211 protein-coding genes, 5 tRNA genes, 3 rRNA genes, 1 other RNA gene, 5 pseudogenes and 1 riboswitch (2 of these 226 only partly in view) are annotated in these 230012 nt (G+C 59.1%); of the genes and pseudogenes, 100 read left to right on the top strand and 125 right to left on the bottom strand.

The annotated features are described in order from the left end of the window. From pilW to trmJ, 13 genes are all read right to left on the bottom strand, one after another. Nucleotides 1–192, bottom strand: the start of a protein-coding gene (gene pilW, locus AC5SEM_RS20150) for a type IV pilus biogenesis/stability protein PilW (protein ID WP_077574426.1). The gene continues 567 nt to the left of window position 1, outside the view; 192 of the gene's 759 nt are visible here — the first part of the coding sequence; it begins with the start codon at nt 190–192; its stop codon lies off the left edge, out of view. Between the two features lie 12 nt (nt 193–204). Beyond that, complete coding sequence (rlmN, locus tag AC5SEM_RS20155; protein ID WP_077574427.1) at nt 205–1353, bottom strand: dual-specificity RNA methyltransferase RlmN; 1149 nt, start codon at nt 1351–1353, stop codon at nt 205–207. 28 nt (nt 1354–1381) lie between these two features. Continuing rightward, on the bottom strand, nt 1382–1807 hold the full coding sequence (gene ndk / locus AC5SEM_RS20160) for a nucleoside-diphosphate kinase (protein WP_007916882.1): 426 nt from the start codon (nt 1805–1807) through the stop codon (nt 1382–1384). A gap of 87 nt (nt 1808–1894) precedes the next feature. Continuing rightward, on the bottom strand, nt 1895–2095 hold the full coding sequence (iscX, locus tag AC5SEM_RS20165; protein ID WP_495471138.1) for a Fe-S cluster assembly protein IscX: 201 nt from the start codon (nt 2093–2095) through the stop codon (nt 1895–1897). A 14-nt stretch (nt 2096–2109) separates the two neighbouring features. Beyond that, the gene (gene fdx, locus AC5SEM_RS20170) at nt 2110–2451 is read right to left on the bottom strand and encodes an ISC system 2Fe-2S type ferredoxin (protein ID WP_007916885.1); all 342 of its coding nucleotides are present in this window, start codon (nt 2449–2451) and stop codon (nt 2110–2112) included. Next, the gene (gene hscA / locus AC5SEM_RS20175; RefSeq protein WP_495471139.1) at nt 2451–4316 is read right to left on the bottom strand and encodes a Fe-S protein assembly chaperone HscA; all 1866 of its coding nucleotides are present in this window, start codon (nt 4314–4316) and stop codon (nt 2451–2453) included. Before hscA ends, fdx begins: the two co-directional genes overlap by 1 nt. Nucleotides 4317–4367: 51 nt before the next feature. Continuing rightward, on the bottom strand, nt 4368–4889 hold the full coding sequence (hscB, locus tag AC5SEM_RS20180; RefSeq protein WP_007916889.1) for a co-chaperone HscB: 522 nt from the start codon (nt 4887–4889) through the stop codon (nt 4368–4370). An 8-nt stretch (nt 4890–4897) separates the two neighbouring features. After that, a complete protein-coding gene (gene iscA / locus AC5SEM_RS20185; protein WP_003227904.1) occupies nt 4898–5221 on the bottom strand; it encodes an iron-sulfur cluster assembly protein IscA in 324 nt (107 codons plus the stop codon). A gap of 34 nt (nt 5222–5255) precedes the next feature. Beyond that, on the bottom strand, nt 5256–5642 hold the full coding sequence (gene iscU, locus AC5SEM_RS20190) for a Fe-S cluster assembly scaffold IscU (RefSeq protein WP_007916892.1): 387 nt from the start codon (nt 5640–5642) through the stop codon (nt 5256–5258). Nucleotides 5643–5743: 101 nt separating this feature from the next. Then, nucleotides 5744–6958, bottom strand: a complete 1215-nt coding sequence (locus AC5SEM_RS20195) for an IscS subfamily cysteine desulfurase (RefSeq protein WP_077574430.1) — start codon at nt 6956–6958, stop codon at nt 5744–5746. A 47-nt stretch (nt 6959–7005) separates the two neighbouring features. After that, the gene (iscR, locus tag AC5SEM_RS20200) at nt 7006–7497 is read right to left on the bottom strand and encodes a Fe-S cluster assembly transcriptional regulator IscR (protein ID WP_003227911.1); all 492 of its coding nucleotides are present in this window, start codon (nt 7495–7497) and stop codon (nt 7006–7008) included. Nucleotides 7498–7735: 238 nt separating this feature from the next. After that, the gene (gene cysE, locus AC5SEM_RS20205) at nt 7736–8512 is read right to left on the bottom strand and encodes a serine O-acetyltransferase (RefSeq protein ID WP_007916901.1); all 777 of its coding nucleotides are present in this window, start codon (nt 8510–8512) and stop codon (nt 7736–7738) included. A gap of 3 nt (nt 8513–8515) precedes the next feature. Next, entirely contained in the window at nt 8516–9286 is a 771-nt protein-coding gene (gene trmJ, locus AC5SEM_RS20210; RefSeq protein ID WP_008084663.1) for a tRNA (cytosine(32)/uridine(32)-2'-O)-methyltransferase TrmJ, read from the bottom strand. A 145-nt stretch (nt 9287–9431) separates the two neighbouring features. On the opposite strand from trmJ, the gene suhB reads away from it, so the two are divergent. Beyond that, nucleotides 9432–10250 carry a type III secretion system regulator SuhB gene (suhB, locus tag AC5SEM_RS20215; protein ID WP_137218382.1) on the top strand — a complete coding sequence of 273 codons (819 nt, stop codon included), beginning with the start codon at nt 9432–9434 and terminating at the stop codon, nt 10248–10250. 249 nt (nt 10251–10499) lie between these two features. On the opposite strand, the gene AC5SEM_RS20220 is transcribed toward suhB, so the two are convergent. The 6 genes from AC5SEM_RS20220 to queA form a co-directional block, all read right to left on the bottom strand. Beyond that, the gene (locus AC5SEM_RS20220) at nt 10500–11048 is read right to left on the bottom strand and encodes a glycine zipper 2TM domain-containing protein (protein ID WP_007956693.1); all 549 of its coding nucleotides are present in this window, start codon (nt 11046–11048) and stop codon (nt 10500–10502) included. Nucleotides 11049–11169: 121 nt separating this feature from the next. Further along, on the bottom strand, nt 11170–12084 hold the full coding sequence (gene secF / locus AC5SEM_RS20225; protein WP_495471140.1) for a protein translocase subunit SecF: 915 nt from the start codon (nt 12082–12084) through the stop codon (nt 11170–11172). Nucleotides 12085–12093: 9 nt separating this feature from the next. Then, entirely contained in the window at nt 12094–13962 is a 1869-nt protein-coding gene (secD, locus tag AC5SEM_RS20230; RefSeq protein ID WP_077574432.1) for a protein translocase subunit SecD, read from the bottom strand. Nucleotides 13963–14026: 64 nt separating this feature from the next. Further along, entirely contained in the window at nt 14027–14365 is a 339-nt protein-coding gene (gene yajC / locus AC5SEM_RS20235; protein ID WP_007916913.1) for a preprotein translocase subunit YajC, read from the bottom strand. Between the two features lie 43 nt (nt 14366–14408). After that, nucleotides 14409–15524 carry a tRNA guanosine(34) transglycosylase Tgt gene (gene tgt, locus AC5SEM_RS20240; protein WP_163004798.1) on the bottom strand — a complete coding sequence of 372 codons (1116 nt, stop codon included), beginning with the start codon at nt 15522–15524 and terminating at the stop codon, nt 14409–14411. 14 nt (nt 15525–15538) lie between these two features. Continuing rightward, nucleotides 15539–16603 carry a tRNA preQ1(34) S-adenosylmethionine ribosyltransferase-isomerase QueA gene (gene queA / locus AC5SEM_RS20245; RefSeq protein ID WP_077574434.1) on the bottom strand — a complete coding sequence of 355 codons (1065 nt, stop codon included), beginning with the start codon at nt 16601–16603 and terminating at the stop codon, nt 15539–15541. 107 nt (nt 16604–16710) lie between these two features. Between queA and AC5SEM_RS20250 the strand changes: the two genes are divergently transcribed. Continuing rightward, nucleotides 16711–16795, top strand: a tRNA-Leu gene (locus AC5SEM_RS20250). A 110-nt stretch (nt 16796–16905) separates the two neighbouring features. On the opposite strand, the gene AC5SEM_RS20255 is transcribed toward AC5SEM_RS20250, so the two are convergent. Further along, nucleotides 16906–17166: a DUF6429 family protein gene (locus AC5SEM_RS20255; RefSeq protein WP_095125924.1), complete on the bottom strand. Its 261-nt coding sequence runs from the start codon at nt 17164–17166 to the stop codon at nt 16906–16908. Nucleotides 17167–17433: 267 nt separating this feature from the next. Here AC5SEM_RS20255 and AC5SEM_RS20260 point away from each other — a divergent pair, with 267 nt between their 5' ends. Then, on the top strand, nt 17434–17763 hold the full coding sequence (locus tag AC5SEM_RS20260) for a hypothetical protein (RefSeq protein ID WP_495471141.1): 330 nt from the start codon (nt 17434–17436) through the stop codon (nt 17761–17763). Nucleotides 17764–17819: 56 nt separating this feature from the next. Here AC5SEM_RS20260 and AC5SEM_RS20265 read toward each other — a convergent pair whose 3' ends face one another. Genes AC5SEM_RS20265 through AC5SEM_RS20275 form a run of 3 tightly spaced genes read right to left on the bottom strand, consistent with a single transcriptional unit; the run spans nt 17820 to nt 19661 of the window. Continuing rightward, nucleotides 17820–18461, bottom strand: coding sequence for a UCP028583 family protein (locus AC5SEM_RS20265; protein WP_368967896.1), 642 nt, complete (start codon nt 18459–18461; stop codon nt 17820–17822). 39 nt (nt 18462–18500) lie between these two features. After that, nucleotides 18501–18869 (bottom strand): PH domain-containing protein, encoded by a 369-nt coding sequence (locus AC5SEM_RS20270; protein ID WP_034156100.1) that lies wholly within the window; start codon nt 18867–18869, stop codon nt 18501–18503. 45 nt (nt 18870–18914) lie between these two features. Continuing rightward, entirely contained in the window at nt 18915–19661 is a 747-nt protein-coding gene (locus tag AC5SEM_RS20275; RefSeq protein WP_495471142.1) for a hypothetical protein, read from the bottom strand. Nucleotides 19662–19786: 125 nt separating this feature from the next. On the opposite strand from AC5SEM_RS20275, the gene AC5SEM_RS20280 reads away from it, so the two are divergent. The 5 genes from AC5SEM_RS20280 (at nt 19787) to AC5SEM_RS20300 (ending at nt 23726) form a co-directional block, all read left to right on the top strand. After that, nucleotides 19787–20146 carry a hypothetical protein gene (locus AC5SEM_RS20280; protein ID WP_495471143.1) on the top strand — a complete coding sequence of 120 codons (360 nt, stop codon included), beginning with the start codon at nt 19787–19789 and terminating at the stop codon, nt 20144–20146. A gap of 116 nt (nt 20147–20262) precedes the next feature. Continuing rightward, nucleotides 20263–21000: a hypothetical protein gene (locus AC5SEM_RS20285; RefSeq protein WP_495471144.1), complete on the top strand. Its 738-nt coding sequence runs from the start codon at nt 20263–20265 to the stop codon at nt 20998–21000. 72 nt (nt 21001–21072) lie between these two features. Beyond that, a complete protein-coding gene (locus AC5SEM_RS20290) occupies nt 21073–22992 on the top strand; it encodes an alkaline phosphatase D family protein (protein ID WP_495471145.1) in 1920 nt (639 codons plus the stop codon). A 228-nt stretch (nt 22993–23220) separates the two neighbouring features. Continuing rightward, entirely contained in the window at nt 23221–23475 is a 255-nt protein-coding gene (locus AC5SEM_RS20295; RefSeq protein WP_086791676.1) for a type II toxin-antitoxin system prevent-host-death family antitoxin, read from the top strand. Further along, nucleotides 23472–23726: a Txe/YoeB family addiction module toxin gene (locus tag AC5SEM_RS20300; protein WP_108226058.1), complete on the top strand. Its 255-nt coding sequence runs from the start codon at nt 23472–23474 to the stop codon at nt 23724–23726. The genes AC5SEM_RS20295 and AC5SEM_RS20300 overlap by 4 nt, the downstream gene beginning before the upstream one ends. Here the strand turns inward: AC5SEM_RS20300 and AC5SEM_RS20305 are convergent. After that, on the bottom strand, nt 23704–24885 hold the full coding sequence (locus AC5SEM_RS20305) for an aspartate aminotransferase family protein (RefSeq protein ID WP_331692004.1): 1182 nt from the start codon (nt 24883–24885) through the stop codon (nt 23704–23706). The two genes, AC5SEM_RS20300 and AC5SEM_RS20305, sit on opposite strands and share 23 nt — an antisense overlap. 102 nt (nt 24886–24987) lie before the next feature. On the opposite strand from AC5SEM_RS20305, the gene AC5SEM_RS20310 reads away from it, so the two are divergent. From AC5SEM_RS20310 to AC5SEM_RS20330, 5 genes and pseudogenes are all read left to right on the top strand, one after another. Then, a complete protein-coding gene (locus AC5SEM_RS20310; RefSeq protein ID WP_212621089.1) occupies nt 24988–25893 on the top strand; it encodes a LysR family transcriptional regulator in 906 nt (301 codons plus the stop codon). A gap of 56 nt (nt 25894–25949) precedes the next feature. After that, the gene (locus AC5SEM_RS20315) at nt 25950–26354 is read left to right on the top strand and encodes a GNAT family N-acetyltransferase (protein WP_123595717.1); all 405 of its coding nucleotides are present in this window, start codon (nt 25950–25952) and stop codon (nt 26352–26354) included. Between the two features lie 60 nt (nt 26355–26414). After that, nucleotides 26415–26930 carry a hypothetical protein gene (locus tag AC5SEM_RS20320; protein WP_331695892.1) on the top strand — a complete coding sequence of 172 codons (516 nt, stop codon included), beginning with the start codon at nt 26415–26417 and terminating at the stop codon, nt 26928–26930. Between the two features lie 39 nt (nt 26931–26969). Then, a pseudogene (locus AC5SEM_RS20325) lies at nt 26970–27134 on the top strand (two-component sensor histidine kinase); the annotation flags it as partial. A gap of 117 nt (nt 27135–27251) precedes the next feature. After that, nucleotides 27252–27953, top strand: coding sequence for a hypothetical protein (locus AC5SEM_RS20330; protein WP_007949995.1), 702 nt, complete (start codon nt 27252–27254; stop codon nt 27951–27953). A gap of 419 nt (nt 27954–28372) precedes the next feature. Here AC5SEM_RS20330 and AC5SEM_RS20335 read toward each other — a convergent pair whose 3' ends face one another. The 8 genes from AC5SEM_RS20335 to hmpA form a co-directional block, all read right to left on the bottom strand. Then, nucleotides 28373–28864, bottom strand: a complete 492-nt coding sequence (locus tag AC5SEM_RS20335) for a RidA family protein (RefSeq protein WP_007916938.1) — start codon at nt 28862–28864, stop codon at nt 28373–28375. 321 nt (nt 28865–29185) lie between these two features. Continuing rightward, the gene (cyoE, locus tag AC5SEM_RS20340; protein WP_495471146.1) at nt 29186–30073 is read right to left on the bottom strand and encodes a heme o synthase; all 888 of its coding nucleotides are present in this window, start codon (nt 30071–30073) and stop codon (nt 29186–29188) included. Nucleotides 30074–30084: 11 nt separating this feature from the next. Further along, the gene (gene cyoD / locus AC5SEM_RS20345) at nt 30085–30420 is read right to left on the bottom strand and encodes a cytochrome o ubiquinol oxidase subunit IV (RefSeq protein ID WP_007916940.1); all 336 of its coding nucleotides are present in this window, start codon (nt 30418–30420) and stop codon (nt 30085–30087) included. Beyond that, nucleotides 30420–31043 carry a cytochrome o ubiquinol oxidase subunit III gene (cyoC, locus tag AC5SEM_RS20350; RefSeq protein ID WP_016985612.1) on the bottom strand — a complete coding sequence of 208 codons (624 nt, stop codon included), beginning with the start codon at nt 31041–31043 and terminating at the stop codon, nt 30420–30422. Before cyoC ends, cyoD begins: the two co-directional genes overlap by 1 nt. Before the next feature lie 3 nt (nt 31044–31046). After that, entirely contained in the window at nt 31047–33077 is a 2031-nt protein-coding gene (cyoB, locus tag AC5SEM_RS20355) for a cytochrome o ubiquinol oxidase subunit I (RefSeq protein ID WP_077574460.1), read from the bottom strand. Between the two features lie 3 nt (nt 33078–33080). Further along, the gene (gene cyoA / locus AC5SEM_RS20360; RefSeq protein ID WP_007916947.1) at nt 33081–34022 is read right to left on the bottom strand and encodes a ubiquinol oxidase subunit II; all 942 of its coding nucleotides are present in this window, start codon (nt 34020–34022) and stop codon (nt 33081–33083) included. An 842-nt stretch (nt 34023–34864) separates the two neighbouring features. Next, nucleotides 34865–35374: a disulfide bond formation protein B gene (locus tag AC5SEM_RS20365; RefSeq protein WP_077574461.1), complete on the bottom strand. Its 510-nt coding sequence runs from the start codon at nt 35372–35374 to the stop codon at nt 34865–34867. Nucleotides 35375–35612: 238 nt separating this feature from the next. Beyond that, complete coding sequence (gene hmpA / locus AC5SEM_RS20370) at nt 35613–36794, bottom strand: NO-inducible flavohemoprotein (RefSeq protein WP_495471147.1); 1182 nt, start codon at nt 36792–36794, stop codon at nt 35613–35615. Between the two features lie 164 nt (nt 36795–36958). On the opposite strand from hmpA, the gene norR reads away from it, so the two are divergent. From norR to AC5SEM_RS20395, 5 genes are all read left to right on the top strand, one after another. Next, a complete protein-coding gene (norR, locus tag AC5SEM_RS20375; RefSeq protein WP_495471148.1) occupies nt 36959–38518 on the top strand; it encodes a nitric oxide reductase transcriptional regulator NorR in 1560 nt (519 codons plus the stop codon). A gap of 325 nt (nt 38519–38843) precedes the next feature. After that, on the top strand, nt 38844–39746 hold the full coding sequence (locus AC5SEM_RS20380; RefSeq protein WP_034156080.1) for a chemotaxis protein CheV: 903 nt from the start codon (nt 38844–38846) through the stop codon (nt 39744–39746). A 27-nt stretch (nt 39747–39773) separates the two neighbouring features. Further along, entirely contained in the window at nt 39774–40232 is a 459-nt protein-coding gene (locus tag AC5SEM_RS20385) for a GNAT family N-acetyltransferase (RefSeq protein ID WP_495471149.1), read from the top strand. Between the two features lie 149 nt (nt 40233–40381). Further along, entirely contained in the window at nt 40382–40708 is a 327-nt protein-coding gene (locus AC5SEM_RS20390; RefSeq protein ID WP_495471150.1) for a hypothetical protein, read from the top strand. 83 nt (nt 40709–40791) lie between these two features. After that, the gene (locus tag AC5SEM_RS20395) at nt 40792–41541 is read left to right on the top strand and encodes a YkgJ family cysteine cluster protein (RefSeq protein WP_495471151.1); all 750 of its coding nucleotides are present in this window, start codon (nt 40792–40794) and stop codon (nt 41539–41541) included. Between the two features lie 104 nt (nt 41542–41645). Here AC5SEM_RS20395 and AC5SEM_RS20400 read toward each other — a convergent pair whose 3' ends face one another. The 5 genes from AC5SEM_RS20400 to AC5SEM_RS20420 all read right to left on the bottom strand — a co-directional run bounded on the left by AC5SEM_RS20400 (nt 41646) and on the right by AC5SEM_RS20420 (nt 44000). Next, nucleotides 41646–41885, bottom strand: coding sequence for a hypothetical protein (locus AC5SEM_RS20400; protein WP_102901568.1), 240 nt, complete (start codon nt 41883–41885; stop codon nt 41646–41648). Nucleotides 41886–41997: 112 nt separating this feature from the next. Then, nucleotides 41998–42303: a hypothetical protein gene (locus AC5SEM_RS20405; RefSeq protein WP_077574467.1), complete on the bottom strand. Its 306-nt coding sequence runs from the start codon at nt 42301–42303 to the stop codon at nt 41998–42000. A 129-nt stretch (nt 42304–42432) separates the two neighbouring features. After that, entirely contained in the window at nt 42433–42852 is a 420-nt protein-coding gene (locus AC5SEM_RS20410; RefSeq protein ID WP_007916967.1) for a hypothetical protein, read from the bottom strand. Beyond that, nucleotides 42815–43444 carry a nucleotidyltransferase domain-containing protein gene (locus tag AC5SEM_RS20415; protein WP_495471152.1) on the bottom strand — a complete coding sequence of 210 codons (630 nt, stop codon included), beginning with the start codon at nt 43442–43444 and terminating at the stop codon, nt 42815–42817. Before AC5SEM_RS20415 ends, AC5SEM_RS20410 begins: the two co-directional genes overlap by 38 nt. Before the next feature lie 193 nt (nt 43445–43637). After that, entirely contained in the window at nt 43638–44000 is a 363-nt protein-coding gene (locus tag AC5SEM_RS20420; RefSeq protein ID WP_495471153.1) for a DUF6124 family protein, read from the bottom strand. A 958-nt stretch (nt 44001–44958) separates the two neighbouring features. Here AC5SEM_RS20420 and AC5SEM_RS20425 point away from each other — a divergent pair. From AC5SEM_RS20425 to AC5SEM_RS20455, 7 genes are all read left to right on the top strand, one after another. Then, complete coding sequence (locus tag AC5SEM_RS20425) at nt 44959–46119, top strand: efflux RND transporter periplasmic adaptor subunit (RefSeq protein ID WP_007916974.1); 1161 nt, start codon at nt 44959–44961, stop codon at nt 46117–46119. After that, on the top strand, nt 46116–49217 hold the full coding sequence (locus AC5SEM_RS20430) for a multidrug efflux RND transporter permease subunit (RefSeq protein WP_495471154.1): 3102 nt from the start codon (nt 46116–46118) through the stop codon (nt 49215–49217). Before AC5SEM_RS20425 ends, AC5SEM_RS20430 begins: the two co-directional genes overlap by 4 nt. Before the next feature lie 8 nt (nt 49218–49225). Beyond that, nucleotides 49226–49903, top strand: coding sequence for a heavy metal response regulator transcription factor (locus AC5SEM_RS20435; RefSeq protein WP_007916978.1), 678 nt, complete (start codon nt 49226–49228; stop codon nt 49901–49903). Further along, nucleotides 49893–51257: a heavy metal sensor histidine kinase gene (locus AC5SEM_RS20440; RefSeq protein WP_495471155.1), complete on the top strand. Its 1365-nt coding sequence runs from the start codon at nt 49893–49895 to the stop codon at nt 51255–51257. Before AC5SEM_RS20435 ends, AC5SEM_RS20440 begins: the two co-directional genes overlap by 11 nt. A gap of 327 nt (nt 51258–51584) precedes the next feature. After that, nucleotides 51585–51806 (top strand): hypothetical protein, encoded by a 222-nt coding sequence (locus AC5SEM_RS20445; RefSeq protein ID WP_495471156.1) that lies wholly within the window; start codon nt 51585–51587, stop codon nt 51804–51806. Between the two features lie 197 nt (nt 51807–52003). Next, a complete protein-coding gene (locus AC5SEM_RS20450; RefSeq protein WP_495471157.1) occupies nt 52004–53320 on the top strand; it encodes an OprD family porin in 1317 nt (438 codons plus the stop codon). A gap of 147 nt (nt 53321–53467) precedes the next feature. Then, on the top strand, nt 53468–54976 hold the full coding sequence (locus AC5SEM_RS20455; protein WP_495471158.1) for a sensor domain-containing diguanylate cyclase: 1509 nt from the start codon (nt 53468–53470) through the stop codon (nt 54974–54976). Nucleotides 54977–55152: 176 nt separating this feature from the next. Here AC5SEM_RS20455 and lpxC read toward each other — a convergent pair whose 3' ends face one another. The 18 genes from lpxC to rsmI all read right to left on the bottom strand — a co-directional run bounded on the left by lpxC (nt 55153) and on the right by rsmI (nt 74692). Continuing rightward, nucleotides 55153–56064, bottom strand: a complete 912-nt coding sequence (lpxC, locus tag AC5SEM_RS20460) for a UDP-3-O-acyl-N-acetylglucosamine deacetylase (protein ID WP_116031548.1) — start codon at nt 56062–56064, stop codon at nt 55153–55155. A 112-nt stretch (nt 56065–56176) separates the two neighbouring features. Further along, nucleotides 56177–57373 carry a cell division protein FtsZ gene (ftsZ, locus tag AC5SEM_RS20465; protein ID WP_016986475.1) on the bottom strand — a complete coding sequence of 399 codons (1197 nt, stop codon included), beginning with the start codon at nt 57371–57373 and terminating at the stop codon, nt 56177–56179. A 69-nt stretch (nt 57374–57442) separates the two neighbouring features. Further along, on the bottom strand, nt 57443–58702 hold the full coding sequence (gene ftsA / locus AC5SEM_RS20470) for a cell division protein FtsA (RefSeq protein ID WP_007916987.1): 1260 nt from the start codon (nt 58700–58702) through the stop codon (nt 57443–57445). A 15-nt stretch (nt 58703–58717) separates the two neighbouring features. Then, a complete protein-coding gene (locus AC5SEM_RS20475; RefSeq protein WP_007916989.1) occupies nt 58718–59584 on the bottom strand; it encodes a cell division protein FtsQ/DivIB in 867 nt (288 codons plus the stop codon). Nucleotides 59585–59588: 4 nt separating this feature from the next. Beyond that, nucleotides 59589–60548 (bottom strand): D-alanine--D-alanine ligase, encoded by a 960-nt coding sequence (locus AC5SEM_RS20480; protein ID WP_034156471.1) that lies wholly within the window; start codon nt 60546–60548, stop codon nt 59589–59591. Beyond that, complete coding sequence (murC, locus tag AC5SEM_RS20485) at nt 60545–62005, bottom strand: UDP-N-acetylmuramate--L-alanine ligase (protein WP_077574475.1); 1461 nt, start codon at nt 62003–62005, stop codon at nt 60545–60547. Before murC ends, AC5SEM_RS20480 begins: the two co-directional genes overlap by 4 nt. Then, a complete protein-coding gene (murG, locus tag AC5SEM_RS20490; RefSeq protein ID WP_495471159.1) occupies nt 61998–63068 on the bottom strand; it encodes an undecaprenyldiphospho-muramoylpentapeptide beta-N-acetylglucosaminyltransferase in 1071 nt (356 codons plus the stop codon). The genes murC and murG overlap by 8 nt, the downstream gene beginning before the upstream one ends. Next, nucleotides 63058–64275 (bottom strand): putative lipid II flippase FtsW, encoded by a 1218-nt coding sequence (gene ftsW / locus AC5SEM_RS20495; RefSeq protein WP_016987575.1) that lies wholly within the window; start codon nt 64273–64275, stop codon nt 63058–63060. Before ftsW ends, murG begins: the two co-directional genes overlap by 11 nt. Then, nucleotides 64272–65618: a UDP-N-acetylmuramoyl-L-alanine--D-glutamate ligase gene (gene murD, locus AC5SEM_RS20500; RefSeq protein ID WP_495471160.1), complete on the bottom strand. Its 1347-nt coding sequence runs from the start codon at nt 65616–65618 to the stop codon at nt 64272–64274. Before murD ends, ftsW begins: the two co-directional genes overlap by 4 nt. Before the next feature lie 5 nt (nt 65619–65623). Beyond that, nucleotides 65624–66706, bottom strand: a complete 1083-nt coding sequence (gene mraY, locus AC5SEM_RS20505) for a phospho-N-acetylmuramoyl-pentapeptide-transferase (RefSeq protein WP_007917000.1) — start codon at nt 66704–66706, stop codon at nt 65624–65626. Next, entirely contained in the window at nt 66706–68073 is a 1368-nt protein-coding gene (locus tag AC5SEM_RS20510; protein ID WP_495471161.1) for a UDP-N-acetylmuramoyl-tripeptide--D-alanyl-D-alanine ligase, read from the bottom strand. The genes mraY and AC5SEM_RS20510 overlap by 1 nt, the downstream gene beginning before the upstream one ends. Continuing rightward, on the bottom strand, nt 68066–69529 hold the full coding sequence (locus AC5SEM_RS20515) for a UDP-N-acetylmuramoyl-L-alanyl-D-glutamate--2,6-diaminopimelate ligase (RefSeq protein ID WP_077574478.1): 1464 nt from the start codon (nt 69527–69529) through the stop codon (nt 68066–68068). The genes AC5SEM_RS20510 and AC5SEM_RS20515 overlap by 8 nt, the downstream gene beginning before the upstream one ends. Further along, entirely contained in the window at nt 69529–71268 is a 1740-nt protein-coding gene (locus tag AC5SEM_RS20520; protein ID WP_174244529.1) for a peptidoglycan D,D-transpeptidase FtsI family protein, read from the bottom strand. The genes AC5SEM_RS20515 and AC5SEM_RS20520 overlap by 1 nt, the downstream gene beginning before the upstream one ends. After that, a complete protein-coding gene (gene ftsL / locus AC5SEM_RS20525) occupies nt 71268–71561 on the bottom strand; it encodes a cell division protein FtsL (protein ID WP_007917008.1) in 294 nt (97 codons plus the stop codon). The genes AC5SEM_RS20520 and ftsL overlap by 1 nt, the downstream gene beginning before the upstream one ends. Beyond that, a complete protein-coding gene (rsmH, locus tag AC5SEM_RS20530) occupies nt 71558–72505 on the bottom strand; it encodes a 16S rRNA (cytosine(1402)-N(4))-methyltransferase RsmH (protein ID WP_008082779.1) in 948 nt (315 codons plus the stop codon). The genes ftsL and rsmH overlap by 4 nt, the downstream gene beginning before the upstream one ends. Then, entirely contained in the window at nt 72502–72957 is a 456-nt protein-coding gene (mraZ, locus tag AC5SEM_RS20535; protein ID WP_007917012.1) for a division/cell wall cluster transcriptional repressor MraZ, read from the bottom strand. The genes rsmH and mraZ overlap by 4 nt, the downstream gene beginning before the upstream one ends. Before the next feature lie 402 nt (nt 72958–73359). Beyond that, nucleotides 73360–73713, bottom strand: an RNA gene (rnpB, locus tag AC5SEM_RS20540) — RNase P RNA component class A. Between the two features lie 73 nt (nt 73714–73786). Continuing rightward, on the bottom strand, nt 73787–74692 hold the full coding sequence (rsmI, locus tag AC5SEM_RS20545) for a 16S rRNA (cytidine(1402)-2'-O)-methyltransferase (RefSeq protein WP_495471162.1): 906 nt from the start codon (nt 74690–74692) through the stop codon (nt 73787–73789). 177 nt (nt 74693–74869) lie between these two features. Between rsmI and AC5SEM_RS20550 the strand changes: the two genes are divergently transcribed. The 4 genes from AC5SEM_RS20550 to AC5SEM_RS20565 all read left to right on the top strand — a co-directional run bounded on the left by AC5SEM_RS20550 (nt 74870) and on the right by AC5SEM_RS20565 (nt 78316). Continuing rightward, complete coding sequence (locus AC5SEM_RS20550) at nt 74870–76681, top strand: penicillin-binding protein activator (protein WP_016985144.1); 1812 nt, start codon at nt 74870–74872, stop codon at nt 76679–76681. Continuing rightward, a complete protein-coding gene (locus AC5SEM_RS20555; RefSeq protein WP_034156479.1) occupies nt 76681–77043 on the top strand; it encodes a YraN family protein in 363 nt (120 codons plus the stop codon). Before AC5SEM_RS20550 ends, AC5SEM_RS20555 begins: the two co-directional genes overlap by 1 nt. 104 nt (nt 77044–77147) lie before the next feature. After that, complete coding sequence (locus AC5SEM_RS20560) at nt 77148–77741, top strand: phosphoheptose isomerase (protein WP_007917022.1); 594 nt, start codon at nt 77148–77150, stop codon at nt 77739–77741. Further along, the gene (locus AC5SEM_RS20565; RefSeq protein ID WP_007917023.1) at nt 77738–78316 is read left to right on the top strand and encodes a BON domain-containing protein; all 579 of its coding nucleotides are present in this window, start codon (nt 77738–77740) and stop codon (nt 78314–78316) included. The genes AC5SEM_RS20560 and AC5SEM_RS20565 overlap by 4 nt, the downstream gene beginning before the upstream one ends. A gap of 146 nt (nt 78317–78462) precedes the next feature. On the opposite strand, the gene AC5SEM_RS20570 is transcribed toward AC5SEM_RS20565, so the two are convergent. The 7 genes from AC5SEM_RS20570 to rplM all read right to left on the bottom strand — a co-directional run bounded on the left by AC5SEM_RS20570 (nt 78463) and on the right by rplM (nt 83349). Further along, nucleotides 78463–78876, bottom strand: a complete 414-nt coding sequence (locus AC5SEM_RS20570) for a ClpXP protease specificity-enhancing factor (RefSeq protein ID WP_007917024.1) — start codon at nt 78874–78876, stop codon at nt 78463–78465. A 16-nt stretch (nt 78877–78892) separates the two neighbouring features. Continuing rightward, nucleotides 78893–79510 (bottom strand): glutathione S-transferase N-terminal domain-containing protein, encoded by a 618-nt coding sequence (locus AC5SEM_RS20575; RefSeq protein WP_007917025.1) that lies wholly within the window; start codon nt 79508–79510, stop codon nt 78893–78895. A gap of 146 nt (nt 79511–79656) precedes the next feature. Next, nucleotides 79657–80439 carry a cytochrome c1 gene (locus AC5SEM_RS20580; RefSeq protein WP_495471163.1) on the bottom strand — a complete coding sequence of 261 codons (783 nt, stop codon included), beginning with the start codon at nt 80437–80439 and terminating at the stop codon, nt 79657–79659. Beyond that, nucleotides 80439–81650 (bottom strand): cytochrome b, encoded by a 1212-nt coding sequence (locus AC5SEM_RS20585; protein ID WP_077574482.1) that lies wholly within the window; start codon nt 81648–81650, stop codon nt 80439–80441. The genes AC5SEM_RS20580 and AC5SEM_RS20585 overlap by 1 nt, the downstream gene beginning before the upstream one ends. Then, nucleotides 81650–82243 (bottom strand): ubiquinol-cytochrome c reductase iron-sulfur subunit, encoded by a 594-nt coding sequence (gene petA / locus AC5SEM_RS20590; protein ID WP_077574483.1) that lies wholly within the window; start codon nt 82241–82243, stop codon nt 81650–81652. The genes AC5SEM_RS20585 and petA overlap by 1 nt, the downstream gene beginning before the upstream one ends. A 270-nt stretch (nt 82244–82513) precedes the next feature. After that, nucleotides 82514–82906 carry a 30S ribosomal protein S9 gene (rpsI, locus tag AC5SEM_RS20595; protein WP_008080273.1) on the bottom strand — a complete coding sequence of 131 codons (393 nt, stop codon included), beginning with the start codon at nt 82904–82906 and terminating at the stop codon, nt 82514–82516. A 14-nt stretch (nt 82907–82920) separates the two neighbouring features. Beyond that, nucleotides 82921–83349 (bottom strand): 50S ribosomal protein L13, encoded by a 429-nt coding sequence (gene rplM, locus AC5SEM_RS20600; protein WP_007917032.1) that lies wholly within the window; start codon nt 83347–83349, stop codon nt 82921–82923. A gap of 245 nt (nt 83350–83594) precedes the next feature. Between rplM and AC5SEM_RS20605 the strand changes: the two genes are divergently transcribed. After that, a complete protein-coding gene (locus AC5SEM_RS20605; RefSeq protein WP_007917033.1) occupies nt 83595–84635 on the top strand; it encodes an NADP(H)-dependent aldo-keto reductase in 1041 nt (346 codons plus the stop codon). A 157-nt stretch (nt 84636–84792) separates the two neighbouring features. Here AC5SEM_RS20605 and AC5SEM_RS20610 read toward each other — a convergent pair whose 3' ends face one another. Continuing rightward, complete coding sequence (locus AC5SEM_RS20610) at nt 84793–85929, bottom strand: acyl-CoA dehydrogenase family protein (RefSeq protein ID WP_007917034.1); 1137 nt, start codon at nt 85927–85929, stop codon at nt 84793–84795. A gap of 250 nt (nt 85930–86179) precedes the next feature. Between AC5SEM_RS20610 and AC5SEM_RS20615 the strand changes: the two genes are divergently transcribed. Next, on the top strand, nt 86180–87076 hold the full coding sequence (locus tag AC5SEM_RS20615; protein ID WP_175555647.1) for a GlxA family transcriptional regulator: 897 nt from the start codon (nt 86180–86182) through the stop codon (nt 87074–87076). Nucleotides 87077–87261: 185 nt separating this feature from the next. On the opposite strand, the gene zapE is transcribed toward AC5SEM_RS20615, so the two are convergent. The 3 genes from zapE to AC5SEM_RS20630 form a co-directional block, all read right to left on the bottom strand. Further along, the gene (gene zapE / locus AC5SEM_RS20620; protein ID WP_034156483.1) at nt 87262–88356 is read right to left on the bottom strand and encodes a cell division protein ZapE; all 1095 of its coding nucleotides are present in this window, start codon (nt 88354–88356) and stop codon (nt 87262–87264) included. A 90-nt stretch (nt 88357–88446) separates the two neighbouring features. Continuing rightward, the gene (locus AC5SEM_RS20625; protein ID WP_495471164.1) at nt 88447–89802 is read right to left on the bottom strand and encodes a tryptophan--tRNA ligase; all 1356 of its coding nucleotides are present in this window, start codon (nt 89800–89802) and stop codon (nt 88447–88449) included. Nucleotides 89803–89826: 24 nt separating this feature from the next. After that, complete coding sequence (locus tag AC5SEM_RS20630; RefSeq protein WP_495473489.1) at nt 89827–90456, bottom strand: alpha/beta hydrolase; 630 nt, start codon at nt 90454–90456, stop codon at nt 89827–89829. A gap of 144 nt (nt 90457–90600) precedes the next feature. On the opposite strand from AC5SEM_RS20630, the gene AC5SEM_RS20635 reads away from it, so the two are divergent. Continuing rightward, complete coding sequence (locus AC5SEM_RS20635; RefSeq protein WP_007917055.1) at nt 90601–91035, top strand: Z-ring associated ZapG family protein; 435 nt, start codon at nt 90601–90603, stop codon at nt 91033–91035. Nucleotides 91036–91267: 232 nt separating this feature from the next. On the opposite strand, the gene AC5SEM_RS20640 is transcribed toward AC5SEM_RS20635, so the two are convergent. Together AC5SEM_RS20640 and AC5SEM_RS20645 are read right to left on the bottom strand one after the other, a co-directional pair. After that, nucleotides 91268–92005, bottom strand: coding sequence for a YiaD family glycine zipper/OmpA-like lipoprotein (locus tag AC5SEM_RS20640; RefSeq protein WP_495471165.1), 738 nt, complete (start codon nt 92003–92005; stop codon nt 91268–91270). A gap of 118 nt (nt 92006–92123) precedes the next feature. After that, complete coding sequence (locus tag AC5SEM_RS20645; RefSeq protein WP_495471166.1) at nt 92124–92768, bottom strand: MBL fold metallo-hydrolase; 645 nt, start codon at nt 92766–92768, stop codon at nt 92124–92126. Between the two features lie 544 nt (nt 92769–93312). On the opposite strand from AC5SEM_RS20645, the gene AC5SEM_RS20650 reads away from it, so the two are divergent. After that, nucleotides 93313–99468, top strand: a complete 6156-nt coding sequence (locus tag AC5SEM_RS20650) for a M10 family metallopeptidase C-terminal domain-containing protein (RefSeq protein ID WP_495471167.1) — start codon at nt 93313–93315, stop codon at nt 99466–99468. 93 nt (nt 99469–99561) lie between these two features. Here AC5SEM_RS20650 and AC5SEM_RS20655 read toward each other — a convergent pair whose 3' ends face one another. The 5 genes from AC5SEM_RS20655 to AC5SEM_RS20675 form a co-directional block, all read right to left on the bottom strand. Beyond that, on the bottom strand, nt 99562–102294 hold the full coding sequence (locus AC5SEM_RS20655) for a winged helix-turn-helix domain-containing protein (RefSeq protein WP_495471168.1): 2733 nt from the start codon (nt 102292–102294) through the stop codon (nt 99562–99564). 314 nt (nt 102295–102608) lie between these two features. Further along, on the bottom strand, nt 102609–103973 hold the full coding sequence (locus tag AC5SEM_RS20660; RefSeq protein ID WP_495471169.1) for a DUF1329 domain-containing protein: 1365 nt from the start codon (nt 103971–103973) through the stop codon (nt 102609–102611). Nucleotides 103974–103999: 26 nt separating this feature from the next. Further along, nucleotides 104000–105889 carry a DUF1302 domain-containing protein gene (locus AC5SEM_RS20665; protein WP_123595764.1) on the bottom strand — a complete coding sequence of 630 codons (1890 nt, stop codon included), beginning with the start codon at nt 105887–105889 and terminating at the stop codon, nt 104000–104002. A 337-nt stretch (nt 105890–106226) separates the two neighbouring features. Beyond that, complete coding sequence (locus AC5SEM_RS20670; RefSeq protein WP_495471170.1) at nt 106227–107909, bottom strand: fatty acid--CoA ligase; 1683 nt, start codon at nt 107907–107909, stop codon at nt 106227–106229. A 146-nt stretch (nt 107910–108055) separates the two neighbouring features. Beyond that, nucleotides 108056–109240 (bottom strand): MFS transporter, encoded by a 1185-nt coding sequence (locus AC5SEM_RS20675; RefSeq protein WP_137219527.1) that lies wholly within the window; start codon nt 109238–109240, stop codon nt 108056–108058. A gap of 85 nt (nt 109241–109325) precedes the next feature. Between AC5SEM_RS20675 and AC5SEM_RS20680 the strand changes: the two genes are divergently transcribed. Further along, nucleotides 109326–110090 carry an AraC family transcriptional regulator gene (locus tag AC5SEM_RS20680; RefSeq protein ID WP_495473490.1) on the top strand — a complete coding sequence of 255 codons (765 nt, stop codon included), beginning with the start codon at nt 109326–109328 and terminating at the stop codon, nt 110088–110090. 117 nt (nt 110091–110207) lie between these two features. On the opposite strand, the gene AC5SEM_RS20685 is transcribed toward AC5SEM_RS20680, so the two are convergent. Further along, complete coding sequence (locus tag AC5SEM_RS20685) at nt 110208–110837, bottom strand: LysE family translocator (RefSeq protein WP_007967726.1); 630 nt, start codon at nt 110835–110837, stop codon at nt 110208–110210. Between the two features lie 91 nt (nt 110838–110928). On the opposite strand from AC5SEM_RS20685, the gene AC5SEM_RS20690 reads away from it, so the two are divergent. The 3 genes from AC5SEM_RS20690 (at nt 110929) to AC5SEM_RS20700 (ending at nt 113772) form a co-directional block, all read left to right on the top strand. Then, complete coding sequence (locus AC5SEM_RS20690; protein WP_116031518.1) at nt 110929–111894, top strand: 2-hydroxyacid dehydrogenase; 966 nt, start codon at nt 110929–110931, stop codon at nt 111892–111894. A 32-nt stretch (nt 111895–111926) separates the two neighbouring features. Continuing rightward, nucleotides 111927–112925: a methyltransferase gene (locus AC5SEM_RS20695; RefSeq protein ID WP_495471171.1), complete on the top strand. Its 999-nt coding sequence runs from the start codon at nt 111927–111929 to the stop codon at nt 112923–112925. Between the two features lie 50 nt (nt 112926–112975). Beyond that, nucleotides 112976–113100: riboswitch (yybP-ykoY riboswitch) on the top strand. Nucleotides 113101–113187: 87 nt separating this feature from the next. Next, nucleotides 113188–113772 (top strand): TMEM165/GDT1 family protein, encoded by a 585-nt coding sequence (locus AC5SEM_RS20700; protein ID WP_077574495.1) that lies wholly within the window; start codon nt 113188–113190, stop codon nt 113770–113772. 124 nt (nt 113773–113896) lie between these two features. On the opposite strand, the gene AC5SEM_RS20705 is transcribed toward AC5SEM_RS20700, so the two are convergent. Beyond that, the gene (locus AC5SEM_RS20705; RefSeq protein WP_371044067.1) at nt 113897–114715 is read right to left on the bottom strand and encodes a M48 family metallopeptidase; all 819 of its coding nucleotides are present in this window, start codon (nt 114713–114715) and stop codon (nt 113897–113899) included. Between the two features lie 1352 nt (nt 114716–116067). Between AC5SEM_RS20705 and AC5SEM_RS20710 the strand changes: the two are divergent. Continuing rightward, nucleotides 116068–116265 (top strand): annotated as a pseudogene (locus AC5SEM_RS20710) (HAMP domain-containing protein); the annotation flags it as partial. Between the two features lie 111 nt (nt 116266–116376). Continuing rightward, complete coding sequence (locus AC5SEM_RS20715) at nt 116377–117120, top strand: methyl-accepting chemotaxis protein (RefSeq protein WP_408980847.1); 744 nt, start codon at nt 116377–116379, stop codon at nt 117118–117120. A 207-nt stretch (nt 117121–117327) separates the two neighbouring features. Here AC5SEM_RS20715 and AC5SEM_RS20720 read toward each other — a convergent pair whose 3' ends face one another. From AC5SEM_RS20720 to AC5SEM_RS20730, 3 genes are read right to left on the bottom strand one after another with little or no spacing between them, the layout of a single operon-like run. Beyond that, complete coding sequence (locus tag AC5SEM_RS20720) at nt 117328–117951, bottom strand: SOS response-associated peptidase (protein ID WP_150750487.1); 624 nt, start codon at nt 117949–117951, stop codon at nt 117328–117330. A 36-nt stretch (nt 117952–117987) separates the two neighbouring features. Further along, the gene (locus AC5SEM_RS20725; RefSeq protein ID WP_007912819.1) at nt 117988–118248 is read right to left on the bottom strand and encodes a putative signal transducing protein; all 261 of its coding nucleotides are present in this window, start codon (nt 118246–118248) and stop codon (nt 117988–117990) included. 9 nt (nt 118249–118257) lie between these two features. Further along, nucleotides 118258–118440 (bottom strand): CPXCG motif-containing cysteine-rich protein, encoded by a 183-nt coding sequence (locus AC5SEM_RS20730; protein ID WP_463575938.1) that lies wholly within the window; start codon nt 118438–118440, stop codon nt 118258–118260. A 142-nt stretch (nt 118441–118582) separates the two neighbouring features. Between AC5SEM_RS20730 and AC5SEM_RS20735 the strand changes: the two genes are divergently transcribed. Then, nucleotides 118583–119746, top strand: coding sequence for a 1-acyl-sn-glycerol-3-phosphate acyltransferase (locus AC5SEM_RS20735; RefSeq protein ID WP_200887272.1), 1164 nt, complete (start codon nt 118583–118585; stop codon nt 119744–119746). Between the two features lie 60 nt (nt 119747–119806). Here AC5SEM_RS20735 and AC5SEM_RS20740 read toward each other — a convergent pair whose 3' ends face one another. Further along, nucleotides 119807–120085: a hypothetical protein gene (locus AC5SEM_RS20740; protein WP_007912825.1), complete on the bottom strand. Its 279-nt coding sequence runs from the start codon at nt 120083–120085 to the stop codon at nt 119807–119809. Nucleotides 120086–120278: 193 nt separating this feature from the next. On the opposite strand from AC5SEM_RS20740, the gene AC5SEM_RS20745 reads away from it, so the two are divergent. Then, entirely contained in the window at nt 120279–120485 is a 207-nt protein-coding gene (locus AC5SEM_RS20745; RefSeq protein WP_008083982.1) for a hypothetical protein, read from the top strand. A gap of 281 nt (nt 120486–120766) precedes the next feature. Here the strand turns inward: AC5SEM_RS20745 and AC5SEM_RS20750 are convergent, their stop codons facing one another. After that, nucleotides 120767–121351: a YajG family lipoprotein gene (locus tag AC5SEM_RS20750; RefSeq protein WP_008086137.1), complete on the bottom strand. Its 585-nt coding sequence runs from the start codon at nt 121349–121351 to the stop codon at nt 120767–120769. A 204-nt stretch (nt 121352–121555) separates the two neighbouring features. On the opposite strand from AC5SEM_RS20750, the gene AC5SEM_RS20755 reads away from it, so the two are divergent. Beyond that, nucleotides 121556–121789 (top strand): hypothetical protein, encoded by a 234-nt coding sequence (locus AC5SEM_RS20755; RefSeq protein WP_007912834.1) that lies wholly within the window; start codon nt 121556–121558, stop codon nt 121787–121789. Between the two features lie 708 nt (nt 121790–122497). Further along, nucleotides 122498–124006 (top strand): malate dehydrogenase (quinone), encoded by a 1509-nt coding sequence (gene mqo / locus AC5SEM_RS20760; RefSeq protein ID WP_368967582.1) that lies wholly within the window; start codon nt 122498–122500, stop codon nt 124004–124006. Between the two features lie 67 nt (nt 124007–124073). On the opposite strand, the gene AC5SEM_RS20765 is transcribed toward mqo, so the two are convergent. The 3 genes from AC5SEM_RS20765 to AC5SEM_RS20775 form a co-directional block, all read right to left on the bottom strand. Next, nucleotides 124074–124361, bottom strand: a complete 288-nt coding sequence (locus AC5SEM_RS20765; RefSeq protein ID WP_064387623.1) for a PA4642 family protein — start codon at nt 124359–124361, stop codon at nt 124074–124076. Between the two features lie 63 nt (nt 124362–124424). Further along, nucleotides 124425–124904 carry a hypothetical protein gene (locus AC5SEM_RS20770; RefSeq protein WP_077574502.1) on the bottom strand — a complete coding sequence of 160 codons (480 nt, stop codon included), beginning with the start codon at nt 124902–124904 and terminating at the stop codon, nt 124425–124427. A gap of 180 nt (nt 124905–125084) precedes the next feature. Then, nucleotides 125085–125642, bottom strand: a complete 558-nt coding sequence (locus AC5SEM_RS20775; protein WP_064387625.1) for a hypoxanthine-guanine phosphoribosyltransferase — start codon at nt 125640–125642, stop codon at nt 125085–125087. 174 nt (nt 125643–125816) lie between these two features. On the opposite strand from AC5SEM_RS20775, the gene upp reads away from it, so the two are divergent. Then, nucleotides 125817–126455, top strand: coding sequence for a uracil phosphoribosyltransferase (gene upp / locus AC5SEM_RS20780; protein ID WP_007912842.1), 639 nt, complete (start codon nt 125817–125819; stop codon nt 126453–126455). A 2-nt stretch (nt 126456–126457) separates the two neighbouring features. After that, on the top strand, nt 126458–127732 hold the full coding sequence (locus tag AC5SEM_RS20785) for a uracil-xanthine permease family protein (protein ID WP_077574503.1): 1275 nt from the start codon (nt 126458–126460) through the stop codon (nt 127730–127732). A 115-nt stretch (nt 127733–127847) separates the two neighbouring features. On the opposite strand, the gene hemH is transcribed toward AC5SEM_RS20785, so the two are convergent. Then, nucleotides 127848–128873, bottom strand: a complete 1026-nt coding sequence (gene hemH, locus AC5SEM_RS20790; RefSeq protein WP_077574504.1) for a ferrochelatase — start codon at nt 128871–128873, stop codon at nt 127848–127850. Between the two features lie 13 nt (nt 128874–128886). Continuing rightward, complete coding sequence (locus AC5SEM_RS20795; RefSeq protein ID WP_495471172.1) at nt 128887–129789, bottom strand: TIGR01777 family oxidoreductase; 903 nt, start codon at nt 129787–129789, stop codon at nt 128887–128889. Nucleotides 129790–129986: 197 nt separating this feature from the next. On the opposite strand from AC5SEM_RS20795, the gene AC5SEM_RS20800 reads away from it, so the two are divergent. The 12 genes from AC5SEM_RS20800 (at nt 129987) to AC5SEM_RS20855 (ending at nt 140112) form a co-directional block, all read left to right on the top strand. Further along, entirely contained in the window at nt 129987–130973 is a 987-nt protein-coding gene (locus AC5SEM_RS20800) for an NAD(P)/FAD-dependent oxidoreductase (protein ID WP_471896638.1), read from the top strand. Next, complete coding sequence (locus tag AC5SEM_RS20805; protein WP_077574507.1) at nt 130970–131185, top strand: TIGR02450 family Trp-rich protein; 216 nt, start codon at nt 130970–130972, stop codon at nt 131183–131185. Before AC5SEM_RS20800 ends, AC5SEM_RS20805 begins: the two co-directional genes overlap by 4 nt. A 213-nt stretch (nt 131186–131398) precedes the next feature. After that, nucleotides 131399–132361, top strand: coding sequence for a 2-thiouracil desulfurase family protein (locus AC5SEM_RS20810; RefSeq protein ID WP_495471173.1), 963 nt, complete (start codon nt 131399–131401; stop codon nt 132359–132361). Beyond that, nucleotides 132361–133302 carry a MerR family transcriptional regulator gene (locus AC5SEM_RS20815; RefSeq protein ID WP_212621062.1) on the top strand — a complete coding sequence of 314 codons (942 nt, stop codon included), beginning with the start codon at nt 132361–132363 and terminating at the stop codon, nt 133300–133302. The genes AC5SEM_RS20810 and AC5SEM_RS20815 overlap by 1 nt, the downstream gene beginning before the upstream one ends. Before the next feature lie 20 nt (nt 133303–133322). Next, nucleotides 133323–134768 (top strand): deoxyribodipyrimidine photo-lyase, encoded by a 1446-nt coding sequence (phrB, locus tag AC5SEM_RS20820; RefSeq protein ID WP_495471174.1) that lies wholly within the window; start codon nt 133323–133325, stop codon nt 134766–134768. Further along, on the top strand, nt 134761–135183 hold the full coding sequence (locus AC5SEM_RS20825) for a nuclear transport factor 2 family protein (protein WP_495471175.1): 423 nt from the start codon (nt 134761–134763) through the stop codon (nt 135181–135183). The genes phrB and AC5SEM_RS20825 overlap by 8 nt, the downstream gene beginning before the upstream one ends. Beyond that, nucleotides 135180–135962: an SDR family NAD(P)-dependent oxidoreductase gene (locus AC5SEM_RS20830; protein ID WP_495471176.1), complete on the top strand. Its 783-nt coding sequence runs from the start codon at nt 135180–135182 to the stop codon at nt 135960–135962. Before AC5SEM_RS20825 ends, AC5SEM_RS20830 begins: the two co-directional genes overlap by 4 nt. Then, nucleotides 135959–137206, top strand: a complete 1248-nt coding sequence (locus AC5SEM_RS20835) for an NAD(P)/FAD-dependent oxidoreductase (RefSeq protein ID WP_495471177.1) — start codon at nt 135959–135961, stop codon at nt 137204–137206. The genes AC5SEM_RS20830 and AC5SEM_RS20835 overlap by 4 nt, the downstream gene beginning before the upstream one ends. Continuing rightward, a complete protein-coding gene (locus tag AC5SEM_RS20840; RefSeq protein WP_495471178.1) occupies nt 137203–138018 on the top strand; it encodes a DUF1365 domain-containing protein in 816 nt (271 codons plus the stop codon). The genes AC5SEM_RS20835 and AC5SEM_RS20840 overlap by 4 nt, the downstream gene beginning before the upstream one ends. Beyond that, nucleotides 138005–139270, top strand: coding sequence for a class I SAM-dependent methyltransferase (locus AC5SEM_RS20845; protein ID WP_495471179.1), 1266 nt, complete (start codon nt 138005–138007; stop codon nt 139268–139270). Before AC5SEM_RS20840 ends, AC5SEM_RS20845 begins: the two co-directional genes overlap by 14 nt. Beyond that, nucleotides 139263–139754, top strand: coding sequence for a DUF2878 domain-containing protein (locus tag AC5SEM_RS20850; RefSeq protein WP_495471180.1), 492 nt, complete (start codon nt 139263–139265; stop codon nt 139752–139754). The genes AC5SEM_RS20845 and AC5SEM_RS20850 overlap by 8 nt, the downstream gene beginning before the upstream one ends. A 52-nt stretch (nt 139755–139806) precedes the next feature. Continuing rightward, nucleotides 139807–140112 carry a YkgJ family cysteine cluster protein gene (locus AC5SEM_RS20855; protein WP_077574517.1) on the top strand — a complete coding sequence of 102 codons (306 nt, stop codon included), beginning with the start codon at nt 139807–139809 and terminating at the stop codon, nt 140110–140112. Between the two features lie 129 nt (nt 140113–140241). Here the strand turns inward: AC5SEM_RS20855 and AC5SEM_RS20860 are convergent, their stop codons facing one another. The 6 genes from AC5SEM_RS20860 to hemA form a co-directional block, all read right to left on the bottom strand. After that, complete coding sequence (locus AC5SEM_RS20860; RefSeq protein WP_016987213.1) at nt 140242–140760, bottom strand: acyloxyacyl hydrolase; 519 nt, start codon at nt 140758–140760, stop codon at nt 140242–140244. Between the two features lie 112 nt (nt 140761–140872). Beyond that, complete coding sequence (gene murI, locus AC5SEM_RS20865) at nt 140873–141664, bottom strand: glutamate racemase (protein WP_495471181.1); 792 nt, start codon at nt 141662–141664, stop codon at nt 140873–140875. Then, nucleotides 141657–142412: a molybdopterin-synthase adenylyltransferase MoeB gene (locus AC5SEM_RS20870; protein ID WP_495471182.1), complete on the bottom strand. Its 756-nt coding sequence runs from the start codon at nt 142410–142412 to the stop codon at nt 141657–141659. Before AC5SEM_RS20870 ends, murI begins: the two co-directional genes overlap by 8 nt. Beyond that, nucleotides 142406–143236 carry a peptide chain release factor N(5)-glutamine methyltransferase gene (gene prmC, locus AC5SEM_RS20875; RefSeq protein ID WP_495471183.1) on the bottom strand — a complete coding sequence of 277 codons (831 nt, stop codon included), beginning with the start codon at nt 143234–143236 and terminating at the stop codon, nt 142406–142408. Before prmC ends, AC5SEM_RS20870 begins: the two co-directional genes overlap by 7 nt. After that, the gene (gene prfA / locus AC5SEM_RS20880; RefSeq protein ID WP_077574521.1) at nt 143237–144319 is read right to left on the bottom strand and encodes a peptide chain release factor 1; all 1083 of its coding nucleotides are present in this window, start codon (nt 144317–144319) and stop codon (nt 143237–143239) included. Continuing rightward, nucleotides 144316–145602 carry a glutamyl-tRNA reductase gene (gene hemA, locus AC5SEM_RS20885; protein ID WP_007951716.1) on the bottom strand — a complete coding sequence of 429 codons (1287 nt, stop codon included), beginning with the start codon at nt 145600–145602 and terminating at the stop codon, nt 144316–144318. The genes prfA and hemA overlap by 4 nt, the downstream gene beginning before the upstream one ends. 182 nt (nt 145603–145784) lie before the next feature. Between hemA and AC5SEM_RS20890 the strand changes: the two genes are divergently transcribed. The 8 genes from AC5SEM_RS20890 to ychF all read left to right on the top strand — a co-directional run bounded on the left by AC5SEM_RS20890 (nt 145785) and on the right by ychF (nt 152704). Then, the gene (locus AC5SEM_RS20890) at nt 145785–147509 is read left to right on the top strand and encodes a tetratricopeptide repeat protein (RefSeq protein ID WP_077574522.1); all 1725 of its coding nucleotides are present in this window, start codon (nt 145785–145787) and stop codon (nt 147507–147509) included. Between the two features lie 3 nt (nt 147510–147512). Further along, nucleotides 147513–148130, top strand: a complete 618-nt coding sequence (gene lolB, locus AC5SEM_RS20895; protein ID WP_273916978.1) for a lipoprotein insertase outer membrane protein LolB — start codon at nt 147513–147515, stop codon at nt 148128–148130. A 3-nt stretch (nt 148131–148133) separates the two neighbouring features. Then, nucleotides 148134–148985 (top strand): 4-(cytidine 5'-diphospho)-2-C-methyl-D-erythritol kinase, encoded by an 852-nt coding sequence (gene ispE, locus AC5SEM_RS20900; protein ID WP_116031477.1) that lies wholly within the window; start codon nt 148134–148136, stop codon nt 148983–148985. A 36-nt stretch (nt 148986–149021) separates the two neighbouring features. Beyond that, nucleotides 149022–149096, top strand: a tRNA-Gln gene (locus AC5SEM_RS20905). Between the two features lie 45 nt (nt 149097–149141). Beyond that, a complete protein-coding gene (locus tag AC5SEM_RS20910; protein ID WP_003171603.1) occupies nt 149142–150083 on the top strand; it encodes a ribose-phosphate pyrophosphokinase in 942 nt (313 codons plus the stop codon). A gap of 142 nt (nt 150084–150225) precedes the next feature. Continuing rightward, nucleotides 150226–150825, top strand: a complete 600-nt coding sequence (locus AC5SEM_RS20915) for a 50S ribosomal protein L25/general stress protein Ctc (RefSeq protein ID WP_038360906.1) — start codon at nt 150226–150228, stop codon at nt 150823–150825. 171 nt (nt 150826–150996) lie between these two features. Then, the gene (gene pth, locus AC5SEM_RS20920) at nt 150997–151581 is read left to right on the top strand and encodes an aminoacyl-tRNA hydrolase (protein ID WP_008079560.1); all 585 of its coding nucleotides are present in this window, start codon (nt 150997–150999) and stop codon (nt 151579–151581) included. A 22-nt stretch (nt 151582–151603) separates the two neighbouring features. Next, complete coding sequence (gene ychF, locus AC5SEM_RS20925) at nt 151604–152704, top strand: redox-regulated ATPase YchF (RefSeq protein WP_034156038.1); 1101 nt, start codon at nt 151604–151606, stop codon at nt 152702–152704. Between the two features lie 185 nt (nt 152705–152889). Here the strand turns inward: ychF and AC5SEM_RS20930 are convergent, their stop codons facing one another. Further along, nucleotides 152890–154107, bottom strand: a complete 1218-nt coding sequence (locus tag AC5SEM_RS20930; RefSeq protein ID WP_123595817.1) for an MFS transporter — start codon at nt 154105–154107, stop codon at nt 152890–152892. A gap of 333 nt (nt 154108–154440) precedes the next feature. Between AC5SEM_RS20930 and AC5SEM_RS20935 the strand changes: the two genes are divergently transcribed. Both AC5SEM_RS20935 and AC5SEM_RS20940 read left to right on the top strand, forming a co-directional pair. Then, nucleotides 154441–156498: a methyl-accepting chemotaxis protein gene (locus AC5SEM_RS20935; RefSeq protein WP_495471184.1), complete on the top strand. Its 2058-nt coding sequence runs from the start codon at nt 154441–154443 to the stop codon at nt 156496–156498. A gap of 115 nt (nt 156499–156613) precedes the next feature. Continuing rightward, a tRNA-Met gene (locus AC5SEM_RS20940) sits at nt 156614–156690 on the top strand. A gap of 68 nt (nt 156691–156758) precedes the next feature. Here the strand turns inward: AC5SEM_RS20940 and AC5SEM_RS20945 are convergent. Both AC5SEM_RS20945 and AC5SEM_RS20950 read right to left on the bottom strand, forming a co-directional pair. Then, entirely contained in the window at nt 156759–157235 is a 477-nt protein-coding gene (locus tag AC5SEM_RS20945; protein WP_495471185.1) for a helix-turn-helix domain-containing protein, read from the bottom strand. A 284-nt stretch (nt 157236–157519) separates the two neighbouring features. Beyond that, entirely contained in the window at nt 157520–158629 is a 1110-nt protein-coding gene (locus AC5SEM_RS20950) for a DUF2817 domain-containing protein (protein ID WP_495471186.1), read from the bottom strand. A 269-nt stretch (nt 158630–158898) separates the two neighbouring features. Between AC5SEM_RS20950 and ggt the strand changes: the two genes are divergently transcribed. The 4 genes and pseudogenes from ggt (at nt 158899) to AC5SEM_RS20970 (ending at nt 162510) form a co-directional block, all read left to right on the top strand. After that, nucleotides 158899–160731, top strand: coding sequence for a gamma-glutamyltransferase (gene ggt, locus AC5SEM_RS20955; protein WP_495473491.1), 1833 nt, complete (start codon nt 158899–158901; stop codon nt 160729–160731). Nucleotides 160732–161128: 397 nt separating this feature from the next. Continuing rightward, nucleotides 161129–161365 carry a hypothetical protein gene (locus AC5SEM_RS20960; protein WP_495471187.1) on the top strand — a complete coding sequence of 79 codons (237 nt, stop codon included), beginning with the start codon at nt 161129–161131 and terminating at the stop codon, nt 161363–161365. Nucleotides 161366–161428: 63 nt separating this feature from the next. Continuing rightward, nucleotides 161429–161635, top strand: a pseudogene (locus AC5SEM_RS20965) (helix-turn-helix domain-containing protein); the annotation flags it as partial. Between the two features lie 62 nt (nt 161636–161697). Continuing rightward, nucleotides 161698–162510 carry a MerR family transcriptional regulator gene (locus AC5SEM_RS20970; RefSeq protein ID WP_495471188.1) on the top strand — a complete coding sequence of 271 codons (813 nt, stop codon included), beginning with the start codon at nt 161698–161700 and terminating at the stop codon, nt 162508–162510. Nucleotides 162511–162549: 39 nt separating this feature from the next. Here the strand turns inward: AC5SEM_RS20970 and AC5SEM_RS20975 are convergent, their stop codons facing one another. The 5 genes and pseudogenes from AC5SEM_RS20975 to AC5SEM_RS20995 all read right to left on the bottom strand — a co-directional run bounded on the left by AC5SEM_RS20975 (nt 162550) and on the right by AC5SEM_RS20995 (nt 166759). Next, nucleotides 162550–163182: a LysE family translocator gene (locus tag AC5SEM_RS20975; protein ID WP_495471189.1), complete on the bottom strand. Its 633-nt coding sequence runs from the start codon at nt 163180–163182 to the stop codon at nt 162550–162552. Nucleotides 163183–163259: 77 nt separating this feature from the next. Continuing rightward, nucleotides 163260–163859, bottom strand: coding sequence for a flavin reductase family protein (locus AC5SEM_RS20980; RefSeq protein WP_368967599.1), 600 nt, complete (start codon nt 163857–163859; stop codon nt 163260–163262). A gap of 153 nt (nt 163860–164012) precedes the next feature. Further along, nucleotides 164013–164573: a methyl-accepting chemotaxis protein gene (locus AC5SEM_RS20985; RefSeq protein WP_371748318.1), complete on the bottom strand. Its 561-nt coding sequence runs from the start codon at nt 164571–164573 to the stop codon at nt 164013–164015. After that, nucleotides 164553–165560 (bottom strand): annotated as a pseudogene (locus AC5SEM_RS20990) (PAS domain-containing protein); the annotation flags it as partial. The gene AC5SEM_RS20985 and the pseudogene AC5SEM_RS20990, both read right to left, overlap by 21 nt. Continuing rightward, nucleotides 165446–166759: an MFS transporter gene (locus tag AC5SEM_RS20995; protein ID WP_495471190.1), complete on the bottom strand. Its 1314-nt coding sequence runs from the start codon at nt 166757–166759 to the stop codon at nt 165446–165448. The gene AC5SEM_RS20995 and the pseudogene AC5SEM_RS20990, both read right to left, overlap by 115 nt. Before the next feature lie 349 nt (nt 166760–167108). On the opposite strand from AC5SEM_RS20995, the gene AC5SEM_RS21000 reads away from it, so the two are divergent. The 6 genes and pseudogenes from AC5SEM_RS21000 (at nt 167109) to AC5SEM_RS21025 (ending at nt 175963) form a co-directional block, all read left to right on the top strand. Beyond that, a complete protein-coding gene (locus AC5SEM_RS21000; protein ID WP_077574534.1) occupies nt 167109–168527 on the top strand; it encodes a short-chain fatty acid transporter in 1419 nt (472 codons plus the stop codon). A 199-nt stretch (nt 168528–168726) separates the two neighbouring features. After that, nucleotides 168727–170424 carry a molecular chaperone HscC gene (locus AC5SEM_RS21005; RefSeq protein ID WP_368967603.1) on the top strand — a complete coding sequence of 566 codons (1698 nt, stop codon included), beginning with the start codon at nt 168727–168729 and terminating at the stop codon, nt 170422–170424. An 11-nt stretch (nt 170425–170435) separates the two neighbouring features. After that, nucleotides 170436–172163, top strand: coding sequence for a J domain-containing protein (locus tag AC5SEM_RS21010; protein WP_495471191.1), 1728 nt, complete (start codon nt 170436–170438; stop codon nt 172161–172163). Nucleotides 172164–172262: 99 nt separating this feature from the next. Then, the gene (locus AC5SEM_RS21015; RefSeq protein ID WP_495471192.1) at nt 172263–173957 is read left to right on the top strand and encodes an acid phosphatase; all 1695 of its coding nucleotides are present in this window, start codon (nt 172263–172265) and stop codon (nt 173955–173957) included. A gap of 119 nt (nt 173958–174076) precedes the next feature. Beyond that, nucleotides 174077–175264, top strand: coding sequence for a hypothetical protein (locus tag AC5SEM_RS21020; protein ID WP_495471193.1), 1188 nt, complete (start codon nt 174077–174079; stop codon nt 175262–175264). A gap of 179 nt (nt 175265–175443) precedes the next feature. Then, a pseudogene (locus AC5SEM_RS21025) lies at nt 175444–175963 on the top strand (SET domain-containing protein-lysine N-methyltransferase). Nucleotides 175964–175995: 32 nt separating this feature from the next. Here AC5SEM_RS21025 and can read toward each other — a convergent pair. Then, on the bottom strand, nt 175996–176640 hold the full coding sequence (can, locus tag AC5SEM_RS21030; RefSeq protein WP_007912954.1) for a carbonate dehydratase: 645 nt from the start codon (nt 176638–176640) through the stop codon (nt 175996–175998). Nucleotides 176641–176781: 141 nt separating this feature from the next. Between can and AC5SEM_RS21035 the strand changes: the two genes are divergently transcribed. Beyond that, nucleotides 176782–177186 (top strand): serine kinase/phosphatase, encoded by a 405-nt coding sequence (locus AC5SEM_RS21035; RefSeq protein WP_137219404.1) that lies wholly within the window; start codon nt 176782–176784, stop codon nt 177184–177186. A gap of 126 nt (nt 177187–177312) precedes the next feature. On the opposite strand, the gene rimI is transcribed toward AC5SEM_RS21035, so the two are convergent. Next, the gene (gene rimI, locus AC5SEM_RS21040; protein WP_007912963.1) at nt 177313–177765 is read right to left on the bottom strand and encodes a ribosomal protein S18-alanine N-acetyltransferase; all 453 of its coding nucleotides are present in this window, start codon (nt 177763–177765) and stop codon (nt 177313–177315) included. Further along, a complete protein-coding gene (locus AC5SEM_RS21045; RefSeq protein WP_495473492.1) occupies nt 177758–178504 on the bottom strand; it encodes an energy transducer TonB in 747 nt (248 codons plus the stop codon). Before AC5SEM_RS21045 ends, rimI begins: the two co-directional genes overlap by 8 nt. Before the next feature lie 244 nt (nt 178505–178748). Here AC5SEM_RS21045 and mksB point away from each other — a divergent pair, with 244 nt between their 5' ends. Genes mksB through mksF form a run of 3 tightly spaced genes read left to right on the top strand, consistent with a single transcriptional unit; the run spans nt 178749 to nt 183554 of the window. Further along, nucleotides 178749–180026: an Mks condensin complex protein MksB gene (gene mksB / locus AC5SEM_RS21050; protein WP_161986622.1), complete on the top strand. Its 1278-nt coding sequence runs from the start codon at nt 178749–178751 to the stop codon at nt 180024–180026. Then, nucleotides 180016–180717 carry an Mks condensin complex protein MksE gene (gene mksE / locus AC5SEM_RS21055; RefSeq protein WP_192562405.1) on the top strand — a complete coding sequence of 234 codons (702 nt, stop codon included), beginning with the start codon at nt 180016–180018 and terminating at the stop codon, nt 180715–180717. Before mksB ends, mksE begins: the two co-directional genes overlap by 11 nt. Next, nucleotides 180714–183554, top strand: coding sequence for an Mks condensin complex protein MksF (mksF, locus tag AC5SEM_RS21060; RefSeq protein WP_123595847.1), 2841 nt, complete (start codon nt 180714–180716; stop codon nt 183552–183554). Before mksE ends, mksF begins: the two co-directional genes overlap by 4 nt. A gap of 184 nt (nt 183555–183738) precedes the next feature. Here mksF and AC5SEM_RS21065 read toward each other — a convergent pair whose 3' ends face one another. The 14 genes from AC5SEM_RS21065 to AC5SEM_RS21130 all read right to left on the bottom strand — a co-directional run bounded on the left by AC5SEM_RS21065 (nt 183739) and on the right by AC5SEM_RS21130 (nt 199233). Continuing rightward, nucleotides 183739–186042: a PqiB family protein gene (locus AC5SEM_RS21065; RefSeq protein ID WP_077574544.1), complete on the bottom strand. Its 2304-nt coding sequence runs from the start codon at nt 186040–186042 to the stop codon at nt 183739–183741. Further along, the gene (locus AC5SEM_RS21070) at nt 186035–186658 is read right to left on the bottom strand and encodes a paraquat-inducible protein A (protein ID WP_034156070.1); all 624 of its coding nucleotides are present in this window, start codon (nt 186656–186658) and stop codon (nt 186035–186037) included. The genes AC5SEM_RS21065 and AC5SEM_RS21070 overlap by 8 nt, the downstream gene beginning before the upstream one ends. Next, on the bottom strand, nt 186645–187304 hold the full coding sequence (locus tag AC5SEM_RS21075; protein WP_123595849.1) for a paraquat-inducible protein A: 660 nt from the start codon (nt 187302–187304) through the stop codon (nt 186645–186647). Before AC5SEM_RS21075 ends, AC5SEM_RS21070 begins: the two co-directional genes overlap by 14 nt. A gap of 149 nt (nt 187305–187453) precedes the next feature. After that, nucleotides 187454–187569 (bottom strand): 5S ribosomal RNA (rrf, locus tag AC5SEM_RS21080). Between the two features lie 166 nt (nt 187570–187735). Next, nucleotides 187736–190629, bottom strand: a 23S ribosomal RNA gene (locus AC5SEM_RS21085). A gap of 246 nt (nt 190630–190875) precedes the next feature. After that, a tRNA-Ala gene (locus AC5SEM_RS21090) sits at nt 190876–190951 on the bottom strand. 30 nt (nt 190952–190981) lie between these two features. Then, nucleotides 190982–191058, bottom strand: a tRNA-Ile gene (locus tag AC5SEM_RS21095). A gap of 162 nt (nt 191059–191220) precedes the next feature. Next, nucleotides 191221–192757: ribosomal RNA gene (locus tag AC5SEM_RS21100) — 16S ribosomal RNA — on the bottom strand. Together the 16S, 23S and 5S rRNA genes with 2 tRNA genes alongside form the textbook arrangement of a ribosomal RNA operon. Before the next feature lie 484 nt (nt 192758–193241). Next, the gene (gene msrQ, locus AC5SEM_RS21105; protein WP_495471194.1) at nt 193242–193865 is read right to left on the bottom strand and encodes a protein-methionine-sulfoxide reductase heme-binding subunit MsrQ; all 624 of its coding nucleotides are present in this window, start codon (nt 193863–193865) and stop codon (nt 193242–193244) included. Next, on the bottom strand, nt 193865–194878 hold the full coding sequence (msrP, locus tag AC5SEM_RS21110; protein WP_495471195.1) for a protein-methionine-sulfoxide reductase catalytic subunit MsrP: 1014 nt from the start codon (nt 194876–194878) through the stop codon (nt 193865–193867). The genes msrQ and msrP overlap by 1 nt, the downstream gene beginning before the upstream one ends. Nucleotides 194879–194942: 64 nt before the next feature. Next, nucleotides 194943–195800 (bottom strand): CDP-diacylglycerol--serine O-phosphatidyltransferase, encoded by an 858-nt coding sequence (pssA, locus tag AC5SEM_RS21115; RefSeq protein WP_016983477.1) that lies wholly within the window; start codon nt 195798–195800, stop codon nt 194943–194945. 149 nt (nt 195801–195949) lie between these two features. Beyond that, a complete protein-coding gene (ilvC, locus tag AC5SEM_RS21120; RefSeq protein WP_007909969.1) occupies nt 195950–196966 on the bottom strand; it encodes a ketol-acid reductoisomerase in 1017 nt (338 codons plus the stop codon). A 48-nt stretch (nt 196967–197014) separates the two neighbouring features. Further along, the gene (ilvN, locus tag AC5SEM_RS21125) at nt 197015–197506 is read right to left on the bottom strand and encodes an acetolactate synthase small subunit (protein ID WP_003176102.1); all 492 of its coding nucleotides are present in this window, start codon (nt 197504–197506) and stop codon (nt 197015–197017) included. A gap of 2 nt (nt 197507–197508) precedes the next feature. Further along, nucleotides 197509–199233 carry an acetolactate synthase 3 large subunit gene (locus tag AC5SEM_RS21130; RefSeq protein WP_077574872.1) on the bottom strand — a complete coding sequence of 575 codons (1725 nt, stop codon included), beginning with the start codon at nt 199231–199233 and terminating at the stop codon, nt 197509–197511. A gap of 399 nt (nt 199234–199632) precedes the next feature. Between AC5SEM_RS21130 and AC5SEM_RS21135 the strand changes: the two genes are divergently transcribed. Beyond that, nucleotides 199633–200049 (top strand): DUF4124 domain-containing protein, encoded by a 417-nt coding sequence (locus tag AC5SEM_RS21135; protein WP_495471196.1) that lies wholly within the window; start codon nt 199633–199635, stop codon nt 200047–200049. A 156-nt stretch (nt 200050–200205) separates the two neighbouring features. Here AC5SEM_RS21135 and AC5SEM_RS21140 read toward each other — a convergent pair whose 3' ends face one another. From AC5SEM_RS21140 to mrcB, 3 genes are read right to left on the bottom strand one after another with little or no spacing between them, the layout of a single operon-like run. Then, nucleotides 200206–200541 carry a YqcC family protein gene (locus AC5SEM_RS21140; protein WP_495471197.1) on the bottom strand — a complete coding sequence of 112 codons (336 nt, stop codon included), beginning with the start codon at nt 200539–200541 and terminating at the stop codon, nt 200206–200208. After that, nucleotides 200541–201290: a tetratricopeptide repeat protein gene (locus AC5SEM_RS21145; RefSeq protein ID WP_077574550.1), complete on the bottom strand. Its 750-nt coding sequence runs from the start codon at nt 201288–201290 to the stop codon at nt 200541–200543. Before AC5SEM_RS21145 ends, AC5SEM_RS21140 begins: the two co-directional genes overlap by 1 nt. Before the next feature lie 16 nt (nt 201291–201306). Next, nucleotides 201307–203631: a penicillin-binding protein 1B gene (gene mrcB / locus AC5SEM_RS21150; protein WP_077574551.1), complete on the bottom strand. Its 2325-nt coding sequence runs from the start codon at nt 203629–203631 to the stop codon at nt 201307–201309. Between the two features lie 118 nt (nt 203632–203749). On the opposite strand from mrcB, the gene AC5SEM_RS21155 reads away from it, so the two are divergent. The 4 genes from AC5SEM_RS21155 to AC5SEM_RS21170 all read left to right on the top strand — a co-directional run bounded on the left by AC5SEM_RS21155 (nt 203750) and on the right by AC5SEM_RS21170 (nt 207111). Further along, nucleotides 203750–205306: a bifunctional aminoglycoside phosphotransferase/ATP-binding protein gene (locus tag AC5SEM_RS21155; protein WP_495471198.1), complete on the top strand. Its 1557-nt coding sequence runs from the start codon at nt 203750–203752 to the stop codon at nt 205304–205306. Between the two features lie 90 nt (nt 205307–205396). Continuing rightward, on the top strand, nt 205397–205741 hold the full coding sequence (locus tag AC5SEM_RS21160) for a pentapeptide repeat-containing protein (RefSeq protein ID WP_077574553.1): 345 nt from the start codon (nt 205397–205399) through the stop codon (nt 205739–205741). Between the two features lie 286 nt (nt 205742–206027). Then, nucleotides 206028–206300: a TfoX/Sxy family protein gene (locus AC5SEM_RS21165; RefSeq protein WP_003228231.1), complete on the top strand. Its 273-nt coding sequence runs from the start codon at nt 206028–206030 to the stop codon at nt 206298–206300. Between the two features lie 16 nt (nt 206301–206316). After that, nucleotides 206317–207111: a Crp/Fnr family transcriptional regulator gene (locus tag AC5SEM_RS21170; RefSeq protein ID WP_495471199.1), complete on the top strand. Its 795-nt coding sequence runs from the start codon at nt 206317–206319 to the stop codon at nt 207109–207111. Between the two features lie 233 nt (nt 207112–207344). Here AC5SEM_RS21170 and AC5SEM_RS21175 read toward each other — a convergent pair whose 3' ends face one another. Genes AC5SEM_RS21175 through AC5SEM_RS21190 form a run of 4 tightly spaced genes read right to left on the bottom strand, consistent with a single transcriptional unit; the run spans nt 207345 to nt 210889 of the window. Continuing rightward, nucleotides 207345–208196, bottom strand: a complete 852-nt coding sequence (locus tag AC5SEM_RS21175; RefSeq protein WP_495471200.1) for a ChaN family lipoprotein — start codon at nt 208194–208196, stop codon at nt 207345–207347. Nucleotides 208197–208215: 19 nt separating this feature from the next. Then, nucleotides 208216–208983 carry a heme ABC transporter ATP-binding protein gene (locus AC5SEM_RS21180; protein ID WP_495471201.1) on the bottom strand — a complete coding sequence of 256 codons (768 nt, stop codon included), beginning with the start codon at nt 208981–208983 and terminating at the stop codon, nt 208216–208218. Beyond that, nucleotides 208983–209966, bottom strand: a complete 984-nt coding sequence (locus AC5SEM_RS21185) for a FecCD family ABC transporter permease (protein WP_495473493.1) — start codon at nt 209964–209966, stop codon at nt 208983–208985. The genes AC5SEM_RS21180 and AC5SEM_RS21185 overlap by 1 nt, the downstream gene beginning before the upstream one ends. Nucleotides 209967–210016: 50 nt before the next feature. Then, nucleotides 210017–210889, bottom strand: coding sequence for a heme/hemin ABC transporter substrate-binding protein (locus AC5SEM_RS21190; RefSeq protein WP_116029774.1), 873 nt, complete (start codon nt 210887–210889; stop codon nt 210017–210019). A gap of 165 nt (nt 210890–211054) precedes the next feature. Between AC5SEM_RS21190 and AC5SEM_RS21195 the strand changes: the two genes are divergently transcribed. Next, a complete protein-coding gene (locus AC5SEM_RS21195) occupies nt 211055–211372 on the top strand; it encodes a Rieske (2Fe-2S) protein (protein ID WP_495471202.1) in 318 nt (105 codons plus the stop codon). Here the strand turns inward: AC5SEM_RS21195 and sfsA are convergent. Beyond that, on the bottom strand, nt 211369–212082 hold the full coding sequence (gene sfsA, locus AC5SEM_RS21200) for a DNA/RNA nuclease SfsA (RefSeq protein WP_463399896.1): 714 nt from the start codon (nt 212080–212082) through the stop codon (nt 211369–211371). The two genes, AC5SEM_RS21195 and sfsA, sit on opposite strands and share 4 nt — an antisense overlap. After that, a complete protein-coding gene (locus AC5SEM_RS21205) occupies nt 212082–213254 on the bottom strand; it encodes a pyridoxal phosphate-dependent aminotransferase (protein ID WP_495471203.1) in 1173 nt (390 codons plus the stop codon). The genes sfsA and AC5SEM_RS21205 overlap by 1 nt, the downstream gene beginning before the upstream one ends. 334 nt (nt 213255–213588) lie before the next feature. On the opposite strand from AC5SEM_RS21205, the gene dksA reads away from it, so the two are divergent. The 13 genes from dksA to AC5SEM_RS21270 all read left to right on the top strand — a co-directional run. After that, complete coding sequence (gene dksA / locus AC5SEM_RS21210; RefSeq protein ID WP_007909922.1) at nt 213589–214032, top strand: RNA polymerase-binding protein DksA; 444 nt, start codon at nt 213589–213591, stop codon at nt 214030–214032. Nucleotides 214033–214231: 199 nt separating this feature from the next. Next, nucleotides 214232–215128, top strand: a complete 897-nt coding sequence (gene gluQRS, locus AC5SEM_RS21215) for a tRNA glutamyl-Q(34) synthetase GluQRS (protein WP_495471204.1) — start codon at nt 214232–214234, stop codon at nt 215126–215128. 77 nt (nt 215129–215205) lie between these two features. Continuing rightward, nucleotides 215206–215382 carry a hypothetical protein gene (locus AC5SEM_RS21220; RefSeq protein ID WP_003176118.1) on the top strand — a complete coding sequence of 59 codons (177 nt, stop codon included), beginning with the start codon at nt 215206–215208 and terminating at the stop codon, nt 215380–215382. Then, nucleotides 215366–218320: a sensor histidine kinase gene (locus tag AC5SEM_RS21225; RefSeq protein WP_161986513.1), complete on the top strand. Its 2955-nt coding sequence runs from the start codon at nt 215366–215368 to the stop codon at nt 218318–218320. Before AC5SEM_RS21220 ends, AC5SEM_RS21225 begins: the two co-directional genes overlap by 17 nt. A gap of 22 nt (nt 218321–218342) precedes the next feature. Next, entirely contained in the window at nt 218343–219779 is a 1437-nt protein-coding gene (locus AC5SEM_RS21230) for a sigma-54-dependent transcriptional regulator (protein ID WP_116029779.1), read from the top strand. Nucleotides 219780–220513: 734 nt separating this feature from the next. Beyond that, nucleotides 220514–221914, top strand: coding sequence for a polynucleotide adenylyltransferase PcnB (locus AC5SEM_RS21235; protein ID WP_123593232.1), 1401 nt, complete (start codon nt 220514–220516; stop codon nt 221912–221914). 4 nt (nt 221915–221918) lie between these two features. Beyond that, nucleotides 221919–222404: a 2-amino-4-hydroxy-6-hydroxymethyldihydropteridine diphosphokinase gene (gene folK, locus AC5SEM_RS21240; RefSeq protein ID WP_495471205.1), complete on the top strand. Its 486-nt coding sequence runs from the start codon at nt 221919–221921 to the stop codon at nt 222402–222404. Nucleotides 222405–222805: 401 nt separating this feature from the next. After that, entirely contained in the window at nt 222806–223606 is an 801-nt protein-coding gene (gene panB, locus AC5SEM_RS21245; RefSeq protein ID WP_038369034.1) for a 3-methyl-2-oxobutanoate hydroxymethyltransferase, read from the top strand. Continuing rightward, complete coding sequence (panC, locus tag AC5SEM_RS21250; RefSeq protein ID WP_495471206.1) at nt 223603–224463, top strand: pantoate--beta-alanine ligase; 861 nt, start codon at nt 223603–223605, stop codon at nt 224461–224463. The genes panB and panC overlap by 4 nt, the downstream gene beginning before the upstream one ends. Nucleotides 224464–224673: 210 nt before the next feature. Further along, entirely contained in the window at nt 224674–225054 is a 381-nt protein-coding gene (panD, locus tag AC5SEM_RS21255) for an aspartate 1-decarboxylase (protein ID WP_003205654.1), read from the top strand. 229 nt (nt 225055–225283) lie between these two features. Continuing rightward, entirely contained in the window at nt 225284–226948 is a 1665-nt protein-coding gene (gene pgi, locus AC5SEM_RS21260) for a glucose-6-phosphate isomerase (RefSeq protein ID WP_077574571.1), read from the top strand. 214 nt (nt 226949–227162) lie between these two features. Then, the gene (acs, locus tag AC5SEM_RS21265) at nt 227163–229100 is read left to right on the top strand and encodes an acetate--CoA ligase (protein ID WP_495471207.1); all 1938 of its coding nucleotides are present in this window, start codon (nt 227163–227165) and stop codon (nt 229098–229100) included. Between the two features lie 51 nt (nt 229101–229151). After that, on the top strand, nt 229152–230012 hold the 5' portion of the coding sequence (locus AC5SEM_RS21270) for an oxygenase MpaB family protein (protein WP_077574573.1). Its footprint extends 12 nt past the window's final position; 861 of the gene's 873 nt are visible here — the first part of the coding sequence; the start codon lies at nt 229152–229154; its stop codon lies beyond the right edge, outside the window.

Here is a 230012-nt window from a genome sequence, read left to right on the forward strand (position 1 = left end):
CAGCGCTTTTTTCAGCGGCACCTTGGCCCGCTCGGTCATGCCTTGCTGCAAGTATCCCAGCCCCAACTGCACGTAGGCAGCCCGCGCTTCATCGCGGCCCTTGCTGGTCTTCATCGGGTTGTAGTCACCCGACAGGACACAACCAGCACACAGGCTGGTCAACAGCAACAGCAGCGCAAAGCGCAGGGACATAGAGATCCTCTCTTAATTTGTGTTCGCGGCGTTCTGTGCCAGATCGCTGTCGGCGCTCAACTCGCGCACGGCGATGTAACGTTCGCTGCGACGGGTGCGATCCAGCACCTGCCCTACCAATTGACCACATGCAGCGTCGATGTCTTCACCACGGGTGGTGCGGACAGTGACGTTGAAACCGGCCTGATGCAACTGATCCTGGAAACGACGGATCGCGTTGTTGCTCGGCCGCTCGTACCCGGAATGCGGGAACGGGTTGAACGGAATCAGGTTGATCTTGCACGGAATGTTCTTCAGCAGCTCGATCATCTCGACGGCGTGCTCAACCTTGTCATTGATGTCCTTGAGCAAGGTGTACTCGATGGTCAGCACACGCTTCTCGCCCAGGGACGACATGTAGCGCTGGCACGACTCGAGCAGCATCTTAAGCGGATATTTCTTGTTGATCGGCACCAATTGGTTACGCAATGCGTCATTTGGTGCGTGCAGCGACAACGCCAGGGACACGTCGATGTGCTTGGCCAGCTCATCGATCATCGGCACCACACCCGAGGTGGACAGGGTCACGCGGCGCTTGGAGATCCCGTAGCCGAGGTCATCCATCATCAGATGCATGGCGGCGACAACGTTGTCGAAGTTCAGCAGCGGCTCACCCATGCCCATCATCACCACGTTGGTGATGGCACGGTCGACGGTTGCCGGGACACTGCCGAAAGATTTGTTGGCAATCCACACCTGACCGATGACTTCGGCGGCGGTGAGGTTGCTATTGAAGCCTTGCTTGCCGGTGGAGCAGAAACTGCAATCCAGGGCACAGCCTGCCTGGGACGAAACGCACAGAGTGCCGCGTTTGCCCTGGGGAATGTACACGGTCTCGACGCAGCTGCCGGACGCCACGCGCACCACCCACTTACGGGTGCCGTCGCTGGAGATGTCCTCGCTGACCACTTCCGGACCACGGACTTCAGCAATAGCCTTGAGCTTGTCGCGCAAGGCCTTGCTGACGTTCGTCATGGCGTCGAAATCATCGACGCCAAAGTGGTGAATCCATTTCATTACCTGACCGGCACGGAAACGCTTCTCCCCGATTGAGTCGAAGAATTTTTCCATTTCCTGTTGAGTCAGACCCAGCAGGTTGGTTTTTACAGTCGATGTAGTCATGGATTCACCTTCACTCTTAAGCCAATGCTTAGCGAGTGGTTACTTCAGTAGCTGCGAAGAAGTACGAGATTTCACGAGCAGCTGCGGCTTCGGAGTCCGAACCGTGAACAGCGTTGGCGTCGATGGAATCAGCGAAGTCAGCGCGGATGGTGCCGGCAGCAGCTTCTTTAGGGTTGGTAGCGCCCATCAGCTCACGGTTCAGAGCGATAGCGTTTTCGCCTTCCAGAACCTGAACAACAACAGGACCGGAGATCATGAAAGCAACCAGGTCGCCGAAGAAACCACGAGCGCTGTGCTCAGCGTAGAAGCCTTCAGCTTCAGCTTTGGACAGTTGCTTCAGTTTCGAAGCTACAACGCGCAGGCCGGCTTTTTCGAAACGAGTGGTGATTTCGCCGATGACGTTTTTTGCAACAGCGTCAGGCTTGATGATGGAGAAAGTGCGTTGAACAGCCATGGTGTAACTCCAGAAACGGTAATTTACGAAAAATTAAACCCGCGAATTATACGCGGGTTCTTGGGTATTGCCTAACCTGCGAGACGATCAGTCCAATTCTTTGGCCCAGAGCTCCTGAACCGCTTCCAGCACCTTCTCGCCGACTCGGCCAGAAGTGCTATCAAAGTCAGGCAGTTCCAGGATCATCTGCTGCAAACGGACAAAACCTACAGAATACGGATCGACGCCGGCATGGGCCTCGGCCAGTTCTTCTGCAATACGCTGAACATCATTCCAACCGTAGCTCATGACAGTCTTACCAGTCAGTGCGGCGCTTCAGCCGCATGGTTAAGCGAATATTTCGGAATTTCGACGGTGATGTCTTCTTCACCGACGATCGCCTGGCAAGCCAGACGCGATTGCGCTTCCAGGCCCCAGGCGCGATCGAGGAAGTCTTCTTCCAGCTCGTCAGCCTCTTCCATCGAGTCGAAACCCTCGCGGATGATGCAGTGGCAGGTGGTGCAAGCACACACGCCGCCGCAGGCGCTTTCCATCTCGATGTGGTGTTCGTGGGCCAGTTCGAGAATAGAGGTGCCGGGCGCAGCCTCGACCACCATGCCTTCAGGGCAGAACTTCTCGTGGGGCAGAAAAATGACCTGCGGCATCAGATATCCTCGATTTCATTCAGATTGCGCCCCGACAGAGCGGCTTTCACCGTCAGATCCATGCGGCGGGCAGCAAAAGCATCGGTCACTTGCGACAGACGCTTGGTCTGCTGCTCGATGGCGTAACCATCAGTACCTTTCATCAGTTCGGCCAATTCCTGCAGCTGCAGGTCGATAACCATGCGCTCTTCGGCGTCGAGCAAACGCTCGCCATCAACCTCAAGAGCGCCCTGCACCGCTTCGATCAGGCGCTGGGCATCGACTTGCTGCTCACGCAGAACACGGGCGACTTTGTCGTCGTTGGCGTGCTGGAACGAATCTTTCAGCATCTTGGCGATTTCGCCGTCGGTCAGGCCGTAGGACGGCTTGACCTGAATGCTCGCCTCAATGCCCGAACCCAGTTCACGGGCAGAAACACTGAGCAGACCGTCGGCATCAACCTGGAAGGTCACGCGAATTTTCGCTGCACCGGCAACCATCGCCGGAATACCACGCAATTCGAAGCGCGCCAGCGAACGGCAGTCACTGATCAGCTCGCGCTCACCCTGCAGGACGTGGATCGCCATGGCCGACTGGCCATCTTTATAAGTAGTGAAATCCTGTGCGCGGGCGACGGGGATGGTGGTGTTGCGCGGAATCACCTTCTCCATCAAGCCGCCCATGGTTTCCAGCCCCAGGGACAGCGGAATCACGTCGAGCAGCAGCAGTTCGCCGCCATCGCGCTTGTTGCCAGCCAGCGTATCGGCCTGGATCGCGGCACCGATGGCCACCACTTGATCCGGATCGATTTCAGTCAGAGGCTGACGACCGAAGGCTTCGGCAACGGCTTCACGAACACGCGGCACGCGGGTCGAACCGCCGACCATGACCACCGCGTGCACGTCTTCCAACTCGATGCCGGAGTCGCGAACGGCACGGCGGCAGGCTTTCAGGCTGCGCGCGACCATTGGCTCGATCAGCGCATCGAAGGCTTCGCGGGTCAGCGGTGCCTTCCAGTCGCCATAGGCCACTTCAACGCTGGCCGAGTCGGTCAGGGATTCTTTGGCCGCGCAAGCGGTTTGCAGCAGATTGCGTTGTGCGCCCGGATCGAGATCGGCGGACAGGCCGGCGCTCTCGATGATCCAGCCAGCAATCGCGTGATCGAAGTCATCGCCGCCCAGCGCGCTGTCGCCGCCAGTGGCCAGAACTTCAAAAACACCGCCAGTCAGACGCAGAATCGAAATATCGAAGGTGCCGCCGCCGAGATCATAAATAGCGACCAGGCCTTCAGCGTGTTGATCCAGACCGTACGCCACAGCGGCCGCAGTCGGCTCATTGAGCAGACGCAGCACGTTCAGACCCGCCAATTTGGCCGCATCCTTGGTCGCTTGACGCTGGGCATCATCGAAATACGCAGGAACGGTGATCACCGCCCCCACCAGTTCGCCGCCCAACGTCGCTTCAGCGCGCTGACGCAGCACCTTGAGGATATCGGCGGAGACTTCGACCGGGCTTTTCGGGCCCTGCACGGTATCGATGAACGGCATGTGCGACTCGCCACCGACAAAGCGGTATGGCAGTTGCTCGCCCAATTGCTTGACGTCGGACAGACCACGACCCATCAAGCGCTTGACCGACAGCACAGTGTTCAACGGATCGGAAGCGGCGGCCAGCTTGGCCGACTCGCCGACTTCGACGTGATCGGCGTGGTAACGCACAGCGGACGGCAGGATGACCTGCCCGTTTGCGTCAGCCAACGGCTCGGAAAGACCACTGCGCAACGCAGCGACCAGCGAATTGGTAGTGCCCAAGTCGATCCCCACAGCCAGACGACGCTGGTGCGGTTGAGGACTTTGGCCGGGTTCGGCGATCTGCAGTAGGGCCATCGTGATCAGGACTTATCTGTATATCAGGCGTGCGACCGGAGCGGCACTGGGTTAATCGTCGAGGCGCTCTTCTAACTGGCGCACTTCGTAGGTGAGCTTGTCGAGGAACTGCATGCGCCGCATCAGGCGTTCGGCCTGTTCGCGTTGCGCCGCATCATCCCAACAGGCTGCGAAGCTTTCATTGAGTTCTTCCTGAGCCACTTTCAAGCGCCGCTTGAACACCGCGACACCGTCAAGGTCGGCACTGTCCTGGAGGTCTTCGAGCTCTTCGCGCCATTGCATCTGCTGCAGAAGAAACTCGGGGTCATGGACCGTGACTTCCATCGGCACTTCATGCCCGCTGATGGTCAGCAGGTAGCGTGCACGCTGGGCCGGACTCTTGAGCGTCTGATAGGCGTCGTTGAGCCGTGCAGACTGCTCGAGTGCCGACCGCTGCTCACGCTCGGAAGCGTCGGCAAAGCGGTCAGGATGAACGCCGCGCGCCAACTCACGATAGCGCGTGGCCAACTGCTCGAGATCCAGACGGAAACCCGGTTGCAGCTCGAATAAAGCGAAATGACAAGGAATACCCACGACAAGCCTCAGATGTTGAAGCTTTCGCCGCAGCCACATTCACCGCGTACGTTGGGGTTGTTGAACTTGAAGCCTTCGTTCAACCCTTCCTTGACGAAATCGAGCTCGGTGCCGTCCAGGTAGGCGAGGCTTTTCGGGTCGATGATCACTTTTTCGCCGTGACTTTCGAACACCTGATCCTCTGCAACCACCTCGTCGACAAACTCCAGCACGTAGGCAAGGCCGGAACAGCCCGTGGTGCGAACACCCAGACGAATCCCTTCACCTTTGCCGCGCCCGTCGAGGGAGCGCCGCACGTGTCGAGCAGCCGCTTCTGTCATGCTGATAGCCATCGGTGACTCCTTACTCGTCGCCAAATCCAGAAAGTCAGATCAAGCCTTTCTTCTGCTTGTAATCGCGAACAGCCGCTTTGATAGCGTCTTCAGCCAGTACCGAGCAGTGAATTTTCACTGGCGGCAGGGCCAGTTCTTCGGCCAGCTGAGTGTTCTTGATGGTTTCTGCTTCGTCCAGGGTCTTGCCCTTCATCCACTCGGTGGCGAGGGAGCTGGAAGCGATAGCCGAACCGCAGCCGTAGGTCTTGAACTTGGCATCTTCGATGATGCCAGCGTCGTTGACCTTGATTTGCAGACGCATCACATCGCCGCACGCCGGAGCGCCGACCATGCCGGTGCCGACATCAGGATCTTCCGCGTTCATCTTGCCGACGTTGCGCGGGTTTTCGTAGTGGTCGATGACCTTTTCGCTGTAAGCCATGATTCTCAATCCTCACTCATCAGGGCCGCTCTTGAGACCCTGCAACTGCGCTGCGTAAACCGCCGCGTCGCTACAGGATCTGTATCTGGCGGCTTCTATATTTAGTGTGCCGCCCACTCGATTTTCGAGATATCGACGCCGTCTTTGTACATGTCCCACAGCGGCGACAAAGCGCGCAGCTTGGTAACGGCCTCGCAGACTTTCTGCGCGGCGTAGTCGATTTCTTCTTCGGTGGTGAAACGGCCGAAGGTGAAGCGGATCGAGCTGTGTGCCAGTTCGTCGTTGCGGCCCAGGGCGCGCAGCACGTACGAAGGCTCCAGCGACGCCGAGGTGCACGCCGAACCGGACGATACCGCCAGATCCTTGAGCGCCATGATCAGCGACTCGCCTTCAACGTAGTTGAAGCTCAGGTTCAGGTTGTGCGGAACGCGGGCGGTCAGGCTGCCGTTGACGTACAGCTCTTCCAGATGCTCGACCTGCTTGTAGAAACGGTCGCTCAAGGCTTTGATACGGACGTTTTCGGCAGCCATGTCTTCTTTGGCCACACGGAACGCTTCGCCCATGCCGACTATCTGGTGGGTCGCCAGGGTGCCGGAACGCATGCCACGCTCGTGACCGCCGCCGTGCATGGTCGCTTCGATGCGCACACGCGGCTTGCGGCTGACGTACAGCGCGCCGATGCCTTTAGGGCCGTAGGTTTTGTGGGCGGAGAACGACATCATGTCGACTTTCAGCTTCTGCAGGTCGATGTCGACCTTGCCAGTGGACTGAGCGGCGTCGACGTGGAACAGAACACCCTTGGCGCGGAGCAGTTCGCCGATCGCTGCGATGTCGTTGACGGTGCCGATTTCGTTGTTCACGTGCATCACGGAGACCAGGATGGTGTCTTCGCGCAATGCAGCTTCAATCATGGCCGGGGTGATCAGACCGTCTTCGGTCGGCTCGAGGTAAGTAACCTCGAAACCTTCACGCTCCAGTTGGCGCATGGTGTCGAGGACAGCCTTGTGCTCGATCTTGGAGGTGATCAGGTGCTTGCCCTTGGAGCCGTAGAAATGCGCCGCACCCTTGATTGCCAGGTTGTCGGATTCGGTGGCACCGGAGGTCCAGACGATTTCGCGCGGATCAGCGTTGACCAGATCGGCCACCTGACGACGGGCGTTTTCGACGGACTCTTCAGCCTTCCAGCCGAACACGTGGGAACGGGACGCCGGGTTACCGAAGTTTCCGTCGACCAGCAGGCATTCACTCATCTTTTGCGCAACACGCGGATCAACCGGGGTGGTCGCAGAGTAATCAAGGTAAATCGGCAATTTCATGGACTATCTCCTAAATCAGGGCTGGCGTGCCGCTAGCTCTCTGGCTGTCATTCGACGGCGGACGCTTCAATCTTGTCCAGGCGTGGCGCCTTGCTGTTGCAACGGCGCTGGTCCTGACGCTGGGCTACTTCTTGCACCTCACGGCGAGTCACAAGATCAGCCAAGCTGATACCACTTAGAAATTCGTGAATCTGCAGGCTCAAATCGCACCACAGATGATGGGTCAGGCAGGTGTCGCCGGAATGGCAATCGCCCTGGCCCTGGCATTTGGTGGCATCAACCGATTCGTTTACCGCATCGATCACCTGAGCGACCTGAATGCCCTGCATGTCGCGGGACAACTGGTAGCCACCACCCGGGCCGCGAACACTGGAAACCAGGTTGCTGCGGCGCAGCTTGGCGAACAGCTGTTCGAGGTAGGACAGGGAGATGCCTTGGCGCTCGGAGATATCGGCCAGGGACACGGGCCCGTGCTGCGCGTGCAACGCCAGGTCAAGCATGGCGGTCACGGCGTATCGGCCTTTTGTAGTCAGTCGCATGGACAGTTACCACGGAGTTCAGAATGGGGCGAGTATGCAATTCCCGAGTATTTAAGTCAACTTTAAGACCTAGTACTTTAGTCAGGATTACCCGCAAAAGAGCGCGCGCATCATAGCAAAGGCTGGCGGCATGCAGCCAGCGGTACCGCGTTATCGTTCTTCGCGAGCAGGCTCGCTCCCACAAGGGATATGCATTCCAATGTGGGAGCGAGCTTGCTCGCGAAGGACGCGCTGCGGTTTAGCTGGCTTTCGACTCGTCTTTGCCTTTGACGCAGGCGAAGTCTTCTTCACGCAGCTCAGGCAGATCTTTCGCACAGTAATTGCTGCCAAGATCCTTCAGCGCGCCGCACATCCCTTCCAGCCGCCCGTCCACTGCTTGCAGGTGATCGAGCAACTGACCAATGGCGCGCGCCACCGGGTCGGGCATGTCTTCGCTGACGCCGTAGGCATCGAAACCGATCTTCTCCGCCATGGCCTTGCGCTTGGCGTCCTGCTCCTCATCGGACTTGACGATGATTCGTCCAGGAATACCGACAACAGTGGCGCCCGGCGGCACTTCTTTGGTCACCACAGCATTGGAGCCGACCTTGGCACCGGCGCCAACCGTGAACGGGCCAAGCACCTTGGCGCCCGCACCAACAACCACGCCATCACCCAACGTCGGGTGGCGCTTGCCTTTATTCCAGCTGGTGCCACCCAGGGTCACGCCCTGATAAATGGTCACGTCATCGCCAATCTCAGCGGTTTCACCGATGACGATGCCCATGCCGTGGTCGATAAAGAAACGACGACCGACCTTGGCGCCCGGGTGAATCTCGATCCCGGTCAACCAGCGGCCGAAGTTCGACACCAGCCGCGCCAGCCATTTCAGCTCGTTGCGCCACAGCATGCCGGCCAATCGATGAATCCAGATTGCATGCATACCGGGGTAGCAAGTCAGGACTTCAAAAGCGTTACGCGCCGCCGGGTCTCGATGGAATACGCTCTGGATATCTTCACGCAAACGCTCAAACATCATTTAGTCCTTCCGCTTAAGAAGCTCACCACGGGCCGCTTTCTGGGTTTCCGTGAGGATGCCACGCAAAATATTCATTTCCGCCCGGCTGACCGAGCTGCGTCCGTACAACCGGCGCAGGCGCGCCATCAAGTGCCGGGGTTTCTCGGGATCGAGGAATTCGATGGCGACCAGCGTCTGCTCCAGATGCTCATAAAAGCGCTCCAGCTCATCCATGGTCGCCAGCTCGGCACTTTTCACCGAAGCCACTTCTTCTTTCTCGATCTTGCTCGGCTGACCTTGTGCCGCCAGCCAGGCCATGCGCACTTCGTAGCTCAATACCTGCACCGCCGCGCCGAGGTTCAGCGAACTGAACTCAGGGTCGGAGGGGATGTGCACGTGAAAGTGACATCGCTGCAACTCGTCATTGGTCAGGCCGGAATCTTCACGGCCGAACACCAGGGCGATTTCGGCGCCCTGCCCGGCTTCCTCGACCACTTTGGTGCCGCATTCGCGCGGATCCAGCAGCGGCCAGGGGATACGACGGTCACGGGCGCTGGTGCCAAGCACCAGATTGCAGCCGACCAAGGCGTCTTCCAGGGTGGCGACGACTTGCGCGTTTTCCAGGATGTCACCGGCACCGGAGGCGCGAGCATCGGCCTCGTGGTGCGGAAACAGGCGCGGTTCGACCAGCACCAATCGCGACAGACCCATGTTTTTCATGGCGCGCGCGGCCCCGCCGATATTGCCGGGGTGGCTGGTATTGACCAGGACGACACGAATGTTCTGCAGCAAGGGAGGCGCTCTCGGACACAGGAAAGGGGTGCAAATCTTACAGAACAGCCTACCGTTAAGCTATGAAAGCGAACAGCGTCCTTCACCTGAAGAAAAGTTCTGATAGAATGCGCGGCTTTCTTTAACAACCTTAGGTGACACATCCATGCAGCCCATGCTGAATATCGCGCTGCGCGCCGCCCGCAGCGCCAGTGAACTGATCTTCCGCTCCATCGAGCGCCTGGATACCATCAAGGTCGACGAAAAAGACGCCAAGGATTATGTATCCGAGGTCGATCGCGCCGCTGAACAGAAAATCATCGACGCACTGCGCAAGGCTTACCCGAACCACTCCATCCGCGGTGAAGAGACTGGCATGCACGCCGGTACCGGCATCGAAGGCGAAGAGTACCTGTGGATCATCGATCCACTGGACGGCACCACCAACTTCCTGCGCGGCATTCCGCACTTCGCTGTCAGCATCGCCTGCAAATACCGCGGTCGCCTGGAACACGCTGTTGTTCTGGATCCGGTTCGTCAGGAAGAATTCACCGCCAGCCGTGGTCGCGGCGCCCAACTGAACGGTCGTCGCCTGCGCGTCAGCGGTCGCACCAGCCTCGACGGCGCCCTGCTGGGTACCGGCTTCCCGTTCCGTGATGACCAGATGGACAACCTCGACAACTACCTGGGCATGTTCCGCGCTCTGGTTGGCCAGACTGCCGGCATCCGCCGCGCCGGTTCGGCAAGCCTGGACCTGGCTTATGTAGCTGCCGGTCGTTTCGACGCGTTCTGGGAATCGGGTCTGTCCGAGTGGGACATGGCTGCAGGCGCCCTGTTGATTCAAGAAGCTGGCGGTCTGGTGAGCGACTTCACCGGCGGTCACGACTTCCTTGAAAAAGGCCACATCGTTGCCGGCAACACCAAATGCTTCAAGGCAGTTCTGACGGCGATCCAGCCGCACCTGCCGGCCTCGCTGAAGCGCTAAGCTTCACGCGAAACGAAAAAAGCATCCTTCGGGGTGCTTTTTTATGCCTGGAATTCGTCACCCGCCACACCACCGGACCAATGTAGGAGTGAGCCTGCTCGCGATAGCGGTGTATCAGCCACCACCTGTATTGAATGATAAATAGCTATCGCGAGCAGGCTCACTCCTACAGGGGATTTGCTGTGCTGCTTAAATCGCGGGCACAAAAAAAGCACCCCGCAGGGTGCTTCCTGTTAAAACAGTCGGTACTTACTGACCCGGCTCATTCTGCGACAGAATCAGCTTGCCTTCCTTGTCGACCGGAATCTGGTTGCCCGGATCGCGATCCATCCGCACTTTGCCTTCCTTGCCATCGAGCGAGTAACGCACATCGTAACCGACGACCTTGTCGCTGATGTCATTGACCGTGTTGCAGCGGGTTTGCGTGGTGGTGTAGGTGTCACGCTCTTGCATGCCTTCCTGCACCTTGTTACCCGCATAACCGCCACCGACCGCACCGGCGACCGTGGCAATTTTCTTGCCGGTGCCGCCGCCAATCTGATTACCCAGCAATCCACCTGCCAGCGCACCAACAACGGTACCGGCGATCTGGTGTTGATCCTTTACCGGTGCCTGACGAGTCACTGTCACGTCCTTGCACACTTCACGTGGAGTCTTGATCTGTGTTTTAACCGGTTCAACGGCCAATACTTGCGCATACTCAGGGCCGCTTTTAACCAGGCTGTAGGTGGCAACAGCACCCCCGGCAGTCACACCGACAGCACCCAATACCGCACCAACCAGCAACGACTTGTTCACATGAACCTCCTGACCATCACATGCGGGACGCGCCCGCGCTTCTCCCAGCCTTGGAGCATAAAAAAAGGCGCGAGTTCAACTCGCGCCTTTCTTGGGCTGACAGCCGGGAAAACGATGGCCGTTATGGACGGTCGTCGACTTCCTTCTCGGTGTTGGCCGGAGGAATCAGATCCTCGGTAGTCAGGTTCAGCCAGATCAGCACCACGTTAGCGATGTAGATCGACGAATAAGTACCCGCCAGAACACCGATAAACAGCGCGATCGAGAAGCCGAACAGGTTGTCACCGCCGAAGAACAGCAGTGCCGCAATCGCCAGCAAGGTGGAGATCGACGTCGCCATGGTGCGCAGCAGGGTCTGCGTGGTCGAGATATTGATGTTCTCGATCAGCGTTGCCTTGCGCAGGACACGGAAGTTCTCACGAACCCGGTCGAATACCACGATGGTGTCGTTCAGCGAGTAACCGATGATCGCCAGCACCGCCGCCAGCACCGTCAGATCGAAAGTGATCTGGAAGTACGACAGGATACCGATGGTTACGATCACGTCGTGAATCAGCGAAACGATGGCGCCGACCGCGAATTTCCACTGAAAGCGGAACGCCAGGTAGATCAGGATGCCGCCGAGCGCCAGCAGCATGCCGAGGCCGCCCTGGTCGCGCAGCTCTTCACCGACCTGTGGGCCGACGAACTCGACACGCTTGACCGTCGCCGGGTTGTCACCGCCGAGTTTCTGCAGCGCTTGCGCGACCTGGTGGCCCAACTGCGGGTCTTCACCCGGCATGCGCACCAGCAGATCGGTGGTTGCACCAAAGCTCTGCACGATGGCTTCGTGGTAACCCGAAGTCACCAGCTCTTCACGCACCTTGGTAACGTCAGCTGGACGCTCGTAGGTCAGCTCGATGAGCGTACCGCCGGTGAAGTCCAGACCCCAGTTCATGCCCTTGGTAGCGACACTGAACATAGCCAGCAAGGTGAGGAATACTGTGACGCCGAACGCGAAGTTGCGAACGCCCATGAAGTTGATTGTACGTAACATGGCAGCCCCTTAAATCCACAACTTCTTGAAGTCACGTCCGCCAAAGATCAGGTTGACCATTGCGCGGGTCACCATGATGGCCGTGAACATCGAGGTAAAGATCCCGAGGGACATGGTCACTGCGAAACCTTTGACCGGGCCGGTGCCCATGGCAAAGAGAATCCCGCCGACCAACAAGGTAGTCAGGTTGGCGTCGAGAATCGCGGTGAATGCCCGGCCGAAGCCTTCGTTGATTGCACGCTGCACGGTCATGCCAGCGGCGATCTCTTCACGAATCCGCGAGAAGATCAGCACGTTGGCGTCGACCGCCATACCCATGGTCAATACGATACCGGCGATACCCGGCAGGGTCAGCGTTGCCCCCAGCAGCGACATCAGGGCCAGCAGCAGCACCATGTTCACCGCCAAAGCGACGGTGGCGATGATGCCGAAGAAGCGGTAGATGGCGATGATGAACAGCGACACGAACAGCATGCCCCACAGCGACGCATCGATACCTTTGGTGATGTTGTCAGCACCCAGGCTCGGGCCGATGGTGCGCTCTTCAGCGAAGTACATCGGTGCAGCCAGACCACCAGCACGCAGCAGCAGCGCCAGCTCGGACGACTCGCCCTGACCGTTCAGGCCAGTGATGCGGAACTGAGCACCCAGCGGCGACTGAATGGTCGCCAGGCTGATGATCTTCTTCTCTTCTTTGAACGTTTGCACCGCAACGTCTTTCTCGACGCCATCGACCACTTGCTTGGTGTAAGTGGTGATCGGACGCTGTTCGATGAAGATCACCGCCATGCTGCGACCAACGTTCGAACGAGTAGCGCGGCTCATCAGCTCACCACCGTGACCATCCAGACGGATGTTCACTTCAGGCGTGCCGTGCTCGCCGAAACCGGCCTTGGCGTCGGTGACCTGGTCACCGGTGATGATCAGACCACGCTCGATCTGTGCTGGCGGACGATTGCCTTCACGGAACTCGAAGGTTTCGGAGGTGGCTTTCGAAGCACCCGGCTCAGCAGCCAGACGGAACTCAAGGTTGGCCGTCTTGCCGAGAATACGCTTGGCTTCGGCAGTGTCCTGCACGCCCGGCAGCTCAACCACGATGCGGTTGGCGCCCTGACGCTGAACGATCGGTTCGGCAACACCCAGCTCGTTGACGCGGTTACGTACCGTGGTCAAGTTCTGCTTGATGGAGTATTCGCGGATTTCCGCCAGCTTCGCCGGGGTCATCGCCAGACGCAGCACCGGTTGACCATTAAGGTCGGCCGGAACAATGTCGAAATCGTTGAAGTTCTTGCGGATCAGTGCACGGGCCTGTTCGCGGGAATCTTCATCGCTGAAGCCCAACTGAATGGCACCGCCCAGTTGCGGCAGACTGCGATAGCGCAGCTTCTCTTTGCGCAGCAGGCTCTTGACGTCGCCTTCGTAGACTTTCAGGCGGGCATCGAGGGCTTTGTCCATGTCCACTTCCAGCAGGAAGTGCACACCACCGGACAAGTCCAGACCCAGCTTCATCGGGTGCGCGCCCAGATTGCGCAGCCATTGCGGGGTGGTCTGTGCCAGGTTCAGCGCGACGACGTAGTCATCACCCAACGCCTTGCGCACAACGTCTTTGGCCGGCAGCTGGTCTTCAGCCTTGCTCAGACGGATCAGACCGCCCTTGCCGTTGGCGGCCAGCGTGGCTGCCTTGACGTTGATCCCGGACTCCTTGAGCGCAGTGCTCACACGATCCAGATCAGCCTGATTGACTTGCAGCGCAGTGCTTGCACCGCTGACCTGAATGGCCGGGTCATCGGGGTATAGATTCGGAGCGGAATAAATCAGACCGATCGCCAGCACCGCCAGGATCAGAATGTATTTCCACAGAGGATATTTGTTCAGCATCACGCCGCCCGTTATGAACGCGGGGCGCCTTGCGCGCCCCGTCGATTGAGTAGAAGTTGTTGCTTCAGATCGCTTTCAGCGTGCCTTTTGGCAGCGTGGCGGCGATGGCGCCTTTCTGGAACTTCATTTCCACGGTGTCGGAAACTTCCAGAACCACGAAGTCATCAGCCACTTTGGTGATCTTGCCAGCGATACCGCCGGTGGTCACAACTTCGTCGCCCTTCTGCAGGCTGCTCAGCAGGTTCTTCTGCTCTTTGGCGCGCTTGGCCTGTGGACGCCAGATCATCAGGTAGAAGATGACCAGGAAACCGACCAGGAAAATCCACTCGAAACCGCCGCCCATTGGGCCGGCAGCAGCCGGTGCAGCCGCGTCAGCCATGGCGTTAGAGATAAAAAAGCTCATTTAGCACTCCAGTTGCAAATGTTGAATCTTGGGGTCAGAAAACTCAGTCCAAAGGCGGAACGGGGAGCCCGCGTTTGGCGTAGAAGGCATCGACAAAGGCGGCCAATGTACCCTGTTGAATAGCCTCGCGCAAACCAGCCATCAGCACCTGATAATGGCGCAAGTTATGGATGGTATTGAGCATGCTTCCCAGCATTTCGCCGCACTTGTCCAGGTGATGCAGATAAGCGCGGGAGAAGTTCTGGCAGGTATAGCAATCGCAGGTCGGATCCAGCGGCGATTCATCATGGCGATGGAACGCGTTACGGATCTTCAGCACGCCGGTATCAATGAACAGATGCCCATTGCGGGCATTACGGGTTGGCATCACGCAATCGAACATGTCCACACCGCGGCGCACACCCTCAACCAGATCTTCCGGTTTGCCAACGCCCATAAGGTAACGAGGTTTGTCAGCCGGCATCATGCCCGGCAGATAATCCAATACTTTGATCATCTCGTGCTTCGGCTCGCCCACCGACAGACCGCCAATGGCCAGGCCATCGAAGCCGATCTTGTCGAGGCCTTCCAGCGAGCGCATGCGCAGATCCTGGTGCATGCCGCCCTGAACGATGCCGAACAATGCCGCGGTGTTTTCACCGTGGGCATTTTTCGAACGCTGGGCCCAACGCAGCGACAATTCCATCGATACGCGCGCGACGTCTTCATCAGCAGGATACGGCGTGCATTCGTCGAAGATCATCACGATGTCGGAACCGAGATCGCGCTGCACCTGCATCGATTCTTCTGGGCCCATGAACACTTTGGCGCCGTCGACCGGGGAAGCGAAGGTCACGCCCTCCTCCTTGATCTTGCGCATCGCGCCAAGGCTGAACACCTGAAAACCGCCGGAGTCAGTGAGGATCGGGCCTTTCCACTGCATGAAATCGTGCAGGTCGCCGTGTTCCTTGATCACTTGGGTGCCAGGGCGCAGCCACAGGTGGAAGGTGTTGCCGAGAATGATTTCTGCGCCGGTGGCAACGATGTCACGCGGCAACATGCCCTTGACCGTGCCGTAAGTGCCCACCGGCATGAAAGCCGGGGTCTCGACGGTGCCACGCGGGAAGGTCAGACGACCACGCCGGGCCTTGCCATCGGTGGCCAGAAGTTCAAAGGACATGCGACATTCGCGACTCATTCTGTTTCCTCTGGGCCTGTTTGTTCAGGGGCAGTCGGTGCGGGATTACGGGTGATGAACATCGCATCACCGTAGCTGAAAAAGCGGTAACCGTTGTCGACGGCGGCCTTGTAGGCGGCCATGGTCTCGGGATAACCGGCAAATGCCGAAACCAGCATCAACAGCGTGGATTCCGGCAAATGGAAATTGGTCACCAAGGCATCGACCACATGGAACGGCCGGCCCGGGAAGATAAAGATATCGGTGTCGCCACTGAACGGCTTGAGCACGCCATCGCGCGCAGCACTTTCCAGCGAACGCACGCTGGTGGTACCGACCGCAATCACCCGACCACCACGCGCACGGCATGCCGCGACCGCATCGACCACGTCCTGGCCGACTTCCAGCCACTCGGTGTGCATGTGGTGATCTTCAAGCTTCTCGACGCGCACCGGCTGGAACGTCCCCGCGCCCACGTGCAACGTAACGAATGTGGTCTCGACGCCCTTGGCGGCAATCGCTTCCATCAGCGACTGATCGAAATGCAGCCCGGCGGTCGGCGCCGCCACCGCACCGAGTTTCTCGGCGTACACGGTCTGATAACGCTCGCGATCCGAGCCTTCGTCCGGGCGGTCTATATAAGGAGGCAACGGCATGTGCCCGACGCGGTCGAGCAACGGCAACACTTCTTCAGCGAAGCCCAGCTCGAACAATGCATCGTGACGCGCAAGCATTTCGGCTTCGCCACCGCCATCGATAAGGATCTTCGAACCCGGCTTCGGCGACTTGCTGGAGCGCACATGGGCCAGCACGCGGTGCGTATCGAGCACCCGCTCAACGAGGATTTCCAGCTTGCCGCCGGACGCTTTCTGCCCGAACAGCCGCGCCGGAATCACCCGGGTATTGTTGAACACCATCAAATCGCCCGGGCGCAAATGCTCAAGCAAATCAGTGAATTGACGGTGTGCGAGGGCGCCGCTAGGCCCGTCAAGGGTCAGCAGGCGACTACCGCGACGCTCGGCCAAAGGGTGGCGGGCGATCAGCGAATCAGGGAGCTCGAAAGTAAAGTCAGCAACGCGCATGATGGGGTTCGTCTAGCAGGGCCGGAAAGTCTAGCGGAAATATCGAAAATTCTCTATGTACCTGATTGACCGACGGTAATCTCATCTCTATACTTCGCCGCCATTGAGCCCTGATGGCGGAATTGGTAGACGCGGCGGATTCAAAATCCGTTTTCGAAAGGAGTGGGAGTTCGAGTCTCCCTCGGGGCACCAAAATTAAGAAAGGTCTTGCTTAGCAAGGCCTTTTTTTTCGTCTCCCGAAAAGTGGACGCGCAATGCTGAAAGCTCACCACTGCGCGGGTCGCACGTGACATTGCGCGGACTCAGGTGTCGGAGTCGGTTTTAGGCTCAGCCTGAGCACTCCCCCCAAACAACCGCGCCGCTATCGCCCTCCCCCGCTCCAGCCCTTCCTCCGTCAACCAGACCGACTTGTTCCTGTTCACCGGGTTACTGATGAAACCCTGCTCATGCAATCGGTTCATGATCTCGAAGTCGAACCCTTTCCAGGCATTGCCATCGTCAGAACTGAGTGCTGCCAACAGGGCAAGCACGGCGTCTTCCATCAGTTTGTCGTCGTATTCCATGGTCGTCACTCCATTCGTATCCAACAGTTAACGTCGAGTATGTGAAGGCTAACCATAATACTCGCCGACCTCCGATGGAAATGCCGCTCAATCCTGTGAAGGTTATTGATCGGCTTCAGCGTGCCCGGCCTCGCCTTTGGGCTGCAGTTGTTGATCCCGATCCGTATAATCACGCCCCTCTGAAAGTAGCCCTACGCATCTTGCACCTGACGGCGGGTGCATCCAGGCATCAACTCTCACACTGACGGACGTCGCTAGAGGCACCCCATGGAAACGTCACTGGAAACAGTCGCCCTTTTCTCCCTCAAACTCGCTTATGAGGAAGAAGGCTCGAGCCCGATTTTGCGGGACGACATGGTCATGGGGGATTATCAGAAAGACGTGTTCGAATTGCTGGTGCGGCGCGGAGATGTCGAGACCATTCAGTTCAAAGTGAATGAATGCCTGGGGCTCGCGATGGACGCTTTGGGCGGAGTCGACAAACCCTTGGGACGCGAACTGCACAAGTTGAAGACTGAACTCGGAGAGGCTCAATCGCTGGAGCAACTTGACGCGCCGCTCCTCGCGCTGAAGGGCTATCTGAAAGACATACTGTGACGACTTTCTCCAACTGAACAACAGTACTGATGCACAGAGATGCGACTTTCTACCCTCTATGAGAGCAGGCTAACCTTTTTTTCCATGACTAAAACCTGCTGCATCAGTGGGAACTCAAAACTGCGCAACCCCGGACTTTGTTTCCTCAAATCATCAATCATTTGAGCAAGGGTCCTCTGGCGAATGTCTTTAGCGATTACTTCATTTAATCCGACAATTGAAAAGTTCTTCGTGGGTATTCCCGGGAGCCTTCTAATAAAATCCAGAGAGCTTAGCAAGCGACCGCGGGGCACGCCTTTCCAAGACATACAAAGCAGATGAATCGCGTCCGACAACTCTTTATTAAGAGGCGCCATGGATGCCTTGCCATTTACCCCGCTTTTGACTTGTTGTGAGCCACCACTCCCACTCCCGCTTCCGCTCCCCTTATGGCTTAGTGGATTAAACAGCGGCAGATACTCTAGCTCTGCCATATCCAGCAATTGTTCCGCGCAGTCATATCCAACCACAAAGCTTTCAACGTCCTTGGTAACCTTGGAGGTAGCCTCGAAATGGTAGTAACGATCCGAGACTTTCCCACAGCAGCCTTCAAGAACATCTTGCCCTTCAATCATTTTTATGTGGAACAGTGGGCGGATATCATATTCAGCCACGATCTTCCTTTTGCGTTCCTCGCCTCGACAGCTTCCAATACTCATACCACCTCCATAAAATTCTTCAAAAAAACACTACAGCCGTTACAGCAGATGCTTCGAGATGTACTTGGAGATCTCCACCATCGACGTCTTCCCGGTAAATTCAAACTTCACTTTCCCCAGTGACGAGAAGTAAATCTCCAGCTCCGAATCCAGATCGAAAGTACCCGAGGTTTCCACCGAGTACGCGACGATGTTCTTGTACGGCAAGGATGTGAAATCCTTCTTGCTGCCGGTAATCCCCTGAACGTTGACCGCGATGATGCGTTTGTTGGTAAACACCACGCCGTCACGCATGGCCTTGTAAGAGTCGATCACTTCCTCACCGTCCAGCAACAGCGCGCTTACGCGTTCGGCGTATTCATCGTTCTGCTTGAGTTTGAAGAAACCTTTGTTGTTGAAGTCGATCATCTGTCCATCCTCATCTTCAAGAAAACATCCCGGTAGTTCTTTGGTTCAACGACGGGCTTTCAGCACGCGGATATCGGTCGGAAATCCATCAGCGCCAACAAGTTTTTTCCAGCCCAAATACTGAAACTCGCCCTTCTCATCAATGTAATCGCCCTTCTCCACTGATCGGCCGCCAACCACCGCGACACGTTTCACTTCGCCACAACCGCCGTCAGAAGGCCGAACCGTATAGATCACATACGGCTTCACGTATTGCGTGGCGCGGAAGTATTGGCCGCAGATTTCGTCGACGGTGATCAGCATGGTTTTCAGGCGTGCTTCGCCGTCGGTGTCTTCGTGCAGTTTGAGGAAGGATATGTCGCCGACGTCGCTGTAGCCGAGCGCGCGGGCGCGTTGGTAGGCGGGGGAGTTCTGGTGGGCGATGCGGCCTTCCTCCGCTGCACCTTGCATTTTTGCGGCGAACTCGGCTTTGCCTTGGGCGATCATCGCTTCAGCCTGGCCCGCTACGTTTTCGCATTGTGCAAATTCTCGGGAGCCGAGGTGATTGGGTGTCAGGTTCGAGCGGTGTTCGCTCATGGTCCGCAGGTTGCTTTCCAGGGCAAACATCACGTCGTAGGCGGTGGTTCGACCGCTCTGCACGTCGGCCATTTTTTCCTGCGCGCGCTGGCAGTTGCCGGCGTAATACTTCCAGCTGTTTTCCGGATGCTCTTGCACGGCGGCGAATGCTGGGGTCATTGCAGCGGCGAGTGTGATCGCGCAGAGCAGGCGCAAGGATTGGGTACTGACTGGCATAGGTAGTCCGTTACTGAGATAGAGCGGTGGCGCGACGCTACTATTTTGCTATCTTGCCGTCCACTGCCAGTAACGAGGTCGCCAGCGCCTCGATGGAGTCAATTTACAGAGGGAGAAACACCTTGATGGCCGTGTTGTACTTTTTCGTCTGGGCAGCCATTTGGGCTTGGGTCGTGCAGACCCGTGGTGCCTGGAACCTGATCCTCGCCAACCTGGCGGGTGCTGCCAGCGGCTTTATCGTAGCGATGATTTTTTCAGTGGTCTGTTCGGGCCTTTTCCCGGCGCACGTGCCTCCCTCACCCGAGAAACTGGCGAGTAGCGTGCTGCAAGTGATGACAACGTTCGGCGTGCTGGCGGGCGTCTGGATGTGGCTGGTCAGGCGTCCGAAGCCAGAGCATCCGTTGGCCCGGCAACTGTTCGCCGCGATCTGTGGATTGGCTGCTGGTGTGACGACGTTGGTGTTTTTCGCGCTCAACTTTCACTGAGCAGCGCTCTCGTCACTGGTATTACACGTGTGTTTTGTTATCTTGCCGCCCATCGTCAGCGTTCACTGTCAGGCGTGCGTTGATTTCAGGTGTTGAAGGTTTAAGGAAAGGATCAAATGGAGTTTCTGCGTTTTCTGGCGATTGTTGCGGTCTGGGGGTTCATGTGGCGCTGGGTGGTGCAGAACCGTGGCAGCTGGAATATTTTCTACGGCAACATCGTTGGCGCAGCGGGCGGCTTCATTGTGGCGATGGTGGTGCTGTCGATCACGTTGTCGTTGTTTCCTTCGTCGCATGACTACGAAGCCCCACAGGCCGAAAACACGCAAGTTACCGAGCCGACCTCTTTATTGCCTGAAGCCGAGGCAGTCACACCCGCTGCCGATCTGAAGGATGCGCCGGCTTTTGCTGCCATCGAGCCGGATGACAAGCCGTCTCCCGCCGACTCCGCACTGTTGCCGAACTACGCCAGCCGGGCGCCGAAATCAATCGGACTACAGACCGTGCTCGATCAAAGCGACTATGACGGTCGCATGGCCCTGGCAGCGCTGAACAAGAAATTGCGCGGCGACGCACTGGCCGACAAGTCGATGATTGCGTATGTCATGTGCAGCCCGTTTGTAACCAGCACGTTGCGCTTTCCCGCTTCGGCACGGTTTGCTGACAGCAAGGCGCTGGTCAGCCACCGCTTCAAGGATCAGGTCTACTCCTTCAACAACACCGTCACGGCGCGCAACATGAACGGCGACGATGTCACCTACCGTTTCGATTGCTCCGTGCAAGAGCAGCCGCGAGTTGACGCGATGCCTGCGCAATGGCGTTTGTTGGCGCTGAAACTGCAAAAAGCCGACTCTTAAGGCTGATTTAAGGGTTCAAGGCGCCGGCTGCGCTATCATCGCCGGCCTGTGCGCCTTGAGCTTTGCCCTCCGATGTCCCGACACCTCGCTGATCCCTCTTCGTTGCCTGCCGTGTTGGCCGGCCCACTGCTGCGCAGGCTGGAGCCGAAGCGGTTGGTGCTGTGGTTGATCGGTACGCGCCATCTGGCGCTGACATTGCGCCTGCAAGGTGTAGGAGACATTCCTCTCGACGCGGAGAAATGCACAGTCATTCCCGTAGGTCGTCAGGCGTTTGTTCATCTCATCGATGTTTCTCTCGACAGCGCCCTGCCCTGCGATACGCGGATCGACTATGACCTGCTGATCGACAACGCGACGGGCATCGCCGACTGGGCGGCGCATTTGCTGTACGGCGATGCAACCAGTCCGAACTTCGTCCTGCGCTCGCGGATCGATCAACTGCTGCACGGCTCTTGCCGCAAGCCGCATCACCCGGCGACGGATGGTTTGCTGTGCGTCGACCAATTGCTGGCGACGGAAACCGATCCGCAACAACGCCCCGCCCTGTTGATGATGAGCGGCGATCAGGTCTACGCCGACGACGTGGCCGGCCCGATGTTGCGGGCGATTCATGCCTTGATCGAACGTCTCGGCCTGTTCGACGAACACCTCGAAGGCGCCGTCGTCAGCGACAGCGCCAAGCTCTACGAACATCCGGCCAGTTACTACCACCGTGCGGATTTGTTACCGGCGCTGGAGAGCAACGAGACATTGCGCGAGCGATTTTTCGGCGGTGCGCGTAAGCCGATTTTCACCAGCAGCAGCGCTGACAATCACTTGGTGACGTTCGCCGAAGTCATGGCGATGTACTTGCTGGTGTGGTCGCCGACCGCCTGGTCGCTGATCAATCCGCAAGCACCCGAGTTAACGCCCGAACGCCTCAAGCGCTACACCCTCGAACAGACTCGCATCGATGCCTTCAAGACTGGATTAGGCAAGGTCGCCCGCGCGCTGGCGCATCTGCCGAGCCTGATGATTTTCGACGACCACGACATCACCGATGACTGGAATCTGTCTGCGCAATGGGAGGAAACGGCCTACGGCCATCCGTTCTCCAAACGCATCATCGGCAATGCGCTGATCGCCTACATGTTGTGTCAGGGCTGGGGCAATAATCCCGATGCGTTCAAGGATGTGCTGGGGAAAAACCTGAGCCTTAGCGCCAGCGGTGATGATCAGTACCTCGACAGCCCGGTGCAGGATGATCTGATCGATGACCTGCTGCGCTTTCAGCATTGGCATTTCGTCCTGCCCACCAGCCCCGCGCTGGTGGTCATCGACACGCGCACCCGACGCTGGCGCAGTGAGATGGCGCTCAAGCAACCTTCAGGTCTGCTGGACTGGGAGGCACTGAGTGAACTGCAACAGGAACTGCTCGATCACCCGTCGGCGATCATCGTGTCACCGGCGCCGATCTTCGGCGTGAAGCTGATCGAAACGGTGCAAAAGGTCTTCAGTTGGTGCGGTTACCCGCTGCTGGTTGACGCGGAAAACTGGATGGCCCATCGCGGTGCTGCGCAGGTGATCCTGAATATTTTCCGCCACTCGCGCACACCGGGTAACTACGTGGTGCTTTCCGGCGATGTGCATTATTCCTTCGTCTACGAAGTACTTATCCGACACCGCAAGGCCGGGCCGCGAATCTGGCAGATCACCAGCAGCGGGATCAAGAACGAGTTTCCGAAAAGCCTGCTGGAATGGTTCGACCGCCTCAACCGCTGGCTCTACTCGCCACGCTCACCGCTGAACTGGTTTACCAAACGCCGACGCATGCGCATCGTGCCGTATACGCCGGAACATGCTGAGGCTGGCGAACGCCTATGGAACTCGGCGGGGATCGGTCAGGTGTTTTTCAATGAGCAGGGGCAGCCGCGCGAGATCATTCAGCACAATTCGAATGGCAAGGCGAAGACACGGATGCTGGCGCCGGATCTGGCGGATTATCCGGACTAGCCATAGTTTTTTCCTACACCGGGAATGCCGAATGCCGACAACGCGGCGGTTTCTCGCTGCCCGAGGCAGTGGACAAGGATTACAGCCTTCTCAGAAACGTCTCCAGCGCTCTTAAGTGATACTGAACGTGCTCGCAGCAAGCCTTCTGCGAAACAACCACTGATAGGTATCACCTTGTCATCATGTACTCATTTCTGTACGTTCTTTGCTAATAGCGAGGACTACTTCATGCAAACCATCAACTACACCACCGCCCGTGCGCATTTGGCCGAAACAATGGACCGCGTTAACGAGGACCGTGCTCCCCTTCTGGTCACACGCCAAAAAGGTGAGCCCGTCGTGATGATGTCTCTGGCTGAGTACAACGCACTCGAAGAAACAGCCTACCTACTGCGCTCTCCCGCCAATGCCGAGCGGTTGATCAAATCGATTGGCGAAATGCGTGCCGGCAAAGCCAAAGTGAGGCAATTGATCGAAGAATGAAAATCGAGTTCACGCCATCAGGTTGGGAAGACTATTTGTGGTTTCAACAGAACGATAAGGCCGGACTCAAACGTATCAATCTGTTGATCAAAGCAATCCAGCGCGAACCGTTTGAAGGTATCGGCAAACCTGAGCCGCTCAAACACAACATGAGCGGCTTTTGGTCCAGACGAGTATCGGGTGAGCATCGTTTGGTCTACAGCATTGAAGGTGGTGAGATTTGCGTTATTAGCTGCAAATATCACTACTGATGGTATGCCCCACACCTCTGACAATCATCTCCACCTCCCGCTCATCAATCGTCAACGGTGGCAGCAGCCGTATCGTCTTGCCACGCGTGACGTTGATCAACAGCCCATGATCCCGCGCGGCGATCAGGGTCAGATCACGCACCGGTTGTTTCAGCTCGATCCCGATCATCAAGCCCTGCCCGCGAATCGCCAGCACATTGGGATTGTCCGCCAGCTCTGCGCGCAGGCGAGTTAATAGCCGTTCCCCCTGAATCCGGGCGTTTTCCAGCAGGCCCTGTTCTTCGATGATGTCCAGCACCGTGCAACCGACCCGACACGCCAGCGGATTGCCGCCGAAGGTGCTGCCATGGCTGCCGGGCGTAAACAGATCCGCCGCCCTGCCCCGGGCCAGGCACGCGCCGATTGGCACGCCGTTGCCCAGCCCTTTTGCCAGGGTCATGACATCCGGGACGATGCCTTCATGTTGAAACGCGAACCAACGCCCGGTGCGGCCGATGCCGGTCTGGATTTCATCGAGCATCAGTAACCACGCATGGCGATTGCACAGTTCCCGCAGGGCTTTCAAATAACCAGAGGGCGCGAGCTGCACGCCGCTTTCGCCCTGAATCGGCTCGACCAGAATCGCCACAATGCGCTCGCCGTGCTTTTTCTGCGCCTGCTCGAGCGCAGCGAGATCACCAAATGGCACTTTGAGGAAATCCCCCGGCAATTCGTTGAAACCCAAGCGCACCGCCGGACCATCACTGGCCGACAAGGTACCGAGTGTGCGGCCATGGAACGCGTTGGCCATGACCACCACCAGCGGCTGTTCGATACCCTTGCGCCAGCCGTACAAACGCGCCAGCTTCAGCGCCGTTTCATTGGCCTCGGCACCCGAGTTATTGAAGAACGCACGCTCCATCCCCGACAGTTCGGTCAGCCGTTTAGCCAATTGTTGCTGCCAATCGATGCTGTACAGATTCGAGGTGTGCAGCAACAACCCGGCCTGCTCGCTGATCGCCGAAACAATCCGCGGGTGCGAGTGGCCGACATTGGTCACCGCGACACCGGCCACCGCATCCAGATACTCGCGGCCGGCCTGATCCCACAGGCGAGTGCCCAGGCCCTTGGTGAAGCTCAAGGCCAGTGGTTGGTAGGTGTTCATCAGGGCGGCGGTCATGACTTCAAACTCCAGTGCAGGTCGGTGTGCTGGCAGTATGGTTAGCCAGCAAAACTGGATAAACTCGGCAAAACTTCATTCATTTAAAAGCAGGGCTTGATAATGGACCTGTTCCAGTCGATGAGCGTGTACGTCAAAGTCGTCGAAGCCGGGAGCATGACGGCCGCCGCGTTGCAGTGCGATATGTCGACGACCATGGTCGGCAATCACCTGCGTGCGCTGGAACAGCGGCTCGGAGTGCAATTGCTACAACGCACGACACGGCGACAGCGGCTGACTGAATTTGGCAGCGTCTACTACCAGCGTTGTCTGGATGTCTTGGGACTGGTGGCCGACTCCGAACGCTTGGCGGAACAAGCACTCGATGAGCCGCGTGGCCTGCTGCGCATTACCGCGCCATTGACCTTTGGTGTAGAGCGCCTGGCGCCGGCGCTCAGCGAATTCTCCCTGCAGTACCCACAGGTCAAAATGGACGTGGTGCTGACTAACAGCCGTCCAGACTTGCTGGAAAGTGGTCTGGACGTGGCGTTTCGGCTGGGGCATTTCGACGAGTCGAATCTGATCGCCCGCCCTCTGATCGATTACACACTGACCGTCTGCGCCTCCCCGCAATACGTGGCCCGACGCGGCATGCCGCAAACCCCTGAAGATTTGCAACAACACGACTGCCTGTCGTTCGCCTACCCTGCCGGCGACGATTGGCAATCGGTGGAAAAACGCTGGCGCCTCAGCGGCCCGGACGGGGAAATTCTCGTCGACGTCAGCGGGCCGATGCTGATGAACACTTCCGCGGGGTTGCACCAGGCCGCACGCACCGGCATGGGCATCGTGATGCTGCCCGATGCGCTGGTGGAACAGGATCTGCGCGACGGCAAACTGGTGACCGTCGTTCCCGACTATCAACCTCCAAGCCGCCCCCTGCATTTGCTTTATGCTCCGGATCGCTATCGTTTGCCGAAGCTGCGCCGCTTCGTCGAATTCGCGATGCAGACATGGGGCAGATCCTAAAAACGAGCGACCTGGACATTGTCTCGAAGAATTACTGACAAGGAGTCGAAGCGAAGATGAACAACGACCTGACCGTACGCGACCTGCTATCTGACGAAGTGGAGTCGGTACGGCTGTTCCTCGGCCAACATGGCTGGGGGCACCGTACCGGTTCCAGCGAACATTTCGCGCAACTCATCGAACACTCGCAACGCACGGCGATTGCCCTGCTCGGCGCGCAGATCGTTGGCTTTGCCCGGGGCATAACCGATGGCTTGTCCAACGGTTACCTGTCGATGGTCGTGGTCGATGGCGAGTATCGACGCACAGGCATTGGCCGCAGACTGGTTGAGCATGTCATGGGCGATAACCCCGATATCACCTGGGTACTGCGTGCAGGACGAGAAGGCGCCGAAGCCTTTTTTGCCCGCCTGGGTTTTGAGACGTCGGTGATTGCCATGGAGCGACCGCGATTGAAATAACGGGCGGGCGCTCTGGCAACCGCTATGATCAGCTTCTCTTTCCAGCATGGACGCTGCGCGATGCTCGTCACTCTTCAAAATACTCCCTTGTGGGTTTATGTGGTTTTTCTGGTTCTGGTGTATTTCGGCCTCAAGGCCCGAAAACCCCAACATGAAAGCCGGTTTTCCCTGCTGTCGACCCCGCTGGTGTTGTTGGGCTGGTCGCTGTTGTCGTTGAACCTGACGGTTGATCCAGGCTTGAGCCTCAGCGGCTGGCTCATTGCTTTGTTACTGGGCGCTCTATCGGCATCGCTGATTTTCCCCAACAAGGGGATAAATCTTGATGATCCGGAAACCGGGTTGATCGTGCCGGGCACTTGGAAAGCGCTGATTCTGCTCCTGCTTTTTTTTGCAGTGAACTACTACTTCGGTTATCAGGATGACGCGCACCCAGAGCGCGCTGCCGCCCCGGATATGTTGCTGTTCAAAGCCGCAGCATCAGGCCTTATCAGTGGTCTGATTAGCGCTCGCTCACTGAAATATTACCGTTTGCTGCGCACCCTTCAGGCTCAACGCCCGCCATTGGGCGCCCAATGATTCAGGAACCGCTTTTCACCAACACCGGTTTTTCCTGAGGGGCTGCGTATCGTGCACCGTATCCTGCAATTACACGGGCGCGATATACAGTTACTGGGCATGAGCGGGCGTGGCGCGACGTTCCGCTTATCGCTATCAACAGATCAACAAAGCGCCGAACAATGGATGATGCGTTCAATGAATTTGCACAGCCAGGGCAAATAGTTGAGACCGCCGGCCCGTTGCTCCGTGACAACGCCGCCCCGCTCCCCTAAATTAGTCGGCCTGAAAAAGCCCTCGGTTTTCTCATCTCCACTCAAGTTAAAAAGTAGTGAAATTTCAATGTCCGATTTCAACACCGCTGAATCCGTAGTCACCGAATCGTCCAAAGCGGAATACGAAAACTCCATCAATCTTTCACAACACCTGCCACAAGCCAAAATCATCAGCGAGATGGTCCTGGACGCGTTCCAGTCGACCCGCGAAAGCGACCAGATCCGCGAGTTGCGCGCAGCGATCCGTCAGGCTCACGACAGCTTCGATGACGACAAGGCCTACGAGCTGATGGGCGAACTCAAGGCGCTGAAAGACGCTGAAGCGGCGGACCTCGCCGCCCTTGAAGACCTCAGCAGCAAGTTCTCGATCGGCCGCATCCTGTCCAGCTTCAAGGACGATCCGGCGTTCCAGGAAATCGTTTACGGCCTCGCGCTGAAAGTGCTGAACCAGACCCATCAGGCGATCAGCAATCCGAGCGGCGGCAAGAGCAAGGCTGCGAAGAAGAAAGAAGTCGAAATCTTCACCATCAGCAAGGACGGCATCAGCGTGACCCTGCCTCTGCGCACGCCACGCTCGCGCCTGAACGTTGACCGTGCAGCGCTGGAATTCCTCGGTTTCACCTTCGTTGGTGAAGGCGAAGAAGCTGAGCTGGAAAGCGAAGTCTTCGTCGACAACGCGGGTACCGAACAGGCAGTGAACCGCAAGAACATCATCACCGCACTGCAACAGCAGACTGCGTTTGATGGTTACAGCATCGCCGCGCAGTAATAGCGCAGCCACTGTACGAAAAAGCCCCGCGCTGAGATTCAGTGCGGGGCTTTTTGGTTTTCGGCTTGGGATTAGCGGAATGGCGTAAATCCCAGCCCCTCACCCCAGCCCTCTCCCGAGGGAGAGGGAGCCGATCGGGAGATATTCAAGAGATGCACCGAAATGAAAGTGCTGCGCCGAATCCACAATCGCCTCAATCTCTCAGGTCGATGTATAGCGCAAGACACCTCGGTCAGTCCCCTCTCCTGAGGGAGAGGGAGCCGATTTGCGGATATTGTGGAAGTTCGCCGAAATGAAAGTGCGGTACCGAATCCACAATCGCCTCGACCTCTCAGGTCGATGTATAGCGCAAGACACCTCGGTCGGTCCCCTCTCCCTCAGGGAGAGGGTTAGGGTGAGGGCAAGCCGCTAAACCACCCTCAAGCCGAAGGATGCAACGCTACAATCATGTCCACCTCAATCGCCGCATTCTTCGGCAACTGGTACACCCCCACCGTGGTGCGCGTGTGCCGGCCGGCATCGCCGAGCACATGACTGAACACGTCCGAGGCACCGTTGGCCACTTCGCTCAGGTCAACGAAGTCCGGCGTCGACTTCACATACACCGTCACCCGCAACAACGCCTTGATCTTGTCCAGCGAACCCACCGCATCAACAATCAGCGCCAGACAACGCATCGCACTGATGCTCGCGGCGGCTTGCGCATCCTTGAGGGTCAGCTCCAGTCCGACGCGACCCGGGTACTGAATCTTGCCGTTAGTGCGCGGCACCATACCGCTGATGTACAGCTCATCATGATGACGGATCAGCGGCGCGTAATTGCCGCCGGCGGTGTTCTCACCATAAATGTCGTAGTTCAGCTCTTGGGCCAGGGCAATAAAACGCTCGTCGCAGGTCATCCTCTCAGTCATTTCGCCCAGCCTTATGATCAGTGCATGAAGAACCGCAGGTTAAGACAGCCAGGCAGCGGCCAATGGCAAGGCGCTACCACTGTCATGGTTGGATCCAAATCTAGGGGGTTTAGTGGAAGTCTGCAACCAGCAACCCAGCAAATTCAGTGACGTTGGGATTCGCGAGCAGGCTCGCTCCCACAGGGGATATGTGATCGACGCAGATCCAATGTGGGAGCGAGCCTGCTCGCGAATGGCAGCACATCAAATCAGCATAATCCACCCAACAAAAAACCCCGCACATCTCTCAATGTACGGGGTTTTTCTTCAAGCCTTTGAGCCTTACGGCGCGTACGTCAGCAGCAGCTCTGCGGGCACCTTGAAGTCCAGGGACATCATGACGCTCAACGCAGTGATGGTGAAGATCGAGAACACGAACAGCTTGCGTGCCCAGACCGAATCATCCACCGCTTTGTAGCCGGTCCAGGCCATGTACAACCAGTACATGCCCATGGCTGCGGCGACGGCGAGGTAGCTCATGCCGGCGTAACCGCTGAAGGTCAGCATCAAGGTCGCTACGAGGAACGCCAGGATGTAGAGCAGGATGTGCTTCTTGGCCACTTGAATCCCGCGCTTCACTGGCAGCACCGGAATCGATGCGGCCAGGTAATCGTTGAAGCGGAAGATCGCGATGGCGTAGGAATGCGGCATCTGCCACAGGCTGAACATCACCAGCAACGTCAGCGCGGCCATGTCGAAGCTGTTGGTTACGGCAACGTAACCGATCACTGGCGGCATGGCGCCCGACAGACTGCCCACCAGCGTGCCGTGAACCGACTTGCGCTTGAGGTACAGGCTGTAGAAGCCGACGTAGATGATGAAGCCGATCACCGCGAACAAAGCGGCCAACGGGTTGGCCACCTTGTACAACAACGCAACGCCGAGAACACCAAGGATGGTCGCGTAGACCAGGGCCAGTTTCAGGGAGATCAAGCCCTGCACCAGCACCCGGTTTTTAGTGCGTTCCATCTTCAGGTCGATGTCGCGGTCGATGCAGTTGTTGAACACGCAACCGGAGGCAACAACCAGGGATGTACCGATCATGGCAGCCAGAAACACCGCCAGATCCACATGCCCTTTCGAGGCCAGGAAGAACCCGCCTGCCACAGAAAGCACGTTACCGAAAATGATCCCCGGTTTGGTGATTTGGATAAAGTGCTTGAGCGACATCGGGTCTTACCTCACTTCGCCATCATGTAGGTGTGGATGCTGAACATGATCCACAACGACAGGCCAACCAGCAGCACGATCACGATCGCCGTAAAGACGAATGCAATCACGTTGTTACGCTGAGCAATGGAACGGTCCAGGTGCAGGAAGTAATACAGGTGAACGATCACCTGGATCACTGCGAACAGCAGAACGATTGCCAGCGTGGTGGCCTTCGGCAGGCTCGGGTACATCACCAGACCGAATGGGATGACGGTCAGGATCACCGACAGGATGAAGCCAATGGCGTACGACTTTACGCTGCCGTGGCCAGCATCATGGCTGTCATGGGAGTGTGCATTAGCCATTACAGAGTCCCCATCAGGTAAACAACGGTGAATACGCAGATCCACACCACGTCCAGGAAGTGCCAGAACAGGCTCAGGCAGCTCAGACGGGTCTTGTTGGTCGCCGTCAGGCCGTGCTTGTTGACCTGGTACATCATGATGCCCATCCAGATCAGACCCGCAGATACGTGCAGACCGTGGGTACCGACCAGGGTGAAGAACGCGGACAGGAAGCCCGAACGGCTAGGACCGAAGCCCTCGGAGATCAGCAGGTGGAACTCGTTGATCTCCATGGCGATAAAGCCTGCGCCGAGCAGGAAGGTCATGAACAACCAACCCAGAACCTGCTGCTTCTTGCCTTTGAACAACGCCAGCATGGCGAAGCCGTAGGTGATCGAACTGAACAACAGCAGAGCGGTTTCGCCCAGCACGTATGGCAGTTCGAAGATGTCGTGGCCCGCTGGGCCACCGGCTACGTTGTTTACCAGTACTGCGTACACCGCGAAGATCGACGCAAACAGAATGCAGTCGGTCATCAGGTAGAGCCAGAAACCGTATACGGTCATCTCGCCCGAGTCGTGGTGATGGTCATCGTGCCCATGGTCACCATGGGCGTGTCCAACATTGGTCACTAAGTTCGACATGGTTTAAGCCTGTTCCAACGAGGTTTCAACACGGGTGGCACCGGCCGGGATTTTCCCCGCCGCAACCAGACGCTTGTGCTGCTCGGCTTCGATACGCTCGATCGTTTCAACCGGAACCATATAGCCCTGGTCGTCACGCGCAGCGTGGATCACGAAGTAGATGATGGTGCCGGCCAGGCTGGCGATCGCCAACCACCAGATGTGCCAGATCATCGCGAAACCGAAGACGGTCAACAGTGCGCCCATCACCACGCCAGTGGCGGTGTTGTTCGGCATGTGGATCGGCTCGTACTTGGCCGGACGCTGGTACGCAGTACCGTTTTCCTTGGCTTCGGTGAACGGGTCGATGCAGTCAGCCTTAGGCAGCACGGCAAAGTTGTAGAACGGCGGTGGCGACGAGGTCGACCATTCCAGAGTGTGTGCATTCCACGGGTCACCGTGATCGCAAACGTTCTCTGGCTTGTTACGGTCACGCACGCTCACATAGAGCTGGATCAGCTGGCAGGCAATACCCACAGCGATCATCACCGCACCGAACATGGCAACGTACAGGTACGGTACCCACTCAGGGTTGGTGGTGGCGTTCAGACGACGGGTCATGCCCATGAAGCCCAGTGCATAGAGCGGCATGAACGCGACGAAGAAGCCCGAGATCCAGAACCAGAACGCTGCTTTACCCCAGCCTTCGTGCAGCTTGAAGCCGAACGCTTTCGGGAAGTAGAACGCGAAACCAGCGATGTAACCGAATACCGCACCGCCGATGATCACGTTGTGGAAGTGCGCGATCACGAACAGGCTGTTGTGCAGAACGAAGTCAGCACCCGGGATGGCCAGCAGTACGCCGGTCATGCCGCCGATGGCGAAAGTCACCATGAAGCCCAGAGTCCACAGAACCTGGCTGGTGAAGCGCAGACGGCCCTGGTAAATGGTGAACAGCCAGTTGAATAGTTTCACACCCGTCGGGATGGAAATCAGCATCGTCGCCAGACCGAAGAAGGCGTTGACGCTGGCACCCGAACCCATGGTGAAGAAGTGGTGCAGCCAAACCATGAAGCCCAGTACCGAGATCGCGCCCGAGGCGTAGATCATCGAGTGGTGGCCGAACAGTTTCTTGCCGGTGAACGCCGAGATCACTTCCGAGAAGATGCCGAATGCCGGCAGGATCAGGATGTAAACCTCAGGGTGGCCCCACGCCCAGAACAGGTTGACGTACATCATTGGATTGCCACCAAGTTCATTGGTGAAAATGTGGAAATCCATGTAACGGTCAAGGGTCAGCAGTGCCAGGGTAGCGGTCAGGATCGGGAACGAAGCCACGATCAGAACGTTTGCCCAGGTGCAGGTCCAGGTGAAGATCGGCATGTCCATCAGTTTCATGCCAGGGGTACGCATTTTCAGTACGGTCGCGAGGAAGTTGACCCCCGTTAACGTCGTACCTAACCCGGATAGCTGTAGCGCCCAGATGTAGTAGTCCATACCCACGCCAGGGCTGTATTGCAGACCCGACAATGGTGGATAGGCAACCCAACCGGTCTTGGCGAATTCGCCGACGCCCAGGGACAGGTTGATCAGCACTACGCCGGATACCAGCAGCCAGAAGCTCAGGGAGTTCAGGAACGGGAACGCAACGTCACGCGCGCCGATCTGCAGCGGCACTGCAAGGTTCATCAGGCCGGTGAAGAATGGCATCGCCATGAAGATGATCATGATCACACCGTGAGCGGTGAAGATCTGGTCATAGTGTTCAGGTGGCAGGTAGCCAGGCGAACCCTCGGTGGCCATGGCCAACTGGGTACGCATCATGATGGCGTCGGCAAAACCGCGCAGCAGCATGACCATGGCGACGATGATGTACATCACGCCGATTTTCTTGTGGTCGACCGAGGTCAACCACTCGGTCCACAAGTAGGTCCACTTCTTGAAGTAGGTGATTGCAGCGAACAGCGCCAGACCACCGAGGGCGATCATGGCGATGGTCACCATCACGATCGGCTCGTGGAATGGGACTGCTTCCCAACTTAATTTACCAAACATCGTTTACTCCTCTGCCCCGGCAGCTGAATGCGAACTCGAGTCAATTTCCGTGGCCGCCACTTCTTTCTCTTTCTTCTCGTGCTTCAGCGGCTTGCCCGGCTTCATACCTTCGTACTTGTCGACGATGATCTGGAACTGGTTCGGCGTGACCGAGGAGTAGAGCTCGACTGGGTTGTTCTGGCTCGGTTTGGCAAGGGCCGCGTATTCAGCTTGATCAAGCTGTTTAGGTGACTTCTTGACTTCACTTACCCAGGCGTCGAAATCTTCCTGAGTGGTGGAGATAGCCTTGAATTTCATACCGGTGAAACCCGCGCCGCTGTAGTTGGCGGAGATACCGTCCATTTCAGCGTTACGGTCAGCGATCAGGTGCAGCTTGGTCTGCATGCCCGCCATCGCGTAGATCTGGCCGCCCAGACCCGGGATGAAGAACGAGTTCATCACAGCGTCAGAGGTGATCTTGAAGTTGATTGGCGTGTGCGCCGGGAACACGATCTTGTTGACCGTGGCAATGCCTTGTTCCGGGTAGATGAACAGCCACTTCCAGTCCAGCGCGACCACTTCGATGGTCACTGGCTTGACGTCGGATTGAATCGGACGATACGGGTCCAGTTCGTGGGTCGAAATGTAGGTGATGTAACCCAGGGCAATGATGATCAGGACCGGGATGGTCCAGACTGCCACTTCGATTTTGGTCGAGTGCGACCATTTCGGGGTGTAGACGGCGTTCTTGTTCGACGCGCGGTACTTCCAGGCGAACAGGAAGGTCATGACGATAACCGGCACGACGACCAACAGCATCAGCAGGGTCGCGGTGATGATCAGGTTTCGCTGTTCCAGGCCAACCTGGCCCGTTGGATTGAGCAAGGTCATGTTGCAGCCTCCCAGCAACAACGTGCCGAGCAGCGGCACTAGGCCTAGTAATCTGGGGTACCTGTTTTTACTCATCTCACGACCTCTAAAGCAGCTTGCGCAATGCAGTTGGGTTTTGATCGCCAACACTTCACCCTGCCAAGGGTTGGCATTTTCTTTGGATTGAATAAGGGCCGCCCGTCGCGCGTCAGACGCTCGACAAAACCTGGGACAGCGGTCAGTTCTTATTCGAATTCGTGGTCAAAGGCCTTGTTACAGACCAATTCCATTTGGTGCGGAAAGTTGGAAGGCACCGACACCTGGGTGTCTTGGAAGCCTTGCGACTCACTCGACACCCGACTTTCTGCGCAGCGCCTTAATAAAAAGCGTTCCTTAATAAAGGCTGAACAGTGCCGGGAATTCAGTGCGGGCGATTGTAGATAGGTAGCGCCCTATACACCATGTCTTATCCCGAAATAATTTTTATCGATTCGAGCAACAATCCATCGCCATTTTTGCAAAAGTTCCGCATGTTATCGAAAACATTTCTCAACAAAAACACCAAAAATTGTAGGTGTACCCGCGTCAGTTCAGACAGCTCTGAAGGCTTTTTCCGAAGGTTCGAACAGCGCAAAGCCCGATAACCCAAGGCTTTTGGCCATATGCCAGCGCTTGTTAAAACTGCCTGCTATGGCACTCACGTGCTAAAGCCGAAAAACCCCGAAACAGACCAATCCTTTTTTGTAACAACGGCCGATTCCGCGTCACTCAAGAGCCCTGCGACACGGCGCGTGTGACAACATGTCGCACACTCGCCACACCCTCCCTTGCCGTCCGTCACGGTGTTTTCACCAACACTCTGAAATGCAAAACGCCCCGATATGCTGATACGCAAATCGAGGCGTTTTCTGTATCGGCCAGACAGCCGAATAGTTGACTCAGCGCAGTGCTTTTCGATTACGCGAGGTCAGCAGCGGCACCAGGATCACCACCAGCACGAACGCCACCAGCGCCCACTGTGCCAGCGACAGACCGAGGATCGGCGGGTACGGCGTCGAGCAGAAACCGTCGACCTGGAAGCCCAGCGGGAAGATCTTCGCCAATGGCAGATCATCGACAATCGGCTGCAGCACATCGATGCCGCAGCTGACCGCCGGATAGAACTGGGTGTAAACGTGATGCCCGGCCACAGCCGCCCCGGCAATCGCACAAATCACCACCAGCACTTCGAACACGGTGATGCTGCGACGGCTGCGCATCGCTGCGCCGATGAACGCAAACAACGCGATCAGCAGCAACGCATAGCGCTGCAAAATGCACAGTGGGCAAGGTGCTTCGCCGAGCACGATCTGCATGTACAGCGCACCGCCGATCAGTGCCAGGCAGATAATGCCCAGCAACACCAGAAAGCGCCGCTCACGGCCCAACCGAATCGTTTCCTCGCTCATCGCGTTTCCCTTATATGTCCATGGTTCAGCTGGCTTGCGGCTGAAGGTTGTCGCAAGTTTACACCGGGGGAATAAACGATAAAGCGGTTAAGAAACGATTAACCTTTAAACAGAATTTAAGAATCGAGACCGCGTAACGGCCTTCGCGAGCAGGCTCGCTCCCACATTGGATCTGCGTCGAACACAAATCCCCTGTGGGAGCGAGCCTGCTCGCGAATGAAGGCAACCCGGTTTCAGATCACTCCAAAGCAGCAGCCGGCCCAAAGAACTCATAACGGCTTTGTTTCTCCGGCACACCCAACGCTTTCAGATGCCGCTTGATCGCGCCCATGAAGCCCTTCGGTCCAAGGAAGTAGGCGTCGACATCACGCTGAGCCGGCAACCACTCGCCCAGCAACTCCTGACTCAACATCCCGACCTTGTCCGCCGCCGGACTCACACCGTCATCTTCGGCGTAGCAGTAAAAACGCTTGAGTTGCGGATGACGCTCAGCCAAATCATCAATCCAGTCACGAAACGCATGCACGCTGCCGTTGCGCGCGCAGTGAATAAAGTGCACCGGCCGCTCGGTTTCCAGCGCCGCTTCAAGCATCGCCAGAGTCGGCGTGATACCCACCCCACCACTGATCAGCACCAATGGCTTGTCGCTTGCAGTCAAGGTGAACTCCCCCGATGGCGGAAACAGCTGAATGCTCGCGCCAACCTGCAGTTGATCGTGCAAGTGATTGGACGCACGACCACCCGGTTCGCGTTTGACGCTGATGCGGTACTGACCGTTATTCGCCAGGGCCGACAGCGAGTAGTTGCGGCGGATTTCTTCGCCATCAAGGATCAGCTTCATGCCGATGTACTGACCCGGTTCGGCGGCGAGAATCGGGCCTTTGTCTGCCGGTTCGAAGTAGAACGAAATGATCTCCGCGCTCTCCTCGACTTTGGCCGCAACGATGAACTCACGCGCCCCGCGCCAGCCGCCAACGGCTTGTTCTTTCTGGTCGTAGATCGCGGTTTCGGCGCCGATCAGAATGTCAGCCAATTGGCCGTACGCCGCGCCCCAGGCGCTCATCACTTCTGGTGTGGCGATCTCTTCGCCGAGCACTTCCGAGATGGCGCGCAGCAGGCAGGCGCCAACGATCGGGTAATGCTCCGGGAGGATCTGCAGGGCCACGTGCTTGTTGATGATCTTCGCCACCAGATCGCCCAACTGGTCGAGCTGATCGATGTGTCGCGCATACATCAACACGCCGTTGGCCAAAGCACGCGGCTGGTCACCGCTGGCCTGGTGGGCCTGGTTAAACAGTGGACGGACTTCCGGGTATTCAGAGAGCATCATGCGGTAGAAGTGAGTGATCAGCGCTTCACCGCCACTTTCCAGCAGAGGTACAGTGGATTTGACGATGGCACGATCCTGGACGCTAAGCATAAGAATGACTCCTGAGCTTTCTTGAAAAGTTACCTTGGGGTTATCAGGTTTCGTGCCAACTTATTTGTCCATATAAATCAATGGCTTGAGAATAACGTAGTCATAAAGACTCAAAGACCTTTATAGTCATCCCGACTACATCTTGTCTCTTTGACTACAAGACCATGACCGCCAAATCCCTGCTCACCGCCCTGCTGCCATTAGTTTCCGACCTGTCCCGCGAACTGCCCGAGGGCGAGCGTTATCGACGTTTACTTGAAGCCATGCGCGCCTTGCTGCCCTGCGACGCTGCAGCGTTGTTGCGCCTCGACGGCGAAGCGCTGGTGCCGCTGGCGGTGGACGGTTTGAGCACCGACACCCTCGGCCGGCGCTTCAAGGTCAGCGAACATCCGCGTTTTGAAATACTCCTCAGCGGTGCCGGACCCACGCGATTCGCCGCCAATAGCGACTTGCCCGATCCTTATGACGGTTTGGTCGACGGCCTCGACGAGCATCTGGAGGTTCACGATTGCCTCGGCTGTCCTTTGTTTGTCGATGAAAAACTCTGGGGCCTGATCACCCTTGACGCCCTCGACCCCGAGCGTTTCGAACCGATCGAACTGGACGCCCTGCAAGCCTTCGCCAGCCTCGCCTCGGCCACGGTCAACGCCGCCGAACGCATCCAGCGCTTGGCCAATCGCGCGGAGGACGAACACCAGCGCGCCGAGGTTTATCGCCAGGCCAGCGGCCAGCAGAACCGCGAGATGATCGGTCAGAGCAAAGCGCTGAAGAAGTTAGTGGAAGAGATCAATCTGGTCGGCGGCAGCGATCTGACCGTGTTGATCACCGGCGAAACCGGCGTCGGCAAAGAACTGGTCGCCCAAGCGATCCATGCCGCCTCTCCCCGCGCCGACAAACCGATCATCAGCCTCAACTGCGCCGCGCTGCCGGATACGCTGGTAGAAAGCGAACTGTTCGGCCACGTGCGCGGCGCCTTCACCGGCGCCACCAGCGACCGGCGTGGCAAGTTCGAACTGGCCAATGGCGGCACGCTGTTTCTCGACGAAGTCGGTGAGTTGTCGCTGACCGTGCAGGCGAAATTGCTGCGCGTCTTGCAGAGCGGCCAGTTGCAACGGTTGGGCTCGGACAAGGAGCATCAGGTCGATGTGCGCCTGATTGCCGCGACCAACCGCGACCTGGCGGAAGAAGTGCGCAGCGGCCGTTATCGTGCCGACTTCTATCATCGCCTCAGTGTGTACCCCCTGCGCGTGCCGGCGCTGCGTGATCGTGGCCGCGATGTGTTGCTGCTCAGTGGTTTCTTCCTCGAACAGAATCGCTCGCGCATGGGCCTCAACAGCCTGCGCCTGAACAGCGACGCCCAGGAAGCACTGCTCGCCTACACTTGGCCGGGCAACGTGCGCGAGCTGGAGCACTTGATCGGGCGCAGTGCGTTGAAGGCGCTGGGCAATTGCAAGGTGCGGCCGAAGATTCTCAGTTTGAGCGCGGCGGATCTGGATCTGCCGCGCGAGGTTGTGGATAACTCGGTTGAGGCTGGTGTCGGTGTCGTGGCTGAGATGCCGTTGATCACTGGAGATTTGCGCAGTGCGACCGAGCAGTATCAGCGGCGTTTGATCAGTGCGGCGCTGGAGCGTAATCAGGATAACTGGGCGAGTGCGGCGCGGGAGTTGGGGCTGGACCGAGCCAACCTCGGCCGCATGGCCAAACGACTAGGCATGAAGAGCTAAAAGCACACCCTCACCCTAGCCCTCTCCCGGAGGGAGAGGGGACTGATTGGGGGATATTGAAGAGTTCCGCCGACGTGAAAGATCTTTACCGAATCCATAATCGACTCGGTCATTCAGGTCGATGTACAACGCCAGACACCTCGGTCGGCCCCCTCTACCTCTGGGAGAGGGCTGGGGTGAGGGGCAGTGTTCGAGAGAACAGCGATAAACTCAAACCGACCACCGACAACTAACCTAAAGCCCACCCCTTTAACGCCGATAACCCGGCATCAATAGTTTCTGGCGATTCCCACCCTCGCCCACCACCTTTCCACAGAAGGTTCATATGTCCTCCACCAAAGCCCGCGCAGACTCACTTTCGCTTCTGCTGTTTACCTTGCGCAGCGGCAAGTTGATGGCGATCAACCTGCTGAAAGTCAGTGAAATCATCCCCTGCCCGCCGCTGACCAAACTGCCGGAGTCGCACCCGCACGTGAAAGGTATCGCCACGTTGCGCGGCGCCTCGCTGTCGGTCATCGACCTCAGCCGAGCCATCGGCGAGCGCCCGCTGGAAGATCCGAACGGCGGCTGCCTGATCGTCACCGACGTCAGCCGCTCCAAGCAGGGTCTGCACGTGCAGGCGGTGAGCAAAATCGTCCATTGCCTGACCACCGACATCAAACCGCCGCCGTTCGGTTCCGGCGGTTCGCGCGCCTACATCACCGGCGTGACGTCGGTGGACGGCACGCTGGTGCAGGTGCTGGATATCGAAAAGGTTATCCACAGCATCGCCCCGGCGCAGATCGAAATGGCCCCGACCGATCTGAGCATGGAAGACGCTGATGTGCTCGGCAACGCGCGGATTCTGGTGGTCGACGACAGCCAGGTGGCGCTGCAGCAATCGGTGCACACTCTGCGCAACCTCGGCCTGCAATGCCACACCGCCCGCAGTGCCAAGGAAGCCATCGACTGCCTGCTCGACCTGCAAGGCACGGCTCAGCAGATCAACCTGATTGTCTCCGACATCGAGATGTCCGAGATGGACGGTTACGCCTTCACCCGCACCCTGCGCGAAACCCCGGACTTCGCCCATCTGTACGTGCTGCTGCACACCTCGCTCGACAGCGCGATGAACAGCGAAAAAGCGCGCCTGGCCGGGGCGAACGGTGTGCTGACCAAGTTCTCCTCGCCGGAACTGACCCACTGCCTGATCGAAGCGGCCAAACACGTCGCCGCCCAAGGGCACTGAGTCTTGGCTGAGACGTACTGTTTTTTGATGCGGCGCGATCTTGGCAAAGACGCGCCGGATGCACCTTGGCCACAAGACATTGAACTGTGCACGTACTCCGTCGAACTGGCGGCGGATGTGCATGACTTGATGCAACTCGGTTATCGCGAAGGTGGCGGCCGAGTGCCGGCTCTGAACACTTGGCAGCAGCAATTCGAGACCGATCCCGAATACGATCCGTCGCTGTGCTTTATTGCCCACGATGGCGAAGGCGTGGTCGGCGTGGTGCAATGCTGGACCAGCGCCTATATCAAGAATCTGGTGGTGCATCCGCGCATGCAGGGCCGCGGATTGGGCCGGGCGTTGTTGCTCAATGCATTCAAGGTGTTTCAGCAGCGCCGTGAAGGGTTTGTTGATCTGAAGGTGCTGGAAGACAACCGGCGGGCGCAGCGGTTGTATGAAAGTGCCGGGATGTATGTGGTCCGCCGCGAGCTGGTGCCGGACTGATAGACCGTCTTCGCGAGCAGGCTCGCTCCCACCCTGGAATGCATTTCAAACTGTGGGAGCGAGCCTGCTCGCGAAAGGGCCGGCACAGGCAACTTCTAACACTCAGGCAGACTCAAACCTTGGCCACCCACGACCAAGGACGCCCCACCATGAAAGCCATCACCGCAAGCCTGCTCTGCCTCACCGCCCTCGCCTCCCAGGCCCACGCCTCCAGCCCCGATGCCTGGGCCGCTTACGACAAAACCGTGCTCGCCAGTTGTACAAAGGCCAGCGGCCTGAAAAACGCCAAACCGGTCGGCACGGCCGCGCAATTCGACGACCGTGTCGGCTACACCGCCGTGTTGCTGCAAGGCCAATACCCGCAAAAACACATGAAAGGCCAGCAAGGCACCGAGCTTTGCCTGTACAACAAAAAATCGAAAATCGCCTTCGTCAGCGAGTGGGACTCGATCCGCCCGACCGCCAAATCCCACTGAGTGGCGCATAATTTGCTTCGATCCGCGCCTGTGCGGTGGTTTTCCGCCACCGTTTCACACCCTGATTGAAGACAGATCGCTCAATGAATACGACGTTTTCCTGCGTAGGCTGCGGCAAATGCTGCACCGACCACCATGTCCCGCTGACCCTGGCCGAAGCCCGCATGTGGGCGGCGGATGGCGGTCAGGTGATCGTGCTGGTCGAGGCCTTTCTTGGTAATGGCCTGGGTTTGCCGACGCAGCAGCGTGAACATGCCGAACGGCGTTCAGCGGTCGTTCGCAGCGGCGCGACAGACGCCCATGTGGCGATCACCTTCGCCGCGTACAACGTCGGCCCCTGTCGGAATCTTGACGAAGACAAGCTGTGCCGGATCTACGAGCGCCGGCCATTGGTGTGTCGCATTTATCCGGCGGAAATCAATCCGCATATCCCGCTCAACCCTGCCGCCAAGGACTGCCCGCCGGAGTCCTGGCAACAGGGGCCGGTGCTGATTGCCGGTGGTGAGTTGGTAGATCGGGAACTGGTGGAGTTGATTCAACGCTCGCGCCAGGCCGATCGGGATGACATCGGCATCAAGGACGCGATTTGCGCGATGCTCGGCATTCGTACCACGGCGCTGAAGGGTGACGGGTTTACTGCGTACTTGCCGAATATGAGCGCTTTTGCTTCGGTGATTGATCAGGTGACCACACAACCGCTGACGACGACTCCGAGTGAGTGGGTGTTTCATGTGTCCGGGGATGATGTGGCCGGGCAAGTGGTGGCGGCCGGGGCGCAGGTGGTGACTGAACCGGCGCAGACGTATGCGTTCATTTCGCTGCGGGCGGCTTGATCCAGTTTCTTTAGCGTCCGCCCGGGCCTCATCGCTGGCAAGCCAGCGAAAGGTCCGGCACAGGCAGTATCAATCGCCGCGTTGAGCGCAGGCGGGATTAAAACTCAGCGCTTGCCCATCGAACGACGGGTACCCGGCGGCGCCATGCCCGGGGTCTTGGTGTGGCCATTCTTGGCGCCGTTCTTGTACCACGGCTGGTTCGAGCCTTTGGCAGAGGCCAGCTCGCCCGGCTTGAACGGAAATTTGAAGGCCGGGATATCGGCTTTGGTATCGCTGGTGTCGGCCAGTTCAGCCGGGACATCGCTCACGGCGTCGTCAACCGGCGGCAGGGTCGGGGAAGTCATAAAAGCTCCGGAAAGCAAAAAGTCGGGCCCGATCAGTGAGCCGCGAAGGCGCGCAGTATACCTGTGCGCCTTGACTCGGCACCTGAAGATTTTGCAGCGCACGCCGAACGGTTTACAGGTAACTGATGATGACGATGCCTTTGTCGGTTGTGGTCTTCAGCGCTTCGTAGCGCATGGAAATCGGCAGCGCCTGATGACTGCAGGCGTTGCGATCAGTGTCGACATCGACGCTCACGCCGGGCTTGATTTCGATCTGGCGAGACTCACGAGACGCAAACGCCCCGACCGGTCCGACCTGACAGCCCGAATCAACGATTTGCCCGGTGAAGCGGATCTCGCCGGATTGACTGGCCGGCGCGGCGAAGGCTGTGAGTGGAAGCAAGAGAAGCACGGACGGCAGAGCGGTTTTCAGCTTCATTTCAAGACACTCCCGGGGTGAGCGGCCCAGAGAGATATGCGCCGTGCGCGGCCTGAGCCATACAAGCTGTATCCGCTCATAGAGGCGGATCTTTAAGAGACTAGTCAGGATCGCAAGCCGTGCAGGATGTCAGTTCATTCGTTGCTGAACGTTACTCAACAATTGCGAGGTGCTTTCCAACAACTGCGCCAGAAGCGCGTCATCCTCATCCATATACCCTTCGTATTCCGCGAGATTGCGCCGCTCATGACACAGCGCGAACAATCGCACCTGAACCTTGCTGATATGCGCCGTATGCACCAGGCACTGAAAGACCAGATAGCGTTTATCTGATCGATAGCCACTCAATCGAAGCGCCGTCAGCGCCAATGCGTGCGCTGCGTTATAAGCCAAGTCGAAACGGCTGGAAAAAGACAACGTAGAAGTTTGCGCATCCTTGAGCCGGTCCACGGCCGAGCGCATCAAGCCCTCACACTCCTTGCGATCCGGCGGCTCCGCTTTCAGCCCACCGCTACGTAGAAGATTCTCCAGACTCTCGTTGCTGCCCATCCTTGGACTCCAAAGGGTTTGCCCCTAACAGATCGATTTTTTCCTGCTGCACCACCCGCACGACAAAGCTGTTTTGAGCAGCCAGTTTCGCCGCCCAGTCTTGCGGGGTGTAAAGCGTCGGGTTGATGGGACGACCCAATTGCTCCTCCATGGGCATGAGCCGTTCCATGACGTCACTGTAGTGCAGGCCTTCGCCAATCAGCATGAGATCAATGTCACTGAGTGTGTTTGCTGTGTCCTTGGCGATGGAGCCATAGACAAACGCCCAGGTGATCTGCTCGGTAAATGGCTGCAATGCCTGACGCAGAGGCTCGGCGATGCCAAACGTCTTGCGGGCGATGCCCAGTAGTTCGGCATAGATGGGACAGCTGGGATTGGCCTGGTAATGGTTCTGATTGCCCACCCTTGTCATGCGCAACACACCGGCTCGCTGCAGACGGTCGAGTTCACGCATGAGACTGCCTTTGCCAACACACGCCCAGCGCGCGATCTCATTGGCATAGAAAGTCTGGTCAGGCTTACCGAACAGCAGAGCCAACACTTTTTGTTGAGTGGTGGTAAACAGCGCTTCGCTTAGAGAGATAGTTTCCACTGTGAAGGCCAAAGAGTCCCAAAAAGGGAACGATAGGTCCCTTTTTGGGACTTATCAACCTTGCGAATATTTCCATAGACAGCGGCCACAGAACAATCGCCATCGCAAACAGGCTCACACCTACATTTGGATTGCGGTCCCCTTGTAGGAGCGAGCCTGCTCGCGAAGAACGATAACGCGCTGTTCGGACGGATTACGTTTGTGGATCAACCCGATCCAGCGCCCGGTTCACCGCAAGCTCGGCAAGCATGACGATCTGCTGGATCGCCAGCGCCGTACTGCGCTGCGGGCGACTGAGCTGATCAGCCAGATCACCGGCCATGACATTGGCTGAAGCCAGCGATTCGCAGGCGTGGGCGAGCAGGCTTTCGGTGTCGATGTTCGGGTGGATGAGGAACATCGTACTGGGCTGACGCGGTTTGACCGGTTCGGGGCAGAGGTAGAAGTCGAGGGCGCGCTTGATGGCTTCGCGGGTTTTGAGCTGGTCGTCGGCGCGGAGGGCGTCTTCGAGTGGGGTGGTGGGATCGATGGGTGGATCTGGAACTGGCTTAGTCATTGGAAACCCTATTTTGCAAATGGGAGCCATCCCTTGCCGTTTCTCACGCGGCGAAGTGGGTGGCAGCTATGTGCGGGGTGAGAAACCGGAAAAATAGGAAACCGGCCAGACCGAAGTCTGCCCGCACACAGCCGCCATGAAGCATTTGCAAGCAGCGGACAAGCCGCCGGCAATTATGCGGACTGATGGACTGATTCCCTAATTTTTCAGGGTTCTCACACCCGATCACCGAGTTTTCGGCGACAACCCAAGACTAGAGAGCGCACGTCCGACGGACAACCTGAAAACCTTGTGGGAAGGTTCTGGTTATTTGACACAAATTTAAACAGCCAAAAGCCAACCCTCACCCTAGCCCTCTCCCAGAGGGAGAGGGGACTGACCGAGGTGTTTGGGAGAGGTACACCGACGTGAAATACCGCGTTGAACTCAGGTTTTGAAACGCCCGAAAATCGGCTCCCTCTCCCTCGGGAGAGGGCTGGGGTGAGGGGCAAATCCACCACAAATCCAAAGCCGACCACGCCCCGCTCTTCACCACTCAATAGGCCGAGTGTCAGCTCGCCTGCTCTTGATCTTGACCCACGGGCGACGTCGGAAGGCTGAGTGGAGGGATTGATCCGGGCGTGGGAGCGCAGCGACCGTTTGGCGCAGCCAAACACAGCGAGAGGAGGTGCAGCGAAGCAAACCGTAGGCGCTGCGCCCGGATCGATCACGCAGCGAAGGAACCCCGAGCCCCAGCGAGCGGGCCGCACGTAGGAGCAAGCCTTTTTGGTTACTTTTTCGGCGTCTGGAAAAAGTGACCCGCCGTAAGGGCGGAACCGTAATCAGCAACACCCGCAACAACGGATATGTACACAACGAAACTGACAGCGCCGACAGCTAGCCGTCACCCTCCTGACCCCCAAACAAGTTTATAACTACCCAACCTGCCCAAACTCCAAACCTCCGGCGCCCACCCCGCATGCGAATCCAAAAGAACAAAGCCCTGCTCGCCACCCTATTGATCGTCCTCGCAGGCGCAGGTCTGTGGTACGCCCTGAAACCCGCCCCGACCAAACTCGCCACCCCCACCGCAATCCCCGTGCGAGTCATAGCGGTCAGCGAAAAAGACGTCCCCCGCTACACCAGCGGCATCGGCTCCGTCCTCTCATTACACAGCGTGGTCGTGCGCCCCCAGATCGACGGCATCCTCACCAAAATCCTCGTCAAAGAAGGCCAACTCGTCAAAGCAGGCGACCTGCTGGCCACCATTGACGACCGCTCCATCCGCGCCAGCCTCGACCAGGCCCGCGCCCAACTGGGCGAAAGCCAGGCGCAACTGCAAGTCGCCCTGGTCAACCTCAAACGCTACAAACTGCTCACCGTCGACGACGGCATCTCGAAACAGACCTACGACCAGCAACAAGCCCTGGTCAACCAGTTGAAGGCCACCGCCCAAGGCAACCAAGCCTCGATCGACGCCGCGCAAGTACAACTTTCCTACACGCAAATCCGCTCCCCGGTCACCGGCCGCGTCGGTATTCGCACAGTCGACGAAGGCAACTTCCTGCGCATGACCGACACCGCCGGCCTGTTCACCGTCACCCAGATCGACCCGATCGCCGTCGAATTCTCCCTGCCGCAGCAAATGCTGCCGACCCTGCAAGGCCTGATCAACGATCCGCAGCGCGCACCGGTCAAGGCCTACATCGGCGCCGACACCGATGGCGAAACCGGCAACCTGCTCGGCGAAGGTCACCTGACCCTGATCGACAACCAGATCAACGCCAACACCGGCACCATCCGCGCCAAAGCCGAATTCGACAACGCCAGCCAGAAGCTCTGGCCCGGCCTGCTGGTCACGGTAAAAATCCAGACAGCCCTCGACAAAGATGCGCTGGTCGTCCCGCCCACCGTTGTACAACGTGGCCTCGACCAACACTTCGTTTACCGGGTCAACGGCGACAAGGTCGAAGCCGTGCAAGTGCAGATGGTTTATCAAGGCAGCGGTCAGGACATCATCAAAGGCGTGAAGGCCGGTGACGTGCTGGTCACCGATGGCCAGTCGCGGCTTAAACCGGGTTCAACGGTGCAAGTCATGAGCGAGCCGGCGCAGGTGGTGCAAGCGGAGCCGAAACCATGAAGGCGCACAAAGGCGTCTCGACGTGGTGCATCGATCACCCGGTCGCAACCATTCTGCTGACCATCGCGCTGGTGCTGGTCGGTTTGATTGCCTTCCCGCGTTTACCGATTGCCCCACTGCCGGAAGCGGAATTTCCGACGATTCAGGTGTCCGCGCAGTTGCCCGGCGCCAGCCCCGACACCATGGCCTCGTCCGTGGCCACGCCGCTGGAGGTGCAATTCAGCGCCATCCCCGGCATGACCCAGATGACCTCCAGCAGTGCCTTGGGCTCCAGCCTTTTGACCCTGCAATTCACCCTCGATAAAAGCATCGACACCGCCGCGCAGGAAGTCCAAGCGGCGATCAACACCGCCGCCGGCAAACTGCCCAAGGACATGCCGACCCTGCCCACGTGGAAGAAGGTCAACCCGGCCGACAGCCCGGTGCTGATCCTCAGCGTCAGCTCGACGCAAATGCCCGGCACCGAACTCAGCGACCTGGTGGAAACCCTGCTCTCGCGTCAGATCAGTCAGATCGACGGCGTAGGCCAAATCAACATCACCGGTCAGCAACGTCCGGCGATTCGCGTGCAAGCCTCGGCAGACAAACTCGCGGCGATCGGCCTGACCCTTGCCGACATTCGTCTGGCGATCCAGCAGACCAGCCTCAACCTCGCCAAAGGTGCGCTGTACGGCGAATCGAGCATCTCGACGCTGTCGACCAACGACCAGTTGTTCCACCCCGAGGACTACAGCCAACTCATCGTTTCCTACAAGGATGGCGCGCCGGTTCACCTGCGCGATGTCGCCAAAGTCGTCAACGGTTCGGAAGATGCCTACGTGCAAGCCTGGGCCGGCGATCAACCCGGTGTGAACCTGGTGATCTCGCGCCAACCCGGCGCCAACATCGTTGAAACCGTCGACCGTATTCAAGCCGCCCTGCCCGGCCTCGAAGCGATGCTGCCGGCCTCGGTGCAGGTGAAAACCCTGATCGACCGCACCCAGACCATTCGTGCATCCCTGCATGAGGTCGAGATCACCCTGTTGATCGCGATCCTGCTGGTGGTCGCGGTGATGGCGCTGTTCCTGCGCCAGTTGTCGGCAACCCTGATTGTTTCGGCGGTACTCGGTGTGTCGTTGATCGCCAGTTTCGCTTTGATGTACATCCTCGGATTCAGCCTGAACAACCTGACGCTGGTGGCGATCGTCGTCGCGGTTGGTTTCGTCGTCGACGATGCCATCGTGGTGGTGGAGAACATCCACCGCCATCTGGAGGCCGGCGATGACATGCGCGATGCCGCAATCAAGGGCGCAGGCGAGATTGGCTTCACCGTGGTATCGATCAGTTTCTCGCTGGTGGCGGCGTTCATTCCGCTGCTGTTCATGGGCGGTGTGGTCGGGCGCCTGTTCAAGGAATTTGCCCTGACCGCGACCTCGACCATCATGATTTCCGTGGTGGTGTCGCTGACCCTGGCGCCGACGCTGGCGGCGCTGTTCATGCGTAAACCGGTGCACCACGCCCACGCCAAACCGGGTTTCAGCGAACGCCTGCTCGGCTGGTACGAACGAGGTCTGCGCCGCGCCCTCGACCATCAGAAATTGATGATCGGCGTGTTCGGTCTGTCGCTGGCGCTGGCCATCGGCGGTTACATCTTTATCCCGAAAGGTTTCTTCCCGGTGCAGGACACCGGTTTCGTCCTCGGCACCACCGAAGCTGCGGCGGATATTTCCTACGGCGACATGGTGAAAAAACACCTGGCGATGGCCGAAATCGTCGCCGCTGATCCGGCCGTGCAGGCGTTTTCCCATTCGGTAGGTGTCTCCGGCAGCAACCAGACCATCGCCAACGGCCGCTTCTGGATCGCCCTGAAAAAACGCGGCGACCGCGATGTCAGCGCCAGCCAGTTCATCGACCGCATCCGTCCGCAACTGATGAAAGTCCCCGGCATCGTTCTCTATCTGCGCGCTGGTCAGGATATCAACCTCAGCTCCGGCCCGAGCCGCGCGCAGTACCAATACGTGCTCAAGAGTAACGACGGCGCGACCCTCGCCACATGGACGCAACGCCTAACGGAAAAACTGCGCAGCAACCCGGCGTTCCGCGACATTTCCAACGACCTGCAATTGGGCGGCAGCATTACCCACATCAGCATCGATCGCAGCGCCGCCGCACGTTTCGGCCTGACCGCCAGCGATGTCGACGAGGCGCTGTACGATGCGTTCGGCCAGCGCCAGATCAATGAATTCCAGACTCAGGTCAACCAGTACAACGTGATTCTGGAGCTGGACACCAAACAACGCGGCAAGGCCGAAAGCCTCAACTATTTCTACCTGCGCTCACCGCTGAGTGGCGAGATGGTGCCGCTGTCAGCGCTGGCAAAATTCGATGCGCCAACCATTGGCCCACTGTCGATCGCGCATGACGGCATGTTCCCCGCCGCCAACCTGTCGTTCAACCTCGCGCCCGGTGTGGCGTTGGGTGATGCGGTGATTCTGCTCAATGAGGCCAAGGCCGAAATCGGCATGCCGACGGCGATCAGCGGCAATTTCCAAGGCGCGGCGCAGGCCTTCCAGAGTTCGCTGGCCAGTCAGCCGTGGCTGATTCTCGCGGCGCTGGTGGCGGTGTACATCATTCTCGGTGTGCTTTATGAAAGCTTCGTGCACCCGCTGACGATCATCTCGACGCTGCCGGCGGCAGGTTTGGGTGCGGTGATCATGCTGTGGATCTGCGGCCAGGACTTTTCGATCATGGCCTTGATCGGGCTGGTGTTGCTGATCGGTATCGTCAAGAAGAACGGCATCCTGATGATCGACTTCGCCCTCGAAGCGCAGCGCCACCGAGGCCTGTCGCCACAGGATGCGATTTTCGAGGCGTGCATCACGCGCTTTCGGCCGATCATCATGACCACCCTCGCCGCCCTGCTCGGCGCGCTGCCGCTGATGCTCGGTTACGGCACCGGCGCCGAACTGCGCCAACCGTTGGGGATCGCGGTGGTCGGCGGTTTGCTGGTCAGCCAGATGCTGACGTTGTTCACCACTCCGGTCATATACTTGTGGCTCGAGCGGCTGTTCCATCGGCCTAAGCCCGCGCCTTTACCAGCGCTAGCAACTACAGACTGAGGCGGGTCATGCGCGTTCTGATTATCGAAGACGAGGAAAAAACCGCGGACTATCTGCACCGCGGTCTGACGGAACAGGGTTACACCGTGGATCTGGCCCGCGACGGCGTCGAGGGTCTGCATCTGGCGCTGGAAAGCGACTACGCGGTGATCGTCCTCGACGTCATGTTGCCGGGCCTCGATGGCTTCGGCGTGCTGCGCGCATTGCGTGCGCGCAAGCAAACCCCGGTGATCATGCTCACCGCCCGCGAGCGCGTCGAAGACCGCATCAAAGGCCTGCGCGACGGCGCCGACGATTACCTCGGCAAACCGTTTTCCTTCCTTGAACTGGTCGCACGTTTGCAAGCGCTGACCCGGCGCAGCGGCGGGCATGAACCCGTGCAGGTGAGCATCGCCGACCTGTGGATAGACCTGATCAGCCGCAAGGCCACTCGCGCCGGCACTCGTCTGGATCTGACCGCCAAAGAGTTCTCGCTGTTGAGCGTGTTGGCCCGCCGCCAGGGTGAAATCCTCTCGAAAACCGCAATTGCCGAGATGGTCTGGGACATCAATTTCGACAGCGATGCCAACGTCGTCGAGGTCGCAATCAAACGCCTGCGCGCCAAGCTCGACGGGCCGTTCGACGAGAAGTTGCTGCACACCATTCGCGGCATGGGTTATGTGCTGGAGAGCCGTGGTGTCCAGTAATTCGATTGCCCTGCGCCTCAGTGGAATGTTCACGCTGGTGGCGCTGCTGGTGTTTCTATTGATCGGCGGCGCGTTGTATCAGCAGGTCGACAAAGGCCTGGGATTGCTCCCGGAAGCCGAGCTGGATGCGCGTTACAGCGTGCTCGAATCGGCACTCAATCGCTTTGGTACACCCGAGCATTGGGTGAAGATCAACGCCAAGTTGAAGCTGCTCGGCGAGGAAGACAAACGCATTCATTTCTGGGTGGTGAGCGGCGATCCGGGTTATGAATACGGTCAGCCGGATGCAGCGATTCGCGCCTTTGCCCAAGGCCCGTTGGGCATGCACGACCTGCAGTTGCCCGACCATCCTTATCCGCTGAAAGTACTGCTGACCGAGTTGCCGGCCAAAGATCAGCGCCCGCCGCTGCGCTTCATGATCGGCATCGATACCGAGACGTTTCATGAGACTCAGCACAACCTGTTGATCGCGCTGATCGGCCTGGCGATTGTCGGTGTGCTGATGGCCTCGGCGCTGGGTTATTGGGTGGCGCGGATTGGTCTCAAACCGTTGATCAAACTGTCCCATGAAGCCCAGCGTCTGGCGCCGCCGCTGCGGGCCGGGCGCTTGCGTTTGTCGCCGCTGCCACCGGAGCTTGAGCAGTTTGTCGACTCGTTCAACTCGACGCTGGAACGGGTTGAAGTCGCCTATTCGCGGCTGGAATCGTTCAACGCCGACGTCGCCCATGAACTGCGTTCGCCGCTGACCAATCTGATTGGCCAGACGCAAGTGGCGCTGACCCGTGGACGCTCTGCAGAACACTACTTCGAAGTGCTGCAATCCAATCTGGAAGAGCTGGAACGGCTGCGCTCGATCATCAACGACATGCTGTTTCTGGCCAGTGCCGATCAGGGCAACAAGGCGACCAAACTGACCTCGACTTCCCTGGCCGATGAGGTGGCAACGACGCTGGAATATCTGGATTTCATTCTTGAAGACGCACAGGTTGAAGTGCAGGTCAGCGGTGATGCGCTGGTGCAGATCGAGGTCGCGCATTTGCGCCGGGCGCTGATCAATTTGTTGAGCAATGCGGTGCAGCACACCGGCGCGGGTCAGGTGATCGAGGTGCGGATTGAGGTTGAAGCGCATCAGGTGAGTATTGGTGTGGCCAATCCGGGATCGCCGATTGCCAGTGAGCATTTGCCACGGTTGTTCGAGCGCTTTTATCGGGTGGATGCGTCGCGTAGCAACAGTGGCAATAACCATGGGCTGGGGCTGGCGATCGTCAAGGCGATTGCGCTGATGCATGGTGGAGATGTGTTTGTGCGCAGTGATCGGGGGATGAATACATTCGGGATTTATTTGCCGGTTTGACCCTCCTCCACTGATCGTTCCCACGCTCCGCGTGGGAATGCAGCCCGGGACGCTCTGCGTCCCTTCCAAAGCCGAACGCGGAGCGTCCGATGAGGCATTCCCACGCAGAGCGTGGGAACGATCTGAAGCCCCCGATCGGCTCCCTTTCCCCCTCGCCCCCTTGGGGGAGAGGGCTGGGGTGAGGGGGTTGCTCTTGGCTGCACCGCGATCTTCGACTTTTACCTCCCGCGCAACAGTCATTTATGAAAATCACGCTGTTTCCCAACGCCCGGCGACCTTATCTTTGCCCGCACCAAACAGCACTCGCCAAGCGAGAAGGTTTTCAAGATGTCCAACAGTATGGGTATTGCCAGCGCGTTCGTTTTGTCCTCATTGATCCTGTCGCCGATGGCGATGGCTGAAGAATCGCAGTCGTTCGTGGCGCACAATGTCGCTCGCGCTCAGGCCTTCGATCAGCATAAGGCCGAAGTGATGGCCAAGGCTCAGGACGCCTCGCAAGCCCCACAGGCTGCCACTTCCCAGGCTCAAGCAAGCGAGAAAGACAGCTGAGTCGCGCACCGCGCCAACGTTTCCCTCGACGCGGTTGTTTGGCTCTTCCCGTTCAACCGTCGTCATTCCAGGCCGCTGCCTTTCAGCGGCCTTTTTTCGTTGTGGTCTGAAAGCCGTTTGGTTCGTCTGTAACAACAAGAAACATCGAGCGCCTCAAAATATAGAGGCGCCAGTTGACCCAAGGAGCTCCATTGCACGTGCGTTACCCAGTCCGCTTCACCCCGCTGTTCATTGCAATTGCCGCAACGATTGCCCCTGCCGCTCAAGCCGACGAGCCTGCCAAACAAGGTTTTGTCGAGGGTTCGAGCCTCAACCTCAACGCCCGCAACTACTACATGAATCGCAACCGCTTGCAGAAAGCGGACGACAACATCGAGTGGGGCCAGGGCTTTCTCGGGGTTTTCCAGTCGGGTTACACCGAAGGCACGGTCGGTTTCGGCATTGATGCCCACGCCATGCTCGGGTTGAAACTGGATGGCGGTGGCGGCACCGACGATTCGAGCATCCTGCCGGTCAGAGAGAACGGCGGCAAAGCGCCGGGGGCGTTTTCCACCGCAGGTGGCACGCTGAAAATGCGCGCGTTCGATACCGAGTTGAAGGCCGGTGATCTGTTCCTCACCAACCCGGTGATTGCCGGCGGTGACACGCGCATGCTGCCGCAGACCTTCCGTGGTGTGAGCCTGACCAACCACAGCTTCGACGGCTGGTTGATCGAAGGCGGCCAGGCCAGTTTCACCAAGCCTTACAACCAGAGTGGCCACACACGCATCGGCACTTCCTACGGGACATTGGCCGAGGGCGACGAGAGTCAGCACCTGAACTGGGCCGGCGTGGCCTGGAGCGGTGTCGAAGGCCTGACCAGCAGCCTCTACGCCTCGGAGTTGAAGGACATCTGGAACCAGTACTACTACGACCTCGACTACACGTGGCAGTTGAACGATCTGGTCAGCCTCAACCCGGGCCTGCACTTCTATCACACGCAAGACACCGGTGATGCGCTGCTGGGCAACATCGACAACAACACCTACAGCCTGCATTTCACCGTTGGCGTCGGTAATCACAGCGTTACTGCCGCGTATCAGCGGGTCAACGGCAACACGCCGTTCGACTACATCAGTCAGGGCGACAGCGTTTATCTGGATAACTCACAGCAGTATTCCGACTTCAACGGCCCGAACGAACGCTCGTGGAAGCTCAAGTACGCCTATGACTTCGCCGGTGTCGGCGTACCGGGACTGACCTCGTCTGTGTCCTACTCGCGCGGCACGGTGGATCTGACCAAGGTCGACCCTGACAGCAAAGGCTATTCCAATTGGTACAGCGCCGATGGCCGCAACGCCAAACACTGGGAACGCGATCTCGACTTGCAGTACGTGGTGCAGAGCGGTCAGGCCAAGGATCTGGCGGTGCACCTGCAATGGGCGACCAACCGTGGCGGCAACGGTTACGGCGTGATTGATTCGGACACAGATGAATACCGCGTAATCATCGACTACCCGATCAACGTCTTCTAAGATCGGCGCCCATAACACCGTCTTGAATTCAGTGATGCACCCTGTGGGAGCGAGCCTGCTCGCTCCCACATTAGGAATGGTTTCTGGCTTCGGCTGTGGTGTTTGGCCTACTACGCTTATAAGACTCCCCCAACCGACAGCCCAATCATGATCGCGAGCCGTACCCCACCCGTTTCGGGCAAGACCGGACGCCCCGAGTTGCTGCTGATCTGCGGCAGTTCGCTGACCGTGATCGCGATTCTGTGCATCGTCACATTCCTGCTGATCCGCGAGCACGCCAACGCTCAGGAGTCGGCGACCCGCAGCGCCACCACCATTGCGCAACTGATCGACGCCGATGTGCTGCGCACCGTCGAGTTGTACGACTTGTCCCTGCAAGGCCTGATCGCTGCCGCCCAACGCGATGATCTGCAAACTGTCTCACCGCAGATCCGTCATCTGGCGCTGTTCGACCGCTCCACCACCGCGCGCTTCAAGGGCGACATTCTGTTGCTCGACAAACACGGCGATGTGGTCGCCGACTCTTCGCGAATCGAGCCGAAACCGGGCAACTTTGCCGACCGCGACTACTTCCTCGCCCACGCGCTCAACCGCGATGTCGGCATGTTCATCAGCCGCCCGTTCAAGACCCGTTGTGACTGCGACGAAGCCAACCAGTGGCGAATCAGCTTCAGCCGACGGATTTCCTCGGAAAAAGGTGAGTTCGCCGGCGTGGCCGTGGCGTCGATGAAGCTCGACTACTTCGACCAGCTGTTCAACAGCCTCGACATCGGCAAAGACAGTACGCTGAACATCATCGATAACGACGGCGTGCTGCTGGCGCAGAAGCCTTATCTGCAAAGTGATTCCATCGGCAAAAGCTTCGGCAACCGGCCCAACGTCATACGGATTCTGCGCGACAAGAGTGGCAATGGCAGTTTCAACAGCGTTTCCAGCATCGACCATCAACAGCGCCTGTATACCTATTCGCGGGTCGGCAATCTGCCGTTGATCGTGATGGTCGCGCTGTCCAGCGACGAGGTGTTCGGCACGTGGCGTCGTACCGCCCTGTTGATCAGCGGCGCCACGGGGGTGTTGTGCGTGGGTTTGCTGTGGCTGACCTGGCTGTTGGCCCGCGAGTTGCGCTTGCGCCAGCGGGCCGAGCGCGAGCTGGCGCAACTGGCCGCCACCGACGCGCTGACCGGTGTGGCCAATCGGCGGATGCTCGATCAGGCGTTGCGTCATGAGTGGTTCCGCGCCCAACGCTCGGGCAAGCCGATGTCGGTGATGATGATCGATGCCGACCACTTCAAGGCGTTCAATGATCGGCATGGCCATCAGGGCGGGGATCAGGCGCTGAAGACGCTGGCCAGGGTCATTACTGAAAGTGTGCGGCGACCGGCGGATCTGGTCGCGCGCTATGGTGGCGAGGAGTTTTCGGTGATTCTCGCCGAGACCGACGGTCATGGCGCGCAACAGATTGCCGAGCATATTCGTCAGGCGGTGGAGCAGTTGCCGTTGGTCGATGGGGCCGAGCGGCCGATGACGGTGAGCATTGGCATCGCGACGTGGACGGCGGCGAGTGAGATGACGCTGGAGCAGTTGTTGTTTGCGGCGGACAAGGCGTTGTATCAGGCCAAGGAAGGTGGGCGTAATCGGGTGGTGGTGGCTTCCTGATAGATGTAGTGGCTTCACCGGCCCTATCGCGAGCAGGCTCACTCCTACAGGGGAATGCATTTCAAATGTAGGAGTGAGCCTGCTCGCGATGGGGCCGGCCCAGGCAACACAAAAACTGCAGGCATAAAAAAAGGCCATCCGAGGATGGCCTTCAAAAAACTAGAGAGGTTTTTTACTTACACCGCCGCAACCGGGCGCATGTAAGAGATCGGTGCAGTACTGGCGTCTTCGAACGTCACCACTTCCCAAGCATCTGTCTGCTCAATCAACTTGCGCAGCAGCTGGTTGTTCAGTGCGTGGCCGGACTTGAAGCCCTTGAACTCACCAATCAGGCTGTTACCCAGCAGGTACAGGTCGCCAATGGCATCGAGGATCTTGTGCTTCACGAATTCGTCTTCATAGCGAAGGCCGTCTTCGTTCAACACGCCATCGGCATCGACCACGATTGCGTTTTCCACGCTGCCGCCGAGTGCGAGGTTGTGCTTGCGCAGGTACTCGATATCACTCATGAAACCAAAGGTACGGGCGCGGCTGACTTCTTTTACGAACGAAGTGCTGGAAAAATCCACGCTTGCACTTTGGGTGCGGTCCCGGAATACCGGGTGATCGAAATCGATCTCGAAGCTCACCTTGAACCCTTCGAAAGGGACGAAAGTGGCGCGCTTGTCGCCGTCTTCCACTGTCACTTCACGCAGGATGCGGATGAATTTCTTGGCGGCGTCCTGTTCTTCCAGGCCTGCCGATTGAATCAGGAATACGAAAGGTCCAGCGCTGCCATCCATGATCGGGACTTCGGACGCGGAGAGCTCGACGTAGGCGTTATCGATGCCCAGGCCAGCCATGGCCGAGAGCAAGTGCTCTACCGTGTGCACTTTGACGTCGCCTTTAATCAGCGTCGTCGACATAGTGGTCTGACCAACGTATTCCGCGCGGGCAGGAATCTGCACCACAGGATCGAGGTCAGCGCGACAAAACACAATGCCAGTGTCGACAGGCGCAGGCTTGAGGGTCAGATAGACCTTCTCACCGGAGTGCAGGCCGACACCTGTGGCACGGATAATATTTTTCAGTGTGCGTTGTTTAATCATGGCATGGGCCGCTTGAGCGCAAATTGCGAACTGGTATCAACAAAGGCTGGCGATGATAGCAGACCATGCCTTTGCTGAACACCAATCACCTTCATAGCCCTGATACATTCCATCAATCGGCCTGACGACGCAGGAAAGCCGGGATGTCCAGGTAATCCAGATCATCTTGCGGATTCATCTTCGCGGCAGCCGCAGCACCGGCCTGAGCCTGGTTGCGCATGACGGTCGGACGGTCCAGATCACGGTAGTTAACCGCTGGCGCTTCCTGACGGGCCGGAGCCGGTTGTTGTACCTGGGCGGATGCCATGGAGGTGTGAACGGTGTTGTCGATGACCTTTACAGGCTTCTCGATTTTCGCGCCCAGACCGGTGGCAACTACAGTTACGTGCAGCTCGTCGCGCATGTCCGGATCGATAACGGTACCGACCTTGACCATCGCGTGCTCGGAAGCGAAGGCTTCGATGATGCTACCCACGTCGGAGTACTCACCCAGAGACAGGTCAGGACCGGCGGTGATGTTCACCAGGATGCCGCGTGCGCCTTGCAGGTTCACGTCTTCCAGCAACGGGTTGCGGATCGCCGCTTCAGTGGCTTCACGTGCACGGTTCGGACCGCTGGCGCAGCCAGTGCCCATCATCGCCATGCCCATTTCGCTCATCACGGTACGCACGTCGGCGAAGTCGACGTTGATCATGCCCGGACGCTTGATGATGTCGGAGATACCGCGAACGGCACCGGCCAGTACATCGTCAGCCTTGGCGAAAGCCGACAGCAGGCTGGCGTCTTTACCGAGGATAGTCAGCAGCTTCTCGTTGGGAATGGTGATCAACGAGTCAACGCTTTCGGAGAGCATGCGGATGCCTTCATCGGCGATCTGCATACGCTTGCGGCCTTCGAACGGGAACGGACGCGTTACGACAGCAACGGTCAGAATGCCCATTTCCTTGGCCACTTCGGCGATGATCGGCGCAGCACCGGTACCGGTACCGCCGCCCATGCCAGTGGTGATGAACACCATGTTGGTGCCCTGCAGGACTTCGGCAATGCGCTCACGGTCTTCGAGAGCGGCCTGACGACCTACTTCAGGGTTGGCGCCAGCGCCCAGACCTTTGGTCACGCCGGTGCCCAGTTGCAGAATGGTACGTGCGCCGATGTTTTTCAGCGCTTGAGCATCAGTGTTGGCGCAGATGAATTCAACGCCTTCGATGTTGCTCTTGACCATGTGATTGACAGCGTTGCCGCCGCCACCGCCAACACCGATAACTTTGATTACCGGGCTTGCGGGGATGTTGTCTACGAGTTCGAACATTTTCCCTCTCCTTACATTCTCTAGTTTTTTCGCCTACTGCTTTTTTTGTTGCGGTGTTGCGGTAAAGCTTTAGAAGTTGCCTTGAACCCACTTCTTCAATCGGTCCAGCAACGGCGCCTGTGGCTCTTCGTTGCTGTAGCTGTCGCGGCTGCCGATGCCGGAGAACGAAACCCCGTCGGACTGCTTTTGCAGGCCATACATCAACAAGCCAACGCCAGTGGAATAAATCGGGTTGCGCACCACGTCATCCAGGCCTTTCACGCCATGCGGCACGCCGAGGCGTACCGGCATATGGAAGATTTCCTCGGCCAGTTCAGTGGCGCCTTCCATCTTCGACGTACCGCCGGTCAGGACGATGCCGGCCGGGATCAGGTCTTCGTAGCCGCTGCGACGCAGCTCGGCCTGAATCAGCGTGAACAGTTCGTCGTAACGCGGCTCAACCACTTCGGCCAGGGCCTGACGCGACAGTTCGCGCGGTGGACGGTCGCCAACGCTTGGCACCTTGATGGTTTCACCGGCACCGGCCAGTTTGGCCAGGGCGCAGGCGTAGCGAATCTTGATCTCTTCGGCGTACTGGGTCGGGGTGCGCAACGCCATGGCGATGTCGTTGGTCACCTGATCACCGGCAATCGGGATCACTGCGGTGTGGCGGATCGCGCCTTCGGTGAAGATCGCGATGTCGGTGGTGCCGCCGCCGATGTCGACCAGGCACACGCCCAGTTCTTTCTCGTCGTCGGTCAGGACCGAGTAGGCCGAGGCCAGTTGCTCGAGAATGATGTCGTCGATTTCCAGGCCGCAGCGACGCACGCATTTTTCAATGTTCTGTGCAGCGTTGACGGCGCAGGTGACCACGTGAACCTTGGCTTCCAGACGTACGCCGGACATGCCCAGTGGCTCGCGAACGCCTTCCTGGTTATCGATCACGTAATCCTGCGGCAGGGTGTGCAGCACACGCTGGTCAGCCGGGATCGCCACAGCCTGAGCGGCGTCGAGGACGCGCTCAAGGTCGGCCGAGCTGACTTCGCGATCACGGATCGCGACGATGCCGTGGGAGTTCAGGCTGCGGATGTGATTGCCCGCCACGCCGACGAACGCCGAGTGAATGCGGCAGCCCGCCATCAGTTGGGCTTCTTCGATCGCGCGCTGGATCGATTGCACGGTGGACTCGATGTTGACCACCACGCCCTTCTTCAGGCCACGGGACGGATGGGTACCGATCCCGACGATTTCCAGCGAGCCGTCGTCGGAAACCTCGCCGACCAGCGCCACCACTTTGGAGGTGCCGATATCGAGACCGACGATCATTTTGCCGCTTTGCACGTTTGCCATGGGTCCTGCCTCTTCTTAATTCTTTGCGACAGCGGGTTGGGCTGTCGTCGGCGCTACTGGTTCCCGCCAGCCAACAGCAAGGCCGTTGGCGTAGCGCAGATCGATGCGCGCAATGTTCGTAATCTGGTCTTTAAGTGTCTTGTCATAGATGGCGATAAAGCGGCGCATCTTTTCCACCAGGTTGCCGCGTCCCAGCAGCAACTCGATGCCGGGGCCGGAACTGCCGGCACCGGTGGTCAGGAACCAACTCCCGCGTTCACGCAATTCCAGGCGCGCAATCGAGAAGCCCAACGGCCGCAGCATCTGGCTCAGCACCTGATACTGCTGCATCACTTGCTGCTGGGCCCGTTGTGGACCGAACAGCTGTGGCAGGTGTTCGTAGTTCGCCAGTTCCTTGGGCGTAAACGCCTGGCCCTGGTTGTTCAGTAACGACTCGTCGCCCCACCGTGCGACCGGCAGTTGTTCTTCGAGGCGGATCACCACCTGGTCCGGCCACACGCGACGGACTTCGGCGTGGGCGATCCACGGCATCTGCTCAAGCTCGGTGCGCATGCCGGCCAGGTCGATGGTGAAGAAGCTCGACGCCACGTACGGGGCGATCCGCTGCTGCACCGCTTGCTGGCTGATGTAGCTCAGGTCGCCCTGCACGGCGATCTTGGTGATCGGCCGGTCGGCGTACGGCAACAAACGCGTCGCGCCTTCGTAAGTACCGAAGCCCAGCACCACCAAAAGCACCGGCCAGAACAGACTTTTCAGAAAGCTGAAATTGGCTTTCGGCAGGCGCGCGGACATCGGCTCTTTCGCCACCATTCGGCTGGCACCCCGTGGCACCGGCTTGCGGCCGGGTGCGGGAGGCTGATGTCGGAGCTGAGCGCCTTGCATCGTCTTAACCTCGAGCGTCTTCAACACTGGCGGCCAGAATGGCCAGAACCAGTTGCTGGAAATCCAGACCGGCCGCACGCGCGGCCATCGGTACCAGACTGTGATCGGTCATGCCCGGAGCGGTATTCACTTCCAGAAACCAGAACTGCCCGTCGGCGTCCTGCATCACGTCCGCCCTGCCCCAACCGGCAATACCCAGCGCCTCACAGGCCTTGGCCGTGAGATCCATGAGTTCCTGTTCCTTGGCGGCATCCAGCCCGCACGGAATGCGGTACTGGGTATCGTTGGCGATGTACTTGGCGTCGTAATCGTAGAACGTGTGCGGTGTACCCAGGGCGATAGGAGGCAACACCTGGTCACGCAGGGTGGCGATGGTGAACTCCGGACCTTGAATCCATTGCTCAACCAAGACTTGCGAATCGTAGGTACTGGCCGCTTTCCATGCGTCGATCAACTCGGACGCAGAACTCACTTTGGCCATCCCGATACTTGAACCTTCATGCGCCGGTTTGACGATCAAAGGGAAGCCCAGTTCCGTCGCCGCGGAAATACAATCGGCTTCGCTGCACAGCACGGCGTGACGCGGCGTCGGAATCCCGAGGCTGTGCCAGACCTGCTTGGTACGCAGTTTGTCCATCGCCAATGCCGAGGCCAGAATGCCACTGCCGGTGTACGGAATGCCCGCCACTTCGAGCAGGCCCTGCATGGAGCCGTCTTCACCGCCACGGCCGTGAAGAATGATGAAGGCGCGGTCGATCTTTTCGCTGAGCAGACGTTGCAGAATGTCGTCGCCAACGTCGATGCCGAACGCGTCCACGCCAGCGCTTTGCAGCGCGTCGAGCACGGCGTTACCGGATTTCAGCGACACCTCACGCTCGGCACTCAGGCCACCGAAGAGCACGGCGACACGGCCGAAGTCTTTCGGCGCGATAGTGGAAAACAGCTTGGCGTAGGCAGCAGTCATTTCAACTTCCCCTCGACCGACGCCGCCACGGCGCCAGCGAACAATTCACTTTTCAACAGCTTCGGCGCGAGACCGCCGATATCACCGGCGCCCTGGCACAACAGGATGTCGCCGGCACGCAACAGCGGCTTGACCAGCGGCGCCAGATCGACGCCACGCTCGATGTAGATCGGGTCGAGCTGACCGCGCTGGCGGATGCTGTTGCAAAGCTTGCGGCTGTCGGCACCGGGGATCGGCTCTTCGCCGGCCGGATAGACTTCCATCAACAGCAGCACGTTGGCGTCAGCCAGCACATTGACGAAATCGTCGTACAGGTCGCGGGTGCGGCTGTAACGGTGCGGCTGGTACACCATCACCAGACGGCGCTCCGGCCAGCCACCGCGCACGGCTTTGATAACCGCGGCGACTTCGGTCGGGTGGTGACCGTAGTCATCGACCAGCATCACGTTGCCGCCGTCCACCGGCAGTTCGCCGTAGACCTGGAAGCGTCGACCAACGCCCTGGAAACCCGACAGGCCCTGGACGATGGCTTCATCGCTGACGCCTTCGTCGGTGGCGATGCAAATGGTTGCCAGCGAGTTCAGCACGTTGTGGTTGCCGGGCATGTTCACCGACACGTCCAGCGGCTCACGATCCGGGCGCAGCACGGTGAAGAACGTTTGCATGCCTTGCTGGCGAATATTGATCGCGCGCACGTCAGCGTCTTCGCTGAAGCCGTAGGTCACGGTCGGACGTTTCACCAGTGGGAGGATTTCACGAACTACCGGATCGTCCAGGCACATCACCGCCAAACCGTAGAACGGCAGGTTGTGCAGGAACTCGACGAAGGTTTTCTTCAGTTTGTTGAAGTCACCGTCGTAGGTTGCCATGTGGTCGGCGTCGATGTTGGTGACCACGGCCACCAGCGGTTGCAGGTGCAGGAAGCTCGCATCGCTTTCATCGGCTTCGGCGATCAGGTAACGACTGGTGCCGAGCTGGGCATTGGTGCCCGCGGCATTCAGACGACCACCAATCACGAACGTCGGATCCAGACCACCGGCGGCGAACACCGAAGCGATCAGGCTGGTGGTGGTGGTTTTGCCGTGAGTGCCGGCAACGGCGATGCCGTGGCGATAACGCATCAGTTCAGCGAGCATTTCTGCGCGCGGTACCACAGGGATACGACGCTCAAGCGCAGTCGCGACTTCCGGGTTAGAGGTGTTCACAGCGCTCGACACCACCAGCACATCGGCGGTCGCGGCGTTCTCGGCACGGTGGCCGATGAAGATGTGCGCGCCGAACGATTCCAGGCGCTCGGTCACCGGCGAGGCTTTCAGGTCGGAACCGGAGACTTCATAGCCCAGGTTCAACAACACTTCGGCAATGCCGCACATGCCCACGCCGCCGATGCCGACGAAGTGGATGCGACGGATGCGGCGCATTTCCGGTTGTGGCATGGCTTTCTGATTCTCAACCATGGGCCACCTCCAGACAGGTATCGACCACACTACGGGTGGCATCGGGTTTCGCCAGACGGCGGGCCGCTTGGGCCATATCTTCGAGTCGTTGCGGTTGCATCAAGACCTCTGTCAGGCGCGCGGCAAGGTCCGCGGCACCAGTCGTTCTTTGCGGCATCAGGAAGGCAGCGCCTTCACGGGCCAAATAATCGGCGTTGCGGGTCTGGTGATCGTCGATCGCGTGGGGCAAAGGCACCAGCATCGAGGGCAGACCGGCGGCAGCCAGCTCACTGATGGTCAACGCGCCTGCGCGGCACACCACCAGGTCAGCCCAGCCATAGGCCTGGGCCATGTCTTTGATGAACGGCTGCACCTGCGCATCGACGCCGGCGGCGCGGTAGCGCTCTGCAGTCACTTCATCGTGGTTTTTGCCGGCCTGATGAAACACTTCCGGGCGCAAATCGGCAGCGACTTGGGCCAGGGCTTCAGGCAGCAACTTGTTCAACGGTTCTGCGCCAAGGCTTCCGCCGAGGATCAGCAAACGCGCTTTGCGACCGGCCAGGGCTGGTCGCGATGTGTCGAGGAACAGCTCGCTGCGCACCGGATTTCCGGTGGTACGGCGGGTGTCCGACAGAGTAAAGGTGTCGGGGAACGCTTCACACACTCGGGCGGCGAACGGCACCAGCAACCGATTGGCGGTGCCGGCCACAGCGTTCTGCTCGTGAACGATCACCGGCACGCCGGCCATTTTTGCAGCGAGGCCACCAGGACCAGTCACATAACCACCGAAGCCGACCACACAAACCGGCTTCAAGCGACGAATGATCGCCCGCGCCTGCCACACCGATTTCAGCAGCATGAACGGCGCCTTGAGCAGCGACAGCTTGCCCTTGCCGCGCAGGCCCGTAGCGTTGATGCGGTGCAGTTCCAGCCCTGCGGCCGGCACCAGTTCGTTCTCGATCCCGCGTGGCGTGCCGAGCCAGTGCACGGTGTAGCCGCGCGCCTGAAACTCGCGGGCACAAGCCAGCGCCGGGAACACGTGGCCGCCGGTACCGCCGGCCATGATCAATACGTTAGCGCCCATGATTCGGCTCCTCAGCGAAGTCGCTTTCATGGAATTCCATTTCTTCACTGCCCAGGTGGGTTCGACTCTCCCACTCGATCCTCAGCAATAAGCCGAGACAGGCACAGCAGATCACCAGCGAGCTGCCGCCATAACTGAGGAACGGCAAGGTCAGACCCTTGGTTGGCAGCAGGCCGACGTTCACGCCGATGTTGATCAGGAACTGACCAATCCACAGGAACGACAAACCGTACGCAACATAAGCGGCGAAGAACTGTTTGGCTTTCTCCGCCCACAGGCCGATGTACATGCCGCGAATACACACGAACACGAACAGTGCGACGGTGCACAGCGAACCGACCGCGCCGAGTTCTTCAGCCAATACCGAGAACACGAAGTCGGTGTGCGCTTCCGGCAGGTAGAACTGCTTCTGCACGCTGTTGCCCAGACCGACGCCCAGCCATTCGCCGCGACCGAAAGCGATCAAGGCTTGCGATAACTGATAACCGGCGCCGAACTGGTCGGCCCACGGGTCGGCGAAGTTGGTCAGACGCGCCATACGATACGGCTGCATTTGAATCAGCAAGACCACGGCCCCGACCGCCAACACCACCATCAGCGAGAAGCGGAACAGCCCGACCCCGCCAAGGAATAGCATCGCCGCCGCAGCGCCCATCATCACCACGGTGGCACCGAAGTCCGGCTCCATCAGCAACAGACCGGCCATTGGCAGCAGCACGATGAACGGCTTGAAGAAGCCCATCCAGCTCTCGCGCACTTCTTTCTGACGGCGCACCAGATAACCGGCGAGGTAGATCACCACGAACACTTTGGCGATTTCCGACGGCTGCACGTTGAAGAAACTGAAACCGATCCAGCGCATCGAACCGTTCACTTCGCGCCCGATGCCGGGGATGATCACCATCACCAGCAAGCCGAACGCACCGATCAGCATCAGCCAGCCGAGACGTTGCCAGGTGGCGATCGGAATCATCATGGTGACGATGCACGCGCCCAAACCGAGCACCACATAAATAAGGTGGCGAATCATGTAATACAGCGGACTGCCCGACTGCGCCGCCGCGACTTCGGTGGAAGCCGAGGCGATCATGATCAAACCGAGACCGAGCAGCGCCAGGCAACCGGCGAGCATCGGGAAGTCGAGGTCGATGCCGCGCCCGGTGATGATCGGCGACGGATACGGCTTGATGATATTGAACAGGCTCATGCCAGGTCCTCCACAGCGCGGACGAACTGGTGACCACGGTCTTCGTAATTCTTGAACATGTCGAAACTGGCGCAGGCCGGCGACAGCAGCACCACATCACCCGGCTGGGCGGCGGCGCGGCATTGTGCGACGGCGTCAACCAGCGAGGTCGCGCGAATCAATGGCACGGCATCACCGATGGCCGCGCCGATCTTGTCGGAGTCGCGGCCCATCAGGATCACGGCGCGGCAGTTGGCCGCCACCGGATCACGCAGATCGTTGAATTCGGCACCCTTGCCATCGCCACCGGCGATCAGGATGACCTTGCCGTCGATATCCGCGCCCAAGCCTTCGATGGCTGCCAGTGCGGCGCCAACGTTGGTGGCTTTGGAATCGTTGTAGTACGCCACGCCGTCGAGATCACGTACCCACTGGCAGCGATGTTCGAGGCCAGCAAAGGTGCGCAACGCCGCGAGCATGGCGTCGAACGGCAAGCCCACGGCATGACCCAGCGCCAATGCCGCGAGGGCGTTGGACTGGTTATGGGCGCCGCGAATCTTCAGCTCACGCACGGGCATCAGGTTCTGGAATTCGAAGGCCAGGTATTTCTCGCCGTCTTCTTCGCGGATACCGAATGCCTTGAAATCCGGTTTGGTCAGGCCAAAGGTCCAGCACGGCTGGCCCTCGCCCATCAACGGACGGGTCAGCGCATCCTGACGGTTGACCACGAACTGCTTCGCGCCACGGAAAATCCGGTGCTTGGCCAGGTGATACGCCGGCAGACCGCTGTAGCGATCCATGTGGTCTTCGCTGATGTTCAGCACGGTGGCCACTTCAGCGTTGAGCTGGTCGGTGGTTTCCAGCTGAAAGCTCGACAACTCCATCACGTACAGCTCGACATCGTCGCTGAGCAGGTCCAGCGCCGGCGTGCCGAGGTTGCCGCCGACGGCGACGCGCTTGCCGGCCGCAGCCGCCATCTCGCCGACCAGAGTGGTCACGGTGCTTTTCGCGTTGGAACCGCTGATGGCCACGATCGGCGCCCGCGCGTTACGCGCGAACAGTTCGATGTCGCCGGACAGTTTCACGCCACGGGCCGCAGCGGCTTGCAGGGCCGGGGTCGCCAGCGCCAGGCCGGGGCTCACGTAGAGCTCGTCGGCACGGCAGAGGAATTCGACGTCCAGCTCGCCACAACGCACTTCCACGTGCGGATAGTCACGTTTGAGCGTGGCCAGTTCCGGTGGATTTTCCCGCGTGTCCGCCACGGCAAACGACGTGCCCCGGTTCGCCAGGAAGCGAACCAGGGACATGCCGCTCTTGCCGAGGCCGACAACGATGCGGAAGTGGTCAGAAGCGATCAGAGACACTCGTTCTACCTCAGCTTCAGGGTGGCAAGGCCGATCAACACGAGAATCACGGTGATGATCCAGAAACGGACGATCACGCGCGGCTCGGGCCAGCCCTTGAGTTCAAAATGGTGGTGTATCGGTGCCATGCGGAACACACGGCGACCGGTCAGCTTAAAGGACGCAACCTGAATGACGACTGACAGGGTTTCCATCACGAACACGCCGCCCATGATGAACAGGACGATTTCCTGACGGACGATCACCGCGATGGTGCCCAGAGCCGCGCCGAGTGCTAGTGCACCGACGTCGCCCATGAACACTTGCGCCGGATAGGTGTTGAACCACAGGAAACCGAGACCAGCACCGATCAGCGCACCGCAGAACACGATCAGTTCGCCCGCACCCGGCACGTAAGGGATCAACAGGTATTCAGCGAATTTCACGTTACCCGACAGGTAGCAGAAGATGCCGAGGCCACCGCCGACCATCACGGTTGGCATGATCGCCAAGCCATCAAGGCCATCAGTCAGGTTGACTGCGTTGCTCGAACCGACGATCACAAAGTAAGTCAGCACGATGAAACCGAGGCCCAGCGGAATGCTGTAGTCCTTGAGCATCGGCAGGATCAGCGTGGTTTCCACCGGAGTGGAAGCGGTCATATAAAGGAAGATCGCCGCGCCGAGGCCGAACACCGACTGCCAGAAATACTTCCAGCGGCTCGGCAGACCACGGGAGTTCTTCTCGATGACTTTGCGGTAATCGTCGACCCAACCGATGGCGCCGAACAGCAGGGTCACCAACAGAACAGTCCAGACGTAGCGGTTGCTCAGGTCAGCCCAAAGCAGAGTGCTGACGCCGATCGAAGACAGAATCAGTGCGCCGCCCATCGTCGGGGTGCCCGACTTGGACAGGTGCGATTGCGGACCATCGTTACGAACGGACTGGCCGATCTGACGGTTCTGCAAAGTGCGGATCATCCACGGGCCATAGCACAGCGACAAAACCAGCGCAGTCAGCACACCGAGAATCCCGCGCAGGGTCAGGTACTGAAAGACCGCGAAGCCTTTGTAGAACTGTTGCAGATACTCCGCTAGCAGCAGCAGCATTAATGTTTCTCCAGACTGGACCCGCACAGAGCCGCAACGATGTTTTCCATCGCTGCACTGCGCGAACCCTTGATCAAAATGGTGGTGTTTGTGTCCTGCTCGGCGTCGAGGGCCTGAATCAGTTCGGCTTGGCTGCCGAAGTGATACGCCTGTTCACCGAAAGCGTTTACGGCGTGAACCATGTTTGGCCCAACGGCATAAAGCGCGGAAACCTTGCCCCGGGCGTACTCGCCCACGTCGCGGTGCCCCTGCTCCGCCCAATCGCCCAACTCGCCGATATCTCCGAGCACCAGGACGGTGCGGCCGGAAAAGCCGGCGAGTATATCAACGGCCGCACACATCGAGGTGGGGTTTGCGTTGTAAGTGTCATCAATCACGCGCATACCGTTTTTCGCCAGTTGCGCGACGGTGCGCCCCTTGACCGGTTGCACGGCGCCAAGCCCGGTGGCGATGCCGAACAGCGACACGCCCAAGGCGTGAGCGGCAGCGGCGGCGGCAACGGCGTTAGTAACGTTGTGACCGCCAAGCAAGTTCAACTGAACTCGCTCAACACCTTGCGGGGTGTGCAGTTCGAACGCAGGGCACCCACGTGCGTCAGGGACGATAAAGCTTGCATAGAAATCTGCAGCGGCATTTAGCTGAGAGAAGCTAAATACCTTGCGAGCGCCCGCACGGGTCTTCCAGATACCGAAGGCTTTGTCATCGAGGTTGAGCACGGCGATGCCATCGGCCGCCAGCCCGTCGATGATTTCGCCTTTGGCTTCGACGATTTTTTCCGGGCCGCCGAACTCACCAACGTGCGCGGTGCCGGCATTGTTCAGGATCGCTACGTGCGGTTTGGTCAGCCCGACGGTATAAGCGATTTCGCCCAGGCGCGAGGCGCCCAGTTCGATCACCGCCGAAGTGTGCTCCGGAGCCAGTTCGAGCAGGGTCAGCGGTGCGCCGAGATCGTTGTTCAGATTGCCACGGGTCGCCAATACCGGACCGCGCGTGCGCAGGATGCTCGCGAGCATTTCCTTGACGGTGGTCTTGCCGCTGGAACCGGTAATCGCGGCGACTGGCTGAGTGAATGCGGCACGGTTCAGCGCGCCCAATTGGCCGAGGGCCTGACGGGTGTCTTTGACCAGCAGTTGCGGCAAGCTGCTGTCGGCGACTTCACGCTCGACCAGCGCGGCAACGGCGCCTTTGCCAGCGACATCATTCAGATAGTCATGACCATCGAAACGCGGGCCGGTCAACGCAATAAACAGTTGGCCGGGCTGGATCGCGCGGCTGTCGATGCTGACGCCGTCGAAACTGGCATCACCCGCGATCAAACGTGCGTCGAGCGCGTTGGTCAGTTCGCTGAGTTTGAGGGCCTTAAGCATGGGCCACCTCCCAAGCGGTCAGGGCGTGATCGGCCTCGACCAGATCGGAGAAAGCGTGGCGCTCGCCGTTGATTTCCTGATAGTCCTCGTGACCTTTACCGGCCAGAACAATCACGTCATCGGCGGACGCGCCGGCAATCAGTTGCGCAATCGCCTGACCACGGCCGGCGACGAAGGTGACTTTATCCACAGCCGTGAAACCGGCGCGGATGTCATCGAAAATCACTGCAGGATCTTCGGTGCGCGGGTTGTCGTCGGTGACCAGCACTTGGTCGGCCAGACGCTCGACCACTTCGGCCATCAACGGACGTTTGCCGCGATCACGGTCACCGCCGCAGCCGAACAGGCACAGCAACTGACCTTTGACGTGCGGGCGCAGCGCGGTCAGGACTTTTTCCAGCGCGTCCGGGGTGTGGGCGTAATCGACCACCACCAACGGCTGCGTACCGCCCCCCAGACGCTGCATGCGACCGGCCGGGCCTTCGAGTTTTGGCAGCACTTTGAGAATTTCGTCGAGCGCGTAATCCAGACCGAGCAAGGCACCGACGGCTGCCAGTACGTTGCTCAGATTGAAGCGGCCGAGCAGCGTGCTGCGCAGATGATGCTCGCCCTGCGGCGTCACCAATGTGGCGCGCACACCGTGGTCGTCGAACTGCGCTTCACGGCAGAACAGGTAAGCGCTGCTGTCGAGCAGGCTGTAAGTGATCAGGCGCGACTCACGTTTTTCAGCGGCCAGTTGCCGGCCGAAATCGTCGTCGAGGTTGACCACGCGGCACTTCAGATCATTCCAGGCGAACAGCTTGGCCTTGGCCTCGGCGTACGCCTGCATGGTGCCGTGATAATCCAGGTGATCGCGAGACAGGTTGGTCATCACCGCCACGTCGAACGCCAGCGCCGTGACGCGGCCCTGATCCAGTCCGTGGGACGAAACTTCCATGGCCACAGCTTTGGCGCCGGCCTTTTTCAGGTCGCCCAGAGTCGCTTGCACGGCGATCGGGTTCGGCGTGGTGTGCAGACCGCTTTGCAGGGCGCCATAGAAGCCGGAACCGAGGGTGCCGACGATGCCGCAATGCTGACCGAGCAGATCCAGCGCCTGCGCAACCAATTGAGTCACGCTGGTTTTACCATTGGTGCCGGTGACGCCGATCAGATTCAGGTGATGACTTGGCTCGCCATAAAAACGCCCGGCGATGTCCGACAACTGCGCCGCCAGACCTTTGACCGGAATCAGCGGCACGTCAGTGATCGGCAGCACGGTGGCGCCTTCCACTTCATAAGCTACCGCCGCCGCGCCACGTTGCAGGGCATCGGCAATGTGCGCACGGCCATCGAATTTGCCGCCAGGCACGGCGAGGAACAGATCGCCCGCGCGTACGTTACGGCTGTCCAGCGCCAATTCACGGATCAACAGATCGTGGCCGGCGTGGGGGAATATCTTGTTCAGACTTAATGACATCAGCCGCGCCCTCCATTGGCTTTCAGCGGAATGACCGGGGTAGCGTTGGCTTGTTGCGTCGTCGGCAGGTTGTCCGGCGTTACGTTCATCAGGCGCAGGGTGCCGGACATCACGCGGCTGAACACCGGCGCGGAAACCAGACCACCGAAGTAACCGGCCTTGGACGGCTCATCGATCACCACAACAATCGCGTATCGCGGATCGCTCATCGGACCGAAACCGGCGAACAGCGAGCGGTAAGAATTTTCCGCGTAGCCCTTGGTACCCACCGAGGTCTTGCGCGCGGTACCCGACTTGCCCGCCACGTGGTACGCCGGCACCTGCGCACGGAACACGCCGCGCGGCGCTTCGATCACCTGAGTGAGCATGCCTTGCAGGGTTTTCGCCACGGCTTCCGGCAGCACTTGCGTGGTCTGCGGTGGCTTGTCGGTTTTGATCAGGGTCAGCGGTGCGAGACGACCGTTGTTGGCCAGCGCCGAGAACGCGTGGACGAGTTGAATCGCGGTCACGGAAATACCGTAGCCGTAAGAAAGCGTTGCGGTTTCAGCCTTGCGCCAATCGCGGTAGTTCGGCAGGTTGCCGACACGTTCGCCCGGGAAACCAAGGCCGGTGTCTTGGCCGAGGCCGACTTTCTGCGCGAGGCGGAAAATCGTTTCGCCGCCAATATCGAACGCGACCTTACTCATGCCGACGTTACTGGAATTGATCAGGATGCCGGTCAGGTCGAGCACCGGACCTTCGCTCTTGGAGACGTCCTTGATCGTGTACTTGCCGATCTGCAGGGAGCCCGGATACACCTCGACGGTGTCACTCGGTTTCCAGCGGCCGGTTTCGATGGCAGCGGCCATCGAGATGGCTTTCATGGTCGAACCCGGTTCGAACACGTCGATCATCGCGCGGTTACGCATCATCGCCGGTTGCAGGTTGCGACGGTTGTTCGGGTTGTAGGTCGGCTGGTTGACCATGGCCAGAATCTCGCCGGTCTTGACGTCCATGATCACCAGACTGCCGGCCTTGGCGCCGTTCTCGATGATCGCGTTGCGCAGCTCGCGGTTGGCCAGATATTGCAGACGCAGGTCAATGGACAACGCCAAGGGCTTGCCGGCCTTGGCGTTTTTGGTGACCTGGACATCCTTGATCAGCCGTCCGCGCCGATCCTTGATGACCTGTCGTTTGCCCGGCACCCCGGCGAGCCATTCGTCATAAGCCAGCTCGACACCTTCGCGACCGTGGTCGTCGATGTCGGTAAACCCGACCATGTGTGCGGTGACTTCACCGGCCGGATAAAACCGGCGGAATTCTTCGATGCCATAAACGCCCGGCACTTTCAGATCGAGCACAGACTGGCCCTGCTCGGGGGTCAACCCGCGCACCAGATAAATGAATTCTTTGTTGGCCTGAGCTTCGAGACGTTCGGTCAGGGCTTTCGGATCCTGACCCAGCGCGGCGGCGAGTGCCGGCCACTTCTCTTTCGCCGTTTGCATTTCCTTGGCGTTGGCCCACAGCGTGGTCACCGGGGTACTCACGGCCAAAGGCTCGCCGTTACGGTCGGTGATCAGACCACGGTGAGCCGGAATCGGAATGTGACGCAGGCTGCGCGCATCGCCCTGACCTTTGAGGAAGTCACGGTCGACCACTTGCAGGTCAATGATGCGCCAGCAGATCGCCGCGACCATCACGCCGAGCAGCGCCACCATCAGGCGGAAGCGCCATGGGAACAGTGCGCCTTCGAGTTTCATCATGGCGCCACCATCTTCACGTCAGCCGCGCCAGGGATGTGCATTTTCAGTTGTTCGGTGGCCAGCACTTCGATGCGGCTGTGCGCGGTCCACGTGCTCTGTTCGAGAATCAAACGCCCCCACTCGGCCTGCGCCTTGTCGCGCACGCTGAGTTCGTTATAAAGGGTGTTGAGCAACTGCCGGTTCCAGTGCGCGCTGTACGACACGGCGATGGCCGAGACGAGCACGCCGATAAACAGCAGCAGCATCAGAAAGCTGCCGCCGGGCAGTGGCTTGGCGAAAAGCTTGCTCACCGCAGCTTCTCCGCGACGCGCATGACGGCGCTACGGGAACGTGGGTTGGCTTTGAGTTCGGCGTCGGAGGCCGTCTGCGCTTTGCCATGGACTTTGATTTTCGGTTCGAACGCGACGTGGCGAACCGGCAGGTTGCGCGGCAGGTTGTCGGCTTCGCCTTTCACCAGCTTGCGCATGAACAGTTTGACGATGCGGTCTTCCAGCGAGTGGAAGCTGATCACCACCAGACGACCGCCAATTTCCAGAGCGTCCAGTGCGGCTTCGAGGCCGGCTTCCAGATCGCCCAGTTCGTTGTTGACGTGAATGCGCAAACCCTGAAATGCACGGGTGGCCGGGTTCTTGCCCTTTTCCCATGCCGGGTTGGCGACTTTCAATACTTCAGCCAGATCGGCAGTGCGCTCGAAAGGCTTGATATCGCGACGCTCGGCGACGGCGCGAGCCATACGCCCGGAGAAACGTTCTTCGCCGTATTCCTTGAACACCCGGGCGATTTCCTCAGCCGGCGCGGTGTTGACGAACTCGGCAGCGCTGATGCCGCGGGACGGATCCATGCGCATGTCCAGCGGGCCATCATTGAGGAAACTGAAGCCGCGCTCAGCGTCGTCGAGCTGCGGCGAAGACACGCCCAGATCGAGCAGAATACCGCTGACCTTGCCGCTCAGACCTTGTTCAGCGACGACGGAACCGAGCTCGGCAAAGCTGCGCTGCACAACGACAAAGCGGCCGTCTTCGGCCGCTAGCGTTTGCCCGGTGGCAATCGCTTGTGGATCTTTGTCGAATCCGATGAGCCGACCGTCCGTGCCGAGCTGGCTGAGGATCAACCGGCTGTGTCCGCCGCGCCCGAACGTTCCGTCCAGATAGCAGCCATCAGGACGTACGGCGAGAGCCTCGACGGCTTCGTCAAGCAGTACGGTGATGTGGTTAAAGCCGCTATCAATAGTCACAGGATCAAATCACGCAGTTCATCAGGCATCGCGCCCGGTTGTTGAATGGCAGCAAGGTCAGCGGCAGATACCGCGTTCCATGCATCCTCGTCCCACAATTGGAACTTGTTCAGTTGGCCCACCAGCATCGCGCGCTTATCGAGCTTGGCGTATTCGCGCAAACGCGGTGGAACCAGAAAACGGCCACTGCCATCGAGCTCGAGGTCGACGGCGTTGCCGATCAATAAACGCTGCAAGCGGCGGTTCTCTTCGCGAAGCGAAGGGAGTGCGCGCAACTTGGTTTCAATAATTTCCCACTCGTCGAGCGGATAGACACACAGACACGGATCAACGGCATCAATGGTCACGATCAATTGGCCGGAACTGCGCGAATCGAGCTCGTCACGGTACCGGCTCGGCATAGCGAGACGGCCCTTTGCGTCGAGACTGATAGCGTTAGCTCCGCGAAACACGTCTGCGTTTCTCCAATTTTTATCGTTTTGAGCTCAAAAAACCCACTTCATGCCACTTTCCGCCACTTGCGCACACTATAGGAATGCGCCCACCACACCGTCAAGGCGCGGATTAAAGGAAAAGCCTTACAGAACGGAGATTTAGGAGCATAAAAGGAGGTGCAACGACAATCTGGCGGATACTTTTGATCAATAACTTGATGCAGCACTGAAAGCTGCGCTCGAAAGTTAAAGTGATTTGTTAAGAGTAAGATTTTTTCGGTATTACAGAAGCGCTTCTGCTGTTGATTGAAGCAAGGTGGGAAATGGCTATTACTGCGTGTGCCGCTGCCGAACTTTCAGAGCAGGCCTGCTGATATTACACAGCCCTGTTGCCAATGATTCAAGCAGGGAAAGAAAAAGGTGGAGAGTCGATCTGTAAGCCGGGTTCTGTCTTGAACAGTCATTCGTCTACGATGGCCATCACTGGACATCTTTAGCAACCTACCCGGTCCCAGCGCGGGCCACGCCTTGGGACCCTATTTGGTCTTGCTCCAAGTGGGGTTTACCTAGCCACGAACTGTTGCCAGACGTGCGGTGCGCTCTTACCGCACCTTTTCACCCTTACCGGCGCCGAAGCGCTTAGGCGGTTATTTTCTGTGGCACTTTCCGTAGGCTCACGCCTCCCAGGCATTACCTGGCACTTCGCCCTATGGAGCCCGGACTTTCCTCCCCCCCCTAATTTTCATAGGGGGCAGCGACTGCCCGATCGACTCTCCGCCGCGAAGGTTAACGGCAGAGCGCACGAAGAACAAGCGCTAAAAGCCTCAAGACCGCTATGGGCGACGGCTTACACGCCTTTCTGTTTCTCCAGCGCGACCTGATACAACACGTTTTTGCGCTCGCCGGTGATCTGCGCGGCCAACGCAGCGGCACGCTTGAGCGGCATCTCTTCAAGCAACAGATCGAGGATGCGCATCGCTTCGCTGCTGACGGCGTCTTCGGACTCCGGCGCCGTCCAGCCTGCCACCAACACTACGCATTCACCGCGCTGCTGATTGCTGTCGGATTCGACGAACGCGCGCAGCTCAGCCAGCGGCAGACCTTTTAGCGTCTCAAAGGTTTTGGTGATTTCCCGGGCGAGTAATGCCTGACGCTCACCGCCGAACACTTCTTCCATATCCTGCAGGCATTCAAGAATGCGGTGCGGCGCTTCATAGAAGATCAACGTGCGCGGCTCTTCCTTGACGGCTTCCAGTCGCGCCTTGCGCCCGACCGATTTGGCCGGCAGAAAACCTTCGAAGATGAAGCGGTCGGACGGCAGACCGGCCGCCGACAGTGCGGCGATAAGGGCGCAAGCTCCCGGCACCGGCACCACATTGATTCCAGCCGCGCGAGCCTGGCGCACCAGGTGATAACCCGGATCGGAAATCAGCGGTGTCCCCGCATCGGAAATCAGCGCGACGTTATCGCCCGCCAGCAGACGGGTAATAAAGCGGCTACCTTCATCTCGTTCATTGTGTTCGTGACACGCAGCCAACGGCGTGCCGATCCCGAAGTGCTGCATCAGGCGCGCCGAGTGACGGGTGTCTTCGGCAGCGATCAAGGCGACTTCGCGGAGGATCTTCAGGGCCCGGGCGCTGATGTCGTCCAGGTTGCCGATGGGCGTCGCCACCACATAAAGCGAGCCAGCAGCGGAATTCAGGGAACCTGGAACAGTCAAAGCGCACACCTCGTGATCGGTAAAAGCGGCCATTGTAGCGCGTCACGAGGCTTGCGATGCGTTCAAGCCGAGCCCGGTTTTGCACGCCGTTGTGCGCCGCCGCAACATTTACTCCAGCTAAATCGTCCGATTCACACCAGTAACATCGCGCCCCGGCCAGTGCTTGGGTACAATTCGACGCTAATTTGATCGAGTATCAGGAACACTTACATGATCGCTTGCCTGCGGCTGTTCACTGCCCTCTGCCTCGCTGCCCTGTTGGCGGCTTGCGCCAGCTCCCCTTCCTCCAGCCTTGGCGAACTTCCACGGACTCCGGATGCCAGCATCGAGCAACTGCTCGAACAGGCTACCCAGGCGAAAACCCCGGAAAAAGCCGCCCTGTTGCGCCTGAGTGCTGCAGACCTGGCTTATCGCCAGGGCAATGCCGGTCAGTCCGCGCAGATCCTGCAACAAGTGCCAATGGAGCAACTGAAGCCCGGCCAGCAGATTTTTGCCAGCACGCTGAATGCCGAACTGGCGATGACCCGCAATCAGCCGAAAGCCGCGCTGACTGCCCTGAGCCATCCAAGCCTGCAACATTTGGGCGAGATGCCTGAAGAGCAGCAAGTGCGCACCGGCACCGTTCACGCCCGCGCCCTTGAGGCCGACGGTCAGACACTCGCAGCCGCTCGCGAGCGCGTGTTCATCGCACCGATGCTGCAAGGCGAAGCCGCGAGCAAGAACCACGAAGCGATCTGGACCCTGATCGGCTCGCTGCCAACTGATCAACTGCAGCCCAACACCACCGACGACCTCGGCGGCTGGATGGGTCTGGCACTGGCAGTGAAATCCGCCGGCACCCTGGAACAACAACAAGCCGCGATCGACACCTGGCGCGCGCAGAATCCAAAGCACCCAGCCGCAATCAACCTGCCGCTGCCGCTGACCAAACTCAAGGAACTGGCCAGCCAGCCCCTGAGCAAAATCGCCCTGCTGCTGCCGCAAGATGGCCAACTGGCAGCGGTCGGTAAAGCACTGCGCGAAGGCTTCATGGCTGCGCACTACCAAGCCCAACAAGCCGGACAAAAGCCGCCAGCGATCGAGTTCTACGACAGCTCCAAGCTGACCTCGATGGACGAGTTCTACCGCAAGGCTCAGGCTGATGGCGTGCAACTGGTCGTTGGCCCGTTGGAAAAACCCTTGGTCAAACAACTGAGCACCCGCCCGCAACTGCCGATCACCACCCTCGCGCTGAACTACAGCGAAGGTGATCAAGGCCCGGCGCAATTGTTCCAGTTCGGTCTGGCCGCTGAAGACGAAGCCCGCGAAGTCTCGCGCCGCGCCCGTGCCGACGGCCTGCATCGCGCCGCGATCATGGTGCCGAAAGGCGAATGGGGCGACCGTGTACTGCGCGCTTTCAGCCAGGACTGGCAGGCCAACGGTGGCAGCATCGTCGCCACCGAACGTGTTGATCAGCCGGTGCAACTGGCCCAGCAGATCGCTGACATGTTCCAGCTGCGTCAGAGCGAGGCCCGCGCCAAGAGCCTGCAAAATGCCGCTGGCACTAACGTCGCCGCGCAGCCTTCGCGCCGTCAGGACATCGAGTTCATCTTCCTTGCCGCCACGCCGCAACAGGCGCAGCAGATCAAGCCGACCCTGAACTTCCAATACGCCGGTGACGTGCCGGTTTACGCGACTTCGCACGTTTACAGCGCCAGTGGCGACGTCAACCAGTACAACGACATGAACGGCATTCGCTTCTGCGAAACCCCATGGCTACTGGACAACAGCGATCCACTGCGTCAGCAAGTGGTTGCGCAATGGCCGCAAGCCGCCGGCAGCCTCGGCCGCCTGTACGCGATGGGCGTGGATGCCTATCGTCTGGCACCACGTCTGGGTCAACTCAAAGCCCTGCCGGACAGCCGCATCGATGGTGAGTCGGGCAGCCTCGGCATGACCCAGACCCAACGCGTTGTACGTCAGTTGCCTTGGGCGCAGTTCGTCAGCGGCCAGGTACAGCGCCTGCCGGACACCCCGCGCTGATGCCCGACAGGTCACGCTCGCAAAGCGGCAAGGATGCCGAGCGCCAGGCGCTCGAGCATCTGCAACAACAAGGTCTGCGCCTGCTGGCGCAGAACTGGTTTTGTAAGCGCGGCGAGCTTGATCTGGTCATGCTTGATGGCGATACAGTAGTATTCGTTGAAGTTCGTTACAGAAAAAACACTCAATGGGGTGGCGCGCTCGCTAGCATCGATGGGCGCAAGCAGCAGAAACTGATTTTCGCTGCGCAGTATTTTCTTCAGCGCGAGTCGCGTTGGGCCAATTCCCCTTGCCGCTTCGACGTGGTGGCCATCGACAGCCATCCGGATCAGCTGAACTGGTTGCAGAATGCTTTCGACAGTTGATCGCAGGCGTTGCGACCCGGACAATTCCACCGACAAATTTTGCTCTTTGCTTTGCGGGCTGCACATTCATGTGCCGGACAGCCGCGCTACTTAAGGTCACACAGATGGACATGCAATCCCGAATTCGCCAGCTTTTCCAGGCCAGTATCGACACCAAGCAACAGGCGATGGACGTACTTGCACCGCACATCGAGCAAGCCAGCCAGATCATGGTCAACGCCCTGCTCAACGAAGGCAAAATGCTTTCGTGCGGCAATGGCGGCTCGGCCGGCGATGCCCAGCACTTCTCCTCCGAGTTGCTCAACCGCTTCGAGCGCGAGCGCCCGAGCCTGCCGGCGATCGCCCTGACCACCGACACCTCGACGATCACCTCGATCGCCAACGACTACAGCTACAACGAAGTGTTCTCCAAACAGATCCGTGCGCTCGGTCAGCCAGGCGATGTCTTGCTGGCGATTTCGACCAGCGGCAACTCGGCGAACATTATTCAAGCGATCCAGGCCGCACATGATCGCGAAATGATTGTCGTAGCTATGACCGGACGCGATGGCGGCGGCATGGCGTCGCTGCTGTTGCCCGAGGACGTCGAGATTCGCGTACCGGCCAATGTCACTGCACGTATTCAAGAAGTCCACTTGCTGGCGATCCATTGCCTTTGCGATCTGATCGACAGCCAACTGTTCGGGAGTGAAGAATGACCCCTAATCGCCTTGGCCTTCTGGCCTTGACCCTGTGCCTCGGCATCAGCGGCTGCACCTCGGTGGTAAACGCCAGCCGTGAAGCGCCGATCGACGACGATCGTGGCACCCGCACCTTCGGCAGCAAGATCGACGACTCGTTGATTGAAACCAAAGTGGGCGTGAACGTGGCCAAAGCCGACCCGGCCCTGGACAACGATTCGCACATCGTCGTCACCAGCTTCAACGGCGTCGTACTGCTGGCCGGCCAAACCCCTCGCGCAGACTTGAAAGCCAAGGCTGAGCAGGCAGCAGCCGCCGTCCAACGGGTAAAAACCGTTCACAACGAACTGCAGGTCATCCCACCGTCCGGTTTCCTGGCGCGCCAGAACGACACTTGGCTGACGTCCAAGATCAAGACCCAAATGCTCACCGACGCCAGCATTCCTGGCTCGCGCATCAAGGTCGTGACCGAGAACGGCATCGTCTACCTGCTGGGCCTGCTAACCAAACAGGAAGCCACTCAGGCGACCAATCTGGTGCAGGGTGTTTCCGGCGTGCAGAAAATCGTCAAGCTGTTCGAATACATCGACTGATACACGATCTCTGTAGGAGCTGCCGAAGGCTGCGATCCTTTGATCTTGCTTTTAAAAGACCAGGATCAAAAGATCGCAGCCTTCGGCAGCTCCTACAATTTTGCAACGCACACAAAAAAGGCGATCCATCCGGATCGCCTTTTTTATTACTTCACCACTTTCAAACTAGGCCGGCCGCTAGGGCGCGGTGGCTCGCTGTCCGGTGGCGGCAAGTCGTCATCCGACTCGATCTCTTCTTCGTCATCCATCGGCGACTCGAGATCAAACACCATGCCCTGACCGTTCTCCCGGGCGTAAATACCCAGGATCGCGCTGATCGGCACGTACAAGCTGTGCGGGACACCACCGAAGCGACCTTCGAAGGTCACCACGTCGTTGTCCATGTGCAGATGACGCACCGCGCTTGGCGAGATGTTCAGGACAATCTGCCCGTCACTGGCGAAACCCTGTGGTACCTGTACCGCCGGGTATTCGGAATTGACCAGCATGTGCGGGGTGCAATCGTTATCAACAATCCACTCATAGAGCGCGCGGACCAGATAAGGTCGACTGGAGTTCATAGCGGCTCCTTAAGCCTTAGCGCATATCGCGTTCGACACCAGACAGACTCGCCTGGAAAGCCTCACGCGCAAACGAGCGCTCCATATAATCAAGCAGCGGCTTGGCTGGCCGCGGCAGTTCAATACCCAGAATCGGCAAACGCCAGAGTATTGGCAATAGGCAGCAATCCACCAGACTTTGTTCCTCACTGAGGAAAAACGGCTTGTCGGCAAACAGCGGCGACACGCCCGTCAGGCTTTCGCGCAATTCCTTGCGCGCCACGACGCGCGCGGCCTCCTTGGACTTGGGATCCAGAATCAGATCCACCAGACCACACCAGTCGCGCTGAATACGATGAATCAGCAGCCGACTGTTGGCACGCGCCACCGGGTAAACCGGCATCAACGGCGGGTGCGGGTAACGCTCATCCAGATATTCCATCACCACGGTCGACTCCCACAACGCCAGGTCACGATCGACCAGCGTCGGCAGACTGCCGTAAGGGTTTACCTCAATCAGTTTAGGCGGCTGACGACCAGCTTCCACATAAATGATCTCGGCGCTGACACCCTTCTCTGCAAGCACAATGCGCACTCGGTGGGAATAGTGGTCGGCGGGGTCGGAGTAACAGGCCAACCGATTGGTCACGCCCATGGCGATCCTCCTCGCTTGTTGAAATTATCGGAACCGGAAAAACGCGCGCGCCCAGAGGGCGCCTCCCGCAACCTCTGGCTGACCAGACGTTGCGCTATCGGAGGCGCCCTTGGGCGCGCGCGATTAACAGCAATGCTTGAAGCGTATCAGTGCACGTCTTTCCAGTATTCACGCTTGAGCAGGTAGGCGAACACAAAGAAGAACGCCAGGTACAGCAAGACATAAGTACCGATGCGCTGATGTTGCAGCTTAACCGGGTTAGCCGAGTAAGCCAGGAAGGTTACCAGATTCTTGACCTTCTCATCGAACTGCTCTTCGTTCAGAGCACCGGATTTCGGCACGATGGTCAGTTGATCGCACGCTTCATGGGTCAGAGGCGTACCGGTCAGCGGATCATATTGCTTCTTGCCGTCTTCGACGATCTGCACCTGCTTGCAACCCACGACCTGACGACCTTGCAGGCCGACCAGTACGTTAGGCATGCCGACGTTCGGGAAGACCTTGTTGTTCACACCCCATGGGCGTGCCGGATCCTCGTAGAACGACTTCAGGTAACCGTAGAGCCAGTCAGTGCCACGCACGCGAGCGACCAGGGTCAGATCCGGTGGTGCCGCGCCGAACCAGGTCTTGGCATCAGCCGACTGCATGCCGATGTTCATGTGATCGCCAATCTTGGCGCCGGTGAACACCAGTTTCTCCAGCATCAGTTCGTGCGGCACACCGAGGTCATCGGCGACGCGCTCATAACGCTGGAACTTGGCACTGTGGCAACCCATGCAATAGTTGGCGAAGGTGCGCGCACCATCCTGCAGAGCAGCTTTATCGGAGACATCGATGTCGACTTTTTCCAGCTCCGGACCACCGTGTTCAGCGGCGAAAGACAGCACAGGCAACGCAGCAAAAATCAGAGCAAAAAATAACTTTTTCATCAGCCAGTCACCCTTTCCGGAACCGGTTTGGTCTTCTCGAGCCGGGTGTAGAACGGCATCAGAATGAAGTAGGCGAAGTACAGGAAGGTGCAGACCTGCGAGAGCAAGGTTCGCTCCGGTGTCGGCGCAAGTACACCGAGAATGCCGAGAATCACGAACGAAATGCAGAACACCAGCAGCCAGATTTTGCTCAGCCAGCCTTTATAGCGCATCGACTTGACCGGGCTGCGATCGAGCCATGGCAGCACAAACAGCACCGCAATCGCCGCCCCCATGGCGATCACGCCCATGAGCTTGTCCGGGATCGCACGCAAGATTGCGTAGAACGGTGTGAAGTACCAAACCGGCGCAATGTGCTCTGGTGTCTTGAACGGGTTAGCTTGCTCGAAGTTTGGTTTTTCGAGGAAGTAACCACCCATTTCCGGGAAGAAGAACACAATGAAACAGAAGATAAACAGGAACACTACAACACCGACAATGTCCTTCACGGTGTAGTAAGGGTGGAAGGCAATGCCATCCAGCGGGATGCCGTTTTCGTCCTTGTGCTTCTTGATGTCGACGCCGTCAGGGTTGTTCGAACCGACTTCGTGCAACGCCAGAATGTGCAGCACCACCAGACCGAGAATCACGATCGGCAGCGCGACAACGTGCAAGGCGAAGAAGCGGTTCAAGGTGATTCCGGAGATCAGGTAGTCACCCCGAATCCACTGGGTCAGGTCGTTGCCGATGACGGGAATCGCACCGAACAGCGAGATGATCACCTGGGCCCCCCAGTAGGACATCTGGCCCCACGGCAGCAGATAACCCATGAACGCTTCGGCCATCAGCGCCAGGTAAATCAGCATGCCGAAGACCCAGACCAGCTCGCGCGGCTTCTGGTACGAGCCGTAGAGCAAGCCACGGAACATGTGCAGATAAACCACGATGAAGAACGCCGAAGCGCCGGTCGAGTGCAGCAGACGCAGGATCGAGCCGTACTCGACGTCACGCATGATGTATTCGACGGAAGCGAAGGCTTCTTCTGCCGACGGCGTGTAGCTCATCGTCAACCAGACCCCGGTGACGATCTGATTCACTAGCACCAGCAGCGCCAGAGAGCCGAAGAAATAGAAGAAGTTGAAGTTTTTTGGAGCGTAATACTTGCTGAGATGGTCTTCCCACATTTTGGTCGCAGGAAAGCGCGCATCAACCCAATCCATGAACTTGCTCATCACGCTTTCTCCGTATCGACGCCAATGACAATCAGGTCATCGGTCTCATAGGAATGCGGCGGAACTGGCAGGTTCAAAGGCGCAGGTTGCGACTTGTAGACGCGGCCAGCCAGATCGTAGTGAGAACCGTGGCAAGGGCAGAAATAGCCACCGACCCAGTCTTTACCGAGATCCGCAGGTGCCACTTCGGGACGGAAGGTTGGCGAGCAACCCAGGTGCGTGCAGATCCCGATCAGCAGCAGAATTTCCGGCTTGATCGAACGCGTTTCAGGGTCGACATAGGTGGGTTGCGTGGAGTTTTTGGAGTTCGGATCGGAGAGCTGGCCCTCGATCTTCTTGAGATTCCCCAGGATTTCCGTAGTACGGCGGACAATGAACACCGGCTGGCCGCGCCACTCAGCAATCATCTGCTGTCCTGGCTCGATTTTGCTGACATTCACTTTCACCGGTGCACCGGCGGCTTTCGCCTTGGCACTGGGAAACCATGACCCCACGAACGGGACCGCAGCCCCCACCGCTCCTGCAGCACCCACCACGGATGTGGCTGCTACCAAGAAGCGACGCCGGCCTGCATTCACGCCGTCATTGCTCATTCAGTCCTCTCCCATCAGCTTTTGTGGCCTGTTAAATCAGGCATCTACTAAATAAATCAATGTTACTTATAAAAATTTTGCCGAGATGGTAATGAAAAGCCCCCATTCTGACAAGGGAATTACCCGGAGCTCATACCCTCAAGCCTTGCAGTATAGGGGGTCTACGGAAGTGGCAAGTTGTCGCAGCGCAATTCTTTAATAAATCACAGGCATAAAAAAACGCCCGCTTCCGTGAGGAGGCGGGCGTTCTTTTTGAACGCGGAAGCGGAATTAACGCTTCGAGTACTGCGGACGCTTACGCGCTTTACGCAGACCAACTTTCTTACGTTCAACTTCACGGGCGTCGCGAGTAACGAAGCCAGCTTTGCGCAGAGCGCCACGCAGGGTTTCGTCGTAGTCCATCAGAGCGCGAGTGATGCCGTGGCGGATTGCGCCAGCTTGACCACTTACACCACCACCGATCACGGTGACGTAGATGTCGAACTTCTCGACAGTCTCAGTCAGCTCCAGCGGCTGGCGAACTACCATGCGGGCAGTTTCACGGCCGAAGAAGTTTTCCAGCGAACGGTTGTTGATGGAGATGTTACCAGTACCCGGACGCAGGAAAACGCGTGCGGTTGCGGTCTTGCGACGGCCAGTGCCGTAATTTTGAGTCGCCGACATAATGTACTATTCCGTTAAAACTTCAGTTCTTGGGGCTGCTGAGCAGTATGTGGGTGTGCAGCGCCCGCATAGACTTTCAGCTTACGGTACATGTCGCGACCCAGTGGGTTTTTAGGCAGCATGCCTTTAACCGCGGTCTCGATCACGCGCTCAGGGGCTTTAGCGATCAGCTTTTCAAAGTTGATCGACTTGATGCCGCCCGGGAAACCGGAGTGGGAGTAGTACATTTTGTCAGTGGTTTTAGCACCGGTAACACGAATCTGCTCAGCATTGATTACGACGATGTAGTCGCCGGTGTCAACGTGAGGAGTGTACTCAGGCTTGTGCTTGCCACGCAGACGGCTCGCGATTTCGGTGGCCAGACGACCCAGGGTCTGACCAGCAGCGTCGACGACAAACCAGTCGCGCTTTACTGTTTCCGGTTTAGCAGTAAAAGTTTTCATTCTTTATAGCCTCAGGGGCCGCCCTGTAAATTAGACGGCGGATCTTACTGAATAGTGCGTACTTTGACAAGTCAAAGGCAGCCGGATACAGACGCTTTCGGGGGCTCGGGTCGGCGCGTCCGTTCAACGGCAAGATTCTTCGGCGGCGGCGCATCACTTCCACTGCAGAAAGAGGTCGGCAATTATGCAGATTGCGAAAAATATTTCAACCTGCTTTTATGATTGTTTTGCCCAAGGAGCACCTGATGGACTATCGCCAGCTAGGCCGTACCGACCTGAACGTGAGTGCAATCTGCCTCGGCACCATGACCTGGGGCGAGCAAAACACTGAAGCTGAAGCCTTCGCGCAGATAGAAAGAGCCAAGGAAGCCGGGATCAATTTCATCGACACCGCCGAGATGTACCCGGTGCCGCCGAAAGCCGAAACTTACGCCACCACCGAGCGCTACATCGGCAATTACTTCAAAAGTCGCGGCGACCGGGCCGACTGGATTCTCGCCAGCAAGATCGCCGGCCCGGGCAATACCATCGACTACATCCGCGACAAAAACCTGCGCCATAACCGCCAGCACATCACCGCAGCGGTGGACGCCAGCCTCGAGCGCCTGCAGACCGATTACATCGACCTGTATCAATTGCACTGGCCGGAGCGCAGCACCAACTTTTTCGGACAACTGGGCTACAAGCACAAGATCGAAGCGAACCTGACGCCACTCGAAGATACCCTCGAAGCGCTCGACGAACAGGTGAAGGCCGGCAAGATCCGCCACATCGGCCTGTCCAACGAAACCCCGTGGGGCACCATGCGTTTTCTCGCACTGGCCGAAGCCCGTGGCTGGCCGCGCGCGGTGTCGATCCAGAACCCGTACAACCTGCTCAACCGCAGTTTTGAAGTGGGCCTGGCAGAAATCGCCATCCGCGAACAATGCGGCCTGCTGGCCTATTCGCCGCTGGCGTTTGGTTTCCTGTCGGGTAAATACGAAGGTGGCGCTCGTCCGCCGAAAGGCCGTCTGAGCCTCTACAGCCGCTTCAGCCGCTATTTCAATGCGCAGTCGGAAGCAGCGTGCAGCCGCTATGTGGCGCTGGCTCGTGAACACGGTCTGGATCCGGCGCAGATGGCCTTGGCTTTTGTGACTCAGCAACCGTTCGTCACCAGCAACATCATTGGTGCGACGACGCTGGAGCAACTGGACAGCAACATTGCCAGTTTTGATCTGAAGCTGTCGGATGAGGTGTTGGCGGGGATTGAGGCGATTCACAAGGATCATCCGAACCCAGCGCCTTGATTGACCGCTAAAAGCTTCGCGAGCAGGCTCGCTCCCACAGGTACGGTGATCCCCTGTGGGAGCGAGCCTGCTCGCGAAGAGGCCGATCAGAGCACCACCAAAGCGGAACGCGGAGCGTCCCCGGCGGGCATTCCCACGCAGAGCATGGGAACGATCATCAAAGCGACCGCGCAATGATCTCCTTCATGATTTCATTGGTGCCGGCATAGATCCGTTGCACCCGCGCATCCGCCCACGCCCGGGCCACCGGGTATTCCCACATGAAGCCGTAGCCACCATGCAACTGCACGCACTCGTCGAGCACCTTGCATTGCAGATCGGTGCCCCAGTATTTCGCCATCGCTGCCGTCGGCACGTCCAGCTTGCCTTGCAGGTGCAGCTCCAGACACTTATCGACGAACACCCGGCCGATCTGGATTTCAGTCGCCATCTCCGCCAACTTGAAGCGGGTGTTCTGGAAGTCGGCAATGGCTTTGCCGAAGGCCTTGCGATCGCGGGTGTAATCCAGCGTCCACTGCAACGCCGCTTCGGCCGAGGCCAGACCACCGATTGCTACAGTCAAACGCTCCTGCGGCAATTCCTGCATCAGGTAAGCAAACCCTGCCCCAGCCTGCCCCAACAGGTTTTCCTTCGGTACGCGCACATCCTGGAAGAACAATTCCGAGGTGTCCTGCGCCTTCATGCCGACCTTCTCCAGGCGCTTGCCCTTGTCGAAGCCCGGCGTATTCGCTTCCACCAGAAACAGGCTGGTGCCCTTGGCGCCGGCCTTCGGGTCGGTCTTGGCGACGACGATCACCAGGTCCGCGAGAAAGCCGTTGGTGATAAAGGTTTTCGAGCCGTTGATCACATATTCGTCACCGTCCAGCACGGCGGTGGTCTTCACGCCTTGCAGGTCGGAACCGGCACCCGGCTCGGTCATGGCGATGGCCGTGACCATCTCGCCCGAAACCAGTTTCGGCAGGTATTTGTGCTTCAGCGCTTCGCTGCCGTAATGCAGGATGTACGGCGCAACAATGTCCGAATGCAGCGAGAAACCGATGCCGGTCAGGCCCAGTCGCCCGACCTCCTCGATCACCACCGCACTGTAAAGAAAGTCCGCCCCCAACCCGCCGTACTCTTCCGGCAGGTGCGAGCAGAGCATCCCCGCCTCCCCTGCCTTGTTCCACAGTTTGCGGTCGATATAACCTTGTTTCTCCCATTGCGCATGGAACGGCACCGCCTCTTTTTCGAGGAAGGTTCGTACGCTGTCGCGAAACAATTCGTGCTCGGAGCTGAACAAGGTTCTGGGGATCATGCGGCACCTTTCTTTCTTGTTGGAGGGAGATGACCTTCAGAGACTAAGCCTCCCCTCTGACACAGGACACTGGACACATCCGACAAAAAATAAGACGATCCAGCCGTCTGGTGACCACTTTCCCTTATAAAAACAAAACAAAAGTTGAATTATGTCCAAGCAAGTCTCCACGCCCTTGCGGCGCGTCAGCATCCTGGCAATCGACCGGGTTTTCGCCTCCACTCTCATGCAAGCCAAGGATTTCTTCCATCTGGCCAGCCTGCGTTATGGCAAACAACTGGGCCACGGCCTGACGCCGGCGTTTGAAACACGCCTGGTCAGCCCCGACGGCAAACCAGTGAACAGCTTCAGTGACGTCGTGATGCCGGTCGATGGTGGCCTGGAAAACGCCGATGTCATTATCCTCCCGGCGTTCTGGGACGATTTCGACACACTGTGCGGCCGCTATCCCCAAGTGTTGCCGTGGCTGCGTGAACAGCACGCCCGTGGCGCGGTGTTGTGCGGCGAAGCCACCGGGGTGTTCTGGCTGGCTGAGGCCGGCCTGCTCAACGGCAAGGAAGCGACCACCTACTGGCGCTTCTTCAATGCCTTCGCCGAGCGTTTTCCCAAGGTCTATCTCAATCAGGACAAGCACCTGACCGACGCCGACAATTTGTATTGCGCTGGCGGCACCACCTCAGCCTGCGACCTTTACATCTACCTGATCGAGCGCTTTTGCGGGGCCAACGTCGCGCAAGCCGTGGCCCGCGACATTCTCTATGAAGTCCAGCGCAGCTATGCGCCGGGACGCATCGGTTTCGGTGGGCAGAAGCTGCACCAGGACGTGATCATCCTGCAGATCCAGCACTGGCTCGAAGAGCATTTCGCCGACAAGTTCCGCTTCGAAGACGTCGCCCGCGAGCATGGCATGAGCATCCGCAATTTCATGCGGCGCTTCCAGACAGCCACCGGTGACAAACCGCTGCATTACTTGCAACGGCTGCGCATCGAGACGGCGAAAGGCTTGCTGTCCGGCAGCCGCAAGAGCATCAAGACCATCAGTTATGAGGTCGGTTACGACGACGCGAGCTTCTTTGCGCGGCTGTTCCGCCAGCACACCGAGCTGTCGCCGAACCAGTATCGGCAGCAGTTTCAGCAGGCTGCATAACCCTCTGCCCACACACAAACCCATGTAGGAGTGAGCCTGCTCGCGATTGCGTCCGTCCATGCAGCATTTATGTGACTGATACACCGCTATCGCGAGCAGGCTCACTCCTACAGGGTATTGCGGTGAATTCTGGACATAAAAAAGGGCCTGCAATTGCAGGCCCTTTTTATTTGCCGAAAATCAGCTTAAGGCTTGTGCGCCCGCGACAGGAATTCGTGCGATTGCATCTCCAGCAAACGGCTCAGCGTGCGCTGGAATTCGAAATTCAAGCGGCCGCCGGTGTACAGGTCCTTCAGCTCGACTTCAGCCGAAATGATCAACTTCACGTTACGGTCGTAGAACTCGTCGACCATGTTGATGAAGCGGCGGGCGATATCGTCGGTGGTGACGCTCATCTGCTCGACACCGCTGAGCAGCACGGCGTGGAAGATCTTGCCCAGCTCGATGTAGTCGTTCTGGCTACGCGGGCCGTCGCACAGTTCGCGGAAGTCGAACCAGGCCACGTCATCGCACGTGCGCAGGGCACGGATTTCGCGGTTCTCGATCATCAGCACATCGTTTTCGACCGCGGCAGTGCATTCCGGCGTCAGCGCCTTGAAGCTCTTGCGCAGGCTTTCGTGAGCGGCTTCGTCGAGCGGATAGTGGAACAGCTCCGCTTGTTCGAGGTGACGCAGACGGTAGTCGACGCCGCTGTCGACGTTGACGATCTCGGTGTTCTGCTTGATCAGCGCGATGGCCGGCAAGAAGCGCGCACGTTGCAGACCGTCCTTGTACAGACCGTCCGGAACGATGTTCGAGGTCGCGACCAGGGTCACGCCGTTCTTGAACAGCTCTTCCATCAGCGTGCCGAGGATCATCGCGTCGGTGATGTCGGAGACGAAGAATTCATCGAAGCAGATCACCCGCGACTCGGTCGCGAAGCGCTTGGCGATGATGGTCAGCGGGTTTTTTTCGCCGCCGAGGGTTTTCATTTCTTCGTGCACGCGCTTCATGAAGCGGTGGAAGTGGGTGCGGGTCTTTTCCTTGAACGGCAGCGCTTCGAAGAAGGTGTCGACCAGGTAAGTCTTGCCGCGACCTACGCCGCCCCAGAAATACAGGCCCTTGACCGGCGTCTGATCTTTTTTGCCGAACAGTTTGCTCAGCAGACCCGGCTTGTTCTGATCGGCGGCGATCAGATCCTCGTACAGACGCTGCAAATGACGCACAGCAGTTTCCTGCGCGGCGTCATGGAAGAAGTCCGGGCGTTTCAGATCAGCTTGGTATCGTTCTAGGGGCGTCATAATTCGTTAGCAAGGCAACAAAAACGGGCCGTCACTGTAGCGACGGCCCGTGGGAATGGCAATCGGCCCTTGGTCGGACCGTGCCGCCGATTAGTCCTGAACCGGGGTCAGCGCAACGCGCAGCGCCTCGATGGCCGCGTCCCGCGCTGCAGCGTCGGCGAACGTCGGGCTACCACCGACGCACTCGCCTTCAAGCCAGACGCTGAAGCTCAGGTCTTCGCTGCGCACGTCCAGCGGCTGACCGGATTGCAGTTGCTTGGTCACCTGCCCTGCGGTTTTGCCGTCGGCGAAGTTGCGCGACAACAGCAGTTGCTCGCCATCGGCCGCCAGCAGACGGAAGCGGAAGCTGCCGTCGTCTTCACGGAAGCTGACGAAACGCGCGGCTTTCGCGGCTTTCTTCTTGGTCGTCGCGGCAACCTGAACCTGATTGACGAAAGAGCGCAGGCCAACGGCTTCGCGCAATTCGTTGAGGAACGGCGTTGCCACGGCACGGGCCTTCTTGGCGCCGATCTGCAGGATGTCTTCCAGATCCGCCGGACGCTCGATCAACTGGTGATACTTGTCGCGAGCTTCGCCGAGATCGTTGTCGAGCAGCTGGAACAGACGGTTCTTCGCCTCACCCCAGCCCAGACCGCCCAGCAGTTCGCTGCGGAATTCTTCAGCTTGCGCTGGCGTGGCGAAAGCCTGGAACAGGGTGAACAGGTGCGAGTTGTCAGGATCCTTGGCTTCGCCTGGCGCTTTGGAGTCGGTGACGATCCGCGAGATCGCGTCCTTCATCTCTTTGGCGCTGGAGAACAACGGGATGGTGTTGTCGTAGCTCTTCGACATCTTGCGACCGTCGAGGCCCGGCAGCGTCGCCACGCTCTCTTCGATCAGCGCTTCGGGCATGGTGAAGAATTCTTTGCCCTGACCGAACAGGTGGTTGAAGCGCTGGCCGATATCGCGGGCCATTTCCACGTGCTGGATCTGGTCGCGACCGACCGGCACCTTGTGCGCGTTGAACATCAGGATGTCCGCGGCCATCAGCACCGGGTAGCTGTAGAGGCCCATGGTGATGCCTGCATCCGGGTCTTCACCGGTTTCGACGTTCTTGTCCACCGAGGCCTTGTAAGCGTGCGCACGGTTGAGCAGGCCCTTGGCCGCGACGCAGGTCAGCAGCCAGGTCAGCTCAGGGATTTCCGGGATGTCGGACTGGCGGTAGAAGGTCACGCGGTCGACATCGAGGCCACCGGCCAGCCAGGTCGCGGCGATTTCCAGACGCGAGCGCTGGATGCGCAGCGGGTCATCGCATTTGATCAGGGCGTGGTAGTCGGCCAGAAAGTAGAACGAATCGGCATTGCTGTCGCGGCTGGCGAGGATCGCCGGGCGGATAGCGCCGGCGTAGTTGCCCAGGTGCGGCGTGCCGGTGGTGGTGATGCCGGTGAGGATTCGGGTACGGTTCGTCATGGGTAATCGCTTGTCAGACTGCAATCAATTCGAGAGACGCGGCAGGATCAGATCCTTGAGATCGGTCAGCTTGCCATGAAAAAAGTGTCCGCATTCTGCCACTTTCAGCAGCTCATGGGGGCGCTGGAGTTTTTCCGACCAGTCGTAAACCAGCTGCGGATCGATGACTTCGTCAGTTTCCGGCTGGATCACCGTGAGTTCACCCTGCTGCGGCAGTTGATCCTGCTCGCCCAGACGCATCACCGCCGGGGCGACCATGAACAGGTGCTTGAGCTGCTCGCCCTGCGCTTCGAGTCGACCGCCGAGACTTGCTGCAACAAATCCGCCGAAGGAAAAACCGAACAGGGTCAGCGGCAGATCCGGGTGTTTTTCACGCAGCCATGCAGCGGCAGCCTGAGCATCGTCGACTTCACCGGTGCCCATGTCGTGCGAACCTTCGCTGGCACCGACGCCGCGATAGTTGAAGCGCAAGGTGATCAGGCCCGCATCGCGCGCGGTGCGCTGCAGGGTTGAGACGACCTTGTTGAGCATGGTGCCGCCCTGCACCGGGTTCGGATGACAGATCAGCGCAATGCCGATTGGCTGCTCGTTATCCAGGTACAGAGACTCAAGTTGACCCACCGGGCCGTCAATCACTACAGGGGTTTCACGCATCAGCAAGGAAGGAACTCCGTGACCTCGAATCGGGTCGACTCGTCTAGCAAATTGTCTGTGCCAATCTATTGCGAGTGAATCGCGGTATACAGCGCAGGTTCGAGCCGTTAACGTAAAGCAAAGCCGTTTATAGAGGAAGGACTCGTGGAACACTCGCTCTTAGTTTGGTTGTTACCGACTCTTGCCCTGGTTGTGGGTGTCGCCATTGGATTCCTGATCGCGCGCGTTGCGCCGAACGCCGCGCCGAGCCGTACGCAGCGTCAACTGGATGATATCCAGGAGCGTTTCGACAGTTATCAAAACGAGGTGGTCACCCACTTCAACAGCACCGCGATGCTGGTCAAGAAGCTGACCCAGAGCTATCAGGAAGTGCAGGATCATCTCGCCGAGGGCGCCAATCGTCTGGCCCTGGACGAGCAGACCCGCCAGCGCCTGATCGCCGCCCTGCACGCTGACGCGGCAGTCGCGCCACGTGAACGCCTGACGCCACCGCGCGATCAGGAGCCACCGCGCGACTACGCACCGAAGACCCCGAACTCGCCGGGCATGCTCGATGAGCACTATGGTCTGAAGAAGTAATCAGCCTTCGCTGACAAACCAAAAGCCCCCGGACAGTGATGTGTCCGGGGGCTTTTTTTTGTACCTGATAGTTTTGTGGGGCCAATTTGATCGCCATCGCGAGCAGGCTCACTCCTACATTTTGAAATGCATTCCCCTGTAGGAGTGAGCCTGCTCGCGAAGGGGCCGGCACTGGCCAGACAAAAAAAATGCCCGATCACAGGACCGGGCATTTCTTCATTCAGGCAAGCGCTTACGGATACTGCTGAACCGTACCCGGCTGCTGTTGCTGCTGACCACCATACTGCTGACCCGGAATCGCCTTCAGGTTGACTTCAACGCGACGGTTCTGCGCCCGGCCATTCACGTCACCGTTGCTGGCAATCGGGTTATCCGGACCGGCGCCGCGGGCCGAGAGGTTGGCACCGCTGACACCTTGCGAGGTCAGGTAAGTCGCCACGCTCTGCGCACGACGCTGGGACAGGTCCATGTTGTGCTGGCGGCTGCCCGTGCTGTCGGTGTAGCCAACGATTTCGATCTGGTTCTGGCTGAACTCTTTCAACGAGCCCGCAAGGTTGTTCAGCGGCTGATAGAAGCTGGAGGCGATGTTCGCCGAATCAGTGGCGAACGTGATGTTGCCCGGCATGATCAGCTTGATCTGATCGCCCTGGCGCTGCACTTCAACGCCAGTGTTGGCCATGCTCGCGCGCAGTTTCTTTTCTTGCTGGTCGGCGTAATAACCGTAACCGGCAGCGGAAGCACCAACCACAGCGGCGCCGATCAATGCGCCTTTGCCGCGGTTGTCGTGACCGATGGCGGCACCGGCCAGTGCGCCGGCGAGTGCACCGAGGCCACCGTATTTGGCGGTTTTGCTCATGCCTTGCGAGCCACCGTCGGCCTGGCCCTGATTGTCATACGGGTTAGGCGAGGCGCAGCCGGACAGCAAGGCCACGGCAGTAGCGACAATAATCAAACGACGCGTGGTGAACATGGAGAGCTCCTGGTTTTTCGCATTCTGTGGTGCAGCGGCCACTGGGTTAAATGGACCTGCGCGGGCGTTTGATCGTGACAATGCACAAAAATTCCGCCGGGCACTCGTGACAAAATATTTAGGCGCGCACAAACGGGTTTTCGCGCATCTCGTCACCCAGACGCGTATCCGGCCCATGTCCGCTCACTACGGTCGCGTCCTCGTCCAAGGTGTATAGCCGCTGCTTGATCGAACGCAGGATAGTCGCCTGATCGCCGCCCCATAAGTCCGTGCGCCCTACTCCGCGACGAAACAACGTGTCGCCGGCAATCAACAGCTTAGCCTCGGAAAACCAAAAGCTCATGGAGCCGGGTGTATGTCCCGGCGTATGCAGGGCCACGCCGCAACCGCAGGCCAGTTCTTCATCGTCGCTCAACCAGCGATCCGGTGACGGCACCGGGGTATAGGGCACGCCGAACATCTGGCATTGCATTTCGAGGTTATCCCAGAGGAACTGGTCTTCCTTGTGCAAATGCAGGGTCGCGCCGGTCTTCTCTTTCATCTGCCCGGAAGCGAGGAAGTGATCGAGATGCGCGTGGGTGTGGATGATGCTGACGACTTTCAGGCCATGCGCATCGAGGCGCGCCATGATCAGATCGGGGTTGCCGCCGGGATCGACGACGATGGCTTTCTTGGTGACCGGATCGCCGATGATCGTGCAATTGCACTGGAGCGGGCCGACGGCGAATGTTTCGCGGATGAGTATTGGGCTGGGAACTGACATGGGAAAATCCTGGACGAACGGCGCAGTGGTTGGTTTCAGAATTCTACTGCACGTGCCGATACAGATCGCCCGGTCAGTTATTTGACGCCATCAATCAGAAAATGATGGCTCAATGATGTCAAATGTATTGCTTCTGGTGCAAAATCGCATTTTTTTGTAGCGGTCGCATTCAGGAAGGGCCGCATGGTACTCAGGAAATCCCATGCCGACGCCAAAGACATTTACCTTCGCATTACCAGCTTCACTGACCGGAAACGCTACTGTTGACAGCCTGATTTCCGGAAATTACTGGCTTGGGTCCAACTGGCCGTTCGGGGGTTCGACCGATCTCAGCTTTAGTTTCATGGCACCGGGGACTTCGAAGTTTGCTCCTTTCTATAGCCCGGACCGCGAGTACAACGGGCTGTATGAACTGACCGAAGCGCAGAAAACTGCAGTCGTCAGTACCCTGGTTGCATGGAGTGCAGTCGCACCTTTCAACTTCACGCTGACCAGCGATACCTCTACCAACGTGGGCGACTTACGTTTTGGAGGTTTCGATGAGATGGATCTCCAAACTGCGGCCTGGGCTTACTTTCCTGACAACCTCCCTTCTTCCGGCGACGTATGGATCGGCCCGGCAACCAGCAATCCGAATCCGGTGAAGGGCACATACGATTACATGACGTTCATTCATGAAATCGGTCATGCGCTAGGACTCAAGCATCCCTTCGATACCAGCGCCACCAACAAGACCCTGCTGAGTCCATTACTGGACGATGTTCATTTCACAGTAATGAGCTACAACAACAACTATTCCTACCAGCCAACCACACCGATGGTGCTGGATATTATTGCGATTCAGAGTTTGTATGGCGCCAACATGCTTTGGCAGACCGGTGACACTGTTTATAAGTGGGATGCCAACCAGTCAATCTTCGAAACCATCTGGGACGCAGGCGGTAACGACACCATTGATGGCAGCAATCAGTTGGCAGCCGTCAACATCAACTTGAATGAAGGCAGCTACAGCCAGATCGGCAAGGCCTTCACGGACCTGAACAGCAACACCGCGATCAATGACGGGCTAGCAATTGCGTACGGGGCCAAGATCGAGAACGCCATCGGCTCGGCGTTCAACGATGTCCTGACGGGGAACGCACTGAATAACGTATTAACCGGAGGAGCCGGCTCTGACACGCTTGATGGAGGCGCAGGTAGCGACACGCTGATCGGTGGCACCGGCGATGACATCTACATCGTCGACAGCCGCGCCGACACCGTCATCGAAGCGACCGATGAAGGCCGTGACGTAATCCGTTCATCGGTCAGCTATACCCTGTCAGCCAATATCGAAGACGGCGTTCTGCTGGGCGATGCCAACATCAATTTTGGTGGTAACGCCCTTGACAATACTCTGACCGGCAACACAGGCAATAACATCCTCGATGGCATGACCGGTGCGGACACCATGGCTGGTGGCGCCGGGAACGACACCTATTATGTAGACAATGCCGGCGACGTCATTGTGGAAAACGGCACCTCGGTCAACGAGATTGATACGGTCTTTGCCTCGCTGGACTGGACGCTGGGCAATAACCTGGAAAATCTTGTTTTGCGCGGTGAGGATGACCTGAACGGCACCGGCAACGCTTTCAATAACATACTGACGGGCAACACCGGCAACAACACGCTCAACGGCGGTGCCGGCAACGACACGCTAGACGGGGGTGCCGGGGCCGACACACTCATCGGCGGCGCCGGCGATGACACATACATCATCGACAGCCTCACTGACACCATCATCGAATCTGCCGGTGAAGGTCGCGATGCGGTCCGTACATTCGTCAGCTACACCCTTGCGGACAACATCGAAGACGGTGTGCTGCTGGGTACCTCCGGCCTGATCCTGACCGGTAACGCGCAGAACAATACCCTGACCGGCAACGCTGGCAATAACACCCTGGACGGCGGAGCCGGGGCGGACACGCTGATCGGCGGTGACGGCAATGACCTGTACTTGGTCGACAATGTCCAAGACGTAGTCATCGAAGCCAACTCCGCCAACAGCGGAATCGATACTGTCCAGTCGACCGTCAGTTGGGCGATGAGCGCCAACCTGGAGAACCTTACCCTCTTGGGTAGCGCCAACCTGAACGGTACCGGTAACGCGCAGAACAATACCCTGACCGGTAATACCGGCAACAACATCCTCGACGGCGGGGCTGGCATCGACACACTCAGTGGCGGCGCAGGCGATGATGTCTATGTCGTCGACAGCCGCAGCGACACCGTGATCGAACTGGCCGGTGAAGGCCATGACGTGATCCGTTCCAGCGTCAGCTATACCCTCTCGGCCAACGTCGAAGACGGTGTGCTGCTGGGCACCGCCAACCTCAACTTCGGCGGCAACGCCTTGAGCAACACCCTGACCGGCAACGCCGGCAACAACGTCCTCGATGGCCTGGGCGGTACCGACACCCTGATTGGCGGGGCCGGTGACGACATTTACTACATCAATGGCCAGGACGATACCGTCATCGAAGCGGCCGGTGAAGGCCGCGACGTGATCCGCTCCTCCGTCAGCTACACCCTCTCGGCCAACGTCGAAGACGGCGTACTGCTGGGCACCGCCGGCCTGAGCCTGACCGGTAATGCGCAGAACAATACCCTGACCGGCAACGCCGGCAATAACACCCTGGACGGTGGCGCCGGGGCGGACACGCTGATCGGCGGTGACGGCAATGACCTGTACCTTGTCGACAATGCCCAAGACGTAGTCATCGAAACCGACTCCGCCAACAGCGGAATCGATACTGTCCAGTCGACCGTCAGTTGGGCGATGAGCGCCAACCTGGAGAACCTTACCCTCTTGGGCAGCGCCAACCTGAACGGTACCGGCAACGCGCTCAACAACACCCTGACCGGTAATGCCGGCAACAACATCCTCGACGGCGGGGCTGGCATCGACACACTTACTGGCGGCGCAGGCGATGATGTCTATGTCGTCGAGAACCGCAGCGACACCGTGATCGAGCTGGCCGGTGAAGGCCATGACGTGATCCGCTCCAGCGTCAGCTACACCCTCTCGGCCAACGTCGAAGACGGTATGCTGCTGGGCACCGCCAACCTCAACTTCGGCGGCAACACCTTGAGCAACACCCTGACCGGCAACGCCGGCAACAACGTCCTCGATGGCCTGGGCGGTACCGACACCCTGATTGGCGGGGCCGGTGACGACATTTACTACATCAATGGCCAGGACGATACCGTCATCGAAGCAGCCGGTGAAGGCCGCGACGTCATCCGCTCCAACGTCAGCTACACCCTCTCGGCCAACGTCGAAGACGGCGTACTGCTGGGCACCGCCGGCCTGAGCCTGACCGGTAACGCGCAAAACAACACGTTGAGCGGGAACGCTGGCAATAACACCCTGGACGGTGGCGCCGGCATCGACACCCTGATCGGTGGTGCAGGCGATGATGTCTATATTGTCGACACCCGCAGCGACACCGTGATCGAAGCAGCCGGTGAAGGCCGCGACGTCATCCATTCCTCCGTCAGCTACACCCTCTCCGCCAATGTCGAAGACGGCGTGCTGCTGGGCACCGCCAACATCAACTTTGGCGGCAATGCCTTGAGCAACACCCTGACCGGCAATGCCGGCAACAACGTCCTCGATGGCCTGGGCGGTACCGACACCCTGATTGGCGGGGCCGGTGATGACACCTACTACATCAACGGCGTAGGCGATACCGTGATCGAAGCGGCCGATGAAGGTCATGACCTGATCCGTACCAACGTCAGCTACACCCTCTCGGCCAACGTCGAAGACGGTGTGCTGCTGGGCAACACCGGGCTAAGTCTGACCGGCAACGCCCAGGACAACGCCTTGACTGGCAACGCTGCCGACAACACTCTCTCAGGAAACGCAGGCAACGACATTCTTGATGGCGGGGCCGGAAATGACACCCTCATTGGTGGTACTGGTGATGATGCCTATGTCGTCGACAGCCGCAGCGACACCGTGATCGAACTGGCCGGTGAAGGCCATGACGTGATCCGTTCCAGCGTCAGCTATACCCTCTCGGCCAACGTCGAAGACGGTGTGCTGCTGGGCACCGCCAACCTCAACTTCGGCGGCAACGCCTTGAGCAACACCCTGACCGGCAACGCCGGCAACAACGTCCTCGACGGTCTGGGTGGCACCGACACCCTGATCGGCGGGGCCGGCGACGACATTTACTACATCAATGGCCAGGACGATACCGTCATCGAAGCAGCCGGTGAAGGCCGCGACGTCATCCGCTCCAACGTCAGCTACACCCTCTCGGCCAACGTCGAAGACGGCGTACTGCTGGGCACCGCCGGCCTGAGCCTGACCGGTAACGCGCAAAACAACACGTTGAGCGGGAACGCCGGCAATAACACCCTGGACGGTGGCGCCGGCATCGACACCCTGATCGGTGGTGCAGGCGATGATGTCTATATTGTCGACACCCGCAGCGACACCGTGATCGAAGCAGCCGGTGAAGGCCGCGACGTCATCCGCTCCTCCGTCAGCTACACCCTCTCGGCGAATGTCGAAGACGGCGTGCTGCTGGGCACCGCCAACATCAACTTCGGCGGCAACGCCTTGAGCAACACCCTGACCGGCAACGCCGGCAACAACGTCCTCGATGGCCTGGGCGGTACCGACACCCTGATTGGCGGGGCCGGTGACGACACCTACTACATCAACGGTCGGGACGACACCGTGATCGAGCAGGCCGGTGAAGGCCATGACGTGATCCGTTCTAACGTCAGCTACACCCTCTCGAGCAACGTCGAAGACGGTGTGCTGCTGGGCACCGCCAACCTCAACTTCGGCGGCAACACCTTGAGCAACACCCTGACCGGCAACGCCGGCAACAACGTCCTCGATGGCCTGGGCGGTACCGACACCCTGATTGGCGGGGCCGGTGACGACATTTACTACATCAATGGCCAGGACGATACCGTCATCGAAGCAGCCGGTGAAGGCCGCGACGTAATCCGCTCCAACGTCAGCTACACCCTCTCGGCCAACGTCGAAGACGGCGTACTGCTGGGCACCGCCGGCCTGAGCCTGACCGGTAACGCGCAAAACAACACGTTGAGCGGGAACGCCGGCAATAACACCCTGGACGGTGGCGCCGGCATCGACACCCTGATCGGTGGTGCAGGCGATGATGTCTATATTGTCGACACCCGCAGCGACACCGTGATCGAAGCAGCCGGTGAAGGCCGCGACGTCATCCGCTCCTCCGTCAGCTATACCCTCTCGGCCAATGTCGAAGACGGCGTGCTGCTGGGCACCGCCAACATCAACTTCGGCGGCAATGCCTTGAGCAACACCCTGACTGGCAATGCCGGCAACAACGTCCTCGATGGCCTGGGCGGTACCGACACCCTGATTGGCGGGGCCGGTGACGACACCTACTACATCAACGGTCGGGACGACACCGTGATCGAGCAGGCCGGTGAAGGCCATGACGTGATCCGTTCTAACGTCAGCTACACCCTCTCGAGCAACGTCGAAGACGGTGTGCTGCTGGGCACCGCCAACCTCAACTTCGGCGGCAACGCCTTGAGCAACACCCTGACCGGCAACGCCGGCAACAACGTCCTCGACGGTCTGGGTGGCACCGACACCTTGATCGGCGGGGCCGGCGACGACATTTACTACATCAATGGCCAGGACGACATCGTCATCGAAGCGGCCGGTGAAGGCCGCGACGTGATCCGCTCCAACGTCAGCTACACCCTCTCGGCCAACGTCGAAGACGGCGTACTGCTGGGCACCGCCGGCCTGAGCCTGACCGGTAACGCGCAAAACAACACGTTGAGCGGGAACGCCGGCAATAACACCCTGGACGGTGGTGCTGGCATCGACACCCTGATCGGTGGTGCTGGCGATGATGTCTATATTGTCGACACCCGCAGCGACAGCGTGATCGAAGCAGCCGGTGAAGGCCGCGACGTCATCCATTCCTCTGTCAGCTACACCCTCTCGGCCAATGTCGAAGACGGCGTGCTGCTGGGCACCGCCAACATCAACTTTGGCGGCAATGCCTTGAGCAACACCCTGACCGGCAATGCCGGCAACAACGTCCTCGATGGCCTGGGCGGTACCGACACCCTGATTGGCGGGGCCGGTGACGACACCTACTACATCAACGGCGTAGGCGATACCGTGATCGAAGCGGCCGATGAAGGTCATGACCTGATACGTTCTAACGTCAGCTATACACTGTCGGCCAACGTTGAAGATGGCGTGCTTTTGGGCAACGCTGGGCTGAGTCTGACCGGCAATACGCTGAACAATACCCTCACCGGCAACGCCGGCAACAACATTCTGGACGGTGGAGCCGGCGTCGACACCCTCATCGGTGGTACCGGTGCCGACATCTTCAAGTTCAGCCATGTCAGTGACATGGGCGTGGGTACTAATCGTGATGTCATCAACGACTTCAACGCCTTGCAAGGCGATAAAATCGACTTGACAGCGTTCGATGCCAATCTGATGACTGCCGGCTTCAACGGCTTTACGTTCATCGGTGCCGGTGATTTCAGCGGTGCAGGCCAACTGCGTTTCGTGGACCACGTGCTGTCAGGCAACGTCAGCGGTAACGCTGGCGCGGATTTCGAAATCCAGTTGGTTGGTGTCAATACATTCAGTGCCAACGATCTGCTGGCCTGAAGGCCATAACAGAGACTCCTGGCCTGTTTCATCGCCCGGAAAGAAAAACGCCCCACTGGTTCGGGGCGTTTTTTTTGCCTGCGCATTTTGCGCCTAACTCAGTAAGCCCAGCGCCTTGGCCCGCGCTACCGCTTGGGTACGCCGCTCAACTCCCAACTTGCTATTGATATGGCTGGCATGAGTTTTCACCGTATGCAGGGAAATGAACAACTGGTCGCTGATTTCCTGATTCGAACAACCTTGGGCTATCAGGCTCAGCACCGCCAACTCCCGAATGCTGAGTTGTTCAGTTGCGCCAGACTCGGCAACCGGGCGCGTTGCGGCAGGCGGAAAATGTTCCAGCAACCGTTGCCCAGGCAATGTCGGTGAAATCTGCAATTGCCCACGCAACCAATCAGCGTGTCCTTTCATCAACCCCTCGAACGGCTGCAACACGCCACCGGCCGCGGCTTCCAACGCCTGGCTCAGTACTTTTCTGGCCTCCGGCTCACGCCCCCCCATCAGCAACAGCGCCACCTTCTGCGTCAACGCCATCACGCTAAGCAATTGCCGCCCGGTTTGCTGTCCATTCTCATGCAACACATTCAACCGCCCTTCGGCGAGCATCGGCTGCCCTTTAATCACATCGAGCAACGCCTGTTGCAGCTCCACGTGCAGCGGCAACTGTGGATGAAATTCCGGTGGCGCCGCAGCATGCTCCCCCGTGTAAGTCTGGCCCAATCGCGCCAGCCACGCCTCAGCCAGATCGGTGCGCCCCTGGGCCAGCCACAGTTCACATTTGACCAGGGTGATCATCGCCAGATAGTAGATCGGCGGCACGTCCCAGATGTGCATCAGGCGTTCGGCTTCGGCCAGTTCGGCAAAGGCCTTGGCGAACTCGCCGCTGCCGCCATCCAGTCGAGCGATGACGCAATGGCCGATCAACACGCTGATATCGCGACAGGCGCGTGCCTCGCCGATTCCGGCCAACAACCGCACGCGTGCCGCCTGAGGCTGCAAGCGCATCGCCAACAGAAAACCCTCATACAACGTCAGCCGTGCGCGCACCGCGTACAGACGTTGTGGCGACAAGCCACGCAAGCGCTCCAGGCCCTGATGGACTTCATCGAGTGCGCGCAGAATTTCACCACGCGATTGCAAGACCCGTGCACGGTCGTAATGGGCCAAAGCTTCGAACAGCGGATTGCCGACCCGTTGCGCCAGTTCAAGGGATTCACGGTTAAGACCGCGTGCACGCCACAGATCGCCGTCGGCGATGGCCAGATTGGACAGGGTCGATAAACACATCAGCCGTTGGCCATAGCGTTTGGCCGGCAGGCTTTCCAGGGCCTCGGTGCAATATCTGATCGTCAGCTCACGATGGCCGCGACCACGGGCAATGATCCCGCTCAATGCCAGCCATTGCGCCAGCATCGACTTCTGCGCGGTGGCAGAAGGCGCCGGCAGGAAACGGCTCAGATGGCTGGACAACTCTTCGGCGGCATCCAGCTGACAGGCCAGCCCCAGTGCCCAGCTGTACAGCACGATCAAGCGTGGGGTGCTGATCAACAGGCTGTCGGGCAAGTCCATCTTCCAGCGCAGCAGCATGCCGACGTTTTGCTCGGCCAGCAGTTGCTCCTCCGAGAGGTTCTGTACCAGATTTGCCGCCACATCGAGGTGGCCTGCGCGTAACGCCTGTTCTACCGCCTCGTCGAGCAAGCCTTGGGCGTTGAACCAGCGACAGGCGCGAAGGTGCAGCGTCGCGGTCGGCACCATGGCTTGAGCAATCGGTCGGTTGCGCAGCAGATCCGAGAACAAATGGTGATAGCGATACCAGTGCCCGTGCTCGTCCAGCGGCACCAGAAAGACCTGATGCGCCAGTAGAAAACGCAGGATCTCGGCGCTGTCATGAGCTTCGCGCACAGCATCGCACAGCTCACTGCAGAAGCGTTCCTGTGGCGCCGTGTCGTAGAGAAAGGCTTGCACTTCGGCTGGCAGACAGTCGATGACTTCTTCCAGCAGATAGTCGCGTATCAGCCCTTCCCCGCCGTTCAGCGCTTGTGGCAGCGCCGCATCACTGCCCGCTTCGGAAACCGCCAGCAGCCAGAAGCGCAAGCCGGCAACCCAGCCTTCACTGCGCTGGATCAGGTTTTCCAGTGCCTCACCGCGCAGCGAACTGCTGTGGCGATCGAGCAAGGTCAGGGCTTCGTCGTGGGTCAGGCGCAGATCCTGCTCGTGCAGCTCCAGCAACTGCCGGGACAGACGCAAACGCGCCAGATGCCAGTCCGGGCGCTGGCGACTGGTGACCATGACCAGCAAGCCATCGGGCAGATGGTTGAGGAAAAATTGCAGGCAACGATCGAGCACCGGGCCTTGCGCAAGATGGTAATCGTCGAGCACCAGTAGCAGCGGTGCGCCGGAGTCGAGGTGCAGGGTCAGTTCATCGAGCAAGCCGTCGAGCCATTCTTCGAAGGCAAACGGCTGATGGCGCTGGCGCATTTTCAGCAGTCCCAGTGCGCGACTACCCAGTTGCGGAAAGTAGTCCTGCAAGCCTTCAAGCAAACGTTCAAGAAAGCGTCCGGGGTCGCTGTCGCGAGGACTCAGGCCCAGCCAGAGGCTTTGCCAGTGCGCCGGCAGACTCTGACAGAACTCCACCGCCAGCGAACTTTTGCCGAACCCGGCGGGGGCGCTGACCAGCAACAGCCGCCCACCGAGCCCGGCCTGCAGGCGCTCGCAAAGACGTGGTCGCAAGACGTAGCCGTCGGGCAACGGCGGGCGAAAAAAACGCCCGTCCAGTGCCGCGACGGCAACGCTTGCGGGACCCGGAAGTGGGGACAGATCAGTCATGGCCGGCTCTTGTTCGAATGGCTGTTGGCGGCGTTGCAGATGTCCGCAGACTAGCCTTAAACGAACCGGTTATGAAGGTTACTGCTACAAATGGCTACAAAAAGGCTACACCCACCTTTGGACCCACCCCTGTAGGAGCTGCCGAAGGCTGCGATCTTTTGATCTGGCTTTTGTTGTTGAAAAGTCAAAATCAAAAGATCGCAGCCTGCGGCAACTCCTACAAAAGCGGTTCAACATTGCGCCAGAAAAAGCAAAAAAACGCCCCGAACCAGTCGGGGCGTTTTCACGAGGATGCGGCCTCGGGTTACAGCGGGTTAGCGAACACCATCCTGACGCAGAGCGGCCGGGGTGAAATCGCTGGTGGTGGCGGTGAAACCGAAGTCATACGCACTCTTCTCTTCGTTCTTCATGCCCAGTGCCAGATAGCGGCCGGACTGCAGGTCGTAAAGGGTTTCCAGGGCATACCACGGCACTTGCTTGTCGTAGTAGTTCTCCGCATGGGCTTCAGCGACGCGCCACAGTTGGCCACGACCGTCGTAGTGGTCGATCACCGCAGCCTGCCAGGTGTCTTCGTCGATGTAGAAATCACGCTTGGCGTAGATGTGACGCTGACCTTCCTTCAGGGTTGCTACCACATGCCAGACGCGGCGCAGCTCGTAACGCGCCAGGTCCTGGTTGATGTGGCCGGCCTTGATGATGTCGGCGTACTTCAGTTTCGGATCGTCGAGCTTGTAGCTGTCGGAGGCGATGTACATCTCTTTCTTGCCTTCGAGCTTCCAGTCGTAGCGATCCGGTGCACCGTTGAACATGTCGAGGTTGTCGGAGGTACGCAGGCCATCTGCCGCAGTACCCGGACCGTCATAGGACACCTGTGGCGCGCGGCGCACACGACGCTGACCGGCGTTGTAGACCCACGCCGAACGTGGCTCCTTCACCTGATCGAGGGTTTCGTGCACCAGCAGCACACCACCGGCCAGACGCGCCGGCGCGGTCACTTTCTGCTTGAAGTAGAACAGGATGTTGCCCGGGTTTTTCGGGTCGTAGTCCTTCATCTTGTCGCGGAACACGAACTGATCCTGGAAGTACACCAGGCTGTACGAGCCGTTCGGTTGCGGCGTGGCCTGGGTTACCAGACGGGTCACGCTGCCGCCGCGATAGCGGGTGATGTGGTTCCAGATGACTTCCACACCGCTTTTCGGAATCGGGAACGGTACGGCGGTATCGAAGTTCTCCAGACCGTTGCCGCCGGACACCAGGTTGGTGGTGGTGGCGTTTTTCTTGATGGCGGCAAACACGTCATCCGGCACGGTCGCACCGCGATGGGACGGATACACCGGCATCTTGAAGGTCTCCGGGTAACGCTTGAACATCGCGTATTGACCCGGCGCCAGCTTGTCCTTGTACTTGTCGACATCCTTGGCAGTGATGGTGAACAGCGGTTGCTCACTGGCGTAAGGGTTGGACAGGAAGCCCCGCGCATCGACGCTGCCGGCGTTTTTCGCCAGCGGCTTCCACGCCGGGATCGAATTGTCGGCATTGCCGGCCATTTCCGCGCCCATCGGCGTCAGGCTCTTGCCCAGTTTATCGGCTTCGGCAGCAGGCACCGCGGCCATGACGCCGGTCGCCAGCAGCGACAGACCCAGAACACCGGCGTGGAACAGACTCTTTGTTATTTTCATAAATTCGTTCGTCCTGAATGCAGTGCTTAGAAGTTCACGCCGAAGCTGAGCGCAACGAAGTCGCGGTCATCCACAGTGGTGTACTTGCCGTCAAAGAAGTTGGTGTAAGCCAGGCTCGCGGTGTAGGTGTTCTGGTATTCGGCATCAACACCCAGGCTGACCGCTTTGCGACCTTCCTCGAAGTTGCCGCCAGGGCCTGGCGAGTAACCGCTGACGTCGTGCGACCAGGCCACGTTCGGCTTGAGGTTCACACCGGCAAAGACGTCGTTGTATTCCCAGATGGCGCGACCACGGTAGCCCCACGACATTGAGGTGGTGAAGCCGTCGTTATCGCAATTGCGGCTGCGGTTGTTCTGCGGCGAACCCGGCCCGGCCCCGTTGATGGTGCTGGCGTTGAGAATGTTGGCGCAGGTGTCGGTTGTGCCAGTGGCTGGCAATTCACCCGGGCCATACACCGGATCGCGGCCATAACGCTTGTCGGAACGGCTTTCCAGCCCGCCGACGTAGGTCGCGCCGACTTCACCGACGAGGGTCAGACGGCTGGCGCCCATGACCTGATCGAAGAAGTGCGTGAACGTCGTCTGGATCTGGGTGATTTCCTTGCGCTCGTAGCCATGCAGGTCCTGACCCGGCACACCATTGAGTATCGATGCGTTGGTCAGTGCACCGCCGATCGGACGCACACCGGCGAACAGAATGTCGGTGGAGTTCAGTTGTACCGGCGCGTTTGGACGGTAGCTGATCTCACCGCTCCACGCCGTACCGGTAGGCAGAGTGGTGGAGAAGCTCAGACCGTAGAGGCGAATGTCTTCTGGATATTCGATGAAGTAGTTCGAGTTGCCCGCGACCAACAGTGGTGCAAGTGCCGCAAACGGCCCCGGCAGAGCGCGCGCGGTGTTGTAGACCGATTGCGGAGCACCGGTGGCGCTGAAGATCGGCGCACGGCTGTGGTAGTTCATGAAGTAGGCGCCGAACTCGGTATCGAGCGGCTCGTACATGTACTTGAAGGACGCGCCCCACTGGCCGCTGTCACGGGCATCGCGGTCGGGACCACGGCGCACCAGAACGCCTTCTTCGTTGACGTTGACACCGTTGGCCGCCAATGGCCCCAAAGCGATGGCCGGGATTTGCGAACGCTTGTTCAGCACGCGCAGGTTGTCGTTGCAACCGTCGGCCACGATGTCCGGCTGCGAGAAGAACGTGCCGCAGTTGTCGACGACGGTCTGGTCCCATTCCAGCTGATAGAACGCTTCGGCCGACAGGTTTTCGGTGAGGCTCTGCGATACGTAGAACATGTTGACCGGGATCAGGCCTTCCTTGATCTCGGCGCCCGGACGACGGAACGCGGAAACGTCGATCGGGTTGATCGAGTTGATGCCGCCGCCGATGAAGGTACTTTCACCCCAGCTCACGACCTGCTTGCCCAGGCGCACGGAACCCGGCTGATCGGCGATCGCGTAGTTGTGGTAGACGAAGGCGTCGAGGATCTGCCCGCCGGACGACTTGGCGCCCTCTTTGCGACCCGAGTCGCTGATGTCCTTGAACTCGCGGCTTTCATCCTTGAGTTCGAAGTCGTACCAGTACTTGCCACGGACGAACACACCGGTGTCGCCGTATTTCAGTTCAAGGTCATGGATGCCCTTGAAGATCTTCGAAAAGGTTTCACCGCTCTTGAAGTTGGCGTGACCGTCATCGGACGTCTGCGACAGGCCGTGGCCGCCGTTGTTGACGCCGATCAGGTTCTTGTTCGGGCTCTGAGTAGACCAACTGGCACCGATCGACAGGGACGAGTCGAACTGGCCCTCGATTTCACCGACGTTGAAACTGACGCCGAATGCGGGCCCGGCGAGCGAAGAGGCAAGACTGACTGCCAGAGGCAGTTTCGCCCGGCGCCAGAACTGGTTTACTGAGGTCATCGACGCTACTCCATGTGCATTATTGTTATGGCAGTGAGTACTTTTAAAAACGTCCGAAGGACCGGGTGCCAGAGACAGCCCGACGTCACTCCAAAGATGCATCGCCCCGATTTGTGCGTGTGCCCCGTTCTTAAAAATCCTTGAGCGGACTATAGCCAGCAGGTGGTACTGCTTGATCCCTCTAAAGTGTGATTTGCAGCTGCCGGCCACTCTGGAACAGTCCTTTCGCCAGTCCGACGCATGTCGGCACGGCAAGGATGGCCTAATTTTTCGATTTCACAAGCCAAGCGCTTGCTTGGTGGGTCTGGCGCGCCGTTTTCGGCGCGCCAGCAGACACTCAAAGTGTCGAGAGGAAGGTGCTGTTGTTGGCCTGCCATTCGGTGATGTCGAGGCGGATGCGCTTCTTGTCGAGCTTGCCGACACTGGTCTTGGGAATTTCGGTAACAAGGGCGATCTGACTCGGAATCGCCCACTTGCTCAGGTGGCCCAATTCCACGAACGGCTTGAGGTGTTCCTTGAGCTCGCGCGCCCCGATCACGTGCCCTTCGCGGATCACCAGCAAGGCAAACGGACGCTCGCCCCACTGCGGATCGGCGATGCCCACCACTGCTACTTCGCGTACCGCGACGTGACGGCTGATCAGGTCTTCGAGGTCCAGCGAGGAGATCCACTCGCCGCCGGTCTTGATCACATCCTTGATGCGGTCGCGGATGTCGATCACGCCCATGCTGTCGAGCGTGGCGACATCGCCGGTGTGCAGCCAGCCACCGGCCCAGAGCTCGGCGCCCTTCTGCGGTTCGTTGAAATAGCCCTCGGTGAGCCATGGCGCACGCAGCACCAATTCGCCTTGGGTCTCGCCATCGGCCGGGAGAAAGTTACCCTCGCCGTCGACAATCGCCGCTTCCACCAGCGGCCCCGGTACACCGGCCTTGATCCGGTAAGTGGTGCGTTCGTCTTCGGTGCCGGCCATCAACTCGTCATTGAGGTGCGCACAGGACACCAGCGGACCCGTTTCCGACATGCCATACGCGGCAGTCAGCTGAATGCCGCGCGCCTTGGCGGTTTCGTACAGCGTGCGATTGAGCGCACTGCCGCCAATGACGATTTTCCAGCCGCCGAAATCGGTGCCTTGTGCGCCCTTGGCGTTAAGCAGCATTTGCAGAATGGTTGGCACGCAGTGGGAGAAGGTGACCTTCTCTTTGCGCCACAACTCCACGAGAAACTCAGGATCGTAGCGCCCCGGATAAACCTGCTTAAGGCCAAGCATGGTCGCCACGTACGGCAGACCCCAGGCGTGAACGTGGAACATTGGGGTGATCGGCATGTACACATCGTTGGTGCCGAGCAAGCGCACGCTGTCGATGGAGCCCATGATCGTCGACACGCCCATGGTGTGCAGCACCAGTTGCCGGTGGGTGAAATACACGCCTTTCGGATTGCCAGTGGTGCCGGTGGTGTAGAACGTGGTGGCGACCGAGTTTTCGTCGAAGTCCTGGAAGTCGTACTGCGCACTCGCGGCCGCCAGCAGTTGCTCGTACTCGCCGACCAGATTCGGCAAATCGGCGGTTTTCTCCGGCAGATCAGTCAGCAGCAGGGTGTTCTCGACCGTGGTCAGGTGCGGTGCGATCGCTTGATACAGGCCGACAAACTCGCTGTTGACCAGCACAAAGCGGTCTTCAGCGTGGTTCATGGTGTAGAGGATCTGTTCCGGCGACAGGCGCACGTTGATCGTGTGGATCACCGCGCCAATCATCGGTATCGCGAACATGCATTCCAGGTAACGATGGCTGTCCCAGTCCATCACCGCCACGGTGTCACCGGCCTTCACACCGGCCGTCGTCAGCACGTTGGCCAACCGCGCCACGCGCTCGATCAGGGTCGGGTAGCTATAGCGAATCTGGTCGCGGTAAATGATCTCGCGGGTTTTCTCGTAACGGGCACCGGACATCAGCAGCCGTTTGATCAGCAATGGATACTGGTAGGCCCCATCGGCCGGGGGAATGACGCGAGTCTGCAACATAAGAATCCCTTTTCTGACTGCACGGTGTTGGCGTAGAGATTGGTACTCTAGAACCCTTATACGCCAGCCAAATCAGCCAAAGGAATGATTTGCAAAGCCGTACAAATGCTAGCTTTGCGCCAGCATTTGCCGGTTTTCGTCTTCGGTCAGGCGGTTTGTCCCACAGCCTCTTCAGACGGCGTGCGTGGGAAAACCACCGCTGCGAGGAAGGTCAAAGCGCCGAAACCCGCAAGAATCAAGTACAGGCCTACAAAACCGTGGCGCGGTTCGACATAGGAAATCAGCGGAATCGCCGTCGCACTGGCACCGAAGGATAAACAGTAACGCAGGGCGAACACCCGTGATTGCCACTGTGGGGCGACGAAGTTGGCAACCATCGCATCGTTCACTGTTACCTGCCCGAACACCACGAACATGAACGCTGCACCGAGGGCGATTACCGCCCAGCCGTCGGCATAAGCCAGCGCGAACAACAGCGGCGCCTGGCACAGCGTCAGGACAATGAATGGCCATTTCAGGCTGAGCCGATGCAACACACGACCAATGCTCAACTGCGCCACCGCGCCAAAGGCATACGCCAGACTGACCACCACGCCGAGGGTTTGCGGCGAGGCGAACAGCTCATGCAAACGTTCCTGAAACAGCTTCGGATAGGTCATGGTGGTGGCGTTGAACACCACGCCGCCGGTGGCCGTGGCCAACGCCAGCACGCCGAACACCATCATCATCGAGATACGCTGGCCGGCGGCGCCTTTGAGTGGTGTGTGCGCACGCTTCGGAATCGGTTCCTCACGCACCTGCAAGGCGAAACCAAAACCCAGCACAATCGCCACCGCCCCCGGTAACAGGAACGCTGAGCGCCAGCCGAACTGCGCCACCAGCAAACCGGTGATCAGCGCCGAAAACGCCACGCCAAGATTGCCCCACATGCCGTTGATGCCGATTTCACGGCCACGGTTTTGCGCGTAGGCCACCAACATCGCCGTGCCCACCGGGTGATAGATCGCCGCAAAAATACCGATCAGGGTCAGGCCGATCACCAGCATGGTCGGACTGTTACTCAGGCCGGTAAAAATCGCCGAGACGCCGATGCCGAAGAAAAACACCAGCATCATCTGCCGCCGACTCCAGTGATCGCCGAGCCAACCAGCGGGCAGCGAACAGGCGCCGAAGGCAATGAAGCCGCCCAGCGACAGGCCGATCAGCGCGGCGTAATCGAGACCGAACGCTTGAGTCATGCCGAGCACGGCGGCGGGAAAAATCAGCATGAACATGTGATCGATCACATGCGCGGCGTTGATATAGCGAATGACGTTTCTGGATTGATTCATGGCGGCACGCTTTACGTTGTTGTGTGGCGCTTATGCTAAGTTGGCCGTAAAGCGCATTCCTGCCAAGCAACTCATCAAATCAGACATGTTGATCAGTCATTTCGAACACGGCCCGGTGAGTGCCTACCCCCGGGATTATCTGGATGGCGCGCACCAGCCGCTGCATCTGCACCGAGAGGCGCAACTGCTGTATGCCGTCAGCGGGATCATGCGTGTGGTCACGCAATCGGGTGCGTGGGTGATTCCGCCGAGTCGCGCGGTGTGGATTCCACCCGAGGTGGAGCACGAGATTTTCATGAGCGGCGATGTGCAGATGCGCTCGCTGTTCATCGCGCCAGAATTGTCACCCGCCAGCCTGCAACAGTGCTGCGTATTGGCCGTGACGCCGCTGCTGCGCGAGCTGATCCTGCGAGCTGTGCAAGGGCCGCCGCATGCCGACAATCCGCTGATTCAGCAACTGATGCTGGAGGAACTTGCCAGCCTGGAAAACCTGCCACTGCACATTCCGATGCCCACTGACCGGCGCCTGCAAAACATCTGTCTGGCAATGCTGCACACCCCCGATCATGCCAATACGCTGGAAGACTGGGCGCAGCAGGTCGGCGCCAGCTCACGCACGTTGGCACGGCTGTTTCAGCAACAAGTGCAGATGAGTTTCAACGCCTGGCGCCAGCAACTGCGCCTGATGGAAGCCCTGCCGCGCCTGCTCGCCGGCGACAGCGTGCAGCGTGTGGCGCAGGATTTGGGTTACGGCAGCGCGCGGGCGTTCAGCGCGATGTTTCGTCGTTTGCTTGGGGAAAATCCCCGCGAATATCTGAATACCCTGAGCAAGCTCAGCGAGCTTGTGTAAGACCCTGTGGGAGCGAGCCTGCTCGCGAAAGCGGTCTTTCAGCCACCAATAATGTCGACTGACCCAACGCCTTCGCGAGCAGGCTCGCTCCCACAGGTTCAAGTCGCGGTTCTGAGATCAATGCATCTCGGTAAACGCGATTTTCACACCGAGAGCGATCAGCACCGCACCCATGGTGCGGTCGAACCAGTGACCCATGCGGGCGAAACCGGCACGTACACGTTGCTGACTGAACAGCATTGCCACCAGACAGAACCAAAACGCAGTCGCGACCGCCAGATAAACCCCGTAACCGGCCTGCACCGCCAGCGGCGTGTGCGGATTGATCACCACGGTGAACAGCGACAGGAAGAACAGCGTGGCTTTCGGGTTCAGGCCATTGGTCACGAAGCCTGAGGTGAACGCGCCGCGAGCGGTGCGAACGCCCGCCTCTTTGTGCAGATCATCGGCCACGACTTTCGCCGGTTGCGCGCGCAGCGCCTTGAAGCCGATGTACAGCAAGTAAGCGGCTGCGGCCCATTTCAAGGCGTTGAACAGCACGATCGACTGCGACACGATCAGGCCGATCCCCAGCAACGAATAACCAACGTGGAGGAAAATCGCCGTGCCCACGCCCAGCGCGGTCCAGGTGCCGGCGCGGCGACCGTGGGTCACGCTCTCGCGCACCACAACGGCAAAGTCCGGGCCGGGGCTGGCGACGGCCAACAAGTGGATCAGTGCAACGGTCAAGAACTCGGTCCAGTACATGGGGGCTCCTTTCGGCCAAGCGTATCAATTTGTTTCATCTGGTAGGCTCGGCAGATTACGCCCAACGCTCACAGCACAAAAGGTACAGTTGATGACGAACACGCGCCGCGCGGTATTCCTTGATCACCCTTCGCTGGATCTCGGCGACCTCGACCTCAGTCCGTTGCGCGAGTGTTTCAGCGATCTGCAGCTGTTCGCCCAAACGTTGCCCGGACAAGTCGCCGAACGCCTGCAAGGTGCCACAGTGGCGATCAGCAACAAGATCCTGATCGACGCCGCCGCGATGGCCGCCAACCCCGATCTGAAACTGATTCTGATCACTGCCACCGGCACCAACAACGTTGACCTCGCCGCCGCCCGCGCGCAGGGCATCACCGTGTGCAACTGCCAGGGTTATGGCACGCCGTCGGTGGCGCAGCACACGATCATGTTGCTGCTCAACCTCGCCACGCGTCTGGCCGATTATCAGAAAGCCGTCGGCGAAGGTCGCTGGCAGCAGGCGAAACAATTCTGCCTGCTCGACTATCCGATCGTTGAGCTGGAAGGCAAAACCCTCGGTTTGCTCGGTCATGGCGAACTCGGTGGCGCCGTGGCGCGATTGGCCGAAGCGTTTGGCATGCGCGTGTTGCTCGGGCAGATTCCCGGGCGCCCTGCTCGCCCGGATCGCCTGCCGCTGGATGAACTGCTGCCACAAATCGACGCCCTCACCCTGCACTGCCCGCTCAACGAACACACCCGCCACTTCATCGGCGCCCGCGAACTGGCCTCGATGAAACCCGGCGCCTTCGTGGTCAACACCGCACGCGGCGGCCTGATCGACGAACAGGCACTGGCCGACGCTCTGCGCGCCGGGCATCTGGGCGGCGCGGCCACTGATGTGTTGAGCGTCGAGCCACCGACCCAAGGCAATCCGTTGCTCGCGGCGGACATCCCACGCCTGATCGTTACGCCACACAACGCCTGGGGTAGTCGCGAAGCACGGCAACGCATCGTCGGCCAATTGACCGAAAACGCTCAGGCGTTCTTCAGCGGTAAGGCGCTGCGGGTCGTCAGTTGATAAACTGCGGCACTTTTTTTTGAGGAGCAGTTATGGATCCGCGCAGTGAAGTACTGCTTCGTCAGCCCGAGTTGTTCCAGGGTTCGTTGTTGTTGGCCGGTTTGCCCGCCGACGATTTGCTCGGACGCCTGCCCAACGCATTCGGCTGGTGCTGGCATGCCGGCGACCAGGCCGCACTGGACGCCCGCTTCGAAGGGCGCAGCCATTTCGGCGTGAACATTCCCGAGCGCGAGTTCGACAGCGCCGTGGTGTTCCTGCCCAAGTCCAAGGACCTGACCGATTACATCCTCAACGCCGTGGCCTCACGTCTGGCCGGGCGTGAAGTGTTTCTGGTCGGGGAAAAACGCAGCGGCATCGAAGGCGCGTCCAAGCAGCTCAACCCGTTTGGCAAGCCGCGCAAACTCGACAGCGCGCGTCATTGTCAGCTCTGGCAAGTCACCGTGGCCAACGCGCCAGAAGCCCAGTCTCTGGAAAGTCTGGCGCAGACCTATGAACTGCCGTTGGCCGAAGGTCCGCTTAAGGTCATCAGTCTGCCGGGCGTGTTCAGCCACGGTCGCCTCGATCGCGGTAGCGCCCTGCTGCTGGAGCATCTGGACAAACTGCCGAGCGGCCATCTGCTCGACTTCGGTTGCGGCGCAGGCGTGTTGGGGGCTGCGGTAAAACGTCGCTATCCGCACAATCAAGTGACGTTGCTGGACGTGGATGCTTTCGCTGCTGCCAGCAGCCGTCTGACGCTGGCGGCCAACGGTCTGGAAGCCGACGTGCTGACCGGTGACGGCATTGATGCCGCGCCGATGGGTTTGAACGCGATTCTGAGCAATCCACCGTTCCACGTCGGCGTGCACACCGACTATTTCGCCACCGAAAACTTGCTGCGAAAAGCGGCCAAACATCTGAAAAATGGCGGCGAACTGCGCTTAGTGGCGAACAGCTTCCTCAAGTATCAGCCGCTGATCGAAGAGCATCTTGGCGTGTGTGCGATCAAGGCTGAAGGCAATGGTTTCCGGATTTACCGGGCCAAGCGCGGCTGAAACTTCTTTTAAAAAAGAGGCTTGCTCAATCGGATTTGCCTAGGCAGAATCCGCTCCGTCCTAGGGGAGTAGTCTCCCACGAGCACCAAGCTCGTCCGGCATACGTCAACATACTTGATCCTCAGATCATGGCGTATGCGACCCAAGCGTCCGCAGCAGACGGATCGCAGGGTTTGACAAGACCTATGACACGCACACCTTACCCGGGGCGGGAAGGCTGTACGTGTCATAGCCGTGTCGACCCGCCCCTTAGGAAATCCTGATGCTGGACTCGTTACTCGTTCCCACCGCAATCGTTGCCTTGGCCGAAATCGGCGACAAGACGCAACTGCTCGCGCTGATTCTCGCCGCTCGCTTCCGCAAACCCTGGCCGATCATTGCCGGTATTGTCGCCGCGACTCTGGCCAACCACGCAGCCGCCGGTGCGGTCGGCGCCTGGTTCGGCAGTTTCTTCTCGAATGCGACGCTGCACTGGATTCTCGCCGCGAGCTTCACCGCCACCGCCTTGTGGACGTTGGTTCCGGACAAAATGGACGACGATGAAACCAGCACCGCGCGCAAGTTCGGGCCGTTCCTGACCACACTGATTGCATTCTTCCTGGCGGAAATGGGCGACAAGACTCAGGTCGCGACGGTGATGCTCGCCGCGCAATATCCGGAACTGTGGCTGGTGATTATCGGTACCACGGCGGGCATGTTGATTGCCAACGTGCCGGTGGTATTGGCGGGTAACTTTGCCGCGGACAAATTGCCACTGACCTTGATCCGTCGCCTCGCGGCCTCGGCATTCATGATTCTGGCAATTGTTGCGGTGTACAAAGCCATGCAGAGCAGTGGCTGGGTTTAACCCTGCCAACGCCGATCGTTCCCACGCTCTGCGTGGGAATGCAGCCGGGGACGCTCTGCGTCCCATTGGAACGCGGAGCGTCCCTTGATGCATTCCCACGCAGAGCGTGGGAACGATCATCGACTCAGGATTTAGGCGCCTGTTCGTACAGCGGCATAACCTTCGGAATCGCCGCCTGCAACGAGGCAATCCGGCTGGCCGAGGCCGGGTGAGTGCTCATGAACTCCGGCGGCGAACCTTCCGACGCCTTGCTCATCTTGTTCCACAAAGTGATCGCGGCGTTCGGGTTGTACCCGGCGCGCGCAGCCAGTTCCAGGCCGATCAGATCAGCTTCGTTTTCATTGGCACGGCTGTTCGGCAGGGTCATGCCGTAGTTGGCCACAGTATCGGCCAGCGCCAGACTGTCCTGGCCCAGACCCAGCAAGGCACCCGCGCCCTGCTTGGCCATTTCAATCCCGTAGGCCTTGGACATCGCTTCACGACCGTGCTCGCGCAGGGCGTGGGCGATTTCATGGCCCATGACCGCGGCGATTTCATCGTCGGTCAGTTTCAGGCTGTCGATCAGCCCGGTGTAGAAAATGATCTTGCCGCCAGGCCCGCAGTTGGCGTTGAGTTCATCACTCTTGATCAGATTGACCTCCCACTGCCATTGCGCCGCATCCGCACGGAATTTCGGCGCCTGGGCGATCAGGCGGTTGGCAATCGCCTGAACCCGCTTGGCCTCAGGACTGGTCTTGTCCAGCACACCCTTGCTGGAGGCCTCGCCGACAGTCTTCTGATACGACTGGGCATACATCTGGTCGACCTCTTGCGAGGACAGCATGCTGAACATGTACTGCTTGCGCTCCACACCCACGGCGCCGCCGCTGGTGGTGTTGACCGACTGACAACCGGCCAGCAACAGCGCTGCGCTCAGTGCACTTACAACCAATGTCTTGTTCATTCAAAAGCTCCCTGAAAACCTGTCGCGTATCCTAGGCGGGTAATTGTATCGGCGCCAGATACAACGGACGTGTTGCAGCGACTTTCAGACGTTTCCCACTTGAGCTGTCGTAAAAAATTCACAGCGATCGCCAGCCCCGCAGCAACTGCGTCGTGCACTGATCCATTTGCGACATCGGCTTGCAATTGCACCTGCTCGCACTCATGGCCCAATGCCGCCTGCCGATACATCAGCGCAGACGTCCTCTTGCGTGCGGAGCTCCCATGAAGTTCAAGTCGATCCAGTTTTCCGTCGCTGCCCTGGCCGGCGCAATCGTCCTTAGCGTGGTGGCCGCGCTGGTGCTGTACGCGCTGTTTTCCGGCGCCCGTACGCAAGAGATGGTGCAACAGCGCACCCAGGCCCAGTTCGAGCAAGTCATCGAACAGCGCCTGACTTCGCTGGCGCAAACCCAGGTCAGCCAGATCCAGCGCGAACTCGAAGCGCCGCTGCTGATTGCCGGCGGACTGGTGCGGGTCAACGCCCTGCTCGGCACACCGGGCGTCGATGGCCAGCCGCGCCTGACCGTCAGTCGCGAGCAGTTGATCAGCCTGATCAAAGAAAACGTCGAAAAGAACCCGAAAATTCTCGGTACGTATATCGGCTGGGAAAAAAACGCCCTCGACCACAATGACGCGGCCTACGTCGGCACCAGCGTGATCGGCATCGACGCGGCCAACGGGCGCTTCCTGCCGTGGTGGTTCCGCAACGACGACGGCACCCTCGGCCTCGACAAACTGGTCGACGTCGACGACCAGAAAACCCTGTCCACCGGCGTGCGCGCCAGCGAGTACTACCTGTGCTCGAAAGAGAGCAAAAAAGCCTGCGTGATCGATCCGGCGCCGTACAAGGTCGGCGACAAGATCGTCATGCTCGCCTCCTTCATTGAACCGATCATGCTCAATGGTGCCTTCCAGGGCATCGTCGGTGCTGACCTGTCGGTGAACTTCATCCAGGAAATGCTCCTCACTGCTAACCAGAAGCTCTACAGCGGCGCCGGGCAAATGGCCCTGATCGGCGGCAATGGCCGGATCGTTGCCTACACCAAAGACCCGAGCAAATTCGGTGAAAAAGTCAGCGACATCCTCGACGCCGAGCAGACCGCCAACATGGCCAATCTCAAGCGCGGCGAAGTGACTTACTCGGTCAACAAGGACAAGGGCCGCATCGAGTTGTACCTGCCGTTCGGCATCGGCCAGACCGACGCGCGCTGGACATTGATGCTGCAATTGCCACTCAACGCGGTGATGGCTGATCTGCAAAAGCTGCAGGCCGACCTCGATGCGCAACGCAAGTCCGACACCTTCGGCATGGCCATGGTCGGTCTGCTCATCGCCGGCCTCGGCCTGCTAGTGATCTGGCTGGTCGGTCACGGCATCGCCCGGCCGCTGAAGCAGATGGTCGCGATGCTCAATGACATCGCTCAGGGCGAAGGTGATCTGACCCGCCGCTTGAGCAGCGATCGCAGCGATGAACTGGGCTCGATCGCCAAGGGCTTCAACACCTTCCTCGCCAAGTTGCAGGCGATGATCACTCAGGTGGTGACGTCAGTGCAGAGCGTCAGCGATTCCTCGGAACACACGGCCGACATCGCCATTCGCACCAACATCGGCATCCAGAAACAAATGGCCGAGATCGATCAGGTGGCCACGGCGGTACAGGAAATGACCGCCACCGCGCAGGACGTCGCGCGTAACGCGACGCAGGCTGCACAAGCGGCCAGCCATGCCGATCAGGCGGCGAGTCAGGGCATGCAGATCGTTCGTGACACGTCGAACTCGATCGGCGTGCTGGCGCTGGAAATCGGCAAGGCTGTAGATGTGGTGCAGACGCTGGCCAAGGACAGCGAGAACATCAACGCGATCCTCACGGCGATTCGCGGGATTGCCGAGCAGACCAATCTGCTGGCGCTGAACGCGGCGATTGAAGCGGCGCGTGCCGGCGAGCAGGGTCGTGGTTTTGCCGTGGTCGCCGACGAGGTGCGCAATCTGGCGCAGAAAACCCAGAAAGCCACCGAAGAAATCCAGAGCATGATCCAGCAACTGCAACAGGGCACGCGCGATGTCGTGCGGGTCATGGAAGACAGCCAGAACCGCACCGACGAAAGCGTGCAACACGCGGCGAAAGCGGCTGAGGCGCTGGAAACGATTACTCAGGCGGTGTCGGTGATCAACGACATGAATACGCAGATCGCCAGCGCAGCGGAAGAACAGAGCGCGGTGGCCGATGACATCAATCGCAATGTGATCAACATCGGGCAAGTGGCGAATGAAGTGGCGGGCGGTGCGGATGAGTCGAGTTCGGCGAGTGCCGATTTGACCAAACTGGCGGAGCAGCAGCGGCGGTTGATCAATCAGTTCAAGGTCTGAAAAGCCAAGAGCACCCTCACCCTAACCCTCTCCCAAAGGGAGAGGGGACTGATTGGGGGATATTGGCGAAATACGCCGACCTGGAAGTATTTCAGCGAATCCATAATCGCCATTATTTTTCAGATCGATGCATGGCGGGAGACAACTCGGTCGGTCCCCTCTCCCTCCGGGAGAGGGCTAGGGTGAGGGGCTTTTGATCTGCAGGCTTTAACCCGGGGTCAAACACTCCGGCCCATTGAGCTTCGGATCATTAATCAGATTCGCCAACACCCGCTCGCGCAACGCCGCCGGTTCACTCGCCAACAGCCCCTGCAACACATGCAACGGCGTCTCCGGATCCAGCCACGCCGCCTGCCCCGCCTCATCGAGAATCAACGGCCGCCGCTGACTCGACGCCGGCTGAGTGATCACCGCCGTACTCAACCAGACCTGTTCCTGCACCGGATACGCCTCCCAGATCGCCGCAAAAAACAGTGACGAGCCCTCCCCCGGCGTCAGCCAGTACGGGCGCTTGCGCTGGGTTCCGCGCCATTCGTAAAAACCATTCGCCGGCAGCAGACAGCGACGCTGACGCAGCGCCTCACGGAACATCGGCTGCTCGGCAACCGTTTCGGCACGGGCATGCGCCGGTGTTTTCGACAGATCGGTCAGCCACGGCGGCGTCAGCCCCCAACGGGCGCGGGCCAGAGTGCGCTCGCCATCTTCACCGGCACGCAGCATCAACACCGAATCATTGGGGGAAATGTTCCACTGCGCCTGCTGATCGGCGGGAAAACCTGGCAGGGCCGCGAAATCGCGGTTCCAGCGAAACAGGGCATAACGTCCACACATGGGGCAACACGACTCTGAAGTAAAACGAAGCTCAGCCTAACAGACCAGCGTCCCGGGGAAACTCTCCGGTTCATCGCCGGGCAGCGGCAGCGCGGCATTGTACGCGGTGATCAGCTCGCGGGCGTATTCGGCCTGATCGTTATCCACAGACAAGCCCAACAGACCGAAGATCGGCAGCTCGCCCGTTCCACCGAGCAAATCACGGCCTATCAAGTGCGCCTCGATGCCTTCGCTGGCGAGCATGCCCTTGAGCATTTCGCCTTCCATCAGGTTTTCCGGCTCGTAGATTCGCTGCATACGCGGCCCTCACTCGTTTTCGCTGAAGACTTCCAGAAACCAGTCCTCTCCATGGACCTGCAACACGAACGTGATCGGCCGACAACACACCTGACAGTCCTCGATGTAGGTCTGATCGCCGCCGGACAGGTCCACTGACGTCTCGACCGTCTCACCACAATAAGGACATTCGTATTCAGCGGCTTCCAGCATCGCGGTCTCCCAAGTGACTTGTGCGTATAATCGCCGGTCTATTTGCAGGGCTATTTTTGTCTGGCTACTTTTTCAGACCGTGCCCCGCGGGTTTTCGATCAAAACCTTTACTTACCCTAGCCGTTTCCAACAAGAGAGCATGATGGGCGAATTCGATGCCATCCGACCTTACGACGACAGCGAAGTACCTGTGGTACTGGCAAGACTGCTCGGCGACAAGGCGTTTCTAGATATCCTCACCCACTTCCGCTTCCCGCGTTTTGCCGGTGCTTTCGGCTGGATGCTCAAACCACTTATAGCCCATCGGCTGCGTCGTGAGTTCGCCGACGTGACCTCGGTGGCGACGTTGCAGGACAAGGTCGAGTCCTACGTCGACCACACCATCGAGCGCGCCACCGACGGCGTGACCTACACCGGTGTCGAGCAATTCAAGTCGGGCAGCGCCTATCTGTTCATCGCCAACCACCGCGACATCGTGATGGACCCGGCCTTCGTCAACTATGCCGTGTACCACGCCGGCCTGCCGACGCCGCGCATCGCAATTGGCGACAACCTGCTGCAAAAGCCGTTTGTCAGCGACCTGATGCGTTTGAACAAGAGCTTCATCGTTCACCGTTCGATCACCGGCCGTCGCGAGAAAATGGCCGCGTATCAACTGTTGTCGGCATACATCAATCACTCGATCCGCAACGATTGCGCCTCGATCTGGATCGCTCAGGCCGAAGGTCGGGCGAAGGACGGCGACGACCGTACCGAGTCGGCGATCCTCAAGATGTTCCACATGAGCCGCAAGGACGAGCCGTTCGGCGAAGTCATTCGCTCGTTGAACGTCACCCCGGTGTCGATCAGCTACGAATACGACCCGTGCGACCAGGCCAAGGCCCGCGAGCTGTACATCCGCGCCACCACCGGCACCTACGCGAAAGCGCCGGGCGAGGATGACGTGAGCATTGCCAAGGGCATCACCGGCTACAAAGGCCGGGTGCACGTGAACTTTGCCGCGCCGATCACTGAGTTGTTCGAAGACACCAAGCAATTGGCGGTCGAAATGGACAAGCAGATTCTCGGCGGCTACCGGTTATTCCCGGTGCATTACCTGGCGTATGCGCAGTGGGCCGATGCTGATCCGCAGTTGAACGTGCCGAAAGCTGCCGAGGTATTCCCGGCGGATGAGCTGGCCAAGGCGCAGGAAGAATGGCAGAGCCGGCTGGACGCTTGCCCTGAGGAGCATCGTCCGTATCTGGTGCTGCAATATGCGACGCCGGTGCGCAATCAGTACCGGGTCAAGGCTGGGTTACCGTTGTAAACGGTTTTACCAGATGCAAAAACGGCGCCCTCGGGCGCCGTTTTTTTATGCCTGAAGCTTTCAGAAGCGAGTACTGATCCAGGAGACGATCAGGGCCAGAGCGAGGCAGGCAAAACCAAAACGATAGAAAAACCGGTTCATGCGCAAGGTCGCCCAATCCAGGATCGGCTCGGCATTCGGCTGCGCCTGACGCTGGGCGGCAATGCTGGCCATCGCGCGCTGTTCACGGCGGCGGGTGGCGTGCAGCAGCCAACTGCCGGGAAACGCCAACAGCAACGCCAGCAGGTTGATCAACTTGGCGGGATGGGCGGTAAACAGCGTCATCAAGTGCAGCGACATCACAGACCTCTATCTGAACCGGTATGGCAGGCGCCAGATCGACGACCGCGGCGCGAATTCTACCGAAACCTTGCTTCCCTGCCCCAGCCTTTGCGACAAATTACCTGACAATCGACCGATGGCTGTCCTGTGTCACGGCTTCGTCATGTGGATAGGCCACCCTGCGCGCCTCGAAACACACATGGAACGCGAAATGCTTCACGCTGAAAACCAGGATCGTCTGTACCTCATCACGCCTTACGACGAACAACAGAGCCTCGTCGGTAGTCTCGCTTTCAATGTGCAGGACCGCCATTGGCTGGTGTATTGCGCGCTGGGTGGGCATCAGCATGCAGATTTGCCTGAGACGGATTTGCTGACGGGTGTCAGCGTTCTCGACTTTTATTCTCAGGCTGCCTGAAAAATCAAAAGTACCCTCACCCTAGCCCTCCCGAAACGTCGGACCGCCCGTAGGGAGAGGGAACCGACCGAGTTGTTTGGTCGAGGTCCATCGACCTGAAATATCCAGCCGAACTCAGATTCTGAAAAGCCCCCGATCGGCTCCCTTTCCCCCTCTCCCCTTTGGGGAGAGGGCTGGGGTGAGGGGGATCGATTGTTCATCCAACACAAATTCCAACCCTGACACCCACAAAAAAGCCCGAAACCATCACTGGCCCCGGGCTTTTCACATCAGCCGAAAACTTACTCAGCCAGAACCTGACCCACAGTCGGATCCTTGAACAGACGCGTCAGCGCATCGCTCAACACATCGCTGACCAGTTTGGTGTTGGTTTCCTGGTTCGGCGCCATTCCGAAGCGCTGGTCCAGCGAAGCACCGTAACGACCGCTGTAACGGCGGTTGGCGTTCTGCACGTCGGAGCGGAAGGTCGCGCCGATAGTCGCTTCGGTCACGTACATGCCTTCTTTCGGCGACTGATACTTCAGCTCGGCCAGGGTTACGGTCAGCTGCGGAGCGTTTGGCGCGTTGTTGGTCGGGGTGAAACCCAACAGGCGCACGGCAGCTTCAGCCTGAGCCTGCAGCTTCGGCAGGATCTGCTCGCGCTGCACGGTGATGGCGCTGGTTTCCGGGTACAGACCGCCACGGGTGCCGAGGGTTGGCGACGGACGACCGTCAACCACACGCACGACAACGGGCTGGCCACGGCCGACCGCTGGCAGCTGGGTGGTCAGCTTCGGCTCCGGGTTCAGTTGTTGCGGGCTGTGGGCGCAGCCGGCCAGGGTCAAACCGGCCACAGTGATCAAACCGAACAACAGGCGTTGCAACATGCTCTTCTCTCCAGAATCAGGCACAAACAGGCCGGCAGTATAGCGGTGGGCCACTGCGGGTAACCAGCGCCCGACAGTGAATACTGAAATGTCTGACAAACCCTTGGGAAAGCGGTTCCTGTCACAGATTATTCACCCGCCATACACGTTGACGTCACGGCGCCTTGGCAACCTTGCAATCAGTCCCCCACAAGGTACTCAACCATGCGTTATCTGATCTCGTTGTTCGCACCGCGCCCGCTGCATCGCAGCTTCGCCCTGCTCGACCGTAATGGCCATTGCCAGGCATTCAAGCAGTGCAGCCTGCAGCCAATGGGCGACGGCTGGGTGGAAATCGAAGAAATCCGCCTCAACTGGTTGCACCAGCCACTGCCCGCCAGCGCCCGCGTCATAGCGTCGCAGCCCCGTGCACGGGTGCAAGCGATGTTGAGCATCTGACCGGATGCCTAATAAAAGTCATTAAACACGAGCAACTGCCCGCATTTCTTCGATACAATCTCCCCCCGATTATAAGGACGTCTCCTGATCGGGCCCCGCAACAGCGTCAATGCGCATGCATTTGACATCAAAATCGCCCACAGAGAGCCGCCCACACAGATCGAGTGAAGTTGGCGCGCTTGCCTGTTCTTCCGGCAAAAACCCCGCTTTTCGCGAATCTGCAGAGCTGTCATGACGCTCGGCCACCGCGTTGTTTTTGCCCTCGGGCAAGGTGCCAGGCCTGGACAGCCCTTTTTTGAGGTTCACGTCTTCAAAAGAGCGTGAAAAAAACGGGTTTTCACAACTTCACAAGAGTGTGGCGAGCAAATGAAAAGTTTTGCGTCTGAACATGCACCATTAGCGTCTGAAACAGCCCAACGACACAGGACCGGGTATACCTCGAATATCGGAGCCTGAAGCCTGTCCGCTACGGATTTGGTTGCACAAAAACGGATGTCTCGACCATAAGTCGAATTGCCAGCTGCGCGCTGAAATGAGTTCATGGAGCTCTTGAAAGCCAAGCCGCATACATCCGTCGAAGTTGCGAAAAATTGCGAAGATTCGGACATGGCGACCTGACCACGGATAGCTGGGGCATAACTGATCTGTCCCGGAACGCCTGGCAGCCATGCCGACAATTTGGTGCTGCAGATTTTGGAGACGCGTTAAATGGCGCATAACGAAGCAGTCGACGTAGTTCTGGTTGGGGCGGGCATCATGAGTGCCACCCTGGCCGTGCTGCTCAAAGAGCTCGACCCCGCGATCAAGCTGGAAGTCGTCGAGCTGATGGATTCCGGTGCTGCGGAGAGTTCCAACCCATGGAACAACGCCGGTACCGGTCACGCCGGCCTGTGCGAGCTGAACTACACGCCGCAAGCCGCCGATGGCACCGTCGACATCAAGAAAGCCGTGCATATCAACACCCAGTTCGAGGTGTCGAAGCAGTTCTGGTCGTACCTGACCAAGCAAGGCACCTTCGGCTCGTGCAAATCCTTCATCAGCCCGGTGCCGCACCTGAGTTTCGTCCAGGGCGACAGCGGTGTGTCTTTCCTCAAATCGCGCTTCGACGTGTTGAGCAAGCACCACGCCTTTGCTGACATGGAGTACACCGAAGACAAGGCCAAGATGGCCGAGTGGATGCCGCTGATGATGCCGGGCCGCGCGCAAGACGAAGTCCTCGCCGCGACCCGCGTGATGAACGGCACCGACGTCAACTTCGGCGCCCTGACCAATCAGTTGCTCAAGCACCTGACCAGCGCTCCCGACACTCAAGTCAAATACTGCAAGCGCGTAACCGGCCTCAAACGTAACGGCGCCGGCTGGACCGTCAGCATCAAGGACGTCAACAACGGCAACACCCGCGAAGTCGACGCCAAGTTCGTTTTCCTCGGTGCTGGCGGCGCGGCGCTGCCGTTGCTGCAGGCGTCGGGCATCGAAGAAAGCAAAGGCTTCGGCGGCTTCCCGATCAGCGGCCAGTGGCTGCGTTGCGACAACCCGGAAGTGGTCAAGCACCACCAGGCCAAGGTGTACAGCCAGGCTGCCGTAGGTTCGCCACCGATGTCGGTGCCGCACCTCGACACCCGCGTGGTCGATGGCAAGAAATCCCTGCTGTTCGGGCCATACGCTGGTTTCACCACCAAGTTCCTCAAGCACGGCTCTTTCATGGACCTGCCGCTGTCGGTTCGCGCCGGCAACATCGGGCCGATGCTGGCCGTGGCGAAAAACAACATGGACCTGACCAAGTACCTGGTCAGCGAAGTGATGCAATCGATGGAACAGCGTCTGGATTCCCTGCGCCGTTTCTACCCTGAGGCGAAAGCCGAAGACTGGCGCCTGGAAGTGGCCGGCCAACGGGTGCAGATCATCAAGAAAGACCCGAAAAAGGGCGGCATCCTGCAGTTCGGTACCGAACTGGTCTCGGCCAAGGACGGTTCCCTCGCCGCCCTGCTCGGTGCTTCGCCAGGCGCGTCGGTGACCGTTTCGATCATGCTCGAACTGATCGAGAAGTGCTTCCCAGCCAAGGCCAAGGGTGAGTGGGCCGGCAAACTGGCGGAAATCTTCCCAGCCCGTGAAAAGGTCCTGGAAACCGATGCTGCGCTGTATCGCAAGATCAACACGCAGAACAACATCGCGCTGGAGCTGGTTGAAGAAAGCAGCGAGACCCCAAGCTACGCTTGATCTTGCCGCATAAAAAACGCCCCGTACTCAGTGAGTGCGGGGCGTTTTTTTATGCTTGGGAAAAGCCTCAGGCGCGGGACTTTTCGATCAGCTCGATGTATTCCGGGGCGTTGCGCTGATCGGCGATCAGCTCAACGAAGGTCTTGCCCTGCTCGTCTTTGCCATCAACGTCATAACCGGCAGCGACGAAGAAGCCCAGAAAACGCTCGAAGTCATCGATACGCAGGCCACGGTAAGCCTTGATCAGTTTGTGCAGCGACGGCGAAGTGGCGTCGACCGGCTCAAAATCGAGGAACAGCTTGATCTGCTCATCGCCGATCTCGTCACCAATCACTTGTTTCTTATCTTTACGCATTGCCGACTCCAGCTCGCAGACATTACACGGGGCGGGCAGTTTACCCCTGCCCGGCCGCCCGGCTCAACGCGATCGCACAGCGCCGGTGTGCAAATCGGCCCAGATATGGCCGTTGGCGTAACTGAGGAATTGCACATACACGGTGTCATTGCGCAGCAGATCGATGATCACGCGGTATTGAGCCTGTGGATAAAACAGTGTCAGGGTTTTGCTCTTGTCGTCGTAGATCGGCTTTTTCAGGCTTTTGCTTTCGCCGTCGAAATTGACCAGCACCTGGGTGATCGTCGCGCCCTTGTTCAGGGATTTGCCTTTGAGGCGGATCATCAATGGCGACGTAACCGGAATCGGCTGCTGATTGGACTGGCGTTGCGCGCCGATCACTACGGAATAGTCGGTGACCTGCATGAGTTGCTGCTGCTCGGGTTCGGCATCGCGTACGGTCAGATCGTCCGGCGGCAGGAACTGGCTGTGCATCGGCGCGGCGGACAGCGGCAGGCTGAGGGCCAACAACAGGGCGGCAAAGCTGCGGATCAAAAGGCGCATGACAGGCTCCGGGGGGCGGGGCCGAGCACTCTAGCATGGGTATCGCGGATGGATCAGCACACACAAAACAACTGTGGGAGCGAGCCTGCTCGCGAAGGCAATTTCACATTCAACACTTATGCTGAATGAAAGATCGCTTTCGCGAGCAGGCTCGCTCCCACAGGGGATAGCGCGGGGGTCTTACATGCCTTTAACGGCAAAAATCCCGTTGGCGTTGCGCCAGTAGCCTTTGTAGTCCATGCCGTAACCGAAGATGTAACGGTCGATGCACGGCAGGCCGACGAAATCGGCTTTCAGGTCAGGACGCGCCTTGCGGTCGTGATCCTTGTCGATCAGTACGGCGGTGTGCACTTTGCGCGCGCCAGCGTGTTTGCAGAAGTCGATGATCGCGCCGAGGGTGTGACCTTCGTCGAGGATGTCGTCGATGATCAGCACGTCGCGGTCGATGAACGAGACTTCCGGCTTGGCTTTCCAGAACAGGTCGCCGCCGCTGGTTTCGTTGCGATAACGGGTCGCGTGCAGGTAGGACGCTTCCAGCGGGAAGTGCAGATGGGTCAGCAGCTTGCCGGAGAAAATCAGGCCGCCGTTCATCACGCAGAACACCACCGGGTTGCTGTCAGCCAGTTGTTCGTTGATTTGTGCACCGACACGGGCGATGGCCGCCTCGACTTCAGCTTCGGTGTACAGGCAGTCAGCCTCTCGCATGATTTGACGGATATGCTCGAGATCAGCGGACATGGCGCTCTCCAGGGGGGAATGTGGGGGGGTATGGCTGCGAAAAGCGGGCAAAGGTACGCATCTCGCGGGGCCGAATCAAGCCTTTATGGACTAACGTACAGAATGTCCTATAGGACATCACCCTCGGATAGATTAATCTAGGCCGGTTTTTTTGCCCGCCGCCGGAGTTTTTCCATGCCCATCCTCGAGATCCGCCATCCGCTGATCCGTCATAAACTCGGCCTGATGCGCCGCGCCGATATCAGCACCAAGAACTTCCGTGAGCTCGCTCAGGAAGTCGGCGCCCTGTTGACCTATGAAGCTACAAAAGATTTGCCGCTGGAGTCCTACGATATTGCAGGCTGGTGCGGCACCGTGTCGGTCGAGAAGATCGCCGGCAAGAAGATTACCGTCGTGCCGATCCTGCGCGCCGGCATCGGCATGCTTGAAGGCGTGCTGAGCCTGATCCCGGGCGCCAAGGTCTCCGCTGTGGGCGTCGCCCGTAACGAAGAAACCCTGCAAGCGCACACCTACCTGGAAAAACTGGTTCCGGAAATCGACGAACGGTTGGCGATGATCATCGACCCGATGCTCGCTACCGGCAGCTCGATGGTTGCGACCATTGATCTGTTGAAGAAAGCCGGCTGCAAGGACATCCGCGCGATGGTGCTGGTTGCCGCGCCGGAAGGCATTGCTGCAGTAGAAAAAGCTCACCCGGACGTAACCATCTACACCGCGTCCATCGATGAGCGCTTGAACGAGCACGGTTACATCATCCCTGGACTTGGCGACGCCGGTGACAAGATCTTCGGCACCAAGCAGAAGGACGCGTAACCATGCAGCAAGAGTTCAACGATCCGCTCTGGCGCACGGTGCTGTCCGGCGCCCAGATGCTGTTCGTGGCTTTCGGCGCCCTGGTGCTGATGCCGCTGATCACGGGCCTGGACCCGAACGTGGCACTGTTTACCGCGGGTCTGGGGACGATCCTGTTCCAGATCGTCACCGGGCGTCAGGTGCCGGTGTTTCTGGCGTCGAGCTTCGCTTTCATCACCCCGATCATTCTCGCCAAGGGCCAGTTCGGCCTCGCCGCGACCATGGGCGGTGTGATGGCGGCCGGTTTCGTCTACACCTTCCTCGGTCTTGCCGTGAAGATCAAAGGCACTGGCTTCATCGACCGTTTGCTGCCGCCGGTGGTGATTGGTCCGGTGATCATTTCCATCGGCCTGGCCATGGCGCCGATTGCCGCGAACATGGCGATGGGCAAGGCTGGCGACGGTTCTGAACTGATCCATTACCAGACCGCAATGCTGATCTCGATGCCGGCATTGCTGACCACGTTGATCGTGGCGGTGTTCGGTAAAGGCATCTTCCGTCTGGTGCCGATCATTTCCGGTGTGCTGGTCGGTTTTGCTATGGCGTTCTATTTCGGCGTGGTCGACACGGCGAAGATTGCCGCTGCGCCATGGTTCGCGATTCCGCATTTCACCGCGCCGGAGTTCAACTGGCAGGCGATCCTGTTCATCGTGCCGGTTGCCTTGGCGCCGGCGATTGAACACATCGGCGGCGTGATTGCCGTCGGTAGCGTGACCGGTCGCGACTATCTGAAGAAGCCGGGCCTGCATCGCACCCTGCTCGGTGACGGCATTGCCACCACCGCCGCCGGCCTGTTCGGCGGTCCGCCAAACACCACCTACGCCGAAGTGACGGGCGCGGTGATGCTGACCAAGAACTACAACCCGAAAATCATGACCTGGGCGGCGATCTTCGCCATCAGCCTGGCGTTCATCGGCAAGTTCGGCGCGCTGCTGCAAAGCATTCCGGTACCGGTGATGGGCGGGATTCTGTGCCTGTTGTTCGGTTCGATCGCGGCGGTGGGGATGAACACTCTGATCCGGCACAAGATCGATCTGGGCGAAGCGCGCAATCTGGTGATTGTTTCGGTGACGTTGGTGTTTGGTATCGGCGGTGTGCTGGTCGGCACCGGCACTGGTCCGGATGATTTCGGCCTCAAAGGCATCGCGCTGTGCGCGGTGGTGGCGATTGCGCTGAACCTGATTCTGCCGGGCAATGATGGCTGGAAGAACAAGAAGGCGGATGAGCCGCTGATCTAAGCCTTTAGATCTGATCGTTCCCACGCTCTGCGTGGGAATGCCTCTAGGGACGCTCTGCGTCCAGTGACGCGGAGCGTCACGGGCTGCATTCCCACGCGGAGCGTGGGAACGATCATCACAGGGCCAGCGGTGCTCTTTCGCAGAGCGTCGCCAAGGCCTTGGCCCATTGCCGGTCGTCGTTCAGGCATGGCACCAGCACCAATTCCTCGCCCCCCGCTTCGCGGAACTGTTCCTTGCCGCGATCACCAATCTCCTCCAGCGTCTCGATGCAATCGGCGACAAACGCCGGGCACATCACCAGAATCTTCTTCACGCCGCTTTTCGCCAGTTCATCCAGCCGCGCTTCGGTGTACGGTTCGATCCACTTGGCCCGTCCCAGACGCGACTGAAACGACACCGACCATTTGCCATCAGGCAGGCCCATGCGCTCAGCGAACAACGCTGCGGTACGCAGGCATTGCGCGCGATAACAGGTCGCCAAGACCGCAGGCGAGGCGTTCTTGCAGCAGTCGTCATTCTTGAAGCAGTGATTGCCGGTCGGATCGAGTTTGGTCAGATGCCGCTCAGGCAACCCGTGGAAGCTCAGCAGCAGGTGATCGTAATCCTGCTGCAGATGCGGTCTGGCGCTTTCCACCAGCGCATCGAGGTATTCCGGCTGATCGTAGAACGGTTGCAGCACCGACAATTGCACATCGAGCTTGTTCTGGCGGATCACCCGTTTCGCTTCTTCGATCACCGTGGTCGTGGTGCTGTCGGCGAACTGTGGATACAGCGGCGCCAGCGTGATGCGCTTGTGCCCCGCCGCGACCAGCTTGAGCAAACAGGTTTCAATCGACGGTTCGCCGTAACGCATGGCCAGTTCTACCGGGCCGTGGCTCCACTGCGCGGTCATCTGCTGTTGCAGGCGACGACTGAGCACCACCAGCGGCGAACCCTCGTCCCACCAGATCGAGGCATAGGCGTGGGCCGATTGCTCCGGGCGTTTGATCAGGATCAGCGACACCAACAGACGCCGCACCGGCCATGGCAGGTCGATCACGTACGGGTCCATCAGGAATTGATTGAGGTAGCTGCGCACATCGGCCACCGAGGTGGAGGCCGGGGAACCCAGGTTGACCAGAAGCAAGGCGTGATCGGTCATGCAACGTCCTATTTCAGAGGCGGCTGGAGAGGTCATCCAGAGCCGCGCGTAAATCCGTGAACTGGAAAGTGAAACCCGCTTCCAGCAAGCGTGTCGGTATGGCCTTCTGGCCGCCGAGCAACAACAAAGACATCTCGCCGAGGCCGACCTTCAGCGCCAGGGTCGGCATCGGCATGAACGCCGGGCGGTGCAACACGCTGCCCAGCGTCTTGGCAAATTCGCGATTGCGCACAGGTTGCGGCGCGCACGCATTATAAGGACCACTGGCCTGATCCCGGTGCAGAAGAAAATCAATCAGGGCGATTTGATCGTTGATATGAATCCACGGCATCCACTGCCGACCATTGCCCAAAGGCCCGCCCAGCCCGAGTTTGAACGGCAACAGCAAGCGCGACAAAAAGCCGCCCTCGGCCGACAGCACCAGCCCGGTGCGCACCAGCACTACACGAATGCCCTGCGCTTCGGCGCGCAGTGCGGTTTCCTCCCAGGCGATGCACAACTGACTGGCGAAGTCGTCGATCACCGGCGGCGAATCTTCGGTCAGTTCGCGCTCACCGCCATCGCCGTACCAGCCGATCGCCGAACCGGAAATCAACAATGCCGGTTTCTGCGCGCGGGTTTCGAGCCACGCCAACAGCGTTTCGGTGAGCTTGATGCGGCTGCTCCACAACAACGCCTTGCGGCGATGGGTCCACGGCCGATCGGCAATTGGCGCGCCGGCCAGATTGATGATGGCGTCGACAGGCTCCTCGCCGAGGTCTTCCAGACGCGCGATACCACGCACCTGCGCACCGCAGATTTTCGCGACTTTCTCCGGTTTGCGACTCCACACCGTCAGGCGATGGCCCTGCCCTGACCAGTGTCGGCAGAGCTGACGTCCGATCAAACCAGTACCGCCGGTCAGCAATATGTGCATGACATCTTCCTCGCGTGGCGTTTAACCCGGATCACTAGTCTATTTTTATAAGCAGGGATCTTTTCTATCGGGCAGGCTCTATTGTTTAACCATAGGCCAAGCTGTCAGAACGAGAATGCTAGAAGTTATACCAAAAAACAAAATTATACAGGTTTCATCCACGGCGTAGTCTGTACAGAAAGGTAAACGAGGCCCCTATGACTGTACCTATCGCAATCATCGGCACCGGCATCGCCGGACTCTCCGCCGCCCAGGCTCTGACAGAGAGCGGGCACACCGTCCAGTTATTCGACAAGAGTCGCGGCAGCGGCGGGCGCATGTCGAGCAAGCGCAGCGACGCTGGCTCGCTGGACATGGGCGCGCAATATTTCACTGCCCGCGACCGGCGCTTCGTCACCGAAGTGCAGCGTTGGCAAAGCCAGGGCTGGGTCGCCGAGTGGACGCCGCAGCTCTACACCTACCAGGGCGGGCAACTGAACCTGTCGCCGGACGAGCAGACCCGTTGGGTCGGTGCGCCGCGTATGAGCGCCATCACCCGTGGTTTGCTCGACGGTCTGGAAGTGCATTTCGCCTGCCGGATTACCGAGGTTTTTCGCGGTGAAGAACACTGGCATTTGCAAGACGCCGAAGGCTTCACCCACGGGCCGTTCAGCCACGTGGTGATTGCCACGCCAGCGCCGCAAGCGACGGCATTACTGGCCGCTGCGCCGAAGCTGGCCGGTGCCGCCGCCGGGGTGAAAATGGACCCGACCTGGGCCGTCGCCCTCGCTTTCGAAACACCACTGGATACGCCGATCGAAGGTTGCTTTGTGCAGGACAGCCCGCTCGACTGGCTGGCGCGCAACCGCAGCAAACCGGGGCGCGACAACACTCTCGACACATGGGTGCTGCACGCCACCAGCGCGTGGAGCCGGCAACATATCGACCTGTCCAAGGAAGCGGTGATCGAGCAACTGCACGGCGCCTTTGCCGAGTTGCTGCACAGCGCCATGCCCGCGCCGAGCTTCAGCCTCGCCCACCGCTGGCTCTATGCGCGCCCGGCGACGGGCCACGAATGGGGCACGCTGGCCGATGCCGATCTGGGCTTGTACGCCTGCGGCGACTGGTGCCTGTCCGGGCGTGTCGAAGGCGCTTGGCTCAGTGGCCAGGAAGCTGCAAAGCGCTTACACGAACACCTGCAATGAACCGCATCAATCCGGGTAAATTGCTGCTGTCGAAATGGACAGCAGCTCACCCGCAAAACCGTGAAAAACACTTTCTGGTGACCGAGTTGTTTCGCGACGAGGAAGGCACAGTGCTGGAAGTCGAGTTGCAGGCGGTGTTGACCAAGCGTGCTGAGCGCCTCGATTGGCAAACCCTCAAGAACACCGATCACTGGTTATTGGGTTGGCAATAAAACCCCCTGTAGGAGTGAGCCTGCTCGCGATAGCGGTTTGTCAGTAACATCGATGTTGCCTGAGACGGCGCCATCGCGAGCAGGCTCACTCCTACAAGAAATCGCATCAACCGAAAAAGTTATACAAATAATTTGACTTGTATACCCAGGAATCTATGCTGAGCAAAGTTGTACAGAGATCAACGTCTGTACAGGTATAGATTCGAGGTGCCCATGTCTGACCCTTGCCTAGCCAAACCAAAAATCGCCATCAGCGCCTGCCTGCTGGGCGCTGAGGTGCGCTACAACGGTGGCCACAAGGAATCACGCCTGTGCAGCCGTACCCTCACCGAGCATTTCGATTTCGTTCCGGTGTGTCCGGAGGTCGCGATCGGCCTGGGCATCCCGCGCGAACCGATCCGTCTCGTTGGCGATGCCGAGCATCCACAAGCGGTCGGCACGATGAACCGGGCGATCAACGTTACCCAGCCGCTGGCCGAATACGGCGAGAAAATGGCCGCCGAACTCAATGACATCTGCGGCTATATCTTCATGCAGCAATCACCGTCCTGCGGCCTGGAGCGGGTCAAGGTCTACCACGCCAACGGCGCCCCGGTGAACGGCGGTGGGCGCGGAATCTATGCCCAGGCGTTCTGCGCACAGCACCCGGATCTGCCCGTGGAAGAAGCCGGGCGCCTCAACGATCCGGTGTTGCGCGAGAACTTCATCACCCGCGTGTTCGCCTACAGCGAATGGCAGCAAGTCCTCGCCAATGGCCTGAGCCGTCGCGCCCTCACCGAATTCCATTCGCGCTACAAATATTTGCTGATGGCGCACAACCCGCCGCAATACAAAGCGCTGGGCAAACTGCTCGGCAACATGGCCGATACCGATCCAGTCGAACTAGGCCCACGCTACTTCAGCGAACTGATGGCGGCGCTGAAAAAATGCGCCACCCGTGGCACCCACTGCAACGTGCTGCTGCACATCAGCGGTTATCTGAAACAGGTAATCAGCGCCGAAGACAAACAGGAAATGCAGCACGTCATCGGCCAGTACCGCCAGGGCATCGTGCCGCTGGTGGTGCCGTTGACGCTGCTCAAACATCACTTTCGCCTCCATCCGGATTCGTACATCGCGCAACAGGTTTACCTGCAACCGCACCCGGAAAACCTCAGCCTGCGAAACGCAATCTAATGAACGACAAAATGGATACCAGCGCCCGGGAAGATCTTGGCGCGGATTTTAAAAAAGCCCTCGACGAGGGCTGGCTGCCGATTCGCGAAGTCGCCCGGCAGACCGGCGTCAACGCGATCACCCTGCGTGCGTGGGAACGCCGCTACGGGCTGGTCGTACCGCAACGCACCCCAAAGGGTCACCGGCTCTACTCCGCCGAACACGTGCAGCAAATTCTGGCCATTCTCACCTGGCTCAACCGTGGCGTTGCAGTCAGCCAAGTCAAACCGCTGCTCGACGCACCACAGGCGTTCAGCGAATCGGTGGAAAACGACTGGCAACGCTTGCGCCAAACCCTGCTTGCCGCCGTCACGCAACTCAATGAACGCAGCCTCGACGACAGCGTCAATCAGGCCATGGCGCTCTACCCGCCACGCACGTTGTGCGAGCAATTGCTGATGCCGCTGCTGGCGGAACTGGAGCAGCGCTGGCAAGGCCAGTTCGGCGCGCAGATGGAGCGGGTGTTCTTTTATTCGTGGTTACGCAGCAAATTCGGCACACGCATCTACCATAACAATCGTCAGTTACATGGCGCCCCGCTGTTATTGATCAATCATTCCGACCTGCCACTGGAACCTCATCTGTGGCTGTGCGCGTGGCTGATCAGTAGCGCTGATTGTCCGGTGCAAGTGTTTGACTGGCCGCTGCCGGCCGCCGAATTGGCGTTGGCGGTCGAACATCTGCAAGCCCGTGGCGTACTGCTGTATTCCAGCAAAGCCATGAACCTTGCGCAGTTGCCGAAACTATTGAACGGAGTCAGTTGCCCGAAAATGCTGGTCGGACCAACGGTATGCATCCACCACGCCGAGTTGTCCGTAAGAACTTCCGAGATGGCTGATGTGTTCCTGGCTGAAGACGCGCTGCTGGCGCACCAGGTACTCGTTCAGCGTGGGCTGATCTAATGGACGCAGTGAGTTCCGACATGCAATTGATCTGGCTGCGCAGCGACTTGCGCCAACATGACAACACCGCTCTCGCGGCCGCCGCAGCACGTGGCCCGACGGTCGCCGTGTATCTGTTGAGTCCGCAGCAATGGCTGGAACATGACGATGCAGCGTGCAAGGTCGACTTTTGGCTGCGCAACCTGCGTGAGTTGAGTGCAAGCCTTGACCAACTGAACATCCCGTTGCTGATTCGCACTGCAAACCATTGGGATCAGGCCCCGGCGGAACTGCTCAAGCTCTGTCGGCAACTGAAGATCGAATCCGTCCACGTCAACGAAGAATATGGCGTCCATGAAAGCCGTCGCGATGCAGCGGTGGCCGAAACATTGAAGGCCGAGGGCATCACCTTTCACAGCTATCTCGACCAGTTGCTGTTCAAACCCGGCAGCGTGCTGACCAAGACCGAGAGTTACTTCAAGGTGTTCAGCCAGTTCCGCAAAGTCTGTTACGAACGCCTGCATCGCTCAATGCCTGCGCTGATAAAGGCTCCCGGCAAACAAAGCGCTTTGAACATCGACAGCGACCCGGTTCCTGATTCCGTCAAAGGCTTCGCGACCCCGAGCGACTCGCTGCGAGCGCTGTGGCCAGCCGGTGAACAGGAAGCCCGACGCCGCCTCGACACCTTCACCGACACGCAGATCGATTACTACCAGAGCGAACGCGACTTCCCGGCCAAGCCCGGCACCAGTCAGCTCTCGGCGTATCTGGCTGCCGGCGTGATCTCGCCACGGCAATGCCTGCACGCCGCCCTGCAAAGCAATCAGGGCGAATTCGAAAGCGGCAAGGTCGGTGCGGTCACCTGGATCAACGAGCTGCTGTGGCGCGAGTTCTACAAACACATTCTGGTCGGCTATCCCCGCGTTTCCCGCCATCGCGCTTTCCGCCCGGAAACCGAAGCGCTGGCCTGGCGTGATGCGCCGGAGGATCTTGCCGCATGGCAAGAAGCGCGCACCGGTCTGCCGATCATCGACGCGGCCATGCGCCAATTGCTCGAAACCGGCTGGATGCACAATCGCCTGCGCATGGTCGTAGCGATGTTCCTGACCAAAAACCTGTTGATCGACTGGCGCGAAGGCGAACGCTTTTTCATGCGCCACCTGATTGATGGCGATCTGGCGGCGAACAACGGTGGCTGGCAATGGAGTTCGTCGACGGGCACCGATTCGGCGCCGTACTTCCGCATCTTCAACCCGCTGAGCCAGTCGGAAAAATTCGACAGCGAAGGTCTGTTCATCAAGCACTGGCTCCCGGAACTGGCCGACCTCAACAAAAAACAAGTGCACAACCCTGCCGACGTCGGTGGCTTGTTCGGCGCCGCCGACTATCCGTCGCCGATCGTCAACCTCAGCACCTCGCGCCAACGGGCCTTGGCAGCCTTCAAGAATCTACCTTCGCGTACGTCTTCAGGAGGTGATGATGAGTGAATTCCTGCGCCGCTTCGCCCGGCAATTTTCAGCGTTGAACAAAGACAACCTGCAAAGCCTTGCCGAGCTGTACAGCGATGACATTCATTTCACCGACCCGCTGCACGAGGTCCAGGGGCTGGCGCAGTTACGCGACTATTTCGGCGAGCTATACGCCAACGTCAGCGAACTGCATTTCGACTTTCATGGTTTCGACCAGATCGGCGATTGCGAAGGTTACCTGCGCTGGGTCATGAGCTATCGCCATCCACGCCTGGCGGGTGGCCGCGTGATTCGTGTCAGCGGTTGCTCGCATCTGTTGTGGCACGACAAGGTTTATCGCCACCGGGATTATTTCGATGCCGGGGCGCTGCTGTATGAACACTTGCCAGTATTGGGCCGGGTCATCGCCTGGCTGAAAAGGAGAATGGGATGAGTCGTACACCTCCACGGCGTTATTGGTTGACCGGGGCCAGCAGTGGCATCGGCGCGGCGCTGGCTGAAGAGATCCTGAAAACCGGTGCGCACCTGGCGGTCAGTTCCCGTCAGGTCGCTCCGCTCAAGGTCTTGTCGCAACGCTATCCAGGGCAGGTTTTAGTAGTGCCGGGAGATCTGACCAACAGCCAGACAGTGCGCGAAATCGGTGAGCAGATCGCCGCAGACTGGGGTTCGCTGGACTCGGTGATTCTCAACGCCGGCACCTGCGAATATGTCGACGCCAAGCAGTTCGATTCCTCGATCATCGAGCATGTGGTGCGCACCAATTTGCTCGCCAGCAGTTATTGCATCGAGGCTGCCCTGCCGCTGCTGCGCAAAGGCACTGCGCCGCATCTGATCGGCGTGGCCAGTTCGGTGACCTACCTGCCGCTGCCACGAGCCGAAGCCTACGGCGCCTCGAAGGCCGGATTGCGTTACCTGTTCGAATCGCTGCGCATCGATCTGGCCGACGAAGGCATTGAAGTCACCGTGGTCAGCCCGGGTTTTGTCGAAACACCGCTGACCGCAAAAAACGATTTCCCCATGCCCTTGAGCTGGCCTGTGGATAAAGCCGCACGGCACATCTTCGCCAAGCTCAAGGACCGGCCGCTGGAGATCGCCTTCCCGGCGCTGTTCATGGCCGCGCTGTGGCCGCTATCGAAACTTCCATCGCGGGTACAACTGGCGATCGGCAAGCGCATGGTGCGCAAGTCCCCACCGCTGACGGATCCGACATGAAAATAGCCATCGTCGGCAGCGGGATCGCCGGGCTGACCTGCGCTTACCTGCTCAATCGCCGCCATGAAGTGACGGTGTTCGAGGCCGGCGACTGGGTCGGTGGTCACACGCACACCGTCGACGTTACGGTCGCTGGACGGCAGTACGCCGTGGACACCGGTTTCATCGTCTTCAACGACTGGACCTACCCGAATTTCATCCGTCTGCTCGGCCAGCTTGGCGTAGCGTTCAAACCGACCGAAATGAGTTTCTCGGTGACCGACCCGGACACCGGTCTGGAGTACAACGGCAACAACCTCAACAGCCTGTTCGCCCAGCGCAGCAACCTGTTTTCGCCCGGGTTCTGGGGCATGTTGCGCGACATTCTGCGCTTCAACAAAGAAGCCCAGCGCGACCTCGTCGAACTGCGCATCGCCGCCGACACCACCCTCGACGAATACCTCAAGGCTGGCGGTTACGGCGAGCGTTTCATCCTGCATTACATCGTGCCGATGGGCTCGGCGATCTGGTCGATGCCAATGGCGGAGATGCTCAATTTCCCGCTGCAGTTTTTTGTGCGTTTCTTCAAGAACCATGGCTTGTTGTCGGTCAGTGAGCGGCCGCAATGGCAAGTTATCGAAGGCGGCTCGAGCGCCTATATCGCGCCGCTGACAGCCGCGTTCAAGGAGCGGATTCGTATCAATTGCCCGGTAACCCGGGTTGATCGTGACGTGCATGGCGTAGTTATCCACAGCCCGGCAGGCCTCGAACACTTCGATCAGGTGGTGTTCGCCTGTCACAGCGATCAAGCGTTGAAACTGCTGGCGATGCCGAGCGATGCCGAACGCGCGATCCTCGGCGCCCTGCCCTACGCCGCCAACGAAGTGGTGCTGCACACCGACACGCGCTTGTTGCCGACACGAAAACTGGCCTGGGCGAGCTGGAACTATCGGCTCAGCGGCGCCGGCCACACCCACGCCGCCGTCACCTACGACATGAACATTTTGCAGGGTATTCAGAGCGACACCACGTTCTGCGTCAGCCTCAATCAGAGCGCCGGCATCAGCCCGGACAAAGTGCTTGCCCGTTACACCTACGCCCACCCGCAATTCAGCCTCGCTGCGGTGGCGGCACAGAATCGCTGGGGCGAACTGGATGGCGCGCAGCACACACATTATTGCGGCGCCTATTGGGCCAACGGTTTTCATGAGGACGGTGTGGTCAGCGCCTTGCGCGTGGCCGCTGCGTTCGGGGAAACCTTATGAACAGCGCCCTGTACAGCGGCTGGATCGGCCATCGGCGTTTCTCGCCGCGCCGCCATGAATTCCGCTATCGGATCGGTCTGCTCTACCTCGACCTCAGCGAACAGGACGCCGTGCTTGCACTGTCGCCGCTGGCCGGGCGCAGTCGCTTTGCGCCGTTTTCATTTCGCGAGACCGACTACCTGAAGACCTTTACCGGCCGAGGCATGCGCCTGATCGATGCCGTGCGTCAGCAGGTCGGCATCGCCATTGGCCATGAACCGCAAGGCGCGATTTGCCTGCTGACCCAGGCGCGCAGTTGGGGGTTGTCCTTCAATCCGGTGAGTTTCTTTTATTGCCATGAGGCCGACGGGCAACTGGCGGCGATTGTCTGCGAAGTCACCAACACGCCGTGGCGCGAGCGCTATCACTACGTGCTGCCAGCGCGCACGCCCGCCAACCTGCAGGATTTTCATCAGCACTTCGCCGTGGCCAAGGCCTTTCACGTTTCGCCGTTTTTGCCGCGCGATCTCGAATACCGCATGAGTTTCAGTCCCGCCGCGCAAGCCCTCGGCGTGCACATGGCCGACTGGCAAGGCGAGCAAAAACTGTTCGACGCCACACTCAATCTGCAACGCGAAAATCTTGATCGTCGCAGCCTGCATCGTTACTTGCGGCGCTTTCCGTGGATGACCGCGAAAACCGCCTTGGCGATTTACTGGCAGGCACTGCGCCTGCTGCTCAAACGCGCACCGCTCTTTGCTCATCAGGCTGCCGACGGCAGTTTTCAAACCGCCACTGTGCCTCCCAAGGAGCACCGCCATGAAATCCTCTAGTCTGTCGGTCAGTCGGTTCAGCGCCAACGGTTTGACCGGATCGCTGCTGCGCCGTGGCGTGTTGCGCCAATTGGCCCAACTGAAAAACGGGCAACTGCTGGTGGTCGAGGATGGCGAACGGCTGATGTTCGGCACGCCGGGCAGTGCCTTGCTCGGGGAAATCCATGTGCTCAACTCGGCCGTCTGGGGCATGGTTGCCGGCAACGGTTCGATTGGTGCCGGCGAGGCGTTTATCCACGGTTATTGGAGTTCACCGGATCTGACTGCGGTGGTGCGCGTGTTCGTCAGCAATCTCGACGTGCTCGATGCCATGGAGGGTGGCTTGGCACGCCTCGGTCGGCCGTTGGTGCAAGGTCTGCACTGGCTCAACCGCAATACGCGCAAGGGTTCGCAGAAAAACATCGCCGCGCACTACGACCTCGGTAACGATCTGTTCGAGCAGTTTCTCGACCCGACCATGATGTATTCGGCGGCGCAGTTCCTTACGCCCGAAGACAGCCTGGAGCAGGCGCAGTTGAATAAGCTGGAGCGCATCTGTCAAAAGCTCGCGCTCAAGGACAGCGACCATTTGCTGGAAATCGGCACCGGTTGGGGCAGCATGGCGCTTTACGCCGCCCAGAATTACGGTTGCCGCGTGACCACCACAACACTCTCGAAAGAACAGTACGCGTTTACCGCACAACGCATCGAACAACTGGGCTTGCAGGATCAGGTCACGCTGCTGCTCAAGGACTACCGCGACCTCACCGGCGAATACGACAAACTGGTGTCGATCGAAATGATCGAAGCGGTCGGTCACCGCTTCCTGCCGACCTACTTCAAACAATGCGCGCACTTGCTCAAGAGCAACGGTTTGATGCTGATCCAGGCGATCACCATCCGCGAGCAGCGCTACGAACAGGCCAAACGCGGCGTCGATTTCATTCAACGCTACATCTTCCCCGGCGGCGCCCTGCCCTGCGTGCAGAAAATGCTCGAAGTGGTCAGCCGCGACACCGATATGAACCTGCTGCACATGGAAGATTTCGGCCTGCATTACGCAAAAACCCTACGCCTGTGGCACGAGAACTTCCGCCGCGCCCACGGCCGTTTGAGCGAGTTGGGTTACGACGATTATTTCCTGCGGCTGTGGGAGTTTTACTTGTGTTACTGCGAAGGTGGATTCCTCGAACGCACCATTGGCACCGCGCAATTGCTGCTGGCCAAACCGGCCGCAATGACCGCACCGCTGCTCGGACGCTTCGATGCTTGAGCGTGTCGCCAATGCCGTGTTGTTCCAGATCGGCTGGCTGACCTGCGTGCTCGGCGGCAACAGTTTGTGGTTGCTGGTCGCGTTGGCGGTGCTGGTGATTCATCTGCGCTGGATCAGCAATTGGGCGGCTGAAGGCCGTTTGATTTTGAGCGTGGTGATTGTCGGCACAGCCGTGGACAGTGTGTTGCGCGGTGTCGGGGTGTTCGAGTTTCAGGATCAGTCGCCGCTGATTCCGCTGTGGCTGATGCTGCTCTGGGCACTGCTGGCGACCACGTTGCGTCATTGCCTGGCATGGAGCGCCCGGCCATGGTGGCTGGCCAGCGTGCTGGGCGCGGTCGGCGGCGCGTTGTCGTATTACGCTGGCGGGCGACTGGCCGGGGTGCAATTTCCCTATGGCGAGTTACCGACATTGATCGGCATCGGCCTGCTCTGGGCACTGCTTTTTCCACTGCTGCATGCGATGGCGCGGCGGCTGGCGCACTGAGCGTCTGTCAGAGCTTTCACACGCACGGCGGCGACTGCCTTACACTGCCGCCATGAAAACCATTCCCCACCAGCAAATCACCGAGCCTGCAGTCACCTGCTCGACCTGCGCGGCGTGCTGTTGCCAACTCGAAGTGATGCTGATCACCGACACCGGCGTGCCTGATCGCTTTATCGATACCGATGAATGGGGCGGCGAAGTGATGCTGCGTCTTGACGACGGCTGGTGCGCGGCGCTGGATCGCGACACGATGATGTGCACGATTTACGAAAAGCGTCCGCTGATTTGCCGCGAGTTCGAGATGGGCGCGCCGGAGTGCATTGAAGAGCGCAAAGGCATCACGACCGCCTACCGCTGATCCCAAGAACACCCCAAAACAAATGTAGGAGTGAGCCTGCTCGCGATAGCGGTGTGTCAGTCAATATATGTGTGACTGACACACCGCTATCGCGAGCAGGCTCACTCCTACAGGGGTTATGCGCTCGGCTTAGAGCGGCATCGTGTAATGCAGCGAGTAACTTTCTACACCGTCGTTGTCACTGGCAAGGCCGGCGTTGGAATAGTGCGTCGCCCGAATCCCGACTTCATGCCCGCCATTGAAACGCAGACCAAAACCGAGGCGGTCTTCAAACTGGAAAGAGCCGCCGAGATTGTTGGATTCGTACTTGGTGTTAGAGAAGGCCGCCACACCGATCCCCGCTTCGATATACGGTTTGACCGACTGGCCGGCAAACTCGTAAACAAACACCGGCGAGAACGAAAGGCTGTTGTTGCTCGAGGTCTTGTCGCCTTCCCAGTAGGTGTAAGCACCGCTCCAGTAACCGGTCAGGCGACCGACGTCACTTTGCAGCCAGCTCTTGTCCCAGTCGAAATTCATGCCCAAGCGGTACGTCATGGTCGAGTCGCTGGTGGCCCCCACCGCGAACTCAACACCTGCCGCTTGTGCAGTAAAACTTTGCCCCATCAGTGCGGCCGCAATCGCGGCCAAGCAGAATAGTCGCTTCACGTTGAAACTTCCTTTTCCGGAACGATCGTTTGGTTTTCTAGATAACTCTTCGCTATAGAAGCTAGCGCCTGCTCAGAAGTTCAGCTGATTTTTTAGTTATTTCACAAATTTTTTACAAGTCGAAGTTTTGTACTTCGCCGGCACTCTGACCCAGTAGCGGCAGGATGTTTTTGAAGTAGGCAGGATCAGCGCTGGTCCAGAATCTGACCGATTGGTTCGGGCCGGCAGCGAGCAAATCGCGCTCCGCCAAAAGCCGCTGAAGTTGCCGCGCTACAGCAGCACCGGTATCGATCAGGCTGATGTCCGCAGGGATCATCGACTTGAGCATCGGCTTGAGAAAGGGATAGTGGGTGCAGCCCAGAATGATTGTGTCGCAACCGCTGGCCAACAGCGGGTCGACATAGCTTTGCAGCAACTGACGCAACTCGGCGCTGTGCAGATCGCCGCTTTCAATCAGCTCGACCAGGCCGGGGCATGGCTGGGTGATCACGCGTACATCAGCGGCAAAGCGATCCAGCAACGCGGCGAATTTGGCGCTCTGCAATGTGCCGGTGGTGGCGAGCACGCCGACCACACCGCTGCGGGTCGCGGCGGCGGCGGGTTTGACTGCAGGCTCCATGCCGACAATCGGCCAGTCAGGAAAGTCGCGGCGCAAATCGGCAACGCCGGCAACCGTGGCCGTATTGCAGGCCAACACCAAGGCCTTGGCGCCCTGCTCACGGAAAAACCCGGCCATCACGCTGCAGCGCTGGCGGATGAATTCCGGGGTTTTCTCTCCGTAGGGAATGTGCCCGCAATCGGCGACATAGAGCAGTGATTCATTGGGCAGCAAACGCTGGATTTCCGCCAGCACCGACAAGCCGCCAACACCGGAGTCGAACACGCCGATCGGCGCTTCACGCATGGCGCGAACCACAGACGCTGCAACCCGGATCACGCTTGACGCGCAACTCGCGGAAACGCGAGCCGAGGGCATCGATCAACAGCAAGCGACCCACCAGCGGCTCACCGAAACCGACCAGCACCTTCAAGGCCTCAAGCGCTTGCAGGCTGCCGACCAGTCCCACCAGCGGCCCGACCACACCGGCCTCGCTGCAAGTCAGTTCGGCTTCGCTGCCGTGCCCGTATAAACAGTGGTAGCACGGACTCTCGGCACGACGTGGGTCGAACACCGATAATTGCCCTTCCAGACGAATCGCCGCGCCGCTGACCAAAGGTTTGCACGCCGCCACACACGCAGCGTTGACCGCTTCGCGCGTGGAAAAGTTATCGGAACAGTCGAGCACCAGATCCACCGCCGCCACGGCAGCGGCGAGAGAATCCTCGTCCAGCGCCTGACGATGGGCGATCAGTTCAATCTCGGGATTGATCGCGCCCAGACGCTTGAGCGCCGAGTCGACTTTGCTCATGCCGACGCTGTCGGTGTCATGGATGATCTGGCGTTGCAGGTTGGTCAGGTCGACGGTATCGAAATCCGCCAGATGCAATTGGCCGACACCGGCCGCGGCCAGATACAGCGCAACCGGCGCACCGAGGCCGCCGAGACCAACGATCAGCACGCGACTGTCCTTGAGCTTCAACTGCCCGTCGATGTCGATGTGTTGCAGCAGAATCTGCCGGCTGTAGCGCAGCAATTCCTGATCATTCAGCACGGCAGGCGCCCCAGACTGATGCGTTGATGACCGCCCAGATCGGTGCGGCTGTGGACGTCTTCAAAGCCACGCGTGAGCAGCAGATCGCGTACGGCTTCGGCTTGATCATAGCCGTGTTCGAGCATCAACCAGCCAGCGGCCTCCAGATGTTCCGGGGCCTGTGCAACGATCAAACGCAGATCATCGAGCCCGTCTTCCCCGGCAACCAGCGCACTGGCCGGTTCGAAGCGCACATCGCCTTCGACCAGATGCGGATCGGCGGCAGCAATGTACGGCGGGTTGCTGATGATCAACTGGAAACGCTGACCTTCCAGCGCGCTGAACCAATGGCTGCTCAGCACCGTGGCGTTGTTCAGATGCAGGCGCTGGCGATTGCGCTCGGCCAAAGCTACGGCTTCAAGAACGCGATCCACGGCGGTGACTTTCCACGCCGGACGCTCGCTGGCCAAGGCCAAAGCAATCGCACCGCTGCCAGTGCCGAGGTCGAGCACTTTGGCCGGGGTCGCGGGCAGCAATTCCAGCGCCGCTTCCACCAGCAATTCAGTGTCCGGACGCGGGATCAGCGTGTGCGGTGCGACTTCCAGATCGAGTTTCCAGAACCCCTGCTGCCCGAGAATGTAGGCCACCGGCTCGCCGCCACGGCGACGTTGCAGATATTCGGCAAAGGTCAGCGCTGCTTCACTTGGCACGATGCGCTCGGGCCAGGTGTGCAGAAAGCTGCGCGATTTGCCCAGTGCAGCGGCGAGAAGCAATTCGGCATCCAGACGCGCGGTGGGCGAGTCCGGCAGTTCGGCGGCGCGCAACAGGCTGGCGATGATGGTCATTTATTCACCTATCGCTGCAAGTTGGTCAGCCTGATATTCCGCCAGCAATGGCTCGATCACCGCTTCAACGCCACCGGCAAGAATTTCATCGAGGGAATACAGGGTCAGGTTGACGCGATGGTCTGTAACCCGGCCTTGGGCAAAGTTGTAGGTGCGGATGCGCTCGGAACGATCGCCCGAGCCCACCAGCAATTTACGCTCGCTGGCGATCGCATTGGCCGCCGCTGCGGTTTGCTGATCATTGAGCTTGGCCGACAACCACGCCATCGCTCGGGCTCGGTTCTTGTGCTGGGAACGTTCTTCCTGACACTCGACGACGGTGCCGGTCGGTATATGGGTGATGCGGATCGCGGAGTCGGTGGTGTTGACGTGCTGACCACCAGCCCCGGAGGAACGGAACGTGTCGACGCGCAGATCCGCCGGGTTGATCTCGATGGCTTCGCGCTCGTCGGGCTCAGGCAATACCGCCACGGTGCAGGCCGAAGTGTGGATGCGGCCTTGGGATTCGGTGGCGGGTACGCGCTGTACGCGGTGCGCGCCGGATTCGAATTTCAGTTTGCCGTAAACGTTGTCGCCTTCAATGCGCGCGATGACTTCTTTATAGCCACCGTGTTCGCCTTCGTTTTCCGAAAGGATCTCGACCCGCCAGCCACGGCGCTCGGCGTAACGCGAGTACATGCGGAACAAATCGCCGGAGAAGATCGCCGCCTCGTCGCCACCGGTGCCGGCGCGAATTTCGAGGAAGACGTTGCGGCCGTCATTCGGATCCTTGGGCAGCAACATGCGTTGCAGATCGGCTTCCAGGGTGATCAGCAATTCCTTGGCTTCGCGGACTTCTTCCACGGCCATTTCGCGCATGTCCGGGTCGCTGTCCTTGAGCAACGCCTGCGCGCCTTCCAGATCGCTTTGTACGCTGAGCAGCTTTTTATAGCCTTGTACCACCGGCTCGAGTTCGGCGTATTCCTTGGAATAGGCGCGGAATTTGGCCTGATCGGCAATGACTTCGCCGTCGCCAAGCAGCGCGGTCAGTTCCTCGAAACGGTCCTGGAGAACATCCAGCTTATTGAGCAGTGACGCTTTCATTGCGGTTTTTTATCCGAAAAGCTATCCGGTGAGCCCTCAAGGGCAAAGAGTTCCTGGGCCATGGCCAGCGCATCAAGGCGGCCTTCGGCAGAAAGCTTTTTCAGTTGCACGCTAGGCGCGTGCAACAGTTTATTGGTCAGGCCACGGGCCAGTTGCCCGAGCACGTCTTCAGCGTTGCCACCGTTGGCGAGCAGGCGCAGGGCCTTTTGCAGCTCTTCGTCGCGCAGGCGTTCGCTCTGTTGACGATAGGCCTTGAGCACGTCGACCGCCGCCAGCTCGCGCAGGCGCACCATGAAATCGTCAGCGCCGACCGAAACCATTTCTTCCGCCGCTTGGGCTGCGCCCTGGCGACTCTTGAGGTTCTCGGCGACCACTTCGTGGAGATCGTCGACGCTATAAAGGTAAACGTCGTCCAACTCGCCGACTTCCGGCTCGATATCGCGGGGAACGGCGATATCGACCATAAAGATCGGTTTGTGCTTGCGCAGCTTCAATGCGCTTTCAACCGCGCCCTTGCCGAGAATCGGCAACTGACTGGCAGTCGAACTGATCACGATATCGCTGCGCACCAGTTCCGCCGGGATGTCCGACAGCAACACCGCGTGAGCGCCGAACTGTTCGGCCAGCAGACTGGCGCGTTCCAGCGTGCGGTTGGCGACGACGATGCGCTTGACCCCCAGCTCGTGCAAATGGCGGGCGACCAAAGTAATGGTCTCGCCGGCGCCGATCAGCAAAGCCTGACTACGCTGCAAATCACTGAAAATCTGTTTCGCCAGGCTGACGGCGGCAAACGCCACCGATACCGGGTTTTCACCGATGGCGGTGTCAGTGCGCACCTGCTTGGCGGCATTGAACGTTGCTTGAAACAGTCGCCCCAGCAGCGGGCCGATGGTGCCGGCCTCGCGGGCCACGGCGTAGGCCGATTTCATCTGGCCGAGAATCTGCGGTTCGCCCAACACCAGCGAGTCGAGCCCGGAGGCGACGCGCATCATGTGACGAACTGCCGCATCATCTTCATGCACATAAGCACTCGCGCGCAGCTCATCGAGGCTTAAATGGTGATAGTCGGCCAGCCAGCGCAGCACGATATCGGCAGAAAGCTGATCCTGTTCTATATAAAGCTCACTGCGATTGCAGGTGGAGAGGATCGCGGCTTCGCGGCTGTCGGTCAGTCGGCAGAGCTGCTGCAAGGCCTCCACCAGCTGTTCAGGAGTAAAAGCCACGCGCTCGCGGACGTCTACTGAAGCAGTCTTGTGGTTGATACCGAGTGCAAGGAAGGCCATTCAAGGTCGCTGATGGTGACGTGAAGCCGGCAATTGTCCACCTTCGAAAGATTCAGAACAACTACCGCTGACTATTGTCCCAATCGTCAGCCCCTATAATGGGCACAATTGAGTCTCGGTTATGTTTGGCCGAAGGCTTGTGTCATGATGATCCGACCGCAGGTTAGTCGTCCTCTTCCTATATGAATAGATCTTCCGCGTTGCTCCTCGCTTTTGTCTTCCTCAGCGGCTGCCAGGCCTTGGCTCCCGTTTCGCCGGACGGTACGCCGTCGGTTGAAGACACCACGCCTGCGCCTGAAAAGCCCAAGGTTTACAGCTCGTTCAGCGAGGAAACCGTTTTCAGCCTGTTGAGCGCCGAACTCGCCGGCCAGCGCAATCGTTTCGACATTGCTCTGGATAACTACGTGACCCAGGCTATCAATACGCAGGATCCGGGTGTCTCCGAACGCGCCTTCCGTATCGCCGAATATCTGGGCGCCGATCAACCGGCCCTCGATACCGCGCTGATCTGGGCGAAAAATGCCCCGGACGACCTCGAAGCGCAACGCGCCGCCGCCGTGCAACTGGCACGCGCCGGGCGCTATGACGACTCGATGGTCTATATGGAGAAAGTCCTGCAGGGCAAGGGCGATACCCATTTCGACTTCCTCGCGCTGTCGGCAGCGGATACCGATCAGGAAACCCGCAACGGTCTGATGAAAAGTTTTGACCGTTTGTTGCAGCGTCATCCGAACAACAGCCAGCTGATTTTCGGCAAGGCCCTGCTCTTGCAACAGGACGGCGACAACAAAGCCGCGCTGGCATTGCTCGAAGACAATCCGCCGGATGACGGCGAGATCGCGCCGATTCTGCTGCGCGCGCGCCTGCTGCAAATTCTCAACCGAGGCGACGAAGCGCTGCCACTGCTGCAGAAAAGCATCAAAAAGTATCCGGACGACAAACGCCTGCGCCTGACTTACGCACGCATGCTGGTCGAACAAGACCGCATGGACGACGCCAAAGCCGAGTTCTCCAGCCTTGTGCAGCAATACCCGGAAGACGACGAACTGCGCTACTCGCTGGCCTTGGTCTGCCTGGAAGCCAAAGCGTGGGATGAAGCCAAGGGTTATCTGGAAGACTTGATCGCCCGTGAAAGCCACGTCGATTCGGCGCACCTGAACCTGGGACGCATCGCTGAAGAACGCAACGACCCGCAAGGCGCCCTCATCGAGTACGCCCAGGTCGGCCCGGGCAACGACTATCTGCCGGCGCAATTGCGTCAGGCCGATATTCTGATGAACAACGGCAAAACCGCTGAAGCGCAAAGCAAACTCGCCGCCCAGCGCGACGAGCAACCGGACTACGCGATTCAGCTGTACCTGATCGAATCGGAAACCCTGTCGGCCAATAAACAGGACGACAAGGCCTGGAAAGTCTTGCAGCAAGCTTTGCTGCAATACCCGGACGATCTGAATCTGCTCTACACCCGGGCGATGCTCGCGGAAAAACGCAATGACCTGGCACAGATGGAAAAAGATCTGCGCCTGATCATCAAGCGTGATCCGGACAACGCCATGGCACTCAATGCTTTGGGCTACACCCTGTCCGATCGCACCACGCGCTACGCTGAAGCCAAAACGCTGATCGAGCAGGCACACCAGATCAACCCGGAAGACCCGGCCGTACTCGACAGCCTCGGCTGGGTGAATTACCGCCTGGGCAATCTGGATGACGCCGAGAAATATCTGCGTCAGGCGCTGGAGCGTTTCCCGGATCACGAAGTCGCCGCACATCTGGGCGAAGTGTTGTGGACCAAGGGCAACCAGCGTGAAGCCAAACAAATCTGGGGCAAATTCCTCAAGGATCAGCCCGACAGCACCATTCTGCGCAGCACCATCAAGCGCCTGACCGGATCCGAGACTCTTTAACTCATGTTTTTGCGCCACGTTATTGTTTTCAGCTTCATCGCCCTGCTCGCTGGCTGCTCGGGTTTTGGCACTCGTGAATCGGTCGAGGGCCACGGCAGCCCGGCTCAATGGGCCGCGAACAAACAACAGCTGACCGGCCTCGACGGCTGGCAGATCGACGGCAAGATCGGCATCCGCGCACCGAAAGATTCCGGTAGCGGCACGTTGTTCTGGCTGCAACGTCAGGACTATTACGACATCCGTCTGTCCGGCCCGCTGGGTCGTGGTGCGGCACGCCTGACCGGGCGTCCGGGCAAAGTCTCGCTGGAAGTTGCCAACCAGGGTCGCTACGAATCGCAATCCCCGGAAGCGCTGCTCGAAGAACAGCTTGGCTGGAAACTGCCGGTGTCGAATCTGGCCTGGTGGGTGCGTGGCCTGCCGGCGCCTGATAGCAAAAGTCGCCTGAGTCTGGATGCCGACAGCCGCTTGGCCAACCTGGAACAGGATGGCTGGAAAGTCGAATACACCGCTTACACCGAACAAAACGGTTACTGGTTGCCGGAACGCATCAAGCTGCACGGCACTGACCTCGACGTGACGCTGGTGATCAAGACCTGGCAGCCGCGCAAGCTGGGGCAATAACCCATGACCGCTGCACGCCTGACCCTGCCCTCGCCGGCCAAGCTCAATTTGATGCTGCACATTCTCGGGCGCCGTGAAGACGGTTATCACGAGTTGCAGACGTTGTTTCAATTTGTCGATTACGGCGATGAAATCACCTTTGCCGTGCGTGATGACGGTGTGATTCAACTGCACACCGAGTTCGCTGGCGTGCCGCATGACAGCAACCTGATCGTGCGCGCGGCGAAAATGCTTCAGCAACAGTCCGACTGTTCGCTCGGCATCGATATCTGGATTGATAAAGTCCTGCCCATGGGCGGCGGTATCGGTGGCGGCAGTTCGAATGCGGCGACGACTTTGCTCGGCCTGAATCATTTATGGCAGCTGGGTTGGGACGAAGATCGCCTGGCCGCACTGGGCCTGACGCTCGGTGCCGACGTGCCGGTTTTTGTCCGTGGTCATGCGGCTTTCGCCGAGGGCGTGGGTGAGAAACTCACCCCGGTGGATCCCGAAGAACCGTGGTATCTGGTACTCGTACCGCAAGTCTCTGTAAGTACGGCAGAAATTTTTTCCGATCCTTTGTTGACACGTAACACGCCGCCCATTAAAGTGCGCCCCGTTCCCGAGGGAAACAGTCGAAATGACTGCTTGCCGGTGGTTGCAAGGCGTTATCCAGAAGTACGTAACGCATTGGATTTGTTAGGTAAATTTACCGAAGCAAAACTCACCGGAACTGGAAGTTGTGTGTTTGGGGGCTTCCCAAGCAAAGCTGAAGCTGATAAAGTCTCGGCCCTTCTGACAGAGACCCTTACAGGGTTTGTAGCGAAAGGCAGCAACGTTTCGATGTTGCACCGCAAGCTGCAAAGTCTGCTCTAAAGGAACCAGGTGCTCGGCACTTGATGCAACAGATACAGGGGCGTCGCCAAGCGGTAAGGCAGCAGGTTTTGATCCTGCCATGCGTTGGTTCGAATCCAGCCGCCCCTGCCATTTTCTATACTCATCCAGGTTACCCTCAGCCTCTAGGTACTGCGCGTGTCCAAGATGATGGTCTTTACGGGGAATGCTAACCCCGATCTGGCTCGGCGTGTTGTACGTCAGCTGCATATCCCTCTCGGTGACATCTCTGTCGGTAAGTTCTCCGACGGCGAAATTACTGCCGAGATCAATGAAAACGTTCGCGGTAAAGACGTTTTCATTATTCAGCCGACTTGCGCTCCGACCAACGATAACCTGATGGAACTGGTAGTGATGGCTGATGCCTTCCGCCGCTCCTCGGCTACTCGTATCACTGCTGTTATTCCTTATTTTGGTTATGCCCGTCAGGATCGCCGTCCGCGTTCCGCACGTGTGGCTATCAGCGCGAAAGTCGTTGCTGACATGCTTACCGTAGTCGGCATCGACCGTGTTCTCACGGTTGATCTGCATGCTGACCAGATTCAGGGTTTCTTCGATATTCCGGTAGATAACATCTACGGCTCCCCGGTTCTGGTGGATGACATTGAAGATCAGCGCTTCGAAAACCTGATGATCGTTTCCCCGGACATTGGTGGCGTCGTGCGTGCACGTGCCGTTGCCAAATCCCTGGGCGTGGATCTCGGGATCATCGACAAACGCCGTGAGAAAGCCAATCACTCTGAAGTGATGCATATCATCGGTGATGTCGAAGGGCGTACCTGCATTCTGGTCGATGACATGGTCGATACCGCCGGCACTCTGTGCCACGCGGCCAAGGCCCTGAAAGAGCATGGCGCAGCCAAGGTCTTTGCCTACTGCACACACCCTGTGCTGTCGGGTCGGGCCATCGAGAATATCGAAAATTCCGTGCTGGACGAGCTGGTGGTGACCAACACCATCCCGCTGTCCGCTGCAGCACAAGCCTGTGCACGTATCCGTCAACTGGATATCGCACCGGTTGTTGCCGAAGCGGTTCGCCGCATCAGCAATGAAGAATCGATCAGCGCGATGTTCCGTTAAGGGCCCTGCCCTTCTCGAAATGTCTCGTTGACGAAAAGCGCCCCGCCCCGGCATTCCTGCCGGGGCGGGGCTTTTTTGCCCATACCGTGTTTGGCGCTGGTCGCAAACGCCACTCCGGTCATGGCTATTTTGGAGATACAAAATGAACGATTTTACTCTGAATGCTGAAGTGCGTTCCGACCTGGGGAAAGGTGCGAGCCGCCGCCTGCGTCGTATCGCTAGCCTGGTTCCAGCTGTAGTTTACGGTGGCGAAAAAGCCCCTGAATCCATCAGCATGCTGGCCAAAGAAGTTGCCAAACTGCTCGAAAACGAAGCTGCCTACAGCCACGTTATCGAACTGAACGTTGGCGGCAAAAAGCAGAACGTCATCATCAAAGCTCTGCAACGTCACCCGTCCAAGGGTCACGTCATGCACGCTGACTTCGTACGCGTCGTAGCCGGCCAGAAACTGACCGCTATCGTGCCTGTGCACTTTGTTGGTGAAGAAGCTCCGATCAAGAAAGGCGGCGAGATCTCGCACGTCCTGAACGAAATCGAAGTAACTTGCCTGCCGAAAGATCTGCCTGAGTTCATCGAAGTCGACCTGTCGGCTCTGGAAATCGGCGCAATCGTCCACCTGTCCGACCTCAAAGCCCCTAAAGGCGTTGAGTTCGTTGCACTGGCTCACGGCGACGACAAAGCTGTTGCAAACGTACACGCTCCACGCGTTGCTCCAGAAGCTGAAGAAGGCGCAGCAGAGTAATTCACTCTGTCATGCCTGAGTGAGCAAGTAACATCGCGGACTGGAACGTAGCGAGAAAGCGGGCGAGAACGCGGAGTTTACATCCATGGTAAATGAGCATTTTTCGTCCACTTTCGCCGCTTTGCCTGATCGCGGCGATGTTACTCACCACTCAAAGGAAGGGCCCCTATCGTGACTGCCATCAAACTGATCGTTGGCCTGGGAAATCCAGGCGCCGAATACGACCAGACCCGGCATAACGCAGGGGCCCTTTTTGTTGAGCGCATCGCCCACGCACAGAATGTGAATCTTGTGGCCGATCGCAAATATTTCGGCCTGACCGGGCGCTATTCGCATCAGGGTCAGGATGTTCGTCTGCTGATTCCCACCACCTACATGAACCGCAGCGGCCAGGCCGTGGCGGCACTCGCCGGTTTCTTCCGCATCAAGCCTGAAGAAATCCTCGTGGCGCATGACGAACTCGACTTGCCTCCGGGCGTTGCCAAGCTCAAGCAGGGCGGCGGCCATGGCGGTCACAACGGGTTGCGCGACATCATTGCGCAACTGGGCAATCAGAATACGTTCTACCGCCTGCGGCTTGGCATTGGCCACCCGGGCGTCGCCAGTATGGTTTCAAATTTCGTCCTGGGTCGTGCGCCACGCGCCGAACAGGAAAAACTCGATGCCAGCATCGACTTTGCCCTCGGCGTGCTGCCGGATATCCTCGCCGGGGAATGGAACCGCGCGATGAAAAACCTGCACAGCCAGAAGGCCTGACTCTACTCCGAGGGGAAACACCATGGGATTCAATTGCGGCATCGTCGGCCTGCCTAACGTCGGCAAGTCCACCCTGTTCAACGCCCTGACCAAATCCGGTATCGCGGCCGAGAACTTCCCCTTCTGCACCATCGAGCCGAACAGCGGCATCGTGCCGATGCCGGATCCGCGTCTGGAAGCCCTGGCGGCCATCGTCAATCCGAAGCGCATCCTGCCGACCACCATGGAATTCGTCGACATCGCAGGCCTGGTTGCCGGCGCCTCGAAAGGTGAAGGCCTGGGCAACAAGTTCCTCGCCAACATCCGCGAAACCGACGCGATCGCTCACGTGGTGCGCTGCTTCGAAGACGAAAACGTGATCCACGTTTCCAACAGCGTCGACCCGAAACGCGACATCGAAATCATCGATCTGGAACTGATCTTCGCCGACCTCGACAGCTGCGAGAAGCAACTGCAGAAAGTCGCGCGTAACGCCAAGGGTGGTGACAAGGACGCCGTGGTTCAGAAGGCTCTGCTTGAGCAACTGATCGCGCACTTCACCGAAGCCAAGCCGGCACGCAGCCTGATGAAGAACATGAGCACCGACGAAAAAGCGGTGATCAAGGGCTTCCACCTGCTGACCACCAAACCGGTCATGTACATCGCCAACGTCGCTGAAGACGGTTTCGAGAACAACCCGCACCTGGACGTGGTTCGCGCCATCGCCGAAGAAGAAGGCGCGATGGTCGTTCCGGTCTGCAACAAGATCGAAGCGGAAATCGCCGAGCTCGATGACGGCGAAGAGAAGGACATGTTCCTCGAGGCCCTGGGCCTGGAAGAGCCTGGCCTGAACCGCGTGATCCGCGCCGGCTACGAAATGCTGCACCTGCAGACCTACTTCACCGCCGGTGTCGAAGAAGTCCGCGCCTGGACTGTCAAAGTCGGTGCCACCGCACCTCAGGCTGCCGGCGTGATCCACACCGACTTCGAGAAAGGCTTCATCCGCGCCGAAGTGATCGCCTACAACGACTTCATCCAGTACAAGGGCGAAGCCGGTACCAAAGAAGCCGGTAAATGGCGTCTGGAAGGCAAGGATTACATCGTCAAGGACGGCGACGTGATGCACTTCCGCTTCAACGTGTAAGCGTTACGCCGAAGAAAAAGCCGCGTTTGATACGCGGCTTTTTTGTGCCTGAGACATTGTCCGCCACACCACCAATCCCCTGTAGGAGTGAGCCTGCTCGCGATAGCGTTCTATCAGCTACAGATGTGCTGTCTGACACACCGCCATCGCGAGCAGGCTCACTCCTACAATGGGTAATGTGTGAATCAGGGCTTTTTGGTGCGCGGCAGGAAAATCGCCAGCACCCCAAACAACGGCAAGAACGAACACAGGAAATACACGTACTCAATCCCGTGCACATCCGCCAGATGCCCGAGCAACGCCGCGCCAATCCCGCCAAAACCAAACATCAAACCGAAGAACACCCCGGCAATCATCCCGACATTCCCCGGCACCAGTTCCTGCGCGTACACCACAATCGCCGAGAACGCCGAAGCCAGAATGAAGCCGATCACAACGCTGAGAACCGTGGTCCAGAACAGGTCGACGTGAGGCATCAGCAGCGTGAACGGCGCAACGCCAAGGATCGAAAACCAGATCACCGCCTTACGGCCGATCTTGTCGCCGATCGGCCCGCCGAAGAACGTCCCCGCCGCCACCGCGCCCAAGAACAGGAACAGGTGCAACTGCGAACTGGCCACCGACAAGTCGAACTTCTCGATCAGGTAGAACGTGAAGTAACTGGTCAGGCTGGCCATGTAGAAATACTTCGAAAACACCAACAGCCCCAACACCACCAGCGCACTGGTCACCCTGCCCTTCGACAGCCCGTGAGTCGCGGCCTGACCAGCCTTGAGCTTGAACAGATTCAAGTGATGGGCGTACCAGCGGCTGATGCGGTACAGCACGAACAGCGCAAACACTGCGAACAAACCGAACCACGCCACGTTGCCTTGGCCGAACGGAATAATGATCGCCGCCGCCAGCAACGGACCGAACGCGGAACCGGCGTTACCGCCAACCTGGAAGGTCGATTGCGCCAGACCAAAACGTCCGCCCGAGGCCAGTCGGGCAATCCGCGAGGCTTCCGGGTGGAACGTTGAAGAGCCGATACCAATCAGCGCCGCCGCCAGCAGAATCAACGGGAAACTGCCGACCATCGACATCATCACGATGCCAATCAACGTGCAAATCGACCCCGCCGGCAACAGCCAGGGTTTCGGATGCCGATCGGTGTGATAACCGACCCACGGCTGCAACAGCGACGCAGTCAGTTGAAAGGTCAAAGTGATCAGGCCGACCTGGGTGAACGTCAGGCCGTAATTGGCCTTGAGCATCGGATAGATCGACGGCAGCACCGACTGGATCAGGTCGTTGATCAAATGCGCCAACGCCACCGCGCCGATGATACGCATCACCAATGGGCTGCTTTGCGGAGCAGCGGGCGCCGAGGCAGCGGCGGTCTGAACGTTGCTGATAGCCATGAAAGTTTCCGGACAGCAGATGGGTGCACGCAGGCAGGTGCGTCAATGTGCCATTTTTCGGTGCGCCAGCGCCATCCCCTTAGCCAGCTAACTAACTGACTGGTCGTCGACTGCAAAGTGATAGCGCAACGCCATGGTCTGAATCTTGCCTTGCTTCTCCCCTTGAACGCGGGCGCCTTACAAAGGCGACCGACAATGGGAAGTTTCGCTACAGAGCCGGCCTACAGAGCGGGCGAGAGTGAACTTTCGAGGCCTTTTAGCAGGGCACAACATCCAGGTCGCACGACCGCGATGCACGCCATTGGTGCGTGGTGTCCAGAGGAGTCATGGGGCATGCAGGCTTTCCTTTCACCGGGGATCAATTTGCTGGGGCGGTTTGGCTTCGCAGGTAAATTCCAGTTGTTGTTTCTGTTGTTCATTCTGCCGTTGGCCGGCAGCCTGTTGATGATCGGCCAGGACTATCGCGACAAACTCAATCTGATTTCCGGCGAACGCGCTGGCGTGCGGCAGTTGCTTGCGCTGGATGCGTTGGACAACCTGCTCGCCGCGCAACGCGACCGTGCCGCCCGTTGGCGCGCCACCGAAACCAATCGCCAACCGACGCCTGCCACGCTCGCCGCCATGGGTGCATTCGACGCGGTACAACCGGCAGTTCTGCAAGCCACCACCGATTTGGGCAACGCACTGAAAAACGAAGGTGCCGAAGGCGAAACCCTCACCCGCTATCAAGCACTGCAAACCGCGCTCAACAGCCTGGACTCGAAAAGCCTCAGCAGCGTCGGTTGGTGGCCGGACGGTTACGACCGCTTCACCAACGCCCTCAGCGCCCTGCAAGCGTTGCGCGAACAAATCGTCATGGACAATCGCCTGACCCTCGCGCCGTGGCTGGAAACCTATCTGCTGACACAAATTTCCACGCAGCACGCGCCGGACCTGATCGAACGCGTCGGACGTCTCGCAGCAGTCGGCCAAGCCTCGGTCGTCTCCGGCCAATTCACTCTGCAAAGCCGTTTGCAGTTGCGTGACCTGCGCAGCCGCATCGGCGATGCCCGCGAGCAACTGGTGAAAACCGCCACGCTGCTCGAAGCACGCCTGCCGAAAGATCAGCAGAGCTGGGCTAGCCAATACCACGACAGCCTGAAACGCCTCGACAGCGGCCTGAAGGTCCTTGATGACGGCGTGTTCGGCGGCAGCATCACGCTCAAGCCGGACGAATTCGAACGCAGCCTCGACGCCATGCTGAGCGACCTCGCCGCCCTGCGCCAGCAATCGCTGGTGTCGCTGGATCAGCGCCTCGACGCCTACCACAGCTCAGCAATCCGTCAGTTCATCATCGTCGCAGCCATCTTCGGCTGCCTGCTGCTCGCGGCGCTGTACCTGTTCATCTGCCTGCAAGCCTCGATCCGCCGCAGCGCCAGCGGCATCACCCTGCTCGCCGAAGCGTTGCGTGACGGCAACCTCAGTCTGCAAGTGCCGGTGGAGGGCCGCGATGAACTGGCCGCGATCAGCACCGCACTCAACGTTGCCGTGGTGCAACTGCGCACGAGCATGCTCGGTGTCGATCACGAAACCTCGCAACTGAGCAACGCCGTGCGCAGCCTCAACGAGCATTCCAGCGGCGCTCTCGGCGAAGTCGAAGCGCAGCAGTTGCAGATCAGCCAGATCGCCGCAGCCGCCACGCAATTGGCCGCAACCTCGCAAGGTGTGGCGCAGAGTTGCGAGCAGGCCTCCGGCAGCGCTCAGCACACCCGGCGCATCGCCGCCGACAGCAGCCGCGACAGCCAGCGCACCACCGCGAGTATTCAACAGCTCAATCAGCGTTTGAACGAAACTGCTGCAGCGCTGGGCCGGGTCAGCGAGCAAGGCCAGCAGATTCAATTGGTCGTCGACACCATTCGCGGCGTCGCCGAGCAGACCAATCTGCTCGCGCTCAACGCAGCCATCGAAGCCGCGCGAGCTGGTGAACAAGGACGCGGTTTCGCTGTGGTCGCCGATGAGGTGCGCAGCCTGTCGCAACGCACGCAGTCGTCTACCGCGCAAATCGCCGGCACGGTCGACAGCCTGCGCGCTACGGTCAACGAAGCCGTGAGCCTGATGGAAGCCGCGTGCGGCCAGGCGCAAACCGATGCCGAGTCGGTCACCGGTCTCGGTGAGCGTTTAGGAGAAATCGCCAGCGCCGTGCAAAGTGTTACCGACACGTTGGCGCAGATCGCCACGGCGGTCGAGGAACAGGCGAGCACCGCCGACGAAGTCAGCGGCAATATCCAGCAGGTCGATCAGGCGGCCGTGCGTTTGCTCGAAGGTGCACGGGCGGTGAACCTCGCGGCGGATACCCTGAGTCAGGGCAGCCACGCCTTGAGCGCCAATACGGCAAGATTTCAGCTGCGTTGAGGCCCTGCCCAGCCCGGATTTTCCGGGCTGGAGGATAAGCGGTTGAAAATAAGAAGAAATATTTTAAATTTACGCTTGACGCTTTTCCATTTCAGGGGAATAATGCGCGCCACTTGGCTACATAGCTCAGTTGGTTAGAGCATAGCATTCATAATGCTGGGGTCCGGGGTTCAAGTCCCTGTGTAGCCACCAAGTACTAAAAACGGCTTACCGAAAGGTAGGCCGTTTTTTTATGCCTCGAGAAAAGTCTCGGTAATCTGTTACTTCAAAATATCCTTCTCTTCGTTGCTCGCTTTGGTCGCTGCCTGTGCGATCAGGGCGTCGAGCATCTGCGCAATGACCTTCTGTTGAACCTTCGAAAGCTCATTGATGGACTGCAGCCGTCGATACCACGTCGAGGTCAAGCTGCGCCAGGGCGTCTCCGTGTACGAAGGAACCCCGAGCAGGTCTTCAACAGGCACGCGCAGCGCAAATGCCATCTTCACCAGTGTCGTGACCGGCATGCTGCGCGTGCCCTCCTCGTAGCCCTGAAAGGTTTGCCGGGAAAGACCTAAAGCCCTTGCAAACCGAGTCTGTGTGATCTCGTGCACTGTGCGTAAGTGAGCAATGCGACTGCCCATCGCCACCAGAAAATCGCGATCCTCATTGGAAACACTCATGACAATGGCCGACTGAAAATAGAATTGAATGGCAACGGACTTATCCCTTTCATCTGAAATCCATCCTGGAGAAAACAACAGAAAATATCCTCAGGTAAAGGCGCGTAAGTTGTCGACCTGAAAAATCTGTAGGAGAAATACAGAACAACCGCTAGGTCGGGGGCGAGGTACTACAGGCGCGAAATGCCTTTTCATTCGACAGAATCGGTACCGAGCGATCTGGTTGAAAAAACGCTGTAGGAAACGGGTTCGATCCAGGTATGAAGTAGATCGCGCACCACAAATACAAAAAAACGGCTTACCGCAAAGTGAGCCGTTTTTTGTGCCTGGAGGAAAGTGCCGACAGCCAAGGTACTGATGATTTACTGCGACCAGTTACCCAGCGCCGACAACCCTTTCGCCCAGATCTGTCGAGTGCGCAAACCGACCATTGCGCGCCAGTCCGGATCCGCCGGATAAAACTGCTCCAGCAGATTCAACTTGATCCTCCGCCCCGTCGCATCCAGCGGATCGCCATGCAGATGCAGCCAATGGTCATCACGCAAATGCCGATGCACATCCGGACCCGGATACGTCCCGCACTCGATCACGAACGGCATCAGTTGCACGCCCGGCAAGGCATTGAGCAATGCCTGCGAGGTGTACCCGGTAGCCGTCGCTGCCACTCCGGTTTCGCTCAAGGTGTCGGCGCCAGTGTGCAGCGTGTAAAGCCATGGGCCATAAATTGCCTGGGCCTGCGCGAGTGCCGGGTAAGGCGTCTGGGTGATGGTCAGCAACATCGGATGGCCGTATTCGCCAGCGCCAGTGTGCAGGTCAAAACACATCACGGTTTCAGCGCCAGCCAGATGCGCGTCGATGATTTGATGCAACGTGCGATTCGACCAGCTCGGCGCGCGGCCACCGTAAAACAGTCCATCGGGATGACTGTGCTGACCGCCCTCGACAATCGACATCACCGCTGGCCAGCCGTGTTCGTTGATCTGCGCATCGAGCAAGGCGTCGGTCCGCGCGCGCTCCGAACCGTTCAAATCGGTGCAGGCGTAAATCTCATGCAAGGTCCCGTAAGCGCGGTTATCCGGCAACGGCCCGGTGAAATCCAGGTGATTACGGTTGAGGTCGATGTTGTCTTCGTTGACCCGACGCAGCCATGCGGTGCCCCATGGGTTGATCAGGTGCACCATCACCACCGCGACATCCTTGGGCAGCGAGCCCGGTACGAATGCCTTCAGCCAATCGATCTGGCAATCCGAGCCGTAATAGCCCTCGACTCCGTGGGTACCGCTGAGCGCTACCAGCCGGCGTTTGGCCTGTGGATCGCCGAGCATGGCGACGTCGGTGCTCAGGGGTTCGCCGAATGGCCCGCAACGTGGATGTGTGTAGGAGGTGAGTGTGGCGCCGGCGGCGTTGGCGGCGGCGATGAACTGTTCGCGTTGACCGCGGTAGCTGGATTCGGTGGGGAACTCGCTGTGCATGCGTGGCCTCTTGTGATTTTTATGCCTTTACCTGTAGGAGTGAACCTGCTCGCGATAGCGGTGGTTCAGTCAACACTGATGTTGGCCGTAATGACGCTATCGCGAGCAGGCTCACTCCTACAGGGGATGTTGGTGCTCCATAAATTTGACATTGACCGTAGCGAACATCCGCCCCGAAAAGAAAGACAAAAATGCCCATCGGTTTGCGTCGCGACCGAGCGGTCGATAAAGTCCGTCAGACCTTTCACCCCATGGACGGAGAGCACCACGTGTTTCCAGCCCTGCCCCTGAGCCGCTTGCGCCTGCCAGCCCTGACGCTGATCATCAGCGCCCTGACCCTCACCGCCTGCAACGCCCCGCCCTCCTCGACCTTGCCGCTTGCACCGGAAGCCGCGTCCGGTTACCGCACCGACCTGCAAACCCGCCACGCCAGCCAACACATGGCCGCCGCTGCCAATCCACTGGCGGCTGAAGCCGGGCGCGAGATGCTGCGTCAGGGCGGTTCGGCGATTGATGCGGCGATTGCGATGCAAGCGGTGCTGACCCTGGTTGAGCCGCAGTCTTCCGGGATCGGCGGCGGCGCGATGATCGTGTTGTGGGACGGTAAACAGGTGCGCACCTACGACGGTCGCGAAACCGCACCGGCCGGCGCGACCGAGAAGCTGTTCTTGCGTGCCGATGGCCAGCCGATGTCGTTCCCGCAGGCGCAGATTGGCGGTCGTTCGGTCGGTACACCGGGCGTGTTGCGTGCGCTTGAGCTGGCGCATAAACAACACGGTCGTCTGCCGTGGGCGAAGCTGTTTGAACCGGCGATCAAACTGTCCGAGCAAGGTTTCGCGATCTCTGCGCGTCTGCACTCGCTGCTGGAATCAGATCCAGTCATCCGCCAGTCGCCGGACATGGCCAAGTATTTCCTCAATGCCGATGGCAGCGTCAAAGCCGTCGGCACGCGCCTGCAAAACCCGGCGCTGGCCGCAGTGCTCAAACGCATCGCCAACGAAGGCGCGGACGCCCTGTACAAAGGTCCGATCGCCGAAGAAATCGTCGCCAAGGTGCAGGGCCACGCCAACCCCGGCAGCCTGTCGCTGAACGATCTGCAGCGCTATCAGGCCAAGGAACGTGCGCCGCTGTGCACCGATTACAAACGCTGGCAGGTCTGCGGCATGCCGCCGCCGTCGTCGGGCGGCATCGCCGTGGCGCAGATTCTCGGCACGTTGCAGGCCCTGGAAACCCGCGATCCACGTCTTTCCCTGACGCCGCTCAAACCGGTAAAAACCGACAAACCGGCCGGCATCGAACCGGATCCGCAAGCCGTGCATCTGATCGCCGAAGCCGAACGTCTGGCCTACGCCGACCGAGCGCAATACGTCGCCGACACCGACTTCGTGCCAGTGCCGGTCAAAGGCCTGGTCGACCCGGGTTATCTGGCCAGTCGCGCCAGCCTGATCGGCGAGCGCAGCATGGGCAGCGCCAAACCGGGCACACCGCCGGGCGTGCAGGTCGCCTACGCCCCGGACCGTTCGCCGCTGCGCATCTCCACCTCGCAAGTGGTCGCGGTGGATGATCTCGGCGGCGCGGTGTCGATGACCACCACCATCGAAGCCGCGTTCGGCTCGCACCTGATGGTTCAGGGCTTCCTGCTGAACAACCAGATGACCGACTTCTCGTTCATCCCCGAAGAGAACGGCCAGAAAGTCGCCAACCGCGTCGAACCCGGCAAACGTCCACGCTCGTCGATGGCGCCAACGCTGATCTTTGATCGCCACAGCGGCGAATTCGTCGCCACGGTCGGCTCGCCCGGCGGTTCGCAAATCATCGAATACGTGGCAAAAACCACCGTCGGCCTGCTCGACTGGAACCTCGACCCGCAAAGCGCCATCAGCCTGCCCAACTTCGGCAGCCGCAATGGCCCGACCGAACTGGAACAAGGCCAGTTCAGCCCGGCGCTGATTCAGGCACTGAAGGACAAAGGGCATGCGGTGAACGAAATCGACATGACCAGCGGCACCCAGGCCATCGTGCGGGTCAAGGATGCGCAGGGGAAAGCGTCACTGGAGGGTGGCGCGGATCCACGGCGTGAGGGGGAAGCGCTGGGGGATTGAGGCTAGGACGCAAAACAAAAAAGGCTTACCGCGAGGTAGGCCTTTTGCTTAGCACACTGCGTATTTCAAATCGGGATGTTTAAAAGCTGCGAGGTAAACAGAGAACCGTCCCACAAGGTTTTCAGGTTGTCCGTCGGACGTCAGCTCTCTAGCCTGTACTCGTCGCTGCCAATTCAGTGACCGGGATTGGAAACCCCGAGTAGAACCGAGCGCATAAGCGCCTTTCATAACGCATCCTTGCGCACCTTCATGGTGTGCACTCCGTTATGGCGGCTGTGCGCGGGAGACCTTCGGGTCAACCGGGTTCTCCGTTCCCCGGGTTTCCAACCTGCGTACAGCTACCACCTATTCGTTCGGAAACCGAATCGGCCAGCTCCAATCCTGATCGGAGAACACCATGAAAAAACCAACACCCAATCACCCAGAAACAGACGCCGACCCAACATCCCCGTACGCAACCATCGACAGCAAAAAACTCAACGAAGCGGCCGCCCTCGACCACTACCTCAAACCGACCATTCACATCATGGCGTCCGCCCGCGTAGCTGAACCCATGTACCTCGCCAACCCGGTTTACATTACTTCGGCGTATAAAAAATCCGATGCCCGCACAGGCATCGGATTTTTCCTGTAGCCAAAGATTGGGCGAGGGGGCACCGCAAGCCGGAGTCATCGCCCGCTGAAATCAGAGCACCTCATGAACATACTTCCGATTCATACCGAAGAAGACTACCGTGCGGCGCTGCAAGACGTTTCTGCGCTTTTCGACAATGAACCGGAACGTAACTCCCCGGAAGGTAACTACTTCGAGGCCATGATCATCTTGATCGAAGCCTACGAAACCAAGCAATTTCCGCGCTATAACCCGACCGAAGCATTCAAATTCCGGATGGAACAATCAGGGGATTGAGTTTGCCCTTGGGGCAAGCTTTACCGTTGAGTCCAAGCAGCCAACAGGAGAGGTTCATGCTTACCATCGGACAAATGGCCCGCTGCCACGGGCTCACCACCAAGGCATTGCGTCATTACGACAGCATTGGCCTGTTCAGCCCGGCAGCCACCGGCCGAGACAACGGTTATCGCTACTATCGCCCGGAGCAAATCGTCACGCTTGGCCGGATCATCTGGCTCAAACAGTTGGGCATGGGACTCGACGAGATCAAAGTCTTGTCCGCCAATGGCGGGCTGGACAGTGTCGTCAATCTGCGTGAAACCCTCGAAAAGCATGCGCAGCAATTAAAAGCCGATATCCAGCGCAGCGAAAACGTTTTAGGACAATTGAACCGTTATCTTGCACAACCGGACCGGCCGCTGCCGGCCATGCAAACGCCTGCACGTATCGACTATCCCGCCCTGCGAATCATGGGCATGACCTGGCAACAAGATGACCAAGGCACCATCGCCGACATGTGGCAGCGGTTTGTACCACGGGAAGAAGAGATCGACCGTCTGCATGAACCGCTCGGCACGTTCGGCGTGTGCCAGCCGCTGGAAGACGGTCAATGGCGCTACATCGCCGGCCTGCCGGTGGGACACAGTGCCCCGCTGATTTCTGGCATGGTCGAATTGCAGATACCGGCTCGTCGTTATGCCCGCGTGGAGCACCACGGAACAGTCACAACGCTGCCGGAAACCTTTCGCGCCGCTTACAGTGAATGGCTGCCCGCCGCCGGCATGGCGCCAGACGAAGGGATTGAATTCGAGTATTGCGGCGAGCGGTTCTTCGGTCCGATGGACCCGCGCAGCGTGGTCGAGTTGTACATTCCGCTGAAAGACTGATGGTCGTGAACAAGGCTGCAAACGCAGCCTTGTTCACGATCAGCGATTAGCCACCAGATGCGCCCCAAACAGCAAATAACAACCACCCGCGAAGCGATCCAGCCATTGCCGCGAACGCTCATACACACCGGCAATCCGCCGACTGGCGAAGAACAGCGCCACGCAGCAATACCAGCTGAACGACAGCGTCGCCATGGTCATCACCGCCAGCGCCAGTAACAGTGGCGGGATGTGAGCCGGCATGGCGGTGGCGAAGATGGTCGCGACGAACAATGCCGACTTGGGGTTGGTCATGTTGCCCAGAAAGCCCCGCCCGTAAGCGCCGAGCAACGTTTGCTGCGAGTCATCGAGCGTGCCCGCGACGATCGGCGCCTTGCGCTTGAACTGCTTGAGCCCGAGGTAGATGAGGTAGCAGCCACCGGCAATCTTGAAGCTCAGGTACAGCGTCGGTGCGGCACTGAACAGCGACTGAATGCCCAGGCCACCCGCCAGCCCCCACAACACGGTTCCGCTGGCGACGCCGAGCGACGCGACGACACCGTGGCGGCGGGAACGGCTGACCGCCAGTTGCGCGATGTTGAAGAAGTTCGGGCCGGGGGTGACCACCGCGACTGTCCACAACAGGGCCAGCGACAGCAACGGCGCCAGATAACTCGAAAGGGAAAAATCCATGGGGGTATGCGCCTGATTGGGTTCGACGATGCCCTCTACCTTGCAACATCCCGCAATGTTTTGCCATCAGCCGCTATTCACACCGCTAGCGTCTTGCCATCCACCGCATCACCAATCTTCAGAAAATGCCCGCCCGCCACGTGGTGCAAGGTGCGCAATCCGTCATGCCCTTCGAAATGCCAGCGCCCGTCGCTGAACACGCGTTCATCGGCGTGGGCGGCGATGACTTCGGCGAGGAACAGGTCGTATTGCTCATGGTTGCGCGGCTCCGGGAGCAAACGGCATTCCAGCCAGGCGACGCAGCCGTCGAGCAGAGGGGCTTGGACTTGTTCGCCGGCAAACGTCTGCAAGCCGTACGCCTGAAACTTGTCTTGCCCTTGGGTTTGAGTGATCTCCAGGCCCGAGGTATTGCCGACGGTTTGCACGATGTCGGCTTGATCGACGCACGGGACGTTGAGCACGAAGGTGCCAGACGCCTCGAGTAATTGGCGGGTCCAGGTGGATTTATCGAGAACGACGGCGACTTTCGGTGGCTCGAAATCCAGCGGCATGGCCCAGGCGGCGGCCATGATATTGCGCTGACCGTCGTGGGCGGCGCTGACCAGAACGGTCGGTCCGTGATTGAGCAGACGGTAGGCTTTGTTCAGGGGCACCGGGCGGCGGTGGGAATCGCTCATGGGAGTCTGCTCCGGGGAAAAGGAGCCGATTGTAGCGCCAACGCAAATTTGTAGGAGTGAGCCTGCTCGCGATAGCGGTGTATCAGTCAGCACAAATGTTGAATGTCAGACCGTGATCGCGAGCAGGCTCACTCCTACAGGGTTTAGTGCAGGTCAGTGGGAGAGTTGATTGGCGAACTGGCCGACGGCGTTGACGACTTTCTGCGCACCGTCCTGAATCTCGACAATCACCGTGCCCGCTTCTGCCGCCAGCGCCAGCCCTTGTTCAGCCTGAAGCTTGCCGTCGGTCATCAGCGCCACGGCGTTGCGCGCCATTTCCTGGTTCTGCCGCACCACGGTGACAATTTCTTCGGTCGCCTGGCTGGTGCGCGAGGCCAGTTGCCGTACTTCGTCAGCCACCACGGCAAAACCACGGCCCTGCTCACCGGCGCGCGCCGCCTCAATGGCAGCGTTGAGCGCCAGCAGGTTGGTCTGTTCGGCAATGCCGCTGATGGTTTTGACGATGGTGCCGATCACCTGCGACTGCTCGTTCAGTGCCTCGATGCCCTCACCGGCAGCCTGCATGTGCCGCGACAGATCACGCATTACGTTGACCGCTTCAGTTACCACCGTGGTACCGCGCTGGGCGGTGCTGTCGGTTTGCTGCGAGGTGCTGTAGGCAATGCTCGCCGCGTCGGCGACGGCTTGTTCGCGGTTGACCTGATCAGTGATCACGGTGGCGAACTTCACCACTTTGTACAGTTTGTTGTTGGCATCGACCACCGGGTTGTAGGACGCCTCCAGCCACACCGTACGACCGTGGCTGTCGACACGCTTGAAGCGGTCAGCGACGAATTCGCCGTTGTTCAAACGGCGCCAGAAGTTCTGGTACTCGGCGCTGTTGTATTCCTCCGGGGTGCAGAACAGGCGGTGATGTTTGCCCTTGATCTGCGCCAGGCTGTAACCCATGCCGCTGAGGAAGCGATCGTTGGCGTTGAGCACATTGCCGTTGAGGTCGAACTCGATCACCGCGGTCGAACGCACCAGCGCACCGATCAGGTTTTCGTGTTCACGGGAGGCTTCGATGGTGCGGGTCAGGTCGCTGGCGAACAGCGAAATGTGCTTGATCCGCCCATCCGAAGAACGCACCGGTTGCACGATCGAGCGCAGCCACGCTTCTTCACCATTGCCACGCAGCAGGCGCACGGCACCGGCGAAATGCTCGCCTCGGGTCATGGCATTTTTGAAGCGGTGGTGGAATTCGTCGGACTTCACGTGCGCCGGGACGATGTCTTCAATGGCACGACCGATCAGGTCCTGACTCTTGTAGAGCATCTCGGTGAGGAAGTTCTGGTTGACCGACTGAATGCGCCCGTCGGGCTCAAGGTTCAGCACCAGCATCTCGCTTTCCAGGCTTTCCTTCACCTGCACGAGGCTGGAGAGTTCTTCACGAAGAGCGGCCAGCTCTTGCTTCAGGCGTTTGTTGAACATGGGAAAGTACCGATGGGCAGGTTGGAAAGCGGGATGCAGCCTAACCATCGGCCTTGAAAATCTTTTCTGAAGAGCGTTTGCGACCCGACGGTCAAAAATAGTTCTGAACGGTAAAATCACGCAGTTCCGGCCACCTGGCAAGGTCCCGTGCGCGGCATCCGCGAGCCGAAATACGCCGCCGTCAGGAGACCCACAACGCCCATCACCGCGCAGAACATCACGCAGATCCATGGACTCCACGGCATCAGACCGATCAGCAACAGCGGTGTGATACTGGCCCAGATGGCGTAGGCAATGTTGTAGGTAAAGGAAATGCCTGACACGCGAATACGTGCCGGGAACAACCCGACCATCACCGATGGCACTGCGCCGACAACACCGCAAGCCAGACCGGCCACCGCGTAAGCCAGGCCTACCCAGTTACCGCCCGTGATCAGGCAGCCATATAGCAAGCCGATGCCCAAGGGCAGCAGCAAGCTATAGAGCATGACCGTGCGCCACGCGCCAATGCGGTCGACCAGCAACCCGGCGATCACGCAGCCGATATTGAGGAAGACAATGCCCAATGCACTGAGAGCGAACGTGTGGCTGGCGGTCATGCCGAAGGTTTTCTGCATCATGGTCGGCGTAATGACGACGAACACCACCACGGCCGAGGTCAGCACGCAGGTCAGCAACATCGCCGGCAGCATTGCCAGTCGATGCTCACGCAACACCGTGCGCAGCGGCAGTTCGACCCGCGCCTCGCGCTGCGCTTCCATGGCCATGAACACCGGGGTTTCGCTCAGCCAGCGCCGTAGGTAAACGCCGATCACACCGAAGACGCCACCGAGCAGGAATGGATAGCGCCAGGCGTAATCAAGGATTTCCGCCGGAGTGAAGACTTGTGCCAGAAACGTCGCGGTCAGCGCGCCGATCAGGTAACCGAAGGTCAGGCCGGCCTGCAAAAAGCCCAAGGCATACCCGCGATGGCCGGCCGGCGCGTGCTCGGCGACAAACACCCAGGCGCTCGGCACCTCACCGCCCACCGCCGCACCTTGGAGGATGCGCAGCGCCAGCAACAGCAGCGGTGCGAAATAACCGATCTGTGCATAAGTCGGCATGATCCCGATCAGCAGGCACGGCAGCGCCATCATCAGGATGCTCAGGCTGAAGACTTTCTTGCGCCCGAGTTTGTCGGCGAAATGCGCCATCAGAATTCCGCCCAAGGGCCGCGCCAGATAACCGGTGACGAAAATCCCGAAACTTTGCAGCAGGCGCAGCCATTCGGGCATTTCCGGCGGGAAGAACAGCTGGCTGAGGGTCAGGGCGAAGAATACGAAGATGATGAAATCGTAGATTTCCAGCGCCCCGCCAAGGGCTGCGAGACCGAGGGTCTTGTAGTCGGAACGGCTGAACGGCGCGGGTTTGGCCGGGGATTGGGCAGTCATGGCAAAGAACTCTGGATCAGGCAAAAACCAAGGCGCCCATGGTCTACGCAAATGCGCGGATGGACAACCCGTTAGACCATAGTCCCGGTTTTGCAAAACCTGCTCACAAAGCATCGGCAGTTGAATTACTGTTAATGCCTGTCCAACGGGACCACGCCAACGCCGGCCAACCGCCGTGAATCCCATGTGGGAGCGAGCCTGCTCGCGAAAGCGTCAGCCCAGCCAACTTCAATGTTGAATGTGCCGACCTCTTCGCGAGCAGGCTCGCTCCCACAGGGATCTCTGTGTTGTCGAGATCGGCGAGCGTTCCCGCGGATCACAATAATCATAAAAATCCGAGGTACTCCCTGTGGCCGTTGATATCGAAGATAGCCGCTCCGCACGCTTTGCCCTGCGCTGTTCAAGCTTTGCCGAACGCTGGTTCCCCGATTCCTGGGTATTCGCTGCGCTGGCCGTGATCATCGTCGCCCTGGCCACACTGGCCATGGGCGCCAAGCCCACCGATGCGGCGATGGCGTTTGGTGACGGCTTCTGGAGCCTGATCCCATTCACCATGCAAATGGCTTTCGTGGTGATCGGCGGCTACGTGGTCGCCAGTTCGCCACCGGCAGTCAAACTGATTGATCGCCTGGCGCGGATCCCGAAAAACGGCCGTTCCGCCGTGGCGTGGGTCGCGTTGATCTCGATGGTTGCCTCGTTGCTGAACTGGGGCCTGTCGCTGGTGTTCGGCGGTTTGCTGGTCCGCGCCCTGGCCCGCCGCACCGATCTGAAAATGGATTACCGCGCCGCCGGTGCCGCTGCGTACCTGGGCCTTGGCGCGGTGTGGGCGCTGGGTTTGTCGTCGTCGGCCGCGCAGTTGCAAGCCAACCCCGCCAGCCTGCCGCCGTCGATCCTGTCGATTACCGGGGTGATTCCGTTCACCGAAACGATTTTCCTCTGGCAGTCCGGAGTGATGCTGCTGGCGCTGATCGTGATCTCGATCATCATCGCCTACGCCACCGCTCCCGGGCCGAACTCGGCGCGCGATGCCAAGGCCTGCGGCATCGACCCGGCATTCAACCTGCCACCACTGCAACCGCGCACCCGTCCGGGTGAATGGCTGGAACACAGTCCGCTGCTGATCATCCTGCTGGTGCTGTTGGCAGCGGGATGGCTGTTCCACGAGTTTTCGACCAAACCGGCGATCACCGCGATTTCCGGCCTTAATACCTACAACTTCCTGTTCATCATGCTCGGCGCCTTGCTGCACTGGCGGCCGCGCAGTTTCCTCGATGCCGTCGCGCGTGCGGTGCCGACCACCACCGGCGTGCTGATTCAATTTCCGCTGTACGGCTCGATTGCCGCACTGATGACCACGGTCAAAGGCGCGGATGCGCAGACCCTGGCGCACCACATCTCGACGTTCTTCGTCAGCATCGCCTCCCACGACACCTATGCGTTGTTGATGGGCGTGTATTCGGCGATTCTCGGTTTCTTCATTCCGTCGGGCGGCGGCAAGTGGATCATCGAAGCGCCGTACGTGATGCAGGTCGCCAACGATCTGCAGTACCACCTCGGCTGGGCGGTGCAGATTTATAACGCTGCCGAAGCGTTGCCGAACCTGATCAACCCGTTCTACATGCTGCCGCTGCTCGGCGTGCTTGGGTTGAAGGCGCGGGATCTGATTGGTTTCTCCTTCGTGCAGTTGCTGGTGCACACGCCGCTGGTCTTGGTTTTGCTCTGGGCGCTGGGGACGACTTTGGCGTATACACCGCCCGTCATGCCGTGATCCCAAGCGGGGCGCGGCATCATGGCGGCGCCCCGCACTTTTCTTTTTGAAACAGCCCTGTGCGTCTGCCGGCATGGCTGCCTGTCGCAAATAATGGCTCAGAGCCATCATCCTGCTTTACCGCATCGCACCCTCGGTAATATTCTGCGCGCCGATAAATGTTTCCATTTTTTACCAAGCGCAAAGGGAGTTCGTTGCAATGATCGTAGGGATTGACCTGGGAACCACCAACAGCCTGGTCGCCGTCTGGCGTGGTGATGCCACCGAGTTGGTACCCAATGCCCTGGGCCAGTTCCTGACACCGAGCGTTGTCGGCCTGGATGATCAAGGCCGGATTCTGGTCGGTCAGGCGGCACGTGAGCGTCTGCACACGCATCCGCGTCTGACCGCATCGCTGTTCAAGCGCCACATGGGCAGCGCCACGCAAACGTACCTGGCCGACAAGGCGTTTCGCCCCGAAGAACTGTCCGCGCTGGTGCTGAAGAGTTTGAAGGAAGACGTCGAGCGCGCGTTTGGCGAAACCGTCACCGAAGCCGTGATCAGCGTCCCGGCCTACTTCAGTGATGCCCAGCGCAAGGCTACGCGGATCGCCGGCGAACTGGCCGGGCTGAAGGTCGAGAAGCTGATCAACGAACCGACCGCTGCCGCCCTCGCCTATGGACTGCACCAACGGGACAAGGAAACTTCGTTCCTGGTTTTCGACCTCGGTGGCGGTACCTTCGACGTGTCGATTCTGGAGCTGTTCGAAGGCGTGATGGAGGTCCGCGCCAGCGCCGGTGACAACTTCCTCGGCGGTGAAGACTTCGACACCGTGCTGCTTGAGCACTTCATCAGCCATCACCGTTCCGCCGCAGACTTCCCGGAGCGCAGCAGCGTCATCCAGCCGCTGCGTCGCGAGGCCGAGCGCGTGCGCAAGGCGCTGGGTCAGGACGACAGTGCCGAATTCCGCCTGCAACTCGGTGAGCGCCAGTGGACGCAAACCATCACCCAGCAACAGTTGGCGACGCTGTACATGCCGCTGCTCGAGCGCCTGCGCGCGCCGATTGAACGGGCGCTGCGCGATGCGCGCATCCGTGTCAGCGACCTCGACGAGATTCTGCTGGTCGGCGGCACTACGCGCATGCCGCTGGTGCGCAAACTCGCTGCCGGGCTGTTCGGCCGCTTCCCGTCGATCACCCTCGACCCGGATCAGGTCGTGGCACAGGGCGCGGCCATTCAAGCAGCACTCAAAGCCCGCGCCGCCGCGCTGGAAGAAGTGGTGCTGACCGATGTCTGCTCCTACACGCTGGGCATCGAGACTTCGACGCAGGTCGGTCGCAACTATGAGAGCGGCCACTACCTGCCGATCATCGAGCGCAACAGCATCGTCCCGGTCAGTCGGGTGAAAACCGTGTACACGCTGCACGACAATCAGGAACAGGTAGTCGTGCGCATCTTTCAGGGCGAAAGCCGTCTGGTCAAAGACAACGTGGCGCTCGGCGAACTGGACATCAAGGTACCGAAACGCAAGGCCGGCGAAGTCGCCCTCGACGTGCGTTTCACCTACGACAACAACGGTCTGCTCGAAGCCCAGGTGAAAATCCCCCTGACCGGACAACAGCATTCGCTGGTCATCGAGAACAACCCGGGCGTGCTGTCACCCGAGGAGATCCAGCAACGCCTGCAGAACCTGGCACAGCTGAAGATTCACCCGCGCGAGCAACAGGTCAACACGCTGCTGACTGCACGTCTGGAGCGCCTCTATCAGGAAAGCCTGGGCGATCTGCGTGACCTGATGGGCGATTGGGCCAAGCAATTCCAGATAGCCCTCGACTCTCAGGACGAGCGCCAGATCCGTGAAGTGCGCACCGACTTGAGCCGCCGCCTGAGCGAACTTGATCGCACTCCGTGGCAATAAGGAGCCTGGCCATGGATTGCTGGTCGGTGCTGCACCTGCACGATGACGCTGAAACCCGCGACATCAAGCGCGCCTATGCGCGCCTGCTGAAAACCTTCCGCCCCGATGAGGATGCCGAAGGTTTCCAGCGCTTGCGCGAAGCCTACGAACAAGCGCTGGCGATTGCCCAATGGCGCCTTGAAAACGCTGAGCCTGCCGACGAAGAAGACGTCGCCGTGGCCACGGCTTCCAGCGCCTTTGCCGCGCTGGCGGTCGATGCTGCATTGGCAAACAAACACAGCCACCGGCAAAACCCGTCGTGGGATTTTGCCGATCTCGACGTTCCGCCCGTCACCCCGGCAGCCCCCGAGCCTTTTGCGCCGCCAGCGAAGGATGATGTTTTGCCTGTCGAGCCACTGACGGCGGCCCCGGACACAGAGGCGTATGCGCTTGAAGCGCAGGCCGCACGGCAACTGCTTGAGGGGCTGTCGCCCGAAAACCTCGACGAGCGTTGGGATCAGGCGCAACAGCAAGGCTGCGCCAAGGCCTTCGAAAGGCTGTTGCTGCAATTGTGTTTTGAACAGCCGCAACTGCGCAGCCCGGTGCTGAACTGGGCCGTCGAGCAACTTGGATGGTTGGGGCCGTGGCAGGACGTGATGATCAATGATCGCCAGCGTGAGGTTCTCGCCGAGAATCTGATGGCCGACTATCGAGACCACCTGCAAGCGCTGCTCGAAAGCCAGAGCGAACGCGAGTTTCTCAACCTGCTCAAACGCTACAGCGCCCAACCGTGGCTGCAGGTTTTCGATCGCCGCGAACAATGGCAGCAAACCCTGCTGCACTTGCTCAATGACACTGAGTGGAGCGTGCCGCTGTTCGACCGCATCGGCCAACTGTTCGGCTGGGATCACAACAAAGGCCTGCACCCGCAACCGGACTGGCTCTGGGACACGTTGATCGAACGCTGCAATCAGGAAAGTTTCTACGACAATCTGCGCGCCAAGGCTGCAAGCGACCGCACCTGGGCGGCCGACGTGCAGGCGGCGCATCTATTGATCAATCCGCTCAAGCCCCGGCAGCAGAAGAAGATCATCGACGGCTTTGGCCAGAATGAATGGCAGGCCTGCCATGACCTGTCGGAAAAACTCACGTGGCGTTTCCCCGAACTGCTCGCACGTTTGCCCTATGCCGATGCTTTTTACTGGCGGCGTTTTTTTCCACGGCCCATCGCTGCCGAAACCTGGGTACGCGTGTGGGCGGCCATTGCCTTGGCGCTGTGTCTGTTTTATCTGGGCCTCGAGAAAAGAGATGCCGCCAATCTGATCTTCATTCCGATGATCTTTGCCTGCGTACCGGTATGGTTTTTTCGCTTTGCATTGAGTTGGTGGGTGGTGCTCACGGCCCACGTGATCGTGCCGGATCTGTGGCTCACCGAGGGACTGATTCCGCGCAAATGGAACCCTGACACGCGCTGGCTGGTGATACGCCACGGGGTTCCGCAGGTGGTGATGCTGCTGTTGTTTTCGCTGATGCTCGGGCCGCTGGGGGCGCTCACGTATGTCGGCACGCTGCTGATCGGGCTGGTGCACAAACGCCGTATCGGTTCGCTCGATCCGCAGCTGAGCCACCGCCGCCCTTGGCTGACAGCGCTGCACTGGGCGCACTTCAGTCCGCTGCAATTGCTCTTTCTGGTGGTCATGACCGCGATCACGGCAGCCAGCAGACTCGGTTTTTCGCTCAGCCAACTCATGCCCGGCTAGGCAAGCAGCGCCAGTGCCGCTTGTCATCCATCCGTCACATTCACTTGCTAGCGTCCGCCCGAAACATACTGAAACAATTAAGCAAGAACGGGCTGACAGATGAAAGACGACACAGACGGCACTGATGCACCCGAATCCAATCACCCTACCGACACCAGTCGCCGCCGCTTCCTCGGCGGCGTCGCGGTGCTCGGTGTCGGTGCCACGCTGGCCGGGTGTGGCAGCGCCAGCGATCAACCGGGCAAACCGGTCGAGCGCCCGCTGACGCCTGCCGAGCTGGACAAGGCCCTGCACGACCAAGTGAAAACCGTGGTGGTGATCTACGCCGAAAACCGCAGCTTCAACAACCTGTTCGGCGATTTCCCCGGTGTCGAAAAACCGCTGGCAACGCTCAAGCCAGGCGACTATCAACAACGTGACCGCGACGGCTCGCTGCTGCAAACCCTGCCGCCCGTCTGGGGCGGCGTTCTGCAGATCGGCCCGCAAACTCTCGATGGCGTGACCTACCCCAGCGCCATGCAGTTTCAGCAAAACCTGGCCAATGCACCGTTCGCCCTCAAAGGCCCGAACGCTGAAGATTTGCCATTTGGCCTGGTCACCCGCGATTTATGGCATGTGTTCTATCAGAACCAGATGCAGATCAACGGCGGCAAAAACGATGGCTTCGTTGCCTGGGCCGATTCCGGTGGCTTGACCATGGGCCACTACGCGCAGAGCCGTTATTCCCTGCGCCTGTGGGACGTCGCTCAGGAATTCGTGCTGTGTGACAACTTCTTTCAGGGCGCCTTCGGTGGCTCGTTCCTCAATCATCAATACCTGATCAGCGCCACCGCGCCGTTCTATCCGGACGCGGCCAACTCCGTCGCCAAATCACAGATCGCCGCGCTGCAAAGTGATGATCCGAGCGACCCGCGCCTCAAGCCGCTGGACGCATCGCCGGCCAGCGCCATGACCGGCCCGCCGCAGTTCGGGCCGAGTGCGCTGACCCCGGATGGCTTCGGCGTCAACACCCTCGCCCCGCCCTACTGGCCCACCTGGATTCGCGACCCTGAGCGCCCGGCGTATTCCAAAGCGGATCTGCCCAACGTCATGGTGCCGCAGACACACGAGCATATCGGCGACAAGTTGTCGAAAAACAACATCGATTGGGCGTGGTACGCCGGTGCGTGGCAGGCGACGCTGGATCAATACAAGGACTCCGGCGGCATCCCGAAGATTCCGAATTTCCAGTATCACCACCAGCCGTTCAACTACTTCAAACAGCAAGGTCCGGAGAACCCCGATGAGCGCAACAAGCGTCTGCGTGATGCTGGCTTGGGTGATGAATCGAGCAGCAACAAGTTCTTCGCCGATGCCGAAGCCGGCAAGTTGCCGGCCGTGAGTTTCTACAAGCCCCAGGGCAACCTGAACATGCACGCCGGTTACGCCGATGTGGCGTCCGGGGATCGGCACATTGTGCGTGCGTTGAAAGTGCTGCGTGAAAGTCCGCAATGGCAAAACATGGTGGTGATCGTCACGGTCGACGAGAACGGCGGCTGGTGGGACCACGTCGCACCGCCCAAGGGCGACCGCTGGGGCCCGGGGTCACGCGTGCCGGCGCTGGTGGTGTCGCCGTTCGCGCGCAAAGGTACGGTGGATCACACGGTCTACGACACCGCGTCGATCCTGCGGCTGATCACTCGGGTCTTCCAGTTGGAGACCCTCGACGGCCTTAAACAACGTGACGAAGCGATGATTGCCCGGGGCCAGAAACCCATGGGCGATCTGACCAACGCCCTGCATTTTCAGGCTTGAAAACCAGCCCTGCGAGTTTGCGCAAAATTCTGCCGATGACGGCTTCTCTGTCAAACGCGGCTGCTCCACTATGAGCCGCCCCCGAAACGCGGGGAACCGACGCTGAAAAGGATCTGAGCATGTTCAAACTCGCAGGACTTACCCCCGTTGCACTGGCTCTTACCGCACTCACGCTGAGCGCGGCCGCCCACGCCGATGTCGACTTGAAACTGGGCAGCACCGAACGCGTCACCCGCCTCTTCGCTTACCCCAACAACTGCAACGTCATCTGTTTCCGCAACTGGACGCTGGAACAGACCGTCGCCCATTACCTGAACCAGAGCGTGCAACGCGATGGTTATGCCGATGCCAAGGTGTTGGTAAAAACCGACAACGGCCAGCTCTACGCCGAAATCACCGGCGTGCCGAAGGATTACGACAAACCGCTGTCGGCGCTGCTGGATGCGGGGGATCTGGCCTACACCGGCGCCAGCAAACTCAACGCCGACGGCAAATGGGCCTACAGCTGGTATCTGTTCCTGCCACTGGGCATGGCCCTGGAGAACCGTAAAAGTGTCGAACTGCTGCACTTCCCGCCGGATTATTCGCTGACCCAGGCGCAGGATTATCTGCGTTCGAATACCACCGATCGCTGGGCGACGCTGCTGACTGACAATGGCATTCCTGCCGAGCAGACACCGGCCTATCAAACCATCATCGATATCGCTCCGATCGCTGCGCCGTCCAATGCTGGCAGTGATCTGGAAGGCGTGTATGACTACTTCAAGGACTACCAGACCACGCTGGTCAAACAGTTCAGCCAGACCGCCAGCGGCACGACGCTGCCGATGGTCGCGTTTGGCGCGCCGGTGCGTAACTGGATCAAGCAGCAATATGGGCCAACCGTGAATGTCTTGGGCCTGGCGACGATCAGCCCAAGCGAAGGCGTGAAAGTGCCGGTGCTGGGTTCCAACCACCCGAGTTATATCTGGTACGCCGCTGACCCGAAGAGCTACACCGGCGATGATGCCCAGGCCAAGGCCGATGCAGCAGGCCTGAAAGTCATGGGTCAGGATTTGAGCGCGGCCTGCTGGCAGGCCGGGATGGGCAGCAAACCGGGCAGCGATGCCCAGGCTACCCTCAGCAGTTGCACACAGACGTGGCAGGTCACGCAGAAAGTCAAAACCTGCGAGCTGTTCTACACCTCGATCCGTAATCTGACCCCGGAACAAGCCACCGCCAAGTGCTCCACCACCCCTATCAAGGCCCAACTGAAGCAATTGCAAGCTCCGTTGCCAGCCACCGCCGTCCCTGCCCCGCACCTATAACCGCTTGAAGCGTTCCCGTGTCAGCCAATGCTGACGCGGGAAAGCGCCTAAATCGCCTGTCAGATCTGACAGTAGACCCGCTATACCTAATAGGACACGATTGGATCCAAGCAGCAGCGTTGCAGTAGTGACAGGACGTCAACCCAAGGAAGTCGCAAAGCCTTGCGACAAGGACTGATATGAATATCCACGCCATGGCGCAATCGGCGTCACGCGATACTGAAGGCATTTATCCTTTCGCCGGTCTGCCCGTGCGGCTGGGGTTTCCAGCGAGCGTCGATTTCGAAATCATCCAGGATGAGCACGGCACCCCAACGGCGGTCGCGGCGCGAGTTTCTGCACACCCACCGGATGTGCCGGGTGTCAGGGCAATTGCTGCCCTATCGTTGCCGACAGACTCGACAATTGCTGACGGGGATCCACATTTACGACCCGCGCTTCTGCGGATTGATCGAACACGCCTGCGACCCCAACGTATTTCTCGACATGAGCGAGTTATGGCTGTGGGCGCTGAAAGATATCCACAGGGGGGAACGGTTGACCATGGACTACGCCGCCACCGAAGACAAACTCTTGCACCAGTTCGCCTGCGGTTGCGGTTCCTCACGTTGCCGCGGGTGGATCACCGGTTTCGACGAACCACCCAGCCTCGAAGGCCACCACTTTCTACAGCGCTGGCGGCATTCCAGATTGCGCTGAAAGGTGCGCTGAAGGGTGCGCTGAAAAGCGGCTTACAACGCGCCGACCGGCCGCAAACGATACTGCGGCGGCAATTGCTCGAAGCCACTGATGGTGGTGTTGAGACTTTTCCAGCGGCCATCCTTGATGCCGTAGATGCAACCGTGGATCGACAGGCTCTGCCCGCGATGCCAGGCGTTCTGGATGATGCTGGTGTGGGCGACGTTGGCCACTTGCTGGATCACGTTGAGCTCGCACATGCGATCAACCTGCTCTTCTTCGGTCGGCAACTTGGCCAGTTCTTCACGTTTTTCGTAATACAGATCACGGATCGAACGCAGCCAGCCGTCGATCAGACCGAACTGCCGGTCCTGCATCGACGCACGCACACCGCCGCAGCCGTAGTGGCCGGTGACAAGGATGTGTTTGACCTTGAGCACGTCGACCGCGTACTGGATCACCGACAGGCAATTGAGGTCGGTGTGCAGCACGACGTTGGCGACGTTGCGGTGCACGAACAGATCGCCCGGCAACATGCCGACGATTTCGTTGGCCGGCACGCGCGCGTCCGAACAACCGATCCACAGATATTCCGGCGTTTGCTGGCGTGCCAGTTTGGCGAAGAAATCCGGGTCTTCCTTGGTGATCGCGTCAGCCCAACGCTCGTTGTTATCAATCAGGTCTTGTAAGTCATGCATGCTGTAAGGCCTCAAGAAAGATGCGCTGGTATGACAGACGACCACCCGTCGGGGTCACGCCGCCATCGCAAGTGATTTCATTGGAATTCTCGTGTGCCCGGTGAGTCCACCTAAGTAAGGCCCACAGTATGAGGAATTGCCATGACTGATTCACGACGCCCTTACGATGCGGTGCAACCAGAGCCCATCGATGATAACGAAGACCGCATGGGTTCGGTGCATGAACTGGATTTCGACGAAGACGAACCCAGCGCGAAAATCGGTGATGAGATTCCCGAACGTGAACGCGAGCAGTTGATGCCGCGTGAACGGGTGCGCGAGGCCGGGATGACCGGGGGTTCAGTCAGTGATCACGAGCCGACTGACGATGACCTGAGCCCGGAAACGCTGATTCATGAAGACGGTGCGCGGGATGCCGAAGAGGCCGGGGAAGGCAATCAGGCGGATTGGGATTTGAGCATTGTCGACGAGGATGACATTGGCGGTGGCAATGGGCTGGATGAGGCGGAACTGGCGCGGCGTGAGCCGCTGGATGGTAACCGCTGATCTTCGCTGCCTGACAGGACGCTTTCGCGAGCAGGCTCGCTCCCACAGGGTTTCGGGTTGCGCACAAATTGGGTGAACGCCCTGAGTCCAATGTGGGAGCGAGCCTGCTCGCGATGCTTTTAAGGTTTAATCGACCAGAGTGCAGGCCATGACCACCGCATCTTCACGCCCACCCACCGCCGGATAATAATCCCGGCGCCGGCCAATCTCGTTGAAGCCATAACGCTCATACAACTTGAATGCGCCCGTATTGCTGTCACGCACTTCCAGAAAACATTCCCGCGCCGAAGCCGCATACGCCCGCGACATCAAGTGCTCGAGCAACGTCAGCCCCAGCCCGCGCCCCTGATTTTCCGGTTTGACGGTGATATTGAGCAGATGCGCCTCATCCAGAATGATCTGCACCACGCCGTGGCCAACCTGCTGCTCACCTTCGAACATCAGCCAGATCTGGTACTTGCCCAGCCCGTCGAGAAAAATCCCGCGAGTCCACGGATGACTGTAAGCGGCGTACTCGATTTTCAGCACGGTTTCCAGATCCGCCTCGGTCATCGGGCGGAACGATACAGCGTCACTCATTCGATTCTTTCCAGCGCGCCATCAGCCGACGCATGGCTTGCCACACAGCGGCCTTGCGCTGTGGCTCTTCCATTAACAATTCCAGACCGGGAATGGCCCAGGCCGGGCCCAGACCTTCGATCTGCAATTCACGATTGAACGCTTCGGCATCCGCTTCACCAGCAAAACGCACGGCCGGCAGGCCGATCAGCCACAGACAGGCACACGGAGCGGCTTCCATTTGCACGGAAAGGAAACCCTGCACAAAGTCACGCGCCGCTTCCGGGCCCTGATCCATAGTGCCGCGATTGAGCCATGGCCAACGCACCGGCTCGCCGACAATTTGCGGTGCATCCGGCAGACCGGCGGCACGCAACATGTCTTTGAGCAACAGATAAGCCGGATCGCGGCTCTGGAACGGTTCGCCTGTGGGTAACTCGACCAGCAGCAGGCAACGCCCGGCACGGAGCAGTTGCAGGGCGAAACGCGGTGGCGGCACCGGTGCCGGTTTGGCGACCACTGGCGTGTCGTCGGCCTCTTCCACCGGTTTGGCGTTGGTCCGGGTGCTGGCCAACGACGGACGTGGTACTTCGATCTTCGGCCGTTCGACCGGACGAGCGGCAGGCTGCGCGGGTGCTTCGGCCTGAGGCGCGAGAACAACCAGCGCCTCTACCTCGGGCTCGGGCATGTCCAGCAGCTCGGGCCGCGAGGGTGCGGCGAAGGGCAATTCGGTGCGCGGCAGCCAGTTGACCACCTGCATGGCGTTCAAATAGGCGCGGCGGCGGGACTCGATTAGCAAGGGTCGGCCACTTGTGGATAACTGAAGTGCGCTGATTCTACCGCCCTTCGCTCAAGATCGCCCGTTGTTGATCGATAGACTTGACCAACACCCTTTGCCGACGCGCTTCACCCATAGAAAGCAACAGTCCGTCCCAAGAGTGAATCGCATCCTTCGTGATGCAGTACAATCGCCGCTTTTCATTGCCAACCAGCCGGGCATTCCGATGATCGAACCCAAGCGCGTCTTGCGCGCCCTCGCTGAACACTGGGCACTGCTTGAGCCACTGTGTGAGCATTTCGACCAAGGCACATTGAGCCTCAACGAACTGCGCGCGCAACTCGCCGCCCAACAACTGGACAGCACGCCGCAGGACATCACCAGCCTGCTCGATGTGTGGATTCGCCTCGATATTCTGATTCCGGTGGCGAAAAGCCCGAACCGTTTCGAGCTGAACGCGCAGATTCACGACTTCCTCGCCTACTTGCGGCGTGAACACCGCTTGGGCCTGTGCCTGGAAATCGAAGCCTATCTGCGCCATCTCGAGCGTCTGGCCGGCTACATTCAGGACGCGTTCGAAGTCCGCGATGGCCACGACCTTGCCCGCCAGTTGCGCCTGCTCGACATGCGCGTGCGCGACGTGCTGAAGAAGCTCGACAACGACGAACAGGCCCTGGTCGCCGTCGCCGAACGGGCGAAGACCAGCGACCGGCAGATTCCGCTACGTCAGCGTTACGCCGAAGTACTGGCGACGTGGGACGAATACGTCGAACCGATGATCGATCTGGTCAACGCCGACGGCGCCTTCGAACAAGGCGTGCGCAAGGTCGAAACCGTGCTGCTGAAGATGCTCAGCGAACAGCAGCGCCTCGGCCATCTGGTCGATGACGACATGCTGCTGCGCACCCACGCGCGCATCCTCGAAATGCAGACCAGCGCCCAGCTGACTTTGCGTCATGCCCGCGAACTGTTGCTGCCGCTGCGTGAAGAAGCGCGCCGGCACAACGCCGTGACCCGTGGTGCTGCTTTGGCTTTGGCAGCGATTCGCCGTAAAGGCATCGATGCCGTGCCGCAAGCGGCGATGCCGCTGTTCACCCGCCCGCAAAGCACCTTCCTCGGCAGCGCTAGTCAGGTGGAAGCTTACGTGTACGCCTTGGCGCGTTTCGAGCCGAAACCGGCGCGTTTCCCCAAGGCGCACAAAACCCAGAAAGGCGAAGCCCCACGCGCGCCACGCACTGTGCGCGAGATGGTCGACCGTTGCGAAGAAGCCCTGCCGATGCCGGATCTTATGACCTGGTTGCTGGAGCAGGAGCCGGACGGCGCCACTGACGAATTGCTCTACTGGTTCTCGCGCCTGTCGCGGGAAAAACGCTTCAAGCGCGAGCGTCTGGAACGCCGCGAATACCACACTCATGAGCACCAGGTCAGCCTGCGCTCCTTCGCCCTGCTCTCGGCCAGCGATACCGCCGCCGAGGATTCTGCGAGCATCCCCAATGCATCTTGATCTTTCCGAACTGTCGCAACTCGCACCGATCTTCCGCGAGCTGTTCAAGGGTTACCACGTCAGCCGCCGCGACCCGGAGCTGTACGCGCAACTGTCGAACTTCCAGGATCAATACCGCACGCTGTTCAAGGCGCTGGGCTTTGAACTGGTCTGCGACACCCGTGGTTTCTACTACTTTGTGCCGGACATGGCCGCCGCAGCGGTGAACAAAACTGCGCAGCGTCTGGCGCTGTTCACCTTCATCCTCGTCGAACATCTGGCCGATCAGGGCCGCGACCCGATCGCCGTGCTCGATGGCGGCAGCCTCGGCCGTGAAGAACTGCCATCGCTGCTGGAAAAATACCGCGACCTGTTCATTCAGGCCGAAGTGCAGACCGTTGAAGAACTCGAAGAAAAGATAATGCGCCGCATGACTCAACTGGGCTTCGCCAGCGAAGAAAACGGCGTTTATCGCTTCCTGCCGCCGATGCACCGTTTCCTCGATGTGTGCCTGTCGGTACAGCAGGACCGCGATCTGGCGGCCAGCGTGCACAGCGTTCTGCCGTTGCCGGCGCCGGTGCTGATCGACGAAGCGGCGGAAGCCAAATTCCTCGAAACCGACGATCCGCTCGATCTTTCCGAGTTTGATGAAGAGAGCGAAGAAGACGCACTGGCCCGCGCCATTGCCGAAGAACAGGAGTCCGACGCATGAGCCAGGAACGCTACGGCATCCGCCGCTTTGCCCTTTTGAACACCGCCGGTTACAGCCTCGGCCTGTTCCCGCTGGAAGAACCGTTGTCGGTTTACGGCGCGAACAACCTCGGTAAATCGGCGTCGATCAACGCCTTGCAGTTCCCGATTCTGGCGCGCATGTCGGACATGAGTTTCGGCAAGTACAGCCTCGAACAATCGCGGCGTTTCTACTTCGCCTCCGACACCAGCTACATCCTTGTCGAAGTGAACCTGCCCCACGGCCCGCACGTCATTGGTGTGGTCGGTCGCGGCCCGGGCGGTGGTTTCGGTCACCAGTTCTTCGCCTACGCCGGCAAGCTCGATCTGGCGCATTACCAGAAGAACGACACCTGCCTGCGTCAGAAGGAGCTGTTCAGCAACCTTGAGAAAGAAGGCCTGAAAGCCTACGAACTCAAGCCGGACGAACTGCGTCGCTTGCTGGTGGGCGGTCACACGTCGATCCCGCTCGATCTGACGCTGATCCCGCTGCGCTCCACCAGCGAGCAGAGCCTGAAGACCTTCCGCGCGTTGTTCATCAACCTGCTGCACATGCGCGAAATCACTGCGGCGAAGTTGAAGCAGTTGTTCCTCGATGCCTTCGAACACAGCCTGCGTTCCGGCAGCGTCGATTACATCGCTGCTTGCGAAGAAGCTTTCCGCGACGTGCGCCGGATGGAACAGGACTACAACTCGCTGGTCGCTGCCGGCCCGTTGGTTGAAGCCCTGGCCAACGGCGTGAAACAGCGTGACGTGCTGCGCGGCAAGCTGCATCGCCTGTCGCCGCTGCTCGACTCGTTGCTCGGCACCTGGTCGGACTACGCCAGTGCGCGCAAAGAAGAACTGACCATTCAGGCCGACCACTACCGTGGCGAGCAGGACAGTCTGCAAAACAATCAGCGCGGTGGCACCCAGGAGCTGATGCGTCTGGAGCGGGAAATTTCCGGCATTCAGCGCTGGCTCGGCGAGCTGTCGGTGTTGAAGAATCGCTTTGCCCTGGTCGACGACGTCAAAGTGCTCGAGCAACAATTGCTCGCCGCCAAAGACGCCCACGACGAACTGGCCGGCGCCTTGGCGCAATCGCGTCAGTTCAGTGCGGAAGATCTGGAAGAGCGCGTGCGCGATCTGGAAAAACGCCTGAAGTCGGTGAAGCAGCAACTCGATCACGCCGACAACAACAGCTACGCCCGACTGCGCGAAGAATTCTCGCAACAGGACGTCGAGCGCCTGATGCGCCTGTTCAACAGCGCACTGTTCAGCCTGCCGCTGGGCGAACACGGCATCACCCTCGACGACGATGGCGCGTGGGTCAAATCGGTTGAGCTGATTCTCGATGGTTTCAAAGGCGAGCGCTTCGAAGTGCCGGGCCTGTCGATCGACATCTCGCACATCGAGCCGCCGGCCCTGCAAGCACTGGCCGATCGTGCCGCGTTGCGCGATCAGAAAGAACGCTTGGAAAAAGAACTCAAGCAACTGAAAACCCAGCAGGCCGTGGCCGCCGACCGCGCTGCGAGCAAGACCCAGACCGAAGCGCTGTATCAGCAAGTGCTGGATGCGCAGAAAGCCCTGGAAGATTTCCGCCGCACGCAGACCTTGAGCGCTGAAGAAGGCGACAAGCTCGAGCAACTGGCGCAGATGGAAGGCGCGCAGGACGAACTCAAGCGCTCCAGCGATGCCTTCACCGAGCGCGTCCAGCAGCTGTCGGCCAAGCTGCAACTGGTCGGCCGCCAGATCGCGGATATGGAAGCCAAGCAACGCACCCTCGACGATGCCCTGCGTCGTCGTCAGCTGCTGCCGGCAGATCTGCCGTTCGGTACGCCGTTCATGGATCCGGTCGACGATTCGATGGACAACCTGCTGCCGCTGCTCAACGACTATCAGGACAGCTGGCAAGGATTGCTGCGCGCCGATGGCCAGATCGAAGCGCTGTACGCGCAAGTGCGTCTGAAAGGCGTGGCCAAGTTCGACAGCGAAGACGACATGGAGCGCCGCCTGTCGCTACTGATCAACGCTTACGCGCACCGCACCGATGAAGCGCTGACGCTGGGCAAGGCGCGTCGTGCGGCGGTCACCGATATCGCCCGGACCCTGCGCAACATTCGCAGCGACTACGACAGCCTCGAGCACCAACTGGCGCTGTTCAACCGCGAGATCAACAAGCGTCAGGTGTCCAACCTGCAGAGCTTCCGTATCGTCCTCGCGCCGAACAAGGAAGCCCTCAAGCACATCGACCAGATCATCCACAGCGCCGGTCAGTACGAAGAAGGCGAAACCCTGTCGGTGTTCGATCTGAGCCAAAGTGCCGAGCAGGACAACAAGAACGAAGAGGCCAAGGAATACCTGGCGCGGCTGGTGGCGGCAAACCACAACCAGCTCGGTCTCAAGGACTTGTTCGAACTGGCGTTCGAGATCACCAAGGTCAACGGCCAACCGGTGATCCACACCGACATCGATGGCGCGGCGTCCAACGGTACGACCATGACCATCAAGGCGCTGACCAACATGTATTTGTTGCTGCACTTGATGGATCGCGATCAGGCCGGCCGCGTGCGCCTGCCGTACTACCTCGACGAGGCGGCGGATATCGATGAGAAGAACCAGGCCGCGCTGCTGGAAACCAGTCTGCAACTGGGCTTCGTGCCGATTCTGGCGAGTGTGAAGCCGCAGGTCTGCGCCAGTGTCGCGATCGACCTGGAAGGTGGCAGCGGCCCGGCGGGGATCTACATCGATGAGGCGGACTGGAAGTACATCCGTCGGCATGATGTGGTGAAGGCTACGGTCAATGTTGAAGCAGATGAGCCGGAGCTGGATGCGGTTTGATCGGCGTTAACTGAAGGCAATAAAAAGGGCCGCGATCTGTTTGGATCGCGGCCCTTTTTTATGGCTTGGGATTTGTGCAGAATTGGCTCGCCCTATCGCGAGCAGGCTCACTCCTACAGTTGGAATGCGTTCCCCTGTAGGAGTGAGCCTGCTCGCGATGGCGCCACTTCAGACACCGCAGGATTTACTTACCGAGGGAAATCTTCGGCGCCCACGTCAGCCACTCATCCTCAAACTTGTCGAACAGCGGGAAGGTCTGCTCAGCCCGCGCCGGGTTGCCCATGCGCTCGCCATCCGGCGTGGCGAAAGCAATCCCACCCTGAATCGCCGTCTCCAGCGACTCGGTGCGCACTGTCAGCCCGTTGAACAGACCGATATCAAAACCAACACCGCTGGTGTTCCAGAACCGGCTACCGCTGCGCACCAACGGCGCGTACTTCGGCTCGATCAGAATGTGCACCAACACCCGGTCCGCCGTCTGTCCCAGTTCATAACCGGTGACTTTACCCACAGTGATTTCACGGTAAGTCACCGGCACACCCGGTTTCAGCGATCCACGACGGGCAGCGCTCAATACCAGACTCAGCCCCGCCTCTTGTTTTGTGACTTCCGGCGCATTGGCCAGGGCAACGAAGTTTTTCTGCGGGCCGAGATTCTTCGCCGCCGGCTGCACTTCGATGTACTGCCCGGTCACCAGGGTTTCCAGATTGGCAGTCTTGATCAGGCCCAGCTCCGGTTTGACCACCCAGAACTGACTGCCGACCCGGGCGATCTTCTCTGGCACTTCGGTGATGCGCGCCGTGAGGATGACCGACTGCAAGTCATCGGTCAGATCAACACTTTCAATCTTGCCGACATCCAGCCCCTTGAAGCGCACTGGGGTACCACTGCGCAGACCATCAGCGCGATCGACTTTGATCGTCACCACCGTGCCTTTCTGATTCGCCTCATCATGGTTGGCGAACAGGCGGAAACGCGGAATACGTTTCTGCAGCGGCGCCTTGGCTTGCGGTGTCTCGAAGGCGATGCCACCGGCCATCAGGGTCTGCAGCGACTCACTCTTGACTTGAATGCCACCGGTCAGTCCGCCGGTCAACGTGATGCCACTGACATTCCAAAAGCGCGTGGAGGCGTTGACCAGGTTTTCGTATTCCTTATCGATGTGCACGCCAATGACCAATTGCTTCTTGGTCTTGGAGAACTGATAGCTCTGCACCGAACCGACCTTGACCTGTTTGTACAAAATTGGACTGCCCACATCGATCGAGCCGAGGACATCGGTAAACAGCACCAGGTGCAAGCCCGGTGAGCGCAGATCCAGCGGCGGCGCCTTTGGCCGGGCCTCGAATTCGCGTTTCGGTGCCGCACCTTTATCGCCCGGGCGTACGGCGATGTAGTTACCCTTCACCAAGGCTTCCAGACCGGTGATCCCTGCCAGAGAAATCGACGGTTTAACTACCCAGAACTGCGTGCCATCGACCAGATAGTCCTCAGCCAATGGATCGAGGGTGAGCTCGGCTGTGGCGCTGTTCAGGTCAGGATCAACCTTCAGCGCCTTCATGTTGCCGACTTGAATGCCTTTGTACATCACCGGTGTGCGGCCAGCCTGCAGTCCTTCGAAGTCGCTGAGTTTGACCTTTACGCGAATCCCGGCAGCCGCAGCGTCGAAGTCCTCATAGAGACGGAACGGCAGGCTTGGATCGGTCGGCGGGCTGTCCTTGCGGTTCTCTGGTGTAGCGAAAGCGATACCGCCGGCGACGATGCTGGCCAGCGATTCGCTGCGCACTTTCACGCCGGACAGGTTGGCGTCGATGCTGATGCCGCTGGCGTTCCAGAAACGCGTGTGTTTGCGCACCAGTTTGGCGTAAGTCGGCTCGATGAAGACTTTCAGCTCTACTGTGCTTTGATCTTCCGAGAGCAGGTAGCTTTTGACCTGGCCGACTTTGATCTGCTTGTAGAACACCGGGCTGCCACGGCTCAACGAGCCAAGACGATCAGCCTTGATGGTCAGATGCAGGCCAGGCTTGGCGTCGGACAGCGGCGGCTCTTCGGAGAGTGCCTTGAACTTGCGCACAGGCTCGCCTTCGCCGGGGCTGATAGCCACGTAGTTACCGGATACCAGGGTTTCCAGTCCGGTGATACCGGCCAGGGTCACACTCGGTTTGACCAGCCAGAAGCGCGTGCTGGTCTTGAGGTATTGCTCAACGTCTTTATTCATCTCGACGGTGGCGATGACGCCTTTGGAGTTACCCTCATCGTCGAGTTTGAGCGCCTTGACCTTACCGACCGACATGCCCTTGTACATGACCTCGGTCTTGTTGGCCTGGATACCTTCGCCACTCTCGAAGCGGATCTGGATCTCGATACCGGTTTCGGAATAGGCGCGCCAGCCGAGCCAGCCACCGATGATCAGCGCGATCAGAGGCAGAACCCAAATGGCAGACCAGTTCGAAGCCGGTCGGGTTTTCGCTACGGGCAAATCAGTCATGGTCGTCGTCCGACTCCGTGTTATCCCAAATCAGTCGGGGATCGAAAGTTACTGCGGCGAGCATCGTCAGAATCACCACACTGGCGAAGGCGATGGCGCCAAGATTGGCTTCGACACTGGCAAGCCGGCCGAAGTTGACGACCGCCACGAGAATGGCGATCACAAATATATCGAGCATCGACCAGCGGCCAATGAACTCGATAAAACGGTACATCCAGATGCGCTGACGAGCGGATAACGGCTGGCGTCGTTGCACCGAAAACAACAGCAGCGCGATACCCACCAGTTTGAAGGTGGGCACGAGAATACTGGCGATAAACACCACGGCGGCGATCGGAATCATGCCGTGCTGCACCAGTTGGATCACCCCGGACATGATGGTGCTCGGATCACCCTGCCCCAAAGAACTGACAGTCATGATCGGCAAGACATTGGCCGGAATGTAGATGATTGCAGCCGTGATCAGCAGCGCCCAGGTTCGCGCGAGGCTGTTCGGACGCCGGGCGTGAACCAGCGCACCGCAACGGCTGCAGGTTTGCTCGTCGGTGTCCGCTTCCTGTTTGTTCAATTCGTGGCATTCGGTACACACCAGAATGCCCGCATCAATCGCCCGCATGAGCGTCCTCTCCTGATAACGCCTGCCAGATCTGATGCGGTGACATCACCACTTCCAGCCAGACCTGTACCAACAACAAGCCGATAAAACATGCCAGGCCGAGGCCTACGGTGATCGCTGCCATATCAGCCAGTTTGACGATCGCCACCAGTACCCCCATGAGGTAAACCTCGAGCATTCCCCAGTCTTTGAGGTGGTGGTAAATGCGATAGAGCAGCAAGCCATAGCTGCGTCCGGCATTGAAGCGAATCGTCAGCAAAACGAATAACTGGCACAGCAACTTGAGCAGCGGTATGGCCATGCTGCACAGGAATACGACAATCGAAACGCCCTGCATGTCCGTATTGAACAGGCCGAGTACGCCGCTCCAGACCGTATCCTGCGAAGATTGTCCGAGGATATTGAGTTGCATGATGGGTAAAAAGTTTGCCGGGATGTACAGCAATAATGCTGCGATCACCAAGGCAAGGCTGCGCTGCACCACGTTATGACGGTGAGCGTACAGTTCGTAACCGCAGCGAGGACAGAGCGCTTTCTCTCCGTGAGCAAGCGTTGGCTTGCGCAACAGCAGGTCGCACTCGTGACAGGCCACCAAGTCTTCCAGCGGTAAATCTGACAGCCCGGGGGCGTCAACCGACTCTGACATAAAGGCTCTGGCTCCGAATAAGGTGGGGCTATTCTAGTGTTCTGATTCGAAAATAACTGTGCAAATTTGTTCGCTACCGCGAGCAAAAAACTTTCCTGCGGGCAAAACAAAACCCCAACTGCTTTCGCAATTGGGGTTTCGGAATTTAATCTTGACGATGACCTACTCTCACATGGGGAAACCCCACACTACCATCGGCGATGCATCGTTTCACTGCTGAGTTCGGGATGGGATCAGGTGGTTCCAACGCTCTATGGTCGTCAAGAAATTCGGGTACTGAGTCGTGACCAGATGGCCTCGCTTCAGCAAATTGGGTATGTGACAGCTTTCGGTGTTTTGTGCTGCTTTTTTAAGTGCAGTCGAACTTTCGGTTCGTTTCGTCTTCACACACCGCAATCTGGTCTCTTCGACGCAAATTGCTTGGGTGTTATATGGTCAAGCCTCACGGGCAATTAGTATTGGTTAGCTCAACGCCTCACAGCGCTTACACACCCAACCTATCAACGTCGTAGTCTTCGACGGCCCTTCAGGGAACTCAAGGTTCCAGTGAGATCTCATCTTGAGGCAAGTTTCCCGCTTAGATGCTTTCAGCGGTTATCTTTCCCGAACATAGCTACCCGGCAATGCCACTGGCGTGACAACCGGAACACCAGAGGTTCGTCCACTCCGGTCCTCTCGTACTAGGAGCAGCCCCTCTCAAATCTCAAACGTCCACGGCAGATAGGGACCGAACTGTCTCACGACGTTCTAAACCCAGCTCGCGTACCACTTTAAATGGCGAACAGCCATACCCTTGGGACCGGCTTCAGCCCCAGGATGTGATGAGCCGACATCGAGGTGCCAAACACCGCCGTCGATATGAACTCTTGGGCGGTATCAGCCTGTTATCCCCGGAGTACCTTTTATCCGTTGAGCGATGGCCCTTCCATACAGAACCACCGGATCACTAAGACCTACTTTCGTACCTGCTCGACGTGTCTGTCTCGCAGTCAAGCGCGCTTTTGCCTTTATACTCTACGACCGATTTCCGACCGGTCTGAGCGCACCTTCGTACTCCTCCGTTACTCTTTAGGAGGAGACCGCCCCAGTCAAACTACCCACCATACACTGTCCTCGATCCGGATAACGGACCTGAGTTAGAACCTCAAAGTTGCCAGGGTGGTATTTCAAGGATGGCTCCACGCGAACTGGCGTCCACGCTTCAAAGCCTCCCACCTATCCTACACAAGCAAATTCAAAGTCCAGTGCAAAGCTATAGTAAAGGTTCACGGGGTCTTTCCGTCTAGCCGCGGATACACTGCATCTTCACAGCGATTTCAATTTCACTGAGTCTCGGGTGGAGACAGCGCCGCCATCGTTACGCCATTCGTGCAGGTCGGAACTTACCCGACAAGGAATTTCGCTACCTTAGGACCGTTATAGTTACGGCCGCCGTTTACCGGGGCTTCGATCAAGAGCTTCGCGTTAGCTAACCCCATCAATTAACCTTCCGGCACCGGGCAGGCGTCACACCCTATACGTCCACTTTCGTGTTTGCAGAGTGCTGTGTTTTTAATAAACAGTCGCAGCGGCCTGGTATCTTCGACCGGCATGAGCTTACGGAGCAAGTCCTTCACCCTCACCGGCGCACCTTCTCCCGAAGTTACGGTGCCATTTTGCCTAGTTCCTTCACCCGAGTTCTCTCAAGCGCCTTGGTATTCTCTACCCAACCACCTGTGTCGGTTTGGGGTACGGTTCCTGGTTACCTGAAGCTTAGAAGCTTTTCTTGGAAGCATGGCATCAACCACTTCGTGTTCTAAAAGAACACTCGTCATCAGCTCTCGGCCTTAAGATCCCGGATTTACCTAAGATCTCAGCCTACCACCTTAAACTTGGACAACCAACGCCAAGCTGGCCTAGCCTTCTCCGTCCCTCCATCGCAATAACCAGAAGTACAGGAATATTAACCTGTTTTCCATCGACTACGCTTTTCAGCCTCGCCTTAGGGACCGACTAACCCTGCGTCGATTAACGTTGCGCAGGAAACCTTGGTCTTTCGGCGTGGGTGTTTTTCACACCCATTGTCGTTACTCATGTCAGCATTCGCACTTCTGATACCTCCAGCAAGCTTCTCAACTCACCTTCACAGGCTTACAGAACGCTCCTCTACCGCATCACCCGAAGGTGATACCCGTAGCTTCGGTGTATGGTTTGAGCCCCGTTACATCTTCCGCGCAGGCCGACTCGACTAGTGAGCTATTACGCTTTCTTTAAAGGGTGGCTGCTTCTAAGCCAACCTCCTAGCTGTCTAAGCCTTCCCACATCGTTTCCCACTTAACCATAACTTTGGGACCTTAGCTGACGGTCTGGGTTGTTTCCCTTTTCACGACGGACGTTAGCACCCGCCGTGTGTCTCCCATGCTCGGCACTTGTAGGTATTCGGAGTTTGCATCGGTTTGGTAAGTCGGGATGACCCCCTAGCCGAAACAGTGCTCTACCCCCTACAGTGATACATGAGGCGCTACCTAAATAGCTTTCGAGGAGAACCAGCTATCTCCGAGCTTGATTAGCCTTTCACTCCGATCCACAGGTCATCCGCTAACTTTTCAACGGTAGTCGGTTCGGTCCTCCAGTTAGTGTTACCCAACCTTCAACCTGCCCATGGATAGATCGCCCGGTTTCGGGTCTATTCCCAGCGACTAGACGCCCTATTAAGACTCGCTTTCGCTACGCCTCCCCTATTCGGTTAAGCTCGCCACTGAAAATAAGTCGCTGACCCATTATACAAAAGGTACGCAGTCACAGAACAAAGTCTGCTCCCACTGCTTGTACGCATACGGTTTCAGGATCTATTTCACTCCCCTCTCCGGGGTTCTTTTCGCCTTTCCCTCACGGTACTAGTTCACTATCGGTCAGTCAGTAGTATTTAGCCTTGGAGGATGGTCCCCCCATATTCAGACAAAGTTTCTCGTGCTCCGTCCTACTCGATTTCATGACCAAGAGATTTTCGCGTACAGGGCTATCACCCACTATGGCCGCACTTTCCAGAGCGTTCCGCTAATCTCAAAGCCACTTAAGGGCTAGTCCCCGTTCGCTCGCCACTACTAAGGGAATCTCGGTTGATTTCTTTTCCTCAGGGTACTTAGATGTTTCAGTTCCCCTGGTTCGCCTCTTGCACCTATGTATTCAGTACAAGATAACCATCTTATGATGGCTGGGTTCCCCCATTCAGACATCTCCGGATCAAAGTCTGTTTGCCGACTCCCCGAAGCTTTTCGCAGGCTACCACGTCTTTCATCGCCTCTGACTGCCAAGGCATCCACCGTATGCGCTTCTTCACTTGACCATATAACCCCAAGCAATCTGGTTATACTGTGAAGACGACATTCGCCGAAAATTCGAATTTCTCAATTAAGAGAACTCACAAATTTTACCTTAGCCTGATCCGTTACCAGTGAAAGTAACGTTCAGTCTATCTTTCTATCACATACCCAAATTTTTAAAGAACGAACTAGTCAAAGACTAGAAATCAACATTCACCATCACAACGATGGAATGCTCATTTCTAAGCTTTATACAAGAGAAGCAGTAGTGGTGGAGCCAAGCGGGATCGAACCGCTGACCTCCTGCGTGCAAGGCAGGCGCTCTCCCAGCTGAGCTATGGCCCCGTATTTCTACAGGCGTTTCCCACACAAAATTGGTGGGTCTGGGCAGATTCGAACTGCCGACCTCACCCTTATCAGGGGTGCGCTCTAACCAACTGAGCTACAGACCCAATTTCGAGCTACTAAGGCCGACCTCACCCTGCTCTTAACCACAAAGCATGGGGTACGCTCTAACCAACTCAGCTACAAACCGATACAGGCTGCTTCTTTCGTCTTCTTCAATGAATCAAGCAATTCGTGTGGGAACTTATGGAGCAGCTGATGTCGTCGATTAAGGAGGTGATCCAGCCGCAGGTTCCCCTACGGCTACCTTGTTACGACTTCACCCCAGTCATGAATCACACCGTGGTAACCGTCCTCCCGAAGGTTAGACTAGCTACTTCTGGTGCAACCCACTCCCATGGTGTGACGGGCGGTGTGTACAAGGCCCGGGAACGTATTCACCGTGACATTCTGATTCACGATTACTAGCGATTCCGACTTCACGCAGTCGAGTTGCAGACTGCGATCCGGACTACGATCGGTTTTATGGGATTAGCTCCACCTCGCGGCTTGGCAACCCTTTGTACCGACCATTGTAGCACGTGTGTAGCCCAGGCCGTAAGGGCCATGATGACTTGACGTCATCCCCACCTTCCTCCGGTTTGTCACCGGCAGTCTCCTTAGAGTGCCCACCATGACGTGCTGGTAACTAAGGACAAGGGTTGCGCTCGTTACGGGACTTAACCCAACATCTCACGACACGAGCTGACGACAGCCATGCAGCACCTGTCTCAATGTTCCCGAAGGCACCAATCCATCTCTGGAAAGTTCATTGGATGTCAAGGCCTGGTAAGGTTCTTCGCGTTGCTTCGAATTAAACCACATGCTCCACCGCTTGTGCGGGCCCCCGTCAATTCATTTGAGTTTTAACCTTGCGGCCGTACTCCCCAGGCGGTCAACTTAATGCGTTAGCTGCGCCACTAAGAGCTCAAGGCTCCCAACGGCTAGTTGACATCGTTTACGGCGTGGACTACCAGGGTATCTAATCCTGTTTGCTCCCCACGCTTTCGCACCTCAGTGTCAGTATCAGTCCAGGTGGTCGCCTTCGCCACTGGTGTTCCTTCCTATATCTACGCATTTCACCGCTACACAGGAAATTCCACCACCCTCTACCATACTCTAGCTCGACAGTTTTGAATGCAGTTCCCAGGTTGAGCCCGGGGATTTCACATCCAACTTAACGAACCACCTACGCGCGCTTTACGCCCAGTAATTCCGATTAACGCTTGCACCCTCTGTATTACCGCGGCTGCTGGCACAGAGTTAGCCGGTGCTTATTCTGTCGGTAACGTCAAAATTGCAGAGTATTAATCTACAACCCTTCCTCCCAACTTAAAGTGCTTTACAATCCGAAGACCTTCTTCACACACGCGGCATGGCTGGATCAGGCTTTCGCCCATTGTCCAATATTCCCCACTGCTGCCTCCCGTAGGAGTCTGGACCGTGTCTCAGTTCCAGTGTGACTGATCATCCTCTCAGACCAGTTACGGATCGTCGCCTTGGTGAGCCATTACCTCACCAACTAGCTAATCCGACCTAGGCTCATCTGATAGCGCAAGGCCCGAAGGTCCCCTGCTTTCTCCCGTAGGACGTATGCGGTATTAGCGTTCCTTTCGAAACGTTGTCCCCCACTACCAGGCAGATTCCTAGGCATTACTCACCCGTCCGCCGCTGAATCCAGGAGCAAGCTCCTGTCATCCGCTCGACTTGCATGTGTTAGGCCTGCCGCCAGCGTTCAATCTGAGCCATGATCAAACTCTTCAGTTCAAACATCTTTGGGTTTTTAAGAAACCCTAAACTTGGCTCAGCAATCGTTGGTTACATCTTTGATTTCTCGCGGAGTAACTTGTGATGCTGATAATCTTGTTGACTATCAGTCTGACTCCACAAGCACCCACACGAATTGCTTGATTCAGTTGTTAAAGAGCGGTTGGTTAAGATCTTTCGTCTCAACCGAGGCGCGCATTCTACAGCAGCCTCATTTGCTGTCAAGTGATTATTTTCAGAAGCTTTCGAAGAATTCTTCAACAACTTCAACCACTTGCGCTTCCGATCTCTCGTCAGCGGGAGGCGAATTCTACAGCGTTACACGCTGCTGTCAACACCTCTTTTTCAACTTCCTTTCGGCTTCGATGAACTGAAGCAACCTGCTGCCGAAACCTACATAACTCATTGAATCTCAAGGAGTTTTCCGTTTCGACTGCGCCGGAAGTGGGGCGAATTATAGACATCTGAAATCTGCCGTCAACCGTTAATTTCGCTTTTCTTGCAAAACCTGCTTTTTCGCCATCAATCGCGGGATTCGGCGCATCACCGGCGGAATACGCAGCAACAGAAGCACTGCGCCTATAAAGGCATAGATTGCCCACTCCTCCAGATCAGCTCGCACGATCCACAACATATGCAGTAGACCCAAGCCCAAAATCACGTAAACCAGACGATGCAGCTTCTTCCAGCGCGAACCCAAACGACGCTGACTGTAGCGATTCGACGTCAGCGCCAGCGCCAACAATCCGAGAAAGCCCAACGCCCCCACTATTATGTAGGGCCGCTTGCGCAACTCGACCGTCAGCTGCGACCAATCGAAACCCAGAATAAACGCCATATAGCTACACAGATGCAAAACCACATAGGCAAAACACCAGAGCCCCAACTGACGGCGCACTGCAATCCACCCTGCCCAGCCGGTGAGCTTCTGCATAGGCGTCATGCTCAGAGTGATCAGTAACAACACCAACGTCCCCAAGCCCAGCCGATCCACCAACACCTTGCCGGGATCCGGCCCGAGTAAATCCTCGAGAGCCTGATACAGCCACAGCATCGGCCAGATAGCCGCCGCAATGAAAACGCCTATACGCCAGAACGGAAATCGCATCAGTAGTTCTTCCGCAGATCGAGCCCTGTATATAAAGAAGCGACTTCATCCGAATAGCCGTTGAACATTTGCGTATCACGCACATTCGGTTTGAACAGACTGTTCGGCAGACGCCGCTCCCGAGCCTGGGTCCAGCGTGGGTGATCAACCGTTGGATTCACGTTCGCATAGAACCCGTACTCATCTGCCGCAATGCTTTGCCAGGTTGTTTTCGGCTGCTCGCTGACCAGACTGATACGCACGATGGATTTGACACTCTTGAAGCCATACTTCCACGGCACCACCAGACGCAGCGGCGCGCCATTCTGGTTCGGCAGTTCGCGGCCATACATGCCTACCGCCAGAATCGCCAAAGGATTCATCGCCTCATCCAGTCGCAAGCCTTCTGCATAAGGCCAGTCGATCAAGGCAAAACCCGAGCGCTGCCCGGGCATGCTCTTGGGATCCTGCAAGGTTTCAAAGCGAATGTATTTGGCTTTGGACGTTGGCTCGACCTGCTTGAGCAGCGCCGAGATTGGAAAGCCGATCCACGGAATGACCATCGACCACGCTTCTACGCAGCGCAGGCGATAGATTCGTTCTTCAAGTTGATAAGGCTTCATGAAGTCTTCCAGTGCATATCGCCCCGGCTTACCCACCTCCCCGTCTATCACCACACTCCACGGTTCGGTTTTCAGTGAGCCGGCATTAGCTGCCGGATCGCCTTTGTCGGTACCGAACTCATAAAAGTTGTTGTAGTGAGTTGCATCTTTATAAGGCGTGATCGCCTCATCCTTGACGTTGACTGCTCCCCATTTAGTAGAGGACAGCTTGTCGTTAAACCAGGCAGGCGCTTTACCGGGTTCGACATCGGCGTACCGAGCGGCATCCTCGGCATTGGCCCAACGTGGCAAGCTACTGACGGCGATACCGGCAGCAGTGGCCCCCAGCAATTGGCGGCGAGAGAGATAAATGGCTTCAGGCGTGACATCCGACTCGTGGCAATCGGACGCTTTGGGGACTTTGATCAACATGGCAACTCCGCAGGCTTTGGAGGACTGATGCACCCATAGACTGCGGAGTATGCGGGAAATTACATCACTCGGCTTTTTTGTGCCGACGAAGATGCAACAGGTACTGCACCGGGCCAGAAGCGGCGTAGGCGAGGAACACCAGCAGCAGAATGCGCGGTGGATCGCTGAAGACCACGGCGAACACCAGCACGACAGCAAGGATCGCCACGAACGGCACGCGGCCCTTCAGGTCCAGCTCCTTAAAGCTGTTGTACTTGATGTTGCTGACCATCAGCATGCCGGCCGCCGCAACCATCAGTGCGACCAGGAACGACATCTTCGAACCCTGAATGCCGTAATCGCTGAACGCCCAGACAATCCCCGCGACCACACCGGCTGCAGCCGGACTGGCCAGACCGATGAAGTAACGCTTGTCAGCCGTACCCACCTGAGTATTGAAGCGCGCCAGACGCAATGCCGCGCCCGCTACATAGATGAAGGCGACCATCCAGCCAACCTTGCCCATGTCACCCAATGCCCAGCCGAACGCCAGCAGCGCCGGTGCAACACCGAACGCAACCATGTCCGACAGCGAGTCGTACTCGGCGCCGAAGGCACTTTGCGTGTTGGTCATGCGCGCCACACGACCGTCGAGGCCGTCGAGCACCATGGCGACGAAGATCGCGATCGCGGCGAACGCGAAATACTTGCTCGCATTGGCCGAGTCGCCAGCACTTAGAGCAGCCTGAGCGCTCATGGAGTTGATGATGGAGTAAAACCCTGCGAACAGGTTCGCAGTGGTGAACAGATTCGGCAGCAGATAGATACCACGATGCCGGACTTTACGACCTTCTGCGTCGTGCCCTTCTTCGATGTGTTCATCGATGGGCAGCAGGCTTTCGGCGTCAGAAGCCTTGTTCGGCTCTTCGGGACGTTCGCTCATGGACATTACCTTGCAACGGTTTGAAGAAAATTCGACAGGTGCTTGAGGACGACAGTTCGGCCACAAACGCTGCAGCTTTATACCAGAACCACAGCCCCAAACGAAAAAACGCGGCCGAGGCCGCGTTTTTTCATACAAGGGACAACGACTTAGTTTTTGGCTTTGTCGACGATCTTGTTGGCACCGATCCACGGCATCATGGAGCGCAGTTGCTCGCCGATGACTTCGATGCCGTGAGCGGCGTTGTTACGACGCTTGGCGGTCATCGAAGGGTAGCCGGTTGCGCCTTCGCTGATGAACATTTTGGCGTATTCGCCGTCCTGAATACGTTTCAGGGCGTTGCGCATGGCCTGACGGGACTCGGCGTTGATCACTTCCGGGCCAGTCACGTACTCGCCGTACTCAGCGTTGTTGGAGATCGAGTAGTTCATGTTGGCGATACCGCCTTCGTACATGAGGTCAACGATCAGCTTCAGTTCGTGCAGGCACTCGAAGTAGGCCATTTCCGGCGCGTAGCCAGCTTCAACCAGGGTTTCGAAACCGGCTTTTACCAGTTCAACGGTACCGCCGCACAGAACGGCTTGTTCGCCGAACAGGTCGGTTTCGGTCTCGTCTTTGAAGGTAGTTTCGATGATACCGGTACGACCGCCACCAACACCTGCCGCGTAGGACAGTGCAACGTTTTTGGCGTTGCCCGAGGCGTCCTGGTAGATCGCGATCAGGTCAGGGATACCGCCACCCTTCACGAACTCGGAACGTACGGTGTGACCTGGTGCTTTCGGCGCGATCATGATCACGTCGAGGTCGGCACGCGGCACAACCTGGTTGTAGTGAATCGCGAAGCCGTGGGAGAAGGCCAGGGTGGCGCCTTTCTTGATGTTCGGCTCGATTTCATTCTTGTACAGCGAGGACTGGAACTCGTCCGGGGTCAGGATCATGACCAGGTCGGCGGCAGCAACAGCGGAAGCAACGTCGGTCACTTTCAGGCCGTGAGCTTCAGCTTTGGCAACAGTGGCCGAACCTTTGCGCAGACCAACGGTAACGTCGACACCGGAATCTTTCAGGTTGCACGCTTGGGCGTGGCCCTGGGAACCGTAACCGATGATGGCAACTTTCTTGCCCTGGATGATCGACAGGTCGCAGTCTTTATCGTAGAAAACTTTCATGAATTTCCCCTTTATATCCAGGCCGTTCAGGCCATTCGCTAATTTGGTTTAGATGCTGAGTACTTTGTCGCCGCGGGCAATGCCGGTCACGCCGCTACGGACGGTTTCCAGAATCGATGCGGTGCCGATGGACTGAATGAAGCTGTCGAGCTTGTCGCTGGTACCGGTCAACTGAACGGTATACACGCTGGCACTGACATCGACGATCTGTCCACGGTAAATATCGGTGGTGCGTTTGATCTCGGCGCGCTGGGCGCCAGTGGCCTTGACCTTGACCAGCATCAGTTCGCGCTCGATGTGAGCGCTTTCCGACAGGTCCACCAGCTTGACCACTTCGATCAGCTTGTTCAGGTTTTTGGTGATCTGCTCGATGACTTCATCATGGCCCACGGTGGTCAGCGTCAGACGCGACAGGGTCGGGTCTTCGGTCGGCGCCACGGTCAGGCTTTCGATGTTGTAGTTGCGCTGCGAGAACAGGCCGACTACGCGAGACAAAGCGCCAGGTTCGTTTTCCAGAAGCAAGGAAATAATGTGCCGCATGATTAAGTACGCTCCGTCTTGCTCAGCCACATATCGCGCATCGAGCCGTCTTTGATCTGCATCGGATAGACGTGCTCGCTGGTGTCGACCGAAATATCGATCACGACCAGGCGATCCTTCATGGCGAACGCTTCTGCCATCTTCGACTTCAAATCTTTCGATTCGGTGATGCGTACGCCGACGTGGCCGTAGGCTTCAGCCAGCTTGACGAAGTCAGGCAGCGATTCCATGTAGGAGTGCGAGTGACGGCTGCCGTAGCTCATGTCCTGCCACTGACGAACCATCCCCAGAACACCGTTGTTGAGGATGACGATTTTCACTGGCAAGCCATATTGCAGGCAGGTCGACAGTTCCTGGATGTTCATCTGGATGCTGCCTTCGCCGGTGACGCAGGCAACATCGTCATCCGGGAAGCTCAACTTGATGCCCATGGCCGCCGGAAAACCGAAGCCCATGGTGCCCAGACCACCGGAGTTGATCCAGCGATTCGGCTTGTTGAACGTGTAGTACTGCGCCGCGAACATCTGATGCTGGCCCACGTCGGAAGTGATGAAGGCATCGCCCTTGGTCACTTCGCAGAGGGTTTCGATCACGGTCTGCGGCTTGATCAGGCTGCCGTCGCCCTTTTCGTAGGGGAACAGGCCGCGATCACCGCGCCATTCATCCACCTGCTTCCACCAACTGGCCACCGACTCCTTGTTCGGGGTCTCGCCGATTTCCTTGAGGATCGCAACCATTTCGGTCAGGACGCTCTCCACCGGACCAACGATTGGCACGTCGGCCTTGATGGTCTTGGAAATCGAAGCCGGGTCGATGTCGATGTGGATGATCTTGGCGTTCGGGCAGAACTTCGCCGGGCCGTTGATCACGCGATCGTCGAAACGCGCGCCGACCGCGAGGATCACGTCAGCATGGTGCATCGCCAGGTTGGCCGTGTAGCTGCCGTGCATGCCGAGCATGCCGATGAACTGACGATCAGTACCCGGGAAACCACCCAGGCCCATCAAGGTGTTGGTCACGGGCAGGTTGAGCATTTTCGCCAGTTCGGTCAGCGGTGCGGAACCGTTGCCGAGGATCACGCCGCCACCGGAGTACATGACCGGACGCTTGGCCGCCAGAAGCATTTCTGCTGCCTTGCGGATTTGTCCGGAGTGACCGCGAACGGCCGGGCTGTAGGAACGCAGCTTGGCTTTTTTCGGGAAGATGTATTCGAACTTCTCGGCCGGGTTGGTCATGTCTTTCGGGATATCGACCACGACCGGGCCCGGACGACCGGATTGCGCCAGGTAGAAGGCCTTCTTCATGACTTCCGGGATTTCCGAAGCGTGCTTGATCATGAAGCTGTGCTTCACGATCGGCCGGGAGATACCGATCATGTCGGTTTCCTGGAACGCGTCGGTGCCGACCATGGTGCTTGGCACCTGACCGGAAATGATCACCATTGGAATCGAGTCCATATAGGCGGTCGCGATACCGGTGATGGCGTTTGTGGCGCCAGGACCGGACGTCACCAATACCACGCCGGCTTTACCGGTGGCACGGGCATAACCGTCAGCCATATGGGTTGCCGCTTGTTCGTGACGAACCAGGATGTGAGTCACTTCCGGTTCTTTGAACAGGGCATCGTAAACATGCAGGAGAGCACCACCCGGGTACCCGTAGATATATTTGACGCCTTCGTCACGCAAAAAGCGGACGAGCATCTCACCGCCAGATAAAAGCTCCACGTTGTTCACCTCTAAAACGCCAGAATACCGTCCACAAAAAAGGGGCGGGTCTTAATAGGTTTACTTCTCGGCAGAGCATGAGCGACGGTGGTCGCCGACTACGTCAGCACTGACTGAGCAAGTATTGGGATCGTCCCAAGTGTTGCGGGCCTTTCCCACCCAGCGCGAGGTAACGCGTTGCGGGTGTAACAGGTCGGCGCGGATGTGCGCCTCATGATCTACCGAGTGGGTCTGCTTCTGGCAGTCCCTCTACAGCGGACTTTGGATTCTTCTGTTTCGCCCTCTCCAAGTCAAGTCGTCTGTGTGGTTAATTGTGGGTAAGCACATGAGAACGCAAGAAAAAACCTGAAAACCGCTACTCTGTTAGTGTCAATTGCGCAATTTTGCCAAGGAATCAGCATGCGAACGCTCCTCCTTACTCTGCTGATCGGCCTCAGCCCATGGTGCATGGCCGCTCAAATCTACAAATGGGTCGATGCCCAAGGCGTCACGCACTTCGATGCGCAGCCGCCACCGGGTCAGCCGTCGACAACCTTGCAGACGCCCTCCTCGCCTCCACCGAAACCGGCGGCATTGCCGGGCAGCGGTGTGCTGGGTGATCAGAAGGCTATCGATGACAAAGTGAAGCAGCAGGTTGCGGATCAGCAGGCGCAGCTCAAACAGTTTTGCGAACAGGCACGGACGAACCTTGCGCAATTGCAGAACAATCCGCGTCTGAGGGAGGAAGTGGAGGGACAGATGCGACGGCTGGACGATGCGCAGCGTCAGGAGCGGATTGTTGAGGCGCAGAAGCAGATTGCACAGAATTGTGAATAGATATGTGTAGGAGCTGCCGAAGGCTGCGATCTTTTGATGTTGTTTTTAGAACAGGATCAAAAGATCGCAGCCTTCGGCAGCTCCTACCGTTTCCGGTGTAACGCCGACAAGATCGGGGTTACCGGGAAAGATGCCCGCCCCGAAAAGGATCGGGGGTTAACGTGAGGCGGTGATCAGCAGGTCAAACTCTTTGAGCAACACCTGAAGCTGACGATCCTTGCCCTGCACATTGCGCTGGGCGAAGACCATTTCAGCCATTTCCTGGATCCCCGAGGCGTTCGGCAAAGGCAGATCCTGTTCGAGGATCATCTTCATGCGTGGCAGGAAGATCCATTGCAGCCACTGCTCGAAATCCAGCGTATCGACCGAAAACGGCTCGACACTGCTCAACGCTTCTGCTGACGGCTGAACTTCATCCCACCAGCCCTGAGTGCGCAGTTCACGCTCGATCAGCAACAGCTGATCGGCGATTTTCGGGAAGCGAGCATCCATTACAGCGAAACCTTGGCCTTCTGACGGGCCTGAGCGGCACCGGCGGAATCGCCTTGTTTCTCGCGGGACTGAGCGATGATTTCCCACAGGTTGGCTTGCAGGTCCGGGCGACCGTTGGCCATGGTCAGCGCACGACGGGCGAACTGCTCGGCTTGCGGCGCATCACCTTGAGCCATGCGCACCTGCGCCAGGCGATAAAGCACTTGCGGCTCACGCGGAGCGACACGCTGGGCTCGCTCAAGGCTGGACGATGCACCGTTGAGGTCGCCGCCGGCCTGTTGCTGCTGCGCAGTGGTCAGCAAAGCGAGTACCGGACCGTCCAGTTGCTCATCGGCCGACAGACCGCCGCCACTGCTCGCCGAAGGAATGCCGCTCGGCGTCGATGGCATGCTGTAGCTGCCGGAGTTGATCGGCGCAGACTCAGCCGGCGAAGGGTTGTACGGCCCCGACGTGATACCGCCGGATGCCGGCCCAGGCACGATTGGCGAAGCGCTGATCGGTGTCGACACGGCAGCGCCGCCGCCCGGCACCATCACGACCACGCCAGTGTCACCTTGCGGAATCGCCTGAGTCTGGCCCTGCGCAGGGCGCTTGACCGTCGTTTGGCGGAAACCGCCATTGGCCGAAATACGTTCGCTGTTGGACACCGCAGTACCGGAATCAACCACCGGAATCGAACCACGCTGTACGGTAGAGCAGCCGCTGAGCAAAGCCACGGCGGTCACCGCTGGAATCAACCACTTGTTCACTTGAAACCCTCTTTGCTTAATTCATCCAGCCCTTGACCCAATCCATCACCGACTCGCCGGAAGCAGGCGTTTCGCCCGCACACGCGGCGCCGGGTGGCGGTTCGCTGCCGCGAATATACGGCATCTGCACCGCCCCCGGGCAGTTGGCATCAGAGCCCTGCCCGGTACGCGAATCGACCCACGCCTGCACGACGTTGTCCGGCTGCGGCATGTCCAGCGGCAGCGGATCGGCCTTGCGCATGAAACTGGTCCACACTTGCAACGCACCGGTCGCACCGGTAAATGGTGTCTTGCCGTTGTCATCACGCCCCAGCCAGACCACCGCCAGCAGATCCTGACTGAAACCGGCGAACCAGCTGTCCCGCGAATCGTTACTGGTACCGGTCTTGCCCGCCAGCGTCAGGGTCTTCGGCAAGACGTTATAAACCGAGCTGCCGGTACCTTCACGCATCACACGCTGCATGGCGTTCTGGATCAGATAGATGGACGCCGGATCGAAACGCTGCTCGATCTGGAACGGATAACGTTTGAGCGGCTCGCCCTCGGCAGTCAGCACGCTGCGAATCCCGCGCATCGGCGTATTGAAACCACCGTTGGCGAGGGTCTGGTACATGGTCGCCACTTCGATCGGGGTCATGCCGCCGGCGCCGAGCAACATCGACGGGAAGGCCGGGAACTCGCGCGTTACACCCAGACGCCCCAAGGTCTTGAGCACGTTAGGCACGCCGACTTCCAGACCCAGACGCGAGGTCGACAGGTTGTAGGAATGCGCCAGCCCCTGATAGAGGAACACGGTGCCGTGGGAGCGGCGGTCATAGTTCTGCGGTTTCCACACCTGACCGTTTGCGCCTTTGACCGACAACGGATCGTCCGATAGCCAACTGGTCAGGGTGTACTGGCTCGGTTTTTCCAGCGCAGTCAGATAAACCGCAGGCTTGATCAACGAGCCGATCGGTCGCACCGCATCCAGCGCACGGTTGAAACCGGCGTAACTGGCCTGACGGCTGCCGATCATCGCCTGGACTTCGCCGGTTTCCGGATTGGTCACGACCATCGCCGCTTCCACATCATCGGAGCCTTTGCGCCCGGACAGACGTTTGAAGGTGTCGTTGACCGACGCCTCGGCTTTCATCTGCAGGATCGGGTCGAAGCTGGTGAAGATGCGCAGGCCTTCTTCGGTCAAGTCTTCGTCACGGTAGTCTTCACGCAACTGGCGTTTGACCAGATCGATAAAGCCCGGGAACGAGCTGTCGGCCAGTTTGCCGCGCGTGGTCACACCCAATGGCATTTTCTTCGCTGCTTCGACCTGTTCGGCCGTTGCCACGCCTTGCTGCTCAAGCACATCGAGCACCAGATTGCGGCGCTCCAGAGCGCGCTCGGGATTGCGACGCGGGTTGTAGTAGGACGGGCCTTTGACCATGCCGACCAACAACGCCACCTGGTGCAGTTTCAGCTCGGACAATGGCTGGCCAAAGAAGAACTGGCTGGCCAGACCGAAACCGTGCACCGCACGCTGACCGTCCTGCCCGACGAAGACTTCGTTGAGGTAGGCCTCAAGGATTTCCTTCTTGTCGTAATGCAGTTCCAGCAACATCGCCATCATTGCTTCGGTGAGCTTGCGGGTCAGGCTGCGTTCGTTGGTCAGGTAGAAGTTTTTCACCAACTGCTGGGTCAGCGTACTGCCGCCCTGGGTCATCTTGCCGCCCGAGGTGTTGACCCAGATAGCGCGGGCAATCGACTTCGGCGACACGCCCCAGTGACTGTAGTAATCGCGGTCTTCGACAGCCACCAGAGTTTCAAGCAGGTACGGCGGCACCTGATCGAGTTTGATCAGAATGCGGTCTTCGAGATTTTTCGGATAAATCCCGCCGATCATCAGCGGCTCGAGGCGCACAACGGACAATTTCGAACCGTTGGTCGCCGACAGCTCAGCCACATAATCGCCAGAGAAACGCACACGCACCGGCTGCGGTTTTTCCAGGCCTTCATAAAACTGGAAGCCACGGGTATTGAGATCGACAGTATTGCCGCTGACGGCCGCTGCACCGGGGCCATTGCTCACGGCTTCGCGGCGATAGCCGAGGGCATCGAGTTCGGTAAGGAAATCGTCCTTGCTGAGCTTTTGTCCGACGAACAGCTCGAGCGGGCGCGCGTAAACCTTCGCCGGAATGGTCCAGCGCTTGCCGGAGAACTTCTCCTGCACCACGGCATCGAGGTAAACGGCGAAGCCGGCCAGCACGACAAGGCCGACCAGACTGAGTTTAATGGCCCAGCTCAACCATGGGCTAAGGCCCTTGGAGGGTGGTTTTTTCTTGGTACGGGGGGATCGAGTTCGAGTCATGGCGGCGGATTATACGCACTTTATTCATCCTCAACAGGAGCGCTCCGAGGTTTGCGTCAGGCTGGCGAGCGGCCATAATGGCCGCCTCGAATTTCCCCCAGTCTCTGAAGGATCGCCCGTGAGCCAGTCACTGATCGCTGCCCTGCAAAACCCGGCCCTCTACCCGCACCCTGTCGAAGGGTTTCAGGTCATCGAAACGCATATCTCGTGGGTGATTCTCACTGGCCCGTTCGCTTATAAAGTGAAGAAGCCGGTGAATTTCGGCTTCCTCGACTTCACCGGCCTCGAATCGCGCGCGCATTTCTGCGCTGAAGAGCTGCGTCTGAACCAGCGTCTGACCGATGATTTGTATCTGGAAGTGTTGCCGGTGACCGGCAGCGTTGAGGCACCGCAACTGGGCGGCGACGGCCCGGCCATCGAATATGTGCTGAAAATGCGCCAGTTCCCGCAGAGCGGTTTGCTCAGCACCCTGCAAGCCAACGGCGAGCTGACCACCCAGCACATCGACGAGATGGCCGAGCAGATTGCGCGCTTCCACCTCGCCGCGCCAAAAGTCCCGGCTGAACACGACGCCGGCACCCCGGACAGCGTGATGGCGCCGGTCTCACAAAACTTTGAGCAGATCCTGCCGTTCCTCAGCGACAAAAACGATCTGCTGCAACTCGACGCGTTGAAAGCCTGGGCCGAAAGCAGCTTCGAACGTCTCAAGCCGTTGTTCGCCCAACGCAAGGTCGAAGGTTTTACCCGTGAGTGCCACGGCGATATCCACTTGGGCAACGCCACCGTCATCGACGGCAAAGTGGTGATCTTCGACTGCATCGAGTTCAACGAACCGTTCCGCTTCACTGACGTCTGGGCCGACACCGGTTTCCTCGCGATGGATCTGGAAGACCGCGGCCTGAAATCCCTGGCGCGCCGCTTCATCAGCCAATACCTGGAACTGACTGGCGACTATCAGGGCCTGGAAGTGCTGAACTTCTATAAAGCCTACCGCGCACTGGTGCGCGCCAAGGTTGCGCTGTTCAGCATGCCGGCGGACGCGACTCCGGTGCAGCGCGCCACCACCCTGCGCCAGTACCGCAACTACGCCAACCTGGCGGAAAGCTACAGCACCATTCCGTCGCGCTTCATGGCGATCACCCACGGCGTTTCCGCTGTCGGCAAGAGCCACGTGGCCATGCGTCTGGTCGAAGCGCTGGGCGCCATTCGTCTGCGTTCGGACGTAGAACGCAAGCGTCTGTTCGGCGAGCAAACTGTTGCCAACGACGTGCAGGCCGGCATTTACAGTGCCGATGCCAGCGTCGCGACCTACGCGCGCCTGCATGAAATCGCTGAAGTGATCCTGCACGCCGGTTTCCCGGTGGTGATCGATGCGACTTATCTGAAGCGCGAACAACGCGACAACGCGGCAAAAATTGCCGAAGCCACCGGCACACCGTTCCTGATCCTCGACTGCAACGCGCCGCAAGCGGTGATCGAGAGCTGGCTGGCGATTCGTCAGGCGGACAAACAGGATCCGTCCGACGCTACGCTGGCCGTGATCGAAGCGCAGCAGGCCAACCGCGAAGCGCTGACGCCGGAAGAAATCCTGCGCAGCAAACGCGTGCAGACCAATGAGTCCGGCACGCTGGACACCGTGGTTGCGCAGATTCGTCAGCGCCTGCCAGGCCTGTAAGAAACTATTTCGGCCGTGAAGCCCTCGCTTGCTTCACGGCCGTCAAATAGTGGCACTATACTGGCGTCATAAAACCAACGGTGATATGACATGAGCCAGCCGAAACTTCTCGACACCCCGCTGTATGCCTTGCTGCACAAAGATGACATCACAGGTTTCAACAAGGAGCGTCCACAGGACGGCCCGATCGACATGGTCGGCGGCGATTTCCGTGGTCTCGATCTGCGCGAACTGAACGCCGATGGCGTGGATTTCCGGGACGCGTACTTCCGTTCCGCCGATTTACGTGGCATCGATTTCCGTAAAGCATCGCTGGAAGGTGCAAGCCTGGCTCACGCACAGATTTCCGGGGCGTATTTCCCGCCGGAGCTGAGTGCTGACGAAATTCTGATGTCGATGAATTTCGGTACGCGTTTGCGTTATCGCACCCGCTGATCGCCTCATCGCTCCCTGACACAACGCCTTCCCTGTAGGAGTGAGCCTGCTCGCGATAGCGGTTTAAAATTCAACACATGTGTGCCTGCCAGTCCGCTATCGCGAGCAGGCTCACTCCTACATTGATTTGTGTTCCCCCCTCCTCATCTGCGTTCGCAGGCCGTTCAAGCGCCCTTTCTTAGAAGCGTTTGCGTTGAATCCGACCAAACAACCACGCTTTTCCTACTGATGGCTACACTCCTGAGAAGCTCGCCCACGCACCATTCGGCCGTCGCAAGGAGGCTTGATGAATGATGAACTGCAACACCTGAAGAATCTTGGCAAGACGTCGGCGCAGTGGCTGCATGCCGTGGGCATCCACAGCGCCTCGGACTTGCGTCGCCTGGGCGCGGTGGACGCCTACCGGGCCGTGCGTACCCGCGGGTTTCGCGCATCGAAGGTGTTGTTGTATGCGATCGAAGGCGCGCTGATGGATGTGCACTGGAACGACATCCCCGCCGAACGCAAGGACGCCCTGAACAAACAACTCGAAGCCATTTCCTCGCGCCACAAGAACTGAACGGGCATAGACCGTCATGTATTTACTGGGGGAACAATCGGCTCACGTCGATGCCTTGATCAACAGTTTGCAGAGCTTGCCCTCGCTGTGGCTGCGCGATCTGTTGCCTTGCGGGCCGGTTCTGCAACTTGACGCGACGGACGATCTGATACCGCAGTTACCCGCTGATCAGTTGTTTCTGCTCAATGACGGTGTGATCAATGGCTGCATCGGAACCCGGCCACTGTTTTATTGGCAGGAGGGCGATGTGATCGGCCTTCAGCAGGGAGACGACTGGGCGGATTGCCGCTTATGCAGTGAGGGCACGTTACGTTTGACACCCTATCGACGTCCGGAAGTCTTCCAGCATTTATTTGCTGACTCTCGTCGGGCAGAACAGTTTCTCGAGTATCTGCTGGGGCAAGTGGCGATCCTTGCCCATGCCGTCGCGGAGCTGAAACCGCGCGAGTTTCGCAGCACCAATGGCTTCAAGCGGGTCGAGGCGGGTGAAACGCTGATCAGGCAGGGTGACGCGGCTGACCATGTATTCGTAATTATCGAGGGGCATGCCGAAGCATTTGTAGACGGGCAGAAGGTTGGCGACGTGGCCAAGGACGAGATTTTCGGTGCCATGGCCGTGTTCACTGGCGAGCCGCGCAATGCCACGGTCATTGTCCGAGAGGCAAGCACCGTGATGCTGATTCCCGGTGATCAATTCCTGAGCATGACCCGCACTAATCCAAAGATCGCCCACAGCCTGATCGAGAGCATGGCGCGGCGGATCGGCCAATTGAACAAGCAAGTGACCCAATTGAGCGCAAACAGAACCTGACGCCATGTCCTTTGTTTCCGGGCCATTACGGCCATTTCCAAGACTAAATCAAAGAAATGAGAAAACAGTTGTTGACGCGCTAATGAGAATCGCTATGATTATCACAACTGGTCGCGAGATCAGTCGATATTCTGAAAAGCCCTTGGTTCGGACTCTCAGATTATCTCCTCATCAGGCTAATCACGGTTATTTGACCCGGTTTTTTACCGGGTCTTTTTTTGCCCGTGGAAAAGTCATTTGCCGAACTGTTTGCGCATCTGCTCGCAGTAATCCTGTTTTGGTGTTGCAGGCGTATACCAAACGTAGTCGGCCATCGTGGCGGTCACTTCGGCGCCCTGCTCTGCCAGCATCAGCACTGTCGGAGTCTCTGTGGCGCCCAAATCCACAACATGCAGCGGCACGCCAACATCCTTGCGCGCATGCCACGCGCCAGCCAGCAAGATTGAAGGTCTGGGCGCTGCCAGCAGACGCTCAGCCATACGCCGATCACGTTGTTGCTGAACGGCCAGCATGGCGGGCATCTGTGATTCAGGCAGCAAGCCACAGTGGGAATCGCTGATCTGTTCCAACAACAGCGTTTTCACCGACTCGGCATTGCTGCGCTCCCCCTTCAACACTGGTGGGTTGCGATAGACGGTGCGGATTTCGGCGCTATTCAGATTTGCCGCCAGCAGTGGATACGGCTGAGTGAGGGCGAAGCGGACAATCGGCCCGTAGAGGTTCCAGTCCCAGCCGTCCTGCCAGGCCAATGCACCAGGCAGGTCAGCGGGCGGCGTTATCGACTGATGCACTTGATCAATGCGAGGCTGCTGATCCGGCGTAAGCATTTCCAGCAACAGGCTGCCCTGCGGCCGTTGCTCACCGAGCGAGCGCAATACCCACAACTGCACGGCGTGATGATCGGCATTGTCATGCTGCTCGCCAATAATCAATTGCTCGGGCTCAGCAAGTCGCGTCAGCAACTGCTGCGCCGTCAGCACCTGACCACTGCGCAGATCGCGAATCTCGCCACTGACCGGCGGTGGCGCAACAGCATGCTGACACCCGGCAAGCACCAACACCGCCATTAACCACATCCCACGCATGTCACCACCTCGATGAAAGTCAGCGGGCGATGATCAGCGGATGCCCACGCTCCGGGTGCGGCTGCACCAACACTTCGAGACCGAATACGGCCTGGAGCGTGTCCGGTCGCAAAACCTGCTGCGGTGTATCCAGCGCCACCGGGCGACCGCCTTCAAGCAGCAGGATGCGATCACAATAACGCGCCGCCAGATTCAGATCATGCAGGATCACCAACACCGCTGCGCCACGATCGGCAAACTCGCGCACCGCCTGCAACGTGGTGTGCTGATGCAGCGGATCAAGCATTGACGTCGGCTCATCCAACAGCAACGTCTGCCCGGCCTGCCCCGGCCAGAGCTGCGCCAACACCCGCGCCAGATGCACACGCTGACGCTCGCCACCGGACAGCGCCAGATAACTGCGACCGCTCAAGTGCCCGGCATCCGCCGCCGCCAATGCCGCCGCGATGATTTCGTCATCGCGCACCCGCCCGCTTTGCCAAGGCAAGCGGCCCATGCCCACCACTTCTTCGACGCGAAAAGCAAAATCCAGCGTCGACACCTGAGGCAACACCGCCAATCGCTGCGCGCGCTGCGGGCCGGTCCAGTGACTCAACGCTTGGCCGTCGAGTGAAATCCCGCCCGCGCTCGCCGCCAATTCACCGCACAAGGCGCCCAACAAGGTACTTTTGCCAGCACCGTTCGGCCCGAGTACGCCGAGCACTTCACCCGACTCAAGTTGCAGCGTGACATCGCTGAGCACGGTCTCGCGACCTCGATGGATGTGCAGATTTTGCGCACGCAACATCAGGCGCGTCCTCGCAGCAGCAGATAAAGGAAGAACGGCGCACCGATAAACGCGGTGACGATGCCGATCGGCAACTCCGCCGGCGCCAGCGCCAGCCGCGCGACCAGATCAGCCAACAGCAACAGGCTCGCCCCCGCCAGCACCGAGGCCGGCAGCAATACCTTGTGATCCGGCCCCGCCAGCAAGCGCACCAGATGCGGCACCACCAGCCCGACAAAACCGATCATCCCGGCGGCCGCCACTGCTGCGCCAACCCCCAGCGCCGTGCAGAACACCAGTTCACGCTTGAGCCGTTCGACATCGATGCCCAGATGCCCAGCCTCGGACTCGCCGAGCAGCAAGGCATTCAGCGCTTTCGCCCGCCGCGGTAACCACAGCGCGACACCGGCGCTGATGATCAGCAATGGCCAGAGCCGCGCGTAACTGGCGCCATTGAGGCTGCCAAGGTTCCAAAAGGTCAGCGTACGCAGCGTCGCGTCATCCGCCAGATATGTGAACAGCCCGACCGCGGAACTGGCCAACGCCGTCAGGGCAATGCCAGCGAGCAACATGGTCGCGACATTGGTCTGGCCATTACGGCGGCCGAGGCGATAGACCAGAGCCGTCACACCGAGTCCGCCGAGAAACGCGCAGACCGACAGCAGATACGGCCCGAACCATTCCGGCAGACCGCCAAAAAGCGAACCGCCGACAATCGCGATCGCTGCGCCCAATGCCGCGCCGCTGGAAACACCGACCAATCCCGGATCCGCCAACGGATTGCGAAACAAGCCCTGCATCGCCACGCCGGACAACGCCAAGACACCACCGACCGCCAGCCCGAGCAGGGTTCGCGGCAGACGAATCTGCCCGAGGATCAGTTCAGCCTGCTCCAGTCCGTCCGGCGCCAACGGCACGCCGAGCATGCGCAAAGCTGCGCGCAACGTATCGATCAGCGGCAGGCTCACCGGCCCCAACGCCAACGACAGCCAAATCGACAGCAAACACAGAAGCGTCAGGCCAATGAACAAGCCACGGGGTTTTACCAGTGTGGTCATTGGCCGCTCTTGGCCGGGTAGAAACCGTCAGTCAGGGTTTTCAGCGCTGCCGGCAAACGCGGCCCGAGCCCACCGACCAGCAGGGTCGGATCCAGCTCCAGCACGCGCCCGGCCTTGGCCGCGCGGCTTGAATCGAGAATAGGATTTTCCTTGAACAGCGCCGCTTTCGCCGCCTCACCGGTCAACGCACGGTCGGCGAACACCAGCACTTCAGGATCGAGGCTGGCGAGGGACTCTACGGAGAACGGCTTGTAACCCGTGTGAGTTGCCAGATTATGTCCGCCCGCCTGTTGCAGCAGCCAGTCAGCGGCGGTGTCCTTGCCGGCGATCAACGGTTTGCCACCGGCATGCCCAAGCAACAGCAGAACACCCGGCGCTTTGTGTTTGGACTGCGCATCTGCAACCCGCACCTTCTGCGCATCGAGCTGCTGTTGATAACTTTGCAGTAGCTGCTTTGCCTGGGCTTCTGTGCCGAGCAACTGCCCCAGATGAGTGACGTTTTTCTCCAGCGTCGGCAGATCCGGTTGAGCCGAGAACAACACCACCTGGACCTTGGCCGCTTTGACTTGTGACAGAACCGGCGGCGGCCCCATTTCTTCAGTGCCGATGAGAATGTCCGGACGCAGACTGAGAATGCCCTCTGCTGAAAGACTGCGTTGGTAACCAATGCTCGGCAGCGACTTCAACGACTCTGGATGTTGACTGGTGGTATCGACGCCAACCAGTTTCGACTCACCGCCCAAGGCACTGACCCACTCCGACAGCGCACCGCCAGCGCTGACCCAACGTTGCGGCAAATCAGCCGCTGCAGCCTGGTGGCTGACCAAAAGTCCGACACACAGCACGGCAACGCGGGTACTCAGGCGCATACACAGCTTCCTTGAATAAGGTTTTTCCCGGGCATCAGGATGGCAGGCCAAGTATCCTCGACATCTGCCAGCCGCCTGCGGGCGAAGGCCGCCATTTGATAATTGTTTGCATTTAAACGTCAAGCTCGGACATATCCGGACACGAGCGGACATTAGAGGATAGCCATGAAGTTTCTCTGCGCGGGCACTGAACTCGCCGAAGCGGCCAGCCGTGGCTTTGAAGTCAACGGAAACAAGCTGTTCGCCGTGCGCCGCAATGGGCAAGCGTACGTTTATCTCAATCGCTGCCCACACCGTGGCGTCGGGCTGGAATGGCAACCTGACCAGTTTCTCGACCCGAGCAACAGCCTGATCCAGTGCGCCACCCACGGCGCACTGTTTCTGATCGAGGACGGTGAATGCGTTGCCGGGCCTTGCGCCGGGCAAGCACTCACCGCCATCAATTGCCGTGAAGATGCGCAAGGCCTGTGGATCGATGTTTAACCGTTAAGCAGCACGTCGAGACGCCGGTCGATGACCATCTCTTCATGGTCCAGCCGCACGCCATATGCCAGAACCTCAACGCCACAAGCGACCGCTTCGAGAAGCGCATCGGCGTAGGCCGAATCGATTTCCTTCGCCGGCCGCACCGCTTCAATCCCGCTCAGATTGACGCAATACAACTGCACCGCCCGAATTCCGTCCCGCGCCAGATGTGCCAACTCGCGCAGATGCTTGGCGCCACGCTGGGTCACGGCATCGGGAAACGCCGCCACCGCTGTACCGTCGAAACCCAGGGTGACACTTTTCACTTCCACATAAGCCGGGCCACTCGGGTATTCGAGACGGAAATCGATACGGCTCTTTTCCTGCCCGTAGGCGACTTCACGCTTCAACGCGGTAAAGCCGTTCAACTCGGTGATCACGCCCGCCTGTAACGCCTCTTCGACCAACCCGTTGGCACGAGCAGTATTGACGCAGAACAAACGGCCCTGCGGGGTTTCGCCAATTTCCCAAGTGCCGGGCAATTTGCGTTTCGGATCGTTGGAGCGGCTGAACCAGACCTGCCCGCCCTCGACCTGGCAATTGAGCATCGAACCGGTGTTTGGGCAGTGAATGGTCAGCAACTCGCCGCTAACGGTTTCGATATCGGCAAGAAAACGCTTGTAACGACGGATCAGTCGCGCCTCTTCCAGAGGGGGATAAAAGCGCATCAGCTTTGCCAGCTCTTCAAGCCACGCGCGATGCGCTCCACCGCTTCCTGTAAGCGCGGGAGGTTTTGCGTGTAGGCAAAACGCACATGGTGACTGGCCTGATAGCGACCGAAATCCAGACCCGGAGTGAAGGCAACGTGCTCGGTTTCGAGGAAATGTCGGCAGAACGCGAAGGCATCGCCGCCGAACTGGCTGATATCGGCGTAGAGATAGAAAGCGCCTTCCGGCTCCACGGCGATGTTGAAACCCAACTCGCGCAGGGCCGGCAGGAGGAAATCGCGACGACGACCGAACTCTGCGCGGCGCTCTTCCAGAATGGCGATGGTGTCCGGTTCGAAACACGCCAATGCAGCGTATTGCGCCATGCTCGGGGCGCTGATGTAGAGGTTCTGCGCGAGCTTTTCCAGATCACTGACCGCCGCCTCCGGCGCGACCAGCCAGCCCAGACGCCAGCCGGTCATGCCGAAGTACTTGGAGAAACTGTTCAGGACAAAAGCGCTGTCATCGACTTCCAGCACGCTGGCGGCATCGGTGCCGTAGGTCAGACCGTGATAGATCTCGTCCACCACCAGATGCCCGTGTTTGGCCTTGATGGCTGTGGATAACCCGGCCAGCTCATCCCGGGTCAGGATCGTCCCGGTCGGGTTGGCCGGCGAAGCGACCAGTGCGCCGACGCTGTCATGATCCCAATGCCGCTCGACCAGATCAGGAGTCAGTTGATAACGCACGTCCGGCCCCACCGGCACCAACTGCGCCGCGCCTTCGACCAAACGCAGGAAGTGCCGGTTGCACGGGTAACCCGGATCCGCCAGCAGCCAGTGTTTACCGGGATCGACCAGCAACGCACTGGCCAACAACAACGCGCCGGAGCCACCCGGCGTGATCAGAATCCGTCGCGGATCGATGTTCAGGCCATAGCGCGATTGGTAAAACCCGGCAATCGCTTCGCGCAACTCGGGAATGCCGCGCGCGGCGGTGTAGCGGGTCTTGCCCGCCGTCAGTGCAGCCTGCCCCGCGCGGATGATCGGCTCGGCAGTGGTGAAGTCCGGCTCGCCGATCTCCAGATGGATCACGTCGTGGCCTTCAGCCTGCAATTCATTGGCCCGCGCCAGCAGCGCCATTACATGGAACGGTTCGATCGCACGACTGCGCGCACTGTAAGGCTGAGCCATTGGTTTTCCTTCGGCAGGGAAAAAGAGACGATTCTACCCATCTGCCGGAACGAGCGAGAACCCGCAGCGGTCACAGCCTCAAGAACGCTGGACTGTAACGATATGAGCGTACGCTCCAGGATTGACTAAAATCAGTGATTGAACAGGTCTTCAACACCACCAGACACGGCTTGCCAAACATTTGCAAGCGCCACCCGCCGGGGCCTCGACATCCGGGAGTAGCGCAGGCCGAATTGATCTGGTAAGTTCGCCCGCTTGCAGCCGCAGGGCCGGCAGGTGTCGGTGATGGAGCAATCCTGCGCAATGGATTACAAGAGTAGAGGCGGTCCATTTCATGCCCACCCAAGCAAAGCAACAGCAGCAAACGGCGATCAGTGGCTTCGAACCTTACGTTCAGGCCAAAGACGAAGAGTACATGGGCAAACCCATGCGCGCGCACTTCACCAAGATCCTGACCAAGTGGAAACTGGACTTGATGCAGGAAGTCGACCGAACTGTTGATCACATGAAGGACGAAGCGGCCAACTTTCCCGACCCGGCCGACCGTGCCAGTCAGGAAGAAGAGTTCGCCCTTGAACTGCGTGCCCGTGATCGCGAGCGCAAGCTGATCAAGAAGATCGACAAGACACTGCAACTGATCGAAGACGGCGAATACGGCTGGTGCGATTCGTGCGGCATCGAGATCGGCGTCAAGCGCCTTGAAGCCCGTCCTACCGCCGACATGTGCGTCGACTGCAAGAACCTGGCTGAGATCAAGGAAAAGCAGGTCGGCAAGTAATCGCGACCTGAACAAAAAACGGAGCGTGCGAACGCTCCGTTTTTGTTTCTGCCTTTTGCCTTTTGCCTTTTGTAGGAGTGAGCCTGCTCGCGATAGCGGTGGGTCGGTCAATATCGGTGTTGAATGTCACACCGATATCGCGAGCAGGCTCACTCCTACAGGTTGACCTGCGTATAGCCTGAAAAGTAGTTTCGTCTTCATGACTGCCAAAACATCCCCCGCCTACATCGGCCGCTTCGCCCCAACCCCCAGTGGCCACTTGCACTTCGGTTCGCTGGTTGCCGCCCTCGCCTCTTACCTCGACGCTCGCTCGGTCGGCGGTCGCTGGCTGGTGCGCATGGAAGATCTCGATCCGCCCCGTGAAGAACCTGGCGCGCAAACCGCGATCCTCAAGGCACTGGAAAGTTACGGCTTCGAATGGGACGGCGACATGGTGCGTCAAAGCGATCGACATGACGCCTACGCCGACGTGCTCAACAGCCTGTTCAATCACGGCCTCGCTTACGCCTGCACCTGCTCGCGCAAACAGCTTGAACCGTACAACGGCATTTATCCGGGCCTGTGCCGCAATGCCGGCCATGACCAGCAAAATGCGGCGATCCGCCTGCGCGTGCCAGAGCTGGAATACCACTTCATCGACCGAGTGCAGGGCGAATACCGTCAGCATCTGGGCCGCGACGTTGGCGATTTCGTGATCCGCCGCCGCGACGGGCTTTACGCCTATCAATTGGCCGTGGTGCTCGACGATGCATGGCAAGGCATCACCGACATCGTCCGCGGTGCCGACCTGCTCGACTCGACACCGCGCCAGCTCTATCTGCAGGAACTCCTGGGCCTGCGCCAGCCGCGCTACCTGCACCTGCCGCTGATCATCCAGCCGGACGGCAACAAGCTCGGCAAGTCCTACCGCTCGCCGCCGCTTGAAGCGGATCAAGCCACGCCACTGTTGCTGCGCGCCCTGCGCGCCTTGGGGCAAAACCCCGACGCCGAACTGGCTCACGCCACGCCGCAAGAGTTGCTGGCGTGGGGCAGCGCGCACTGGGATGCGACAAAGATCCCGCGCACACTGACCCTGCCCGAGGCGCAACTGCAATGACGACACTTGCAGTCGTCCACCCATCCGTTACCATCGCCGCACGTTTTCGGGCACGCGCATAAAAAAGAGAGGCCGGGATGTACATCTATCGCTTGGTCCTGCTTTTAGTCGTGGGGATCTATCTGTTTTCCCCCGCCATCATGGATTGGTGGATCGACGCTACGGGCGCCTGGTATCGCCCCTATCTGCTCTGGCTGATCCTGATTGTCGTAACCTTCATCCTGCAGAGCCAAAAAGATGCCGATGAGCTTTAGCCTGACCCAGATGATCCTGGTCAGCGCCGCGTACCTGGCGGTGCTGTTCGGCGTTGCCTGGATCAGCGAACGGGGCATGATCCCGCGCGCGATCATTCGCCACCCGCTGACCTACACCCTGTCACTGGGTGTTTACGCCAGTGCCTGGGCGTTCTACGGCACGGTGGGGCTTGCCTATCAGTACGGTTACGGTTTTCTGTCCAGTTACCTTGGCGTGTCTGGCGCGTTTCTGCTGGCGCCGGTGTTGCTTTATCCGATTCTGAAGATCACCCGTACTTATCAACTGTCTTCGCTGGCCGATCTGTTTGCCTTCCGCTTTCGCAGCACCTGGGCGGGCGCGCTGACCACGATTTTCATGCTGATCGGTGTGCTGCCGTTGCTGGCGCTGCAGATTCAAGCGGTGGCCGACTCCATCGGCATCCTCACCGGCGAGCCCATTCAGAGCCGCGTGGCGTTGGCGTTCTGTGCGCTGATCATCCTGTTCACGATTTTCTTCGGCTCCCGGCATATCGCCACCCGCGAGAAGCACGAAGGCCTGGTGTTCGCGATTGCCTTTGAATCGGTGATCAAACTGGTTGCCCTCGGCGGCGTCGGTTTGTATGCGCTGTACGGCGTGTTCGACGGCCCGCAACAACTTGAACTGTGGCTGCTGCAAAACCAGACCGCCCTCGCCGCCCTGCACACGCCATTGCAGGAAGGCCCGTGGCGCACGTTGTTGCTGGTGTTCTTCGCCTCGGCGATCGTGATGCCGCACATGTATCACATGACGTTTACCGAAAACCTCAATCCGCGCTCGCTGGTCAGTGCGAGCTGGGGCTTGCCACTGTTCCTGCTGCTGATGAGCCTGGCGGTGCCGCTGATTCTCTGGGCCGGCCTGAAACTGGGCGCCACGACCAACCCGGAATACTTCACCCTCGGCATTGGTATCGCTGCCAACAGCAAGCCGCTGGCGTTGCTCGCCTATGTCGGCGGTCTGTCGGCGGCCAGCGGCCTGATCATCGTCACTACGCTGGCACTCTCAGGCATGGCGTTGAACCACCTGGTGCTGCCGCTTTATCAGCCACCGGCCGAAGGCAATATCTACCGCTGGCTGAAGTGGACCCGCCGCGCATTGATCGTCGCGATCATCATGGCCGGTTTCGGTTTCTACCTGATGCTCGGCGCCGAGCAGGATCTGGCCAACCTCGGCATCGTCGCGTTTGTCGCGACCCTGCAATTCCTGCCCGGCGTGTTGTCGGTACTGTATTGGCCGACTGCCAACCGTCGCGGCTTTATCGCCGGTCTGCTGGCGGGGATTCTGGTCTGGGTAGTGACCATGCTGTTGCCGCTGGTCGGCAATCTGCAGGGTTTCTACATTCCGCTGCTGAACATGATTTACGTGCTCGACGACACCAGTTGGCACATGGCCGCGATCGCCTCGCTGGCGGCCAACGTATTGATGTTCACCCTGATCTCGCTGTTCACCAACGCCAGTCCCGAAGAAGCCAGCGCTGCCGAAGCCTGCGCTGTGGATAACGTTCGTCGCCCGCAACGGCGCGAACTGCACGCCGCCTCCCCCCAGGAATTCGCTACACAACTGGCGAAACCGTTGGGTGCCAAGGCTGCACAGAAGGAAGTCGAGCAAGCGCTGCGTGATCTTTATCTGCCGTTCGACGAACGCCGCCCGTACGCCTTGCGCCGTTTGCGTGACCGCATCGAAGCCAACCTCTCCGGCCTGATGGGCCCGAGCGTGGCGCAGGATATGGTGGAAACCTTCCTGCCGTACAAGGCCGGCGGCGAAAACTATGTGACCGAAGACATCCACTTCATCGAAAGCCGCCTTGAGGATTACCACTCGCGCCTCACTGGCCTGGCCGCCGAACTCGATGCCCTGCGTCGTTACCACCGCCAGACCCTGCAGGAATTGCCGATGGGCGTCTGCTCGCTGGCCAAGGATCAAGAGATCCTGATGTGGAACAAGGCCATGGAAGAACTCACCGGGATCGCCGCGCAGCGTGTGGTCGGTTCGCGCCTGAGTACCATCGGCGAGCCGTGGAAAGGTCTGCTGCAAGGTTTCATCGATCTGCCGGACGAGCATTTGCACAAACAGCATCTGGCCCTCGACGGCCAGACTCGTTGGCTGAATCTGCACAAAGCGGCCATCGATGAACCGCTGGCACCGGGTAACAGTGGCTTGGTGTTACTGGTTGAAGATTTGACCGAAACGCAGATGCTCGAAGACAAACTGGTGCACTCCGAGCGCCTGGCCAGCATTGGTCGCCTTGCGGCCGGTGTGGCCCACGAAATCGGCAATCCGATCACCGGCATCGCCTGTCTAGCGCAAAACCTGCGCGAAGAACGTGAAGACGACGGCGAGCTGACGGAAATCAGCGGACAGATTCTCGAACAGACCAAACGTGTGTCACGCATCGTCCAGTCGCTGATGAGCTTCGCCCATGCCGGCAGCCATCAGCACAGCGACGAGCCCGTTTGTCTGGCCGAAGTCGCCCAGGATGCGATTGGCCTGCTGGCGCTGAACCGACGCAATTTCGAAGTGCAGTTCTACAACCTCTGCGATCCTGATCATTGGGTCGAAGGCGATCCGCAGCGACTCGCCCAGGTCTTGATCAATCTGCTCTCCAACGCCCGCGACGCCTCGCCGCCGCACAGCGCGGTACGGGTCAAGAGCGAAGCCGGCGAACACACGGTCGATCTGATCGTCGAAGACGAAGGCAGCGGTATTCCGAAGAACATCATGGATAGATTGTTCGAACCCTTCTTCACCACCAAGGATCCTGGCGAAGGCACCGGTCTGGGCCTTGCACTGGTCTATTCCATCGTTGAAGAGCATTATGGACAAATCACCATCGACAGCCCGGCTGATGTACAAAGCCAACGCGGCACCCGTATCCGGGTGACCTTACCGCGTCATGTCGAAGCGACGTCCGCTGTGAACTGAGACCGTCGAGAGTATCGAATCAATGCCGCACATTTTGATCGTCGAAGACGAAACAATTATCCGCTCCGCCTTGCGCCGCCTGCTGGAACGCAACCAGTACCAGGTCAGCGAAGCCGGTTCAGTGCAGGAAGCACAAGAACGCTTCACCATTCCTACGTTCGATCTGATCGTCAGCGATCTGCGTCTGCCGGGCGCGCCGGGCACCGAGCTGATCAAGCTCGGCCAGGGCACACCGGTGCTGATCATGACCAGTTACGCCAGCCTGCGCTCGGCGGTCGACTCGATGAAGATGGGCGCGGTGGACTACATCGCCAAGCCTTTCGACCACGATGAAATGCTTCAAGCTGTCGCGCGGATCCTGCGTGATCGGCAATCGGCACCGGCTGCCGGCGAAGCGGTTGCCAGCAAACCGACCAATGGCAGCGGCAAATCCGCCGTCGACAACAGTAACGGTGAAATCGGCATCATCGGCTCCTGCCCACCGATGCAGGATCTGTACAGCAAGATCCGCAAAGTCGCGCCAACCGATTCCAATGTGTTGATCCAGGGCGAGTCCGGCACCGGTAAAGAACTGGTGGCCCGCGCCCTGCACAACCTGTCGAAACGCGCCAAGGCGCCGATGATTTCGGTGAACTGCGCGGCCATCCCGGAAAGCCTGATCGAGTCCGAACTGTTCGGCCACGAAAAAGGCGCATTCACTGGCGCCAGCGCCGGGCGTGCCGGTCTGGTTGAAGCGGCAGACGGCGGCACCTTGTTCCTCGACGAAATCGGCGAATTGCCGCTGGAAGCTCAGGCGCGCCTGCTGCGTGTGTTGCAGGAAGGTGAAATTCGCAGGGTCGGCTCGGTGCAATCGCAGAAAGTCGATGTGCGCCTGATCGCGGCCACTCACCGGGACCTGAAGAGCCTGGCGAAAATCGGCCAGTTCCGTGAAGACCTTTATTACCGTCTGCACGTGATCGCCCTGAAACTGCCGGCCCTGCGCGAGCGCGGCGCCGACGTCAACGAAATCGCCACGGCTTTCCTCGCTCGCCAGAGCGCTCGCATCAACCGTACCGACCTGAAATTTGCCGCGGATGCCGAACAGGCGATCCGGCATTATTCCTGGCCGGGTAACGTGCGAGAGCTGGAGAACGCGGTCGAGCGCGCGGTGATTCTGAGCGAAAGTCCGGAAATCTCCGCCGACCTGCTGGGCATCGACATCGAGTTGAGCGATCTGGAGGACGACGAGTTCATCGGTCTGCCACCGCAAACGGGCGGTAACGCCAGCAACAGCAGCCATGAGCCGACCGAAGACCTGTCGCTGGAGGACTACTTCCAGCACTTCGTCCTCGAGCATCAGGACCACATGACCGAGACCGAACTGGCGCGCAAACTGGGCGTCAGCCGCAAATGTCTGTGGGAACGCCGTCAGCGTCTGGGCATCCCACGGCGCAAGACCGGGGTCGCCAGCGAGAGCTGAACGTTACCTGTCGAGTGTGCGGGTAACGCTTGAAGGTGTGAAAAAACTGTTACCGCAGTCGATTCACGTAACAGAAGCCGGGGTTATCGGTAACGAAACCCCGGCTTTTTTTCGCCCCGACAAAACGGTTATATCGACCTAACCCCTTGTTTTATTGGGCTTCACAAAAGTTGGCACGCCCCCTGCTATATGTTTAGTACAAGAACAATAACAAGCAATGCACAAGACAATAAAAATAAGACGAATCGACTCACGCACAATAAAAACAAGACGGCGAGAGGCGCAGCTAACTGATTCTTTTGGAGAGGCGTTGTATTTGGGGCTTGCCCCACGACCAGGCCGAGAACAACAAAAACTGTCCTAAGACAGAGCCTGTACTGGTTGGATCGAGAGATCACTGCAATTCAGCGACCAAAGCAATCCGTTTGCTCTTGGCTCCCGATTGGGAGGGTCACGAAGGAAACACTTCGTGGCGAGGGCACTCAACAAAAACAAGAAGCCCGAATCAATAATAAAAAGAGCACGCAACTACTTCTTGGGGAGCTTCGGCTCCCCTTGTAGTTTCTCCTCCGCTGCAAAATCCCCCATTTTTATCGCGCGCGATGCCTGTAGCCTGCGGCTTGCAGCTCAAATCGGCCGTGTCCTACACCATCCCTCGACTAAATGCTAGAATCTGCGCCCATCATGCGGTCATTCTTTGGTATGGCCGAACATTCCTTCAAACAGTGCATCCCATGCTGAAGAAGTTGTTCCAGTCATTCCGGACTCCCGTGCGTCGTACGCAACACATCCGCAGCACCCCTGAAGTGCTCAACAGCGGCCAACATTCGCTGCAGAAAACGCAATTCAGCCGCTATGCGGTGAATATCGTCGAACGCCTGCAAGGTGCCGGTTACCAGGCTTATCTGGTCGGCGGTTGCGTGCGTGACATGCTGCTGGGCATCACGCCCAAGGACTTCGACGTCGCCACCAGCGCCACGCCCGAGCAAGTTCGTGCCGAATTCCGCAATGCGCGGATCATCGGCCGTCGCTTCAAACTGGTGCACATTCATTTCGGTCGCGAAATCATCGAAGTCGCGACTTTCCGCGCCAACCACCCGATCAACGAAGACGACGAAGACAGCAACCAGTCCTCGCGTAACGAGAGCGGGCGGATTCTGCGCGACAACGTTTACGGCACCTTGGAAGAAGACGCGCAACGCCGCGACTTCACCATCAACGCCCTGTATTACGATCCGGTCAGTGAGCGCATCCTCGATTACGCCAACGGCGTACACGACATCCGCAATCACCTGATCCGCCTGATCGGCGATCCGAAGCAGCGCTATCAGGAAGACCCGGTGCGCATGCTGCGTGCCGTGCGTTTCGCCGCCAAGCTCAACTTCGGCATCGAGAAGCACACCGTGCAGCCGATTCGTGAACTGGCGCCAATGCTGCGCGAGATCCCTTCGGCGCGTCTGTTCGAAGAAGTGCTAAAGCTGTTCCTCTCAGGACACGGCGCGATCACCTTTGAAATGCTGGTCGACCTGCAACTGTTCGCCCCGCTGTTCCCGGCCAGTGCCGATGCGCTGGAACACAACCCGGAATACACCCACACGCTGATCAGCGAAGCGCTGACCAACACTGACCTGCGCATCAAGCAGAACAAACCGGTGACCCCGGCGTTCCTGTTTGCCGCGCTGCTGTGGCCTGCTCTGCCGGCCCGCGTGTTGCGCTTGCAAGAACGCGGCATGCCGCCGATTCCGGCGATGCAGGAGGGCGCCCACGAGCTGATCGCCGAACAGTGCCAGCGCATTGCGATTCCGAAACGCTTCACCATGCCGATCCGCGAGATCTGGGACATGCAGGAGCGTCTGCCACGGCGCAGCGGCAAACGCGCTGACCTGTTGCTGGACAACCCGCGTTTCCGTGCCGGTTACGACTTCCTGTTGCTGCGTGAAAGCGCTGGCGAAGAGACCGATGGCCTCGGTGAATGGTGGACGGATTATCAGGACGCCAACGACAGTGAACGTCGCGACATGATCCGCGACCTCAGCGGCAAGGGCGATGACGCCAGCGGTGCTCCGCGCAAACGTCGCCGCAGCAGCGGTTCCAAGCGCAAACGCGCCAGCGCCCCGAGTGCTACAGGCGAGTAAAGGCATGGAACGCATCTACATCGGCATGGGCAGCAACCTCGCTGACCCCGCCGAACAATTGCACAGCGCCGTCGAGGCGCTGGGGCAATTGCCGCAGACCACACTCGCCGGCGTTTCTGCCTTCTATCAAAGCGATTCATTGCTGCCGGGCCAACCGCGATATACCAACGCGGTTGCAGCGCTCGACAGCTCACTCGCACCGATTGAATTGCTTGATGCATTGCAAGCCATCGAGAACGATCAAGGTCGCGAACGCCTTGAGCGTTGGGGTCCGCGTACGCTGGATCTGGATATTCTGCTGTTCGGTGATCGTTTGATCGACGAGCCGCGCCTGAAAGTCCCGCATTACCAGATTCAGGAACGCGCGTTCGTGCTCTACCCCCTTGCCGAACTGGCCCCGCAAGATTTGCGCCTGGCCGACGGCCGCACCCTTACCGATCTGCTAGCGGCCTGCCCGTTCGTCGGCTTGGAACGCCTCCCCCACGCCTGACACAAATCCGCCCTTTGTAGGAGTGAGCCTGCTCGCGATAGCGTTCTGTCAGCCACAGATTTATTGGCTGATCCACCGCTATCGCGAGCAGGCTCACTCCTACAGTGTCTGCGCCATATCCAGATTTATTGTCAGACAAAAACCTCGCGAATCAGCCCCGCCGCGCCGCTGAATCGCATCAGTAACGCCGGTAACACTCCCCTCGTAACAATGCGGTAACACACGCAATTGACTTCCTGTTGGCTCATCACGACTATAGGCGTCCCGCTGCCGCCAACCCGGCACATACGGGCGCAATCCAGGCCTTATAAGCACGACAAAAGAGCGTGCGCCTGAGTAGATGAAGAATCACGCGCGTTACTCGCAGTAGTTTCCAGAGCGCCTGAACGAGGATTTTTTACATGCCAGCCATCACCCTGACCACGCTCCAGAGCCTCAAGCAGAAAGGTGAAAAGATCACCATGCTGACCTGCTATGACGCGACCTTCGCCCACGCCTGCAACGAGGCTGGTGTCGAAGTGCTGCTGGTGGGCGACTCCCTCGGCATGGTCCTGCAAGGTCACGACAGCACTTTGCCGGTGACCACCGCAGAAATGGCCTACCACACCGCCTGCGTCAAACGCGGCAACAGCGACGCCCTGATCCTCGCCGACCTGCCGTTCATGGCCAACGCCACCCTCGAACAAACCATGACTAACAGCGCCATGCTGATGCAGGCCGGCGCACACATGGTCAAGGTTGAAGGTCAGCTGTGGCTGGCCGAATCGATTCGTCTGCTCGCCGAGCGCGGTGTACCGGTGTGCGCGCACATGGGCCTGACCCCGCAAGCGGTGAACATTCTTGGCGGCTATAAAGTGCAGGGCCGAAACGAGAACCAGGCGCGGCAGATGCGTGCCGACGCGATCTCGCTGGAGCAGGCCGGCGCGGCGATGCTGCTGCTGGAATGCGTACCGAGCGAACTGGCCGCTGAAATCAGCCAGGCCGTGAAGATTCCGGTGATCGGCATCGGCGCCGGTAACGCCACCGACGGCCAGGTTCTAGTACTGCACGACATGCTCGGCCTGTCGATCACTGGCCGCGTGCCAAAGTTCGTGAAGAACTTCATGCACGGTCAGGACAGCATCCAGTCCGCGCTGAAGGCTTACGTCAACGAAGTCAAAGCCACCACGTTCCCTGGCATCGAACACGGATTCTCTGCATGAACACCGTTAAAACCGTACGCGAACTGCGCGCCGCCGTAGCCCGCGCCCGCAGCGAAGGCAAGCGCATCGGCTTCGTGCCGACCATGGGCAACCTGCACAGCGGTCACGTTGCACTGATCACCAAAGCCACGCAGCGCGTCGATTTCGTGGTCGCGAGCATTTTCGTCAACCCGCTGCAATTCGGCGCCGGCGAAGACCTCGACAAATACCCGCGCACGTTGGCGGCGGACCAGGAAAAACTGCTGGAAGCGGGCTGCTCTCTACTGTTCGCGCCAACTGTCGAAGAAATGTACCCCGACGGCATGGCCGGGCAGACCCGGGTCAGCGTGCCGCAATTGTCCGAAGGCCTGTGCGGCGCCAGCCGTCCGGGGCACTTCGAAGGTGTGGCGACTGTTGTCAGCAAGCTGTTCAACATGGTCCAGCCGGATCTGGCGATTTTCGGCCAGAAGGATTACCAGCAACTGGCGGTGATCCGTGCGCTGGTGCATGACTTGAACATGCCGATCCAGATCATCGGCGAGCCGACCGTACGCGCCGCCGATGGCCTGGCGTTATCGTCGCGCAATGGCTTCCTCAATGAGGAGCAACGTGCGGTTGCACCGGTGGTTTACCGCTCGCTGAGCAACATTGCCGAGTCGATCAAGCAAGGTGAACGGGATTACCCGGCACTGGTCAGCGCCCAGTTGCAGCAGCTGGAAGCGGCGGGCCTGCGTCCGGATTACCTGGAAATCCGCCATGCGCTGACATTGCGTCCAGCGACGGCTGAAGACCGTGATCTGGTGATTCTGGTGGCGGCGTTCCTCGGCACCACTCGGTTGATCGATAACCTGCACCTGAATCTCGATACCCCGGTTTAAAGACACCGCAATACCCCCTGTAGGAGTGAGCCTGCTCGCGATAGCGGTGTGTCAGTCAGCATTAGTGTTGAATGACACACCGCTATCGCGAGCAGGCTCACTCCTACAGTGGTTTTCGGTGTTATGAAAATTGCATTTCACGCCATATTGCCGCCCTCAAAGCCTTCGGGCACACTGCCCGCCGTTCGATTCCAACCCGGGAAAACCCTCATGCACGCGATCATGCTCAAGGCCAAACTGCACCGCGCCGAAGTCACTCATGCGGTGCTCGATTACGAAGGTTCGTGCGCCATCGATGGCGAGTGGCTGGACTTGTCCGGCATCCGTGAATACGAGCAGATCCAGATTTATAACGTCGACAATGGTGAGCGCTTCACCACCTACGCGATTCGTGGCGAAGAAGGTTCGCGGATGATCTCCGTCAATGGCGCCGCTGCGCACAAGGCCAAGGTCGGCGACCGCGTGATCATTTGTGCCTATGCCCATTACAGCGAAGCCGAGCTGGTCAATTTCAAGCCGCGCATGCTCTACATGGCGCCGGGCAATGAGCTGAGCCACACCAGCAACGCCATCCCGGTTCAGCTCGCCTGATCCCGATTTCGCCCCGCCCCCTCCGTTTGTCGGCCAGTTCCCGGTCTGGATGTTAAAAAAGTACAGGGATCTGGTCAGACAAAGTCAAGACAGAACGCAGCGCGAGGTTTACTGTATTCGCCCTGTGTCCGGAAATCGTGTCGACGCAGTTGATCCCATGCCCAAACATGGCGTGCCGGGTCTGTTCAGTGTTCAAAAGGCCGTTCAAGTAAAAAGGAAAACCGCAGCGATGGCGTATTACCTCACTCCTCAAGACGTTACCGCTCTGCCCGCCTGGCAAGCGTTGAAAGATCACCGCCAAGCCATGCAGGATTTCAGCATGCGCGAAGCCTTCAACGCCGATCCGCAGCGCTTCAATCAATTCACCCTCAGCAGCTGCGGACTGTTTCTCGATTATTCGAAAAATTTGATCAACGCCCAGACCCGCAATCTGCTGGTGGGTCTGGCCAATGAAGTCGATCTCAAAGGCGCCATCAAAGCGCTGTTCGAAGGCGAAATCGTCAACACTTCCGAAGGCCGCCCGGCGCTGCACACCGCCCTGCGCCGCCCGGTAGGCGACAAGCTGTCGGTCAACGGCGTCAACGTGATGCCGGAAGTGCACAAGGTCCTGAACCAGATCACCGATCTGGTCGGCCGTATCCACGATGGCCTGTGGCGTGGTTACACCGAAAAGCCGATCACTGATGTGGTCAACATCGGCATCGGTGGCTCGTTCCTCGGCCCTGAACTGGTGTCCGAAGCACTGCTGTCCTACGCGCAGAAAGGCGTGCGTTGCCATTATCTGGCGAACATCGATGGCAGCGAATTCCACGAGCTGACGCAGAAACTGCGCGCCGAGACCACACTGTTCATCGTCTCGTCGAAATCCTTCAACACCCTCGAAACCCTGAAGAACGCTCAAGCTGCGCGCGCCTGGTACCTGGCGCAGGGCGGTTCGGAAGCCGAACTGTATCGTCACTTCATCGCCGTATCGAGCAACAACGCCGCTGCCGTGGCCTTCGGTATCCGCGAAGAAAACATCTTCCCGATGTGGGACTGGGTCGGTGGGCGTTACTCGCTGTGGTCGGCGATCGGTTTGCCGATTGCCTTGGCCATCGGCATGTCCAACTTCAAGGAATTGCTGTCCGGTGCCTACACCATGGACCAGCATTTCCAGACCGCGCCGTTCGAACAGAACATGCCGGTGCTGCTGGCCCTGCTCGGCGTGTGGTACGGCAACTTCTGGGGCGCGCAAAGCCACGCGATCCTGCCGTACGACCACTACCTGCGCAACATCACCAAGCACTTGCAACAACTGGACATGGAATCCAACGGCAAGAGCGTGCGCCAGGACGGCACGCCGGTGTCGACCGATACCGGTCCGGTGATCTGGGGCGGCGTCGGCTGCAACGGTCAGCACGCTTACCACCAGCTGCTGCATCAAGGTTCGCAGTTGATCCCGGCCGATTTCATCGTGCCGATCGTCAGCTTCAACCCGGTTTCCGACCACCATCAGTGGCTGTACGCCAACTGCCTGTCGCAGAGCCAGGCGCTGATGCTCGGCAAGACCCTGCCGGAAGCCGAGCAAGAGTTGCGCGACAAGGGCATGAGCGAAGAAGAAGTACACAAACTCGCGCCACACAAGGTGATCCCGGGCAACCGTCCGAGCAACACCATCGTGGTTGAACGCATCAGCCCACGTCGTCTCGGCGCACTGGTGGCAATGTATGAACATAAAGTGTTCGTGCAAAGCGTGGTCTGGGGCATCAACGCCTTTGACCAATGGGGCGTGGAGCTGGGCAAGGAACTGGGTAAAGGCGTTTACAACCGTCTGGTCGGCAGCGATGAAAGCACTGCTGATGATCCGTCTACCCAAGGCCTGATCAACTACTTCCGCGGCCGTCACCGCGGTTGATGTGAATGGGTTGCCCACAATTCCAGTGGGCAACCCATCTCCAATGTGGGAGCGAGCCTGCTCGCGAATGCGGTGTGTCATTCAGCCTATTTGTTGACTGACACACCGCATTCGCGAGCAGGCTCGCTCCCACAGTTGTTTTACACATGACTTGAACCTCTACATCTCTCGGCGCATCTTTATCCTTGTCGCACCACAAGAATAAGGAACCGTCATGTTCGATATCAGCACGTTCCCCAAAGCCGATGCCGTCCGCCGGGCTGCGCAATTGAGTCAGGAAGACTATCGGCGCCTGTACCGCGAATCCATTGAACACCCCAGCACCTTCTGGGCCGAGCAGGCCTCGCAGTTCCTCGACTGGAGCACACCGTGGCAGACCGTTCAGCGCTATGACCTGAAAACCGGGGAAGCCGCCTGGTTTGCCGGGGGCAAACTGAACGTCAGCTTCAACTGCATCGACCGCCACCTGGCAAAGCGCGGCGAGCAGACCGCCCTGCTCTGGGAAGGCGACGACCCGGCCGAATCGGCGCAAATCACTTATAAAAAACTCCATCATCACGTCTGCCGCCTGGCCAACGTGCTGAAAAGCCGTGGCGTGAAGAAAGGTGACCGGGTGTGCATCTACATGCCGATGATCCCCGAAGCCGCTTACGCCATGCTTGCCTGTTCGCGGATCGGCGCGATTCACTCGGTGGTGTTCGGCGGTTTCTCCCCGGATTCCCTGCGTGACCGCATTCTCGATGCCGATTGCCGCACGGTGATCACGGCGGATGAAGGCGTGCGCGGCGGCAAGTTCGTGCCACTGAAACAGAACGTCGACAAAGCCCTGCAAAGTTGCCCGGACGTCGCCACCGTCGTGGTGGTCGAGCGCAGCCAAGGCAAGGTCGATTGGGTCGAAGGCCGCGACCTCTGGTATCACCAGGCGGTGCGCGATGTCAGCGACGATTGCCCACCGGAACCGATGGACGCCGAAGATCCGCTGTTTATCCTCTACACCTCCGGCAGCACCGGCAAACCCAAAGGCGTGCTGCACACCACCGGTGGCTACCTGCTGCAAGCGGCGATGACTTTCAAATACGTGCTCGATTACCGCGACGGCGAGGTGTTCTGGTGCACCGCCGATGTTGGTTGGGTCACCGGCCACAGCTACATCGTCTACGGCCCGCTGGCCAACGGCGCGACCACGTTGATGTTCGAAGGTGTGCCGAGCTATCCGAACAGTTCACGATTCTGGCAGGTCATCGATAAACACAAGGTCAACATTTTCTACACAGCTCCTACCGCTTTACGCGCGTTGATGCGTGAAGGTGCCGAACCGCTGAAGGAAACCTCGCGCGCCAGCCTCAGATTACTCGGCAGCGTCGGTGAGCCGATCAACCCGGAAGCGTGGGAATGGTATTTCAACGTCGTAGGAGAACAGCGCTGCCCTATCGTCGACACTTGGTGGCAGACCGAAACCGGCGGCATCATGCTCAGCCCGCTGGTCAGCGCACAACGGATCAAACCGGGCTGCGCCACGCAACCGATGTTCGGCGTGCAACCGGTGTTGCTCGATGAGCACGGCAAGGAAATCAAAGGCGCCGGCAGCGGCGTGCTGGCGATCAAATCGAGTTGGCCGGCACAGATCCGCAGCGTATACGGCGACCCGCAACGGATGGTCGACACCTATTTCAAACCCTATCCCGGCTACTATTTTACCGGCGACGGCGCACGGCGCGACGAGGATGGCGACTACTGGATCACCGGGCGCATCGATGACGTGATCAACGTCTCCGGCCACCGCATCGGCACGGCTGAAGTGGAAAGCGCGCTGGTGCTGCACGACAGCATCGCCGAAGCCGCCGTGGTCGGTTACCCCCACGACGTCAAAGGTCAGGGCATCTACGCCTTCGTCACGCCGATGAACGGCACCGAACCGAATGACGAGCTGAAAAAAGAATTGCTGGCGCACGTCAGCAAGGAAATCGGCAGCTTCGCCAAACCGGACTTGATCCAGTGGGCGCCGGCCTTGCCGAAAACCCGTTCAGGCAAGATCATGCGGCGCATTCTGCGCAAGATCGCCTGCAACGAACTCGACAGCCTCGGCGACACCTCGACCCTGGCCGACCCGAGCGTGGTGCAAGGCCTGATCGACAAGCGCCTCAATCAGTAACATCCCGGGCGCGGTCAACCGGCCGCGCCCGCCCTTTCGCACTGAGTGGTCATGGAATTCATCCGCAGTCGTATTGAAAACCAACTCATGAGCCTGACCGGGCTGTCCCTCGGCCAACTCGATCTGGAAAACCCCAAGGGCGATCCCGGCCTGTTCGGCCCGGATTCGGTCAGTTGGCAGGTGCACGGCGATTTCAGCAGCATGTTGATCGGCGGCATCAGTGCGCTGTTGCTGCAAGCCTTGCATCCGTTGGCGTTGGCCGGGGTCTGGGATCATTCGAATTTCCGTGAAGACATGCTCGGACGCTTGCGCCGTACCAGTCAGTTTGTTTCCGGCACCACCTTCGGTTCGCGGCGGGATGCCGACTGGCTGATCGAGAAAGTGCGCACCATTCATCTGCAAGTGGTCGGCACTGCGCCGGATGGCCGGCCTTATGCAGCGAGCGATCCGGATTTGCTGACCTGGGTGCACGTGGCCGAAGTCAGTAACTTTCTCGCGGCACATTTGCGTTATCGCAATCCGCAGTTGTCGGGGGCGGATCAGGATCGTTATTACGCGGAAATCGCCGTGATTGCCGAACGCCTCGGTGCGCGGGATGTGCCGAAATCGCGGCAAGCCGTAGCCGATTATCTGCAACGCATGCGCCCGCAGTTGCTGTGCGATGAGCGCAGCCGTGAGGTGTTGCGTCTATTGCTGGCCGCACCGGCGCCGAGTGTTCTGGCCCGGCCGTTTGGCGATCTGATGATGAAGGCTGGCATTGATCTACTGCCGGATTGGGCCAGCGATATGCTTGATGTCCGGCAGAGCTCGCTGCAACGGCAATTGATTCGCGCCAGCGTGAGGCGCAGTGCACCGATGCTGCGCTGGGCGATGCGCAATGGTTCGGTGCAACGCGCCAAACGCCGGATGGGT

Source organism: Pseudomonas sp. CH61 (assembly GCF_059429415.1).

Coding starts and splice junctions, on each gene's coding strand:
- AC5SEM_RS21165 (WP_003228231.1), top strand. CDS start 206,028: ATGAATGATGAACTGCAACACCTGAAGAATCTTGGCAAGACGTCGGCG.
- AC5SEM_RS20280 (WP_495471143.1), top strand. CDS start 19,787: ATGGCCGTGTTGTACTTTTTCGTCTGGGCAGCCATTTGGGCTTGGGTC.
- hemA (WP_007951716.1), bottom strand. CDS start 145,602: ATGGCCTTCCTTGCACTCGGTATCAACCACAAGACTGCTTCAGTAGAC.
- panD (WP_003205654.1), top strand. CDS start 224,674: ATGCACGCGATCATGCTCAAGGCCAAACTGCACCGCGCCGAAGTCACT.
- AC5SEM_RS20745 (WP_008083982.1), top strand. CDS start 120,279: ATGCTTCACGCTGAAAACCAGGATCGTCTGTACCTCATCACGCCTTAC.
- AC5SEM_RS20970 (WP_495471188.1), top strand. CDS start 161,698: ATGCTTACCATCGGACAAATGGCCCGCTGCCACGGGCTCACCACCAAG.
- AC5SEM_RS21020 (WP_495471193.1), top strand. CDS start 174,077: ATGTTCAAACTCGCAGGACTTACCCCCGTTGCACTGGCTCTTACCGCA.
- AC5SEM_RS20625 (WP_495471164.1), bottom strand. CDS start 89,802: ATGACGAACCGTACCCGAATCCTCACCGGCATCACCACCACCGGCACG.
- cyoA (WP_007916947.1), bottom strand. CDS start 34,022: ATGAGTAAAAACAGGTACCCCAGATTACTAGGCCTAGTGCCGCTGCTC.
- AC5SEM_RS20480 (WP_034156471.1), bottom strand. CDS start 60,548: ATGACTGCTGCCTACGCCAAGCTGTTTTCCACTATCGCGCCGAAAGAC.
- AC5SEM_RS21175 (WP_495471200.1), bottom strand. CDS start 208,196: ATGCGTGGGATGTGGTTAATGGCGGTGTTGGTGCTTGCCGGGTGTCAG.
- AC5SEM_RS21075 (WP_123595849.1), bottom strand. CDS start 187,304: ATGTCAGAGTCGGTTGACGCCCCCGGGCTGTCAGATTTACCGCTGGAA.
- AC5SEM_RS20425 (WP_007916974.1), top strand. CDS start 44,959: ATGCGAATCCAAAAGAACAAAGCCCTGCTCGCCACCCTATTGATCGTC.
- AC5SEM_RS20770 (WP_077574502.1), bottom strand. CDS start 124,904: ATGCGCCTTTTGATCCGCAGCTTTGCCGCCCTGTTGTTGGCCCTCAGC.
- sfsA (WP_463399896.1), bottom strand. CDS start 212,082: ATGCGCTTTTATCCCCCTCTGGAAGAGGCGCGACTGATCCGTCGTTAC.
- AC5SEM_RS20815 (WP_212621062.1), top strand. CDS start 132,361: ATGAACGACAAAATGGATACCAGCGCCCGGGAAGATCTTGGCGCGGAT.
- AC5SEM_RS20410 (WP_007916967.1), bottom strand. CDS start 42,852: ATGGGCAGCAACGAGAGTCTGGAGAATCTTCTACGTAGCGGTGGGCTG.
- AC5SEM_RS20560 (WP_007917022.1), top strand. CDS start 77,148: ATGGACATGCAATCCCGAATTCGCCAGCTTTTCCAGGCCAGTATCGAC.
- mksE (WP_192562405.1), top strand. CDS start 180,016: ATGCATCTTGATCTTTCCGAACTGTCGCAACTCGCACCGATCTTCCGC.
- secF (WP_495471140.1), bottom strand. CDS start 12,084: ATGTTACGTACAATCAACTTCATGGGCGTTCGCAACTTCGCGTTCGGC.
- AC5SEM_RS20765 (WP_064387623.1), bottom strand. CDS start 124,361: ATGCGTAAAGATAAGAAACAAGTGATTGGTGACGAGATCGGCGATGAG.
- AC5SEM_RS20700 (WP_077574495.1), top strand. CDS start 113,188: ATGCTGGACTCGTTACTCGTTCCCACCGCAATCGTTGCCTTGGCCGAA.
- AC5SEM_RS21035 (WP_137219404.1), top strand. CDS start 176,782: ATGACTGATTCACGACGCCCTTACGATGCGGTGCAACCAGAGCCCATC.
- AC5SEM_RS21045 (WP_495473492.1), bottom strand. CDS start 178,504: ATGCAGGTGGTCAACTGGCTGCCGCGCACCGAATTGCCCTTCGCCGCA.
- mrcB (WP_077574551.1), bottom strand. CDS start 203,631: ATGACTCGAACTCGATCCCCCCGTACCAAGAAAAAACCACCCTCCAAG.
- AC5SEM_RS20755 (WP_007912834.1), top strand. CDS start 121,556: ATGCGTTATCTGATCTCGTTGTTCGCACCGCGCCCGCTGCATCGCAGC.
- AC5SEM_RS20785 (WP_077574503.1), top strand. CDS start 126,458: ATGCAGCAAGAGTTCAACGATCCGCTCTGGCGCACGGTGCTGTCCGGC.
- AC5SEM_RS20930 (WP_123595817.1), bottom strand. CDS start 154,107: ATGGCTATCAGCAACGTTCAGACCGCCGCTGCCTCGGCGCCCGCTGCT.
- cyoE (WP_495471146.1), bottom strand. CDS start 30,073: ATGTCGCTCAAGCACTTTATCCAAATCACCAAACCGGGGATCATTTTC.
- AC5SEM_RS20845 (WP_495471179.1), top strand. CDS start 138,005: ATGAAATCCTCTAGTCTGTCGGTCAGTCGGTTCAGCGCCAACGGTTTG.
- AC5SEM_RS21180 (WP_495471201.1), bottom strand. CDS start 208,983: ATGTTGCGTGCGCAAAATCTGCACATCCATCGAGGTCGCGAGACCGTG.
- AC5SEM_RS20775 (WP_064387625.1), bottom strand. CDS start 125,642: ATGTCCGCTGATCTCGAGCATATCCGTCAAATCATGCGAGAGGCTGAC.
- AC5SEM_RS20835 (WP_495471177.1), top strand. CDS start 135,959: ATGAAAATAGCCATCGTCGGCAGCGGGATCGCCGGGCTGACCTGCGCT.
- queA (WP_077574434.1), bottom strand. CDS start 16,603: ATGCGCGTTGCTGACTTTACTTTCGAGCTCCCTGATTCGCTGATCGCC.
- AC5SEM_RS20435 (WP_007916978.1), top strand. CDS start 49,226: ATGCGCGTTCTGATTATCGAAGACGAGGAAAAAACCGCGGACTATCTG.
- iscR (WP_003227911.1), bottom strand. CDS start 7,497: ATGCGACTGACTACAAAAGGCCGATACGCCGTGACCGCCATGCTTGAC.
- AC5SEM_RS21220 (WP_003176118.1), top strand. CDS start 215,206: ATGTACATCTATCGCTTGGTCCTGCTTTTAGTCGTGGGGATCTATCTG.
- AC5SEM_RS21005 (WP_368967603.1), top strand. CDS start 168,727: ATGATCGTAGGGATTGACCTGGGAACCACCAACAGCCTGGTCGCCGTC.
- AC5SEM_RS20975 (WP_495471189.1), bottom strand. CDS start 163,182: ATGGATTTTTCCCTTTCGAGTTATCTGGCGCCGTTGCTGTCGCTGGCC.
- AC5SEM_RS20730 (WP_463575938.1), bottom strand. CDS start 118,440: ATGCTGGAAGCCGCTGAATACGAATGTCCTTATTGTGGTGAGACGGTC.
- pgi (WP_077574571.1), top strand. CDS start 225,284: ATGGCGTATTACCTCACTCCTCAAGACGTTACCGCTCTGCCCGCCTGG.
- prmC (WP_495471183.1), bottom strand. CDS start 143,236: ATGACCATCATCGCCAGCCTGTTGCGCGCCGCCGAACTGCCGGACTCG.
- AC5SEM_RS20840 (WP_495471178.1), top strand. CDS start 137,203: ATGAACAGCGCCCTGTACAGCGGCTGGATCGGCCATCGGCGTTTCTCG.
- AC5SEM_RS20670 (WP_495471170.1), bottom strand. CDS start 107,909: ATGTTGCAGACTCGCGTCATTCCCCCGGCCGATGGGGCCTACCAGTAT.
- AC5SEM_RS20720 (WP_150750487.1), bottom strand. CDS start 117,951: ATGTGTGGACGTTATGCCCTGTTTCGCTGGAACCGCGATTTCGCGGCC.
- gluQRS (WP_495471204.1), top strand. CDS start 214,232: ATGACTGCCAAAACATCCCCCGCCTACATCGGCCGCTTCGCCCCAACC.
- mqo (WP_368967582.1), top strand. CDS start 122,498: ATGGCGCATAACGAAGCAGTCGACGTAGTTCTGGTTGGGGCGGGCATC.
- AC5SEM_RS20300 (WP_108226058.1), top strand. CDS start 23,472: ATGAAAATCGAGTTCACGCCATCAGGTTGGGAAGACTATTTGTGGTTT.
- murG (WP_495471159.1), bottom strand. CDS start 63,068: ATGGGCGCTAACGTATTGATCATGGCCGGCGGTACCGGCGGCCACGTG.
- msrQ (WP_495471194.1), bottom strand. CDS start 193,865: ATGCGATTTCCGTTCTGGCGTATAGGCGTTTTCATTGCGGCGGCTATC.
- zapE (WP_034156483.1), bottom strand. CDS start 88,356: ATGACGCCCCTAGAACGATACCAAGCTGATCTGAAACGCCCGGACTTC.
- AC5SEM_RS20195 (WP_077574430.1), bottom strand. CDS start 6,958: ATGAAATTGCCGATTTACCTTGATTACTCTGCGACCACCCCGGTTGAT.
- AC5SEM_RS20810 (WP_495471173.1), top strand. CDS start 131,399: ATGTCTGACCCTTGCCTAGCCAAACCAAAAATCGCCATCAGCGCCTGC.
- mksB (WP_161986622.1), top strand. CDS start 178,749: ATGATCGAACCCAAGCGCGTCTTGCGCGCCCTCGCTGAACACTGGGCA.
- ilvC (WP_007909969.1), bottom strand. CDS start 196,966: ATGAAAGTTTTCTACGATAAAGACTGCGACCTGTCGATCATCCAGGGC.
- AC5SEM_RS20675 (WP_137219527.1), bottom strand. CDS start 109,240: ATGAATCAATCCAGAAACGTCATTCGCTATATCAACGCCGCGCATGTG.
- AC5SEM_RS20335 (WP_007916938.1), bottom strand. CDS start 28,864: ATGACTGAGAGGATGACCTGCGACGAGCGTTTTATTGCCCTGGCCCAA.
- AC5SEM_RS20400 (WP_102901568.1), bottom strand. CDS start 41,885: ATGACTTCCCCGACCCTGCCGCCGGTTGACGACGCCGTGAGCGATGTC.
- rpsI (WP_008080273.1), bottom strand. CDS start 82,906: ATGTCGGCGACTCAAAATTACGGCACTGGCCGTCGCAAGACCGCAACC.
- AC5SEM_RS20420 (WP_495471153.1), bottom strand. CDS start 44,000: ATGACTAAGCCAGTTCCAGATCCACCCATCGATCCCACCACCCCACTC.
- panC (WP_495471206.1), top strand. CDS start 223,603: ATGAACACCGTTAAAACCGTACGCGAACTGCGCGCCGCCGTAGCCCGC.
- AC5SEM_RS21205 (WP_495471203.1), bottom strand. CDS start 213,254: ATGGCTCAGCCTTACAGTGCGCGCAGTCGTGCGATCGAACCGTTCCAT.
- AC5SEM_RS20630 (WP_495473489.1), bottom strand. CDS start 90,456: ATGCGTGAAACCCCTGTAGTGATTGACGGCCCGGTGGGTCAACTTGAG.
- ftsZ (WP_016986475.1), bottom strand. CDS start 57,373: ATGTTCGAACTCGTAGACAACATCCCCGCAAGCCCGGTAATCAAAGTT.
- fdx (WP_007916885.1), bottom strand. CDS start 2,451: ATGCCGCAGGTCATTTTTCTGCCCCACGAGAAGTTCTGCCCTGAAGGC.
- rplM (WP_007917032.1), bottom strand. CDS start 83,349: ATGAAAACTTTTACTGCTAAACCGGAAACAGTAAAGCGCGACTGGTTT.
- AC5SEM_RS21195 (WP_495471202.1), top strand. CDS start 211,055: ATGAAGTTTCTCTGCGCGGGCACTGAACTCGCCGAAGCGGCCAGCCGT.
- acs (WP_495471207.1), top strand. CDS start 227,163: ATGTTCGATATCAGCACGTTCCCCAAAGCCGATGCCGTCCGCCGGGCT.
- AC5SEM_RS20295 (WP_086791676.1), top strand. CDS start 23,221: ATGCAAACCATCAACTACACCACCGCCCGTGCGCATTTGGCCGAAACA.
- AC5SEM_RS20510 (WP_495471161.1), bottom strand. CDS start 68,073: ATGCTTAAGGCCCTCAAACTCAGCGAACTGACCAACGCGCTCGACGCA.
- AC5SEM_RS20475 (WP_007916989.1), bottom strand. CDS start 59,584: ATGCAAGGCGCTCAGCTCCGACATCAGCCTCCCGCACCCGGCCGCAAG.
- AC5SEM_RS20645 (WP_495471166.1), bottom strand. CDS start 92,768: ATGTCAGTTCCCAGCCCAATACTCATCCGCGAAACATTCGCCGTCGGC.
- AC5SEM_RS21135 (WP_495471196.1), top strand. CDS start 199,633: ATGCGAACGCTCCTCCTTACTCTGCTGATCGGCCTCAGCCCATGGTGC.
- AC5SEM_RS20705 (WP_371044067.1), bottom strand. CDS start 114,715: ATGAACAAGACATTGGTTGTAAGTGCACTGAGCGCAGCGCTGTTGCTG.
- hscA (WP_495471139.1), bottom strand. CDS start 4,316: ATGGCCCTACTGCAGATCGCCGAACCCGGCCAAAGTCCTCAACCGCAC.
- AC5SEM_RS20695 (WP_495471171.1), top strand. CDS start 111,927: ATGGATCCGCGCAGTGAAGTACTGCTTCGTCAGCCCGAGTTGTTCCAG.
- AC5SEM_RS20980 (WP_368967599.1), bottom strand. CDS start 163,859: ATGAGCGATTCCCACCGCCGCCCGGTGCCCCTGAACAAAGCCTACCGT.
- msrP (WP_495471195.1), bottom strand. CDS start 194,878: ATGTTGATCAAAGTCCCCAAAGCGTCCGATTGCCACGAGTCGGATGTC.
- AC5SEM_RS20725 (WP_007912819.1), bottom strand. CDS start 118,248: ATGCAGCGAATCTACGAGCCGGAAAACCTGATGGAAGGCGAAATGCTC.
- iscX (WP_495471138.1), bottom strand. CDS start 2,095: ATGAGCTACGGTTGGAATGATGTTCAGCGTATTGCAGAAGAACTGGCC.
- AC5SEM_RS20380 (WP_034156080.1), top strand. CDS start 38,844: ATGTCCTCCACCAAAGCCCGCGCAGACTCACTTTCGCTTCTGCTGTTT.
- murC (WP_077574475.1), bottom strand. CDS start 62,005: ATGGTTGAGAATCAGAAAGCCATGCCACAACCGGAAATGCGCCGCATC.
- AC5SEM_RS20935 (WP_495471184.1), top strand. CDS start 154,441: ATGCAGGCTTTCCTTTCACCGGGGATCAATTTGCTGGGGCGGTTTGGC.
- AC5SEM_RS21190 (WP_116029774.1), bottom strand. CDS start 210,889: ATGCGCCTGAGTACCCGCGTTGCCGTGCTGTGTGTCGGACTTTTGGTC.
- AC5SEM_RS21065 (WP_077574544.1), bottom strand. CDS start 186,042: ATGACTGATTTGCCCGTAGCGAAAACCCGACCGGCTTCGAACTGGTCT.
- AC5SEM_RS20915 (WP_038360906.1), top strand. CDS start 150,226: ATGAACGATTTTACTCTGAATGCTGAAGTGCGTTCCGACCTGGGGAAA.
- AC5SEM_RS20305 (WP_331692004.1), bottom strand. CDS start 24,885: ATGACCGCCGCCCTGATGAACACCTACCAACCACTGGCCTTGAGCTTC.
- AC5SEM_RS20715 (WP_408980847.1), top strand. CDS start 116,377: ATGGCCGAGATCGATCAGGTGGCCACGGCGGTACAGGAAATGACCGCC.
- ftsA (WP_007916987.1), bottom strand. CDS start 58,702: ATGGCAAACGTGCAAAGCGGCAAAATGATCGTCGGTCTCGATATCGGC.
- AC5SEM_RS20395 (WP_495471151.1), top strand. CDS start 40,792: ATGAATACGACGTTTTCCTGCGTAGGCTGCGGCAAATGCTGCACCGAC.
- ychF (WP_034156038.1), top strand. CDS start 151,604: ATGGGATTCAATTGCGGCATCGTCGGCCTGCCTAACGTCGGCAAGTCC.
- iscU (WP_007916892.1), bottom strand. CDS start 5,642: ATGGCTTACAGCGAAAAGGTCATCGACCACTACGAAAACCCGCGCAAC.
- mksF (WP_123595847.1), top strand. CDS start 180,714: ATGAGCCAGGAACGCTACGGCATCCGCCGCTTTGCCCTTTTGAACACC.
- cyoD (WP_007916940.1), bottom strand. CDS start 30,420: ATGGCTAATGCACACTCCCATGACAGCCATGATGCTGGCCACGGCAGC.
- AC5SEM_RS20260 (WP_495471141.1), top strand. CDS start 17,434: ATGGAAACGTCACTGGAAACAGTCGCCCTTTTCTCCCTCAAACTCGCT.
- AC5SEM_RS20850 (WP_495471180.1), top strand. CDS start 139,263: ATGCTTGAGCGTGTCGCCAATGCCGTGTTGTTCCAGATCGGCTGGCTG.
- AC5SEM_RS20445 (WP_495471156.1), top strand. CDS start 51,585: ATGTCCAACAGTATGGGTATTGCCAGCGCGTTCGTTTTGTCCTCATTG.
- AC5SEM_RS20825 (WP_495471175.1), top strand. CDS start 134,761: ATGAGTGAATTCCTGCGCCGCTTCGCCCGGCAATTTTCAGCGTTGAAC.
- yajC (WP_007916913.1), bottom strand. CDS start 14,365: ATGAGCTTTTTTATCTCTAACGCCATGGCTGACGCGGCTGCACCGGCT.
- ftsW (WP_016987575.1), bottom strand. CDS start 64,275: ATGAGCCTGTTCAATATCATCAAGCCGTATCCGTCGCCGATCATCACC.
- upp (WP_007912842.1), top strand. CDS start 125,817: ATGCCCATCCTCGAGATCCGCCATCCGCTGATCCGTCATAAACTCGGC.
- folK (WP_495471205.1), top strand. CDS start 221,919: ATGGAACGCATCTACATCGGCATGGGCAGCAACCTCGCTGACCCCGCC.
- secD (WP_077574432.1), bottom strand. CDS start 13,962: ATGCTGAACAAATATCCTCTGTGGAAATACATTCTGATCCTGGCGGTG.
- cyoC (WP_016985612.1), bottom strand. CDS start 31,043: ATGTCGAACTTAGTGACCAATGTTGGACACGCCCATGGTGACCATGGG.
- AC5SEM_RS20390 (WP_495471150.1), top strand. CDS start 40,382: ATGAAAGCCATCACCGCAAGCCTGCTCTGCCTCACCGCCCTCGCCTCC.
- AC5SEM_RS20960 (WP_495471187.1), top strand. CDS start 161,129: ATGAAAAAACCAACACCCAATCACCCAGAAACAGACGCCGACCCAACA.
- AC5SEM_RS20265 (WP_368967896.1), bottom strand. CDS start 18,461: ATGAGTATTGGAAGCTGTCGAGGCGAGGAACGCAAAAGGAAGATCGTG.
- AC5SEM_RS21070 (WP_034156070.1), bottom strand. CDS start 186,658: ATGCGGGCGATTGATGCGGGCATTCTGGTGTGTACCGAATGCCACGAA.
- AC5SEM_RS20405 (WP_077574467.1), bottom strand. CDS start 42,303: ATGAAGCTGAAAACCGCTCTGCCGTCCGTGCTTCTCTTGCTTCCACTC.
- AC5SEM_RS21230 (WP_116029779.1), top strand. CDS start 218,343: ATGCCGCACATTTTGATCGTCGAAGACGAAACAATTATCCGCTCCGCC.
- suhB (WP_137218382.1), top strand. CDS start 9,432: ATGCAGCCCATGCTGAATATCGCGCTGCGCGCCGCCCGCAGCGCCAGT.
- AC5SEM_RS21015 (WP_495471192.1), top strand. CDS start 172,263: ATGAAAGACGACACAGACGGCACTGATGCACCCGAATCCAATCACCCT.
- AC5SEM_RS20255 (WP_095125924.1), bottom strand. CDS start 17,166: ATGGAATACGACGACAAACTGATGGAAGACGCCGTGCTTGCCCTGTTG.
- lpxC (WP_116031548.1), bottom strand. CDS start 56,064: ATGATTAAACAACGCACACTGAAAAATATTATCCGTGCCACAGGTGTC.
- AC5SEM_RS20515 (WP_077574478.1), bottom strand. CDS start 69,529: ATGTCATTAAGTCTGAACAAGATATTCCCCCACGCCGGCCACGATCTG.
- AC5SEM_RS20580 (WP_495471163.1), bottom strand. CDS start 80,439: ATGAAAAAGTTATTTTTTGCTCTGATTTTTGCTGCGTTGCCTGTGCTG.
- AC5SEM_RS20830 (WP_495471176.1), top strand. CDS start 135,180: ATGAGTCGTACACCTCCACGGCGTTATTGGTTGACCGGGGCCAGCAGT.
- AC5SEM_RS20310 (WP_212621089.1), top strand. CDS start 24,988: ATGGACCTGTTCCAGTCGATGAGCGTGTACGTCAAAGTCGTCGAAGCC.
- AC5SEM_RS20285 (WP_495471144.1), top strand. CDS start 20,263: ATGGAGTTTCTGCGTTTTCTGGCGATTGTTGCGGTCTGGGGGTTCATG.
- AC5SEM_RS20665 (WP_123595764.1), bottom strand. CDS start 105,889: ATGACCTCAGTAAACCAGTTCTGGCGCCGGGCGAAACTGCCTCTGGCA.
- phrB (WP_495471174.1), top strand. CDS start 133,323: ATGCAATTGATCTGGCTGCGCAGCGACTTGCGCCAACATGACAACACC.
- AC5SEM_RS20365 (WP_077574461.1), bottom strand. CDS start 35,374: ATGAGCGAGGAAACGATTCGGTTGGGCCGTGAGCGGCGCTTTCTGGTG.
- pssA (WP_016983477.1), bottom strand. CDS start 195,800: ATGAGCGAACGTCCCGAAGAGCCGAACAAGGCTTCTGACGCCGAAAGC.
- AC5SEM_RS20320 (WP_331695892.1), top strand. CDS start 26,415: ATGCTCGTCACTCTTCAAAATACTCCCTTGTGGGTTTATGTGGTTTTT.
- AC5SEM_RS20570 (WP_007917024.1), bottom strand. CDS start 78,876: ATGAACTCCAGTCGACCTTATCTGGTCCGCGCGCTCTATGAGTGGATT.
- AC5SEM_RS20330 (WP_007949995.1), top strand. CDS start 27,252: ATGTCCGATTTCAACACCGCTGAATCCGTAGTCACCGAATCGTCCAAA.
- murI (WP_495471181.1), bottom strand. CDS start 141,664: ATGCGTGAAGCGCCGATCGGCGTGTTCGACTCCGGTGTTGGCGGCTTG.
- rsmI (WP_495471162.1), bottom strand. CDS start 74,692: ATGGCCGCTTTTACCGATCACGAGGTGTGCGCTTTGACTGTTCCAGGT.
- AC5SEM_RS20650 (WP_495471167.1), top strand. CDS start 93,313: ATGGATCTCCAAACTGCGGCCTGGGCTTACTTTCCTGACAACCTCCCT.
- iscA (WP_003227904.1), bottom strand. CDS start 5,221: ATGGCTATCAGCATGACAGAAGCGGCTGCTCGACACGTGCGGCGCTCC.
- AC5SEM_RS20660 (WP_495471169.1), bottom strand. CDS start 103,973: ATGAAAATAACAAAGAGTCTGTTCCACGCCGGTGTTCTGGGTCTGTCG.
- AC5SEM_RS20685 (WP_007967726.1), bottom strand. CDS start 110,837: ATGTACTGGACCGAGTTCTTGACCGTTGCACTGATCCACTTGTTGGCC.
- AC5SEM_RS20555 (WP_034156479.1), top strand. CDS start 76,681: ATGCCCGACAGGTCACGCTCGCAAAGCGGCAAGGATGCCGAGCGCCAG.
- AC5SEM_RS20750 (WP_008086137.1), bottom strand. CDS start 121,351: ATGTTGCAACGCCTGTTGTTCGGTTTGATCACTGTGGCCGGTTTGACC.
- AC5SEM_RS20585 (WP_077574482.1), bottom strand. CDS start 81,650: ATGAGCAAGTTCATGGATTGGGTTGATGCGCGCTTTCCTGCGACCAAA.
- ndk (WP_007916882.1), bottom strand. CDS start 1,807: ATGGCTGTTCAACGCACTTTCTCCATCATCAAGCCTGACGCTGTTGCA.
- AC5SEM_RS20690 (WP_116031518.1), top strand. CDS start 110,929: ATGACGAACACGCGCCGCGCGGTATTCCTTGATCACCCTTCGCTGGAT.
- prfA (WP_077574521.1), bottom strand. CDS start 144,319: ATGAAAGCGTCACTGCTCAATAAGCTGGATGTTCTCCAGGACCGTTTC.
- AC5SEM_RS20430 (WP_495471154.1), top strand. CDS start 46,116: ATGAAGGCGCACAAAGGCGTCTCGACGTGGTGCATCGATCACCCGGTC.
- AC5SEM_RS20735 (WP_200887272.1), top strand. CDS start 118,583: ATGGGCGAATTCGATGCCATCCGACCTTACGACGACAGCGAAGTACCT.
- dksA (WP_007909922.1), top strand. CDS start 213,589: ATGCCCACCCAAGCAAAGCAACAGCAGCAAACGGCGATCAGTGGCTTC.
- can (WP_007912954.1), bottom strand. CDS start 176,640: ATGCATGACTTACAAGACCTGATTGATAACAACGAGCGTTGGGCTGAC.
- AC5SEM_RS20385 (WP_495471149.1), top strand. CDS start 39,774: ATGCGGCGCGATCTTGGCAAAGACGCGCCGGATGCACCTTGGCCACAA.
- AC5SEM_RS21140 (WP_495471197.1), bottom strand. CDS start 200,541: ATGGATGCTCGCTTCCCGAAAATCGCCGATCAGCTGTTGCTGATCGAG.
- cyoB (WP_077574460.1), bottom strand. CDS start 33,077: ATGTTTGGTAAATTAAGTTGGGAAGCAGTCCCATTCCACGAGCCGATC.
- cysE (WP_007916901.1), bottom strand. CDS start 8,512: ATGTTTGAGCGTTTGCGTGAAGATATCCAGAGCGTATTCCATCGAGAC.
- AC5SEM_RS20290 (WP_495471145.1), top strand. CDS start 21,073: ATGTCCCGACACCTCGCTGATCCCTCTTCGTTGCCTGCCGTGTTGGCC.
- AC5SEM_RS20680 (WP_495473490.1), top strand. CDS start 109,326: ATGTTGATCAGTCATTTCGAACACGGCCCGGTGAGTGCCTACCCCCGG.
- lolB (WP_273916978.1), top strand. CDS start 147,513: ATGTTTTTGCGCCACGTTATTGTTTTCAGCTTCATCGCCCTGCTCGCT.
- AC5SEM_RS21170 (WP_495471199.1), top strand. CDS start 206,317: ATGTATTTACTGGGGGAACAATCGGCTCACGTCGATGCCTTGATCAAC.
- AC5SEM_RS20610 (WP_007917034.1), bottom strand. CDS start 85,929: ATGATCCCCAGAACCTTGTTCAGCTCCGAGCACGAATTGTTTCGCGAC.
- AC5SEM_RS20565 (WP_007917023.1), top strand. CDS start 77,738: ATGACCCCTAATCGCCTTGGCCTTCTGGCCTTGACCCTGTGCCTCGGC.
- mraY (WP_007917000.1), bottom strand. CDS start 66,706: ATGCTGCTGCTGCTAGCGGAGTATCTGCAACAGTTCTACAAAGGCTTC.
- AC5SEM_RS21225 (WP_161986513.1), top strand. CDS start 215,366: ATGCCGATGAGCTTTAGCCTGACCCAGATGATCCTGGTCAGCGCCGCG.
- AC5SEM_RS20520 (WP_174244529.1), bottom strand. CDS start 71,268: ATGAAACTCGAAGGCGCACTGTTCCCATGGCGCTTCCGCCTGATGGTG.
- tgt (WP_163004798.1), bottom strand. CDS start 15,524: ATGTCCTTTGAACTTCTGGCCACCGATGGCAAGGCCCGGCGTGGTCGT.
- norR (WP_495471148.1), top strand. CDS start 36,959: ATGACCGCCAAATCCCTGCTCACCGCCCTGCTGCCATTAGTTTCCGAC.
- AC5SEM_RS20800 (WP_471896638.1), top strand. CDS start 129,987: ATGACTGTACCTATCGCAATCATCGGCACCGGCATCGCCGGACTCTCC.
- rlmN (WP_077574427.1), bottom strand. CDS start 1,353: ATGACTACATCGACTGTAAAAACCAACCTGCTGGGTCTGACTCAACAG.
- AC5SEM_RS20640 (WP_495471165.1), bottom strand. CDS start 92,005: ATGTTCACCACGCGTCGTTTGATTATTGTCGCTACTGCCGTGGCCTTG.
- hmpA (WP_495471147.1), bottom strand. CDS start 36,794: ATGCTTAGCGTCCAGGATCGTGCCATCGTCAAATCCACTGTACCTCTG.
- AC5SEM_RS21235 (WP_123593232.1), top strand. CDS start 220,514: ATGCTGAAGAAGTTGTTCCAGTCATTCCGGACTCCCGTGCGTCGTACG.
- AC5SEM_RS20950 (WP_495471186.1), bottom strand. CDS start 158,629: ATGCACAGCGAGTTCCCCACCGAATCCAGCTACCGCGGTCAACGCGAA.
- petA (WP_077574483.1), bottom strand. CDS start 82,243: ATGAGCAATGACGGCGTGAATGCAGGCCGGCGTCGCTTCTTGGTAGCA.
- ilvN (WP_003176102.1), bottom strand. CDS start 197,506: ATGCGGCACATTATTTCCTTGCTTCTGGAAAACGAACCTGGCGCTTTG.
- AC5SEM_RS20550 (WP_016985144.1), top strand. CDS start 74,870: ATGATCGCTTGCCTGCGGCTGTTCACTGCCCTCTGCCTCGCTGCCCTG.
- AC5SEM_RS20805 (WP_077574507.1), top strand. CDS start 130,970: ATGAACCGCATCAATCCGGGTAAATTGCTGCTGTCGAAATGGACAGCA.
- AC5SEM_RS21010 (WP_495471191.1), top strand. CDS start 170,436: ATGGATTGCTGGTCGGTGCTGCACCTGCACGATGACGCTGAAACCCGC.
- AC5SEM_RS20315 (WP_123595717.1), top strand. CDS start 25,950: ATGAACAACGACCTGACCGTACGCGACCTGCTATCTGACGAAGTGGAG.
- AC5SEM_RS20740 (WP_007912825.1), bottom strand. CDS start 120,085: ATGTCGCTGCACTTGATGACGCTGTTTACCGCCCATCCCGCCAAGTTG.
- AC5SEM_RS20270 (WP_034156100.1), bottom strand. CDS start 18,869: ATGATCGACTTCAACAACAAAGGTTTCTTCAAACTCAAGCAGAACGAT.
- AC5SEM_RS20605 (WP_007917033.1), top strand. CDS start 83,595: ATGGACTATCGCCAGCTAGGCCGTACCGACCTGAACGTGAGTGCAATC.
- rimI (WP_007912963.1), bottom strand. CDS start 177,765: ATGAGTGACGCTGTATCGTTCCGCCCGATGACCGAGGCGGATCTGGAA.
- AC5SEM_RS20890 (WP_077574522.1), top strand. CDS start 145,785: ATGAATAGATCTTCCGCGTTGCTCCTCGCTTTTGTCTTCCTCAGCGGC.
- ispE (WP_116031477.1), top strand. CDS start 148,134: ATGACCGCTGCACGCCTGACCCTGCCCTCGCCGGCCAAGCTCAATTTG.
- AC5SEM_RS20575 (WP_007917025.1), bottom strand. CDS start 79,510: ATGGGCGTGACCAATCGGTTGGCCTGTTACTCCGACCCCGCCGACCAC.
- AC5SEM_RS20855 (WP_077574517.1), top strand. CDS start 139,807: ATGAAAACCATTCCCCACCAGCAAATCACCGAGCCTGCAGTCACCTGC.
- AC5SEM_RS20455 (WP_495471158.1), top strand. CDS start 53,468: ATGATCGCGAGCCGTACCCCACCCGTTTCGGGCAAGACCGGACGCCCC.
- AC5SEM_RS20655 (WP_495471168.1), bottom strand. CDS start 102,294: ATGACTGATCTGTCCCCACTTCCGGGTCCCGCAAGCGTTGCCGTCGCG.
- AC5SEM_RS20995 (WP_495471190.1), bottom strand. CDS start 166,759: ATGACTGCCCAATCCCCGGCCAAACCCGCGCCGTTCAGCCGTTCCGAC.
- AC5SEM_RS21160 (WP_077574553.1), top strand. CDS start 205,397: ATGAGCCAGCCGAAACTTCTCGACACCCCGCTGTATGCCTTGCTGCAC.
- panB (WP_038369034.1), top strand. CDS start 222,806: ATGCCAGCCATCACCCTGACCACGCTCCAGAGCCTCAAGCAGAAAGGT.
- AC5SEM_RS20795 (WP_495471172.1), bottom strand. CDS start 129,789: ATGCACATATTGCTGACCGGCGGTACTGGTTTGATCGGACGTCAGCTC.
- hemH (WP_077574504.1), bottom strand. CDS start 128,873: ATGACCGATCACGCCTTGCTTCTGGTCAACCTGGGTTCCCCGGCCTCC.
- AC5SEM_RS20275 (WP_495471142.1), bottom strand. CDS start 19,661: ATGCCAGTCAGTACCCAATCCTTGCGCCTGCTCTGCGCGATCACACTC.